Annotated in this window: 215 protein-coding genes, 5 tRNA genes and 4 riboswitches (2 of these 224 running past the window's edge); of the genes, 125 read left to right on the top strand and 95 right to left on the bottom strand. The window is 72.2% G+C overall.

The window, feature by feature from the left end; genetic code table 11:
• A protein-coding gene (locus OUQ99_RS28325; protein ID WP_267946815.1) for a DUF1963 domain-containing protein crosses the window boundary here: on the top strand, positions 1-313 show its end. Its footprint begins 458 nt before the window's first position; 313 of the gene's 771 nt are visible here — the last part of the coding sequence; its start codon lies beyond the left edge, outside the window; its stop codon occupies positions 311-313.
• Positions 314-499: 186 nt separating this feature from the next.
• On the opposite strand, the gene OUQ99_RS28320 is transcribed toward OUQ99_RS28325, so the two are convergent.
• The 4 genes from OUQ99_RS28320 to OUQ99_RS28305 all read right to left on the bottom strand — a co-directional run bounded on the left by OUQ99_RS28320 (position 500) and on the right by OUQ99_RS28305 (position 5797).
• A complete protein-coding gene (locus OUQ99_RS28320) occupies positions 500-2419 on the bottom strand; it encodes a rhamnogalacturonan lyase (protein WP_267946814.1) in 1920 nt (639 codons plus the stop codon).
• 185 nt (positions 2420-2604) lie between these two features.
• Positions 2605-2895: a hypothetical protein gene (locus OUQ99_RS28315; protein ID WP_267946813.1), complete on the bottom strand. Its 291-nt coding sequence runs from the start codon at positions 2893-2895 to the stop codon at positions 2605-2607.
• A gap of 234 nt (positions 2896-3129) precedes the next feature.
• Positions 3130-5025, bottom strand: a complete 1896-nt coding sequence (locus OUQ99_RS28310) for a protein kinase domain-containing protein (protein WP_267946812.1) — start codon at positions 5023-5025, stop codon at positions 3130-3132.
• A gap of 223 nt (positions 5026-5248) precedes the next feature.
• Positions 5249-5797, bottom strand: coding sequence for a TetR/AcrR family transcriptional regulator (locus tag OUQ99_RS28305; RefSeq protein WP_267946811.1), 549 nt, complete (start codon positions 5795-5797; stop codon positions 5249-5251).
• A 92-nt stretch (positions 5798-5889) separates the two neighbouring features.
• On the opposite strand from OUQ99_RS28305, the gene OUQ99_RS28300 reads away from it, so the two are divergent.
• Positions 5890-6639, top strand: coding sequence for an alpha/beta fold hydrolase (locus OUQ99_RS28300; protein ID WP_267946810.1), 750 nt, complete (start codon positions 5890-5892; stop codon positions 6637-6639).
• A 51-nt stretch (positions 6640-6690) separates the two neighbouring features.
• Here OUQ99_RS28300 and OUQ99_RS28295 read toward each other — a convergent pair whose 3' ends face one another.
• A complete protein-coding gene (locus OUQ99_RS28295; RefSeq protein ID WP_267946809.1) occupies positions 6691-7167 on the bottom strand; it encodes an ATP-binding protein in 477 nt (158 codons plus the stop codon).
• Positions 7164-7706 (bottom strand): hypothetical protein, encoded by a 543-nt coding sequence (locus OUQ99_RS28290; protein ID WP_267946808.1) that lies wholly within the window; start codon positions 7704-7706, stop codon positions 7164-7166. The genes OUQ99_RS28295 and OUQ99_RS28290 overlap by 4 nt, the downstream gene beginning before the upstream one ends.
• A gap of 323 nt (positions 7707-8029) precedes the next feature.
• On the opposite strand from OUQ99_RS28290, the gene OUQ99_RS28285 reads away from it, so the two are divergent.
• Positions 8030-8839 (top strand): DUF1963 domain-containing protein, encoded by an 810-nt coding sequence (locus OUQ99_RS28285; protein ID WP_346660221.1) that lies wholly within the window; start codon positions 8030-8032, stop codon positions 8837-8839.
• 132 nt (positions 8840-8971) lie between these two features.
• On the opposite strand, the gene OUQ99_RS28280 is transcribed toward OUQ99_RS28285, so the two are convergent.
• The 3 genes from OUQ99_RS28280 to OUQ99_RS28270 are packed head-to-tail and all read right to left on the bottom strand — an operon-like array spanning position 8972 to position 10165.
• A complete protein-coding gene (locus tag OUQ99_RS28280; protein WP_267946807.1) occupies positions 8972-9142 on the bottom strand; it encodes a DUF397 domain-containing protein in 171 nt (56 codons plus the stop codon).
• A gap of 23 nt (positions 9143-9165) precedes the next feature.
• The gene (locus tag OUQ99_RS28275; RefSeq protein ID WP_267946806.1) at positions 9166-9351 is read right to left on the bottom strand and encodes a DUF397 domain-containing protein; all 186 of its coding nucleotides are present in this window, start codon (positions 9349-9351) and stop codon (positions 9166-9168) included.
• Complete coding sequence (locus tag OUQ99_RS28270; protein ID WP_267946805.1) at positions 9338-10165, bottom strand: helix-turn-helix domain-containing protein; 828 nt, start codon at positions 10163-10165, stop codon at positions 9338-9340. Before OUQ99_RS28270 ends, OUQ99_RS28275 begins: the two co-directional genes overlap by 14 nt.
• Before the next feature lie 180 nt (positions 10166-10345).
• Between OUQ99_RS28270 and OUQ99_RS28265 the strand changes: the two genes are divergently transcribed.
• Both OUQ99_RS28265 and OUQ99_RS28260 read left to right on the top strand, forming a co-directional pair.
• Positions 10346-10873, top strand: coding sequence for an ATP-binding protein (locus tag OUQ99_RS28265; protein WP_267946804.1), 528 nt, complete (start codon positions 10346-10348; stop codon positions 10871-10873).
• Positions 10874-10973: 100 nt separating this feature from the next.
• Positions 10974-11249, top strand: coding sequence for a MerR family DNA-binding transcriptional regulator (locus OUQ99_RS28260; protein ID WP_431061459.1), 276 nt, complete (start codon positions 10974-10976; stop codon positions 11247-11249).
• Between the two features lie 72 nt (positions 11250-11321).
• Here OUQ99_RS28260 and OUQ99_RS28255 read toward each other — a convergent pair whose 3' ends face one another.
• The 8 genes from OUQ99_RS28255 to OUQ99_RS28220 form a co-directional block, all read right to left on the bottom strand.
• On the bottom strand, positions 11322-11516 hold the full coding sequence (locus OUQ99_RS28255) for a hypothetical protein (protein ID WP_267946802.1): 195 nt from the start codon (positions 11514-11516) through the stop codon (positions 11322-11324).
• A gap of 213 nt (positions 11517-11729) precedes the next feature.
• Positions 11730-12431, bottom strand: coding sequence for a hypothetical protein (locus tag OUQ99_RS28250; protein WP_267946801.1), 702 nt, complete (start codon positions 12429-12431; stop codon positions 11730-11732).
• 217 nt (positions 12432-12648) lie between these two features.
• Positions 12649-13098, bottom strand: coding sequence for a hypothetical protein (locus OUQ99_RS28245; RefSeq protein ID WP_267946800.1), 450 nt, complete (start codon positions 13096-13098; stop codon positions 12649-12651).
• 102 nt (positions 13099-13200) lie between these two features.
• On the bottom strand, positions 13201-13596 hold the full coding sequence (locus OUQ99_RS28240) for a hypothetical protein (protein ID WP_267946799.1): 396 nt from the start codon (positions 13594-13596) through the stop codon (positions 13201-13203).
• Between the two features lie 18 nt (positions 13597-13614).
• Entirely contained in the window at positions 13615-14499 is an 885-nt protein-coding gene (locus OUQ99_RS28235; RefSeq protein WP_267946798.1) for an immunity 49 family protein, read from the bottom strand.
• Entirely contained in the window at positions 14496-17732 is a 3237-nt protein-coding gene (locus OUQ99_RS28230; RefSeq protein WP_267950535.1) for a hypothetical protein, read from the bottom strand. Before OUQ99_RS28230 ends, OUQ99_RS28235 begins: the two co-directional genes overlap by 4 nt.
• A gap of 118 nt (positions 17733-17850) precedes the next feature.
• Positions 17851-18222, bottom strand: a complete 372-nt coding sequence (locus OUQ99_RS28225) for a DUF6507 family protein (RefSeq protein WP_267946797.1) — start codon at positions 18220-18222, stop codon at positions 17851-17853.
• Between the two features lie 25 nt (positions 18223-18247).
• Positions 18248-18547 (bottom strand): hypothetical protein, encoded by a 300-nt coding sequence (locus OUQ99_RS28220; RefSeq protein ID WP_267946796.1) that lies wholly within the window; start codon positions 18545-18547, stop codon positions 18248-18250.
• Positions 18548-18921: 374 nt separating this feature from the next.
• On the opposite strand from OUQ99_RS28220, the gene OUQ99_RS28215 reads away from it, so the two are divergent.
• The 18 genes from OUQ99_RS28215 (at position 18922) to OUQ99_RS28130 (ending at position 39337) form a co-directional block, all read left to right on the top strand.
• A complete protein-coding gene (locus tag OUQ99_RS28215) occupies positions 18922-19305 on the top strand; it encodes a hypothetical protein (protein ID WP_267946795.1) in 384 nt (127 codons plus the stop codon).
• 127 nt (positions 19306-19432) lie between these two features.
• Complete coding sequence (locus OUQ99_RS28210) at positions 19433-20143, top strand: demethylmenaquinone methyltransferase (RefSeq protein WP_267946794.1); 711 nt, start codon at positions 19433-19435, stop codon at positions 20141-20143.
• 429 nt (positions 20144-20572) lie between these two features.
• On the top strand, positions 20573-21877 hold the full coding sequence (locus tag OUQ99_RS28205) for a geranylgeranyl reductase family protein (RefSeq protein ID WP_267946793.1): 1305 nt from the start codon (positions 20573-20575) through the stop codon (positions 21875-21877).
• A 201-nt stretch (positions 21878-22078) separates the two neighbouring features.
• Positions 22079-22438, top strand: coding sequence for an NADH-quinone oxidoreductase subunit A (locus OUQ99_RS28200; protein ID WP_267946792.1), 360 nt, complete (start codon positions 22079-22081; stop codon positions 22436-22438).
• Positions 22439-22505: 67 nt separating this feature from the next.
• Complete coding sequence (locus OUQ99_RS28195; RefSeq protein ID WP_267946791.1) at positions 22506-23051, top strand: NuoB/complex I 20 kDa subunit family protein; 546 nt, start codon at positions 22506-22508, stop codon at positions 23049-23051.
• 1 nt (position 23052) lies between these two features.
• On the top strand, positions 23053-23784 hold the full coding sequence (locus OUQ99_RS28190) for an NADH-quinone oxidoreductase subunit C (protein WP_267946790.1): 732 nt from the start codon (positions 23053-23055) through the stop codon (positions 23782-23784).
• A gap of 43 nt (positions 23785-23827) precedes the next feature.
• Entirely contained in the window at positions 23828-25123 is a 1296-nt protein-coding gene (locus OUQ99_RS28185) for an NADH-quinone oxidoreductase subunit D (RefSeq protein ID WP_267946789.1), read from the top strand.
• On the top strand, positions 25120-25872 hold the full coding sequence (gene nuoE, locus OUQ99_RS28180; RefSeq protein WP_267946788.1) for an NADH-quinone oxidoreductase subunit NuoE: 753 nt from the start codon (positions 25120-25122) through the stop codon (positions 25870-25872). Before OUQ99_RS28185 ends, nuoE begins: the two co-directional genes overlap by 4 nt.
• Positions 25869-27188, top strand: a complete 1320-nt coding sequence (gene nuoF, locus OUQ99_RS28175; RefSeq protein WP_267946787.1) for an NADH-quinone oxidoreductase subunit NuoF — start codon at positions 25869-25871, stop codon at positions 27186-27188. The genes nuoE and nuoF overlap by 4 nt, the downstream gene beginning before the upstream one ends.
• Entirely contained in the window at positions 27185-29665 is a 2481-nt protein-coding gene (locus tag OUQ99_RS28170; RefSeq protein WP_267946786.1) for an NADH-quinone oxidoreductase subunit G, read from the top strand. Before nuoF ends, OUQ99_RS28170 begins: the two co-directional genes overlap by 4 nt.
• Positions 29662-31029, top strand: a complete 1368-nt coding sequence (nuoH, locus tag OUQ99_RS28165; protein WP_267946785.1) for an NADH-quinone oxidoreductase subunit NuoH — start codon at positions 29662-29664, stop codon at positions 31027-31029. Before OUQ99_RS28170 ends, nuoH begins: the two co-directional genes overlap by 4 nt.
• Positions 31022-31573, top strand: coding sequence for an NADH-quinone oxidoreductase subunit NuoI (gene nuoI / locus OUQ99_RS28160; protein WP_267946784.1), 552 nt, complete (start codon positions 31022-31024; stop codon positions 31571-31573). The genes nuoH and nuoI overlap by 8 nt, the downstream gene beginning before the upstream one ends.
• Positions 31570-32559: an NADH-quinone oxidoreductase subunit J gene (locus OUQ99_RS28155; protein ID WP_431061458.1), complete on the top strand. Its 990-nt coding sequence runs from the start codon at positions 31570-31572 to the stop codon at positions 32557-32559. Before nuoI ends, OUQ99_RS28155 begins: the two co-directional genes overlap by 4 nt.
• Entirely contained in the window at positions 32547-32846 is a 300-nt protein-coding gene (gene nuoK / locus OUQ99_RS28150) for an NADH-quinone oxidoreductase subunit NuoK (protein ID WP_013156051.1), read from the top strand. The genes OUQ99_RS28155 and nuoK overlap by 13 nt, the downstream gene beginning before the upstream one ends.
• Before the next feature lie 14 nt (positions 32847-32860).
• On the top strand, positions 32861-34804 hold the full coding sequence (nuoL, locus tag OUQ99_RS28145; protein ID WP_267950533.1) for an NADH-quinone oxidoreductase subunit L: 1944 nt from the start codon (positions 32861-32863) through the stop codon (positions 34802-34804).
• Positions 34805-34807: 3 nt separating this feature from the next.
• Positions 34808-36466 carry an NADH-quinone oxidoreductase subunit M gene (locus tag OUQ99_RS28140; protein ID WP_267946783.1) on the top strand — a complete coding sequence of 553 codons (1659 nt, stop codon included), beginning with the start codon at positions 34808-34810 and terminating at the stop codon, positions 36464-36466.
• Positions 36463-38115, top strand: a complete 1653-nt coding sequence (gene nuoN, locus OUQ99_RS28135) for an NADH-quinone oxidoreductase subunit NuoN (protein ID WP_378553482.1) — start codon at positions 36463-36465, stop codon at positions 38113-38115. Before OUQ99_RS28140 ends, nuoN begins: the two co-directional genes overlap by 4 nt.
• 217 nt (positions 38116-38332) lie before the next feature.
• Positions 38333-39337, top strand: coding sequence for a polyprenyl synthetase family protein (locus OUQ99_RS28130; protein ID WP_267946782.1), 1005 nt, complete (start codon positions 38333-38335; stop codon positions 39335-39337).
• Between the two features lie 264 nt (positions 39338-39601).
• Here the strand turns inward: OUQ99_RS28130 and OUQ99_RS28125 are convergent, their stop codons facing one another.
• The 3 genes from OUQ99_RS28125 to rarD form a co-directional block, all read right to left on the bottom strand.
• Complete coding sequence (locus OUQ99_RS28125) at positions 39602-40714, bottom strand: hypothetical protein (RefSeq protein ID WP_267946781.1); 1113 nt, start codon at positions 40712-40714, stop codon at positions 39602-39604.
• A gap of 208 nt (positions 40715-40922) precedes the next feature.
• Positions 40923-41864: a flagellar associated protein gene (locus tag OUQ99_RS28120; RefSeq protein WP_267946780.1), complete on the bottom strand. Its 942-nt coding sequence runs from the start codon at positions 41862-41864 to the stop codon at positions 40923-40925.
• Positions 41865-41986: 122 nt separating this feature from the next.
• Positions 41987-42964: an EamA family transporter RarD gene (rarD, locus tag OUQ99_RS28115; protein ID WP_267946779.1), complete on the bottom strand. Its 978-nt coding sequence runs from the start codon at positions 42962-42964 to the stop codon at positions 41987-41989.
• 299 nt (positions 42965-43263) lie between these two features.
• On the opposite strand from rarD, the gene msrA reads away from it, so the two are divergent.
• From msrA to OUQ99_RS28070, 9 genes are all read left to right on the top strand, one after another.
• Entirely contained in the window at positions 43264-43920 is a 657-nt protein-coding gene (gene msrA, locus OUQ99_RS28110; RefSeq protein WP_267946778.1) for a peptide-methionine (S)-S-oxide reductase MsrA, read from the top strand.
• Between the two features lie 290 nt (positions 43921-44210).
• Positions 44211-45293 carry an alpha/beta fold hydrolase gene (locus OUQ99_RS28105; protein ID WP_267946777.1) on the top strand — a complete coding sequence of 361 codons (1083 nt, stop codon included), beginning with the start codon at positions 44211-44213 and terminating at the stop codon, positions 45291-45293.
• A gap of 97 nt (positions 45294-45390) precedes the next feature.
• Positions 45391-45600, top strand: a riboswitch (cobalamin riboswitch).
• A gap of 60 nt (positions 45601-45660) precedes the next feature.
• Positions 45661-46719, top strand: a complete 1059-nt coding sequence (locus tag OUQ99_RS28100) for an ABC transporter substrate-binding protein (protein ID WP_267946776.1) — start codon at positions 45661-45663, stop codon at positions 46717-46719.
• Positions 46716-47732 (top strand): FecCD family ABC transporter permease, encoded by a 1017-nt coding sequence (locus OUQ99_RS28095; protein ID WP_267946775.1) that lies wholly within the window; start codon positions 46716-46718, stop codon positions 47730-47732. The genes OUQ99_RS28100 and OUQ99_RS28095 overlap by 4 nt, the downstream gene beginning before the upstream one ends.
• Positions 47729-48547 (top strand): ABC transporter ATP-binding protein, encoded by an 819-nt coding sequence (locus OUQ99_RS28090; protein ID WP_267946774.1) that lies wholly within the window; start codon positions 47729-47731, stop codon positions 48545-48547. Before OUQ99_RS28095 ends, OUQ99_RS28090 begins: the two co-directional genes overlap by 4 nt.
• Before the next feature lie 14 nt (positions 48548-48561).
• Positions 48562-48699, top strand: a riboswitch (cobalamin riboswitch).
• A gap of 34 nt (positions 48700-48733) precedes the next feature.
• Positions 48734-52324, top strand: coding sequence for a cobaltochelatase subunit CobN (gene cobN / locus OUQ99_RS28085; protein ID WP_267946773.1), 3591 nt, complete (start codon positions 48734-48736; stop codon positions 52322-52324).
• Entirely contained in the window at positions 52321-53046 is a 726-nt protein-coding gene (cobF, locus tag OUQ99_RS28080) for a precorrin-6A synthase (deacetylating) (protein WP_267946772.1), read from the top strand. The genes cobN and cobF overlap by 4 nt, the downstream gene beginning before the upstream one ends.
• Positions 53043-54524: a cobyric acid synthase gene (locus OUQ99_RS28075; RefSeq protein ID WP_267946771.1), complete on the top strand. Its 1482-nt coding sequence runs from the start codon at positions 53043-53045 to the stop codon at positions 54522-54524. The genes cobF and OUQ99_RS28075 overlap by 4 nt, the downstream gene beginning before the upstream one ends.
• Entirely contained in the window at positions 54521-55273 is a 753-nt protein-coding gene (locus OUQ99_RS28070) for a cobalt-precorrin-6A reductase (protein ID WP_267946770.1), read from the top strand. Before OUQ99_RS28075 ends, OUQ99_RS28070 begins: the two co-directional genes overlap by 4 nt.
• A 110-nt stretch (positions 55274-55383) precedes the next feature.
• Here OUQ99_RS28070 and OUQ99_RS28065 read toward each other — a convergent pair whose 3' ends face one another.
• From OUQ99_RS28065 to OUQ99_RS28050, 4 genes are all read right to left on the bottom strand, one after another.
• Positions 55384-56064 carry a DUF2306 domain-containing protein gene (locus tag OUQ99_RS28065; RefSeq protein WP_267946769.1) on the bottom strand — a complete coding sequence of 227 codons (681 nt, stop codon included), beginning with the start codon at positions 56062-56064 and terminating at the stop codon, positions 55384-55386.
• 87 nt (positions 56065-56151) lie between these two features.
• A complete protein-coding gene (locus OUQ99_RS28060) occupies positions 56152-56820 on the bottom strand; it encodes a response regulator transcription factor (protein ID WP_267946768.1) in 669 nt (222 codons plus the stop codon).
• Complete coding sequence (locus OUQ99_RS28055) at positions 56817-57956, bottom strand: sensor histidine kinase (RefSeq protein ID WP_267946767.1); 1140 nt, start codon at positions 57954-57956, stop codon at positions 56817-56819. The genes OUQ99_RS28060 and OUQ99_RS28055 overlap by 4 nt, the downstream gene beginning before the upstream one ends.
• A 2-nt stretch (positions 57957-57958) precedes the next feature.
• Positions 57959-58996, bottom strand: a complete 1038-nt coding sequence (locus OUQ99_RS28050; protein ID WP_267946766.1) for a GlxA family transcriptional regulator — start codon at positions 58994-58996, stop codon at positions 57959-57961.
• A gap of 70 nt (positions 58997-59066) precedes the next feature.
• Between OUQ99_RS28050 and OUQ99_RS28045 the strand changes: the two genes are divergently transcribed.
• Positions 59067-59906, top strand: coding sequence for an alpha/beta fold hydrolase (locus OUQ99_RS28045; RefSeq protein ID WP_267946765.1), 840 nt, complete (start codon positions 59067-59069; stop codon positions 59904-59906).
• A 111-nt stretch (positions 59907-60017) separates the two neighbouring features.
• Here OUQ99_RS28045 and OUQ99_RS28040 read toward each other — a convergent pair whose 3' ends face one another.
• The 3 genes from OUQ99_RS28040 to OUQ99_RS28030 all read right to left on the bottom strand — a co-directional run bounded on the left by OUQ99_RS28040 (position 60018) and on the right by OUQ99_RS28030 (position 65214).
• Positions 60018-62408: a cobyrinate a,c-diamide synthase gene (locus tag OUQ99_RS28040; RefSeq protein WP_267946764.1), complete on the bottom strand. Its 2391-nt coding sequence runs from the start codon at positions 62406-62408 to the stop codon at positions 60018-60020.
• A 77-nt stretch (positions 62409-62485) separates the two neighbouring features.
• Entirely contained in the window at positions 62486-63100 is a 615-nt protein-coding gene (gene cobO, locus OUQ99_RS28035) for a cob(I)yrinic acid a,c-diamide adenosyltransferase (protein ID WP_267946763.1), read from the bottom strand.
• Positions 63100-65214, bottom strand: a complete 2115-nt coding sequence (locus tag OUQ99_RS28030; RefSeq protein ID WP_431061455.1) for a VWA domain-containing protein — start codon at positions 65212-65214, stop codon at positions 63100-63102. The genes cobO and OUQ99_RS28030 overlap by 1 nt, the downstream gene beginning before the upstream one ends.
• Before the next feature lie 27 nt (positions 65215-65241).
• Positions 65242-65378, bottom strand: a riboswitch (cobalamin riboswitch).
• 56 nt (positions 65379-65434) lie between these two features.
• On the opposite strand from OUQ99_RS28030, the gene cbiE reads away from it, so the two are divergent.
• Positions 65435-66673 (top strand): precorrin-6y C5,15-methyltransferase (decarboxylating) subunit CbiE, encoded by a 1239-nt coding sequence (gene cbiE / locus OUQ99_RS28025; RefSeq protein ID WP_267946762.1) that lies wholly within the window; start codon positions 65435-65437, stop codon positions 66671-66673.
• Here cbiE and OUQ99_RS28020 read toward each other — a convergent pair.
• The 5 genes from OUQ99_RS28020 to OUQ99_RS28000 all read right to left on the bottom strand — a co-directional run bounded on the left by OUQ99_RS28020 (position 66656) and on the right by OUQ99_RS28000 (position 71744).
• Positions 66656-67438 carry a cobalt-precorrin-4/precorrin-4 C(11)-methyltransferase gene (locus OUQ99_RS28020; protein WP_267946761.1) on the bottom strand — a complete coding sequence of 261 codons (783 nt, stop codon included), beginning with the start codon at positions 67436-67438 and terminating at the stop codon, positions 66656-66658. The genes cbiE and OUQ99_RS28020 overlap by 18 nt on opposite strands.
• Positions 67423-68937 (bottom strand): precorrin-2 C(20)-methyltransferase, encoded by a 1515-nt coding sequence (locus OUQ99_RS28015; RefSeq protein ID WP_267946760.1) that lies wholly within the window; start codon positions 68935-68937, stop codon positions 67423-67425. Before OUQ99_RS28015 ends, OUQ99_RS28020 begins: the two co-directional genes overlap by 16 nt.
• Positions 68934-69599, bottom strand: a complete 666-nt coding sequence (locus OUQ99_RS28010) for a precorrin-8X methylmutase (RefSeq protein ID WP_267946759.1) — start codon at positions 69597-69599, stop codon at positions 68934-68936. Before OUQ99_RS28010 ends, OUQ99_RS28015 begins: the two co-directional genes overlap by 4 nt.
• The gene (locus OUQ99_RS28005) at positions 69596-70525 is read right to left on the bottom strand and encodes a nitrite reductase (RefSeq protein ID WP_267946758.1); all 930 of its coding nucleotides are present in this window, start codon (positions 70523-70525) and stop codon (positions 69596-69598) included. The genes OUQ99_RS28010 and OUQ99_RS28005 overlap by 4 nt, the downstream gene beginning before the upstream one ends.
• A gap of 54 nt (positions 70526-70579) precedes the next feature.
• A riboswitch (cobalamin riboswitch) is annotated at positions 70580-70783 on the bottom strand.
• 226 nt (positions 70784-71009) lie between these two features.
• Positions 71010-71744 (bottom strand): PepSY domain-containing protein, encoded by a 735-nt coding sequence (locus OUQ99_RS28000; RefSeq protein WP_267946757.1) that lies wholly within the window; start codon positions 71742-71744, stop codon positions 71010-71012.
• Positions 71745-71903: 159 nt separating this feature from the next.
• On the opposite strand from OUQ99_RS28000, the gene OUQ99_RS27995 reads away from it, so the two are divergent.
• The 4 genes from OUQ99_RS27995 (at position 71904) to OUQ99_RS27980 (ending at position 75960) form a co-directional block, all read left to right on the top strand.
• Entirely contained in the window at positions 71904-72569 is a 666-nt protein-coding gene (locus OUQ99_RS27995; protein WP_267946756.1) for a response regulator transcription factor, read from the top strand.
• Positions 72566-73939 carry a sensor histidine kinase gene (locus OUQ99_RS27990; protein ID WP_267946755.1) on the top strand — a complete coding sequence of 458 codons (1374 nt, stop codon included), beginning with the start codon at positions 72566-72568 and terminating at the stop codon, positions 73937-73939. Before OUQ99_RS27995 ends, OUQ99_RS27990 begins: the two co-directional genes overlap by 4 nt.
• A gap of 182 nt (positions 73940-74121) precedes the next feature.
• Positions 74122-75255, top strand: a complete 1134-nt coding sequence (locus tag OUQ99_RS27985) for a hypothetical protein (protein WP_267946754.1) — start codon at positions 74122-74124, stop codon at positions 75253-75255.
• A 129-nt stretch (positions 75256-75384) separates the two neighbouring features.
• Entirely contained in the window at positions 75385-75960 is a 576-nt protein-coding gene (locus tag OUQ99_RS27980) for a TetR/AcrR family transcriptional regulator (protein WP_267946753.1), read from the top strand.
• Positions 75961-76043: 83 nt separating this feature from the next.
• Here the strand turns inward: OUQ99_RS27980 and OUQ99_RS27975 are convergent, their stop codons facing one another.
• From OUQ99_RS27975 to OUQ99_RS27965, 3 genes are read right to left on the bottom strand one after another with little or no spacing between them, the layout of a single operon-like run.
• Entirely contained in the window at positions 76044-77600 is a 1557-nt protein-coding gene (locus OUQ99_RS27975; protein ID WP_267946752.1) for a tripartite tricarboxylate transporter permease, read from the bottom strand.
• Complete coding sequence (locus OUQ99_RS27970) at positions 77600-78256, bottom strand: tripartite tricarboxylate transporter TctB family protein (RefSeq protein WP_267946751.1); 657 nt, start codon at positions 78254-78256, stop codon at positions 77600-77602. Before OUQ99_RS27970 ends, OUQ99_RS27975 begins: the two co-directional genes overlap by 1 nt.
• Positions 78253-79245 carry a Bug family tripartite tricarboxylate transporter substrate binding protein gene (locus OUQ99_RS27965; protein WP_267946750.1) on the bottom strand — a complete coding sequence of 331 codons (993 nt, stop codon included), beginning with the start codon at positions 79243-79245 and terminating at the stop codon, positions 78253-78255. Before OUQ99_RS27965 ends, OUQ99_RS27970 begins: the two co-directional genes overlap by 4 nt.
• Before the next feature lie 210 nt (positions 79246-79455).
• Between OUQ99_RS27965 and OUQ99_RS27960 the strand changes: the two genes are divergently transcribed.
• Complete coding sequence (locus OUQ99_RS27960; RefSeq protein WP_267946749.1) at positions 79456-81120, top strand: sensor histidine kinase; 1665 nt, start codon at positions 79456-79458, stop codon at positions 81118-81120.
• A complete protein-coding gene (locus OUQ99_RS27955) occupies positions 81117-81803 on the top strand; it encodes a response regulator (protein ID WP_267946748.1) in 687 nt (228 codons plus the stop codon). The genes OUQ99_RS27960 and OUQ99_RS27955 overlap by 4 nt, the downstream gene beginning before the upstream one ends.
• Here OUQ99_RS27955 and OUQ99_RS27950 read toward each other — a convergent pair.
• From OUQ99_RS27950 to OUQ99_RS27910, 9 genes are all read right to left on the bottom strand, one after another.
• The gene (locus OUQ99_RS27950; protein WP_267946747.1) at positions 81785-82405 is read right to left on the bottom strand and encodes a Uma2 family endonuclease; all 621 of its coding nucleotides are present in this window, start codon (positions 82403-82405) and stop codon (positions 81785-81787) included. The genes OUQ99_RS27955 and OUQ99_RS27950 overlap by 19 nt on opposite strands.
• Before the next feature lie 171 nt (positions 82406-82576).
• The gene (locus tag OUQ99_RS27945; protein WP_267946746.1) at positions 82577-83731 is read right to left on the bottom strand and encodes an FAD-dependent oxidoreductase; all 1155 of its coding nucleotides are present in this window, start codon (positions 83729-83731) and stop codon (positions 82577-82579) included.
• Positions 83732-83735: 4 nt separating this feature from the next.
• Entirely contained in the window at positions 83736-84644 is a 909-nt protein-coding gene (locus OUQ99_RS27940; RefSeq protein WP_267946745.1) for an RNA polymerase sigma-70 factor, read from the bottom strand.
• A gap of 215 nt (positions 84645-84859) precedes the next feature.
• Positions 84860-85072: a hypothetical protein gene (locus OUQ99_RS27935; RefSeq protein ID WP_267946744.1), complete on the bottom strand. Its 213-nt coding sequence runs from the start codon at positions 85070-85072 to the stop codon at positions 84860-84862.
• Positions 85073-85161: 89 nt separating this feature from the next.
• On the bottom strand, positions 85162-85374 hold the full coding sequence (locus tag OUQ99_RS27930; protein ID WP_267946743.1) for a hypothetical protein: 213 nt from the start codon (positions 85372-85374) through the stop codon (positions 85162-85164).
• Positions 85375-85702: 328 nt separating this feature from the next.
• Positions 85703-86224: a hypothetical protein gene (locus tag OUQ99_RS27925; protein ID WP_267946742.1), complete on the bottom strand. Its 522-nt coding sequence runs from the start codon at positions 86222-86224 to the stop codon at positions 85703-85705.
• Positions 86225-86422: 198 nt separating this feature from the next.
• Positions 86423-87091, bottom strand: coding sequence for an SDR family oxidoreductase (locus tag OUQ99_RS27920; protein ID WP_267946741.1), 669 nt, complete (start codon positions 87089-87091; stop codon positions 86423-86425).
• Positions 87092-87177: 86 nt separating this feature from the next.
• Positions 87178-88164 carry a 2-oxoacid:ferredoxin oxidoreductase subunit beta gene (locus tag OUQ99_RS27915; RefSeq protein WP_267950530.1) on the bottom strand — a complete coding sequence of 329 codons (987 nt, stop codon included), beginning with the start codon at positions 88162-88164 and terminating at the stop codon, positions 87178-87180.
• 70 nt (positions 88165-88234) lie between these two features.
• Positions 88235-90085, bottom strand: a complete 1851-nt coding sequence (locus OUQ99_RS27910) for a 2-oxoacid:acceptor oxidoreductase subunit alpha (protein WP_267946740.1) — start codon at positions 90083-90085, stop codon at positions 88235-88237.
• A gap of 495 nt (positions 90086-90580) precedes the next feature.
• Here OUQ99_RS27910 and OUQ99_RS27905 point away from each other — a divergent pair, with 495 nt between their 5' ends.
• On the top strand, positions 90581-91444 hold the full coding sequence (locus OUQ99_RS27905) for a M48 family metalloprotease (RefSeq protein ID WP_267946739.1): 864 nt from the start codon (positions 90581-90583) through the stop codon (positions 91442-91444).
• 87 nt (positions 91445-91531) lie between these two features.
• Here OUQ99_RS27905 and OUQ99_RS27900 read toward each other — a convergent pair whose 3' ends face one another.
• Positions 91532-92029, bottom strand: coding sequence for a YajQ family cyclic di-GMP-binding protein (locus tag OUQ99_RS27900; protein ID WP_267946738.1), 498 nt, complete (start codon positions 92027-92029; stop codon positions 91532-91534).
• 238 nt (positions 92030-92267) lie between these two features.
• Here OUQ99_RS27900 and OUQ99_RS27895 point away from each other — a divergent pair.
• A tRNA-Tyr gene (locus OUQ99_RS27895) sits at positions 92268-92349 on the top strand.
• Between the two features lie 112 nt (positions 92350-92461).
• Here OUQ99_RS27895 and OUQ99_RS27890 read toward each other — a convergent pair.
• From OUQ99_RS27890 to OUQ99_RS27815, 16 genes are all read right to left on the bottom strand, one after another.
• Positions 92462-93871 carry a tyrosine-type recombinase/integrase gene (locus OUQ99_RS27890; RefSeq protein WP_267946737.1) on the bottom strand — a complete coding sequence of 470 codons (1410 nt, stop codon included), beginning with the start codon at positions 93869-93871 and terminating at the stop codon, positions 92462-92464.
• Positions 93871-94086, bottom strand: a complete 216-nt coding sequence (locus tag OUQ99_RS27885) for a helix-turn-helix transcriptional regulator (protein ID WP_267946736.1) — start codon at positions 94084-94086, stop codon at positions 93871-93873. Before OUQ99_RS27885 ends, OUQ99_RS27890 begins: the two co-directional genes overlap by 1 nt.
• Before the next feature lie 48 nt (positions 94087-94134).
• On the bottom strand, positions 94135-95640 hold the full coding sequence (locus tag OUQ99_RS27880; protein WP_267946735.1) for a YfjI family protein: 1506 nt from the start codon (positions 95638-95640) through the stop codon (positions 94135-94137).
• Positions 95637-96548, bottom strand: a complete 912-nt coding sequence (locus tag OUQ99_RS27875; RefSeq protein ID WP_267946734.1) for a bifunctional DNA primase/polymerase — start codon at positions 96546-96548, stop codon at positions 95637-95639. Before OUQ99_RS27875 ends, OUQ99_RS27880 begins: the two co-directional genes overlap by 4 nt.
• Positions 96545-96952 (bottom strand): RRQRL motif-containing zinc-binding protein, encoded by a 408-nt coding sequence (locus OUQ99_RS27870; protein WP_267946733.1) that lies wholly within the window; start codon positions 96950-96952, stop codon positions 96545-96547. The genes OUQ99_RS27875 and OUQ99_RS27870 overlap by 4 nt, the downstream gene beginning before the upstream one ends.
• 255 nt (positions 96953-97207) lie before the next feature.
• Positions 97208-99433 carry a cell division protein FtsK gene (locus OUQ99_RS27865; RefSeq protein WP_267946732.1) on the bottom strand — a complete coding sequence of 742 codons (2226 nt, stop codon included), beginning with the start codon at positions 99431-99433 and terminating at the stop codon, positions 97208-97210.
• 82 nt (positions 99434-99515) lie between these two features.
• The gene (locus tag OUQ99_RS27860) at positions 99516-99704 is read right to left on the bottom strand and encodes a hypothetical protein (RefSeq protein WP_267946731.1); all 189 of its coding nucleotides are present in this window, start codon (positions 99702-99704) and stop codon (positions 99516-99518) included.
• Positions 99704-99994, bottom strand: a complete 291-nt coding sequence (locus OUQ99_RS27855) for a hypothetical protein (RefSeq protein ID WP_267946730.1) — start codon at positions 99992-99994, stop codon at positions 99704-99706. Before OUQ99_RS27855 ends, OUQ99_RS27860 begins: the two co-directional genes overlap by 1 nt.
• A complete protein-coding gene (locus OUQ99_RS27850; RefSeq protein ID WP_267946729.1) occupies positions 99991-101292 on the bottom strand; it encodes a hypothetical protein in 1302 nt (433 codons plus the stop codon). The genes OUQ99_RS27855 and OUQ99_RS27850 overlap by 4 nt, the downstream gene beginning before the upstream one ends.
• Positions 101289-101495, bottom strand: coding sequence for a hypothetical protein (locus tag OUQ99_RS27845; protein WP_267946728.1), 207 nt, complete (start codon positions 101493-101495; stop codon positions 101289-101291). The genes OUQ99_RS27850 and OUQ99_RS27845 overlap by 4 nt, the downstream gene beginning before the upstream one ends.
• Positions 101496-101498: 3 nt before the next feature.
• On the bottom strand, positions 101499-101921 hold the full coding sequence (locus OUQ99_RS27840) for a hypothetical protein (protein ID WP_267946727.1): 423 nt from the start codon (positions 101919-101921) through the stop codon (positions 101499-101501).
• Positions 101918-102115 (bottom strand): hypothetical protein, encoded by a 198-nt coding sequence (locus OUQ99_RS27835; protein WP_267946726.1) that lies wholly within the window; start codon positions 102113-102115, stop codon positions 101918-101920. The genes OUQ99_RS27840 and OUQ99_RS27835 overlap by 4 nt, the downstream gene beginning before the upstream one ends.
• Complete coding sequence (locus OUQ99_RS27830; protein ID WP_267946725.1) at positions 102115-102579, bottom strand: DUF3307 domain-containing protein; 465 nt, start codon at positions 102577-102579, stop codon at positions 102115-102117. Before OUQ99_RS27830 ends, OUQ99_RS27835 begins: the two co-directional genes overlap by 1 nt.
• A gap of 124 nt (positions 102580-102703) precedes the next feature.
• A complete protein-coding gene (locus tag OUQ99_RS27825) occupies positions 102704-102853 on the bottom strand; it encodes a hypothetical protein (protein ID WP_267946724.1) in 150 nt (49 codons plus the stop codon).
• Positions 102854-102891: 38 nt separating this feature from the next.
• Positions 102892-103638, bottom strand: coding sequence for a hypothetical protein (locus OUQ99_RS27820; RefSeq protein ID WP_267946723.1), 747 nt, complete (start codon positions 103636-103638; stop codon positions 102892-102894).
• Between the two features lie 2 nt (positions 103639-103640).
• Positions 103641-103928 carry a WhiB family transcriptional regulator gene (locus OUQ99_RS27815; RefSeq protein WP_267946722.1) on the bottom strand — a complete coding sequence of 96 codons (288 nt, stop codon included), beginning with the start codon at positions 103926-103928 and terminating at the stop codon, positions 103641-103643.
• Between the two features lie 181 nt (positions 103929-104109).
• Between OUQ99_RS27815 and OUQ99_RS27810 the strand changes: the two genes are divergently transcribed.
• Together OUQ99_RS27810 and OUQ99_RS27805 are read left to right on the top strand one after the other, a co-directional pair.
• Complete coding sequence (locus tag OUQ99_RS27810; RefSeq protein WP_267946721.1) at positions 104110-104952, top strand: GntR family transcriptional regulator; 843 nt, start codon at positions 104110-104112, stop codon at positions 104950-104952.
• Positions 104949-105644 (top strand): HAD family hydrolase, encoded by a 696-nt coding sequence (locus OUQ99_RS27805; RefSeq protein ID WP_267946720.1) that lies wholly within the window; start codon positions 104949-104951, stop codon positions 105642-105644. Before OUQ99_RS27810 ends, OUQ99_RS27805 begins: the two co-directional genes overlap by 4 nt.
• 54 nt (positions 105645-105698) lie before the next feature.
• On the opposite strand, the gene OUQ99_RS27800 is transcribed toward OUQ99_RS27805, so the two are convergent.
• Positions 105699-107036: a pentapeptide repeat-containing protein gene (locus tag OUQ99_RS27800; RefSeq protein ID WP_267946719.1), complete on the bottom strand. Its 1338-nt coding sequence runs from the start codon at positions 107034-107036 to the stop codon at positions 105699-105701.
• A 576-nt stretch (positions 107037-107612) separates the two neighbouring features.
• A complete protein-coding gene (locus OUQ99_RS27795) occupies positions 107613-108728 on the bottom strand; it encodes an MrcB family domain-containing protein (RefSeq protein WP_267946718.1) in 1116 nt (371 codons plus the stop codon).
• A 261-nt stretch (positions 108729-108989) separates the two neighbouring features.
• Here OUQ99_RS27795 and OUQ99_RS27790 point away from each other — a divergent pair.
• From OUQ99_RS27790 to OUQ99_RS27710, 17 genes are all read left to right on the top strand, one after another.
• Positions 108990-109074 (top strand) — tRNA-OTHER (locus OUQ99_RS27790).
• Between the two features lie 582 nt (positions 109075-109656).
• Positions 109657-109902 carry a hypothetical protein gene (locus OUQ99_RS27785; RefSeq protein WP_267946717.1) on the top strand — a complete coding sequence of 82 codons (246 nt, stop codon included), beginning with the start codon at positions 109657-109659 and terminating at the stop codon, positions 109900-109902.
• Positions 109903-109958: 56 nt separating this feature from the next.
• Positions 109959-110210, top strand: coding sequence for a hypothetical protein (locus OUQ99_RS27780; protein WP_267946716.1), 252 nt, complete (start codon positions 109959-109961; stop codon positions 110208-110210).
• A gap of 15 nt (positions 110211-110225) precedes the next feature.
• A complete protein-coding gene (locus tag OUQ99_RS27775) occupies positions 110226-110480 on the top strand; it encodes a hypothetical protein (protein WP_267946715.1) in 255 nt (84 codons plus the stop codon).
• Positions 110481-110492: 12 nt separating this feature from the next.
• A complete protein-coding gene (locus OUQ99_RS27770) occupies positions 110493-110777 on the top strand; it encodes a hypothetical protein (protein ID WP_267946714.1) in 285 nt (94 codons plus the stop codon).
• A gap of 176 nt (positions 110778-110953) precedes the next feature.
• A complete protein-coding gene (locus OUQ99_RS27765; RefSeq protein ID WP_267946713.1) occupies positions 110954-111505 on the top strand; it encodes a hypothetical protein in 552 nt (183 codons plus the stop codon).
• Between the two features lie 179 nt (positions 111506-111684).
• Positions 111685-113208: a DUF2397 family protein gene (locus OUQ99_RS27760; protein WP_267946712.1), complete on the top strand. Its 1524-nt coding sequence runs from the start codon at positions 111685-111687 to the stop codon at positions 113206-113208.
• Positions 113208-114590 carry a TIGR02678 family protein gene (locus OUQ99_RS27755; RefSeq protein WP_267946711.1) on the top strand — a complete coding sequence of 461 codons (1383 nt, stop codon included), beginning with the start codon at positions 113208-113210 and terminating at the stop codon, positions 114588-114590. Before OUQ99_RS27760 ends, OUQ99_RS27755 begins: the two co-directional genes overlap by 1 nt.
• Positions 114544-119196 (top strand): SbcC/MukB-like Walker B domain-containing protein, encoded by a 4653-nt coding sequence (locus OUQ99_RS27750; protein WP_267946710.1) that lies wholly within the window; start codon positions 114544-114546, stop codon positions 119194-119196. Before OUQ99_RS27755 ends, OUQ99_RS27750 begins: the two co-directional genes overlap by 47 nt.
• A 292-nt stretch (positions 119197-119488) precedes the next feature.
• Entirely contained in the window at positions 119489-121591 is a 2103-nt protein-coding gene (locus tag OUQ99_RS27745) for an AAA family ATPase (protein WP_378553440.1), read from the top strand.
• 228 nt (positions 121592-121819) lie between these two features.
• Positions 121820-121895 (top strand) — tRNA-Thr (locus tag OUQ99_RS27740).
• Between the two features lie 100 nt (positions 121896-121995).
• Positions 121996-122071: transfer RNA gene (locus OUQ99_RS27735), tRNA-Met, on the top strand.
• Positions 122072-122173: 102 nt separating this feature from the next.
• Positions 122174-122338: a 50S ribosomal protein L33 gene (gene rpmG, locus OUQ99_RS27730; protein WP_013156089.1), complete on the top strand. Its 165-nt coding sequence runs from the start codon at positions 122174-122176 to the stop codon at positions 122336-122338.
• A gap of 134 nt (positions 122339-122472) precedes the next feature.
• Positions 122473-122916, top strand: coding sequence for a MaoC family dehydratase N-terminal domain-containing protein (locus OUQ99_RS27725; RefSeq protein ID WP_267946709.1), 444 nt, complete (start codon positions 122473-122475; stop codon positions 122914-122916).
• Between the two features lie 31 nt (positions 122917-122947).
• Positions 122948-123373: a MaoC family dehydratase gene (locus tag OUQ99_RS27720; protein ID WP_267946708.1), complete on the top strand. Its 426-nt coding sequence runs from the start codon at positions 122948-122950 to the stop codon at positions 123371-123373.
• A 27-nt stretch (positions 123374-123400) separates the two neighbouring features.
• Positions 123401-124510, top strand: coding sequence for a UDP-N-acetylmuramate dehydrogenase (locus OUQ99_RS27715; RefSeq protein WP_267946707.1), 1110 nt, complete (start codon positions 123401-123403; stop codon positions 124508-124510).
• Between the two features lie 403 nt (positions 124511-124913).
• Entirely contained in the window at positions 124914-125507 is a 594-nt protein-coding gene (locus OUQ99_RS27710; RefSeq protein ID WP_267946706.1) for a TMEM165/GDT1 family protein, read from the top strand.
• On the opposite strand, the gene OUQ99_RS27705 is transcribed toward OUQ99_RS27710, so the two are convergent.
• Together OUQ99_RS27705 and OUQ99_RS27700 are read right to left on the bottom strand one after the other, a co-directional pair.
• On the bottom strand, positions 125470-126555 hold the full coding sequence (locus OUQ99_RS27705; protein ID WP_267946705.1) for an adenosine deaminase: 1086 nt from the start codon (positions 126553-126555) through the stop codon (positions 125470-125472). The genes OUQ99_RS27710 and OUQ99_RS27705 overlap by 38 nt on opposite strands.
• A 112-nt stretch (positions 126556-126667) precedes the next feature.
• The gene (locus tag OUQ99_RS27700; RefSeq protein ID WP_267946704.1) at positions 126668-127876 is read right to left on the bottom strand and encodes a pyridoxal phosphate-dependent aminotransferase; all 1209 of its coding nucleotides are present in this window, start codon (positions 127874-127876) and stop codon (positions 126668-126670) included.
• 206 nt (positions 127877-128082) lie between these two features.
• Between OUQ99_RS27700 and OUQ99_RS27695 the strand changes: the two genes are divergently transcribed.
• The 5 genes from OUQ99_RS27695 (at position 128083) to rplA (ending at position 130994) form a co-directional block, all read left to right on the top strand.
• Positions 128083-128155 (top strand) — tRNA-Trp (locus tag OUQ99_RS27695).
• Positions 128156-128255: 100 nt separating this feature from the next.
• Positions 128256-128510, top strand: a complete 255-nt coding sequence (gene secE / locus OUQ99_RS27690) for a preprotein translocase subunit SecE (RefSeq protein ID WP_267946703.1) — start codon at positions 128256-128258, stop codon at positions 128508-128510.
• Positions 128511-128680: 170 nt separating this feature from the next.
• Positions 128681-129478: a transcription termination/antitermination protein NusG gene (gene nusG / locus OUQ99_RS27685; RefSeq protein ID WP_267946702.1), complete on the top strand. Its 798-nt coding sequence runs from the start codon at positions 128681-128683 to the stop codon at positions 129476-129478.
• A 287-nt stretch (positions 129479-129765) separates the two neighbouring features.
• Positions 129766-130194, top strand: coding sequence for a 50S ribosomal protein L11 (rplK, locus tag OUQ99_RS27680; protein WP_267946701.1), 429 nt, complete (start codon positions 129766-129768; stop codon positions 130192-130194).
• A gap of 122 nt (positions 130195-130316) precedes the next feature.
• Entirely contained in the window at positions 130317-130994 is a 678-nt protein-coding gene (gene rplA, locus OUQ99_RS27675; protein WP_267946700.1) for a 50S ribosomal protein L1, read from the top strand.
• An 81-nt stretch (positions 130995-131075) separates the two neighbouring features.
• Here the strand turns inward: rplA and OUQ99_RS27670 are convergent, their stop codons facing one another.
• Positions 131076-131918 (bottom strand): hypothetical protein, encoded by an 843-nt coding sequence (locus OUQ99_RS27670; RefSeq protein ID WP_344180386.1) that lies wholly within the window; start codon positions 131916-131918, stop codon positions 131076-131078.
• A 678-nt stretch (positions 131919-132596) separates the two neighbouring features.
• On the opposite strand from OUQ99_RS27670, the gene rplJ reads away from it, so the two are divergent.
• From rplJ to truA, 41 genes are all read left to right on the top strand, one after another.
• A complete protein-coding gene (rplJ, locus tag OUQ99_RS27665; RefSeq protein ID WP_267946699.1) occupies positions 132597-133124 on the top strand; it encodes a 50S ribosomal protein L10 in 528 nt (175 codons plus the stop codon).
• 97 nt (positions 133125-133221) lie between these two features.
• Positions 133222-133605, top strand: a complete 384-nt coding sequence (gene rplL / locus OUQ99_RS27660; RefSeq protein ID WP_267946698.1) for a 50S ribosomal protein L7/L12 — start codon at positions 133222-133224, stop codon at positions 133603-133605.
• A 967-nt stretch (positions 133606-134572) separates the two neighbouring features.
• Positions 134573-138040 carry a DNA-directed RNA polymerase subunit beta gene (rpoB, locus tag OUQ99_RS27655; protein ID WP_267946697.1) on the top strand — a complete coding sequence of 1156 codons (3468 nt, stop codon included), beginning with the start codon at positions 134573-134575 and terminating at the stop codon, positions 138038-138040.
• Positions 138041-138074: 34 nt separating this feature from the next.
• Positions 138075-141953: a DNA-directed RNA polymerase subunit beta' gene (locus tag OUQ99_RS27650; RefSeq protein ID WP_267946696.1), complete on the top strand. Its 3879-nt coding sequence runs from the start codon at positions 138075-138077 to the stop codon at positions 141951-141953.
• Between the two features lie 124 nt (positions 141954-142077).
• Positions 142078-145131 (top strand): hypothetical protein, encoded by a 3054-nt coding sequence (locus tag OUQ99_RS27645; protein WP_267946695.1) that lies wholly within the window; start codon positions 142078-142080, stop codon positions 145129-145131.
• Between the two features lie 466 nt (positions 145132-145597).
• Positions 145598-145969, top strand: a complete 372-nt coding sequence (gene rpsL / locus OUQ99_RS27640) for a 30S ribosomal protein S12 (RefSeq protein ID WP_014912437.1) — start codon at positions 145598-145600, stop codon at positions 145967-145969.
• 2 nt (positions 145970-145971) lie between these two features.
• Positions 145972-146442: a 30S ribosomal protein S7 gene (rpsG, locus tag OUQ99_RS27635; protein ID WP_267946694.1), complete on the top strand. Its 471-nt coding sequence runs from the start codon at positions 145972-145974 to the stop codon at positions 146440-146442.
• Positions 146443-146487: 45 nt separating this feature from the next.
• Entirely contained in the window at positions 146488-148602 is a 2115-nt protein-coding gene (gene fusA, locus OUQ99_RS27630; protein WP_267946693.1) for an elongation factor G, read from the top strand.
• 80 nt (positions 148603-148682) lie between these two features.
• Positions 148683-149876, top strand: coding sequence for an elongation factor Tu (tuf, locus tag OUQ99_RS27625; RefSeq protein ID WP_267946692.1), 1194 nt, complete (start codon positions 148683-148685; stop codon positions 149874-149876).
• A gap of 253 nt (positions 149877-150129) precedes the next feature.
• Positions 150130-150438, top strand: a complete 309-nt coding sequence (rpsJ, locus tag OUQ99_RS27620; protein ID WP_013156110.1) for a 30S ribosomal protein S10 — start codon at positions 150130-150132, stop codon at positions 150436-150438.
• Between the two features lie 12 nt (positions 150439-150450).
• Positions 150451-151101: a 50S ribosomal protein L3 gene (gene rplC, locus OUQ99_RS27615; protein ID WP_267946691.1), complete on the top strand. Its 651-nt coding sequence runs from the start codon at positions 150451-150453 to the stop codon at positions 151099-151101.
• A 3-nt stretch (positions 151102-151104) separates the two neighbouring features.
• Complete coding sequence (gene rplD, locus OUQ99_RS27610) at positions 151105-151776, top strand: 50S ribosomal protein L4 (protein WP_267946690.1); 672 nt, start codon at positions 151105-151107, stop codon at positions 151774-151776.
• Complete coding sequence (rplW, locus tag OUQ99_RS27605) at positions 151773-152063, top strand: 50S ribosomal protein L23 (protein WP_267946689.1); 291 nt, start codon at positions 151773-151775, stop codon at positions 152061-152063. The genes rplD and rplW overlap by 4 nt, the downstream gene beginning before the upstream one ends.
• Before the next feature lie 57 nt (positions 152064-152120).
• Positions 152121-152960: a 50S ribosomal protein L2 gene (gene rplB, locus OUQ99_RS27600; RefSeq protein WP_267946688.1), complete on the top strand. Its 840-nt coding sequence runs from the start codon at positions 152121-152123 to the stop codon at positions 152958-152960.
• 12 nt (positions 152961-152972) lie between these two features.
• Positions 152973-153251 (top strand): 30S ribosomal protein S19, encoded by a 279-nt coding sequence (gene rpsS, locus OUQ99_RS27595; RefSeq protein WP_053616300.1) that lies wholly within the window; start codon positions 152973-152975, stop codon positions 153249-153251.
• Positions 153252-153323: 72 nt separating this feature from the next.
• A complete protein-coding gene (rplV, locus tag OUQ99_RS27590; protein ID WP_267950527.1) occupies positions 153324-153692 on the top strand; it encodes a 50S ribosomal protein L22 in 369 nt (122 codons plus the stop codon).
• Positions 153692-154498 carry a 30S ribosomal protein S3 gene (gene rpsC / locus OUQ99_RS27585; RefSeq protein WP_267946687.1) on the top strand — a complete coding sequence of 269 codons (807 nt, stop codon included), beginning with the start codon at positions 153692-153694 and terminating at the stop codon, positions 154496-154498. The genes rplV and rpsC overlap by 1 nt, the downstream gene beginning before the upstream one ends.
• A 3-nt stretch (positions 154499-154501) precedes the next feature.
• Positions 154502-154915: a 50S ribosomal protein L16 gene (gene rplP / locus OUQ99_RS27580; RefSeq protein ID WP_267946686.1), complete on the top strand. Its 414-nt coding sequence runs from the start codon at positions 154502-154504 to the stop codon at positions 154913-154915.
• Entirely contained in the window at positions 154915-155169 is a 255-nt protein-coding gene (gene rpmC / locus OUQ99_RS27575; RefSeq protein WP_267946685.1) for a 50S ribosomal protein L29, read from the top strand. The genes rplP and rpmC overlap by 1 nt, the downstream gene beginning before the upstream one ends.
• A complete protein-coding gene (gene rpsQ, locus OUQ99_RS27570; RefSeq protein ID WP_267946684.1) occupies positions 155166-155438 on the top strand; it encodes a 30S ribosomal protein S17 in 273 nt (90 codons plus the stop codon). Before rpmC ends, rpsQ begins: the two co-directional genes overlap by 4 nt.
• A 107-nt stretch (positions 155439-155545) precedes the next feature.
• Entirely contained in the window at positions 155546-155914 is a 369-nt protein-coding gene (gene rplN / locus OUQ99_RS27565; RefSeq protein WP_013156121.1) for a 50S ribosomal protein L14, read from the top strand.
• A 3-nt stretch (positions 155915-155917) separates the two neighbouring features.
• Positions 155918-156223 carry a 50S ribosomal protein L24 gene (gene rplX / locus OUQ99_RS27560; protein WP_267946683.1) on the top strand — a complete coding sequence of 102 codons (306 nt, stop codon included), beginning with the start codon at positions 155918-155920 and terminating at the stop codon, positions 156221-156223.
• Positions 156223-156798, top strand: coding sequence for a 50S ribosomal protein L5 (gene rplE / locus OUQ99_RS27555; protein WP_267946682.1), 576 nt, complete (start codon positions 156223-156225; stop codon positions 156796-156798). The genes rplX and rplE overlap by 1 nt, the downstream gene beginning before the upstream one ends.
• 13 nt (positions 156799-156811) lie before the next feature.
• On the top strand, positions 156812-156997 hold the full coding sequence (locus OUQ99_RS27550) for a type Z 30S ribosomal protein S14 (RefSeq protein ID WP_267946681.1): 186 nt from the start codon (positions 156812-156814) through the stop codon (positions 156995-156997).
• Between the two features lie 284 nt (positions 156998-157281).
• Positions 157282-157680: a 30S ribosomal protein S8 gene (gene rpsH / locus OUQ99_RS27545; RefSeq protein ID WP_267946680.1), complete on the top strand. Its 399-nt coding sequence runs from the start codon at positions 157282-157284 to the stop codon at positions 157678-157680.
• Between the two features lie 16 nt (positions 157681-157696).
• On the top strand, positions 157697-158233 hold the full coding sequence (gene rplF, locus OUQ99_RS27540) for a 50S ribosomal protein L6 (protein WP_267946679.1): 537 nt from the start codon (positions 157697-157699) through the stop codon (positions 158231-158233).
• A 2-nt stretch (positions 158234-158235) separates the two neighbouring features.
• Positions 158236-158613, top strand: coding sequence for a 50S ribosomal protein L18 (rplR, locus tag OUQ99_RS27535; RefSeq protein ID WP_267946678.1), 378 nt, complete (start codon positions 158236-158238; stop codon positions 158611-158613).
• A gap of 49 nt (positions 158614-158662) precedes the next feature.
• Positions 158663-159265 (top strand): 30S ribosomal protein S5, encoded by a 603-nt coding sequence (gene rpsE / locus OUQ99_RS27530; protein ID WP_267946677.1) that lies wholly within the window; start codon positions 158663-158665, stop codon positions 159263-159265.
• A gap of 2 nt (positions 159266-159267) precedes the next feature.
• Positions 159268-159453 (top strand): 50S ribosomal protein L30, encoded by a 186-nt coding sequence (rpmD, locus tag OUQ99_RS27525; RefSeq protein ID WP_013156129.1) that lies wholly within the window; start codon positions 159268-159270, stop codon positions 159451-159453.
• Positions 159450-159914, top strand: a complete 465-nt coding sequence (gene rplO, locus OUQ99_RS27520; RefSeq protein WP_267946676.1) for a 50S ribosomal protein L15 — start codon at positions 159450-159452, stop codon at positions 159912-159914. The genes rpmD and rplO overlap by 4 nt, the downstream gene beginning before the upstream one ends.
• 282 nt (positions 159915-160196) lie before the next feature.
• Positions 160197-161510, top strand: a complete 1314-nt coding sequence (gene secY, locus OUQ99_RS27515; protein ID WP_267946675.1) for a preprotein translocase subunit SecY — start codon at positions 160197-160199, stop codon at positions 161508-161510.
• Positions 161511-162176 carry an adenylate kinase gene (locus OUQ99_RS27510; protein ID WP_267946674.1) on the top strand — a complete coding sequence of 222 codons (666 nt, stop codon included), beginning with the start codon at positions 161511-161513 and terminating at the stop codon, positions 162174-162176. It abuts the gene before it with no gap.
• Positions 162176-163000, top strand: coding sequence for a type I methionyl aminopeptidase (map, locus tag OUQ99_RS27505; RefSeq protein WP_267946673.1), 825 nt, complete (start codon positions 162176-162178; stop codon positions 162998-163000). The genes OUQ99_RS27510 and map overlap by 1 nt, the downstream gene beginning before the upstream one ends.
• A gap of 67 nt (positions 163001-163067) precedes the next feature.
• Entirely contained in the window at positions 163068-163532 is a 465-nt protein-coding gene (locus OUQ99_RS27500) for a DUF1707 domain-containing protein (protein ID WP_267946672.1), read from the top strand.
• Positions 163533-163970: 438 nt separating this feature from the next.
• The gene (infA, locus tag OUQ99_RS27495) at positions 163971-164192 is read left to right on the top strand and encodes a translation initiation factor IF-1 (RefSeq protein ID WP_013156135.1); all 222 of its coding nucleotides are present in this window, start codon (positions 163971-163973) and stop codon (positions 164190-164192) included.
• 54 nt (positions 164193-164246) lie between these two features.
• A complete protein-coding gene (rpmJ, locus tag OUQ99_RS27490; RefSeq protein ID WP_082206327.1) occupies positions 164247-164360 on the top strand; it encodes a 50S ribosomal protein L36 in 114 nt (37 codons plus the stop codon).
• Between the two features lie 215 nt (positions 164361-164575).
• Positions 164576-164956 carry a 30S ribosomal protein S13 gene (gene rpsM / locus OUQ99_RS27485; RefSeq protein WP_267946671.1) on the top strand — a complete coding sequence of 127 codons (381 nt, stop codon included), beginning with the start codon at positions 164576-164578 and terminating at the stop codon, positions 164954-164956.
• 65 nt (positions 164957-165021) lie between these two features.
• Entirely contained in the window at positions 165022-165426 is a 405-nt protein-coding gene (gene rpsK, locus OUQ99_RS27480; protein WP_053616319.1) for a 30S ribosomal protein S11, read from the top strand.
• 184 nt (positions 165427-165610) lie between these two features.
• On the top strand, positions 165611-166633 hold the full coding sequence (locus OUQ99_RS27475) for a DNA-directed RNA polymerase subunit alpha (RefSeq protein WP_267946670.1): 1023 nt from the start codon (positions 165611-165613) through the stop codon (positions 166631-166633).
• A 70-nt stretch (positions 166634-166703) separates the two neighbouring features.
• Complete coding sequence (gene rplQ, locus OUQ99_RS27470) at positions 166704-167195, top strand: 50S ribosomal protein L17 (RefSeq protein WP_267946669.1); 492 nt, start codon at positions 166704-166706, stop codon at positions 167193-167195.
• A 145-nt stretch (positions 167196-167340) separates the two neighbouring features.
• Positions 167341-168333, top strand: coding sequence for a tRNA pseudouridine(38-40) synthase TruA (gene truA, locus OUQ99_RS27465; protein ID WP_267946668.1), 993 nt, complete (start codon positions 167341-167343; stop codon positions 168331-168333).
• Between the two features lie 320 nt (positions 168334-168653).
• Here truA and OUQ99_RS27460 read toward each other — a convergent pair whose 3' ends face one another.
• Positions 168654-169493: a hypothetical protein gene (locus OUQ99_RS27460; protein WP_267946667.1), complete on the bottom strand. Its 840-nt coding sequence runs from the start codon at positions 169491-169493 to the stop codon at positions 168654-168656.
• A 1531-nt stretch (positions 169494-171024) separates the two neighbouring features.
• Between OUQ99_RS27460 and rplM the strand changes: the two genes are divergently transcribed.
• The 4 genes from rplM to OUQ99_RS27440 all read left to right on the top strand — a co-directional run bounded on the left by rplM (position 171025) and on the right by OUQ99_RS27440 (position 174782).
• Complete coding sequence (gene rplM, locus OUQ99_RS27455) at positions 171025-171474, top strand: 50S ribosomal protein L13 (protein ID WP_267946666.1); 450 nt, start codon at positions 171025-171027, stop codon at positions 171472-171474.
• 37 nt (positions 171475-171511) lie between these two features.
• A complete protein-coding gene (rpsI, locus tag OUQ99_RS27450) occupies positions 171512-172021 on the top strand; it encodes a 30S ribosomal protein S9 (protein ID WP_267946665.1) in 510 nt (169 codons plus the stop codon).
• A gap of 159 nt (positions 172022-172180) precedes the next feature.
• Complete coding sequence (gene glmM / locus OUQ99_RS27445; RefSeq protein WP_267946664.1) at positions 172181-173521, top strand: phosphoglucosamine mutase; 1341 nt, start codon at positions 172181-172183, stop codon at positions 173519-173521.
• A gap of 232 nt (positions 173522-173753) precedes the next feature.
• Complete coding sequence (locus tag OUQ99_RS27440; protein WP_267946663.1) at positions 173754-174782, top strand: ROK family glucokinase; 1029 nt, start codon at positions 173754-173756, stop codon at positions 174780-174782.
• A gap of 4 nt (positions 174783-174786) precedes the next feature.
• Here the strand turns inward: OUQ99_RS27440 and OUQ99_RS27435 are convergent, their stop codons facing one another.
• Positions 174787-175383 carry a Uma2 family endonuclease gene (locus tag OUQ99_RS27435; protein WP_267946662.1) on the bottom strand — a complete coding sequence of 199 codons (597 nt, stop codon included), beginning with the start codon at positions 175381-175383 and terminating at the stop codon, positions 174787-174789.
• A gap of 203 nt (positions 175384-175586) precedes the next feature.
• Between OUQ99_RS27435 and OUQ99_RS27430 the strand changes: the two genes are divergently transcribed.
• Both OUQ99_RS27430 and OUQ99_RS27425 read left to right on the top strand, forming a co-directional pair.
• Positions 175587-176360, top strand: coding sequence for an SDR family NAD(P)-dependent oxidoreductase (locus tag OUQ99_RS27430; RefSeq protein ID WP_267946661.1), 774 nt, complete (start codon positions 175587-175589; stop codon positions 176358-176360).
• 9 nt (positions 176361-176369) lie between these two features.
• Positions 176370-177134: a crotonase/enoyl-CoA hydratase family protein gene (locus OUQ99_RS27425; protein ID WP_267946660.1), complete on the top strand. Its 765-nt coding sequence runs from the start codon at positions 176370-176372 to the stop codon at positions 177132-177134.
• A 258-nt stretch (positions 177135-177392) separates the two neighbouring features.
• On the opposite strand, the gene OUQ99_RS27420 is transcribed toward OUQ99_RS27425, so the two are convergent.
• From OUQ99_RS27420 to OUQ99_RS27380, 9 genes are all read right to left on the bottom strand, one after another.
• The gene (locus OUQ99_RS27420; RefSeq protein ID WP_267946659.1) at positions 177393-179567 is read right to left on the bottom strand and encodes an acyltransferase family protein; all 2175 of its coding nucleotides are present in this window, start codon (positions 179565-179567) and stop codon (positions 177393-177395) included.
• A gap of 404 nt (positions 179568-179971) precedes the next feature.
• Positions 179972-182704: a CDP-glycerol glycerophosphotransferase family protein gene (locus tag OUQ99_RS27415; RefSeq protein WP_267946658.1), complete on the bottom strand. Its 2733-nt coding sequence runs from the start codon at positions 182702-182704 to the stop codon at positions 179972-179974.
• A gap of 40 nt (positions 182705-182744) precedes the next feature.
• Complete coding sequence (locus tag OUQ99_RS27410; RefSeq protein ID WP_267946657.1) at positions 182745-184814, bottom strand: glycerophosphotransferase; 2070 nt, start codon at positions 184812-184814, stop codon at positions 182745-182747.
• Positions 184811-186277 carry a bifunctional cytidylyltransferase/SDR family oxidoreductase gene (locus OUQ99_RS27405; protein ID WP_267946656.1) on the bottom strand — a complete coding sequence of 489 codons (1467 nt, stop codon included), beginning with the start codon at positions 186275-186277 and terminating at the stop codon, positions 184811-184813. The genes OUQ99_RS27410 and OUQ99_RS27405 overlap by 4 nt, the downstream gene beginning before the upstream one ends.
• An 848-nt stretch (positions 186278-187125) precedes the next feature.
• Positions 187126-188691, bottom strand: a complete 1566-nt coding sequence (locus OUQ99_RS27400) for an NCS1 family nucleobase:cation symporter-1 (protein ID WP_267946655.1) — start codon at positions 188689-188691, stop codon at positions 187126-187128.
• Positions 188692-188988: 297 nt separating this feature from the next.
• On the bottom strand, positions 188989-189996 hold the full coding sequence (locus tag OUQ99_RS27395; RefSeq protein ID WP_267946654.1) for a TIGR03842 family LLM class F420-dependent oxidoreductase: 1008 nt from the start codon (positions 189994-189996) through the stop codon (positions 188989-188991).
• A gap of 19 nt (positions 189997-190015) precedes the next feature.
• Positions 190016-191422, bottom strand: coding sequence for a dihydropyrimidinase (hydA, locus tag OUQ99_RS27390; RefSeq protein ID WP_267946653.1), 1407 nt, complete (start codon positions 191420-191422; stop codon positions 190016-190018).
• 16 nt (positions 191423-191438) lie between these two features.
• Complete coding sequence (locus tag OUQ99_RS27385) at positions 191439-192281, bottom strand: nitrilase-related carbon-nitrogen hydrolase (RefSeq protein ID WP_267946652.1); 843 nt, start codon at positions 192279-192281, stop codon at positions 191439-191441.
• A gap of 363 nt (positions 192282-192644) precedes the next feature.
• The gene (locus tag OUQ99_RS27380) at positions 192645-193532 is read right to left on the bottom strand and encodes a hypothetical protein (RefSeq protein WP_267946651.1); all 888 of its coding nucleotides are present in this window, start codon (positions 193530-193532) and stop codon (positions 192645-192647) included.
• Between the two features lie 122 nt (positions 193533-193654).
• Here OUQ99_RS27380 and OUQ99_RS27375 point away from each other — a divergent pair, with 122 nt between their 5' ends.
• Positions 193655-194113 carry a flavodoxin family protein gene (locus tag OUQ99_RS27375; RefSeq protein ID WP_267946650.1) on the top strand — a complete coding sequence of 153 codons (459 nt, stop codon included), beginning with the start codon at positions 193655-193657 and terminating at the stop codon, positions 194111-194113.
• 376 nt (positions 194114-194489) lie between these two features.
• Here the strand turns inward: OUQ99_RS27375 and OUQ99_RS27370 are convergent, their stop codons facing one another.
• The 8 genes from OUQ99_RS27370 to OUQ99_RS27335 form a co-directional block, all read right to left on the bottom strand.
• Positions 194490-196055, bottom strand: coding sequence for a polyamine aminopropyltransferase (locus OUQ99_RS27370; RefSeq protein ID WP_267946649.1), 1566 nt, complete (start codon positions 196053-196055; stop codon positions 194490-194492).
• Positions 196056-196129: 74 nt separating this feature from the next.
• Positions 196130-196558 (bottom strand): DUF350 domain-containing protein, encoded by a 429-nt coding sequence (locus OUQ99_RS27365; RefSeq protein WP_267946648.1) that lies wholly within the window; start codon positions 196556-196558, stop codon positions 196130-196132.
• A 66-nt stretch (positions 196559-196624) separates the two neighbouring features.
• Entirely contained in the window at positions 196625-196972 is a 348-nt protein-coding gene (locus OUQ99_RS27360) for a hypothetical protein (RefSeq protein ID WP_267946647.1), read from the bottom strand.
• On the bottom strand, positions 196969-197502 hold the full coding sequence (locus OUQ99_RS27355; protein WP_267946646.1) for a DUF2617 family protein: 534 nt from the start codon (positions 197500-197502) through the stop codon (positions 196969-196971). The genes OUQ99_RS27360 and OUQ99_RS27355 overlap by 4 nt, the downstream gene beginning before the upstream one ends.
• Before the next feature lie 7 nt (positions 197503-197509).
• Positions 197510-198115, bottom strand: a complete 606-nt coding sequence (locus OUQ99_RS27350; protein WP_267946645.1) for a DUF4178 domain-containing protein — start codon at positions 198113-198115, stop codon at positions 197510-197512.
• Positions 198116-198335: 220 nt separating this feature from the next.
• Positions 198336-199187, bottom strand: coding sequence for a sulfurtransferase (locus tag OUQ99_RS27345; protein WP_267946644.1), 852 nt, complete (start codon positions 199185-199187; stop codon positions 198336-198338).
• Between the two features lie 74 nt (positions 199188-199261).
• Entirely contained in the window at positions 199262-199687 is a 426-nt protein-coding gene (locus OUQ99_RS27340) for a hypothetical protein (RefSeq protein ID WP_267946643.1), read from the bottom strand.
• Positions 199680-200042 carry a hypothetical protein gene (locus tag OUQ99_RS27335; RefSeq protein WP_267946642.1) on the bottom strand — a complete coding sequence of 121 codons (363 nt, stop codon included), beginning with the start codon at positions 200040-200042 and terminating at the stop codon, positions 199680-199682. Before OUQ99_RS27335 ends, OUQ99_RS27340 begins: the two co-directional genes overlap by 8 nt.
• A gap of 377 nt (positions 200043-200419) precedes the next feature.
• Between OUQ99_RS27335 and OUQ99_RS27330 the strand changes: the two genes are divergently transcribed.
• Positions 200420-200956 (top strand): DUF4352 domain-containing protein, encoded by a 537-nt coding sequence (locus OUQ99_RS27330; RefSeq protein WP_267946641.1) that lies wholly within the window; start codon positions 200420-200422, stop codon positions 200954-200956.
• Positions 200957-201080: 124 nt separating this feature from the next.
• On the opposite strand, the gene OUQ99_RS27325 is transcribed toward OUQ99_RS27330, so the two are convergent.
• Positions 201081-202421, bottom strand: coding sequence for a glycerophosphodiester phosphodiesterase (locus tag OUQ99_RS27325; RefSeq protein WP_267946640.1), 1341 nt, complete (start codon positions 202419-202421; stop codon positions 201081-201083).
• Between the two features lie 479 nt (positions 202422-202900).
• On the opposite strand from OUQ99_RS27325, the gene OUQ99_RS27320 reads away from it, so the two are divergent.
• Positions 202901-203659, top strand: coding sequence for a hypothetical protein (locus OUQ99_RS27320; protein ID WP_267946639.1), 759 nt, complete (start codon positions 202901-202903; stop codon positions 203657-203659).
• A 257-nt stretch (positions 203660-203916) separates the two neighbouring features.
• Here OUQ99_RS27320 and OUQ99_RS27315 read toward each other — a convergent pair whose 3' ends face one another.
• Positions 203917-205986 (bottom strand): hypothetical protein, encoded by a 2070-nt coding sequence (locus tag OUQ99_RS27315; protein WP_346660220.1) that lies wholly within the window; start codon positions 205984-205986, stop codon positions 203917-203919.
• 155 nt (positions 205987-206141) lie between these two features.
• On the opposite strand from OUQ99_RS27315, the gene OUQ99_RS27310 reads away from it, so the two are divergent.
• On the top strand, positions 206142-207641 hold the full coding sequence (locus OUQ99_RS27310) for an NAD(P)H-hydrate dehydratase (RefSeq protein WP_267946638.1): 1500 nt from the start codon (positions 206142-206144) through the stop codon (positions 207639-207641).
• A gap of 36 nt (positions 207642-207677) precedes the next feature.
• On the opposite strand, the gene OUQ99_RS27305 is transcribed toward OUQ99_RS27310, so the two are convergent.
• Together OUQ99_RS27305 and OUQ99_RS27300 are read right to left on the bottom strand one after the other, a co-directional pair.
• Positions 207678-208238, bottom strand: a complete 561-nt coding sequence (locus OUQ99_RS27305) for an NUDIX domain-containing protein (protein WP_267946637.1) — start codon at positions 208236-208238, stop codon at positions 207678-207680.
• Positions 208235-208903 carry a TetR/AcrR family transcriptional regulator gene (locus OUQ99_RS27300; RefSeq protein WP_267946636.1) on the bottom strand — a complete coding sequence of 223 codons (669 nt, stop codon included), beginning with the start codon at positions 208901-208903 and terminating at the stop codon, positions 208235-208237. Before OUQ99_RS27300 ends, OUQ99_RS27305 begins: the two co-directional genes overlap by 4 nt.
• Before the next feature lie 103 nt (positions 208904-209006).
• Here OUQ99_RS27300 and OUQ99_RS27295 point away from each other — a divergent pair, with 103 nt between their 5' ends.
• The 3 genes from OUQ99_RS27295 (at position 209007) to OUQ99_RS27285 (ending at position 213706) form a co-directional block, all read left to right on the top strand.
• Positions 209007-209972, top strand: coding sequence for a hypothetical protein (locus OUQ99_RS27295; RefSeq protein WP_267946635.1), 966 nt, complete (start codon positions 209007-209009; stop codon positions 209970-209972).
• The gene (locus tag OUQ99_RS27290; RefSeq protein WP_267946634.1) at positions 209969-211270 is read left to right on the top strand and encodes a methyltransferase family protein; all 1302 of its coding nucleotides are present in this window, start codon (positions 209969-209971) and stop codon (positions 211268-211270) included. The genes OUQ99_RS27295 and OUQ99_RS27290 overlap by 4 nt, the downstream gene beginning before the upstream one ends.
• Before the next feature lie 237 nt (positions 211271-211507).
• A complete protein-coding gene (locus OUQ99_RS27285; RefSeq protein WP_267946633.1) occupies positions 211508-213706 on the top strand; it encodes a PrsW family glutamic-type intramembrane protease in 2199 nt (732 codons plus the stop codon).
• A gap of 5 nt (positions 213707-213711) precedes the next feature.
• Here OUQ99_RS27285 and OUQ99_RS27280 read toward each other — a convergent pair whose 3' ends face one another.
• From OUQ99_RS27280 to OUQ99_RS27270, 3 genes are read right to left on the bottom strand one after another with little or no spacing between them, the layout of a single operon-like run.
• Entirely contained in the window at positions 213712-213972 is a 261-nt protein-coding gene (locus tag OUQ99_RS27280) for a type II toxin-antitoxin system RelE family toxin (protein ID WP_267946632.1), read from the bottom strand.
• Positions 213969-214259, bottom strand: a complete 291-nt coding sequence (locus OUQ99_RS27275; protein WP_267946631.1) for a type II toxin-antitoxin system Phd/YefM family antitoxin — start codon at positions 214257-214259, stop codon at positions 213969-213971. Before OUQ99_RS27275 ends, OUQ99_RS27280 begins: the two co-directional genes overlap by 4 nt.
• A gap of 32 nt (positions 214260-214291) precedes the next feature.
• A complete protein-coding gene (locus tag OUQ99_RS27270) occupies positions 214292-216619 on the bottom strand; it encodes a molybdopterin-dependent oxidoreductase (RefSeq protein ID WP_267946630.1) in 2328 nt (775 codons plus the stop codon).
• Between the two features lie 164 nt (positions 216620-216783).
• On the opposite strand from OUQ99_RS27270, the gene OUQ99_RS27265 reads away from it, so the two are divergent.
• From OUQ99_RS27265 to OUQ99_RS27255, 3 genes are all read left to right on the top strand, one after another.
• The gene (locus OUQ99_RS27265; protein ID WP_267946629.1) at positions 216784-217731 is read left to right on the top strand and encodes an HpcH/HpaI aldolase/citrate lyase family protein; all 948 of its coding nucleotides are present in this window, start codon (positions 216784-216786) and stop codon (positions 217729-217731) included.
• A gap of 73 nt (positions 217732-217804) precedes the next feature.
• On the top strand, positions 217805-218503 hold the full coding sequence (locus OUQ99_RS27260) for a response regulator transcription factor (RefSeq protein WP_267946628.1): 699 nt from the start codon (positions 217805-217807) through the stop codon (positions 218501-218503).
• 107 nt (positions 218504-218610) lie between these two features.
• A complete protein-coding gene (locus OUQ99_RS27255) occupies positions 218611-220032 on the top strand; it encodes a sensor histidine kinase (RefSeq protein WP_267950525.1) in 1422 nt (473 codons plus the stop codon).
• A gap of 161 nt (positions 220033-220193) precedes the next feature.
• Here the strand turns inward: OUQ99_RS27255 and OUQ99_RS27250 are convergent, their stop codons facing one another.
• Together OUQ99_RS27250 and OUQ99_RS27245 are read right to left on the bottom strand one after the other, a co-directional pair.
• On the bottom strand, positions 220194-221483 hold the full coding sequence (locus OUQ99_RS27250; protein WP_267946627.1) for a glycosyltransferase: 1290 nt from the start codon (positions 221481-221483) through the stop codon (positions 220194-220196).
• A gap of 338 nt (positions 221484-221821) precedes the next feature.
• Positions 221822-223690 (bottom strand): S1C family serine protease, encoded by a 1869-nt coding sequence (locus OUQ99_RS27245; RefSeq protein ID WP_267946626.1) that lies wholly within the window; start codon positions 223688-223690, stop codon positions 221822-221824.
• 275 nt (positions 223691-223965) lie between these two features.
• Between OUQ99_RS27245 and OUQ99_RS27240 the strand changes: the two genes are divergently transcribed.
• Positions 223966-224571, top strand: a complete 606-nt coding sequence (locus OUQ99_RS27240; RefSeq protein ID WP_267946625.1) for a response regulator transcription factor — start codon at positions 223966-223968, stop codon at positions 224569-224571.
• A gap of 18 nt (positions 224572-224589) precedes the next feature.
• Here OUQ99_RS27240 and OUQ99_RS27235 read toward each other — a convergent pair whose 3' ends face one another.
• Positions 224590-226758, bottom strand: a complete 2169-nt coding sequence (locus OUQ99_RS27235; protein ID WP_267950524.1) for a SpoIIE family protein phosphatase — start codon at positions 226756-226758, stop codon at positions 224590-224592.
• 401 nt (positions 226759-227159) lie between these two features.
• Here OUQ99_RS27235 and OUQ99_RS27230 point away from each other — a divergent pair, with 401 nt between their 5' ends.
• Positions 227160-228021, top strand: partial view of a HAMP domain-containing protein gene (locus OUQ99_RS27230; protein ID WP_267946624.1) — the beginning only. It continues 4175 nt past the right edge of the window; only the first 862 of its 5037 coding nucleotides appear in the window; the start codon lies at positions 227160-227162; its stop codon lies off the right edge, out of view.

The raw sequence follows: 228021 nt of genomic DNA, 5'->3' as shown, positions 1-228021 counted from the left end.
CGACGCAGTCCTCTCCGACCCGGAGACCAAGCGCCTCTTCCGGGAGTACAGGCTGGGCGATCACGACCACAGGAGGCCGGTCCGGGGAGACAGCCTGATCCTGGGCGGGTACGCCTACTCGCCGCAGGACCCCCCGATCATGGGATCCTCCCCGGAGGACGAGAAGGGGGGATGGGTACTGCTGGCCCAGACGCAGCTGGACATGCCCGGGGTCTCCGGCACCACCGCGTGCCCGTTCTGGATCATCCGGCGCGACGAGCTCGGGGCGGGGAACTTCGCGGCGGCGGCCCTGGTGACGCTGACCTACCACTGAGGCGGTTCCGGCGTTCCGCACGCCCCGGCCCGCATGCCCCGGCGCGGCAGTCGGCGGACGGGCCGCCTTCCCGCCCACCCGCCGACAGGCCCGCGGGCACCGCGGCCCGCCCCGCGAGGGGACGGGCCGCCGTGCCCCGCCGGACCCGGACCCGGACCAGGGTCGCCGGTCCGCCGGGCCGACGGATCAGGGGTGGCGGATGTCCGGCCAGGGCGCCCCGGCGCCCTCGGCCGCCGTGTCCCCGAGGGCGAACGACGGGTGCGGCGGCTGGTTGTAGGCGGTGTTCTGCCAGGCCAGTGCCACCCGGTACTGGGTGTCGTGCACGAGGGTCGGGACGCGCAGGTCCGTCTCGTGCGGTGTGGAGTAGATCCTCAGGGCCGTGTTGTCGGCGGTGCGCCAGACGACCTCCTCGCGCCAGTCGCCGAGGATGTCGCCGGACAGGGCGGGGGTCGCCTTGGTGCCGTTGTTGGAGGCGACGCCCTCCCCGTCGAGCAGGCGGGTGCTCCCGTCCGGGTCGTACTCGTCGATCCGGGTCCCGTCGAGCAGTTCGCGGCTCCCGTCGCCGTCCCACCACACCAGGAAGTTGGCGGATCCGGGCTTGGGCCCGACCTCGTCGCCGTCGGTGTCGCGCAGTCCGGACACGCTGGAGGACCAGAACTCGGCCCCCGGGCTGCCCGCCCAGACGTCTCCCGCCACGCCGCGTCCGTTGTCGTTGCCGGAGCCGAGGGTCCACAGCACGTCGCCGGTGGCCGCGTCCGCGAGCCAGGCGTCCGGGGAGGCGGTGTTCTCGCCGACGCCGTACACCTCCAGGCCGGGCCGGTCGGGGACGAAGTCGCCGACGTGCAGGGCGTCACCGTGCCCGTGGCCGGTCTCCCACAGGCCGGTTCCGTCGTCGTCCACGGCGGCGGCGCCGAACATGACCTCGTCGCGCCCGTCGCCGTCGGCGTCCGCGACGGACAGGCTGTGGAAGCCCTGACCGGCGTAGGCCCCGTTGCCGGGGTCGTCGGAGTCGAACACCCAGCGCCGCGTCAGTTCGCCGTCGCGGAAGTCCCAGGCGGCGATGACCGCGCGGGTGTAGTAGCCGCGGGAGAACACCATGCTGGGGTTCTCGCCGTCCAGGTAGGCGGTCCCGGCGAGGAACCGGTCGACCCGGTTCCCGTAGTTGTCGCCCCAGTCCGCGACGTTGCCGCGCCCGGGGGCGTAGTCGGCGGTGTCGAGGGCGCGGCCGGTGGCGCCCTCGAACACGGTCAGGTACTCGGGTCCGCTGAGCACGTACCCGCCGGAGTTGCGGTGGTCGGCCCCGGCGTCGCCGATGACCGTCCCCTCGCCGTCGCGGGTGCCGTCGGCGGTCTTCATGGCGACCTCGGCGCTGCCGTCGCCGTCGTAGTCGTACACCTGGAACTGGGTGTAGTGGGCGCCCGCCCGGATGTTGGCGCCCAGGTCGATGCGCCACAGGCGGGTGCCGTCGAGCGTGTAGGCGTCGATGAGCACGGGGCCGGTGTGCCCGCTCTGGGAGTTGTCCTTGGCGTTGGTCGGGTCCCACTTGAGGACGATCTCGTACCGGCCGTCGCCGTCGAGGTCGCCCACGGAGGCGTCGTTGGCTTCGTAGGTGTAGGCGGAGCCGTTGACGCTGCCGCCCTCGGGACGGTCCAGGGGGACGTCCAGGTGGCCGTCCGCGAAGGCGAGCGAGGGCGCGGACGGGGGCTGCTCCTGGCCTCCGACGACCGCGGCGACGGTGTAGGCGGCGCCGGCCGGGGCGTCGGGGTCGAGGTGGTTGGTCGCCCCGGTGAGGGGTTCGGGGGTGATGAGCTCGCCGTCGCGGTAGACGTTGAACGCGGTGGCGGGGTCGTCGCCGCCGAGGAGCCGCCAGGTGACGAGGTTGCCGTCGGGGCCGCCGACGCTGACGACGCCGCGGTCGAGCCGCTCGGCCACGCGTGCCCCGGCGGGGGCGTCGGAGGTGTCGGAGGAGGCGGAGGTGAGGGCGGCCGTCGCGGTCACGACGCCTCCGGTGTCGGTGAGGGTGAGCGCGCCGGCGCCGAGGGCCAGCGCGGCGGCCGTGGCTGCCGTGACGGCGGTCCGGCGCCGTCGGTGAGCGGGGGGTGGCATGGGTTCCTTCTCTCGGGGGGTCGCGGGCGGGGTGTGCGGCCCCGCTCCGCCGGGGGTCGGCACGCATGTAGGCAAGCGCTTACCAAGCGTGTCGGGAACAGAACGTAACACGGCGGCGACTCCGGGGGAATCCCCGCAACCGGACGCGCCGCCGCCCGCCCCCGTCGGCGCGGGGGCGGGCGGGGTCAGGCGACGTGGACGCTCTGGCCGTGCTCGTCGACCTTCCGCTCGCCCGGGTCCACCGTCGTGACGTATCTGCCGGTGCAGCCCGGGTCCGAGAAGACGTGGACCGGGCCGTCGGTCCGGTTGTCGACCACGAGGGGCCACCGGTCCGTGTCGTAGCAGCCCCGGGGGTCCCGGTGTTCCGTGCCGTTGATGACGAGGGAGCCCCCGGCGGCCTGCGCCGGAGCGGCCCCGAGGGCGAGGGTGGAGAAGGATGTGAGGAGCAGTGCGGCCATGGTGTGCTTCACGGGCATTCCGATCACTTTGGGTGATGTATTGAGCACATAATGTCCACGTACGCAAGTCGAGAAACCGCCCGGCGCGCTGTTGGGGTGCAGGTCACGCCGCATACGGGGCAAGCGACCGAATTCTCTTCGACCGGGTGGCCCGGTGGCCGGACCGCCCGCCCTCCGTGGGCCGGGGCCTGCGCCGGGCCACGGAGGACACGGGCGGGCGCTGCGCAGGACCGGTCCCGGGGCGAGGGGCGGTCAGCCGCCGAGTCTGGCCGCCTGCATGTCGGTCAGCCGCCGCACGAAGACGGCCGCGGCGACCGCCGCCGGTACCGCCACCGCGTGTGCGGCCAGAGCGGCCCAGGCCATCGGCAGGAACTCGAACTCGTACACCTCGATGGAGCCGAAGTCGCCGATCCCGTGCCTCTCCTCGATCATCAGCGCCCACGGGGTCCAGAACAGGGGCCAGGTCGCCAGGGCGGGCAGCCACAGCGCCCACCAGAGGTGGACCACCCCGGCCGGGGCCGTGCGCCCGCCCCGGTCCGCGGGGCTGGAGGCGTGCCAGACGTCGTCGGCGATCTGCTTGGGGAGCCAGAGGTTGCCCACCGGGACGAACCAGCCGAGCACCGCCATGCGCGGGCGGTAGCGCAGACGCCCGGGGGCGAACGACTCCGCGAGCGTGCGCACGCGCAGGAACCAGACCGTCCAGGCCACCAGAAGCCCCGCGCCCAGGGCGATCTGGACGTACCAGAGGGCGAGGGCGAAGGTCCGCCACCCCCACAGCTCCCTCGACGCCGCATAGGCGTGGCCGCTCAGCTCCACGCCCGATTCGGCCGCCACGACGAGCTGGTGGACGACCGCGACCGCGGCGGCGAGCGCGAAGAGGACGAGCAGCCAGTGGACGGCGGCCTGCTCCCCGCGCGGCGGACGCGGCGGGGCCTCGCCGCGTGCACGGCGGCGTTCGTGGACCAGCAGGGGCGCCGGCGGTCCGTCGGGGCCGACCGGATCGACCGGGTGGCCCGGGGCGGGGACGCCGGGCGGGCGCGGAGCGGTTCCGCGGTGGCCGCCCGACGCCGGAACCGGTTCCGGGACGGTTCCCCCCGGACGGCCTCCCCGCGCGGCACGCCCCTCGGGGGCGGCGTCCCCTCCCGGGACTCCTCGGGCCGGGGCGTCCCCCTCCGGGACACCCCCGGCCGGGGTTCCCATGGCGGGGGTTCCCATGGCGGGGGCGGCCTCCTCCGGAACGTCCGCCGCCGGGACGACGGCGGTCAGCGCGAGGGTCCGGCGTGCGACGACCCGGGTCAGCTCCTCGGGGAGCCACCGCTCGTGGGCGGGCGCGGGCAGGGAGGCCGTGAGCGCGGCCAGCTCCTCCAGCGCCCCGCCGACCCCGGGGCGGTCGTCGGGCCCCTTCGCCAGGCATCGGGCGACCAGGGGCGCGAGGGTGGTCGGGACGCCGTCCAGGTCCGGGGCCTCGTGCACGATCCGGTAGGCCACCGCGTGGGCCGGGCCCTGCCCGAACGGGCTGCGCCCCGTGGCGGCGAAGGCCAGCACGCACCCCAGCGAGAACACGTCCGAGGCCGGGCCCACCGGCAGGGCGCGCGCCTGCTCGGGGGACATGAACGCCGCCGTTCCCAGCACCGTGGAGGTCCGGGTGAAGGATGTGGCGTCCAGGGCGCGGGCGATGCCGAAGTCGATGAGCCGGGGCCCGTCCTCGGCGAGGACGACGTTGGCGGGCTTGAGGTCGCGGTGCACCACCCCGCAGGCGTGCACTGCCGCCAGGCCCTCGGCCAGCCCTGCGCCCAGCACGGCCACCGATTCGGCCGGGAGCGGCCCGTGGTCGGCCACGGCACGGTGGAGGGAGGGGCCGGGGATGTAGGCGGTGGCCAGCCAGGGCGGGTCGGCGTCGGGGTCGGCGTCCACGACCTGCGCGGTGTAGAACCCGCCCACCTTCCTCGCGGCGGTCGCCTCGGCGGCGAACCGCCGCCGGAACTCGGGGTCCTCGGCCAGTTCGGGGTGCACGGTCTTGACCGCGACCAGGCGTCCTCCCGGTGAGCGCCCCAGGAACACCCTCCCCATGCCGCCCGTGCCCAGCCGTCCCGCCAGCCGGTAGGGGCCGATCCTGAGGGGGTCGCCGTCGCGCAGGGGGGTGGCCATGGCTTCACGCTCCGCCAGAGGTCGTGTGTTCGAACGGCCTGATGATCCCAGAAATCCGCCCCTGTGGGGCTTTGTGCCCGCATCCGGCCAGGGCGGGCCCCGACGCGCCCCCGTGCCGCCCGCCGCCCCACCCCCCGATGATCTTGTACTTATAGCGAGGTTGGGCGCCCAACCTCGCTATAAGTACAAGATCATCGGGAGAGGCGGGCGGGCCGGTCGCGCCTCAGGCGGAGGGGTCGGGGACCAGGCCGTTCCGGAGCAGGAGCAGGTAGGCGTCGGCGGCGGCCCGGCGGCGCTCGGCCGGGTGCTCGGTGACCGCGTGGATCAGCCCGCACAGCAGCTTGAGCAGGTTCTCCCCGGTCAGGGGCGTCTCAGGGCGGGCGCGTTCGAGGAGCCGCGAGGCCGCCGCGACGAGTTCGCCCTTGGCCTGGCGCAGGGACTCCCGCTCGTCCTCGACGGTGATCAGGACGTCGAACAGGCCGGGCTGGTCGAGCGCCGCGGTCAGGGCCGCCCGGAGGAAGGCGTCGAGTCCCCGCCGGGGGTCGGGGTCGGCCACCGCCTCGGCCGCCACGCGGTTGAGGTCGGTGACCGCCTCCTCGACCACGGCCTCCAGCATCGCCCGCGGGGTGGGGAAGAGGCGGTAGACCGTGCCGACGCCGACCCCCGCGCGGCGGGCCAGCTCGTTGAGCTTGAGGTCGGTCTCCCCGGCGCCGACCGCCTCCCGGGCCTTCTCGAAGATCTTCTGGTTGTTGCGCGCGACGTCCGCCCGCATGGCTGCCCCCCGGGTCCAGGAAGTCGATAACTCATCAACTTCTCGTGCTACGGTGAAATCGATAGCTTATCAACTTCCTTGGGGGGAACCGCATGACCATCGTCTTCGTCCACGGTGTGCCCGAGACGCCGTCGCTCTGGAACGCCGTCCGCGCCCTCGTCCCCGAGCCGAGCGTGGCCCTGCGCCTGCCCGGCTTCGGCAGCGCCCGGCCGGACGGCATGCACGGCAAGGAGGAGTACGCCGCCTGGCTGGCCGACGAACTCCGCGCCGTCGGCGGGCCCGTCGACCTCGTCGGCCACGACTGGGGCGCCCACCTGGCCATGCGCGCGGTCTCCGCCCACGACGTCCCGGTCCGCAGCTGGGTCTCCGACGTCGCCCACGGCTGGCACCCCGGGTACACGTGGCACGACGCGGCCACGCTGTGGCAGAAGAGCCCCGAGGGGGAGGAGTCGCTGGCCGGGCTGCGCGAGGCCGTCCCCGGCAGCGGGGCGACCTTCGGGGAGGTGCTCCGGTCCCGGGGCATGAGCGCGGAACTCGCGCAGGAGGTGGACGCCGCCCACGACGAGGTGATGAGCGCCGCCATCCTGGCGCTCTACCGGTCGGCGTGGCCCAACTTCCACGCGGACTGGGGCAAGGGGTTCGAGGGGCCCGTCCGGGCACGCGGGCTCGTGCTCGTGCCGACCGGGGACCCGATGGCCCGCCCGGACCAGGACCGGGACGTGGCCCGGCAGCTGGGGGCGGAGTACGAGGAGCTGGACGGGCTGACCCACTACTGGATGCTCCAGGACCCCGAGCGGGGCGCGGCCGTCCTGCGCCGGTTCTGGGACTCGCTGCCCGGCTGAGCCCCGGGGGTCCCCGTCGCGGCGGACGGGACGGGGACCCCCCGGGGCGGTTCAGCGGGTGAACACGTAGGGGCGCAGGCCCGGCGGGACCCCGGCCGGGTCGAAGGTCAGGGACGCCCACACGTGGGTGCCCAGGTCGGCCCAGGGCGCGAGCCGGTGGTGGCCCCACGCGGAGGCCAGGTTCTCGACCATGAGCAGGCCGCGCTGCCCCTCCGCCCGGTCCCACTCGTCGGCGGTCCGCTCGCGGGGGACGGCGGGGACGCCGCCGCCCCCGCCGAAGTCGGACAGGCCCACGCGCAGGGTGCCCGGGTCGGGCATGGACAGCGCGCGCAGGACCTCGCCGCCCTCGTGGCCGGAGTCGGTGTACTTGCAGCAGTTGGCGAAGAGTTCGCTGGTGACGAGGGTGAGCGTGTCTACCGTGTCCGGATCGAACCCGGCCAGGTCGGCGGCGAGGTCCGCGCGGACCCCGCCCAGCCCGGACAGGTGCCCGGGGTAGACGCGGTGCTCCCAGAAGACGCGGGGCCTCATGCCGGGACCCCCTGACGGGCCCGCCGACCGCCCCACCCGTGGGTGGCGGCGGCCAGGTCGTCCCAGGTCTCCGGGGTCGCGGTCCCGGCGAGCGGAACCGGCGGCCCGTACGCAGCGAGGGGCAGCGGGGACGGGGCGGCGAGGAGGTCGCCGGAGGTGCGGGGCCGGGGGACCCAGCCGTGGAGGCGGGCGCTGGCCTCGGCCTGGACGCGGAGCAGCGCCCGTTCGCGCTCGCTCTCCCGCTCATGGGCCTCGTAGTAGGGCCGGACGAGGGCGACGTCCCCGGCCTCGCAGGTGTGGCGCGGGGGAGCCAGGTCCCGCACCGGGCGGGGAGGGGTCCCCGGGGTCGGAGCGGCGGCCGTGGCGGTGTCGGGCGCGGCCACCGGGGCCGGAACGGGAACGGGCGCGTAGCGGCGGACCCGGGTGGACCGGCGGCGGCGCAACAGCCCGGGGGAGGCGTGGCGTCCGCGAGGGGCGATGAACAGGGCCGTGACCAGCCGAAAGGCAGGGGTCAGGGCCGCAGCGCTAAACTGGCGCATGCTGGCATTCCTTGTGGTTAAAGAGGTGTGACTTGCTGGCCACGACCCCGAACGGTGTTCAGCCGTTGCGGGGTCATTTGGTGCAGGTGGCTTGTCGAGACAGAGATTAGGGGGTCGGGGGGTGGGGCGGGGGAGGTATCGGAAAGTAAGGCGGGGAAAGTTGAGAAAACGGCCCACCGGTTCGCCGGTGGGCCGTTTTTATGTCCGTGATCAGGGGATATGGGCTTCTGGGTCGAGGGCCGCCGCCCGGGACCCGGGGGCCTGGTTCCGGGGCGTGTGCGGAGCGCGGCGGAGTGTCCGCCGAATGGGGCAGCATGTCCGGCATGGACAGTCCTGAGCAGTATCGCCAGGCGGCCCGCGAGGCCGGTGTGCCCGAACACGCCATCGACCTGGCCCTCGGCCTCGCCCGCCCCCAGATCGAGCTGACGTCCTCGGCGGAGGACGGCGGGGTCCTGGCCGGGCGGTACGGCGGTCTCCCCTCCCTTCCCCCGGACGCCGCATGGGGCTCCTACCCGCACTTGGTCGCGTCGGTCGACTGCGCGGCCCTTCCACGGGACGCCCTCGACATCCCGCTGCCGGAGGACGGCCACCTGCTGTTCTTCGCCAACAAGCACGACCCGCTCGACGACGACGAGCCCGCCGACGGCGACTACGTGGTGTACGTCCCGGTCGGGACGGTCACGGAGGAACGGTCTCCCCAGCCCCTGCGCGAGGACCTCGGGGAGATCGAGGACGAGGAGGGGGCCGCGTACTGGGCCACCCCCCAGACGGACCCGCGCCCGCTCTACGCCCGGACCGTCCTGAGTCTGCCGACGGACGGCGACGACGCCCTCCAGGACCCGGAGCTCCGACGGGTCTACCGGCAGTACGGCCTGGAACACCACGACAAGCGGAAGCAGGTGTGGGCGGTCGATCTGCTCCTGGGCGGCTACGCCTACTCCCCGCAGGACCCGCCCGTCATGCAGTCACCGGAGGAGAGGGCGAAGGAGGAGTGGGTCCTGCTGGCCCAGGCGCAGTACCCCATGCAGGCGGACCCCGACTGCACAGGCTGCCCGTTCTGGATCATCCGGCGCAGCGACCTGGAGAAGAGGGACTTTGCGGGCGCGGGAGTGGTCATGTGGGAGTACCACTGACCGGGTGAACCCAGAGGGCGAGGGCGTCGGCCCGTCAGCCGGACGGCGTGCGTCGGCGGAGGCACCCCGTCATGGGGCGGGAACGGGAGAACGGCCGACCAGAGGGCTGGTCGGCCGTCGTCGTGTCCGGGATCAGGGGAGAAGGGTGGTGGAGCCGAGGAACGCCGCCCAGGCCTCGGGGGTGTAGTCGATGTGGTCGAGGGGTCGGTTCTCGGTGTCGCGCACCAGGACCGACTCTCCTTCGGCGACCTCGACGCATCTGCCCGCTTCGCCGCTGTGGGTGCTCTTGTGCCAGGCGTTCACGGTGGCTCCTCTGCCTCGTCGGCTCAGGCGCGGTGGGTGGTCACCCCGCGCAGGAATGATGCCCACGCTTCGGCGGTGTAGTCGATGTGGCCGAGGGGTCGGTTCTGGGTGTCGCGCACCAGAACAGCCTTCCCCTCCGCGACCTCGACGCAACTCCCCGAGGCACCGCTGTAGCTGCTCTTGTGCCAGTGGGGCTCACGCTTCGTCATCGAGTTCTTCCCTGACCTTCCTGATGAGTTCCCGGCTCGCACGGGGCGACAGCGCTTCGGCCTGGAGAACGCCGAAGAGCGTCGCGCAGTGTTGCACCTGCATCATGCCATCCATGAGCTGCTCACCTTCCATGTGTTCGGCTGAGGCCACCACGGGTTTGTCGGGGAACGTGTAGAGACGAAAGGGCCCCGAACCGCCCGGATGGCACTCCGCGTCGCTCGGGATGACCTGGAAGCGGATTTCGCCCCTCTCGATTAACCCAACGACGCGGCTCAGCTGTTCCAGGAGCACGCCCTTGCCACCTTGAACAGTTCGACGAAGTACCGGCTCCTCCACCACGATCGACACCAGCGGAGGGCTTTCAGGCTTCACCAAGACTTCCTGACGAGCCATCCTCAGGGTGACCATCTGGTCCACCTCTTTTGCCGAGAACCAAGGACCGCTGTCATAGAGCAGTCCCCTCGCATAGTTCTCGCACTGGATCAGTCCAGGGAAGATCACCGGTTGGTACTCCCGGAGTTCGGTCGCCTCCCGCTCCAGCTGTCCGACCTCCGTGTACCAGGGCGGTAGTGCGTCGGGCTCGTTCGCCGCGTTCCAGGCCCGATTTATCGCACCGCCGCAATCGAAGAGCGCATCGAGTTCTTCCGCCCGGTCCGAAGGCAGCCTCCGCCTGCCCTTCTCCCACGCGGACACCGTGGACTGGACGACCTTCAGCGCCTTGGCCACCTGTCCCTGCGTCATTCCGGCCTGGCTCCGTGCCGCCGCGATCTTCCTGCCCAGGGTCTTGCGCCTGGGGTTGGCCTTGAGGCTCACTACGACTCCCATTTCCGGGTTATCGCCACTACGACCCATGCAAGACCAGGACACGACCCGATAGAGCCTGTAACGACTAAGTGTGACCGTTCGGTGATTTCGCTGGAACCCGCCCACGGGCGGCCCCAGGGTGGTGCCACGGGCCACGCGCGTAGTGGCCGACCCAGGGAGGGAATACAGGTGCGACCAGCCATCCGCATTGTGCCGAACCGCGAGCCCGACACCGGCGGCTCCGAGCCCCTGCCCCGCCGGGTCACGGACCCCGACGACCGCGCGCCGATGGTGCTCGACCGCACTTGCGGGGTCCCCGACTGCCACGCCCTGGCCGTCGCCGGACGCCCCGAACAGGCCGCCGTCCTGCGCAGGCGCATCGCCACGGTCCTGCCGCCCGCGACCGCCGACACCGCCCAGTACCTGGTCAGCGAACTCTTCAACAACGCCATCACCCACTCGCGCAGCGGGGACGAGGGAGGGCACGTGACCGTGACCGTCCACTGGTTCCCCGACCGCGTCCAGCTGAAGGTCATCGACCAGGGGCCGCGCGGCGAGGCCGGCTCCACCCCGCACATGCGCCCCCTCGACCTGGAGAGGGAGGGCGGCCTGGGGCTCCGCCTCGTGCACGTCCAGGCGGCCAGGTGGGGGACCTTCCACGACCGGAACCGCACCACCGTGTGGTTCGAGCTGGACCGGCCGCAGGCCCGGATCTGAGGTGCCGCCCGTGACGACGCGACAAGAAAGGGGGAGACCGGTGGCGGAGCGAGCCCCGGAGAACCCCGCCCCAGACGTTTCCGTACGACCGGTGGAGAGGTTGCTGACCCCGCGTGAGGCCTCGCGCGTCCTCGGCGTGGACCCCAAGACCCTCATCCGGTGGGAGGGGGAGGGGCGGCTCATGTCGCTCCGCACACTCGGGGGGCACCGGCGCTACCCGAGGACCCTGGTCGAGCAGCTGGCCGTCCCGGTGCCGCCGCTGGAGGAGGTCGTCTCCACCCTGCGGCAGGTCCACGACCGGGCCCTGGAGATCGGGGCGCGGGAGGAGGCGGCCACGATCGCCCGGCTCATGGCGGTACTGGACGCCGAGGGGTGAACGCCCGCCGACCCCCGCGGGGGCGGGGCCGGCGGGGAAGGTCGATCGGTCGCGGTGCGCGGGCGGGTCCGGCTACGGCGCCACGAGGCAGTCCACGGGGAGGCTCGTGGTGGTGTTGAGCGAGACGGGGGAGAGGGGGTGGTCGAGCACCCCGCCCACGGCCGCACAGGCCTGGTCGAGGGTCTCGTCGGCGACGGCCGTGCCGGCGCCGACCGCCAGTGCGGCGGCGGTGAGGGCGGTGGCGGCCAGAAGGGTTCGCAGGCGCATGTCTCTCCACGGTCGATCACTCGGAGGATTCGTTGAACGACCAAGAGTAGTCGTGATGGGACGGTCGCGCCCCGGGAACGCCTCCTGTCCGCCCCGCCGACCCGTGCACGGTCCCGTCACGGGGCTCGCGCGCACCCGGGGAGGTCGCTCCGCACCGACGCGCCGAGGCGTCGGATCAGCCGGGGCGGACCCGCGTCGGAGGAGGCGGGGCGGTCAGCGGGACCGGGGGACCCGGTGCTCCCCGGAGCCGTTCGACGGGACGCGCCCGCGGAGGGAGGGCGCCGCCGGAGCGGCGGCCCCGGCCCCGCGTCCGCCACCGGCGCGCGCGACCGGCCGGTCCGCGAGGACTCCGCGCACGGCGCCGGGCGGGGTGGCCGACACCGAGGCCCCGCCCCCGGACGCCCCTCCCGGCCACCGGGCCCCGGCCTGTTCGACCCGGTCGCACAGGACCCGCATGCGGGTGAGCGACGTGCGCAGGGTCTCGGTGCCCGCACGCATGCGGCCGACGGCGTTGAGCGCCCTCATCTCCGCGGGCCGGACGCCGCGCGCCAGGAGGCGGACCAGCTCGCCGAAGGACCTCCTCCCCGCGTCGGCGTATCCGGCCACCTGCTCGGGATCGTCCCCCGCCGCGAGCAGCGTCCTGCCCCGGGCGAGGAAGCCCGCGACCTCCCCGGCCGTCCCCCGGGAATCCGGGGCCGACGCCCGTGCGGCCCGCTCGGACTCCTCCAGGCGCGGCACCAGGCCGCTGAGCTCGGCGCGGGCGGAGAGCCACTCCCGCTTCATGGCATCGGCCTCCGCCACGACCTGGTTGAGTTCGGCGCGGGTGTACGGGGGCTGCCTCCGCGCCCAGGGGAAGCGTCGGCGCGTCTCCGGGGACAGCGGGTGCTCGCCCATCTCCAACCGGACCTCGGCCATGCTGTCACTCCCTGGTGTCGGCGGACGCGGCCCTGGGCGGGCCGACGCTTCCTGTTCGCCGGTTACGATCCGTACTTCTCCCGTCCGGTTCACGGGAGTTCCGGTGGGACAGGGGTTCTGGCAGCCGACCCGCCGTCCGGGCGGCGGGAACCGTGCGGTCCACGGAGCCCCGGGCCCGGACCCCGTTGCGGGGTTCCGGGACGGCGCCCGTACCCGCCTACTCGGACATCTCGCCGGCGCTGCGGATCCTCTCCCGCATCCACTCGGGGATGTTCTCCTCGGACCTGGGGAAGTGCCGCTGTTCGAGCACGAACGAGCCGTCGGAGGGCGGCACGTCGAACTCCGGCGGGTTGTCGTAGTCATAGGTGACGTGGAAACGGGCCGGGCGCTCGATGGTGTAGACCGCGGAGAACCAGGTCCCCTTGCCCTCGCTGTACATGCCGGGCCGGAGCCTGTCCATCTCGTCCCACACCGAGTCGGGCGGGTCGATCCTGTGGATCGCGCCGTCCCTGACGGCGGCCTCCGTGTGAATCGTGGAGATCCCGACCAGCCCGCTGTAGTGGCACCGGATCTCCGTCCAGCCGTCAGGGGCGAGGCCCAGAAGAATGCCTCCGATCCTGCGGAGGATCTCCTGCTGCTCTTCGGTTGTGAGTGCCTGCGTGGCCATGGATTCCTTTTCCTCGGTTCATTTCCGGGATATTGGAGATCCGGACCGGTTTCTGTGGCACCCCGTTGATCGAGTGGTCTGTCCGAATCCTGTTCGGAGTTGTCATGTCGGCTGCGTACTCACCCTGATCCTAGCGCTGACCTGTGCTTTAGGAAGTCCGGTGGCAGGGTCTTTCTGGGTCAGCCGAGCCCATTCCTCCTCAAGCTTGTAGTAGTTGTCCCTGTGCGTGTCCGTCGCCGATTTCGACTGGTTCGGGTTCTCCAGCATGGGCGCCGGGTTCAGGCGCTCGCCAGCTTCGAAGAACTGCGTTTCGATGAGGTGCCCGCCGTTCCCGTCGGAATTCTCCGCACGGAATTCGGGGTTCTGGGGAGCGCCCGGGGAAGCGTCGTTGTCGTCGTTGAGGTCGAGGTGTTCCTCGGCCCCTTCGTTACCGGTCCTCCCCTGGTCCGGGCACCTCCGGCCGTTGTTCGACCGAGTGTGCTCGACGAGGTGGCCCACCGCGTACGGCCTCCTGGGTCAGACGGGGAACTCGCCGTACCAGGATCGTTTCACGATGTGTTCGGGCAGGTACTCCGATTCCACGTCGAGGGAGAAGTCCGGATCGATCTGGGCCTTGTCGTGGGCCAGGCAGGCGATGGCAAGGAGTCCCAGGGGGACGACGCCGTGGACGCCTGCGGGGGCGTCCTCGCGTGTCTGGTAGCGCTTGAAGGATTCCAGTGCCTCGGCGAGTACCTGGTTGAAGGCCGCCGCGTCTCCCATGAGCAGCAGGCGGAAGACGTCCATCTGGGGGAAGGTGACCAGGTCCAGGTATTCGCCGCCGAACGCGCCCCGGCGTGGGTCGGAGAGTTCCATGGCCCGGCGGAGTTCGGCCGCCAGGTCGTCGGTGCCGTTGACGTAGGCCTGTAGCGCGGCGGTCCAGTGGAAGCTGAACTCGTTGTGGGTGATGCCCCCGGCCTCTCCTGCTCGACGCAGGCGTTCGGTGGGGATGCGGCACAGGGCTTCGGCGTGGGTGTTGGCGCGGCAGGTGACCGCGAGGAAGAACGCGGTCTGCCAGGTGCCGACGTTGGCGGTGTGGATCAGGCCCGGGGACTCCAGGGTGCGGACCTGCTGGTCGATCAGGTATTCGACCGTGCTGCCCTTCTCGGCCTCGGAGAGGGCGAAGACCGCGTTGTGGAACTGCATCGCGACGGTCCAGGCCTCCCAGGTCTCCAGATCGCGGGCCGGAGGATCCACCAGGAGGGATTCCTCCGCGGTCTGGAGCACGGGACCCAGCCACAGTCCGATGTTCGCGGCGTTCCGGACCGTCTTCTGGACCATCTTCGCCCGGCGCTTCACCTGGTAGGCAATCTCCTCCTCATCGATCCCGTGGTCCATCTCGTGCCGGGAGACGTAAGCGGTCATGAAGCCTCCTTGTTGGAGAGGTCGAAGATCTGGTGATCGTAGCCGTTGGCGCGGGAATCACCGGTCCATTCCCTCCGGCCGTCCGCGTCCGTGACGTACTGCCCGTTGGAGTCCTGGCGGTAGACGTCGACCGGGTCGCCCTTGAACACCGCGTAGGTCACCCGGCCCTGGTCCAGCTTGTCCAGGATCTCCTCGGCGAGGCGGCGTTCCGCGGCGTTGCCCGCCTGGCCGCCGCGTTCGCGCATCACCCTGAGAATGTCCTCCACATACGCGCGCGTACCCTGGCTCACCCGCCTGGGGTCCTCGCCCGCAGGAGTGACGTTGCGTTCCCCGAGATCGGTCTTGGTGCTGCTCTTGGCCTCGACGATGACGATGTCGCCGTCCACGGTGCGGTAGACCTGGTCGAACTGGTCGTTGCCGTTCTTCGGCGCGAACGGCGAAGGGCTGATCTCCTCCGCGCCGTCCAGGTTCGGCCGCAGCTCCGTCAGCTCGGGCTTGCCGTCGTCTCCGTAGACGGTGTCGCCGTCCTCGTCGACGACGTGGCGCATCACCGGATCGCCGTTTCCGTCGTGGATCGTGCTGCCGTCGAACTCGTGCCGGGCACCGATCCTGGCGGTCTCCTCGCCGAAGTCCTCAGCGACGTCCGTGGCGTACTTGTGCGCCTCCCGGTACTTCTGCTTCGCCTCTTCGACGAGGGGGTGGTTCGGCCCCTTGTCCTTGTACTCGCCGTGCAGTTCCTCCATCGCCGCGAGGTGGTCCCGGGCCCGCATGGAGGCGTTGATGGAGACACGCCTGTCGTGGGCGAGGTGGTCGAGGCCGCCCAGGTCGTTCCTGAGCTGGTTGCGCCGTGCGAGCTCCTCGGGCGCCAGGTCGGTCCGCCTGAACTCGTCACCGTCGAGGCGGAGCTCCGTCTTCTCCCCGAGGAACCGGGGCTGCTCGGCGGCCTCCAACGGGACCCAGTCGCTGTTGCTGTCCGCACGGCTGATCTGCGGGAGCTGCCACTCGTCCGGGCCGATCGTGGTGTCGGCGTGCTTCCGGTGGCCGTTGCCCTCCTTGTAGTACTCCTTGTAGAAGTCGTTGTACGCGCGGCCGTCCTGGTCCTCGTTGAGGAGCCTGCGCAGGTCGTCGCGGAAGGCCTGCTGATTGGCGGGGTCGTCCTTGTCCCCCCAGGTGTGCTCCTGGAACTCCTCCAGAGTGGTCGGGCTCGACGGGCGCTCGCCGTCGCCGCTCCCGTCGCCCCGGGAGCCGTCCGGGCCGTCCGAGTCCGAGCCGCCGCCCGAGTTCCCCTCGGAACCCCCGTGGAAGTCGGGGGAGCCCGGGATCCCGGGACGGTCACCGCCCGAGCCGCCCTCGCCGCCGGACGAGTCGTTGGAGACGGGCCCGGTGTTGCCGGTGCTGCCGGTGTCCCCGTTCCCCGGCGTGCCGTTGCCATTGCCGTTGTCGACACTGTTGGTGACCGTGGGCGTGCGGTCCCGCATCTCGGGGCCGTTGCCCGTGTCACCCGTGTCCGCCCGCGTGTCGAAGTCCTGCGGCCCCGTGCCGGTGAGCCGGTACACGTCCTCCGCCGAGGTGTCGCGGGGCCGGTCGGCCTCCATCGTGTCGCCGCGCGGCGTGACCGGGACCCGGGCCGGGTCGTTCTCCAGGTCGGGCCGGTCGGGCTCGATGTCGTTGCCCTCCCACGAGCCCTCGCGGTTCGGGCCGGTCTTGGCGTTGCGGTCGACCTCGTCGATCTCGGCCTGGTTGCGCTGGGTGACCTCGCGTCCGAAGTCGGCGTTCTCCGGGTTGTTGACGATGTCCAGGAAGTCGTCCGTGGCCTGGAGCTGGTCCGCGGTGGCGTCGCGGTTCCGGGACGGGTTGTCCGCGCCGTCGTCGCCGTTGTTGTTGACCGGGGTGACCCGGCGGTTGTCCGGCGTCCCGTCCGGGACGGGGTCGGTCCCGCCGGTGCTGCCGCCGTTGATCCGGTCCAGCGCCGCCCGCATCTCGCCGAGCTGCGACGGGCTGAAGGAGCCGGTGTCGAGGTCGCTCATGTCGAAGTCGAACGTGGGCGAGCCACTGCCGCCGAACCGGCCGGGGATGCCGAGGTTGAGGTTGTTCACGTCGAACTCCGGTATGTCCGGCGTGTTCACGCTCGGGCCGTCGCCGCCCATCCGGTTGAGCATCGCCGAACCGCGCCACGCCAGGAGCGGCGCGCCCACGACCGCGCCCACGCCGGTGGCGGACAGGGCCACGCCGGCCACCGTCGCGCCGATGTTGAGCAGGGCCGTGCCGATCACGTAGCCGGGCCGCTCGCCCCACTCCTCCCACGGCACCACCGCGTGCGCGGCGTCCTTCCACGCCCCGCCCGCGATCTCGCCGGTGCGCTCCCAGCCCTGGAAGCCCCAGCTGTCGTTCTCGGCGTCGTACATGCCCACCAGCGACGCCGCCGACTGGAGGTTGCCCTCGTGGTACTCCCACAGGTTGTCGCCCCAGCTGCCCTGGAACCAGCCGTCGGAGTTGTGGATGCCGACGAACCCGCCGACGTCCTCGGCGATGCCCACCCCGAAGTCCTTGACCGCGGACCCCGCGTCCACCCACCAGCCGTGGTCGGTCTCCTGGGAGCCGCCCCACGCCATGTCGACGTCGCCCAGGTACCCGTCGAACCCGTGCTGGTACTCGTTCGCCCCGGGCGGGCTGCCGTCCGCGTTCGCGGAGACGAAGCTCGTGCGGCCGGGGATGTCGGCGTTGATGGCGTTCGCGCAGTCCCGCTCCGCCTGCTCGTACTCCTGGCGCAGGGCGTCGGCGCGGTCGAGGAGGGCCTGGTGCTCCCCGACCTTGTCGCTCTCGTTGCCGACGAGCCGGTTCCAGAAGCCGTCGGCCTGCTTCCAGTCGTCGTTGCTGGTGTCGATGGAGTTGAGGAAGGCGTTCGAGTCGGTCGTGAGGGTCGCCCACCTGCCCTTGATGTCGCGCACGGCCTCGGCGAAGGTCTCCAGGGCCGTGGCAGCCTTGCCCGTCGAGGTCTCCACCGAGTCCCCGTCGGTCGCGACGGAGTCGACCGCCGCGAGCAGGGTCCCGGACTCGGGCGCGGTGTAGCAGCCGGAGAGGCCCGACCACGCGCTCTTGATGTCGGCCCCGATCCCGGACACCGTCGTCCCGGCCGTGCGGAGCTGCCCCGCCAGGGTCTCCAGCTCGGCGGGGTCGGCGGTGGGAACGGGGAACATCGAGGGGTTGATCAGGCCGCCGGTGGGCGTGCACATCTCGGTCACGTGGACGTCTCCATCTGGGATCCGGAGCGAGTCGGGGTAGGGGTCTCCGGGGCAGGGAACCGGGGAGATGGAACAGGGCCGGGATCAGGGGCCGGGGGTACGGCGGCGCCTAGGGGACGTGGGGGCCGTACACCGGACGCTCGGGCTCCGGCTCCGGGAGCACGCCGGCGTTCTGCTGGGCCTCGGCCGCCATCTCCAGGTTGCCGTTGACGTAGTGCGTGGTGGCCTCGCTGGCCCCGGTGACGGCGCTGACCGTCACCCCGGCCATGTCGCCCATGAGGCCGAAGTTGTGCTCGGCGAACTCGCCCAGGGCCATGCTGACGGGGGCGCTGTTCGCCTCGCCGCTGATGCTCGTGAGCAGGGTCTCGGTCGAGGTCATGGAGCCGACCAGGCCCTCGCTGCCGCCCTCCTCGCCGATGTGTCCGGCGACGGTGGTCAGGACGCCGCCGACCTCGGACGGCAGGATGTTCCAGGCTGACACGGGGTTCTCCTCACCAGGACGGGGATCAGGGGGACGGGGGGCGCGAGAAGGCGCCCGCCCGGAAGTTCGTGGGCGGCGGGGCCTGCGGGGCGTCCTCGGTCTCGCGGCTCCGCGCGGTCTCGATGTGCGCGTGCAGGCGGTTCAGGCTCTCGCCGAGGGTACCGAGGTCGGCGCTGATCCGGGTGTGCATCTGACGGGCGGCCCGGTCCAGCCGGGGATGGACGCCCGGGGGCAGGGGCTCGTCCTCGGCCCCCTGCTCGCCGGGGGCCGCCTCCTCGTCGAGGATGGCCTGTTCGTCGCTCGGGTCGACCACGTCGAACTTCACTTCCACCCCTCCTTCTCCGGAGTCCTCCTCCGGGGGATAGGACGCACGTTAGCCGCGTGCGGTTCGGGAATCATCCCCGTCGCGCGTCCTTGTCCTCCCCGGTGGCGCCGGAAAGGATGCGAGGTCGGGGGATTCCTACCCGCGGGTACGTCCTTCTCCCCGCCGCCTCTCGGACGGGGGCAGAAATGGCCTTCCGGAATGCGCTTGGAAGTACGGCCGAATTCCACCGAGCCGATACCGGGGTCCGGCCCCGGGACCCCGCCGCGCGGCCGTGACGCGACGGCCCGCCCGCGCCGGATAATCGGTGGCGCGCACCGCCGGGCCACGGCAGGGTGTTCCGTCCGAGACCCTCGCGGACGGAGCACGGTTCACCTATGGACGACACCGGGAAACTGTTCGTGGACGAGGAGTCGCAGAAGCTCGTCACCGACCTCGTGGCCGCGGTCCCCTGGCTGGAGGAGGACTACGAGTGCCACGTCGATCTCGACGGCGGCCCGCTCCCCCACGTCTTCTTCTGGGACGTCACCCGGGCGGTGGTCGCGTCGTTCCTCTCCGACGGGAGCCACGGCCTGGACTGGGAGGGGGTCCTCGGCTTCCTGGAGGAGCAGAGCGCGCGCGGGGTCCCCGAGGTGGACGTGGTGATCGGCACGTCGTTCCTCTACTCCCTTCCGTGGCCGGGGCAGCCCGGATACGCCCTGGTCGGGCACCTCGGCCCGGTCATGGCCGAGAGGTTCGGGCGGATCCGGCCGGACGGCTGACGGAGCCGGGCCGCGGGCGCCGGGCCGGGGGCCGGCGGAAGGGGCCGGGGCGCGGCGGCGGGAGGCACGGCGCGGGCGGGGCGGGGGAGCGGTACGGCCGCACGGAGCGCACCCTTAGTCTTGTGCCATGACCCGCGCGAAGCTCGACAAGAAGCCCCAGGACGTCGCGGCGATGTTCGATGGCATCGCCGAAAACTACGACCTCGTCAACGACGTCATCTCGCTGGGACAGGACAGGATCTGGCGGAAGGCCGTCGTCAACGCCGTCGAGGCCTACAGCGGAGAGCTGGTCCTCGACCTCGCCGCGGGCACCGGCACCTCCTCGGAGTCCTTCGTGAAGAAGGGCGCGCGCGTCATCGCGTGCGACTTCTCCCTGGGCATGCTCACCACGGGCGCCAAGCGCCGGGGCGGCGCCTCCACCGGCGGCGTGACCTTCGTGGCGGGCGACGCCCTCAGCCTCCCCTTCGCCGACGAGACCTTCGACGCGGTCACGATCTCCTTCGGCCTGCGCAACGTCAGCGACGTGGACCAGGCACTGCGGGAGCTGCTGCGGGTGACCAAGGTCGGCGGCCGGCTGGTCATCTGCGAGTTCAGCCACATCCCGGTGGAGTTCGTGGACAAGCTCTACTCCACCTACCTCATGGCCGCCCTGCCCAAGATCGCGGGCGCGGTGTCCGGCCGGGGCGAGTCCTACGACTACCTGTCGGAGTCGATCATGGCCTGGCCCAAGCAGGCCGACCTCGCCCGCGACCTCCAGGACGCGGGCTGGTCCAGGGTCGCCTGGCGCAACCTGTCGACGGGCATCGTCGCCCTGCACCGCGGTTTCCGGGACAAGTAGAAACCGACATAGCGCCCAGGAAGCTCGATACTTCTTTTATAGCTAATAAGCACGCAAAACCCGGAGAACAGGGCGTTCTCCGGGTTTTTTGTGTTGCCACTGGGTCCCCTGGGGTGTCGGAAACAATCATGAGCTGCACCTTTGTCAGAAGGTGATGCCTTTAGGTGTCCAGTGGGGCTATCTGGGAGCAATATCCCGTTTGGGGATAACACGTCTAGCGCGCCCCCCGGGGGTCGCCTCGCGGTGCGTAAGGGTCTAGACTGCGGAAAAGAGCCTTGTGAAGTGCTTCACAAGGCCACGAGGCGCAGGACACATGGCCACATACCGGACATGTTGGAAGTCCCACAACACCCATACCATCCCCCGTGAGCGGGTCGTCCCCGCACTGGCCCGCCACGGTGCACCGCGCGAGCAGTCGAGGACCCACCCGTGAGCGAGACAGCCACCTCCTCTCCCAGAGGCCGGGAGCGGACCGAGTACGACGCCGACGTCATCGTCGTCGGCGCCGGCCCCTCCGGCTCAACCACCGCCTACTACCTCGCCCAGGCGGGACTCGACGTCCTGCTCCTGGAGAAGACCGCCTTCCCCCGGGAGAAGGTCTGCGGCGACGGACTGACCCCCAGGGCGGTGAAGCAGCTCACCGCCATGGGGATCACCTTCGAGGACGAGGGGTGGATCAAGAACCACGGCCTGCGCATCGTCGGCGCCGGCGTCCGCCTCGAACTCCCCTGGCCCGACCTGGCCGCCTACCCCGGTTTCGGACTCGTCCGCACCCGGCTCGACTTCGACCAGATCCTGGTCGACCGCGCGGTGTCCGCCGGCGCCAAACTCCTGGAGCGGACCAACGTCACCGGCCCCCTCATGGACGAGCGCAGCAACCGCATCGTCGGGGTCCACGCCAAGGACGCCGACCGCGAGCCCGTGACCTTCCGGGCCCCGCTGGTCGTGGCCGCCGACGGCAACTCCTCCCGGCTGTCCGTCGCCATGGGCATCCGCAAGCGCGACGACCGCCCCATGGGCGTGGCCGTGCGCACCTACTTCGAGAGCCCCCGCCACAAGGACGACTACCTGGAGTCCTGGCTGGAGCTGTGGGACAGGAGCGGCGACAAGGACGTCCTCCTGCCCGGCTACGGCTGGGTCTTCGGCGTCGGCGACGGCACCAGCAACGTCGGCCTGGGCATCCTCAACTCCACCGCCTCCTTCCAGGACGTGGACTACCGCAAGCTCCTGCGCCGCTGGACCGAGTCCATGCCCGAGGAGTGGGGCTTCACCGAGGACAACCAGAAGGGCGCCATCCGCGGCGCCGCCCTTCCCATGGGCTTCAACCGCGTCCCGCACTACTCGCGCGGGCTCATGCTCGTCGGCGACGCCGGCGGCATGGTCAACCCCTTCAACGGCGAGGGCATCGCCTACGCCATGGAGGCCGGGAACATCGCCGCCGACGTCATCGTGCAGGCGCACGGGCGGCCCACCCAGCAGACCCGCGAGCGGACCCTGCTGAGCTACCCCGACGTGCTCGCCGACACCTACGGCGGCTACTACACGCTCGGGCGCTACTTCGTGAAGGTCATCGGCCAGCCCGAGTTCATGAAGTACGCGACCAAGTACGGCCTGCGCCAGCGCACGCTCATGAAGTTCGCGCTGAAGATGCTCGCCAACCTCACCGATCCCACGCAGGGCGACGCCATGGACAGGGTCATCAACGGCCTGACCAGGATCGCCCCCGCGGCCTAGCCGCTCCGCGGGCCGGGCGGCCCCGATCCCCGGAGCCGCCCGCCCGCCCCGGGGAACCGGGCGCGGAGCACTGGGACAACACGGCCGGGCGGTCGGGTCCGGCGCCACAACAGGACAGCACGGGACGACCGAAGAGATGAGCTAGTGAAAGCAATCACAAGCATGCGCGAGCGTGCCGACCAGCCAGAAGGAGGGTGACCCGTGGAGCTCTACACACCGATATTCGTGCTCGGCGGGATCGGCGCCGCGTTCGTGGTGGTGTCGATGGTGGCCGGGGCGGTCATGGGCCCCAAGCGCTACAACCGGGCCAAGATGCAGGCCTACGAATGCGGCATCGAGCCGACCCCGCAGCCCGCGGGCGGCGGCCGCTTCACCGTCAAGTACTACATGACGGCCATGATGTTCATCATCTTCGACATCGAGATCATCTTCCTCATCCCCTGGGCCGTCCACTTCGACGCCCTCGGCTGGTTCGGACTGGTCGCGATCGTCCTCTTCCTGGTGAACGTCTCCATCGCCTACGCCTACGAGTGGCGCCGCGGAGGCCTCGAATGGGACTGACGACCACCGCGCGCCCCGCCCAGACCCGGCAGCCCGCCCAGCCCAGCCCGGAGGAGGTCCGCAGCTGATGGGACTCGAAGAGAAACTCCCCAGCGGAATCGCGCTCACGACCGTCGAGCAGGTCGTGGGCCTGGCCCGCAAGAGCTCCATGTGGCCCGCCACGTTCGGGCTCGCCTGCTGCGCCATCGAGATGATGGCCGTCGGCGGCCCCCACTACGACCTGGCCCGGTTCGGCATGGAGAAGTTCGGCGCCACCCCGCGCCAGGCCGACCTCATGGTCGTCGCCGGACGGGTCAGCCAGAAGATGGCCCCCGTCCTGCGCCAGATCTACGACCAGATGCCCGAGCCCAAGTGGGTCATCGCGATGGGCGTGTGCGCCTCCAGCGGCGGCATGTTCAACAACTACGCGATCGTGCAGGGCGTGGACCACATCGTCCCGGTCGACATCTACCTGCCGGGCTGCCCGCCCAGGCCGGAGATGTTCCTCGACGCCGTGCTCAAGCTGCACGACAAGGTCCAGAACACCAAGCTCGGCGCCCACCGGGAGCTGGAGATCACCGAGATCGAGGAGCGGATGCTCCGCCGGTCGCTGCCCGTGGTGACGAGGGACTGACATGAGCGAGAAAGAGCGCAACGAGGAAGCCGCCGAGCTGCCCGAGAAGCAGGGACGCGAGCGGCTGGCCGCCCCGGTCAAGCGGACCGGCATGTTCGGCGGCTCCACCGGGGGCGACACCTCCGGCTTCGGGGGGCTCCAGGTCAGGGGGAGCGCTCCCGCGAACAGCCCGCGCCCCTACACCGACCCCGACGACCCGCGCACCGCGGACTTCGACAGGGTGGCCGACGACCTGGAGGCCGCCCTGGGCGAGGACGCCGGAGCGGTGGAGCGCGTCGAGGTCGCCCTCGGGGAACTCACCTTCCACGTGCGCCGCGAGGCGCTCCTGGAACTGGCGCGCGTGCTGCGCGACGACCCGGCCCTGCGCTACGAGCTGTGCACGGGGGTGACAGGCGTGCACTTCCCCGACGACACCGGCCGGGAACTGCGCGCGGTCTACCACTTCCGCTCCATCAGCCACAACAGCGAGATCCGCGTCGTCACCACCTGCCCCGACGCCGACCCGCACGTGCCGTCGATCGTGTCGGTCTACCCGACCAACGACTGGCACGAGCGCGAGGCCTGGGACTTCTTCGGCATCGTCTTCGACGGCCACCCCGCGCTGACCCGCATCCAGATGCCCGACGACTGGCGCGGCCACCCGCAGCGCAAGGACTACCCGCTGGGCGGCATCCCCGTCGAGTACCGGGGAGCCACCGTGCCCCCGCCGGACGAGCGGAGGTCCTACACGTGACCGCCAGCACCCACAGCCACTCAGCCACGAAGGGAGGCACGGCATGACCGTCACCGAGGACTACATCGACGCCTCCGGCGGGGACTGGGACGACGTCATCGAGAAGGCGCAGGCCACCAGCGCCGAACGCCTCGTCGTCAACATGGGCCCCCAGCACCCGTCCACCCACGGCGTCCTCCGCCTGATCCTCACCCTGGACGGTGAGACCTGCACCGAGGCACGCGTCGCCATCGGCTACCTGCACACCGGTATCGAGAAGAACATGGAGTACCGGACGTGGACGCAGGGCACCACGTTCGTCACCCGCATGGACTACCTGACGCCGCTCTTCAACGAGACGGCGTACTGCCTGGCGGTCGAGAAGCTGCTCGGCATCACCGAGCGCGTCCCCGAGCGCGCCAGCGTCATCCGCGTGATGATGATGGAGCTCAACCGGATGGCCTCCCACTTCGTGGCGATGGCGACGTTCGGCATGGAACTCGGCGCGACCACGGTCATGACCAACGGGTTCCGTGAGCGCGAGATGATCCTGGACATCTTCGAGCTGGTCACCGGCCTGAGGATGAACCACGCCTACGTCCGCCCCGGCGGCGTGGCGCAGGACCTGCCGCCCGGCGCGGTCGGCCAGGTCCGGGAGCTGCTCAAGGAGATGCCCAAGCGCATCCAGATCATGCGCAAGCTCCTGGACGAGAACCCCGTCTACCTCGCCCGCACCAAGGACGTCGCCTACCTCAACCTGCCCGGCTGCATGGCGCTCGGCGTCACCGGGCCGCTGCTGCGCGCCTCCGGACTCGCGTTCGACCTGCGCAAGTCCAAGCCCTACTGCGGCTACGAGGGCTACGAGTTCGACGTCCCCGTCTCCGACGGCGGCGACGTGTACGCCCGCTACCGGGTGCGCATCGCCGAGATGGAGGAGAGCCTGAAGATCATCGAGCAGTGCCTGGACAAGCTCGGTCCCGGCCCGGTGATGATCCAGGACGCCAAGATCGGCTGGCCCGCCAAGCTGGCCCTCGGCCCCGACGGGCTGGGCAACTCGCCCGACCACATCGCGCACATCATGAGCAGCTCCATGGAAGCCCTGATCCACCACTTCAAGCTGGTCACCGAGGGCTTCCGGGTGCCCGCCGGCCAGGCCTACGCGGCCGTCGAGAGCGCCAAGGGCGAACTCGGCTGCTACGCCGTCAGCGACGGGGGCACCCGCCCCCACCGCGTGCACTTCCGCGACCCCTCGTTCACGCACCTCCAGGCCGTCGCCGCCATGTGCGAGGGCGGCACGGTGGCGGACGTGATCGCGGCCGTGGCCAGTATCGACCCGGTGATGGGAGGCGTGGACCGGTGAACCAGAACGACACCACACCCGACAGCGCGGACAGCGCGCAGGTCGTGCGCGAGAGGTTCCCCGACGAGGTCACGGCCCGTCTGGAACCGGACGCCAAGGAGATCATCGCCCGCTACCCCCGGCAGCGCTCCGCCCTGCTCCCCCTGCTGCACCTGGTGCAGTCCGAGGAGGGGCACGTGAGCACGGCCGGGATGCGCTTCTGCGCCGACCAGCTCGGCATCACCCTCGCCGAGGTCAACGCGGTCGCCACGTTCTACACCATGTACCGCCGCCGCCCCGGCGGCGACTACCAGGTGGGCGTGTGCACCAACACCCTGTGCGCCGTCATGGGGGGCGACGAGATCTTCGCGTCCCTCAAGGACCACCTCGGGGTCGGCCACAACGGGACCACCGAGGACGGCAAGGTCACGCTGGAGCACCTGGAGTGCAACGCGGCCTGCGACTTCGCCCCCGTCGTGATGGTCAACTGGGAGTTCTTCGACAACCAGACGCCCGACACCGCCAAGCGGCTGGTCGACGACCTGCGGCTCGGCAACGACGTCGCCCCCACGCGCGGCCCCGCGAGCCTGTGCACCTGGAAGCAGGCCTCCCGCGTGCTCGCCGGGTTCGACGACGGCCGCGCCGGCGAGGGCGTCCAGGCGGCGGGCGCCTCGCTCGCCGGACTCGACGTGGCCCGGCGCAACGGCTGGACCGCGCCCGACCCCGCGAACCTTCCCACCCGCGACCAGGGTGAGGAGGGCGCCAAATGACCACCCTGACCCCGATCCTGTCCCGCAACTGGGACCGCGCCGACTCCTTCACCCTCGACGGGTACCAGGCCACCGGCGGCTACGACGCGCTGCGCAAGGCCCTGGCCATGGAACCCGACGCCCTCGTGGACCTGGTCAAGCAGTCCGGCCTGCGCGGCCGCGGCGGCGCCGGGTTCCCCACCGGGATGAAGTGGGGGTTCCTGCCCAAGGACAACCCCAACCCGCGCTACCTCGTCGTCAACGCCGACGAGTCCGAGCCGGGCACCTGCAAGGACATCCCGCTCATGCTCGCCAACCCGCACGTGCTGGTGGAGGGCGTGGCGATCGCGTCGTACGCGATCAAGTCCAACCAGGCCTTCATCTACGTGCGCGGCGAGGTCGTCCACGTCATCCGCCGCCTGCGCAAGGCCGTCGCCGACGCCTACGAGGCCGGACTGCTCGGCCGGGACATCCTCGGCAGCGGCTTCGACCTCGACGTCGTCGTCCACGCCGGGGCGGGCGCCTACATCTGCGGCGAGGAGACCGCCCTCCTGGACTCCCTGGAGGGCTACCGGGGCCAGCCCCGGCTCAAGCCGCCGTTCCCCGCCGTGGCCGGGCTCTACGCCTCGCCCACCGTGGTCAACAACGTCGAGTCCATCGCCAGCGTCCCCGGCATCGTCGCCAACGGCGCCGAGTGGTTCACGTCCATGGGCACCGAGAAGTCCGCCGGCTTCGGCTTCTTCTCCCTGTCCGGGCACGTCACCCGGCCCGGCCAGTACGAGGCGCCGCTCGGGATCACCCTGCGCGAGCTCCTCGACATGGCCGGAGGGGTGCGGGCCGGGCACAGCCTCAAGTTCTGGACCCCCGGCGGCTCCTCCACGCCCATCTTCACCGACCAGCACCTGGACACCCCGCTCGACTTCGAGTCGGTCGGGGCGGCCGGGTCCATGCTCGGCACCCGCGCGCTCCAGGTCTTCGACGAGACCACCTGCGTGGTCCGCGCCGTCGGCCGGTGGATCGCCTTCTACGCGCACGAGTCCTGCGGCAAGTGCACGCCCTGCCGCGAGGGCAACTACTGGATGGTCCAGGTCCTGGACCGCATCGAGCGCGGCGAGGGCACCGAGGCCGACCTCGACAAGCTCCTCGACATCTGCGACAACCTGCTCGGCCGCTCGTTCTGCGCCCTCGGCGACGGAGCGACCAGCCCGGTCATGTCCTCCATCAAGCACTTCCGCCAGGAGTACATCGACCACGTCGAACAGGGCGGCTGCCCGTTCGACCACGCCAAGTCCACCCTGTGGGGCGACCGCCCGGCCGCGACGGGAGGAAACCAGTGACCGTCACCTCCAACTCCTCCGGCGGATCGGCGCCGGCGCCGCCGCCCGAGGACCTGATCACCGTCACCATCGACGGGTTCCGGATCCAGGTGCCCAAGGGCACCCTCCTGATCCGGGCCGCCGAACTCCTCGGCATCCAGATCCCGAGGTTCTGCGACCACCCGCTCCTCGACCCGGTCGGCGCCTGCCGCCAGTGCCTGGTCGAGATCCCCGACATGGGCAACGGCCGCGGCATGCCCAAGCCGCAGGCCTCCTGCACCATCACCGTCATGGAGGGGATGGTGGTCAACACCCACCTCACCTCCCCGGTGGCGGAGAAGGCCCAGCGCGGGATCATGGAGTTCCTGCTCATCAACCACCCGCTGGACTGCCCGGTCTGCGACAAGGGCGGCGAGTGCCCCCTCCAGAACCAGGCCGTGTCCACGGGGCGGGGCGAGACGCGCTTCGTCGACGTCAAGCGCACCTTCCCCAAGCCGATCCCGCTGTCCACCGGGGTGCTGCTCGACCGGGAGCGCTGCATCCAGTGCGCCCGCTGCACCCGGTTCGCCGCGCAGATCGCCGGGGACCCGCTCATCGAGCTGATGGAGCGCGGGGCCCAGGAGCAGGTCGGCATCGCCGACGGCGAGGCCTTCAACTCCTACTTCAGCGGCAACACCGTGCAGATCTGCCCGGTGGGCGCCCTGACCGGCTCCGCCTACCGGTTCCGGTCACGGCCCTTCGACCTGGTCTCCACCCCCAGCGTGTGCGAGCACTGCGCCGGGGGCTGCGCCCAGCGCACCGACCACCGCCGGGGCAAGGTCACCCGCCGCCTGGCCGGGGACGACCCGCAGGTCAACGAGGAGTGGAACTGCGACAAGGGCCGGTGGGCGTTCACCTACGCCACCCAGCCCGACCGCCTCACCCGCCCCCTCGTCCGCGACGAGGAGACCAAGGCCCTGGAGTTCGCGTCCTGGTCCGAGGCGATCACCCTCGCCGGGCAGGGCCTGGCCGCCGCGCGCGGCCGGGTCGGCGTGCTCACCGGGGGCCGCCTCACCTACGAGGACGCCTACGCCTACGCCAAGTTCGCGCGGGTCGCCCTCGGCACCAACGACGTGGACATGCGTGCGCGCGACCACTCCGAGGAGGAGGCCGCGTTCCTGGCCGCCCACGTCGCGGGAACCCCCGTCGGCGTGGACTTCACCGCCCTGGAGAAGGCGCCCGCCGTGCTCCTGGCCGGGTTCGAGCCGGAGGACGAGTCGCCCTCCACGTTCCTGCGCCTGCGCAAGGGCGCCCGCAAGCGCAAGCTGAAGGTCTTCTCGGTCGCCTCGCACGCCAGCCTGGGCCTGACCAAGACCGACGGCACGCTCGTCCGCGCCGTGCCCGGCGACGAGGGCCGCGTCCTCAACGCCCTCGACGTCGACCACCCCGAGGTCGTGGAGGCCATCGGTCAGGAGGGCGCGGTCATCGCCGTCGGGGAGCGGCTCGCCGCCGTCCCCGGAGCGCTCACCGCCGCCGCCGCCCTGTCCCGCCGCACCGGGGCCCGGCTCGTCTGGGTGCCGCGCCGGGCCGGGGAGCGCGGCGCCGTCGACGCCGGAGCGCTGCCGGGCCTGCTGCCCGGCGGACGCCCCGTGGCCGACCCCGCCGCACGCGCCGAGGTCGCCCGCGCCTGGAACGTCGGGTCCCTGCCCGAGCGCCCGGGCCGCGACACCGCCGCGATCATCGCCGCCGCCGCGGCCGGGGAGCTCGACGCCCTGGTCGTCGCCGGGGTCGAGCTGGACGACCTGCCCGACCCGGACGCCGCCCGCGCGGCCCTGGCCAGGGTGCCGTTCATCGTCAGCCTCGAACTGCGCGCGAGCGAGGTCACCGACCGCGCCGACGTGGTCCTCCCCGTCGCCGCCGTCGCGGAGAAGTCCGGCACCTTCGTCAACTGGGAGGGCCGCCACCGGCCCTTCGGTGACGCGCTCAAGGTCCCCGGAGCCCTCTCCGACCTGCGGGTCCTCTCCGCCGTCGCGGACGGCATGGACGTGCACCTCGGCCTGCCCGACGCCGCGTCCGCCTACCGCGAACTGCTCGAACTGGGCCTGTGGACGGGGAACCGGCCCTCCGGCCCCTCCACCCGGCCGGTCGCCGTCCCCGAGCCGGAGGCCGGGCAGGCCGTCCTGTCCACCTGGCGGCAGCTGCTCGGCACCGGGCGCATGGAGGACGGCGAGCCGTTCCTCGCCGGCACCGCCAGGCCGCCCCGCGCCTACCTGTCCAGGACCACCGCGGACGAGGTCGGGGTCCCCGACGGCGGGATGCTCGGCGTCACCGGCGCCCACGGCTCCGTCACCGTCCCGGTCGTCGTCGCCGACATCGCCGACCGCGTCGTCTGGCTCCCGGCCAACGCCCGCGGCTGCGTCGTCCGACGCGACCTCGGCAGCGGCGCCGGGGACACGGTCATCCTGTCCGCGCCCGAATCCGCGGGCGCGTCCCACCACACCGCCGGGAGGCAGCAGTGAGCCCCGCCGTCCACACGGGCGTCCTCCAGCTCGCCTCGGAGGAGACCCTGGGCGCCTTCGGCAACGACCCGTGGTGGATCACCACGATCAAGGCCCTGGCGATCTTCGTCTTCCTCATGCTCTGCGTGCTGATGATGATCATGGCCGACCGCAAGGTCATGGGCCGCATGCAGCAGCGCCACGGACCCAACCGGATGGGCCCCTTCGGCCTCCTCCAGTCCCTGTTCGACGGCATCAAGCTCTCCCTCAAGGAGGACCTGATCCCGCGCGGGGTGGACCGGTTCGTCTACATCGCCGCGCCGATGATCGCGGCCGTGCCCGCGTTCATCGCGTTCTCGGTCATCCCGATCGGGCCCGAGGTGAACATGTTCGGGGTCACCACCCCGCTCCAGCTCACCGACCTGCCCATCGCCGCCCTGGTCGTCCTGGCCACCGCGGCGCTCGGCGTGTACGGGTTCGTGCTCGGCGGCTGGGCGTCCCAGTCGCCGTACGCCCTGCTCGGCGGCCTGCGGGCCTCCGCCCAGGTGATCAGCTACGAGATCGCGATGGGCCTGTCCTTCGTCGCGGTCTTCATCATGTCCGGCACCCTCACCACGTCGGGGATCGTCGAGTCCCAGCGCGGGCTCTGGTTCGCCGTGCTGCTCCTGCCGTCCTTCCTCATCTACCTGGTGACGATGGTCGGCGAGACCAACCGGCTGCCCTTCGACCTCGCGGAGGGCGAGGGCGAGATCGTCGGCGGCTTCATGACCGAGTACGGGTCCATGAAGTTCACGATGTTCTTCCTCGCGGAGTACGTGAACATGTGCACGGTCGCGGCCGTGTCCGTCACGCTCTTCCTCGGCGGCTGGCTCGCCCCGCCCGGGGTCAGCGCGATCCTGCCCGGCGCCAACGAGGGCTGGTGGCCCGCCCTGTGGTGGCTGCTCAAGTTCCTGTGCGTCATGTTCCTGTTCATCTGGGCGCGCGGCAGCCTCCCCCGGGTGCGCTACGACCAGCTGATGAAGCTCGGCTGGAAGGTGCTCATCCCCATCCAGCTGGTGTGGATCACCGCCGTCGCCGTCGTCCGGATGCTCGTCCTGGACGGCGCGTCGCCGATCGTCATCGGCCTCGTGGTCGCCGGGTTCTCCGCCGCGACGATCGGGGCGTTCGCCGCCTGGGCGCGCTCCGCCCGCCGCGAACGCGCCGAGGAGGCGCGCCTGCGGGCCGAGAGCCGGCGCCGCGCCCACAAGGATCCCGCCTTCGGCGGGTTCCCGGTGCCGCCGAGCACCGCCCCGCACTACGGCAGCAGCGTGCTCGCCGAACCGCCGCGGACGGCCCCGGTCGCCGCCGAGAGCAACAAGAAGGGTGAGGAGGTTTCCGGTGCTTGAGTGGCTCAACCCCGTCAAAGGATTCGGCGTCACCTTCCACACCATGTTCAAGAAGGTGCCGACGGTCGAATACCCGGAGGTCAAGCGCCCCACGGCGCCGCGCTTCCACGGCCGACACCAGCTGAACAGGTGGGCCGACGGCCTGGAGAAGTGCATCGGGTGCGAACTGTGCGCCTGGGCCTGCCCGGCCGACGCCATCTACGTGGAGGCCGGTGACAACAGCGACGACGACAGGTACTCGCCCGGCGAGCGCTACGGCCGCATCTACCAGATCAACTACCTGCGCTGCATCCTGTGCGGGCTGTGCGTGGAGGCGTGCCCCACGCGCGCCCTCACGATGACCAACGAGTACGAGCTGGCCGACACCAGCAGGCAGAGCCTGATCTGGACGAAGGAGCAGCTGCTCGCCCCCCTCAAGGAGGGCATGGAGCAGCCGCCCCACCCGATGCGCCTCGGCGACACCGAGCAGGACTACTACGCCACCGGGCGCGGCCAGCACGGGACGCAGGGCGCCCCGGCGGAGAGCGCGGAGGGGGTCCGTTGAACCCGCTCTCCACGACCCACCACGGCGTCAACGTCCCGCTCGACGCGCCCGTGGACGCCCCGCTGTACCTCGCCGCGCCCATCACGGGCGGGGAGGCCACCGCGTTCTGGATCCTCGGCGCGGTCGTCCTCCTGGGCGCCCTCGGCGTGGTCTTCTCGCGCAAGGCCGTCCACTCGGCCATGTCCATGGCGCTGACCATGGTCGGCCTGGCCATCTTCTACGGCATCAACGCGGCGCCGTTCCTGATGGTCGTCCAGATCGTCGTCTACACCGGCGCCGTCCTCATGCTGTTCCTGTTCGTGCTGATGCTCATCGGCGTCAGCTCGGCCGACTCCCTCGTGGAGACGCTCAGCGGACAGCGGATCATGACCGCCGTCGTCGCGCTCGCCTTCGTGGGCGCCCTGGCCACCGGCATCACCCGCATCTCCGTGGGCGACCCGGTCGGGCTGGGCGCCGGGGCGGCGGCCGCCGGGGGCACCATCCCGTGGATCGCGGGCGAGCTGCTCCTGCGCTACGTGGTCGCCTTCGAGGCCACCGGCGCGCTGCTCATCACCGCCGTCCTCGGCGCCATGGTGCTCGCGCACACCGCCCGCACGAAGAAGCGGCGCACCCAGCGGGAGATCTCCGAGGACCGCATCCGCGGCGACCACCCGACCCCGCTGCCCGGACCGGGCACCTACGCCCGGCACAACGCGATCGACATGCCCGCGCTGCTGCCGGACGGCACGGTCTCCAAGCTCTCCCTCAACCCGGTGCTCACCGCCCGCGACCCCGAGTACCAGTCGCGGGTGCCCGCCGACGTCCGCACCGGCAGCCCCGCGCTGCCCGGCGGGGCCTCGGACCCGGCCTCCGCCAAGGAGGGCGAGCCCGTCTCCGACACCGGCGAGGGCCCCGGCGGCGACCCGGACGACGGCGCCGACGGGACCGGCGACACCGAGAACAGCAACGGCAACGGGCAGGAGGTCGAGTCCTCGTGGACCCGATGAACTACATCGTCCTCGCGGCGCTGCTGTTCACCATCGGCGCCGTCGGCGTACTCGTCCGGCGCAACGCGATCATCGTCTTCATGTGCGTGGAGCTCATGCTCAACGCCTGCAACCTGGCGTTCGTCGCGTTCGCCCGGATGCACGGGGACATCGAGGGCCAGGTCATCGCGTTCTTCGTGATGGTCGTCGCCGCCGCCGAGGTGGTGGTCGGCCTCGCGATCATCATGCAGATCTTCCGAACCCGCAGGTCCGCGTCGCTCGATGACGCGAACCTGCTCAAGCACTAGAAGGCGACGTGGCAGTGACATCTCACGCGTACCTCGCCGCCGAACCCGCGGTGGCGACCGCCGCCGACAGCGCGGTGCTGTCGAACGCCTGGCTGCTGATCGCCCTGCCGCTCGCGGGCGCGGCGATCCTGCTGCTCGGGGGGAGGCGAACCGACAAGTGGGGGCCCTGGCTGGCCACGGCCCTCCCGGTCGCCGCCTTCGCCTGGGCGCTCCTGGCCCTGTTCGACCTCCTGGGCCGGGGCGCCGACGCCCGCAGCGTCGCCGTCCCCGTCTACCAGTGGTTCGCCGTCGGCGACTTCTCCGCCGGGGTGGACCTCCTGGTCGACCCGCTCTCGATCAGCTTCGTCCTGCTGATCACCTTCGTCGGCTCCCTGATCCACATCTACTCCCTCGGCTACATGTCCGAGGACCCCGGCAAACGGCGGTTCTTCGCCTACCTCAACCTGTTCGTCGCCGCCATGCTCGTGCTGGTGCTCGCGGACAACTTCGTCCTGCTGTTCCTCGGCTGGGAGGGCGTCGGCCTCGCGTCCTACCTGCTCATCGGGTTCTGGCAGTACAAGCCGACCGCGGCCACCGCCGCCAAGAAGGCGTTCCTGATCAACCGGGTCGGCGACATCGGCCTGCTGGTCGCCATCATGATCATGTTCACGGCGCTGGGCGCGGTCAGCTTCAGCGACGTGTTCGCGGCCGTCCCCGGGGCCGGCGACGGCGTCCTGCTCGCCGTCGGGCTGCTGCTGCTCCTCGGCGCGTGCGGCAAGTCCGCGCAGCTCCCCCTCCAGGCCTGGCTCCTCGACGCCATGGAGGGCCCCACCCCGGTGTCCGCGCTCATCCACGCGGCCACCATGGTCACCGCGGGCGTGTACCTCATCGTGCGCGCCGGGCCGGTCTTCGAGGCCGCGCCCGTCGCCCAGACGGTCGTCACCGTCGTGGGCGCCGCGACCATGATCGCGGGCGGGATCATCGCCTCGGCCAAGGACGACATCAAGAAGTCCCTCGCCGGGTCCACGATGAGCCAGATCGGCATGATGGTCCTCGCCGCCGGGCTCGGCCCCGTCGGCTACGTGGCCGCCATCGCCCACCTGGTCACGCACGGCTTCTTCAAGGCCGGGCTGTTCCTCGGCGCCGGATCGGTCATGCACGCCATGAACGACGGCGTGGACATGCGCCGGTACGGGGCGCTCCGCAAGGCCATGCCGGTCACGTTCGCGACCTTCGGCCTCGGCTACCTCGCCATCATCGGGTTCCCGCTGCTGTCCGGCTGGTGGACCAAGGAGAGCATCATCTCCGCGGCCTTCGGCGTCGGCGGCACCCGGGGCCTGGTCCTCGGCACCGCCGTCATCGTCGGCGCCGCGCTCACCGCCTTCTACATGTCGCGGATGGTCTTCATGACCTTCTTCGGCGAGAAGCGCTGGGAGGAGGGCGTGCACCCGCACGAGTCGCCGGTCAGCATGACCGCTCCCATGGTGGTGCTGGCGATCGGCTCCGTCGCCCTGGGCGCGTTCATGACCCTCGGCGACCGGTTCGCGAACTTCCTGGCCCCGAGCATCGGGGCCCACCCGCACCACTTCGACGTGGCGCACGCGTTCACCGCCCCCTACGGGATCGCGGCCCTGGCCGTGATGGCGGGCGGTGTGGCCCTCGCCTGGGTGGTCTACCTGCGCAGGCCGGTGGCGAGGACCGCGCCCAAGGCCAACCTCGTCACCGCCTTCGCGCGTGAGGAGCTGTACGGAAACCAGATCAACGAAGGCCTGCTGATGCGGCCCGGACAGGTCCTGACCAAGGTCCTGCTCGTGGTCGAGGACAAGATCATCGACGGCGCGGTCAACGGGCTCGGCACGGGTGTGCGCGACTCCTCCCGCGGACTGGGCAGGGCGCAGACCGGCTTCGCCCGGACGTACGCGCTCACGATGCTCCTCGGCGCCGTCATCGTCGCCGCGACGCTGGCTGTGAGGTTCTAGACAATGATCCCCTGGCTCACTATCGCGATCGCGCTCCCCGTGATCGGCGCGGCCGTCATCTGGGCGCTGCCGCGCGTGAAGACGTCACAGGCCGCCGCCCCCGCGGAGGCCTCCGCGGGCGCCGCGGCCACGGCCGGGGCCGCTGCGGCCACGGCCACCAGGGCCCCGGCGGCCACCGCCGCGGGGGCCGCCGGGTCGCCCGCCGGGACCGCCAAGCGGGTCGCGCTCGGCTTCTCGGTGCTCACCCTCGTCGTCCTCGCCGCCATGGCGCTGAGGTTCGACACGTCCGCGGCGGGCGGCCTCCAGTTCGAGGAGGTCTACCCCTGGATCCCGCGCTTCGGCGTCCACTTCGCGCTCGGCGTCGACGGGATCGCGCTGACGCTGATCCTGATGTCGGCGGTCCTGGTGCCGCTCGTCATCCTCGCGGCCTGGAACGAGAACGAGGACAGGGAGGACGGCGGACGCGGCTACTTCGCGCTCATCCTGGTGCTCGAAGCCATGATGATCGGTGTCTTCGCGGCCACCGACGTGTTCCTGTTCTACGTGTTCTTCGAGGCCATGCTCATCCCGGTCTACTTCATGATCGGCCGGTACGGGCGAGGTGAGGACAGGGCCAAGGCGGCCGTCAAGTTCCTGCTGTACAGCCTCGCCGGCGGGCTGATCATGCTGGTCGCGGTGATCGGCGTGTACGTCATCGGCGGGACCTTCCTGTGGACCGACCTCGTGGGCGAGGGCAGCGCCCTCGCGGCGGTCGACCCGGGCACCGCGCGGTGGCTCTTCCTCGGCTTCTTCATCGCCTTCGCCATCAAGGCGCCGATGTGGCCCGTGCACACCTGGCTGCCCTCGGCGGCGGGGGCCTCGCGCCCCGGCACCGCCGTGCTGCTCGTCGGCGTGCTCGACAAGGTCGGCACCTACGGCATGCTCCGCTACTGCCTGGAGCTGTTCCCGTCCGCGGTCTCGTGGTTCGTGTGGCCGGTGGTCGCACTGAGCCTGGTGAGCATCGTCTACGGCGCGATCCTCGCCATCGGGCAGAGCGACATGATGCGCCTGGTGGCGTACACGTCCGTGTCCCACTTCGGGTTCATCACCCTGGGCATCTTCGCCCTGACGCCGCAGGCGCAGGCCGGAGCCGCCCTCTACATGGTCAACCACGGGTTCGCGACCGGCGCGCTGTTCCTCGTCGTGGGCTTCCTCGTCGCGCGGCGCGGCTCGTCGCTCATCGAGGACTACGGCGGCGTCCAGAAGGTCGCGCCCAAGCTCGCCGGGGTGTTCCTGGTCGCCGGCCTCGCGGGCCTGGCGCTGCCCGGCCTCGCCCCGTTCGTCAGCGAGTTCCTCGTGTTCGTCGGGGTGTACGCGTTCCACCCCGCCCCCGCGGTCATCGCCGCGTCCGGCGTCGTCCTGGCCGCGCTCTACATCCTGTGGATGTACCAGCGCACCATGACCGGCGAGACCCCGGCCCGGCTGTCCGGACTGCGGGACCTGTCCGGGCGCGAGATGTGGGCGGTCGCCCCGCTGCTCGCGCTCATCATCGCGTTCGGCCTCTACCCCCAGCCCCTGCTCAACGTGATCAACCCCGCCGTCGAGCGCACCGTGGAGGTCGGGACCGCCGACACCGCGGGCGCCGGGGCGGACGGGGCCTCTGAGGAAGGAGGCGAGGAGTGATCCCCCACATGGACCTCCCCGTCGTCACCGAGGGACCGCCGGAGATCAACTGGTGGCTGCTCGCCCCGCTGCTCACGCTGTTCGCGGCGGGCGTCCTGGGCGTGCTGTTCGAGGCGTTCGTGCCGGCCAGGCGCAGGCGCCGCCTCCAGATCGGGCTGGCGGCGCTCGCGCTGCTGGCCGCGTTCGTGCTGCTCGTGCTCCAGATCGGCACCCTCCCCGAGGGCCAGGCCGGGGTGACCGTCGCCGCCGGCGTGCTCGCCGTGGACCGGACGGTGATCTTCTTCCAGGGCACCATCACCGTGCTCGCGCTGATCAGCCTGCTGCTCATCGCCGAGAACCGGGACGGCCGGGACGCGTTCGCCGCCCAGGCCGCCACCGTCCCCGGCAGCGAGGAGGAGCGCGCGCACATCCTGGCGGGCTCCCAGCACACCGAGGTGTACCCGCTGGTCATGTTCGCCGTGCTGGGGATGCTGATGTTCCCCGCCTCGAACGACTTCCTGACGATGTTCATCGCCCTGGAGGTCATGAGCCTCCCGCTGTACCTGCTGTGCGGGCTCGCGAGGCGGCGGCGCCTGTTCTCCCAGGAGGCCGCGGTCAAGTACTTCCTGCTCGGCGCGTTCTCGTCGGCGTTCTTCCTGTTCGGCATCGCCCTCGTCTACGGGTACGCCGGATCGGTGAACTTCGGCACGATCAGGGCGGCCGTGGAGGCCGGCGGGGCCGAGATCTTCCAGGGCGAGGGGGGCGACGGCGAACCGCTCCTGCTGATGGGCATCGGCCTCGTCGCCATCGGACTGCTGTTCAAGGTCGGCGCCGTCCCCTTCCACAACTGGAAGCCCGACGTCTACCAGGGCGCCCCGACCCCCATCACCGCGCTGATGGCCTCCTGCACGCTGGTCGCCGCGTTCGGCGCCCTGCTGCGGGTGTTCTTCGTGCCGTTCGGCACCTCGGCGGCCAGCTGGGAGCCGATGCTGTGGGCGGTCGCGGTGCTGACGATGGTGGCCGCCGCGGTCATCGCCGTCACCCAGCGGGACATCAAGCGCCTGCTGGCGTACTCGTCGGTCGTGCACGCCGGGTTCATCCTGACGGCGGTCGTGGCCAACAGCACCGACGGGCTCGCGGGCGCCATGTTCTACCTGGCGGCCTACGGGTTCACGACCCTGGGCGCGTTCGCGGTGGTGACCCTGGTGCGCACCAAGGACGGCGGGCAGGAGCTCGGCGACCTGGAGCGGTGGGCCGGGCTCGGACGCCGCTCCCCGGCGCTCGCCGGTGCGCTCGCCCTGTTCCTGCTGGCCTTCGCCGGTATCCCGCTGACCAGCGGTTTCATCGGCAAGTTCGCGGTGTTCGAGGCGGCGGTCGCGGCCGGGGCCACGCCCCTGGTGGTCGTGGGCGTGCTCAGCAGCGCGGTGACCGCGTTCTTCTACGTGCGGATCATCGTTGTGATGTTCTTCCGGGATCCGGAGGGCGACGGCCCGACCGTGGTGCGCGCGGGCGCGGCCACCGGCGGGGTCATCACGATCGGGGTGGCGGCCACGCTGCTCCTCGGCCTGTACCCCGGTCCGGTGCTGGACCACCTGCTGCCGTCCTCCGAGACGGGCCCGGAACCGGTCGCCGTCATGGTGGACCAGGCCTCCACGGACACCGACGGGTGAACACCGATGGTCAGAGATCCGGATCGCCCGTGAAACCCGGGTGATCCGGATCCGGCCGCCGTGTACCCGGGTGTGGCTTTGGCTGAGCATTCCGGGTCGGATACCGTGGCAAGTCGGATCATGTTCATGTGCTGAGCACGCGGCGGCCCCCGGGCCTCCTTCCGAGGGTCTCCCCGAGAGGCCGCCGACGTGCCCGTTCAACAGGTGGAGCTTTACGGTGAGCGGTGCTGTCCCGAGCGGGTTTCTCGCTCTGCCGAGAGTCGACCCGACCCTCGCCCGGGAGGTCCAGGACAACCTCGAGAAGGTCGAGGACCTGCTCCGGGACTCTGTGGCCTCCAGTGACCCCCTGCTGTCCGAGGCGGCGTCCCACCTGCTCGCCGCGGGCGGCAAGCGGTTCCGGGCCACCCTCGTGCTCCTCGCGGCCCACTTCGGCGACCCCACGGTCCCCGACCTCATCCCCGCCGCGTCCGTCGTGGAGCTGACCCACGTGGCCACCCTCTACCACGACGACGTCATGGACGAGGCGGAGATGCGCCGGGGCGAGCCCAGCGCCAACCAGCGCTGGGGCAACAGCATCGCCATCCTCACCGGCGACTACGTGTTCGCCAAGGCCTCCGAGATGCTCGCCGACCTGGGCACCGAGGCCGTCCGGCTCCAGGCGGTCACCTTCGGCCGCCTCGTCCAGGGCCAGATCCTGGAGACCTCCGGACCCAGCGAGGGCACCGACCCCCTGGACCACTACCTGCGGGTCATCAGCGACAAGACCGCCTCGCTCATCGCCTCCTCGGCGGAGTTCGGCGGCATGTTCGGCAAGGTCGACCCGGAGACCATCGGGACCCTCACCCGGGCGTGCGACGCGCTCGGCATGGCCTTCCAGCTCTCCGACGACATCCTGGACGTCGCCAGCGAGAGCACCGACTCCGGCAAGACGCCGGGCACGGACCTGCGCGAGGGCGTGCTCACACTGCCGATGTTCTACGCGCTGCGCTCGCAGGACCCCGCCGACGCGCGGCTCCGGTCGCTCCTCGGCCGCCCGCTGGGCGACGAGGAGGCCGAGGAGGCGCTCAAGCTGCTGCGCGTCCACCCGGCCATGGCGGAGGCGGAGGCCACCCTGAGGGGCTGGGCCGACAAGTCCCGCGGAGAGCTGGCCACGCTCCCGGAGGGACCGGCCAGGAACGCCTTCGAGGCGCTCTGCGACTACGTGGTCGAGCGCTCCGGCTGACACCGGGACGCCGGGCGGCCGCCCCCCCGTGACCCCGGCCCCATCGGAGGCCGGACGCGGCGCGGCGCCGCCCCGGGAGGGGACGGCGCCGGCGGTCGAGCGGTCCGGTCGGGCGGCGCGGTGGCCCGAGGGGTTCCCAGACCCGCCCCTCTCGGCAACGTCCCCCGTACCCGCGGCCCGCAGGGCGTCGAGCCCGTCCGCAGGTCCTGGTCCGTCGGGGCAGGTCCCCCTCGGGTCGCACCGGTCACCGTCCCGGACGGCCCGCTAGCTGATGACGGGAAGCGCCTCGGAGCCCGGCAGCTGGGTGAAGGTCGGGTGCTGGACCATGTTCGCGGGGACCTCCTGCTCCTTGGTCCCCCCGTCGATCGACACGATGTCGCTGGTGTCGATGTCGTTCAGCAGGTCGGTGCCCCGGCCCAGGCTCGCCACGAGCTCCTCCGCGGTCTCCGTGTTCGCGCCCTCCACCAGGGTGGGCAGGCCCGTGCCGGCGGCGGCCTGCGGCAGGGCCTCGGCGGCCTGCGGCAGCGCCTCGTCCACCGGGGCGATGCCGGTGCCCGTGATGCGGGGCACGCCGGCGTCGGCCAGCGGGCCGCCCAGCCCCAGGACGGTCGTGCCCTCGGGGGCGGAGAACACGGTGTCGGTCAGGCCGGCCAGGGGCTCCACGGGGGCGCTCTGCCGGACGGTGCCCCGGCCCAGCGGGGCCACGACCTCGTCCAGGACGATGCTCCCGTTCCCGGTCAGGGCGGTCAGGTCCGAGGGGTCGGGCAGCTCGGCGGCCTGCGGCAGCGTGGTGAGTTCGCGCGTGCCCGGCAGCTCGATCCGGTCGCGCAGGGCGTAGGTGGCCTCCACGGTGTGCGGCACCACCTCGACGAGGGTCGCCTCGGCCTCGGACCCGACGCCCCGCGCGGTGTCCTCCAGCACCCCCCCGGCCGCCACGGCGCGCTCCTCCACGACGGCGCCCGCGGTGTGGCCGACGGTGTCGTGGGGGTTCCCGTCCAGCCCCGTGGCGTCCTGGGCGCCGGACACGGTGTCGGCCAGGGCGGGGACGGGGTTGGGGACGGTCCCGACCGGGGTGGCGACGTCCGTGCCCCGGGGCAGCGGCGCGGAGAGGTCGGGGGCGGGCCGGTCCGGGTTGTGCGCGCTGTCCTGGAGCTCGGACAGGGCGGTGCCCGCGATGGGGCCGACCCCTCCGGGGGCCAGGCTGTTCACGGTGGGGGCGACGCCCTCCACCAGGGCCCGCTCGACGAGCGGCGTGATCTCGCGGACGGGGGAGTCGAGTCCCTCGGCGCCCGCGATCCCGGCGCCGAGGGCGACGAAGCCCGCGGTGCCCGCGGCGAGCAGGACGGCCCTGGCTGAGATTCGCTTGGCCTGCGTCATGGAATTCCTTCCGGAAGCTGTGGTCGGTGCATTCGTGGAAGCCGTGCGCCCGGGGCGCCGACGACCTGGGCCGGAGGTGGACCACCGGCTGACATGAATCACGTGAACGGCGGCACGGGACTCAGGTCAGCTCCCAGGAGGTGCGGCGGGGACGCCGCGCTGGGAACGGTCCGCGCGCGGGAAAGGGACACCGCGCGGTGGGACCGCCCTAGTCGGGGGAGACGGTGGGGTCGTCGCTGGGACCGCTCGGCACGGGGTGCAGCGAGCGGGAGGCCAGGAGCACGGCGGAGGCCGCGGGAGCGGTGACGGGCGGGGCCGTCAGGTAGCCGGCGACCGCGGGGGCGGCGCCGCCCGCGGGCGCGGCGGAGCCGGTGGCCAGCTGGGCGGAGGGCGCCGTCGCGGAGGAGGCGCCGGTGTCGCCGGGCTCCCCTTCCGCCTCGGCGGAGGGGACCTCGACGGCGGGTGCGGCGGACGGTGCGAAGGCGTACACGGGCCCGTGCCCGCCGGGGGTCCCGGCGGAGGCGGACGGGGCGTCATGGCGCCCGTTCCGCCCACGGGCGCGGTCGGCGGATTCCGGCTCCCCCTCGCGGGCCCGGGCCCCACCCGGGGCCGGGGCCTCCTGGACGCCGGACACGGCGTCGACGGCGGGGGAGAGTAGGTTCTGGGCGGTGTCCCGACGGGTCCGGTCGAGGTCCCCGACCACCCGGCGGGCCCCTTCGCGGAGCTCGTCCACCGGCCAGCCGGGGTCGTCCAGGAGCCCGGCCGCGTCGTCCCCGTCCTGGCGGCCCAGGCCCTGGTGGACGGTGCCGAGGGTCCGGGAGACCGGTTCGGCGACCCGCTCCGGGACGACCTCGTCGAGGGAACCGGGGCGGTCGAGCCCGAGCGCGCCGGCGTTCCCCAGCGCGTCCGCGCCGGTGCCGCCGAGGGCGGCGCCGGTCCCGGTGAGCGCGCCCGTCCCGGTCCGCGCGAGGGCCCCGGTCCCGTCGAGGGCGCCGCCGAGGGCGTCCGCGTGGACGGGTGAGGCCCCGAAGAGCCACAGGGTGGTGAGGAACGCCCCCACGAGGAACGGCAGGCCGAGCAGGGAGGGGCTCATGGAGCACGCGGCCGAGGCGACGCGCATGGCGCGGGCCGTTCGGCTGGTGCGGGGCATGAGGGACCCTCCGGGACGTGCTGCCTGGTCGGAACCGGTACGGTGACCGGTTCGCGACCTGACGTTAGCACAGTGTCACGCAGGGTAGTTTGTGTTCTCCGAAACGGGGAAATCCGTCCGGGTCACTCCTCGTTGTCCGGTCGGGCGTGCTTCTCGGGCTCCCTCTCCCGTTCGGCCTCCTGTGCCATGAGGTCCAGCCTGGCCCTGGTCCGTGCACGGGAGCGTGAGCGGACGCCGCTCAGCTGGTCGAGGGCGAACACGCACAGCGCCGACCAGACCAGGGCGAAGCCGATCCAGCGGGCGAGCGGCATCTCCTCGCCCTGGACGAGCCAGCCGATGAAGAACATCATGGTCGGGGCGATGTACTGGAGCATGCCGATGATGCTCAGGGGCACCTGGCGGGCGGCCACGCCGAAGAGCAGCAGGGGCAGGGCGGTCACGAACCCGCCGCCGACCAGCAGCGCCGTGTGGGCGGGCGACACCGAGAACGCGGTCCCGGCCCCCGTGGCCTCCAGGTAGACCACGAAGCCCAGCGCCGGCAGGAACATCACCAGCGTCTCGACGGTCAGGCTCTGCATCCCGTCGAGGTCGACGTACTTCTTGACCGCGCCGTACGCGGCGAACGAGGAGGCCATGAGCAGCGCGAGCCACGGCGTCACGCCGTAGCCGACCGTCATCACGGCCACGGCGAGGACGCCCAGGCCGACCGCCACCCACTGGGCCGTGCGCAGCCGCTCGGAGAACAGCAGCACCCCCAGGCACACCGACATCAGGGGGTTGATGAAGTACGCCAGGGAGGCCTGGAGGGTCTGCTCCACGGAGACGGAGTAGATGAATCCCCACCAGTTGAGGGAGATCAGGACGGCCGCGGCGGCGACGGGCAGGAGGCGCCGGGGGCTGCGGAGCACGGCGGGGAGCCAGGACCAGCCCCGGCGGGCGAACAGGAGGATGACGCACATCGCCAGCAGGGCCCACACCATGCGGTGGGCGAGGATCTCGCTGGGTTCGGAGGCGGAGAGGAACGGCCAGTACAGGGCCGCGAAGCCCCACAGGAGGAAGGCGCTTGCCCCGAGGGCGACGCCGCGGTTGGATTCCGGCACGTACGCAATGGTAGGACGAATCCTCGGGCGTGTCTGCCTCATATCGGGCGATACCCGGACTCGTGAGACGGGTCATGCTCCCAGTGGTCGGGGTGGTCGGGGGGCGCCATCGACCGCCCGCCCGGGCAGACCTTCGGGGCCGGGCCGCGGGCGGGGAGGGGTGCGCGCCCGCGCGGGGCCGGTCGCAGGGAAGTCCTCCGCGCCGCCGGAAGGGGCCCGCCCGCCCCGGTCGCGGCGGGGTCGTCCACAGGCGGGAACGGGGCCGTGCGCCGCGCCCGCGCCGCGGATAGCCTGGGGTCATGTTCGGGAGAAAAGCGACCATGGTCGACCCAGCGCGTGCCCTGCCCGGCCGGGACACCCCGATGCCGGTGCACGCGGTGCACACCGTGCTCGGCACGCCACTCACCCCGCCCTACCCCGAGGGGAGCGGGATCGCCGACGTGGCGATGGGCTGCTTCTGGGGGGCCGAGCGGATCTTCTGGCGCCTCGGCGCCGAGCGCGGCATCGTCACCACCGCGGTCGGCTACGCGGGCGGCTACACGCCCAACCCCACCTACGAGGAGGTCTGCTCCGGCCTGACCGGGCACACCGAGGTCGTGCGGGTGGTGTTCGACCCCAGTCGGATCACCTACCCGGAGGTCCTCAAGGCCTTCTGGGAGGGCCACGACCCGACCCAGGGGCTGCGCCAGGGCAACGACGTCGGCAGCCAGTACCGCTCGGCGATCTACTACCACGACGAGGCCCAGAAGGCCGTCGCCGAGGCCACGCGCGACGCCTTCCAGCCGGTGCTGACCGCCGCCGGGTACGGCCCGATCACCACCGAGATCGCGCCGCTCAAGGCCTTCTACTTCGCCGAGGAGTACCACCAGCAGTACCTGTCCGACGCCAAGAACCCCAACGGGTACTGCGGCATCGGCGGTACGGGCACCAGCTGCCCCATCGGCGTCGTGGGCTAGCCGCCCGGACGGGCCCGGCCGCAGGAGCGCGGCCGACCGCGCCGGAGGGATCGGGGCCCGGCCGTCGTGTGACGACGGCCGGGCCCCTGTGTCCGCCTCGGCCCGCGACCGGGCAGGGTCCCGGTGTGCCGGAGCGCCGTCCGACAGCCGCCGGACCCCTGTGTCCGCCTCTCCGCGGTGTGGAGTACGCCCCTGCCCACGCCCCGGGGCAACTTGCCGGAACAGCAATTTTCAGTGCCATAAGTGGAGATCCTGTCGAGACTGGGCGCACCTCGACAGAAAGAGCCCCCGTGAGCACCGACCAAGCGACCACGTCCGGGGACGGCGTCCGCGCCCCCGGACCGACAACCACCCCGCGGCCGTCCCCGCGCAGCCTCCTCCGATCCGCGCGGGCGACGGTGGCCCTCCTGGCCACCCTCCTGCTCATGGTCGGCGCCGCGGCCTGCGCCACGCCGGCCCCCGAGGAGGAGGTTCCCCCCTACGCGGCCGCCACCCGGGGCGACCCCGAGTTCGAGGGAACGTTCCGGCACGAGTTCGCCGACGTCGACGGGGTCCGCATGCACTACGTGACCGGCGGCAGCGGCACGCCGTTGGTGCTGATCCACGGCTGGCCGCAGACCTGGTACGGCTGGTGGTCGATCATGCCGGAACTCGCCGAGCACCACACCGTCTACGCCGTCGACCTCCCCGGACTGGGCGACAGCGCCGGTTCGCCGACCGGTTACGACAAAGCCACTCTGGCCGGGTACGTACACACCCTGATCGCCGACGAGCTCGGGGTGGTCGACGCCGGCGTCGTCGGGCACGACCTCGGAGCCGCGGTGGCCTTCCAGTACGCCGCCCGGTTCCCCGAGGACACCGAACACCTCGGCTACCTCGACCTGCCGCTCCCCGGGCCCGGGATCGACGCGTCCGCCTACCGCTCGATGAGCTGGCACATCGCCTTCCACTCCCAGCCCGAGATCCCCGAGACGGTGGTCGGCGACGACGTCCGCGACTACCTGGCGCTGTTCTACCCCCAGGTCTCCTTCAACGGGACGGCGTTCGGGGGCACCTCGGACCGGTCCCCGTTCACCGAGGCCGAGATCGACGAGTACGCGCGGACCTACGCCAGGCCCGAGGCCCTCGCCGGCGGTTTCGACCTCTACCGCACCCTCGACGAGGACGTCCGCGACACCGTGGAAGCGGAACCGGTCGACGTCCCGGTCCTGGTCATGACCGCCCAGGGGCAACTCGACCCGGTCCGGGCCACCGTGGACACGCGCATGACCGACATCGTGCGCGCGGTGGAGGTGCCGGGCGCGGGGCACTGGCTCGTCGAGGAGAACCCCGAGTTCGTCACCGCGGAGCTGCTTCGCTTCCTCGACGGGTGACCCGGCCCCGGGGGCGGCGTTCCGGCACGTCGCCCGGGCGGCCGCACCGGTGCGGCCGCCCGGGGCCCCGCCCGCCCCGGAGGGCGCGCGGGGCCCTTGGTACCCTTCCGGGGCCAGTCGTACCACCTAGGTGGTCAGGGAATCCGGTGCGAATCCGGAGCTGACGCGCAGCGGTGTGGGGGACGGGCGGGGTACACGAGCCACTGGGGCACGCGCGCGGACGGAAGCGCCCGCGCGCACCGCCCTGGGAAGGCACCCCGTCCGGAGGAACCCGAGTCCGAAGACCTGCTGGCCCCTCCGCGTCGAGTGCGCGGAGGCGCATCCATGCCAGGCTCCGCGTTCGAGTCCCGACACCTGAGGCATACCCATGTCGCGCCACGCCCTCCTGTCCTCCGCCCTCCCCTCCCTCGCCCTCCTGCTCGCCCCCGTCCTCGCCCTCACCGCCTGCGGCCCGCAGGACGACCGGGGCGGCGACGGCACCGAAGCGGCCGCCGGGTCCGGCTACCCCCGCACCGTCGACAACTGCGGCCACGAGGTCACCCTCGACGCGCCCCCGCAGCGGGCGGTCTCCCTCAACCAGGGCACCACCGAGATCCTCCTCTCCCTGGGCCTGGAGGACCGGGTGGTCGGCACCGCCACCTGGACCGACCCGATCATGGAGGGGTTGGAGGAGGCCAACGGGGACATCCCGCGGCTGGCCGAGAACAACCCCTCCTTCGAGCGGGTCCTGGAGGCCGAGCCCGACCTCGTGACCGCGTCCTTCGTCTCCACACTCGGCGCCGGCGGGGTCGCCACCCGCGAACAGTTCGAGGAGCTGGGCGTGCCCTCGTACGTCTCCCCGACCGACTGCGCCGCGGGCAAGGACAACGAGGACGGCGGGGACGGCTCCCGGAGCGAGCCGCTCACCCTGGACGCCGTCTACGGCGAGATCCACGACCTGGCCGAGATCTTCGGCGTGGAGGAACGCGGGGAGGAGCTCGTCGGGGAGCTCCGGGACCGGGTGGACGCCGCGACCGAGGACCTGGAGGTCGAGGACGTCTCCCTCATGTACTGGTTCGCCAACGCGCAGTCGCCCTACCTCGCGGGCTGCTGCGGCGCCCCCGGCGCCATCACCGGGGCCGTCGGCGCGAAGAACGCCTTCGACGACACCCACAGCGAATGGCCCCAGATCAACTGGGAGACCGTCGCGGACCGCGACCCCGACGTCATCGTGCTCGGCGACCTGACCCGCGACTCCCAGACCGCGGAGAGCGCGGCGGCCAAGATCGAGTTCCTGGAGGACAACCCGGCCACCCGCAACCTCACCGCCGTGCGGGAGGAGCGGTACGTCCTGCTCAGCGGCCAGGCGATGAACCCCTCGATCCGCACGGTCGAGGGCATCGAACTGGTCGCCGACGGCCTGCGCGAGCTCGGGTACGCCCGTTGAGCGGTGCGCGCCCGGCGCTGCTCGTCACCTCCGGCCTGCTGCTCCTCGGCCTGTCGGTCTCGGTCGCCGTCACCATCGGGCCCGCCGACCTCACCCCCGCCGAGGTCTGGAGGTCGGCCGCCGCCCGGTTCGGGTGGGGCGAAAGCCCCCTGACGCGGTTGCGCGAGGGCATCGTGTGGAACCTGCGCATGCCCCGCACCCTGCTCGCCGCGGTCTGCGGGGCCGGCCTGGCCGTGTGCGGCGCGGTCATGCAGTCCCTGCTCCGCAACCCGCTGGCGGACCCCTTCGTGCTCGGGGTCTCCTCCGGTGCCTCCACCGGGGCGGTCCTCGTGACCGTGCTCGGCTGGGGCGCCGGAGCGGTCTCGCTCCCGGCGGGGGCCTTCGCGGGCGCCCTGCTCTCCTTCGGCATGGTGATGCTGCTCAGCCACAGCCTCGGCGGGAGCATGGACCGCGTCGTGCTGTCCGGGGTCGCGGCCATGCAGCTGTTCTCCGCGCTGACCTCGTTCATCGTGCTGACCTCGGCGGACGCCGACACCACGCGCGCGGTGCTGTTCTGGCTGCTGGGCTCCCTCGGCGGCGCCGGATGGACCGACGTGCTCCTGTGCGCCGCGGTGCTGTGCCTCGTGCTCGCCGTCTGCCTCGCCCACACCACCACCCTGGACGCCTTCGCCTTCGGCGAGGAGGCCGCGGCGAACCTGGGCGTCCGGGTGGGCCGGGCCCGCGTGCTGCTGCTGAGCGCCACCGCGCTGCTCACGGCGGTGCTGGTCAGCTCCACGGGCGCGATCGGGTTCGTGGGCCTGGTCCTGCCGCACGCCGCACGGGCCCTCACCGGCTCCTCCCACGCCCGGCTGCTGCCGGTCACCGCGCTGGCGGGGGCGGTCTTCCTGGTGTGGGTGGACACGGTCGCCCGGACCGCGCTGGACCCGCAGGAGATCCCGGTGGGGGTGGTCACCTCCCTCATCGGGGTGCCCGCCTTCGTCGCCGTGCTGTACCGAGTGAGGAGGAAGACGTGAACCACCCGGTCCGGGCCCCGGGGGAGGGGCTGCGCGCCGACCGGGTCAGCCTCGGGATCGGCGGCCGTCTCGTGCTCGACGGCGTCACCCTCGCCACCCGCCCCGGTGAGACCGTCGGCCTGCTGGGACCCAACGGGTCGGGCAAGTCCACCCTGCTGCGGCTGCTCGCCGGGGTGCTCGCCCCCTCCGCCGGGGCGGTCACCCTGGACGGCCGGCCGCTGGACCGGGTCGGCCGCCGGGCCGTGGCACGGCGGGTGGCCACCGTCCAGCAGCAGGCGCACACCCAGACCGAGCTGACGGTCCGCGAGGTGGTGGCCCTGGGACGCATCCCGCACCGCCGGTCCTGGACGCCCATGACCCCGGCCGACCTGGAGGCCGTGGCGCGGGCGCTGGAGCGCACCGGACTGGCGGACCGGGCCGACCAGTCCTGGCACACCCTGTCCGGCGGCGAACGCCAGCGCGCCCAGATCGCCCGGGCCCTGGCCCAGGAACCCGGTGAGCTCCTGCTCGACGAACCCACCAACCACCTCGACATCCAGTACCAGCTCGACCTGATGGAGCTGGTCACGGGCCTGCCGGTGACCACCGTGATCGCCCTGCACGACCTCAACCTGGCGGCGATGTACTGCGACCGCCTGGTCGTGCTCCGGGAGGGCCGGGCGGTCGCCGGGGGCACGCCCTCCGAGGTCCTGACCTCCGAACTCATCGGAGAGGTGTACGGGGTCCCGGCCGAGGTCACCCCGGGGGCCGACGGCCCGGTGGTCCGCTTCCTACGCCGGGGCGCCGTCCCCCCGGGGCGGGCCGACCGCTCCTGACGTCCCCGCCGGGACCGGAGGAGGGGCTCCCGGCTACAGTGTGAATCCTTTGCCCGCGGTACAGGAACCCGGTGAGATTCCGGGGCGGTTCCGCCACTGTGACACCCCGACGAGGGGTGCAGCCAGACACTGGCCCGGGCAGTCCGACCGCCGACGGGGCGAGAACCCCGAGGGAGGAGCCCGGCCATGACGGTCCGGATCGCTCTGCTGTCCACGTCCGACACCGACCTGCTGTCCGCGCGGGCCAGCGGCGCCGCCTACCTGTGGGCCAACCCGTCCCGCGCCTCCGACGCCGAACTCACCGGCGCCGTCGGGCGCGCCGACCTCGTGGTGGTGCGCCTGCTGGGCTCCTCGCACGACCTGTGGCCCGGTCTGGCCGCCGTCCGCGAGCGGGGCACGCCCCTGGTGGTCCTCAGCGGCGAGCAGCAGCCCAGCGCCGAGCTCATGGAGCACTCCACCGTGCCCATCGGGGTGGCGACCGAGGCCCACCGCTACCTGGCCGAGGGCGGTCCGGCCAACCTCGGCCGCCTGCACGCCTTCCTGTCGGACACCGTGCTGCTGACCGGGGAGGGGTTCGAGCCCCCGTCGGCGCTCCCGCCGTGGGGCTTTGCCGAGCGCGAGCGGCCGGACGGCCAGGGACTCCCCGAGGTGGGCATCCTCTACTACCGGGCCCACGAGGCGGGCGGCAACACGGCGTTCGCGCACGCCCTGGCCGACGCCGTCGACGCGACCGGCCGGGCCGTGGGCGTCCCCGTCTTCGCCGGGTCGCTGCGCTCGGCCCCCGACGACCTCTACGAGGCGCTCGGCGGCTTCGACGCCCTGGTGGTCACGGTCCTCGCGGCGGGCGGCAGCGTGCCCGCGTCCGCGAGCGCGGGCGGCGACGACGAGGCCTGGGACGTGGAGCGCATGGCCGCCCTGGACGTCCCCGTCCTCCAGGGCCTGTGCCTGACCAGCTCACGCGCGGACTGGGAGGGTTCCGACGACGGGGTCACCCCGCTCGACTCGGCCACCCAGATCGCCATCCCCGAGTTCGACGGCCGCATCATCACGGTGCCGTTCTCCTTCAAGGAGATCGACAGCGACGGGCTGCCCCGCTACGTCGCCGACCCCGAGCGCTGCACGCGGCTGGCCGGGACCGCCGTCGCCCACGCCCGGCTCCGGCACGTGCCGCCCGCCGAGAAGCGGATCGCCGTGGTCCTGTCCGCCTATCCCACCAAGCACGCGCGCATCGGCAACGCCGTCGGGCTCGACACCCCCCGCTCCCTGGTGCGCCTGCTGCGCCGCCTGCGCCGGGAGGGCTACGACCTGGGCGCGCCCGATGCCCTTCCCGGCCTGGACCTGCCCGACGAGACCGAGGCGGGCGACGCCCTGATCCACGCCCTGATCGCGGCGGGCGGCCAGGACGAGGACTGGCTGACCTCCGTCCAGCTCACCGAGGCCCACGTGCGCATCACCCCCGAGCAGTACGCCGCCTGGACCCGGGACCTGGACCCGGCGCTGAAGGAGGCGATGACCGAGGCGTGGGGCGCCGCACCCGGCAAGCTGTACGTGAACGAACAGGGCGAACTCGTGCTGGCCGCCCTCCGGGCGGGCAACGTCGTCGTGCTGGTCCAGCCCCCGCGCGGTTTCGGCGAGAACCCGATCGCGATCTACCACGACCCCGACCTGGCCCCCAGCCACCACTACCTGGCGGCCTACCGCTGGCTGGAGCACGGGTTCGGCGCGCACGCCGTCGTGCACCTGGGCAAGCACGGCTCCCTGGAGTGGCTGCCCGGGAAGAACGCCGCGCTCTCCGCCGGCTGCGCCACCGACGCGGCCCTGGGCGACCTCCCGCTGGTCTACCCGTTCCTGGTCAACGACCCGGGGGAGGGGGCCCAGGCCAAGCGCCGGGCCCACGCCACGGTCGTCGACCACCTCATCCCCCCGATGGCCCGGGCGGAGAGCTACGGCGACATCGCGCGCCTGGAACAGCTCCTCGACGAGCACGCCAACATCGCGGCGATGGACCCGGCCAAGCTGCCCGCGGTCCGCGGCGAGATCTGGGCCCTGATGCGCGCCGCCGAGATGCACCGCGACCTCGGTCTGGACGAGCGGCCCGGCGACGAGGAGTTCGACGACTTCCTGCTGCACGTCGACGGCTGGCTGTGCGAGATCAAGGACACCCAGATCCGCGACGGCCTGCACGTGCTGGGGGCGGCGCCGGAGGGCACGGCCCGGGTGAACCTGGTCCTGTCCGTGCTCCGCGCCGCCCAGGTCTGGGGAGGCGTGGGCGGCGCGGTGCCCGGCCTGCGGGCCGCCCTCGGCCTCAAGGAGGACGCGCCCACCCAGGAGGTCGACGCGGTGGAGGCGCTGGCCCGGGGCCTGGTCGAGCGCATGGAGGCCGCCGGGTGGGACCCGGCCGCCGCCGCGAGCGCGCACGACGACCCCGGGGTGCGCCGCGTGCTGGAGTTCGCCGCCGAGCAGGTGGTGCCCCGGCTGGCCCGCACCACCGACGAGGTCGACCACGTCCTGCACGCCCTGAACGGCGGTTTCGTCCCGGCGGGCCCGTCCGGCTCCCCGCTGCGCGGACTGGTCAACGTGCTGCCGACCGGCCGCAACTTCTACACGGTCGACCCGCGCGCGGTCCCCTCCCGGCTCGCCTGGCAGACCGGCCAGGCCATGGCGGAGTCCCTGCTGCGCCGCCACCTGGACGAGACCGGGGCCTACCCGGAGTCGGTCGGCCTGTCGGTGTGGGGCACCTCCGCGATGCGCACCTCCGGCGACGACATCGCCGAGGTCCTGGCCCTGCTCGGGGTCCGGCCCGAGTGGGACGAGGCCTCCCGGCGGGTCGGCCGGCTCCACGTGGTGCCGCTGGAGGAGCTGGGGCGTCCGCGCATCGACGTCACGGTGCGCATCTCCGGCTTCTTCCGCGACGCCTTCCCGCACGTGGTCGCCATGCTGGACGACGCGGTCGGCCTCGTCGCCGGGCTCGACGAGCCGGACGAACAGAACTACGTGCGCGCCCACACCAACGCCGACCTGGCCGAGCACGGCGACCGGCGCCGCGCCACCACCCGGATCTTCGGCTCCGCCCCCGGCTCCTACGGCGCGGGCATCCTCCAGGTCGTGGAGTCCGGCAACTGGCGCGACGACCGCGACCTCGCCGAGGTCTACACGGCCTGGGGCGGTTTCGCGTACGGCCGCGACCTCGCCGGCGTGCCCGCGGCCGACGACATGCGGACCAACTACCGCCGGATCAAGGTCGCCGCGAAGAACATCGACAGCGCCGAGCACGACATCGCCGACTCCGACGACTACTTCCAGTACCACGGCGGCATGATCGCCACCGTGCGCGCCCTCAGCGGGGCCGACCCCAAGGCCTACGTCGGCGACTCCACCTCGCCCGACGCGGTGCGCACACGCCCCCTGGCGGACGAGACCGCCCGCGTGTTCCGGGCCCGGGTGGTCAACCCCCGCTGGATCGCGGCCATGCGGCGGCACGGCTACAAGGGCGCCTTCGAGCTGGCCGCGACCGTCGACTACCTGTTCGGCTTCGACGCCACGGCCGGGGTCGTGCACGACTGGATGTACGAGAAGCTCGCCGCCGAGTACGTCCTGGACGCCGAGACCCAGGAGTTCCTGCGCCGCTCCAACCCCTGGGCGCTGCACGGCATCGTCGAGCGCCTGCACGAGGCCGCGCGGCGCGGGCTGTGGGCGGAGCCGGACCCGGCCACCCTGGAGGCCCTCACCGAGGTCTACCTGGAGGTCGAGGGGGATCTGGAGGAGCGGTCCGAGTGAGGGTGCGGATCCTGGGGATCGGCATGGGCCCCCACCACGTCACCGGCGAGGTCGCCGAGGCCCTGCGGGGCTGCGACTACGCCGTCGCCGTCCGCAAGGGGGACGACGACGGCCTGTTCGCCCTGCGGCAGGAGGTCTGCGACGCCTTCGGGCTGCCGCTGGTGGCGGTGCCCGACCCCGAGCGCGACCGCGACGACCCCGCCGACTACCCGGCGGCGGTCGCCGACTGGCACGAGGCCCGCGTGGCCGCCTTCGAGCGGGTGCTCGGCGAGCTCGGCGGCACCGCGGCCTTCCTGGTCTGGGGGGACCCCTCCCTGTACGACTCCACCCTGCGCATCGTCGCGCGGATCGCCGAGCGCGGGAACGTCGGCGTGGACTACGACGTGCTGCCCGGGATCAGCGCGCCCCAGGTCCTGGCCGCCCGGCACCGGATCGTGCTGCACGAGGTCGGCCGTCCGGTGCACGTGACCCCGGCGCGGCGGCTGGGCGAGGCCGTCGAGGCGGGGCAGGACAACATCGTCGTCATGCTCGGCGGTCGGCACGGGTTCGAGGGCCTGGAGGACTGGTCCCTCTGGTGGGGGGCCAACCTGGGCGCCGACTCCGAGGAACTGGTCGCCGGACGCGTGGGCGAGGTACTGCCCGAGATCGGGGCGGCGCGGCGGCGGGCCAGGGAGAAGGCGGGCTGGGTGATGGACACCGCACTGCTGAGGAGGCCGGAGTGACAGGACTCCTGGTCGCCGGAACCACCTCCGACGCGGGCAAGAGCGTGGTCACCACCGCCCTGTGCCGGGCCTTCGCCCGCCGGGGCGTGCGGGTGGCGCCGTACAAGGCGCAGAACATGTCCAACAACTCGATGGTCTGCCACGGCCCGGACGGGCGCCCGGCGGAGATCGGCCGCGCCCAGTGGGTGCAGGCGCTGGCCGCCCGCGCCCTCCCCGAACCCGCGATGAACCCGGTGCTGCTCAAACCGGGCAGCGACCGGCGCAGCCACGCCGTCCTGCTCGGCCACCCCGCCGGGGAGGTGTCCTCCTCCGACTGGGAGGCGGGGCGGCGCCACCTGGCCGAGGCCGCGCACGCCGCCTTCGACGACCTGTCCGCACGCTACGACGTCGTCGTCGCCGAGGGCGCGGGCAGCCCCGCCGAGATCAACCTGCGCGCTGGCGACTACGTGAACATGGGCCTGGCCCGCCACGCGGGGATGCCCGTGGTCGTGGTCGGCGACATCGACCGGGGCGGGGTGTTCGCCGCGATGTACGGGACGGTGGCGCTGCTGGAGCCCGAGGACCAGGCCCTGATCGCCGGTTTCGCGGTCAACAAGTTCCGTGGCGACCACGCCCTGCTCCGGCCGGGGCTGGACGACCTCGAACGGATCACCGGCCGCCGGGTGTTCGGGACCCTGCCGTGGGACCCGGGGCTGTGGCTGGACTCCGAGGACGCCCTCGACCTGGAGGGACGGCGGGCCGACGGGGAGGCGGCGCTGCGGGTGGCGGTGGTGCGCCTGCCCCGGATCAGCAACTTCACCGACGTGGACGCGCTCGGCCTGGAACCCGGGCTCGACGTGGTCTTCGCCTCCGGTCCGCGCGACATCGCCGACGCCGACCTCGTGGTGCTGCCGGGCACCCGTTCCACCCTCGCCGACCTGGCCTGGCTGCGCTCGCGCGGACTGGACACGGCGATCACCGGACACGTCCGCCGCGGACGCCCGCTGCTCGGCGTCTGCGGGGGCTTCCAGATGCTCGGGCACACCGTCACCGACCCCGAGGGGGTCGAGGCCGCCTCCGGGGCATCCGCCGAGGGGCTCGGCCTCCTCGACGTGCGCACCGAGTTCACCGCCGACAAGGTCCTCCGCCTGCCGGAGGGGGAGGCCCTGGGCGCGCCCGCGAGCGGTTACGAGATCCACCACGGCCGGATCACGGTGGGCGGGGGCGCGGAGGAGTTCCTGGGCGGGGCGCGTTCGGGCAACGTCTTCGGGACCATGTGGCACGGCAGCCTGGAGGGCGACGCCTTCCGGGCGGCCTTCCTCGCCCGGACGCTGGGGTACGGGCCGTCCGGGACGGACTTCCCCGCCGCGCGCGAGCGGCGCTTGGACCTGCTCGCGGACCTCGCGGAGCGGTACCTGGACGTCGACGCGCTGCTGGAGCTGGCCCGCGAGGGTGCGCCCGCCGGGCTCGCCCTGCTCGGTCGGGAAGGCGTGCGATGAGACTCCTGTTGCTGGGCGGCACCTCCGAGGCCCGTGAGCTGGCCGCGCTACTGGTCGGGGCGGGCGTGGACGTGACGACGTCGCTGGCCGGACGGGTGGCCCGGCCGCGCCTGCCGGTGGGGAAGGTGCGGATCGGCGGGTTCGGCGGAGTGCCCGGACTGCGCGCCGCCCTGGCCGACTACGACGCGGTCGTGGACGCCACCCACCCCTTCGCACTCGGCATGACCGCCAACGCGGCCGCCGCCTGCACGGACCTGCCGCTGCTGCGGTTGGAGCGGCCGGGGTGGGAGCCCGACCCGGCCTGGCACCACGCCGACACCCACGAGGAGGCGGCTGAGCTGGCGGCCGGGCTCGGCGAGCGGCCGTTCGTGACGGTCGGTCGCCAGGAGCTGGCCCGCCTCGTGCCCGCCCTGGGCGGGCGCGCGGTCCTGGCCCGGGTGGTGGACGTGCCCGGACTCGAACTCCCCTCCGCCTGGCGGCTGGTGACCAGCCGGGGGCCGTACCGCCTCGACGGTGAGCTGGAGCTGATGGCCGGGCACCGGGCGGACGTGCTCGTCACGAAGGACTCCGGGGGAACCTACACCTGGCCGAAGATGGAAGCCGCCGCCCGGCTCGGCGCCCCGGTCGTGGTGGTGCGGCGCCCGCCCGGCCCCCGGGGCGTGCCCACCGTCCACGACGTGGCGGACGCCTTCGACTGGGTGACCGGCCTGGGCGGGTCCCCGCGGGAAGCCCCCCGGGAAAACCCCTGAGGGCGATGCGTGCCCGGGAGCCGGCCGGACAACCCCCTCTCCCCCGGCCCGGCGCTCCCGGCACCCGTCGGGACCGCCGGGAGTGCCCGCCGACGACCCGGCCACCGCCTTCATCCCGGTGAGCGCTCCGGAACGCGCCGGACGCCGCGGGGGCGACGAAGGGTCCTGTGGATGACCCACTCGGCCACCACCATGTTGATCGCCCACCCCGCTCCCATGAGCAGACCCCTGCTGAGCTCGTCGTACTCACCGACCAGGAGTGTCCAGGGCACGTGGGTCAGCACCTGCGTCCCGGCCCCCTGTCCGATCGCGTAGGCGCGGATCATCCAGGCGCCGTGCCGGGCGAACTCCCGGCGCCGCGCCGCCACGAAGCCCAGGACCAGGGCTGCGGCCATGGCCGTCCCGAGCACCAGCCGCTGCACAGTGAGGAAGCCCGTGTCGATCGCCGGAACCGCGTAGAACAGCGTCATCCACACTCCCGACAGCGCGGCGATCAGCCCCAGGGGGACGAGTATCCGGCCGGAGGCCCTGTGCCAGCGGGGACGTCGGCGGCGCAGTGTCGAGGAGAACTGGAAGGCGCCCAACAGGCAGTAGGGGCTCGCGGTGAGGATGTGCAGCACGACGGGCAGGGGCGAGGCGGCGAAACGGGCGTTGTCGGCGGTGACCGGCGCGCCGGTGGCCAGCTCGCCGAGGCGGAAGGCCCCGGCGATGAGGGGGACGACGCTCAGCACGATCAGGAGGGCGATCACGGTCCACTCGGCCCGGGCCGGGGGTTTCACGGTGGTGGTCATGCCCCGATCGTGGCCGTCGGGAGGGGGCCCGCACATCGGAGGAGGGGCCCGGTTCCGCTCGGCCGAAAGTACGGGTGCCGCACCGTACTACCGGCCCCGGCGCCCCCGCACGCGGCCGGTCTCGTAGGCCCACATGGCGATCTCGACGCGGTTACGGGCCCCGAGCTTGGCCATCAGGCTCGTGATGTGGGTCTTCACCGTGCTCAGCGCGATGTGGAACTCCTCGCCGATCTCGGTGTTGGTACGACCGTGCGCCACGGCGGCGAGGACCTGCTCCTCCCGGCCGGTCAGGGGCTGCAGGGGCTGGGCCGGGGGCCCGGTCGGCCCGGAACCGGCGAACGCGTCGAGCAGCCGGGCGGTCACGCTCGGGGCGATGAGCGCCTCACCCGCCGCGGCGGCGTGCACGGCCCGGGTGAGCAGGTCGGTACCGGCGTCCTTGAGCAGGAACCCCCGGGCACCCGCCCTGAGGGCGGCGTAGACGTACTCGTCGAGATCGAAGACGGTGATGACGACCACGGCGAGGGGATCCTCGACCTCCGGTCCGGCGAGGGCGCGGGTCGCCTCCACACCGTCGAGGACGGGCATCCGGATGTCGAACAGGCACACGTCCGGGCGCAGCCGTCGCCCCAGTTCCACGGCCTCGCGCCCGTCGGCGGCCCGGCCGACCACCTCGATGCCGGGTTGGGCGTCCAGGATCATGGACAGGCCGGTACGCACGATCTCCTGGTCGTCGGCCACGACCACCCGGATACTCACGCGGGCGCCCCCGAACGGGGCAGCACGGCGGTCACGGTCCAGCCCCCGTCAGGGTTCGGGGCCGCTTCGCAGGTGCCTCCGAGCAGTTCGGCGCGCTCCGCCATGCCGATGATCCCGTACCCCGGCGGAGCGGCCGGTCGCAGGCGGCCGGTGTCACCGTCGTCGCTCACACTCAGGCGCACCGAGGCGTCGTCGGCGTCGACGCGGACCCTGACGAGGCCGGCGTCGCGGGCGTGGCGCCGGGCGTTGGTGACCGACTCCCGGGCCAGGCGGTGGAGAGCGGCCGTGACCGCCGGTGCGAGGTCGTGGAGAGCGCCGCTGATCTCCACCTCCACGGCCGGGCCGGGTCCGGCCCGGCAGGCGAGTTCCTCCAGGTCACCGAGGTGAGGGCTGGGCGCCCGTTCGGCGGGTTCGCCCCGGCGCAGGGCGCGGACCATGGTGCGCATCTCGCCCAGGGCGCGCGAGGCCTCGGACTCGATCACCGCGAGGGCCTCGACGGCGGCCTCCGGCCTGGTCCGGGCGACCGCCTGCCCGGCCTGGGCGCGGATCGCCATGGCCGAGACGTGGTGGGCGATGGTGTCGTGCAGTTCACGGGCGATGTCTTCGCGTTCGAGCAGTCGGGCGCGGTCGATCTCGCGCGCCCTGGCCCTGCCCCGGTACCGCAGCGCCGCGCCGAGGGCGCCGGTGGCGAACAGGACGGCGGCACCGCCCAGGAGGTCCGCCGCCTGCGCCGCGTCGAGGAACAGGTCGACGGAGGAGGACAGGAGGACGATCGCGGCCCCCGCCGCGACCTCCCTGCCGGACCCCCACCGCACCAGAGCGTAGGGCAGCGCCAGGAAGTACACCGTCGCGTACATCTGCCCGGCCCCTCCACCGGTCGCCAGGGTGAGCACGATCGCGCTGCCGAAGACCGCCGCGACCACGAGCAGCGGGCGGGTCCGCCGCCACAGCAGGGCGGGGGCCAGGCCGGCGACCACCGCGACGGTCGGGACCGGCCAGGGCAGGTCCGGCCGCAGGGCGCCTTCGGTCAGCGCCGCCAGTGCGCACACCACGACGAGGGCCCCGTCCCACCACGTGGGCCCCCGAGCGCCGGGAGGGCGGGGTTCGTTCCACAGGGAACGGAGTAAGCCGTGCACAGCTACAGGCTAGCCGTGCGGCCCCGGCGGCGGATCGGCCGAAAGTCGGAGTGAGGGCCCACGGAGGGAACCGGGCCGCCGCCTTCCTGCCGTGCCTCGTCGAAGGCCCGCCGGTAGGCACCGGGCGTCGTGCCGAAGCCCGCACGGAAGCGGCGGCGCAGGTTGACCGCCGAGGCCAGCCCGACCCGGGCGGCGACGGCCTCCACCGGAAGGTCGGTCCGCTCCAACAGGTCCCGTGCCGCGTCGAGGCGTCGGCGAAGCAGCCACTGTCCCGGACTGGTGCCCAACTGCTCCGTGAACCGCCGGGCGAGGGTCCGGCCGGACACCCCGGCGCGTTCGGCGAGCCGGTCGACGGTCAGCCGGGAGCCGAGCCGGTCCGCGGCCCAGCCCAGCAGCGGGGCCAGGGACTCCTCCGCCCGGGCCGGGAGGGGCCGCTCGGCGTGCTGGAGCTGGTTCCCCTCCCGGTGCGGTGGCAGCACCATGTTCCTGGAGACCTGGGCCGCGTACGCCGCGCCGTGGTCACGGCGCACCAGGTGCAGGTACAGGTCGATGCCCGCGCCGGTCCCGGCGCTGGTCGCCACGTCGTCGTGGTCCACGTAGAGCACGCCGGGGTCCACGCGCACCTCGGGGAAGTCGGAGGCGAGCCGGGCGGCGTGGCGCCAGTGGGTGGTGGCGCGGCGGCCGTCGAGCAGCCCGGCCCGGGCGAGGACGAACGACCCCGTGCAGGCGGACACGATCCTGGCACCCCTGCGGTGGGCGGTCCGCAACGCCTCGGTGACGGCCGGCGGAACCGGTGCGGCGGGCGGTAGCCGACCCGGGACGACCACGGTGTCCGCCTCGCTGAGGGCGTCCAGCCCCGTGTCGACGATCATCGGGTACCCGGCGGTGGTGGGGAGGGGGCCGGGGGTCTCGGCACAGATCAGGAAGTCGTAGCGGGTCGGCGCGTCCGGCGTGAGCATGCCGAAGACCTCTGCGGCGCAGGCGAGTTCGAAGGGTGACTGTGGCGGGCTGAGCAGTGCCACGACCCGGTGGAGGCGCATGGCAGGAATGTACCCGTAGGTGTCCTTCCAGACTCTGTGCCCGCGGGCCGCTTCCGGCCACAGTGGTCCCATGAGCGAAACCACTGAGACAGGTGTGCGGAGGGTGGAAGCCCGGACCGGGAGCGGGGCGGTCAGTTACCTGACCGCGGGGCAGGAGGGTCCGGCCGTGCTGTTGCTGCACGGCACCTACTGGAGCCGGGCCTGGCTGCCGGTGCTGGGCCGCCTCGCGGAGGCGGGGCTGCGGCCCTTCGCGGTCGACTTCCCCGGGCTCGGACGTTCGGGGGGTGAGCTCACCCCGGAAACGGCCGCCGTTCCGGCCCTCGCGGAGCGGGCGGCGGAGTTCGCGTCCGCGCTGGGGCTCTCCGGGCCCGTCGCCGTCGCGGGCCATGACATCGGCGGTGCCGTCGCCCAGCACCTGCTGGTCCACGGCCGGGTGGAGGTCTCCCGGCTGGCCCTGGTCAACTCGGTCACCTACGACTCCTGGCCGGTGCCCGGCGTGGCCCGGTTCCGGGACCCGGAGGTCGTCGCGGCGACCACCGCCGACGAGTTCCTCGCCGCCCGCCGGAAGGCGGTGACGGCAGCGCTGGCCGGAGCCGCCGCCGAGCGGTTGATCGCCGACTACCTGGACCCGTTGACCGACCCGCGGGTCCGGCGGTCCTGGATGGCGCTGGCGGGCGCGGCCGACCAGCGGTACACCCTCGACCTCGTCCCCGGGCTGCGGGGGAGCGCGGTGCCCAAGCTGTTGGTCTGGGGCGAGGACGACGGCTTCCAGAAGGTGGAGTACGCCGAGCGGTTCGTCTCGGAGATCCCGGAGAGCACCCTCGTCCGGGTCCCGGGGGCGGGCCACATCCCGATGGAGAACGACCCCGGCCGGGTCGCCCGGGCCCTCGCGGACTTCTTCGTGGAGTAACGCGCCCGCCGCGCGGCCGGATGACTTGACCCCGGTCCCGCCGCCCGGCCCTGGAGCCGTCGGCCCCGGGGCCGGGGCCGGGTGGGCGGGGCCGCCCGGGCGATCTCCCCGCTACACCCGCGCCAGGGCGGCGAGCAGCTTCCGTGTGGTCTCGGGCGGGCGCACGGCCACGCGCACCCAGGCGGCGTCCAGACCCGGGAAGGTGTCGGCCCGGCGTACGGCGACGCCCCGCCCACGCAGCCGTGCGTGGACCCCCTCGCCCGCCTTCACCAGTACGAAAGGCGCCCGGGAGGGCACGAACCCGATCCCCGCTCCGCGCAGCCCCGCCTCCAGGACGGCGCGCCAGTCACCGAACTCCTCCGCGCGGCGCTCCGCCTCCGCGCCCGCCTCCTCGCTCGTGCAGGCGACGGTGGCGGCGACGGCGGGCGCGGACACCGACCAGGGCGTCTGCACCCGGGCCAGACCGCGTACGACGGCCTCGTCGCCGACCGCGTACCCGGCGCGGATACCCGGGACCGACCAGTGCTTGGTGAGACTGCGCAGCACCACCAGGCCCCCGATCCGCTCACCGGCCAAGGACTCCGGTTCCCCGGGCAGGGCGTCCATGAACGCCTCGTCCACCACGACCAGCCGGCCGGGCCGGCACAGCCCGCGCAGTGCCTCGGCCGGGTGCAGGACACCGGTGGGGTTGGTGGGGTTGCCGATCACCACCAGGTCCGCGTCCTCGGGGACGGCGGCGGGATCGAGGGTGAAACCCCGGCTCTCCGGGCACAGCACGGCGGTGACGGTGTGCCCGGCCTGCTCCAGGGCGGCGTGCGGCTCGGTGAACTGGGGGTGCACGACGACGGGCCGACGCCACGGCCGCAAGCGGGCGACCAGGGTGAACGCCTCTGCCGCGCCCGCCGTCGGCAGGACCTCGGCGGGCCGCCGCGCGTGCCGGCGCGCGACGGCCTCGCGCGCGGGCGCGGGGTCGGGGTAGACGTCCGCGTGGTCCAGGCTCTCGCGCAGGGCCCGGTCGAGCCAGGCGGGCCGTTCCCCCGGATAGACGTTGACCGCGAAGTCGAGCATGCCGCCGCGCGCCTCCACGTCGCCGTGGTGGCGCAGCGGGTCGGCCACCGGTCCGGCGCCGGGGACGGCCGCCGTCCGGGCGGCGGGGGAGGGCACGGCGGGTGCCGGAACCGGAGCCGGTGCTCTGTGCACGGCCTCGGCGAACCTCGCGGCGAGCTGCGGGTGCCCGGCCCAGTGCACGTGCAGGTAGGAGGCGTGCAGGGTCGGGGAGGCGAAGCCCTCCGGCGCGCCGTCGACCACCCAGGCCGGGTGGCCCCCGTGCCCGGGTGTGAGCGCCGTGCGGTGGAACTCGTGGCCGGTGACCCGCTCCCCGGCCCGGGTCAGCAGCGTGTCCCCCGGCGAGACCGCCTCGGGGTAGCGCAGGGTGAGCCGCTCCGTCATGCGGGCGACGGCCGGGACGGCACCCGCCATGACGTGGCCGTCGAGCGCGCCGGCGAGGTAGAGCAGGCCGGCGCACTCGGCGACCGTCGGGACCCCGCCGCGGACCGCCTCGCGCAGCTCGGCCAGCAGGCCCCGGTTCGCGGCGAGCCCGCCCGCGTACACCTCCGGGAAGCCGCCGCCCAGGTAGAGGCCCCGGGTACCGGCCGGCAGGCCGGCGTCCTCCAGGGGGTCGAACGCGACGACCTCGCACCCGGCGGCGGTGAGCAGCTCCTCGGTCTCGGTGTAGCGGAAGGTGAAGGTCCGGCCCCCGGCCACGGCGACCACCGGACGCGGGCCCGCGCCCGGGGCCGCCACCTCCGCGGCCGGGTCCCACGGGCGGGCGTCCAGCGCGGGCGCGGAGCGGGCCGCATCCAGCAGCGCCTCCAGGTCGACATGGCCCGCGATGTGCTCGCCGAGCCGCTCGACCACCCGCGCCGAGTCCTCCCGCTCCGAAGCCGGGACGAGCCCGAGGTGGCGGGACGGACTGGCGATCCGCTCGTCGCGGGGGACCACGCCGAGGACCGGCAGGCCGACCGAGCGGGTGATCTCGGCGACGTTGCGCGCAGAACCGGCCTTGTTGAGGAGCACGCCGACGACCTCGACCGCCGGGTCGTAGGCGGCCATGCCCGCCACCAGAGCACCCACCGACCGGGACATGCGGGACACGTCCACGACCAGGACAACGGGCGTGCGGGTCAGGGCCGCGACGTGCGCGGAGGAGGCGAAGCCGTCGGTGCCGATCCGCCCGTCGTGCAGCCCCATCACCCCTTCGACGACGGCCGCGTCCGCGCCCCGGGCCCCGTGCAGGAGCAGCGGCGCCACCCGCTCCTCCCCGACCAGGTGGGGGTCGAGGTTGCGGCCGGGGCGGCCGGTGGCCAGGGCGTGGTACCCGGGGTCGATGTAGTCCGGGCCGACCTTGTGGCCGCTGACGGCGAGCCCGGCGTCGCGGAGCGCGGCCATCAGCCCGGCGGCGACCGTGGTCTTGCCCTGCCCGGTCATGGGAGCGGCGACCATCAGCCTCGGCAGGGCCGCCGGCCGTGCCGGGGGCGCCGAACGGGACGGCCCCGTCGGCCCCGGGGCCGACGGGGTCCTCACCACTCGATCCCCCGCTGGCCCTTGCGGCCCGCGTCCATCGGGTGCTTGACCTTGGTCATCTCGGTGACCAGGTCCGCCGCCTCCAGGAGCTCGGGGGCGGCGCGGCGGCCCGTGACGATCACGTGCTGGCGGCCCGGACGGTCGCGCAGGGCGGTCACGACGTCCTCGACGTCGACCCAGCCCCAGTGGATCGGGTAGGTGAACTCGTCGAGGATGAGCAGGTCGTGCGTCTGCTCGGCGAGCCTGCGCTTGATCTCCGCCCATCCCTCGGCCGCGTCCGCCGCGTGGTCCTCGTCGCTGCCCCGGCGGCGGCTCCAGGACCAGCCCGAGCCCATCTTGTGCCACTCCACGGGGCCGCCCTCGCCGGTCTCCTCGTGCAGCCTCCCCAGGCGTTCGAGCACGGTCTGCTCGCCGATGCGCCACTTCGCCGACTTCACGAACTGGAACACCCCGATCCGCCAGCCCTGGTTCCAGCCGCGCAGCGCGAGCCCGAACGCGGCGGTCGACTTGCCCTTGCCGTCCCCGGTGTGGACGGCGAGCACGGGCTGGTTGCGGCGCTGCCGGGTGGTGAGCCCGTCGTCGGGGACGACGGACGGTCTGCCCTGGGGCATCAGGCGGCCCTCTCTCTCACGGCGTTTCCCAAGGCGTCGGCGCTGACCTCGTCGACGGGCAGGTGTTCGGCGCCCATGCGGGCGGCGAGGGCGGCGGCCAGGCCCAGGCGCAGCGGGCCGGACTCGCCGTCCACGACGACGGTGGCCACGCCCAGGCCGGCGACGTGGTCGGCGGCCTGCAGCGACCGGCCGACCGCACCCCGTCCGCCGGTGGCCCGGCCGTCGGTCACCAGGACGAGCAGGGGGCGCTGCCTCGGGTCGCGCAGGCGCTCGCGCCGCAGGACCCGGGCGGCCTCCAGCAGGCCCTCGGCGAGCGGGGTGCGCCCCCCGGCGGGCAGTGCGTCCAGGCGGGCGGCGGCGGTGTCCACCGAACGGGTCGGGGGCAGCACCAGGTCGGCCGCCGTCCCCCGGAAGGTCACGAGCCCGACCTTGTCGCGGCGCCGGTAGGCGTCCAACAGCAGGGACAGGATTGCGGTCTTGACCTCGCCCATGCGCTTGCGCGCCGCCATGGAGCCGGAGGCGTCGACGCAGAACAGCACCAGGTTGCTCTCCTGGCCCTCGCGCACCGCGACGCGCAGGTCGCCGGGGAGCAGGCCGATCCGGCCGCCGCCGTGCGGGCGGGAGGCCGCCGCCCTGACGGTCTCGACCAGGTGGAGCGGGCCGCCGGAACCCCCGCCGGGCGGTGCGGCCCCGATCCGGCGGCCCCGGGAGCCGAGGGCGCGGCTGCGCCGGCCGTCGGCGCCGGTCCCCGTGCCCCGCGCGGTGAACGTCCGGGGGCGGTAGGGGGCGCCCGCCCCGACCGTGGTGCCGGCCGTGGGCTCGGGCCCGGCCCCGTCCCGCTCGGCGTCCCCGCGGTCCCGGGGGGCTTCCGCCTCCCGGGCGTTCTCCGGCCCACGGGGCGGGACGGAGGACCGGTCCGGTTCGCCGGCGCCGGCCTCCGGGGGCCGGGAGGGGGCCCCGTCCGCGTCCTCGGGGGCGTCGTCCCCGCCGTCCCCGCCGTCATCGGCGGGGGAAGCGGGGTCGTCGGAGCCGGTGGGGCCTTCGGAGCCGCCCGGCGGCTCGGGGCCGTCCGGCGGCGGCTCCTCGTCCCCCAGGACGCGGTCGAGGAGCTCCTCGTCGAGGCCCGGCGCGTCGAAGGGGTTGCGCCGGCGCCGGTGCGGCAGGGCCAGCAGGGCCGCGCGGCGGATGTCGGCCAGGGAGACCGAGGTCCGGCCCTCCCAGGCGGCGTGCGCCAGGGCCGTGCGCGCGGTCACGATGTCGGCGCGCAGGCCGTCGACCTCGAACGCCGCGCACACCTGCGCGATCTTCAGCAGCGCGGCGTCGGACAGCCGGGCGCGCCGGGCCGTCTCCCGGGCCGCCGCGATGCGCTCGGCGAGGGCCTTCTCGGCCCGGTCGTAGCGTTCGGAGAAGGCGGCGGCGTCGGCGTCGTAGGCCATGCGCCTGCGGACCACCTCCACGCGTGCGGCGGGGTCGGAGGGTGCGGCGACCTCGACGGTCAGCCCGAACCGGTCCAGGAGCTGCGGGCGCAGCTCGCCCTCCTCGGGGTTCATCGTCCCGATGAGCAGGAAGCGCGCGGCGTGCTCCACGGAGAACCCGTCGCGCTCCACGGTCACCCGGCCGGTCGCGGCGGCGTCCAGGAGGAGGTCGACCAGGTGGTCGTGGAGCAGGTTGACCTCGTCCACGTAGAGGAGGCCGCGGTGGCCGCGCGCCAGCAGCCCGGGTTCGTAGGCGACCCGGCCGTGCGTGAGCGCCTGTTCCAGGTGCAGCGAGCCCAGGACGCGGTCCTCGGTGGCGCCCACCGGCAGTTCGACCAGGCGCACCGGGCGGCGCTCCACGGCCGTGCCGGGAGGGAAGGGACCGTCCGGCGACTCCTGCGCGGGGTCGGCGGGGTCGACGGAGAAGCGGTCGCCCCGGTAGACCTCGACCGGGGGCAGGAGGGGGGCCAGGGCCCGCACCGCGGTGGACTTGGCGGTGCCCTTCTGGCCGCGGACCAGGACGCCGCCGATCTCGGGGGAGACGCTGGCCAGGACGAGGGCCAGGCCCAGGTCGTCGAGCGGTTCGGCGTCGCAGCCGACGATCGCCGAGAAGGGATAGTGGGACGTCCGCAATGGCATGTGAGGCTCCCGCTCGTTTCGCCATCGGTCATGGGCGGGTGCGGGGCCGGTCTTCGGACTCACCGAGTCCTCCTGTACGGAGGCTCGGCTCACCGCAGCGGGCCTGTGCCGGATTCTCACCGGGCTTCCCAGATTCTCCCCGGACGCCGTCCCCACCGTTTCCGATGGCTGGGCAGCCGGGGCACCTCGCACCTTCGGCCGCCACGATAGCGTCCTGCCCATGAAGGTCGAGATGTCCCCTCCCCGAATCACCGTCGTCGGCATCGGCGCCGACGGCTGGCCGGGCGTGCCCGAGAGGCTGCGCGGGCTGGTCCTGGCGGCCGACACGGTGCTGGGCGGGCCCAGGCACCTCGCCATGCTGCCGCGGGCGCCGGGCCAGCGGCGCCGGGCCTGGCCCTCCCCGCTGCGCGAGGGCCTGCCGGACCTGCTCGCCTCCCTGGAGGGCCGCGCCGTCGTCGCACTGGCCTCCGGCGACCCCCTGGTCTCGGGCATCGGCAGCACGCTGATCGACCTGCTCGGAGCGGACGCGGTGCGCGTGGAACCGGCCGTCTCCTCGGTCGCCCTGGCCCGCGCCCGGATGGGGTGGCCGGCGGAGGGGAGCACGGTGCTGTCCCTGGTGGGGCGAGACCCGCACCTGCTGATGCGCGACCTGGCCCCGGGACGCCGCGTCCTGGTGCTCTCCTCGGACGCCGCCACCCCCGGGACGGTCGCCGCCCTGCTGGTCGGAGCGGGCTACGGCGGCAGCCGGATGACCGTCCTCGGCGACCTGGGGGCGGCCGGGGAGTCGCGGTCGGCGAGCAAGGCCCGCGACTGGCTCGGCTCCCCTCCGGAGGAGGTGCCCCGGCTGCACGTACTGGCGCTGGAGCTCTCCGGGCCGACGGGCCTCGGACTGGTCGCCGGGCTGCCCGACGACGCGTTCGAGCACGACGGCCAGCTCACCAAGCGGGACCTGCGCGCCTCGGCGCTGGCCCGGCTGGCGCCCTCCCCGGGGCAGCACCTGTGGGACGTGGGCGCGGGCGCGGGCTCGGTCGGCATCGAGTGGATGCGCGCCCACCCCTCGTGCACGGCCACGGCGGTGGAGGCCGACGCCGGGCGCGCCGAGCGGATCGGCCGCAACGCCGACAGGCTCGGCGTCCCGGGCCTGCGCGTGGTCGCCGGCCGTGCGCCGGACGCGCTGGAGGGGCTGGCCCCGCCCGACGCGGTGTTCGTCGGCGGCGGCGCGACCCGGCCCGGCGTGCTCGACGCCTGCCTGGAGGCGCTGATACCGGGCGGCCGACTCGTGGTGCACGGGGTGACACTGGAGACCGAGCGGCTGCTCGCGGACGCCTACCGGCGCCACGGCGGGGAGCTGACCCGCACCGCCGTGGAGACCGCCGCGCCCATCGGCGCGTTCACCGGATGGTCCCCCGCCCGCACCGTCACCCAGTGGAGCCTGGCCACGTCACCCGGAAGCGCCTGACGAGGGGGCGGCGCCCCTGGGCCGCGCGGGGTCGTACAGGTAGGACTCACCGCCCCCCTCGGGGTCGAGCGCCCACCCGACCAGGATCACCGCCGCCTGCCGGAGCCCCGCCTCCTCCACCAGGCCGGCGACGGTGGAGACCGTCCCGCGCAGCACCGCCTCCTCCGGCTGGCTGGCCCGGTACACGACCACCGCGGGACAGTCCGCGCCGTAGGCGGGGACGATCTCGGCCATGAGCTCCCGCACCCGCCGGATCGCCAGGTGCAGCACCAGCGTGGCCCGCGTCGCCGCGAACGCGCCCAGCGCCTCGGTCTCCGGCATCGCCGTCGACCGGGCGCCGGTCCGGGTCAGCACCACCGACTGGGCCACCAGCGGCACGGTCAGCTCTCGGCCCACCAGCGCCGAGGCGGCCGCGTAGGCGGGCACCCCCGGCGTGACGTCCCACGGGACCCCGTGCGCGTCGAGCCTCCGGGTCTGCTCGGCCAGCGCCGAGTACAGCGAGGGGTCCCCGGAGGTCAGCCGTACGACGTCCCGGTCCGCGGCGTGCGCGGCGACCAGGCGTTCGGTGATGCGGTCCAGGTCCAGACCCTGGGTGTCGACCAGTTCCGCGCCGGGGGCGCAGTGGGAGAGGACCCCGGGGTCCAGGTACGTGCCGGGGTAGAGGACGACGTCGGCCGCGTTGAGCATGCGCGTGGCGCGGACGGTGAGCAGGTCGGCGGCTCCGGGCCCCGCCCCCACGAAGTGCACGGTCACGGCTGCACCCACCTCGGCGTCCAGACCCGGCCCGCCCCGGAGACGCGGGTGCCGGAGGCGCCGACGATGAGCAGGCAGCGCATGTCGACTCCGGCGGGGTCGAGCTCCCCGAGCGTGGTCACCGCCAGGGACTCGCCCTCCCTGCCGACGCTCCGTCCGACGACGACCACGGTGTCGGGCTTGCGGTGCTCCAGCAGGACCTCGCGGGCGGCGGCGACCTGCCCGGTCCGCGAGCGCGAGGCCGGGTTGTAGATCGCCAGCGCCAGGTCGGCCTCGGCGACGGCGCGCAGGCGCCGTTCGATCACCTCCCAGGGCTTGAGCCGGTCCGACAGGCTCATCACCGCGAAGTCACCGCCGACGGGGGCGCCCGCCCGGGCGGCGACCGCCTGCACGGCGCTGACGCCCGGCAGCACCCGGACCGGGACGTCCCGGTAGGCGGGGTCCTCGGCCGCCTCGAACACGGCGGTGGCCATGCCGAACACACCGGCGTCCCCGCCCGAGACCACCGCCACGCTCTCACCGTCGCGGGCGAGCCCGAGGGCGAGGCGGGCGCGGTCGATTTCGACGGTGTTGCCGGAGGCGTGCCGGGTCAGGCCGGCCCGCTGCGGGACGCGGTCGACGTAGGGGCCGTAACCCACCACGTGGTCCACCCCGGCCAGCGCCGCGGAGGCCTCGGGGGTGAGCCAGCGGCCGGGACCGGGCCCCAGGCCGACGACCAGCAGCTCGGCGGCAGGGCCGGCGGGCTCCACGGCCGAGGGTTCCGGCAGGGGCCGGTCGCGCGACCTCCTGCCGTTGCGGCTGTCCCCGGTGACCAGGACCAGGGAGAAGTAGGGCACCGTCGCCGGATCGACCTCGGCCACGGGCAGCCGCCGCTCCCCGTCCATGGAGGCGCGCTCCACGTACACGGCGTGCTCCAGCCGCCCCGCGGACTCCAGCGCCCGGCGCACGGCGGGGAAGGTCCGGCCCAGCTTCATGACCACCGCGGCGTCGGTGTCGGCCAGCCGGCGGGCCAGCTCCGGCTCGGGGAGGGTTCCGGGCAGCACGGTGAGCACGTCGGTCTGCCGGGCCAGGGGGGCCGCCGCCACCGCCGTGGCCGCGGCGAACGCCGGGACCCCGGGCACGATCTCCGTCTCGTACCGCTCGGCCAGCCGGTCGTGCATGTACATGTACGAGCCGTAGAACAGCGGGTCGCCCTCGGAGAGGAGCACGACGTCGCGGCCGGCGTCCAGGTGCGCGGCCAGCCGGGCGGCGGACTCCTCGTAGAAGTCGGCCAGCACCCCCGTGTACCCGCCCGGGTGGTCGGTCGCGCCGGTGGTGACCGGGTAGGTGAGCTGTTCCTCGACCGCCGACCCGGGGATCAGCGACGCGGCGATGCGGCGGGCGTTGGACGCCTTGCCGACCCCGGCGTGGTAGGCGACGACGTCGGCCGCGGCGATGAGCCGTGCGGCCTTGAGGGTGATCAGCTCGGGGTCGCCGGGGCCGACGCCCACCCCGTGGAAACGTCCGGTCACTCCTCCTCCTTGGCGAGTGCGTTGAGAGCGGAACAGGTCATCGCGGAGCCTCCGCGGCGGCCGCGGGCGGTCACGTAGGGGATGTCGGCGCCGAACCGGTCGCCGAACTCCGTCAGCGCCTGCTTGGACTCGGCGGCCCCCACGAAACCGACGGGGCAGCCGACGATCGCGGCCGGGCGCGGCGCTCCGTCGGCCAGCATCTCCAACAGGTGGAAGAGGGCGGTGGGCGCGTTGCCCACGGCGACCACGGCGCCCTCCAGGAACGGTTCCCACAGGGAGACCGCGGCGGCGCTGCGCGTGGTCCCCCACTCGGCGGCGAGGCCGGGGACGCGTCCGTCGCCCAGGAAGCAGAGCACCTCGTTGTCACACGGAAGGCGGCTCGCGGTCACACCGCTGGCCACCATGCGCGCGTCGCACAGGATCGGCGCCCCGGCACGCAGGGCGGAGCGCGCCGCGGACACCAGGCCGGGGTGGACCACCAGGTCCCCGGCGAGGTCGACCTGGCCGGTGCCGTGGATCATCCGCACGGCGAGCCGCTCCGCGTCGGCGGGCAGGTGCCCGAGCTCGGCCTCCTTCCTGATGACGGCGAAGGAGTCCGTGTAGATCGCGGGCCCGTCGTCGATGTAGTCGTAGTGCCGGCCCGGCCGGCGTGGGACGGTCACCGTGCCTCCCCGGGGCTGGAAACGGACTCTCCCGGCACCAGGACGCCGCGCCAGGGTGTGACGACGAGTTCGCCGGACCCGGCGGCGAGCGCCTCCTCGGCGAGGGCCTCGGCGGCCGGACGGTCCAGGCCCTCGTCGGGCACACGCACATGCCGTGCGCCCCCGGGCAGCGGGCCGTACGGCAGCGGCGGGGCGGGAGGCGGGAGCCGCCGGTCCGGTTCCACCGGCCCGGCCAGCGGCGCCGGGAGCTCGGCGACGTGCCACGCCGCCGTGGGCCCCTCCCCGCGACGGTCCAGGAACGCGTCCGCCAGGCGCAGGAGCGCGGCGGGCGCCTCGTCGACCGGCACCAGCGGGCCCCAGCTCTCGCCGATCCTCAGCTGGGCGACGCCCTCGTCCAGGGCGACGAGCCCCAGGTCGCACGGGTGGCCGATCAGGTCGCCGCGCCCGTCGTCCAGGACGAACAGGAAACGGCCGGGCAGGTCGGCGCGGCGCGGGACGGAGCACAGCATCGTGTCCAGGTCCGAGGCGACGGGTCGCAGGTCGGCCCGGCCTCCGCCCGGTCCGGTCCCGGCGGGGCCCGCCGCGCCCGTGCCCGGGGAGACCATCACGTTGCGGACGAGTTCGTGGCTGACGGAGGGCAGCAGGCCGGTCTCCGCCAGGGCCCGGACCACCTCGGGCCCCAACCGCCCCGCGTTTCCCGGCAGCGCGCGCAGTTGCAGGTTCGCGCGGCCGGTGACGTGGACACGGCCGGAGCCGTACCGGTCGGCCACCGCGGCGAGGGCGCGCAGCGAGGAGGCGCCGACACGGCCGCCGATGAGCCGGAGCCTGACCAGCAGGCCGTCCTCGGCGGGCCAGGGTCTCAGCACGCCGGGGCAGCGGTCGCGGCGCGTACGGCGCGTGGAGGGGGGAGAACCGGTCGGGGACATGCGCGTCCTTCGGGTCAGGGGCTCGTTCGCGGAGCCCGCGGATGACTCGGCGGACCGTGGCCGCCGGTGCCAGCAGGTCTTCGGACTCGGATTCGACCGGTGCGGAGCGCCTTCCCGGAGCCGTGCTCCAGTGGCTGTCCCGGGGAGTGCTCCCCGGACGTGCCCGCCCGTCATCCTCACCGCTGCGCGTCAGTCCCGGATTCCCACCGGGTTCCCTGACCCCACCAAGTGGAGTTCGACTGGCCCGACGAGGGTACCCCGACCCCCTCCTGCCTGCTCCGGGGGACGTCGCCTTGCCGTGCCGGCCTCCGGCGGCGGCCCCGGGCGGTCCGGCCGGGGCGGACCGGGCGACCGGCCCCGTCCCCGGGCCCGCAGACCGGATGACCGGACGACATGAAGGGGCCCCGCCCTCCGAGGAGGGCGGGGCCCCGACCGCGCGGACGCGGGGACGGGCCGCGGGACGGCCGCACGGGGTCCTCGCAGGTCAGTCCTCGGCGCGCACGTCGACGACCTCGCCGGCCGCGTCGAGGATCACCTCGTACTCCTGGCCGCCGGCGTCGAGCACCTCGGCGTCCCAGCCGTCCCAGCCGTCCTCGTCCTGGCGCTCGACCTCGACGGTGCGGGCGCCCTCGCCGACCGCCTCGGCGGCGTTCGCGGACACCGTGTCGCGGTCGGCCTCGGTCTGCCCGCCGGTGTTCTGCCACGGGGCCGGGCCGTCGTCGGTGTCCCGGAAGGCCAGCCCGTTGATGGTGTACACGTCGGCGTCGTCGCGGTCGTCGTCGGCCTCGTAGCGCACGCCCAGCGTCACCTCGGTGCCCTCCAGGCCGCGCAGCTCGTCCAGGAGCGGCTGGACGGTGCCGTTGCCGTCGAAGTCCTCCAACTCGGGGTCGGTCAGCAGCCACTCCTCGGGGCCGAAGTCGACCTCGACACCGGACACCGTCCAGTCGTCGGTGTCGTCGCCGTCGCCGTCGTCGTCACCGTCGGCGCGCAGCTCGCCCACGAGCTGCTCCAGGCCGTCCACCGACTGGGTCGAGGGGGGGTTCTGCTCCGACGCGTCCGCCCCGCTCGCCGAGGGGGCCGAACCGGAGGTCACGCCGGTGAGCTCGATCGAGTCGACCTGCTGCTCGGGGTCGTCCACCACGAGGTAGCCGATCGTGCCGACGGCCAGCAGCCCGGCCGCGGCGGCGGAGGAGAGGAGGATGACGGTGTTGCGCTGCATCGGCGTTTCCTTTGCTCGAAGGTTTCTACTGCCCCAAGCATGCGGCGGCAAGATGATGGAGTCCTGAAAGCCACCTGAAGAACGTCTTCATGTGGCTCTCAGGAACGGTTCAGCGGTTCCTGCCAAGGTAGGGGGACCACGGGCGGAGAGGACACGGCGTTGGCGATTCTGGTGGTGGAGGACGAGGAGGGCATCGTCTCCTTCGTGCGGCGGGGCCTGGAGACGGCCGGGTACCAGGTGCTCTCGGCCGCGGACGGGATCGACGGGCTGACGATGGCCCTGTCCCCCGACGTCGACCTGGTCGTCCTGGACCTGGGACTGCCCGGCATCCCGGGGGAGGAGGTGCTGCGCCGCCTGCGGCAGCGCCGCCCCTCGGTCCCCGTGATCGTGCTCACCGCCAAGGACGCGGTCAGCGATCGGGTGGCCAACCTCGACGCCGGGGCCGACGACTACATGGTCAAGCCCTTCAGCGTGAGCGAGCTCCTGGCCCGGGTCCGGGCTCGCCTGCGCACGGGCGGACAGGAGCGCGGCGACGTGCTGGCGGCCGGCGGCGTCGTGCTCGACCTCGGGGCCCGTACCGCCTCCGTCGACGGCCGGACCGTCAACCTGTCGACCCGCGAGTTCGGCGTCCTGGAGGTCCTCATCCGCAACCCCTCACAGGTGTTCTCCCAGCCCCAGCTGCTCGACCGCGTCTGGGGCTACGACTTCGACGGCGCCTCCAACGTGGTCGAGGTCTACGTCAGCCAGCTGCGCCGCAAGCTCGGCGCCGACCGCATCCAGACCGTCCGCGGCGCGGGCTACCGCCTCGCCGGGGGTACCCGGTGAGCCTCACCGGCCGCGTCGTCCTGCGGTCGCTGCTCGTCATGGCCCTCGTCATCGGCGGGGTCGCCCTGCTCACCTACGAACTCGTGCGCGTCTCGGGCCTGACCGACATCGACCGCCTGCTCCGGGAGGAGTCGGCGCTGGTCGGCGACGCCCTCGCCGACCAGGTCCCCGCCGCCGCGGGGCTCGACGGGGTGGTCTCGGGGCCCGAGGCGGAGCGCGCCGCACGTCAGGCGCTCGCCGTGCGCCCCAGCGGAGCCCGCCACGTGACGCTGGTGACCGCCAACGGGGCGCGCCTGCAGAGCACGGGAGGCCCCACCCGCGTCGCCGGGCTGATGCGCGGCGGCGACGCCCCCGCACCCGAGCCGGGGACGATCCGCACCCTCGACACCGACGCCGGCCCGGTCCGGGTGCTCGACACCGAGGTCGCCGACGGGGCCGGGGTCCCCCTCGCCGTCGTCACCGTCGTCGCCCCCCTCGACTCCACCCGCGACACGGCGGCCACGGTCCTGCTGCTCTCCGCCCTCGCCGGCGGGATCGGCGTCGTCGGCGGCGGCATCGCGCTGTGGCTGGTGGTGCGGCGCACCCTGTCGCCCGTGCGGGAGGTCTCCGAGGCGGCCAAGGCCATCTCCCCCTCCGACCTGGACACCCGCGTACCGGTGCCCGCGACCCGCGACGAGATCGCCGAACTGGCCACCGAGATCAACCAGATGCTCGTGCGCATCGAGCAGGCCGACACCAACCGGCGCCGCTACCTGGCCGCGATCTCGCACGAGGTGCGCACCCCCCTCGCCGTCGCGGAGGGGCACCTGGAACTGCTGGGCACGGCCGACGCGGCCGTCGTGCGCGCCGAACTCGACCGCCTGCGCCGGGTCCTGGAGGACCTCATGGCGGTCGCCCGGGGAGGCGACGAGATCGACGTCCGGGTGGAGGCGGTGTTCCTGCCCGACCTGTTCCACGCCGTGCGCGCCCGGCTGGACTCCCTGCCCTACGCCGGCGCGGTCACCCTGGAGGAGCCGCCGCCGGACGTCCTGCTCGGGGACCAGTCACGCCTGGAGCAGTGCCTGGCCAACCTGGTCGCGAACGCCGTCGACCACAACCCGGAGGGCACCCGCGCCACCGTGGCCGCCCGCGGCGAGGGCGACTCCCTCGTCCTCACGGTGTCCGACGACGGCCCGGGCATCGACCCCGCGCTGCTGCCCCACGTGTTCGAGCCCTTCGTGACCTCGCGGGACGAGGGCGCCGGCCGCATCTCCGGCCTCGGGCTGGCGGTCGTCAGCTCCCTGGTCCAGGCCCAGGGCGGCCGGGTGGGGATCGACAGCGGGCCCTCGGGCACCGGCGTCGCGATCACCCTGCCCAGGGCCACGGCCTGACCGTCGGCCGGCACGCCGCGGCGGCCCGGGGAGCGCAGTGCGTGCGGGAAGCGCCGGGACGCGCGGGGACGGGCCCGTGCGAAGGCATGCCGGACCGGGGCGGCGGGAGGGAAGGGAAAAGCCCCAGGCGCATGTCAGCAGAGGCGGCACTGGGGCGTTCCCCAGGACAGTAGCATCGGGCGATGTCCTCCGTCGAAGCAGACACCGACGCGGTCCTGAGCCTGGTCCCCGCCCCGCGCCTCGCGCCCTACCTGGCGCTGGCCGGGGGAGACCGCGGCCGCGCCCTCGCCCTGTACGAGTGGGGCGCGCGCGTGTCCGCGGCGGCCTTCGAGGACATCGCCCACCTGGAGGTCCTGCTCAGAGGGGGCATGGACAGGGTCCTGCGGGCCCACTTCCGGGAGGCCGAGCGGGGCATCCCCTGGTTCCTGCTCCCCGTTCCCGGCGGCGAGTACGTCGCCGAGGCGTCCGGCCGCGTCCGTGAGCGCCTCCGCCAGGAGGGGCGGGAGACGCGCGACCAGGTCGTCGCCGCGATGAGCTTCGGGTTCTGGTCCGGGATGCTCGGGCCCGGGTACGAGGAGCTGTGGCGGGCCTGCCTGCACCGGGCCTTCCCCGGGTCGTCCGGGAGGCGCGCGGAGGTGGCCGCCACCGCGGAGGGGGTCCGCCGGTTCCGCAACCGGATCGCCCACCACGACTCGGTGCTCGGCGTCGACTTCCCGTTCGAGGCCCGCCAGGTCGCGGAGCTGGCGGCGTTCGTCGACCCGGCCGCGGGGCGCTGGCTCCGAAGCCGCAGCCGGACCATGGACGTCTACGCGCAGCGCCCCGCCACGCCCGACGACACGCTGGTGGTCTCGGCCCCCGGCGCGCTGTTCCTCTACGAACGCTGCCGGGCCCACGTCACACGGGCGGGACAGGCCTTCGCCGGGGTCGACCGCATGGCCTTCCGCGTGGACGACATGATCGCCCCGGACCTCCCGCGGGTCCTCCTGCGCCGGGACAACGTGGAGTGGACCGAGCGCGGCGCGATCCGGCTGCGCCGCACCCGCGACCCCTGGGACCGCAGGATCGCCGAGGTCGTCGAGGACTCGCTCGTGACCGGGCGGGACGGGGGCCGGCGCCAGGTCTTCCTGCTGACCGGGCCGGACGAGCCCGGCCACCGCCGCCTGGCCGGGCCCCTCCCCGTGAACGGGGACGTGTCCGGGACCGCGGCGGCCGGGAAGGACGGTTCCGGCGGGGGCGGGGAGGGGCTCGCCGGGCGGCCCGTGCCGGAGTACGCCTACACCCGCCTCCACGCCCTGGAGACCGGCGCCGCCGGCTGACCCGGAAGGGCCCGGACACGCGGCCCCCCGGTCCGCACCGGGGCGTCGGACGCGGAAGCCCGGCGCCCCCTAGGATGTGGACCATTGGTCCGTTTGAAGCGGCGGGCCCGTCTCGCAGGGGGAGTGGAAGTGAGCCCACGCAGGGAGCGCGCCGACGCGCAGCGCAACAGGGAGGCGGTGCTCGCCGCCGCGGACCGGCTCTTCGCCGCGAGCACGAGCCCCGGCGGCGTGTCGATGGACGACGTCGCGACGGCCGCGGGCGTCGGCAAGGGCACGCTCTTCCGCAGGTTCGGCGACCGCGACGGCCTGATCCAGGCGCTCATGGAGAAACGGATCGCCCCCCTGCGCGAGGCCGTCGCCGAAGGGCCCGCGCCCCTCGGCCCCGACACGCCCGCGCGCGAGCGCGTTCCGGCGCTCATGGCCGCGCTGCTGCGGTTCAAACTCGACAACCGCCACCTGGCGCTGGCGCTGGAGACGGGCGGCGGGAACAGCCCCTACCGGGCGGGGCACTACACGTGGTGGCACACCCTCCTGCGGGACGCCGTGCGCGGGATCCCGGGCGCGCCCGACGCCGACTTCACCGCCCACGCGCTCCTGGCCGCCGTCCGCGCCGACCTGGTGGAGCACCTGGCCGGCGGGGAGGGGGCCCCGCCGGAGCGGCTGGAGGAGCGGCTGGAGGCGTACGTCGCCAAGGTGCTCGCCTGAGGCCCCTCCCCGGCGGGGCCCCGGCGGTCGGTGCCGGGGGCCGCGGGGGAGGGGCGCGGTGGGAGGGGAAGCTCCTATGGATGTCAGCCGAGGTCGGCGGACTCCCGCTCCGGGGCGGCCCCCTGCCCGCGCGCGGCACGGCGGCGCCGCACCCCGGCGATCACCGGGACCACGGCCGCCAGCAGCACCAGCGCGTACAGGGTGATCGAGATACCGCTGCCGACCAGGATCGACGGGTCGCCCGAGGAGGCGGCCAGCGCGCGGCGGAACTCGGTCTCCGCGATCGGGCCGAGCACGACGCCGATGAGCGCGGGGGCCACCGGGACGCCGAACGTCCGCATGGCCAGGCCGAGCAGCGTCACCCCCAGCAGCATCACCAGGTGCACCACCGACGTGTTGATCGCGTACACCGCCAGCACCGAGAACAGCGTGATGCCCGCGTACAGGTACGGCTTGGGCAGCTTCAGCAGCTTCGCCCACAGCGGCGCGAACGGCAGGTTGATGACCAGCAGCAGGACGCTGCCGATCAGCAGGCTCGCCAGGAGGGTCCACACCAGGTCGGCGTTGCGCTCGAACAGCACCGGCCCCGGCTGGAGGCCGTACTGCTGGAAGGCGGCCAGCATGATCGCGGCCGTCGCCGAGGTCGGCAGCCCGAGCCCCAGCAGCGGCACCATCGTGCCCGCCGCGCTGGAGTTGTTCGCGGCCTCCGGCCCGGCCACGCCCTCGATCGCTCCCCGGCCGAACTCGTTCGGCACGCCCCTGCGCTTCGCCCGGCGCGCCGCGAGCCTGCGCTCCAGGCCCAGGGACAGGAAGGTCGGGATCTCCGCGCCGCTGCCCGGGATCGGGCCGAACGTGCTGCCCAGGGCGGTGCCGCGCAGCCACGGCTTCCACGACCGGGCCCAGTCCCGGCGGCTCAGCCACGCGCGGCCGGTGCGGATCGCGGACAGGTCCGCCCCGGAACTGCCGCGCGCCGCCACGTACAGCACCTCGCCCAGGGCGAGCAGGCCCACGGTGACGACGACGATGTCGATCCCGTCCAGCATCGCCGACGACCCGAAGTCGAAGCGCGCGGCGCCGCTCTGGCCGTCGATGCCGACCATGCCGATGGCCAGGCCGATGAGCAGCGAGGCCAGCCCGCGCAGCACCGAGCCCGACACGACCGCGGCGACCGCGACGAACGAGAACACGGTCAGCGCGAAGTACTCGCCCGGACCGAAGTTCAGCGCCAGGGACACCATGACCGGGGCGAACAGGGCCACCACCAGCGTGCCGATGACGCTGGCCACGAACGAGCCGATGACCGCGGTTCCCAGGGCCTGCGCCGCCCGGCCCTTGAGCGCCATCTTGTGGCCCTCGTAGGTCGTGGCGATCGACGACGCCTGGCCGGGGGTGTTCAGCAGGATCGACGTGGTCGCCCCGCCGAACATGCCGCCGTAGTACACGCCCGCGAACAGGATCAGGGCGCTCGTCGGGTCGAGCCGGAACGTCACGGGCAGCAGCAGCGCCACCGCCATCGCCGAACCCAGGCCCGGCAGCACGCCCACGGCGGTGCCGAGCAGCACGCCGAGGAAGGCCCACATGAGGTTCATCGGCGTCAGCGCCGAGACCAACCCGTCGAGGAGGAGGGGAAGAGCGTCCATCAGAGCACCAACTCCAGGAAACCGCCGGGCAGGCTCAGCCCGAGCCCGAGCGAGAAGCCGACCTGCACGGCCGCGGACATCGACAGCGCCACCACGGCGTCACGCACGTGGGCGCGGGCGCCGAACGCGTAGGCCACCACCCAGAACAGCAGCGCCCCCGACAGCAGCCAGCCCACGTACTCCAGCACGGCGATGTGCACCACCAGCCCGGCCAGGATGAGCAGCACGGGGCGGCCCTCGAACCACGCGAGGCCGTTCCCGCCGGAGCCGGCGCCCGACCGGAGGTGGCGCAGGTTGACCGCGCTCAGGCACGCGGCGACCAGCAGCAGGAGGCCGCCGACCGCCCCGGGGAAGGCCGCCGGTCCGGGCCGGGTCACGTTGGGCGGCGCCTCGACGGTGAATGCGCCCCACAGACAGACGGCGCCCAGGGCCGCGACCAGGGCGGGGACGACCCACATGGTCGGTCCGCTCCACGGCGCGGTTTCCGGGTCCGGGGCCTCCGCGGCCTCCGCCCCGGCCTCCGGGGTCCCCGGCGCCGCAGCGGCCCCGTCCGCCCCGGTGGCGCCGGTTCCGGCGGACTCCCCGGTCACGGTCGCCGTCCCCGGTCCGGGGTCCCCGGCGGTCCCGGGGACCGACTGCTCGCTGTCGGTCGTCACAGCCCCAACTCCTCTACGGTCTCCTGCGTCACTGCCACCTCGGCGTCGAGGAACTCCTCGAACTCCTCACGCGACTGGAAGGTGTCGGTCCACCGGTTGCGCTCCAGGGTGTCCGCCCAGGCGTCCGAGGCCAACAGTTCCCGGACCAGCCCCTCCAGCCGGTCGGCCTCCTCCCCGGTGAGCCCGGGAGGGGCGATGACCCCGCGCCAGTTCGACATCTCCACGTCGTAGCCCTGCTCGGCGAGGGTCGGCACGTCCACCCCGTCCATCCGCTCGGGGGAGGAGACCGCGAGCGCGCGGAGCGGGCCGCCCTCGTCGACCTGGTCGCTGAAGTCGCCCAGCGTTCCGAAGCCGACCTCCGACGTCCCCGACAGCAGCGAGGTCAGGACCTCGCCGCCGCCCGAGTACGGCAGGTAGTTGATCTCCCCGGGGGCGATGTCCATGGACCGGGCCACCTGGGCGGCGAAGATCTGGTCCACACCGCCCATGGAACCGCCGGCGACCGGCAGCGTCCCCGACCGCTCGCGCCAGTCCCCGGCCAGGTCGTCCAGGGTCTCGTACGGGGAGTCGGCGGGGACGACGACGGCCAGGTACTCCGACGCCAGCTGCGCGATCGGGGTCGAGTCCTCCATCGTGTACAGCGAACCGGTGGTCTCCACCGCGCCGACCATGCCCAGGCCCGTCATCGTGAGGACGTTCGCCTGGCCCTCGCGGCCCGCGGTCTGCGCGAGGCCGATCGTGCCGCCCGCGCCCTCCGCGTTGCGTACCTCGACGTTGAAGCGCAGGTCCTCCTCGCGCAGCCCGTTCTGCATCTCCCGGGCCAGCGTGTCCCAGCCTCCGCCGGGTCCGGCGGGGGCGATGAGCAGGAGCTTCTCCTGCTGGCCGCTCCCCGACGCCGCGCTCTGCCGCACGTCGAACAGCGCCGTCCCCACGAGGAGGAGGGCGCACAGCCCGCCCCCCACGCGGAACAGCACGCCGCGATCGCGCATGGGTGCTCTCCTCTTCGGTCGTCCAGGGCGTCACAGGCCTCCCCGGCGCACCGGCGACGAGGAGATCCAGGCCACAGTGTGACCCGGGGCACGCCGATGTCAGATCTTTGTTAAAACTGGGGGCATATTGGTCGTATTGTTCGTGACACGCCCACCTGGGCGTTTGCCCGGCCGGGTCTCCGCACCCCGGCGAAGGCGACTGGAGGACACATGACCACGCTCCCCGCGCGCGGCCGCCTCTCGCTCACAGGTTCCCTGTTCATCGGCTACGTGCTCCTGCTGACGGTGGCCCTGGCCGCCGTCGGAACCCTCTGGGCGGTCCACCTCGACCGGGCCACCGACCGCCAGTACACCGAACGGGTCCTCGGCGTGGCCCGCTCCGTCGCCGTCATGCCCCAGGTCGTCGACGGCCTCCAGACCGCCGAGCCGAGCACCGTCCTCGACCCGCTCGCCGACCGGGTCGCCGCCGCGACCGACGCCGACTTCGTGGTCATCGCCTCCCCCGACGGCATCCGCCACACCCACCCCGACAAGGACCTCATAGGCCGGACCGTGTCCACCCCGCCGGGGCCGGCCGCCCGGGGCGAGGAGTGGACCGGCGTGGAGAACGGGACCCAGGGGCGCACCGTCCGGGCCAAGGTCCCCGTGTTCTCCGGGGGCGGCTCGGTCAACGGCGGCGACGCCGGGGGCGACGTGGTCGGCTACGTCTCCCTCGGCATACTCACCTCCAGCGCCGCCACCGAGGTACGCGCCTCCGTCCCGGCGATCCTCGGCATGGTCGCCGTGGTCCTGGTCCTCGGCGTGGGCGGGGCCTGGGCGCTCTCGCGCCAGGTCCGCACCAAGACCCACGGGCTCGAACCGGCCGACATCACCGCACTCCTGGAGAGCCGGGAGGCCCTGCTCTACGCGGTCCGCGAGGGGGTCCTCGCGGTGGACGGCGCCGACCGCCTCGTCCTGGCCAACCTGCCCGCGCGCGACATGCTCGGCCTGCCCGACGACGCCGAGGGGCGCCACCTCGACGAACTCGGCCTGTCCGAACGGGTCCGCGACATCGTCTCCGGCGACGACCCGGGGGACGACCGGCTCCTGCTGGCCGGGAACCGCATCCTGGTCGCCAACCGCATGCCGGTCCAGGTGCGCGGCGAGGACGCGGGAGCGGTCGTCACCCTGCGGGACCGCACCGAGCTCGACCGGCTCACCGGGGAACTCGACGGAGCCCGCACCGTCACCCGGGGGCTGCGCGCCCAGACCCACGAGTTCGCCAACCGGGTGCACACCGTCGCGGGCCTGCTCGAACTCGGCGCCTACGACGAGGCCCGCGCCTACCTGGCGGACCTGTCCGCCACCCACACCCGCACCAGCACGGACATCTCCGAGCACGTCCGCGACCCCGCCGTGGCGGCCCTCACCATCGCCAAGTCGGCGCAGGCCTCCGAGATGGGGGTCGACCTGCGGCTCTCGCCCATGACGAGCGTCCCCGCCCTCGACAGGGAGGTACGCTCCGACGCACTGCTCGTCCTCGGGAACCTGGTCGACAACGCGCTCGACGCGGTGGCGTCCGCCCCCCACGGGTGGGTCGAGCTGATGGTGCGCCTGCACACCGCCGACAGCGGCCTGCCCCACGACCTGCTGGAGATCCGGGTGACCGACTCCGGCCAGGGGGTGGCCGACGACGTGGCGGAGGAGATCTTCCGGCTCGGGTTCACCACCAAGGCGTCCCGGGACGGCGGCACGCGCGGGCTCGGACTCGCGCTCGTGAAACAGGTGTGCGAGAGCAGAGAGGGAAGTGTCGAGATGGAGGCGCCCGACGCCGACGAGGGCGCGGTGTTCACCGCCTGCCTGCCCGTGCGGACAGCGGCGGTGGTGCCGTCGTGATCCGCGTGCTGGTCGTGGACGACGACGTGCGCGTGGCCCGCAACCACCAGGAGGTGGTGGAGTCGCAGCCCGGGTTCTCCGTGGTGGGGGTCGCGCACACCGCCGCGGCCGCCCTCACCCAGATCCACGGCCACCGGCCCGACCTGGTCCTGCTCGACCTGCACCTGCCCGACGCCTCCGGGATCTCGGTGATGCGCGCGCTGCGCGCGTCCGCGGCCGCCGCCGCGCCCCAGCAGACCGACTTCCTGATGATCACCGCGGTACGCGACATCGCGCAGGTCCGCTCGGCCCTGCACGGCGGGGCCGTGCACTACCTGCTCAAGCCGTTCCCGCTGAGCGCGCTGCGCGACCAGCTGGAGCGGTACGCGGTGGCGCGGCGGCAGATGGACGCCTTCGGGGAGGCCACCCAGCAGGACGTGGACCGGCTGTTCGGGCTGCTGCGGCCCCCGGCGGCCCGGTCGCTGCCCAAGGGGCTGACCTCGGCCACCGTCGACCTGGTCGCGGGGGTCCTCCGCGACGCGCCCGAGGAGGTGTCGGCCTCGGAGGTCGCCGAACGGGCGGGGGTGTCGCGGGTGACCGCGCGCCGCTACCTGGAGCACCTGTGCGCGGACGGCCGTGCCGAGCTGCGCATGCGCTACGGCTCGGCGGGCCGCCCGGAGCACCTCTACCGCTGGGTCGCCTGACCCTCCCCGGGCGCCTCGCCGCCGATGTGCTCCATCCAGGGACCGTTGGCCGTGAGCCAGTGCGGCACGAGCCTGACCGGGAAGGGGAGGTCGGTCTCGAAGACGTCCTCGCCGTGGACCTGGGCGGCCTCCTGGTAGACGCCGTCCTCCAGGCGCAGCTCCACCAGGCCGACCTTGTCCGCGAGCGCGTTGACGATCCAGTAGGACCGGATGCCGAACGCGGCGTACTCGTGCCGTTTGGTGTGGTCGTCGCGGAGCACGCTCTCCGGAGAGACGATCTCCACCGCAAGGAGCGGCGGCACGTTGAAGTACCCCTGTTCCGGAGGATCGTAGTCGAAGACCGCCAGGTCGGGGATGCGGTGGTGCGTTCGCTCGGCGTTGAGGTCGAGGCCGGGGTTCTCACCGGTCTCGAACTCGCCGCGGCAGAGATTGTTGAGATGCGTGGACAGGCGGTTCGCTGCCCGGAAGTGCTTGGACATGGGGGCCGGTGACACGTCAAGCCGCCCGTCGACCAGCTCGTACCGGCGCCCGTCGTCCGGTGTGTGCGCCAGGTCGTCCACGGTCAGACCTCGTTCGGGTACGTCCGGATGCCTGGTAGTCATAACCGCCAGTATCCGGCCCCACGCTCTGTTACCGGCGGGTTTCGCCGAAGAAGTCCGAAGGAGAGCGGAGCTTTCTCACGAAGGAGGGGCTTCCGCACCGGGGAACGCCGACCGCCGGGCCGGGGCGGTCCGTCCCCGCTCCCGGCCCGGCGGTCGCGGGACCGGCCGGGATCAGGGCGTCCCGACCGGCCTCCTGCCCGTCGCCGCCTCGGCGGCGGCGACGGCGCTGGTGAACGCCACCTCTCCGAGCAGACCGGGCGCCGCCACCGAGTCACCGGCCAGGTAGACGCCGTTCCCGCGGTCGATCGCGGGGCGGTCGCGCCAGGTGTGCCCCGGCAGGTCCAGCGCACCGGTGCGCCCCCGTGCGACCTGGTCCCTGCGCCACGTCACCCGGTCGCGCCACCGCGGCAGCGCCAGGTCCAGCAGCCGCTCCAGCCGCTCCCCCGTGCGCGCCCTCGACTCGCCGGGGCGCACCGGGACCTGGGCCTGCACGAGCTCCTCGCCCTCCGGCGCCAGCGTGCGGTCCACCGCCGTGTAGCGCTCCACGAACCCGCACTCGTCGCCGTCGAAGACGATGAACGGGTCCCGGCCCCGGCGCAGCCCCAGGTCCACCATCAGGGTGTGCCCGCTCTCCCACGCCAGGGAGTCGTCCCCGAGCAGGGAGCGGGCCGCGGCCAGCGACGTCGCCACGACGACCGGGCCGTCGGGGAGCGCGTCCAGGGAGTCGACCCGGGCGTCCGTCGCGATCCGCACCCCGCGCTCCCGCGCCCGGTCGGCCATCCACCCGACCAGCGACGTCCAGCCGCCCACCATGTAGCGGGCGGCCGGCCACGCGGGCGTGGTCACCCGCAGGAACCTGTCCCAGACGAACTCCGCGGACAGCCGGGACGGGTCCGAGTCGAAGAGCGCCACCCCCATCATGCTCGCGATCGCCCCGGTGGTCTCCGTGCCGAACCGCTCCCGGCCCCACGAGCCGAAGTCCCGGTCGTACGGGGCCCGCAGCCCGCGGCGGGCGGCGGCCCGCAGGAGCCCGGCGGGCGGCATGCCGAGCCGCCCCCGGTAGCGGAACCTCACGCCCGGCGCGGCCCGAACGGGAAGGCGCAGGTGCGGCGGGAGCAGGCCGCGCTCGGCCAGCCACCGGTACGGGGCCCCGTCCCCGTAGAGCACGTGGGGTCCCTCGTTGGCCACGTACGGGGGCTCGGTGGCGCGGGCCCGCCCGCCCAGGGTCCGGTGCGCCTCCAGCAGGGTGATGTTCGCGCCCCTCTCGGCGCCGGCGATGGCCGCGGTCAGTCCGGCGAGGCCACCGCCCACAACGGTGATATCCATACCCCTACGACGGGCCGGGCGTCCGCAGCCGTGACATCTTGTCGGGGTTGGCCACCAGGTACACGTGCTGGACCCGCCCGTCGGCCACGTCCAGCACGACCAGCGCCACCACCCGGCCCCCGAGCGAGACGACCGCCGCCGGACCGCCGTTGACCTCGGTGACCTCGGTCCGGGCGTCGGCCCAGGCGACCGTCGGGCCGAGACCGAGCGAGGCGAGGAACCTGTCCGCGTTGCCGGGCAGGGCGGCCAGGAAGCGGCCCACCTTGGAGGCGCCCTCCAGGACCCGCAGGGGCGCCTTGGCCTTGCCGCCGCCGTCCCCGACGAGGGTGGCGTCGTCGGCGAGCAGACCGGTCAGGCCGTCCAGGTCCCCCTCCATGCAGGCGCGGAGGAACCGCTCCGTGATCCGTCGCCGCGCGGCGCGGTCGGCCTCGAACCGGGGCCGCCTCTCCTGGACGTGGTCGCGGGCCCGCCTGGCCAGCTGCCGCGTGGCGGCCTCCTCCCGGCCGATGACCTCCCCGATCTCCGCGTAGGGGAACTGGAAGGCCTCGCGCAGCACGAACACGGCCCGTTCCAGGGGTGAGAGGGTCTCCAGGACCACGAGGAGCGCGAACTCCACGGAGTCCGCCAGTTCGGCCTGCTCGGCGCCGTCGGGGATGTCGCTGACGGGTTCGGGGAGCCACTCGCCGACGTAGGACTCGCGGCGGGACCGGGCGCTGCGCAGCCGGTCGATGGACAGGCGGGAGGCGATGGTGACGAGGTAGGCGCGCGGGTCGTCGACCTTCGCCGGATCGACGGCGGACCAGCGCAGCCAGGCCTCCTGGACCACGTCCTCCGCGTCGGAGGCGCTTCCGAGGATCCTGTAGGCGACACCGGTCAGGAGGGCGCGGTGCTCGTGGAAGGCATCGGTCGTCATGTCTGGAAGACGTATCACCCCCGCCCCGGCGTGACACGCCTCCCGTACCGGTGCGCGGGCGTCCGGGCGGGCCGTCCGGGAGAACAGGACGCGGGGCGCGGCCGGTGCCGTGCCCCGCGTCCATCCCGAGAGTGCCGGGTGTCCTGGGAGTTCCGGGTGGCTCCGGGGGACGGAGAGCCCCGGAAGTCCCGTACCCGGCGAGCCGGGAGGGCCGACTAGTCGTCGACGGAGATGCCCTTGGTGGAGGTGCCGGAGGACACGTTGCAGCCGCCCAGGTCGAGGCCGTCGAAGGCGAGGACGTCGGCGCAGATCGGCACGGTCACGTTCTGGATGTTGGCGTTGTTGTCCGCCGCGGCGGTCCCGGTCATGGCGCCCAGGGCGAGGCCGGTGGCGAGGAGGAGGCCGGAGACGGTGGCGATGCGCTTCATGGTGCTGATCCTTTTCGGTTGGCAGTGCGTTGGTTGGTGACGACGGGGCCGCGGGGCCCCGCTGATGCAGGGGTGTGTGCGACGGGGTACTAGTCGTCGACGCTGATGCCCTTGGTGGCGGTCCAGTTGACGACGTTGCACTCGGGGCCGCTGACGCCCGAGGCGGCGAGCACGTCGAGGCAGATCGGGATCGTGATGTTCTGGACGTTGGCGTTGTTGTCCGCGGCGGCGGTGCCGGTGAAGGCACCGAAGGCGAGGCCGGTGGCCAGTACGAAGCCGGAAACCTTGGCGATACGGGTCATGGGTGATGCCTTTCGGAAGTTCATAACGCTCTGGCGGTGGCCGCCGGAATTAACTTAGCGTAGCCAGGCCCGTGCTAGCCGTACTTCGCGGGAAGAATCCAGAGTTTCCTCGGACTTTTCTCGGTTTCGATGTGGACATGCCGGACATGTCGCCAGGCAATGAAGTCATCGTGTTACCCAACCGAAAGCACGGCCGAATCCCTCACCTGACGAATGCATCGGAATCACGCTGTATCCAGACATCGGACATGAAAAAGGGCCCGCACGGTGTCTCCACCGCGCGGGCCCCGAACCTCGTGGGCGCCGCCCCCGACGTGCGCCGCGAGCGCTACCAGCCCTGCTGCTGCCCGTATCCCGGGTACTGCTGGCCGTAGCCGGGCTGCTGCCCGTACCCCGGCTGCGGCTGACCGTAGCCCGGGTACTGCTGCTGGTCGTACCCCGGGTACTGCTGCTGGCCGTAGCCGGGCTGCTGTCCGTAACCCGCGTACGGGTCCGGCTGCTGGGCGCCCGTGGGCGGGTGCTGGTAGGCCTGCTGCTGGCCGGACGGCTCCTGCTGCTGCTGGGCCTCGGCCCTGGCCGCCTCGTCCTGCTTCTTGCTGTCGGGGTCCGGGCGGAAGATGAACAGGCGCGCGGGCTTGTCGCCCTCGTCGCCCGGGGTGATCAGGTCGAGCCGCCAGCCGGCCTCCTCGATCCCCTCCAGGATGCGGGTCAGCCCGGGACGGAGCTTGCTGGAGGGCTCGTCATAGGCGTTCACCTCCAGCTGGATGATGAACATCCGGCGCTTCTGCTGCGCCGCGACCTTGGCGTGTTCGACGACCGTGCTGTCCCTCACGACCTGCGTGACGCTCATGAATAACCGTACCCATCTGCTCAGCGCGGAGCTTGCCGTACCCGTCGGGGTGCCACCCGGTCGTCCGCGTCCACAGTGGCGGGAATCCGCCGGGTTCCGCTCCCATCATGCCTCCTGCGGGCCTGTCTGGCCACAGAAGGCCCCGAGCGGCCGCCGACCGGGAGGGGTGTCCCGGCCGGAGGCCGCTCGAGGCGGTGCTCAGGAAGCGGCGGCGCGGACGGCCTCGACGACGGGTGTCTCACCGTTCACCAGGTTGAGAACCCTCCCGACGGTCCCCGGTTCGTCCAGAACGGCCACGATCACCGAGGCGACGTCCTCCCGCGTCACCGAGTCCCTCCCGACCTCCGCGCCCAGCGCCACCTTCCCGGTGCCCGGCTCGTCGGTCAGCCCTCCCGGGCGCAGGATCGTCCAGTCCAGCTCCAGCCCGCGCTCCCGCAGGTCGGCGTCGGCGGCGCGCTTGGCCTCCACGTAGGCGGCCCACGAACCGTCGGGGTCGTTCCCGCCGGGCAGCGGGTCGTCCACCCCGATGGCCGAGACCTGGACCAGGCGCCGCACCCCCGCGAGCGAGGCCGCGTCGGCGGTCAGCACCGCCCCCTTGTGGTCCACCGTCTCCTTGCGGGCCGGCCCGCTGCCCGGACCGGCCCCGGCGGCGAACACGACGCCGTCGGCGTTCATGAGCTTCTCCGTCAGCTCGGTGACGGTGGCGGTCTCCAGGTCGACCACGACCGGTTCGGCACCGGCGTCGACGACGTCCTGCGAGTGGTCGGGGTTGCGGATGAGGGCGACGGGCTCGTCCCCGCGGTCGGCCAGTTGCCTGGCCAGCAGCAGTGCGATCTTCCCGTGTCCCCCGGCGATGACGATACGCATGGGGGAAGCGTATGCCCTCCCCGGCCGCCGGACCCCCGGGCCCCGCGCGAGTCCGCGCGGGGCCCGGGAGGGGCGGGCCCGGACCCCTACTCGACGGTCCAGGTGTCCCCGCTCGCCAGCAGCGCGGCCAGCTCGCCGTCCCCGTGCTCCGCCCGCGCCTCCGCGACCTGCTCGTTCAACAGCTCGTCGTAGGCGGGGCGGCGCACGTCCCGGAACACCCCGATCGGCACGTGCTCGAACGCGGGCCGGTCCAACCGGGACAGGGCGAACGCGTACCCCGGGTCCTCCCGGTGCGCGTCGTGCCGGATCAGCCGGTCCTCTCCCACCGCGTCCACGTCCACGACCTCCAGCCCGCCGAACCCGCCGGCGACCACACCCCGGTCCGGGCCGAGCCGCAGCGGCTCGCCGTGCTCCATGCGCAGCAGGCGCGTGTCCCTCGCGGCAGGGTCCTTCAGCGGCTCGAACGCGTCGTCGTTGAAGATCGGGCAGTTCTGGTAGATCTCCACGAACGACGCCCCCGGGTGTTCGGCCGCCGCCCTCAGCACCGACGTGAGGTGCTTGCGGTCGGAGTCGACCGTCCGGGCCACGAACGAGGCCTCCGCGCCCAGGGCCAGGGACACCGGGTTGAACGGGTGGTCCAGCGAGCCCGACGGCGAGGACTTGGTGATCTTCCCCGGCTCGGAGGTGGGTGAGTACTGCCCCTTGGTCAGCCCGTAGATCCGGTTGTTGAACAGCAGGATGTTGATGTTGACGTTGCGGCGCAGCGCGTGGATCAGGTGGTTGCCGCCGATGGACAGCCCGTCGCCGTCACCGGTCACCACCCACACCGACAGGTCCGGGCGGCTGGAGGCCAGCCCGGTCGCGATCGCCGGCGCGCGCCCGTGGATCGAGTGCACGCCGTAGGTGCTCAGGTAGTAGGGGAAGCGGGAGGAGCAGCCGATCCCCGACACCATGACGATGTTCTCGCGGGGCACCCCCAGCTCGGGGAGGAAGGACTGGAACGCGGCCAGGATCGCGTAGTCGCCGCAGCCCGGGCACCAGCGCACCTCCTGGTCCGACTTGAAGTCCTTCATCTTGTAGGCGGTGTCCGTCCTGGGGACCAGCCTCAGCCCCCCGGAGCCGTCCGTCAGGCCGTTCGCGTTCTCAGTCACGGTCGATGACCTCCCGAAGCACGTCCGCGAGCTCCTCGGCCTTGAAGGGCAGGCCGCGGACCTTGTTGTAGCCGATGACGTCGACCAGGAACCTGCCGCGCAGCAGCAGGGCCAGCTGGCCCAGGTTGATCTCCGGCACCACCACCCGCTCGTAGCGGGCCAGCACCTCGCCGAGGTTGGCCGGGAACGGGTTGAGGTGGCGCAGGTGCGCCTGCGCCACCCGGCCGCCCGCGCGCCGCACCCGGCGCACCGCGGCGGTGATCGACCCGTACGTGCCGCCCCAGCCGAGCACCAGCACCCCGGCGCCGCCGTCGGGATCGTCCACCGCCAGCTCGGGGATGTCCCTGGCGATGGCGTCGATCTTGGCCTGGCGGGTCCGCACCATCAGGTCGTGGTTGGCGGGCGTGTACGAGATGTCACCCGTCTCGGCGTGCTTCTCGATGCCGCCGATGCGGTGCTCCAGGCCGGCCGTGCCCGGCACCGCCCACGGGCGGGCCAGGGTCTCCTCGTCGCGCTTGTACGGCAGGAACGAGCCGTCGGGGCCGTTGGGCCCGGTGGCGAACCCCGGCTCGATCACCGGCAGGTCGCCGACCTCCGGCAGGCGCCACGGCTCCGACCCGTTGGCCAGGTACCCGTCGGACAGCACGACCACCGGGGTGCGGTAGGTGACGGCGAGCCTGGTCGCCTCCACCGCGGCGTCGAAGCAGTCGGCGGGGGAGGACGGCGCCACCACCGGCAGCGGGGACTCGCCGTTGCGCCCGTACAGGGCCATCAGCAGGTCGGTCTGCTCCGTCTTGGTCGGCATGCCCGTGCTGGGCCCGGCCCGCTGCACGTCGATGATCAGCAGCGGCAGCTCGGTCATCACCGCGAGCCCCACCGTCTCCTGCTTGAGCACCATGCCCGGGCCGGAGGTGGTGGTCACCCCCAGCGAGCCGCCGAAGGCGGCGCCCAGGGCGGCCCCCACCCCGGCGATCTCGTCCTCGGCCTGGAACGTGCGCACACCGAACCTCTTGTGCCTGGACAGCTCGTGCAGGATGTCCGACGCGGGGGTGATCGGGTACGAGCCCAGGAACAGCGGAAGGCCCGACCGGGTGGACCCGGCGATCAGCCCGTAGGCCATCGCCAGGTTCCCGGTGATGTTCCGGTACGTGCCCGCGGGGAGCCGGGCCGGCTTGACCTCGTAGGAGACGGCGAAGTCCTCGGTGGTCTCACCGAAGTTCCACCCCGCCTGGAACGCCGTCAGGTTCGCCGCGAGGATGTCCGGCTTGGCGGCGAACTTGGACTTGAGGAAGGACGTCGTCCCCTCCGTCGGCCGGTTGTACATCCACGAAAGCAGGCCCAGGGCGAACATGTTCTTGGCCCGCTGCGCGTCCTTCTTGGACAGGTCGGCGCCGGCCAGCGCCGCCACCGTCATCGAGGTGAGCGCCACCGCGCTCACCTTGAGTCCGTCCAGGGTGCCGTCGGTGAGGGGGTCCCCGGTGAAACCGACCTTGGCCAGGCTCCGTTTCGTGAACTCGTCGGTGTTGACGATCACGGTCGCGCCCCTGGGCAGGTCGCCGAGGTTCGCCTTGAGGGCGGCGGGGTTCATGGCCACCAGGACGTCGGGCGCGTCGCCCGGGGTCATGATGTCGTGGTCCGCGAAGTGCAGCTGGAAGCTGGACACCCCCGGGAGGGTTCCGGCGGGGGCGCGGATCTCGGCCGGGAAGTTCGGAAGGGTCGACAGGTCGTTGCCGAACGACGCGGTCTCCTGGGTGAAGCGGTCTCCGGTCAGCTGCATGCCGTCGCCGGAGTCGCCGGCGAAGCGGATGATGACGCGGTCGAGCTGTTCGATCTGTTTGGCCACTGAGATCGACGACCTCCTTGGTGAGCCGCCGGTCGTGACGGGCGGCGGCGCTCGGGTGTCATCCCCCGGCCGGGGCACTCCGCCACGGGGCGGGCGCCCGGTTCGGGGGCATGGGACAGCGTGCGCGGCCCTCGCGCTCGCCGGGTGCGCCAACCCGGTCTCGCACGGCGCGGTCACACCGCGACAGCCGGGTCGTGAAGGGGCCTGCCTTCAACGACACGGCTCCCCGGACACCGGGATCCGGACGGGGCGGCGCCCCGCCGGCCTGGAGTTCGGAGTGATAAGGGCCACGATCGCACTATAGGTCGTCGGGAAAGGCCGGACGTGGGCCGGGTGGCGATTGTCACACCGGAACCCCGTCGGGCGGTGTGAGGTCATCCGCAACCGGGATGTGACCGACAGCCCGTCACATGGGGAACGCAAGACGTCGACCCGCACGTTTGTCACCATGTACGCATTCACGGTCGAGGACCGGCTGAGCGAGGAGGTGGCGGCGTGCACGTCAACGTGGCCCGTGCGGTCGGTCTGTTCGTCGGGGCCGCCGTCCTCGTCGTGGTGGTCGGCTGGCTGTGCGGAGCCGAGAAGGGCGCGCAGTTCTCCGTGGCCCTGGTGGTGGGCGCGGGCGTGCTCGTCTACCTGTTCGGCGAGTCGCTGGCCCTGCGGGCCATGAGGGCCCGACCGGTCAGCGAGATCGAGCGCCCCGAGCTGTACCGGATCGTCCGGGAGCTGGCCACCGCCGCCCGGCAGCCCATGCCCAGGCTGTACCTGTCGCCGATCCGCTCGCCCAACGCCTTCGCCACCGGCAGCAGCCCGCGCCGCGCCGCGCTCTGCTGCACCACGGGCCTGCTGCGCACCCTCGACGAGCGGGAGCTGCGCGGCGTGATCGCCCACGAGCTGGCGCACATCCGCTCGCACGACACCCTGATCAGCTCGGTGGCGGCGACCCTCACCGCGGTCATCACCGCGATGACGGTGGTCACCTTCCTGCTCCCGCTGGGGGAGTCGGAGGAGACGGACATGCCCGACCTGCTGGGCGGGCTGATGGTGGCGGCGCTGGCGCCGCTCGCCGCCCTGGTCGTCCACTTCGGGGTGGGGCGCGGGCGCGAGTTCCGCGCCGACGAGAAGGCCGCCGAACTCACCGGGGACCCGATCGGGCTGGCCGAGGCGCTGGCCAAGCTGGAGGAGGGGGCGCGTCGCTACCCCCTGCCCCGCGACCGCGGCCTGCTGGCGTCGGCGCACGTGATGACCACCAACCCGTTCCCGACCGGGGTGGGGCGGCTGTTCGCCGCCCACCCGCCGACGGACGAGCGCATCCGCCGCCTGTACGCCCTGCGCCGCCGGTGGGACATGGGGGGGTAGGGACCCCTCCCCGGCACGGCGACGGCCGCTCCTCCCCCTTCGCGAGGGGAGAGCGGCCGTCGCCGTGCCGGTGCCGCGGACCGCCGGCTAGCGGTAGTTCACGAACTGGAGGGCCAGGTCGAAGTCCTTCTCCTTGATCAGGTTCTGGGCGGCCTGGAGGTCGTCCTTCTTCTTCGAGCTGACGCGCAGCTCGTCGCCCTGGATCTGGGCCTTGACCCCCTTGGGGCCCTCGTCCCGGATCAGCTTGGAGATCTTCTTGGCGTCCTCGGAGGTGATGCCCTCCTTGAGGCCGACGGGAAGCCGGTACTCCTTGCCGGAGATCTTGGGCTCCTCGGCCGGGTCGAGGATCTTCAGGGAGAGCTTGCGCTTGACCAGCTTCTCCTTGAACACCTCCAGGGCGGCGTTCGCCCGCTCCTCCGACGTGCTCCTGATCTCGATCCCGTCCTCGCCCTGCCAGGCGATGGTGGTTCCGGTGCCCTTGAAGTCGAACCGCTGGGACAGCTCCTTGCCCGTCTGGTTCAGGGCGTTGTCGACCTCCTGACGGTCGAGTTTGGACACGACGTCGAAACTGGATTCGGCGGCCACGTTCGCTCACATCCCGCTTGGTCTCATGGATCGCGGGCGCCTGTGGGGACGCCCGCGTGGGTACACGTCCGCCCGTGCCGGATCCCCGGCCCGGGCAGGCTTCAGAGCTTAGCCGTGACCTGCTCAGGGTGCCCGAAGGCCCTGCTCGGGACGCGCTCCGGGTATTCGATTACAGGTTCGGGCGGATCATCCGCTATTCTCGTTCATGCGTCGCGACGAACACCGTCGCCGCAGCCCAGGCAGGTTGCCCGAGCGGCCAATGGGAGCGGACTGTAAATCCGTCGGCTTAGCCTTCGAAGGTTCGAATCCTTCACCTGCCACCCTGGGAAAAGACCCCGGTGACCAGCTAGAACGCTGTTCACCGGGGTCTTTCACGTTCCCGGTCGTTCACGGCTGTTCACGAGTGTCCCCGGGACAGTGGCGGGACACTTCTCAGGCCGCTTCTCCCGGCGTGTCATCCTCCGATTCGGGCTCCGGGTCCGCCCCGTCGAAGGCGGCCTCCAGACGCTTGTTCCAGAGCTGATCCCGCCCTTCGAGGCATCCGGCGTAGACGTTCATCAGGACGGCCGGGCTGTGCCCCGCGCGCTCCGCGAGGACGGGCACCGGCACCCCTGCGTTGAGGCCCAGCGAGATGCCCGCGCCACGCAGGTCGTAGACCCTGCCTGCAAGCTCTGTCCTGAGCTGCTTCGCGGTGAGCGCCTTCCGACGAACCTGCTGCCAGACACGGCCGTAGGTGCTCTCGCTCAGGGGGCCTCCCCGCTTGCCGCGGAACAGGTGGTCCTCCCCAGGGTCGACGAACTGGTCGAGGTGGCGCCGGAGAAGGCGCACCAGGCGGGGCGGGATCGGGACGTGCCGTGTCTCCTTCTCCGCGCGGTGCTTGAGCTGGCGGTCGTCGTGCGTGGTCCCCGAGTCGGTCCACCCACTGCCCGATCTCGGGGAGGAGTCCTCGAAGGACAGGCTGCCCCAGCCGGTCGAGGGCAGGGACGTGCACGCCTCGCGGTCGAGGGCCACGATCTCCCCGGGCCGCATCATGGCGTAGTAGGCGCAGGCGTAGAACGCCACCAGGTCCGGCCGCTCCTCCTCCACGACGGACAGCAGACGATCCACCAGTTCGGGGCTGGGGAGCCGCCGGCGGTCCACCTGGTTCGTGGTCTTCGGCCGTTCCCACGACACCTTGCCCAACGGACTGGCCGGGAAGATGTCCTTCTCCACCGCGTAGTTCAGCAGGCCGGAGAGCGCAGCCCGCTTACGGGCGACGGTCTTGGCCGCGGCGGGCTTGCCGTCCATCCGGAGCGCCAGCGCGTCGAGAGCCTTCCTGATCAGCTCTGAGCGGCGACCCGGAGTGTCCAGCTCGGTGACCTTCAGGGAAGCGCCCCGGACCCACGTGATGGCCTTCTCGTACTCCTCGGGGGGCGGCCCCGCCTTGCGGCGCTCGGTGTGGAACGCCCACTGGTAGAGGGCGTCGCGCACCACCTGAGGATCGGGCATACCCCGAGTGGACTTGACCAGGACGGGAGCCAGGACGGCGAACGCCTCGGAGGTTCCCTGCCGGGTCTTGGCAGCGGCCTTCGCCCACTTCAGGTCGGTGAACTCGCACGCGAGGTCGTAGAAGCTGACGGCCTTCAGCTCCCGCGCGACCGATTCCGGCTGGCCGGTCTCCGTGCAGAAGGACTCGCCGTCCTTGGCGGCCTGCTTCAACTTCGTGCGCTCGTTGTCGGCCAGAGCCTCGGTGGTGAACCACTTCGAGAACTCCCGACCGGCGACCACCCAGCGCACACCATGGCCGCGCCGGCGCTTCTTCCTGGCGAGTCGGTAAAAGTCGACGTCGTTGGAGTAGGACATCAGGCGACCTCATCCATACGGTCCGACAGCCAGTTGTCGAGGTCGCTCTGACGGATGCGCAGCTGCCCGTTGGGAAGCTTGCAGTGTCGGGGCGCGAGGCCCTTCTTACGCCAGTCGTCGAAGGTCGAGCGGGGAACCTTCAGCTCCGCGAGGACTTCGGGGAGCGTGAGCAGGGGGTCGGGGGTCCGGGGACGCGGGATCGGGTTCTTTGCCATGGTGCTGTTCTCCTTCTGGGTGATGCGGTCCCGGTGGTTGCTTGGCGGCTATGCGCCGGGGCCGCTGATCTGCGGGTGAACCTGGTAGGCGGGTGAGGGCGGGCGTCCTCCCTTCGGGTTGCGCGGGGGCGGGGGCTCCATCGCGATCCAGCCGTAGCCCTCCAGCAGTTCCAGGGACGGCAGGACGTCGGCGACCTTGGGAAAGGTGCCGCGCGGTAGGCCGGAGAACGCCTCGCGGACGGTGAATCGGGCGGGCTTCTTGCGCGTGATCCAGTCCAGGACCTGGCGGGCGCGCTCCACCTCCGGGTCGGCGCCCATGTGGTCGAAGGCGGCTTCGGCGTGGGCGGTGAAGTACTCCCCGATCCGGATCGCGGCCGTCATGGTGTCGGCGCTGATCGGGAGCCGGTAGCCGTCGACGGGGTTGTCGGCCAGGTGGAGCAGGGCGGCGATCCGGATGATCGCGCCCACGGACTTCCCTGCCCAGTCGGACATGTGGCCCAGGTCCCCGAGTCGCGGGTGCAGGCGCGGTTCCAGCTGACGGGCGTAGTCGAGGCGGAGTTCGTCGGCCTCGGGCGAGAGCTGGAGGACCTGGGGGTCTGTCCAGTCGAACAGGTGCGTGACCATGCGCATCAGCCGCTCCTCATAGGCGGCGACCACCTCTGCCGGCACCGGCTCGGGGTCGACGTTGCGGGTGCCGATATTGGACTCGGGCAGCGCGTACAGGAACCGGCCCAGCAGCCCTTTGCCGCGGAACCCGGGACCGGTCGCGATCTCGCGGATCACGTCCGGCTGCACGGCCAGTCCCAGGGTGAGGATCGCGGATTCGACGTGCTCGGAGCGGCCCTTGCGGTCGACTCGCAGCATGTCTCCGGCGTGGCCTTTCAGGAACAGGTCGAAGTTCGGGGAGCCGCTGTAGCGGCCCGCGAGGATCTGGAAGATCCCGCCCTCGGCCGAGAGCACGGCCAGCCTGCCGCCCTGGTCGCACAGGATGGTCGCGGCGGTCTCCGGCGTGACGTCGTCGGCGACCAGCTGCGGAAGGGCGGGGATCTTGATGTCCTCGATCGCGGCCGCGGCGTCCGAGGCGTCCGCCAGGGCGTCCGGGGCACCCTTGGTGGTGATGGCCTTGGACTTGGCCTTCTCCGCCACACCGGCGGCCACCGCCCGGGTCAACTCGGCTTCCACGATCTGCGGCTTGATCCGCTCCGCCAGCTCCGCCTCGACCTTGAGGATCGGGGAGGTGATGGCGCGGAACACCGCCGACTTGCGTGAGGCGGGCGGCAGAGCCACGACCGTGAACAGGTTCACCGGCTCGGTGTAGGTGCCGCGCACCTGGACGATGGCGCGTCCGCCGGCGGCGGTGGAGAGCGCGGCCAGGGCCACGCATCCGGCGGCGTCCACCGGGGTCTGGGTCTCCTCGGCCAGCGCCAGGACGAACCTCGACATCCAGCCGGGCAGGCACTCGGCAGGGAAGCCGGGAAGGGCGTTGCGGGCACCGAGCGGGGTGGGGGCGTCCCACCCCTGCCCGGTGTCCTGTCGGCCGTCGTGGGCGCTCATGCGGCAGCTCCCCGGGGGCGGCGGATCCCGGCCTGGATGCCGCTGCGCACGGTGTCCTCGACCTCGGAGGACTCAAGCCCCACGTGGAGACCAGCTTGTTCCAAGGCGTCCTCTGCCAGGTGCTTGGGCAGCATCCCTGCACCCACCAGCGTGCCCACGGCGAAGGCGGCCGTGTTCAGGGTGTGGTTACGGCGGCCCTCCTTGGAGGCGAGCACCCGGTCGACCTCTCCACGCAGGGCCCGGGTGACGTAGGTGGCCATCCCGGGACTGCTCACGAGGGCCTGATGAACCTGTCCGGAGGTGACCGGCCGACGGCGGGCGGGCTCCATCAGGGTCGCCAGCCATCCGGGCAGCGGGGCAGTGGCGGTGGGATTGGTGACGGTATAGGGGCCGCGACCGTCGGCGTCGGCCACGTAGGAACCGGGACCGACGACGTAGCCGCCGGTGGCACGGGTGTCGATCAGCCAGCCCAACCGGCCCGACGTGTTGCGATAGGCCGCGCCCTCAGGTGCCGTGTAGTACAGGTGGGTGCCACCCCGGCGGGTGGTCACGGTGAACGTGTCCAGGAACGCCGTGTCACCGTCGGCGTGCTCCTCAGCGAGGGCCGCGAGGACGTCCGCTCCGGCGGCGATGCCGGGGCGCGCCCACTCCGGCGGCGGGGTCTCGCCGTCCTTGGGGGTGTCGAGGTCGACGACCACCAGGCCGGAGGGCCCGCACGCGACCGCGAGGTTGTGGGCGGGGTGGGCTCCCCAGTAGGCGGTGATGGCGCCTTCGTCGCAGGTGGCGTGCCGCTCCCAGTCGGTGAAGGTCCGGACCGGGCGCTTGGCGCGGGTTCGCAGCGGGAAGACGTGCCAGTCGCGGCGGGCGGCAGCCAGAGCGTAGGGCAGGACGTTCGTCGGAGCGCTCATGCTGCCGCCTCCAGTTCCCACGCTTCGGGGGTGCCGCCCTCGTGGCAGGCCGGGCACTCCCCGAGCGAGGTGGGGATGACGTAGACGAACACCTGGCGGCAGGTCGGGCAGGTGCGGCGTGCGCGCATCGCGGCGGCCAGTCCGCGGGCGCGGGCCGCGGTGAACTCGTCCTTGGGCTTGGCCTCGCTGATCCGGTAGAGGGCGGCGGTGCGGACCCCGTTCCTGGCACGGCGGGAGCGCCACATCAGCTGGGCGTCCGGGTGGGTGCTGCCGGGGCGCAGGCCCATGGCGGCCAGCTGCTTGCGGGTGGCCATGTCCTCAGCGGTGGTCCAAGCCATGCCCCATGGGTAGGTCGGCAGCCCGTACCGGGAGCCGTCGGGGTCGAGGAAGCGGAGGGTGGTCACGGGGTGACCTCCGACCGTGAGTGCTGCATCATGGGAGTGCTCCTCGCAGTGATGTTGGGAGTGCTCTTTCTGGGAGCGCGGTCCCGGTGGTTGCTTGGCGGCTATGCACCGGGGCCGCATTTTCTTTGGCTCCCGCCAGAAGGCGTCCGAGGCACGTTTCGGGGGTTCTGCCAGGGAGGGTCGATACGCGCTACATCCCTGGTCAGATGGGGTTTTGGTCGCTAGCAGGGGTGCTATATGTAGCACCCCTGGGTGCTACCGATTCGCCGCCTGCTCCACGGCTTCGCGGTCCACTCCGCGCTTGTTCGAGCCCTCCCGGTTGAGCTGCCGGGTGCCGACCTTGTGCGGCTTGAGCGCGTTGGTGAGCTGGGTGGCGCGGGCCTTCTCGTCCTCGATGTCGAGCCACGCCGCGTACAGGCCGGGGCGGTAGTCCGCCAGGGCGTCGATCAGGCGCACGGACCACACGGCGTCGACGTCGCCGGGCCACACCGCCAGGAGGTGGTCGAGGATGGTGGTGGTGTCCTCGGTGGCGATCTCCTCCCCTGCCGCGTGCCCGGTCAGGGTGCCGGCGGCGATGCGGGCCGCGCGGGCGCGCTCAGAGATCGTCTCCGCGGCGGGGCCGTCGATGTAGGCCGAACGGGCGATGACCGCGTCGTCCTCGACGCCCACGAGGTAGCCGATGCCCTTGTCCTTGGCGGTGAAGGTCGTGGCCCGGATGCCGTTCTTGTAGCTCGACGTCCCCAGGACCATGTCGTTCTCCAGCTGGCCCATGACCCGCAGGCAGAACCGGATGCCCACGTTCGCGGACACCCCGGTGGGCAGGGACTTGGAGTCGGGGCGCTGGGTGGCCAGCAGCAGGATGATGCCCATGGCGGGGCCGCGCTTGATGATGGCTTCCGCCAGCTTGGCGGCCTCCTGCTTGTACTCCTCGTTGGTGAACAGCTCCTGGCACTCGTCGACGGCCAGCACGATCGGGTGCAGTCCCAGGGAGCGGTCGGCGGACAGCTCGGGGGTGACCTTGTTCTCGGGGCAGCGCTTGGGGTCGGCCTTGGCGATGCGGGAGATGGTCTCGGCGCGCTTGACCAGCTCCTTGTTGGCGATGCGGCGCAGGGTGTTCATGCAGGTGGACATGGTGTCCTGGTCCGCGCCGGAGGCATAGACGTGGGAAACCTTCTCCACGGACTGGCAGTCGCCGGTGCCCTTGAGTTCGAAGACGTTCAGCTCCGCGTTGGGGTCGAGCGCGGCCGCCAGGAGCAGTACGCGCAGGGCGAAGGTCTTGCCCATGCGGGGCTTGGCGCCGATCAGGACGGACTCGAACATCAGCGTCATCGCGATGGCGCGTGCGCGCTGGTCGGAGCCGAAGGGCAGGGGCTTGAACAGGTCGGTGGTGCCCTTCTCCGTCAGCGGCCACGGGGTGGGGCGGGCCTGGTTCATGGCCTGGTCGCCGACCCAGAGCACGAGCTTGCCGGGGTGCTCCTCGTTGACGGGCTCGGGCCACACGCAGCCCAGCGGGCGGCGCAGGCCGGAGGCGAGCTTGTCGCGCTTGTCGATGACGTCGGTGACCACGACGCCGCGGGGGAGGTTGACTTCGGCGCGCCAGCCGGGGCCGTCGCGGGTGATGGGGGCGGTGAACCCGATCTCCTCGTCGCCCTTGGCGGCCAGGGCGCGGGTGATCTCGCTGATCCCCAGAGCACTGAGGGCCTTGAGGACCGCGTCGGAGGTGAGCTTCTCGACCTTGGTGGGCAGGACCGCGCGGTCGATGAGGGGCTGGTCGGGGCGGCGGCCCAGGAGCCCGAGCATGGACAGCCCGGCCCAGACCGCGCTCCACAGCGCCCAGGCCGGGGCGGCGGGGGAGACGACGGCGACGGTGATCAGGGTCGCGGTGGCCAGCACCAGGGAGCTGGTGACGCGGACCTTGACGCGGGAGCTGTGCTGGCGGGAGAGCATCATGTATTCGCCCGTGCGGTTGCCGCCGGCGGCGGCGCGGCGGAGCGCGGTGGTCTCGGTGTCGAACGCCCACCGACCCCAGGTCCCCAGGATCCGGGCGGCACCGCGGGGGGAGCGGCCCATGAGGCGGAGCATGTAGAGCGGGGTGCGGGTGGCCTGGTAGGCGGCCACGTGCGCGTAGTAGGAGGTCACCCACCGCAGCACCTGCTCTGCCTCGGTGCGGTCGCGCAGCCACAGCGGCACGATGGGCTGGGTGGTGCGGGAGCCTTCGGCGACGCGGGCCAGCCACTGGGACTGGTCGGCCCACTGCTCGACCTGGGTGTCCACGCGCCGGGCCGGGCCGGTGTCGGTGTCTTCGTCCAGGACCTCGACGTCGGTGGGCTCGACGTACTCGACCTCGACCTCGGTCGGGGCCGGCGCGGGGTCCTCGGTGCGGGGTCGGGGGGCGGCGGTGCCGATGACGGTCGGGAAGTTGAGGACCTGCCCGGTCTCCTCAGCCGTGCGGTCGTCCTGGTGCGGCGTGGGGTACGACATCCTGGTATCTCCTGGTCGAAGTGGTCCGGGATGGGGCGGCGGCCGGTTCTTGGCGGAGTGGGCCGCCGCCCCGAAGCGGTGGCTACGGGCGGCCGGTGTCGGCGTGGTCCTGACGCAGGTCACGAACGAACTGGAGTTCCTCGACGAACACGTCGCTGAACCAGCCGCAGCTGCATCGGGCCTGGTAGGCGTGGGTTCCGTCCGCGAGGGCGTAGGCCGTGACCCACGCGGAGTCGGTGTCGGCCTTGTGGGTCTTGCCGAAGAGCCCCATCAGGTGGCCGTTCCGAACTCGTCGCCCTGGTCGTCGTCAATCTCCTGCTCGCACATCAGCGCGGCGGTGTACAGCTCCAGCGCGATGACGGCGGCGGTGCCCGCGGTGAGCAGGGTCCCGACCAGGGAGCCGAACAGGTCGGGGCCGGTGGAGACCCGGACGGTCGTGGCGGTGAAGACCGCCAGGACGGCGGCTCGGAGAACCAGGTGACTGGCGGGCATGTGCTTGATGCCGTGGATGACGCGGGCGACCAGGGCGGTCAGTTCCAAGGGGTTCTCGTTCGGGCTCATGCGGCGTTCTCCTTCTCCTCAGCGGGGGTGTGGACGGCAGTCAGGCGGGTCGGTTCGGTGACGGTCTCGGTGCTCTCCTCGCGCATCGACAGCACCCGCTTGGCGCGCTCGAAGCCGCATCCAAGAGCGGTCTGCACGCGGCGCACAGACGCGCCCTCGGGCAGCTCTCCGGCGGTGATCATCGCGGCGAGTCGGTCGAGCAGGTCGGCGTCCGAGAGCGCCCGGACGGGCTGCTCAGCGGCGGACGGAGTCGCGGCCCTGGGGAGCTTGCGGCCCTTGTCGGAGCGGGTCTTGGCGGGTGCTTCTGAAACCCGCTGTTTGCCCTGTTCAGGCACCGAACGGCGGCCGCTCTCAGCGGGGCGCTCGGGAGCGGCCTCGATCGCGGCGGGTGCCTTCTTCCCAGGGGAGGGGGAGGAACACCGCACCACGGGCAGCTGAACCGCTCCGGCGGGTACTTCGAGAGCGCGCTCGGGAAGCCGGGAGCGGCCCATCTCCGGCACCGCCGGGGTGCTCTCTACCGTCGTCTGCGGGGTGTCTTCGGCAGCGCCCTTCTCACCCTCGGAAGGGTGCTCCCCGGCAATGTCGAGGTCGTCCAGGAGCGGAGCGCCCTCGGTGGGCTTGGCCTTGGTGACGGCGGTCTCGATCAACCCGATCAGGTGGGCGGTGGTGGCGGCGCCGATCGGCCCCAGGGAGTGGGCGACCAACCCGCCCACTCCCTGCCAGGACAGGGCGTCCGGCCAGTGCCCGATCGCGTTGAGCACGATCGACACGCCCAGCGCTCCGGCCATGATCTTGTCGGCCTGCTCACCGAGAGCGCCGCCGGAGGTGGACAGCCAGCTACGGCACAGGATGATCCACCCCACTGCGGTGATCAGCGCGGGTTCCAACAGCCACAGCGCCCACCACATCGGGGTGTTCTCGGGGGTGCCGGTCATGGCGGTGACCCCGGCGTGGACGCCGGCGGTCGACCAGATCCCGAACGCCGCCAACACGGGGAGCAGTACGAGCAGCGACAGAGCTCGGGTGCGGGAGACCCGCAGGGCGCGGGACTCGGCGGTGCCGCGCACGTCTGCGGCAGCTTTGGCCTTGCGCAGCCGGTCAGCGGCCTTCTCCCGGAGCGCTCCCTGGCGTATGCGGCGTTCCTTGCGGATCGCGTCCTGGCGTGAGCGGAGCCGGGCCAGACGGTCGGCGGTACGGGCCTCCGCGGTGGCGCGCTCATCGGCCAGCTCGCGGCGGATTGTCTCGGTGTCGGTGGTGTCCTGCCTGGGGTTGGACTTGGTGTCCTGCTGGGAAGTCACCGGGAACCTCCGTCCTGGTGGTGACCGCGAACGGGCATGGGAGGCAGCGGTCGGGCCATGAAGGCGGCGGTGTGGTCCAGGGCCAGGGCCGCTCCGGCCAGCGGCAGGGCCGCCAGCCGGAGCACGACCACGACCAGGGCCAGCAGCAGCACCACGAGCAGCGCGAGAACGCCTACGGCCTGGATCATGTGGGCGGTGGTCACCGGTCAGCCCTCCCGGAGCCAGCTCGGGAGCTGGCGGGCAGCGAGTGTGACCGTGACCCGGTCTGCCTGAGCCGCGGTGACCACGGCGGTGGCGACGGCTGCGGTGTTGGTAGCGTCCAAGCCGGTCAGGGCGTCTCCGAGGTCGACCGGTTCTCCGACCGCCAGGGACAGCGCGATGCGCAGCACCGACAGGGCGGAGGAGGATGCGGGCAGGTCGCCTGCGTTCACGGCGGTGCTGACCCTTCCCCAGTCGATGATGGTGATCGGCGTCCCGTTGACGTTGAACGTGGGTTCCATGAGGCGGTGGAAGTCGGCCCGGTGGAGCCATGCCTCGTGGGTGATGAGGAGGTCGACGGCGGCCTGGTCGGCGCAGTACCCGGACGCCCAGGTGCGCAGGGCCTCGATCAGGGCGGGCTGGAGGCTCATCGGCGGTTCCCCTTCCGGGCGGTCTTGCGGCGGGTGCGGGCGACGGTCTGCGGTCCCAGAGCGATGCGCATCCGGCGGGCCGCCTTGCGGCGGCGGGAGCGCAGGGCCTTGCGGGCCTTGGCCAGCTGGGTGACGGCGCCGGAGACGGCCAGCAGAACCAGGACGGTCAGCGCGAGGGCAGCGAGAGCGGTCATCAGGAGGCCCCTCCGATCGCGGTGATCAGGGCGCCCACGAACAGGAAGGCGATGTGCCAGGACTGGTCGAGGGCGTAGGCGCCGGTACCGAGGGTCGGGTTGTCGTCGTGTCCGGGGCGGGGGCTGCCCAGTCGGTAGAAGCCGCCCAGCCCGAGCCGGTCGGCCAGCCGCGCCAGCGTGGTGCGGCGGTCGGCCCAGTAGTGGGAGAGGGCGATGACGGCCAGGCCGGCGGTGGCGGTCAGCGGGTGCACGCTCAGCCCGAGCAGCAGCACCACGGGGGCGGCGAACACCAGCTTGGTGATGATGAGCGAGGCCACGTGACGGAAGCACGCACCTCGTGCGGCCCATCCGGCGCCGCCCTTGGCGGCGGCCTGGCAGGAGGTCTGCATCCAGTGGTCGCCCACCTGGTGGGCGGCGAAGAACGCCGCGAACACTGCGGCGAACACGGTCGGATCTGCGATCATTGTTCTGCTCCTTTGCTGGAGTGGCGGCCCCGGCGGGTGCTTGGCGGTACATGCCGGGGCCGCGTCATGCGGCGTGGTGTGGTCCCTGGTGGCGGCTACGAAGCAGGGACCACGAGAGGGCGGGCTAGCCGAAGCTGATGCCGCCGGTGACGTTGCCGAGCTGGAGGTCGACCGGGCCGGTGATCTCCTCGACCGTGCCGTCCTCGTGGGTGATGACGGTGACGCCATCGCGCATCTCGACCGACTTGACGTCCTTCTTCTCCTGCTTGGCCATGACGGCTCCTTCTTGTGTGGGTGTGGCGAACTGCGTGGTCAGGCGTAGACGCGGTCTCGACCGTTGGTGGTGCTCGTGGTCGCATCGACCCGGTAACCGGACTTGTGGATCGCGACGTCGCCGTTGGTGGTGCGGGCGCTGATGCGGCCGGGGCACCCGGCGTGGACCAGGACGTTGCCGTTGGTGGAGCGGACCTTGGTGAGCGGTCCGGCCTGTCCGACGGTCACGGTGCCGTTGGTGGTGTGCACGTCGATCTCGCCGTGAGCGCGGCCTATGGAGACCGATCCGTTGGTGCCGTCGGAGACCAGGTCGCCGACCACGGCCACGGACAGGCTGGAGTTGCGGCCGTGGTGGTGGACCCCGGCGAGTGCGCCGCGGGTGTCCACGGAGCCGTTGTCGATGCGGGTTCCGAGCAGGGACTCCACGGGAACCCGCAGCAGGCCGGTGACCGGTTCCGTTGCGCCGGTGACGGTGCCGTTGTTGAAGGTCACGCCGTTGATGACGGTCTGGCCGCCGCTCATGAAGACGCTGCCGACGACGTTTCCGCTGATGCGGGTGACTCCGCCTGCGCTGATCACGGTCGGAGCCGGGGCGGGGACGGTGATGACCCACGCGGTCTCGATGCGGGTGGCGGTGGCCTGCTGGATGGTCTCGGCCGGGCCGCTCAGGTGCAGGGTGGCCTCGGTGATGCCCGCGACGGCCTCCACGGTGAGCTGGATACCGGGGGCGGTCAGGGCGACGGCGACAGGTCCTGTGACGGGGGTGCGAAGCGTCAGGTTGGTCATGGTCAGGCGGCCTCTCGCAGGTAGTCGGTGATCTCGTCGGAGGAGAACCCGGCCCAGATGCCGGCGGCGGGCTTCTCGCGCAGGGCCAGTTCCAGGCACAGGTCCCGGGCGGGGCAGGAGAGGCACAGGGTGCGGGCGGAGCGCTCGCGCATCTCCTTGGCGGCGGGCTTCTCGCCGAACCGGTCGCTGGTGTCGGGCTCGAAGAACAACTCCGGCTGATCGGCGCACGGGAGCTGGTGGTCGGCCAGACCGGCGCGGAGAAGCGCCGTGCTCTGGTGTTTCGGGTCCATCAGGAACCTCCTCGACTCGATGAGATGGCCCCTGGCTTTGGCTTCCTGCTGGCGGCTATGAAGCAGAAGAACTTGGCCAGGTTGGCTATGCACCTAGCTTGGCTAGCCAAGCTAGGTCAGTCAAGAGGGTTGGCGAAATTTCTTTCTAGGTTGCCTAGGCAAGGTCCCGTAAGCTTGCAGAATGAGCATCGATCCGGAAGACCCTCGCCCCCCGTTCCAGCAGGTAGCAGCCACCCTCCGGGCCGCGATCCTCACCCGGAAGCTGGAACCGGGTGATCAGCTGCCCTCCGGGGCGGAACTCGCCAAGACGTACGGCGTCGCACGGATGACCGTGCAGCAGGCCATCCGTCTCCTACGTGATGAGGGCCTGGTGGTCTCCCAGCAGGGCCGCGGCGTCTTCGTGCGTGAACGGACCTCTCGGCCGGTGGGGCTGCGGCCCCACATCGAGCGGGCATTCGCCAGTAAGGCCGTGACCATCGACTTCGCCGGGTTCGGCGGGGAGACGCTCAACGGAGCGCTTCAGGAGCCGTTGGACAAGATTCGTGAGGGGCGGCTGTCTCCGGAGACCATCCGGGTTCGGCTCCTGGTGCCGGATCTCTCCGAGCCCTTGGGGCTTCCCGTGCGGGCGGACACGCTGTCCGACGACCCGGAGGTGCGCAAGCGGATGCACCGGATCATGCTCCGGCACACCCAGGGCATCGAGGACGCGGTGCACGAACTGGAGAACCTCGGCCTCGTCCAGAGCGCTGTCGTGCGAACCCGGGTGTACTCGGTCGCTCCGATGTTCAAGCTCTACCTGATCAACGGCCAGGAGGCGTTCTTCGGCTACTACCCGGTCAAGGAGAACACCGTCTCGATCTCGAAGGAGAAGGTGGAGATCTTCGACCTCATGGGCAGGGACGCGACACTGTTCCACCACGCCGCGGACGAAGACCCCGAGTCGACCGGTTCGCAGTACGTCGCCCAGTCCCAGGTGTGGTTCGACAGCATCTGGGAGAACGTCTCCAGGGAGCGTGGGGAATGACCCCGGAGGAACAGAACGTCGTACGCGGCTGCCGTGCGGTCCTGCTCGACTTCGACGGTCCCGTGTGCAGTGCCTTCGCTGGCTACCCAGCTCCCCAGGTAGCCAAGGACATGATGGCTCGTTCTGCGGAAGCCGGAGTCCCGATCTCCGTGGAGGCCGGCGCGGAGACGGATCCGATGAAGGTGCTCCGTTACCTCTTCGAGGTCGCCCCGGAGCGACAAGCCGAATCCGAACGGATGCTCCGCGACGCGGAAGTCCTCTCGGTGGCAGAGGCGTCTCCGACCCCTGGTGCGGTCGAGTTCATGAAGGCATGCAAGGAGACCGGGCGCCCTCTGGCGGTGGTCAGCAACAACTCACCGGAGGCCGTGACGGCCTTCCTGGAAGAACACGGCCTCACCAAGCTGGTCGACGGTGTCTTTGGCCGCAGTCGGGTGTCGCCGGAGCTGATGAAGCCCCATCCCCATCTGCTCGAATTGGGGATCAAGGAGTTGTCTGTAAGGCCAGCGGCGTGCCTCATGGTGGGCGACTCGGAGACCGACATCGAGGTGGCGAAGGCCGTGGGCATACCGGTGGTTGGCTACGCCAACAGGCCGGGCAAGGCGGAGTGTTTCCAGCGCTTGGGGAGCGACGTCGTCACCGACGACATGGCGGAGCTCGCTTCAGCGATGCACGGAACGGTGTCACTGTCTTAGGAAGCACTGTTATAACGCCGTAGAACTCCCTCGATTACAGGGGGAGTTCTATCTTTATGAACTTAAGGTTTCCTGAGACCATCTTTTTGGTAGAAGCAATAGGGGGCCTGAATTTCGACTGGCATCCAGAAGGCCTGCGGGTCGAGCTCCAACGGCAAATAGAAAATTAATCATTCCGTCGGAGATTTCGATTTTGTCGAAGTCAACTAAGCCGCCAGAGAAGACTGATTGATAGAATCCCATCTGGCTGCCGGTGAATATGGAATTGGTGAATTTCACTTCGCTGCCAGTGAACCTGCTGTCGGTGAAGGTGATATGTCCGCCTATGAATTTGACGCCTATGAGTAGGACCTTTCCTCCGGTGAATTCAGCCCTGGCGAAGCTTACGGAACTGTCGGAGAATTCAGCTCCGCCAAATCTTACTGAGCTTCCAGAAAATTTGGCGCCGTAGAAATCAACAAGTCCTCCGGAGAACTTGACGCCAGAAAAGTTCACCTCTCCTTCGACGAACTCTGCGCCAGCAAAGCTGGTGATGCCATCGGGGAAGGCGGCTCCAGATAGGTCTCCTCCGTCAAATACAGCGCCGGTGAAGTCGAAATTCTTTCCGCGCCAACGAGTGGGCTCGCGTAGGTGGTTGCCAATGATTCGAATGATGGTGTGGCGTACTTCTCGGTAGGAGGTGAACTCCAGTTCGCGCCTGTGGTGCTCCTCCCGCTTAACGCGTGAAGCGTTCTTTGGAAGTGGTTCTGGTTTGGGGGTGTAGGGCATGCGCAGGTAGGCGCACAGCACATCGATGACCATCTGCACTTCCTCTTCGGAGGGGGCGTCATCAGCTAGGTGGGCCAAGGCGTGTACAGCCCCCAGACGCACGGCCGCATGCTCGCTGCCCAGTTCGGTGTAGGCGGCAGTGAATCGCTCGTTGAACAGTTTGGTGACCTCGCGCTGTTCTCCGGCCTCGGTTGTGCGTTGGCGCCGGTAGGCGATCACTAGTAGTGCCACACCACCTAGACCCGCGACCATTGCGAAGGCTCGGGTAGTGATTGCCTCCAAATGGCGGGCGGTTAGATCTTCAGGAGGCTTCCATGCGGGGCCGTCTAACAGCAGCCAGGCCAGCCCAGTCAGCGCTGCGATCGCGACCGCAGCCATCAGCCAGGCGGCCAGAATCAGCCAGATGAGGCGGATTGGCGATGTGCGTTTCCAGTTCGTGCCCACGACGCCAGCGGCCAGCGCCACGGCACCTACGCTGAAGAGCACCAAGCGCCAGGTCTGCCAGTCGGCGAGGCCCAAGACGTTCCAGGCCGTTGTGACCAGTGGCCATGCCGCGACCGCGGCGCAGAGTCCGCCGGCAATGATCCCGACCCAGCCAAGAGCGTGGCTGTGGCCATCGATCAACGAGGCGATCCGGGTTCTGCGTGCCTGAAATCTTTCCCGCCACGGGAGGCGAACAGGCGGGGGAGTAGATGTCATGAGAAGACCGTAGCGAGGACAGCTCATGGTGAGGAATCACGGTCTTATCCAGTTGCGGGGAACCTCGCCGTCACACGCTGTGAGTGTGGTTCGTTGAGTGGTGTAGCTGACCGCAATTTGCTGGTCTCAGCCCGCCGCAGAACCTACACAACCTACAGAACCCCCTGTTTTCCCTGTTCAGAGGGTCATGGGGTTAGAACCGCAGAACCTCGAAGAACCTACACAGAACCGCAGTACCCCCTTGGTGAGAGGAGCTTCTGCGGTTCTGCGGGAGTATTGCGGAGTTCTGCGGTTCAATGATCCAACAGCTTGACGTGCGCAAACGTTGGTTCTGTGAGTTCTGTAGGTTCTGCGGCGGGGGCCGGTGCCTCCCCGAGGGCGGACATCGCTGCGGCTCACCCAGGTCTTGGTCTCAGGGCGATAGCGTCTCGCACCACCACCACTACGGCCGGGGCCGGCACCCCAGGCGGTGGCGAACTGCGGACGAGCGAGGAGACTGCGTCAGGGGACCTGAGGAACGCCTGAACGGTAGACGTACGAGACGACCGTCAGGTCCTCCTCCTCGATCTTCCAGGGGGAAGTGCAGTGCAGGACGCCCCCGCTCGCAGTTGGCGGTGACACGCTCCGATCCAGGTGGATCGAGTGGACGACCACGAGTGCGTTCGCTGGGGCGAGTTCGCGCTGCTTCTCGACCTCGGCGCGCGTGAGGATCACCTGGGTGCCTTCCGAGGTGGTTCCCTTCACCTCCACGTGCAGGCGTTCGTCCCCTCGCGTCAGCAGCAGGTCGTAGGACTCCTTGGCCCCGACGTCCTTGACCGTCCAACCGCTGGTTTCGAAGTAGGCGGTGGCCATGCCGACGCTGTGCAACTCCAGCGCTCGTCGATCATGAGCGCTCAGTCGGAACCCTTGGCCCTTGGCGGCCTTCGTCCGACGACCGGCGGTCTTGGCAGCCGCGTCGGTGGCGTCCAACACCTCGGGGGGAGCGTCCCCCGGGACGTGAGAGGCCGTGTCCTCACCGTGGTGGATCGCGCGGAGCAGGCGGGCCATGTACAGCAGGTCTTCGACCAGAGTGGCCTCAGCCGGCATGTCGGACCAGTCGTACTCGATCGCGATCACGCTGCCCGCCGCGTATCGAGGGGCCACCTTCGAATTCTCCGATTGGAGGTCGATGGCTTCAACGAGGTCGTCGCGTTCGGTGAGCAGCTCCTTCAGGAGTGGGCGGGCCCATGCCACGCGCTTCACGAGTTCCTTGGGACTGCGTGCCTCGAAGTGCGCACCTGTCCAGCGACTGGTGCCCTGGATCAGGGAGAGGTAGACCCGGTCCCCCTTGGCACCGAAGAGGTAGACCAGGTACCAACCCTCCGTCGCGTGGGGAGAACGTTCTGGGAGGTAGACCCGAGTCCAAGGGACCTCCGTCTTCAGCCCTGTTCCGTCACGCCCCTCCACATCCACCTCGGGCTCAGGCACACCCAGTGCGGTCGCCAAGGCCGGGATGTGCTGACGGAGCTGATGCGCGAATGTCTTGCGCACCAGAACCCCGCGGCTCTTCATCGCCTCGGTGTTCTTGGCGCTCCACTGCTTCTGAAGGTCAAGGATCTCGATCATGGTCTCGTCCACGAGATCGAGCCTAGGGAAGCGCACCGACAACAGGAGGGTCGGGTGTCGGCCCGTTCCGTCGGCGGGAGTCGACAGAGAAGGAGTCAGTGGCGTAGATCACAAAACGTCTCTCTGAGATGGCTTCTGGTGGGCGAACCGAGTCGCTCCAGGGTGATCCATCGTGCTCCCGATCGTCGTGCCGAGAGGTCGCCTGAGGGCCTGTTTCGGGACCCTGGCGGGACGGCTGTCACGGGACACGCCCTGAAGCGGACGTATGTCCAGGTCAGGTTGCCTAAGGGGCTCGAAGTGGGAGACCTCTGTAAATCCGTCGGCTTAGCCTTCGAAGGTTCGAATCCTTCACCTGCCACCCTGGGATCGGGGCCCCGGCACCATCAGGTGCCGGGGCCCCGTCGTGTGTCCGGGCCCCGTCGGCCCGGCGCCCTCCTCGCCCCGGCCCACCCCGATCCGGCCCGGCTCCCGCCGTCGCGGATCCGCCGCCTCCCGGGATTCGGCTGATCGCGAATGTGTCGCGTTCAGGACACGGCGGAGTAACGGCGAGCCCTGCTTCCGGTCCGACCGGAGCCGCTCCCCGACCACGCGGCCGACCCTGCCCTGAGCTGCGGTTTCTCCGTCTCCACGGGCGGTTCCGCGCACGGGGCGAAGGTGCTCCTGTGGCGTTAGCGGTGGATGTGCCCGGTTCGCCGGTACGGCCACCCCTCGACCGAGTACCGGGCCTTTGTGCGTGTCGCGCGAAAAGAAGGGCAATCAATCCATTTGTGCATGACGCAAAAAGAACCCTGACGGCAATATGGACAAAGCGATTCCGGGGTTTCGGCGTTGACAAAAAACGGGGGCCGGATGATGATTGCACCAGTCCACCGCGACACAGGTGCAGCAAGCGCCTGAGTCTTTTTCTGTCAATGCCTCGTAATGATTTCCCGGGGGAAACATGATCAAGAAGATGGCCGTTGCCGGCCTGGTCGCCGGTGCCGCGATGGGCGCTCTCCTCATGGGGGCTCCCGCTCACGCCTCGCACGGCGGCGACCAGCAGTTCAACCAGAACCTCCAGCTGGTCCCGATCCAGTCCTGCAACCTGACCGGCAGCGTCGGTCTGGTCGCCGTGACCGTGCCGATCCTGTCGCCGCAGACCACCGGCGACTGCGTGAACGGCCCCATCGGCACCAACATCAGCTAATTCCGGCAATTCGTTCGACCGTGACGATGTCTCACACTTTCTCGAAGGGCAATTCAATGCTGCGTAAGCTCGGCGTTGCCGGTCTCGTCGCTGGCGCCGCTCTCGGCGTCGTTCTCACCGGGTCCCCGGCCCTCGCCTCCGGCTCCCACGGTGGCGACCAGCAGTACAACCAGAACCTGCAGGCCATTCCGGTCCAGCTCTGCAACACCAGCGCCGCCATCGGCCTGGTCGCCGTGAACATCCCGGTCCTGTCGCCGCAGACCACCGGCGACTGCGTCAACGGCCCGATCAGCACCAACATCGACTAGCAGGGGATTCCAGACATGCTGCGCAAGATCACGACTGCCACCGCCATCGCCGGAATCGCCCTGGGCGCCATGCTCGCGGCCTCCCCGGCCTCCGCCTCCGGCTCGCACGGCGGCGACCAGCAGTACAACCAGAACCTGCAGCTGGTTCCCGTCCAGCTCTGCAACACCGAGCTGGCCGTCGGCCTCCTGGCGGGCGTCAACGTGCCGATCCTGTCGCCGCAGACCACGGGCGACTGCGTCAACGGCCCGATCAGCACCAACATCGACTAGCGGGGGGTCAGCATGCTGCGCAAGTTCGCGGCTGCCACCGCCATCGCCGGTGCAGCGCTGGGAGCGATGCTCCTCGCCTCGCCCGCGTCCGCCTCGCACGGCGGTGACCAGCAGTTCAACCAGAACCTGCAACTGGTCCCCGTTCAGCTCTGCAACATGGAGCTGGCTGTGGGCCTGGCCGGTGTCAACGTGCCGATCCTGTCGCCGCAGACCACGGGCGACTGCATCAACGGTCCGTCGACCACCAACATCAGCCAGGACCGCGCCGAGCACGACGGCGGTCACGGGTACCACTAGGTCCCGGCGTCACGGGGCTCCGGCCCCACAGTGACGGAACAGAGCAGTAGGTCGAGGCCCCCCGGCAGCCGCCGGGGGGCCTCGACGCAACCCATCGGTTCGGCGGTCCCGGGCGCGTCCCCGCGCGGGCCGGCCGGGGGCCGTCCCGGGCCCCGACGGAGGAGGCGAGAGGCGAGATGAAGCGCATGATCCTGACGGGGGCCGCCCTGCTGCTGGCGGCCACCGCCTGCGGACAGCAGGAGACCACCCCGAGGCTGCCCGAGGGCACCGGCGCCCCGCAGGCCACGGAGAGCCCCGAGGACCGGGCGAGCCCCGACCCCGGGGAGGGCGACGGCTCCGAGGAGGGCGGCGGCTCCGGCCAGGGGGACCGGGGCGACGGCGCCCACGTCCTGAACATGTACGGCGACGAGAACGGGTTCGACGACCAGCGCCCCGTCGAGTACGTCGCCACCGAGTTCACGTCCTTCTCCGGCCTGGAGTGGCCCGAGTGGACGGACGAGACCGCGTCGGGCACGGGCGACCTGTACGGGACCTGGTGCATGGACCGGGGCTGCCAGGACGAGCCCTACGAGGTCGAGGTCGAACTCGGCGACCCGGTCGACGTGAACGGCACACCGTACTTCTCGACCTACACGATCACCGGGTACGACGAGGACATGACGCCGGAGGTGCGCCAGGCGCTGGAGGACGCGGACGGCGGGCGCCTCTCCGTGCCGACCCCGGAGTGAGGCGGGCGGTCCGGCGCGGCCGGGTGGGGTTCGCCTCTCCCACGGCCCCCAAGAATCGTCCTAAAGTTCCGAAAATGCACAAACCTCCTGGTCAGAGTGGGTGGTAGGGGCAGGTCGGCGGGACCGGACAGGCCGGAACCGGGCGTGGCGCGCCCGGGAGGTCTCTAGTCTGCTGAGTTGTGGCACTCAACGAGCGCGCGGACACCCGCGGGGACGACGTACAGGGCGCCGGCGGACGGCCGGGGCCGCGGCACGGCCGCGCGGCTCTGCTGCGCCTGGCCTCCTGGTTCGAGGAGGCCGACCCCGACCGGGCCGACGCCCTCGCGACCGCCGCCTACGGCCTGCACCCGGCCCTCCACCTGGAGGGGCAGACGGACGAGGGCGTCGCCGCCACCACCAGCTGGTGGCAGGCGGCCCCCGACCGCAGCACCGTCACCGAGCACCCGGGCTCCCGGCTGCCCGAGCCCGTCCGCGACCACCGCGCGCAGCAGGCCCGCCTGCGCGACGCCGCCGAGTCCTCCGCCCACTGGCGCCGCGCGGGCGCCTCGCAGATCCGCGCCCTGCTCGCCGAGCCCACCCCGCTGCGGGCGCGCCTGGACCTGTCCGGAGCCGGGATGGAGGTCCTCATGGAGCTCCTCACCGCCGCCCTCGGCTCCGGGGACGCCAGCCGCCGCCCCACCTCCGCCGGCGACCTGGAGTTCTCCCTGCGCCTGCACGTCGGCGCCGCCCCGGGGGCCGAGGTCACCATCCGGGGCGAGGGCGGGGAACTCACCCTGGAGGGACTCCGCCTGCGCGTCACCTCCTACGACCAGCACACCGTCGAGGACGACGGATTCCCGGGCCTCCTCGCGCCCGCGGGGTGGGCCCCGCCCGCGGCCCGGACCGGCTCCGGTCCCCTTTCCGGGGACCCGGTGACCGCGCCCGCCCCCGAGCCGCACCCCCTCGATCCGGACCCGCTGGACCCGTCGACCCCGTACACGCCCGTCCCCGAGCAGGACGCCCCGGGTACGGCCGCGTCGGACGACTCCGCCCCGCACCCCCTCGGCCCGGACCCGCTGTACCCGGCGGCCGCGTACGCCCCGGCCCCGCCCCCTCCGGACCGGGACCCGGCGGACGCCCCGACACAGGACCCGCACCTCCCGGCGCAGGACCCCGCGTCCACGGTTCCGGACCCCACGGAGGCGGACCCCCTGGACCCGTCGACCCCGTACACGCCCGCCCCGTACACCCCGGCCCCGGCGGCCCCTGACGCCCCCCACACCCTGGGCCCGGACCCCCTGGACCCGCCGTCCCGGTACTCGCCCGCCGCGGACCCCCTGGACCCGTCCACCCCGTACACGCCCGCCCCGGAACCCCCGGGCCGCACGACCCCCCGGTACGACGCCCCCCCGGTCCGCGGCCTCCTCGCCACCCCGTCCGCGGGGCCCGGGGACGGCGGGACACGGACCGCCCCGGCCGGGCCCGACGGCGGGCGCCGGCCCGCGCAGGAGCCGACCGGACCCGGGACCGACGACGGAGCGCCCCTCCCTGCCGACGCCCCCGTGACGGGGGATCCGCGGCCCGGACCGGGTACCGTCGGGAACCCGTCCGCGCCCTCCGCCGAGGCGCCCGGAACCGCCGGCGGCCTGCCGGGGCCGGACCCGGACGTCGAGACCACGGGGCCGATCGACCTGTCCGCCGACCGGACCCGACCGTGGGGGTGATGGAGACGGACGCCTACAGCGAGGACGCCGCGCTCATCGGCGAACGCCAGTCCGCGGCGCGCGCGCTCCTGGCGCACCCGCTGCTGACCCGGGCCGCCCATCCGGCGGAGCTGTCCCTCGTGCGCTCCCACGCCGAGTGGCTCGTCCAGCGCTTCCAGCGCGTGCTCGGGTACCGGCTCGACGTCGGCGACGACCACGCCCGGCTGGTCAAACGCGGCCTCGTCGACGAGGCCGTCCACCGGCCCACCCGGGCCAACGGGGCCCGCTTCACGCCGCGCACCCACACCTACCTCGCGCTGGCCCTGGCCGTCCTGGTCGAGGAGACCGGGCCCACCACCGTCCGCGCGCTCGCCCTCCGGGTCCGGGCCGCCGCGCACGAGGCCGGGATCGACGCCGATCCCGGCCGCGGGCTCGGCGAGCGCCGCGCCTTCTGCGCGGCCCTGGAACACCTGGTCGCGCTCGGCGCGCTGACCGAGACCTCCGGCCGCGTCGCCGACCACGGGGCCGACGCCGCCGCGGACCCGGCCCTCCGCCCCCGCACACCGGTCGTCCGCGCCGTCGCCGCCCACCTGCCGCAGGCTTCCGACGACCCGGACTCCTTCCTCGCGAGCGCCGTCGACACCGACCCCGACGGCGAACACCAGGGCGAGACCGCCCTGCGCCGCCTCCTCGCCGAGACCGCGGTCGTCTACCGCGAGGATCTCCCCGACCGCCAGAGGGACCGCCTCGCCGCGCACCAGTGGCGGGCCGCCGCCGCGCTCGGCAACCTGCTCGGCTGCGACGCCGAGGTGCGCGCCGAGGGCGTCGCGATGGTGATGCCCGACGAGGCCGGCGCCCGCCCGGCCTTCCCCTCCGACGACCCCGTCGGCCAGGTGGCCCTCGCCCTCGTCCGCCACCTCTCCGGCCGTCTGCACCCCGGCATGCCCGCCACCTCCGTCCCCGTGCCCGACCGCGAACTGCGCACCGCTCTGGACGCCCTGGGCGGCCCCGACGCCCCCGCGCGGACCGAGTGGGCCCGCACCGCCGGCCCCGAGGTGCCCGACCCGGACCGGCTGAGCGCCCGCGTCACGACCCTGCTGACCGACCTCGGACTCCTGCGGGGAGGCCCCGGCGAGTGGCGGCTCACCGCCGCGGCGGCGCGGTACGGGGCCGACGTGGACGAGCGCGTCCCCCCGATCCAGGACAATGGCGAAGACAGCCGGACGCACGCCGCCCCGACGCGCGGGTCCGGCCACGAAGACGGTCCGCCCGACGCTCCCGCCGATCCCCGAGGCGACCTGAGCCGGGTGACGTCCGTGCTGCAAGCGGTGGCGAACGAGAAGGTGAGCGCGACCAGTGGTGACACAGGAGACCAGCGAGGCCCCGGGGGCAGTTCCGGCTGACCCCGCCGACACCCCGCGCTACCGCCTCGAACGCGCGGGCATCCGCAACGTCTGGCAGTACGACGACCACGTCCTCGACTTCGCCGAGGGCCGCCTGCTGCTGCGCGGACGCAACGGCGCGGGCAAGTCCAAGGCGCTGGAGATGCTGCTCCCGTTCCTGCTGGACGGCGACGTGCGCCGCCTGGACACCACCGGCACCAACCGCACCAGCCTGCGCTGGCTCATGGCCGACGACCCCCGGGCCGGACGCCGGCCCGAGCCGGAGGAGACCGGCCCCGACCTGCTCGGCGGCCCCGAGGAGGCCGCCGACGAGGCCGGGCCCGAGCAGGCCGACGGCGACACCGGCCCCGTCACCCGCCTCGGCTACCTGTGGGTCGAGTTCACCACCGACCGCGGCGACCGCGGCCTCGACGCCGCCGCCCGCGCCACCACCGGGCCCAACAGCGCCTCCGCCCTGCTCGCCGCGTCCGGGACGGCCGGCGCGTCCGCCCTCCTCGCCGCCGCGACGCCGGGCCCCGGACCCGCCGCGGAGCAGACCGGACCGGGCGCCCCGGGCGGCCGGCCGAGCCACCTGACCCTCGGCGCCGCCGTCATGGCCGTCGGCGACTCCGACCCGCGCTGCGTGTTCTTCGTCACCGACCGCCGGGTCGGACACGACCTCGAACTCGTCACCGACGGCCGCCCCAAGCCCGTCGACCGGCTCCGCTCGGAGATCGGCGCGGACAACTGCTTCACCAGCGCCGTCCCCTACCGGGCCCGCGTGATGCACGACCTGTTCGGCATCGACGACTCCGTCCGCTACCGCAACCTCATCCACCTCCTCTACCGGCTCCGGCGCCCCACCATCGGCGACCGCCTGGAGGCCGGCGAGCTCGTCGGCGTCCTCTCCGAGGCCCTCCCGCCCATGGACGAGTCGGTCCTGGACGAGGTCGCCCGCAACATCGCCGACCTCGAACAGGCCCGGGCGGAGAAGACCGCCCTCGGCGAGGCGGGGGCCGGGGTCACCGCCTTCCTCGACGACTACCGCGGCTACCTGGTCCACGCACTCCGGTCGCGCGCCGCCGACGTCCGCGAGCAGATCGACGCCGCCGCGGGCCGGACCGCCGAGACCGAGCGCCTGCGCGCCGAACTCGACCGGCTCATCACCGAGGAGAGCCGGATCTCCGAGGAGCGCGACCAGGCCCGGCGCACCCGCGACACCGCCGAGGCCGACGACGGCACCCTCGCCGCGGCCCGGAACAACGCCGCCACCGCCACGGGGAACGAGCGCCGCGCCTACGACGCCGCCGTCGGCGCCTACATCAGGGCCGCCGAGGCCGCCTGGGTCGCCGCGGAGCACGCCGAGCGGGTCGAACGGCACACCGTCGAACGGCTCGGCGAGGACACCGCCGCCATCGACCGCGCGCTCGACATCCTGCGCCAGACCCACGCCGAGGCCACCCGCGCGGCCACCGCCGCCGGGATCGACCCCGCCCTCCTCGGGGAGGTCCCGGACACGCTCGACACCGTCCACGCCCCGCGCGAGAGCGCCACCCGGGTCGACCTCCAGGGGCTCGAACAGGCCGTCGAGCGCGAGCCCGTCGAAGGCATCGACCTCGACGACCTGCGCGACCGCCTCGGACGCCTCCACGACCAGCTCTCCCACGCGGCGGAGCGGTCCGCCGAGCGAGCCGACCTGGCCGCCCGCCTCACCGGCCTCACCACGGCCGAGGCGGCGGCCGACCGCCGCCTCGTCGCCCTGACCAGCGAGGCCGAGAGCGCGGACGCCGTGCTCGAACACGCCCACGACCGCGAGGGCGCCGCCGTCGCCGCGCTGCGCGAGGAGAGCGCCGCCTACGCCGACGGGGTCCGGGCCTGGGCCGCCCGCCTGCGGGAGTCCAGCCACGCCCACGCGCTCGGCGACGCCGTCCACGAGCTGGAGGGCAGCGTCGAGCTGCCCATCACCGACTCCCTGAGGGTCCTCGACCCCGACGTGCCCTCCACCGTCTCCCGCCTCGCGAACAACGCCGTCGCCCCCCTCCTGGAGGACCTGCGCGCCCGGCGCGACGTCGCCGTCAACGAGGAGGGCCAGCTCTCCGACGAACTGGCCGAGCTCGCCGAGCGCCGCACCGGCAACGCCGAGCACGCCCCGGAGCGCCCGCCGTGGGCCACCTACCCGCGCCCCCGGGGCGAGGGCGCCCCCCTCTACCTGGCCGTCGACTTCGCCGACGGGCTCAGCACCCGCGAACAGGCCGGGCTGGAGGCCGCCCTGGAGGCCAGCGGACTGCTCGCCGGGTGGATCCGCGCGGACGGCTCCCTCCACGACCCGGGCACCCGCGACATCCTGGTCACGCCCGCCCGGCAGGCCAAGGGCAGGACCCTCCTCGACGTGCTCGTCCCGGTCGCCGCCCCCGACCGCGGCGTCAACCACGACAGCCTCCGCACCCTGCTCTCGTCCATCGCCCTGCACTCCGAGGACGAACCCGTGCCGGGCACGGCCGAGGACACCGAGGCCAAGCACCGACGCGACAGCTCCGTCGCCACCGTCAGCTCCATGTCGCTCACCGGCGGCTGGCGCCTCGGCGTGGCCTCCGGCTCCCACGACAAGAGCGAGCCCGAGTACATCGGCGAGGCCGCCCGCAAACGGGCCCGCGACCGCCAGTCGGCCAACACCGACCGGCGCATGGCCATCGCCGAGGCCCTCCTCGCCGAGGCGGGGGAGCGCCGCTGGGCCGTCGAGCAGTCCTACGCCGAACTCCTGGAGGTGTCCCGGAGCCTGCCGGACGCCTCCCCGCTCATCCGCGCCCGGGCGGTCCTGGACGTCGCCCGCGAGGACGTCGCCGCCGCCCGCCGCGCCCACGCGACCGCGGGCCGCGCCGCCGAGGAGTGCCGCGCCGAACTCCTCGACATCCGCTCCCGCCTGCGGACCTCGGCCGACGTCAACGCCCTGCCGAGCGTCCGCGCCGAGCTGGACAGCGCCCTGCGCGCCCTCGACCACCTGCGCGTCCTCGTCGGCTCCGGGCTCAAGGACCTCGACGTCCTCGCCTGGGAGCTGGCCGACCACGAGCACCACGTCGCCGGGTGGAGGGCGGCCCGCGCCGAACGGGTCCTGGCCGAGGACGCCAGGGCCGCCGCCATCGACGACATGATCACCGTCCGCCGCCAGTTCGAGCTCGGCGACCGCGCCCGCGGCGTGCCCGGCGAGCAGATCGACGCGGCCCGGGACCAGGTCAGGGCCAGGGCCGACGAGGCGTCCCGGCGGCTGCCCGAACTCGAGCGCGGGGCCCAGCGCGCCCGCGACGAGCGGGTCGGCGCCGAGGCGCGGCTCGTCGCCGCCACCCAGGAGCGCGCCGAGCAGGTGCGCCGCGCCCTCACGGCGGGGGAGCGGCTCGCCCGCGCGGTCTCCCTCCCCGGCGGCACGGGGATCGACGACACCGACGTGCCGGACGCCGTCCTGCTGGGCGCCGCGGGCCTGGACGCCTGCGCCGCGGACGACGGCCCCCTCACCGCCTACCTCGCCCACTCCGCCCTCCACGGCGGGGAGCCGGACGCGGACCCCGCCGGGCCGCCCGTGCCCGGCCCGGACGCCCGGCTCGCCCTGCTGGAGGCGTTCGTCGGACAGCTGGAGGAGGGCCTCGCCGCCCAGGTGGAGGCCGGGGCGCCCGAGGTGGACGACAGCGCCATCCTGAGCAGCCGCGAGGACCTGCACCGCCTGCTCACCTCCGCCGGGTGGGCGCAGACCCGCACCGAGCTCAGCGAGCCGCGCGGCCTCAAGCGCCTCACGGTCCACGACGAGGACGGCGCCCACGACGTCACCGCCTACGCCGAGCGGATCACCGCCTCCGCCGGCCGCGCCGACGAGGCCGTCGCGGTGGCCGAGGAGGAGGCCTTCGAGCGCCACCTGCTCGGAGAGCTGGCCGGCCACCTCGCCCGCCAGATCGACGAGGCCCGCGCCCTCATCACCACCATGAACGACGTCCTCAAGGACGTCACCACCTCCGCCGGCCTCGGCGTGCGCCTGGACTGGAGGCTGGCCCCCGACGCGGGCGCCGACGTCGAGGCGGTCGTCCCGCTCCTGGCGACCCCCGCCGAGGAGCGCACCCGCGTGCAGACCACCCGCCTGCGCGACGCCCTGCGCCGCTGCATCGAGGCGATCCGCCGCCTGGACCCCACGGCCACCGGCGGGGCCCAGCTGCGGGCCGCCCTCGACTACAGGTCCTGGTTCACGTTCACCGTCTACGTGACCGACGGCGCGGGCGACGAGCGCCGCCTGAGCCACCGCACCGCCCTCAGCCAGGGCGAGCAGCGCGTGGTCGCCTACCTGGTGCTGTTCGCCGCGGCGGCGGCGCACTTCGACGCGCTCGCCGCGCGCGCCTCGTGGGCGCCCAGGCTCATCCTGCTGGACGACGCGTTCGCGAAGGTCGACGAGCCCACCCACGGGCGCCTCCTCGGCCTCCTGGTCGAACTGGACCTGGACTTCGTGCTGACCTCCGAACGCGTGTGGGGCTGCTTCGCCAGCGTGCCGAGCCTCAACATCTACGAGTGCCTGCGCGACCCCAACGTCCCCGGCATCGCGACACTGCACTTCACGTGGGACGGCAGCAGGAGGCGCCTGGTCGGCGTGTGAGCGCGGCGGCCCGTCCCGGGGCCCTCCGGCCCCGGCGCGCGTCCCCTCCCGGGCACGCCGCCCGCAGGCCCGTCCCCGGCCGGGGACGGGGAGCGCACATTGCCCGCGCGGGGACGGCGCGGGGCGGCCGGACGCCGCGCGGAGAGCCCTCCGGGGAGCGCCGCCCGGCCCCTGCGGGCGGGCGGGGCCGGGAGCGGATCCGCGCGCCCGGGAAGGGGGGAACCACGAATGCTTCCTCCCCACCTGTCCTAGTCTGCTTGTGCGGCAACGACAACAGAGCGGGGTGACGAAGGTGACTCGGGTACCCGAGACGTTCGACGGTGGCGGTGCGGACGCGCAGAGCGCCCCGCCGGCCGGGGACGACCCCACCACGACCTCGCTCCTGGACGCCCTGGCGGCCTCCGGGCTGCCACGGGAGGTCCGGTCATGGGTCACCGCCGCACTGTGGGGCGAGGACGCCCTCGCCGCGCTGCTCGAGGGCGAGCACATCCCCGACCCGGCCGCCGGCGGGCCGTCGGCGGCGCCGGCGCCGCCGGGCCGGGTCCGCCGCTCCTACCTCACCGGTATCCGTGTCCAGGGCTTCCGCGGGATCGGACGCCCCTCCGAGCTGACCTTCCCGCCCGGCCCGGGGCTCACCGTCATCGTCGGCCGCAACGGCTCCGGCAAGTCCAGCTTCGCGGAGGCGGCCGAGGCCGCCCTCACCGGGCGCAACCCCCGCTGGGACGCGATGCCGACCGGGTGGCGGGACGGCTGGCGCAACCTGCACTACGACGAACGCACCGAGGCGACCGTCGACATCCACGTCGCCGGGGACGAGGGCCCCACCCGGATCACCCGCCGCTGGACCGGCGAGAGCGTGCGCTCCGCGCGCGGCGAGGTGGTCCGACCCAACGGCGAGGTGGCCCCGCTCCGCACCCTCGACTGGGGCGAGAGCCTCGTCCGCTACCGCCCCTTCCTCTCCTACGACGAGCTCGGGCGCACCGTCACCGGGCGCTCGGCCGAGCTCTACGACACGCTCACCGCGCTCCTGGGCCTCACCGGCCTGGCCGAGGCCGAGCGCAGGCTCGCCAAGGTCTGCGACTCCCTGGCCAAGCGGCGCGACCGGCCCTCGCGGGAGCTCGGCCGCCTGGTCGACGCGCTCCGGGGCTCCGGCGACCCCCGGGCCGCCCAGGCCGTCCACCTCCTCGGCGCGCAGCACCTCGACATCGAGGCGCTCCGCCGGATCGCCGAGGACGACGGGCCCAGCGACCCCGCCCTGCACGTCGTCCTGCGGCGCCTGCGGCGGCTCTCGGTCCCCGAGCGGACCGTCATCGCCGACGTCGTCAACGAGCTGCGCGGGGCGTCCATGGAGCTCGCCATGGCCGCTGGGAGCAAGGGCGACCACGCCCACGGCGTCGTCCAGCTCCTCGAACAGGCGCTGGAGCACCACAAGCGGCACCCCTCCGACACCACCTGCCCCACCTGCTCCGCGCCGGGGGCCCTCGGCGCCGACTGGGCCCGCAGGGCCAACGCCCAGCTGAGGACCCTGCGCACCCAGGCCGCCCCGGCCTCGGCCGCCTACGAGCGCGCCGCGGCCGCCCGGGACCAGGCCCGCTTCCTGCTCTCCCCCGTCCCCGGGTGGCTGCCGCCGGAGAGCGAGCTGGGCCAGGTGTGGGCGCTGTGGGAGTCCGGCTCCGACATCACCGACCTCGCCGAGCTGGCCGAGCACATCGAGGCGGTCGGCCGCCGGCTCCGCTCCGCCGCCATCAGCGCGCGCCGGGACGCGACCGAGCGGCTGGAGGACCCCAGCGGAGGCTGGGGCGACCTCGCCGAGCGGCTCGCCGCCTGGCTGGACGAAGCGCAGGACGCCCTCCGCGCCAGGGACGTCCTGTACAGCGCCGAGGCGGCCCTCAACTGGCTGGCGGACCAGGCCCGGGGCCTGCGGGCGGAACGGCTCGGCCCGGTCGCCTCACAGGCCGAGCAGGTGTGGTTCCGGCTGCGCCAGGAACGCCACATCGACCTCCAGGGCATGCGCCTGATCGGGCGCGGCGCCCGGAGGCGGGTCGAGGTGGACGTGACCGTGGACGGGGTCGACGACCAGACCAGCGCGCCCGGCCTGCTCAGCCAGGGGGAGTTCCAGGCCCTGGCGCTGTCCATCTGCCTGCCCCGCACCCTGGTGGAGGGCAACCCGTTCGGCTTCCTGCTGCTCGACGACCCCGTCCAGGCGATGGACACCGAGACCGTCGAGGGGCTGTCCTCGGTCCTGGCGGAGGTGGGCCGCCACCGGCAGCTGATCGTGTTCACGCACGACACCCGGCTCTCCGACGCGCTGCGCCGCCTCGGGCTGCCCGCGACCATCCGCACCCTCAACAGGGACGCCATGTCCAACGTGTGGGTGTCCGACGGGGCGCTCTGACGCCCGGCCCCGGCGTCCCGGCCCAGGGACGCCGGGAGCGGCCCGGATCACATGCGGACTCGCGGAAGGGCCGGAAACCGGCTCCGAACAGGGGTTTCGCTCCGCCGGTCCGGGAGGCCGGGGCCGCCGGCGCCTTTGATTTGGCAGACCACCCCCGAATCCCTGTATAGTCATGACCAGCGCAAGGGGGCAACACCCCCGGGGCGGTCGACACAAGCCCCACAGCGCGCCCCTTTAGCTCAGTCGGCAGAGCGTCTCCATGGTAAGGAGAAGGTCTACGGTTCGATTCCGTAAAGGGGCTCCACCACTTGACGAGGTCCGGTCCACTCAGGTGGGTGGCCGGTGGAGCATCTACCGGCCTGAACCGGGACCGGTCCCCACGGGGGCCGGGTTCCGTTGATCGGGGCGGGGTAGCTCAGTCGGTAGAGCAAGCGGCTCATAATCGCTGTGTCGTCGGTTCAAGTCCGGCCCCCGCTACCAACCCGTTGACCCCTGGGACACTGTTCTCAGGGGTCGTCGCGGGCGCTTTGCAGTGTTCTACTGCGCACTAGGTACTGTTTCCAGCGAGAAAGGCACTCCGAAGTGGCTGCCACAGACGTGAGGCCGAAGATCACCCTGGCCTGCCAGGAGTGCAATCACCGTAACTACATCACGCGCAAGAACCGTCGGAACACCCCCGATCGGCTCGCGATCAAGAAGTTCTGCCCGAACTGCCGCAAGCACAACGAGCACCGCGAGACCCGCTAGGTCCTCGCGAGCGGCGCGGCTGAGGCCGACGTGAGCTTCTCATAGACTTCCAGCCCGGTGAGCGATCCGCTCACCGGGCTGTTCGCGTATCCGGGCCCCTCCGGCCCGCGTTGCAGAACCAGGAGAGGGAGAGCGTGGCGATCAACCCTGACTACCTCGGCCGGGAGTACCCCGCGCCGGAGTCCTACGAGGTGACCCGGGGCAAGATCCGGGAGTTCGCCGAGGCGGTCAACGACCCCAACCCGGTGTACACCGACACGGCCTCCGCCAAGGCCGCCGGGTACCCCGACGTGATCGCGCCGCCCACCTTCCCCGTGATCCTGGGCATGGCCGGGTCCGCGCAGGCCATCGCCGACCCGGAGCTGGGGGTCGACTTCTCCCGTGTCGTGCACGGCGACCAGAGCTTCCACTACAGCCGGCCCCTGCACGCCGGCGACGTCCTCAGCAGCGTCACCCGCATCACGGGCATCAAGTCCCTCGGCGGCAACGAACTGCTCACCCTGGAGACCGTGGCCGACAACGCCGACGGCGAACACGTGGTCACCACCACGATGATGCTCGTCGTGCGCGGCGAGTGACCCCATCCACAGGAACGTGAGGAACGCGATCGTGAGCAGGCTGAGCCACGCCGACGTCGAGGTCGGCACCGAGCTGCCCGAGCGGACCTTCCCGGTCCGCCGCCTGGACCTCGTCCGCTACGCGGGCGCCTCCGGCGACTTCAACCCCATCCACTGGAACGAGCGCTTCGCCAAGTCCGTCGGGCTCCCCGACGTCATCGCCCACGGCATGTTCACGATGGCCGAGGCCGCGCGGGTGCTCACCGACTGGACCGGGGACCCCGGCTGCGTCGTCGACTACTCGGTGCGCTTCTCCGCGCCCGTGGTCGTCCCGGACGACGACGAGGGGGCCGAGATCACCGTCGGCGGCAAGGTCAAGTCCAAGAACGACGACGGCACCGTCACGGTCCTGCTGACCGCCCGCTCCGGCGGCGCGAAGGTCCTGGTGCAGTCCAAAGCCGTCGTCCGCCTGGCCTGACGGCAGTAGCGAAGCAGTGAGGTGACCGTGTCCACAGTCCACGAGAACGAGGCCCCCCAGAACCAGGTCCTCTGGCTCTGCGACCACACCACGCTCGGCCTCGGCGGCCCGGCGACGACCTCCCGGACGGCCCGTACGACCGACGAGCTGGTCGGGGCGGTCGCCGCGGCCGACGCCGCGGGGGAGCCCGTCCTCGTCCTGGGGGGCGGGAGCAACCTGGTCGTCTCCGACGACGGGTTCCCGGGCACCGTGGTCCTCGTGGACACGCCCGGGGCCTCCTTCGAGGAGACCGGCGACACCGACCCCGGGACGGGGGAGCCCGTCGTGCTGCTGCGCGCCGAGGCGGGCGTCGAGTGGGACCCGCTCGTGGAGCGCACCGTCGCCGAGGGGCTCAACGGCCTGGAGTTCCTCTCCGGCATCCCCGGCCGGGTCGGCTCCACCCCCATCCAGAACGTCGGCGCCTACGGCCAGGACGTCAGCCAGACCATCCGCGAGGTGCTGGTCTACGACCGGCGGACCGGCGAGCGGCGCGTCCTGGGCAACGCCGAGTGCGGGTTCACCTACCGCGACAGCGCCTTCAAGGGCGACGACCGGTACGTGGTGTGCGAGGTCGTGTTCGCCCTCCGCCGGGCCAAGCTCAGCCGCCCGATCGCCTACGCGGAGGTCGCCCGTACCCTGGGTGCCGAAGCGGGGGACAGGGTGCCGCTGGAGCGCGCCAGGGAGACCGTCCTGGGCCTGCGCAGGGGCAAGGGCATGGTCCTGGACCCCGACGACCCCGACACCCGCAGCGCCGGCTCCTTCTTCACCAACCCGGTGGTCACGGCCGAGGAGTTCGCCGAGGTGCGCGCACGGGCGGACCGGCGGCTCGGCGCGGACGCCGGGATGCCCGGCCACCCCGACGGGAACGGCAACGTCAAGCTGTCCGCGGCCTGGCTCATCGACCGGGCGGGGTTCCGCGGCCACGCCAGGGGGACCGCCCGCGTCTCCTCCAAGCACGTGCTCGCCCTCACCACCGTCCCGGGGGCGCCCACCACCGAGGACCTCCTGGCCCTGGCCCGGGACGTCCGCGACGGCGTCGAGGAGGCCTTCGGGGTCCGCCTGGTCAACGAGCCCGTGATGGTCGGCGTCTCCCTCTGACGCCTCGCGCCCCCGACCGCCGCACCGGTCCGCGGGCGGTCGGGGGCCGCCGTGCCGCACAACGGAGTGGCCTTTCCCCAAGAAAGAAGTTCGGTGAACCGAACTCGTTTATGAGTCGCTCCGAATAAAGAAATGCGAAGAGGCAATGAATTGCCATTCGCCGTTCTTTCGGCATAAAGTACGGGTGTCGAAGGGGAGTAGTCCCCAATGCGTGCGATCGACACACTGGCCGCCCCACGGCCCGGTCGTACGAGCCCGAACCGACGAGGAGGCCCCCGGTGGAACGGGAGCCGCATTCCGGCGCGGCGGGCGGACGAGACCTTTGACCCGGTTCAGGACGACCGGGTTGAAGGGGCGCTCTCCGCCTCCTTCCGCCCTGCACACCTCGTACGGAGGCAGACGCATGACCGCTTTTCTCGCGGGCCTCGGATTCAGCGCCGTCGCCATCTTCATCGCCGAAATGGGCGACAAGACCCAACTCGTCGCGATGTCGCTGGCCACCCGCTACCGGGCCCTGACGGTCCTCCTGGGCATCACCGCGGCCACCCTCGTCGTGCACGCCGGGAGCGTGCTCCTCGCCGAGGTCCTGGGCGCCGCCATCCCCACCGACTGGCTCACCCTCGTCGCCGGCGCGGCCTTCCTCTTCTTCGGGCTGTGGACCCTGCGCGGCGACGAGATGACCGAGAACGACGAGAGGCGCGCCGCCTCCAGGCGCATCCGCTCCGCGTTCATGACCGTCTTCGTGGTCTTCCTCGTCGCCGAGCTCGGCGACAAGACCATGCTCGCCACCATCACGGTCGGCACCCAGCACCACTGGCTCCCCGTCTGGATCGGCTCGACCCTCGGCATGGTCGCCGCCGACGCCATCGCCATCGCCCTCGGCGCGGCCCTCGGCAAGAAGCTCCCCGAGCGCGCCATCCGGATCGGCGCCGCCGTCCTGTTCTTCGGGGCGGGAGCGGTCATGCTCGGCCAGGGGGCCTGGATGCTCCTGGCGTAGCGTCCGGCACGGGCTCGGGCTCCGAGGCCAGCCAGGCCTCCACCCCGCCCAGCAGCTCCTTCTTCAGCGCGTCCGGCGCGCCCGACCCGCGGATCGACATCCCCGCCAGCGCCGCCAGCTCGGCGTCCGAGAAGCCGAACACCTCGCGCGCGATCCGGTACTGCTCCACCAGGCGGGGGCCGAACAGCAGCGGGTCGTCGGTCCCCAGGGCGATCGGGACCCCCGCCTCGAAGAGCCTGCGCAGGGGCAGGTGCTCCAGGTCCTCGTACACGCCCAGGCCCACGTTGGAGGTCGGGCAGATCTCCAGGGTGACCTCCTGGGTGGCGATCCGCTCGACCAGGTACGGGTCCTCCACGGCGCGGACGCCGTGCCCGATCCGGTCGGCGCTCAACTCGTCCAGGCACTCGCGCACGCTGCGCGGCCCCTGGAGCTCGCCCCCGTGCGGGGCCGACAGCAGGCCGGCCCGGCGGGCGATCCTGAAGGCGCCCTCGAACTCGCGTGCGCGCCCGCGCCTCTCGTCGTTGTTCAACCCGAACGAGACGACCCCCTTGCCCGCGTACTGCCGGGCCAGCCGCGCCAGGGCCTTGGCGTCGAGGGGGTGCCTGGTCCGGTTGGCGGCCACCATCAGGCCGACGGCCACGCCGGTGTCGCGCTCGGCGGCGCGGGCCGCGTCCAGGATCAGCTCCAGGGTGGCGGTGAGGCCGTCGAAGAGGGACGCGTACCCGCTCGGGTCGACCTGGATCTCCAGCCAGGCGGACCCGGCCTCGCGCTCGTCCTCGGCGGCCTCGCGCAGCAGCCGGTACATGTCCTCCGGCCTGCGCAGCACCGAGCGGGCGATGTCGTACAGGCGCTGGAAGCGGAACCAGCCGCGTTCGTCCGTGGCCCGGAGCCGGGGAGGCCACTCCTCGACCAGGGCCTGGGGAAGGTGCACTCCTCGCTCCCCGGCGAGCTCGACCAGGGTCGAGTGCCGCATCGAGCCGGTGAAGTGCAGGTGCAGGTGGGCCTTGGGCAGCCGGTCCAATCGGCGAGCGGTGGTCGGTGTCTCCATGAACCAAGCCTGCCGTATCGCGGGCGCCCCCGGTGCCAGGACGCCGTACTTGCCGCGCCGGGGCCGCGGACGGGCGCCCCGGGCCGCGCTCCGCACGGGCGGGGGCCGTCCGCTACCGCGCCTCGCCCAGCAGCCTCTGGAGCCGCCCCACGCCCTCCGCCAGGTCCTCGTCGCCGAGCGCGTAGGACAGGCGCAGGTAGCCGGGGGTGCCGAAGGCCTCGCCGGGCACCACGGCGACCTCGGCCTCCTCCAGGACGAGCTCGGCCAGCTCCGCGGAGGTCCGGGGCGTCCTGCCGCGCACCTCCCTGCCGAGCACGCCCTTCACGGACGGGTACGCGTAGAACGCGCCCCGCGGCTCCGGGCAGACCACGCCGTCGATCCCGCCGAGCATCCGGACCATCGTCCTGCGGCGGCGGTCGAAGGCCTCCCGCATCTCCTCCACGGCGGCCAGGCCGCCGGAGACGGCGGCCAGGGCGGCCGCCTGCGAGACGTTGGCGACGTTCGAGGTGGCGTGCGACTGGAGGTTGGAGGCGGCCCTGACCAGGTCCTTCGGGCCGATGATCCACCCCACGCGCCAACCCGTCATCGCGTAGGTCTTCGCGACGCCGTTCACGACGACGGTGCGGTCGGCGATCTCCGGAACCTCCACGGGCAGGGAGGAGAACTCGGCGCCGCCGTACACCAGGTGCTCGTAGATCTCGTCGGTGAGGACCCACAGGCCGTGCTCGTCCGCCCAGCGGCCGATCGCCCGGACCTGCTCGCGCGGGTAGACGGCGCCCGTCGGGTTGGACGGGGACACGAACACCAGGACCTTGGTGCGCTCGGTGCGCGCGGCCTCCAACTGCTCCACGCCCGCCATGTACCCGGTGCTCTCGTCGGTGACGACGAAGACCGGCACGCCGCCCGCGAGCTTGACCGACTCGGGGTAGGTGGTCCAGTACGGGGCGACCAGGAGGACCTCGTCGCCCGGGTCCAGCATGGCGGCGAAGGCCTCGTGGACGGCCTGCTTGCCGCCGTTGGTCACCAGCACCTGCGAGGGCTCCACCGCGTAGCCGGAGTCCCGCCGGGTCTTCTCCGCGACGGCCTCGCGCAGTTCGGGGAGGCCGCCCGCCGGCGTGTAGCGGTGGAAGCGCGGGTCGCGCGCCGCCGCGACGGCCGCCTCGACGACGTGGTCGGGCGTCGGGAAGTCGGGCTCTCCCGCGCCGAAGCCGATGACGGGGCGGCCCTCCGCCCTCATGGCCTTGGCCCTGGCGTCCACGGCGAGGGTGGCGGACTCGGAGACGGCGCTGATGCGTGCGGAGACACGGGGTCGGTCGCTCATGGCGCCCATGGTGCCACGCGGGCCCGTCCCGGACCGGGAGCCCGCCAGGCGCCTCCGGAGGGGGCGCCGGTCCTCCGGCGGTTTGGTCAGATCGGGCGAATGGGCATACACTCGGTCGCGCCGAACGGTCGTGGCCCAGGTGTTACCGGGCCATCAGTGTGCGTAGCGCGCGGCGACCGGCTATGGTGGGAGCGCAGTTTCCGTCAAGGGCAGTGGCTCAATTGGTAGAGCACCGGTCTCCAAAACCGGCGGTTGGGGGTTCGAGTCCCTCCTGCCCTGCAAGTCCGCGCGAGCGGAGTGGCGGCCTCCGGGCCGGCACTCCGCACGGGGCATCGGAACTACGGGGATTTCTGGCAGCCCGCGACCCTAAGGACCCCAGGTGACACAGACTGACGCCGACGCGAAGCCCGACAAGGAGCCGAAGCGTCGTACCGGTCCGGTGACGTTCACCAAGCAGGTCGTCGGTGAGCTGCGCAAGGTTCGCTGGCCCACGCGCCGCGAACTGGTGACCTACACCATCGTCGTCCTCGTCTTCGTGGTGGTCGTCCTCGGCTACGTCTCGCTCCTGGACTGGGGCTTCGGCGAGGCCATCACCTGGCTCTACGGCACCTTCGGCCGCCCGGCGGGCGTCTGACCGAGACTTCTGGGCCGCGCCTCCGGACGACCGGGGCGCGGCCCCACTCGTCCGCGCGTCGGTCCCGCGCCGCCCGGACAGACCGTAAGCTGGCATGACTGGGTTCGACGCAGACCGCTGTTCGGCGTGCGTCGCTCCGCAGAGCGCATCCGACGAGAGAAAGAGCAGCCGTGTCCGAGTCCCCACTGACCTCTGACGACTTCCCCGATGAGGAGCCGGATCAGTCGTCTGCGGAAGAGACCGGCCTGGCGGGCGAGCTGTCCGAGGACGCGGCCGACAAGGCCGACGACGACAGCCCTGCTCTGACCGGCGACGCGGACGAGAACGCCGAAGACGAGGGCGAGGAGGAGGCCGAGGAGGCCCCGCGCCTCGACCCCGTCGAGGAGTTCAAGAACGAGCTGGTCCTGCTGCCCGGCGACTGGTACGTCGTGCACACCTACGCGGGCTACGAGAAGCGGGTCAAGGCCAACGTCGAGAGCCGTACCCAGTCCCTCAACATGGAGGACTACATCTTCCAGGTCGAGGTGCCCGAGCACGAGGTCACCGAGGTCAAGAGCGGCAAGCGCCAGCAGGTCACCGAGAAGGTCCTGCCCGGCTACGTGCTCGTCCGCATGGACCTGACCGACGAGTCCTGGTCGGCGATCCGCAACACCCCCGGCGTCACCGGCTTCGTGGGCCTGTCCAACAAGCCCGCCCCGCTGAGCCTGACCGAGGTCGCCAAGCTCCTCGCGCCCGAGCCGGAGCAGGAGCCGGAGCAGGCGCAGAAGGCCCGCGCCGGCGGCGAGGTCCGCTCCGACGTGGCCTACGAGATCGGCGAGTCCGTCACGGTCATGGAGGGCCCGTTCGCCACGCTGCCCGCCACGGTCAGCGAGATCAACCCGGACACCCAGAAGCTCAAGGTGCTGGTGTCGATCTTCGGCCGCGAGACGCCGGTCGAGCTGTCCTTCACCCAGGTCGCCAAGATCTGACCCGGGCCGCCGTCCGGCGGGGCGCCGTGCCCGCAGGACGACCGTCAAGGCACTCGTCACGGCGACATAGACTTGGTGGGTCCACCCTCGCGGTGGACCCACTCTCGTGCCCCGCCCAGGCAGGGCACGTCACGGCCCGCCAGGTCCCGGCGGGCCGTCGCCCCCGCGCCCTCCGGCGCGGGGCCGCGCCTCCTTCGGCAGCGGTGCCGCCGCGATCGCCACGACCGCACGGCGCCGCGGGGAGGCCAGGGACCAGCACACAACGCAGATCAGGCAAAGGACCCGATATGCCTCCGAAGAAGAAACTTGCCGCACTCGTCAAGGTGCAGCTCCCCGCCGGTCAGGCGACCCCGGCGCCGCCCGTTGGTACCGCTCTCGGTCCGCACGGCGTCAACATCATGGACTTCTGCAAGCAGTACAACGCTGCCACGGAGTCTCAGCGCGGCAACGTCATCCCCGTAGAGATCTCCATCTACGAGGACCGTTCCTTCACCTTCGTCACCAAGACGCCTCCGGCGCCGAAGCTGATCCTGAAGGCCGCCGGGCTGGACAAGGCCGCCACCGACCCGGGTCGCACCACGGCCGGCTCCATCACCGCCGAGCAGGTCCGCGAGATCGCGCAGACCAAGCTGCCCGACCTCAACACCGACGACATCGAGGCCGCGACCAAGATCGTCGCCGGCACCGCCCGTTCGATGGGCATCGAGGTCAAGTAGCCCCCCGCACGGTGGCGCCGACCCCAGGCGGGGCGGGGCGACCGGGGACGCTCGACGTTCAAGAACCACCGTGGCAGGGCCAGGCGCTGGCCCGACGACCACACGTTCCCTAGGAGAACAGCGTGAAGCGCAGCAAGACCTACCGCAAAGCCAGCGAACTGGTGGACCGCGACAAGCTCCACGGCCCCGCCGAGGCCGTGAAGCTCGCCAAGGAGACCTCCAGCTCCAAGTTCGACTCGACCGTCGAGGTCGCCCTGCGCCTGGGCGTCGACCCGCGCAAGGCCGACCAGATGGTCCGTGGCACCGTGAACCTGCCGCACGGCACCGGCAAGACCGCTCGGGTCCTGGTCTTCGCGACCGGTGAGCGTGCCGAGCAGGCTCTCGCCGCCGGCGCCGACATCATCGGCGACGACGAGATGATCGAGAAGGTCGCCAAGGGCTACACCGACTTCGACGCCGTCGTCGCCACCCCGGACCTCATGGGCAAGGTCGGCCGCCTGGGCCGCGTGCTCGGCCCGCGCGGCCTGATGCCGAACCCGAAGACGGGCACCGTCACCCCGGACGTGGCCAAGGCCGTGACCGACATCAAGGGCGGCAAGATCGAGTTCCGCGTGGACCGCCACGGGAACCTGCACTTCATCATCGGCAAGGCCTCCTTCGGCGAGCAGCAGCTCCTGGAGAACTACCAGGCCGCGATCGACGAGGTGAACCGCCTCAAGCCGTCCGCCGCCAAGGGCCGCTACATCAAGAAGGCCGTGGTCAGCACGACCATGGGCCCGAGCATCCCGCTCGACGCCTGACGTCCTTCCGCGTAGCCGTCCCGCAGACGGCGACGGCCCCCGCGTCCACCGGACGCGGGGGCCGTTCCTCGTACCGGGCCCCTACAGGTCGGTGATCTCGTCCTCGCCGGGGATCTCGAAGGAGGTCTCGCCCAGCTCGGAGAAGACCATGGACACGTCGGCCTCCTCGTCGGAGAAGTCGAGGCGCATCGGGAAGCCGTCCCGGCCGACCCAGATGGACACGTCGACGGAGCCGCTGACGTCACCGATCAGCTCCAGCACGGCGAGCTTCTGCTCGGCGTCCAGGGCGTCGATCTCCTCGGTGGTCATCGTGCCCTCGACGAGGGTGGTCTCGACACCGCCGACCTCCTCGGTGCCGGCCGCCTCGATCTGGTCGATCTCGGCGAAGGCGCCGACCAGGTCGGGCAGCGAGGCGATGTCGAACATCTCCTGCGGGCCCAGCTCCGCGGTGTCCTGGACGCCGCGGGCCCAGGGGGTGTCGACCTCCTGGAGGCCGTTGTGGTTGGACACCAGGGACTCGCCCTCCGCGGGGACGATGAGGACGGTCGTGCCGAGCTCCTCGGCCGTCAGGCCGGGGTCCTCCCCGCCCAGGGCGGCGAGCTCCAGCAGCATCTCGCCGACGAAGGGCATCACCATGGTGACCTGCGCGGCCTCGGGGTCGTCCATGACCTCGTAGGTCATCGTCATGTCCACGGTGCCGAGCTCGGGGTCGGGCATGGACAGGTCGAGGTCCAGCGTGTAGTTGGTGACCTCCTGCGTGCTCGAGGCGAGCTCGGCGAGCATGTCCAGGACACCGCCGCCCTCTCCGGGCTCCTCTGCCGCCTCGACCTCGACCGCCTCCTCCTCCGGGGCGCCGCCGCCGCAGGCGGTGAGGGCGAGGGCGAGGGTTCCCGCCGTGAGCAGGGAGGGCATACGCGTCTTCACGAAGGTGTTCCGCTTTCTTCGGGTGGGGGACGGGCGCGTCCGGGAGCGGGGGCGCCCGGGAGACATCTTCCCGCACACAACCGACATATCGGTCGATTATTCGCGAGTGCCCCTTCGACGGCCGGTCTCCCCGTACGGTTCCCGCGCGTGCGCGGGGCGCGCGGACAGCCTGGAGCCGGTCCGGCACATGTACCGACGGTCCCCGCGCGTGCGCGGGGTGCGCGCGATCACACCGGCGGTTCCGCCGGAGGGGACGAGCACCCCCGGGCTTCGGTTACGATGGAGGCTGCCGAAGACCGCTGGTCGCCACCCGCAGGGGTGGCCCTAAGGACCCATCCGCGATGGGCGCCCGCGCAGGTGTCACTAGAGCTTTCCCGTTCCGGGCGCGCACTCCGCGCCGAGAGAACGCGGTCGTGCCCCGTGCGCCTGGCGCTCGGGGCTTTTTCTCGTGCTGACGCCGATCGCGCGAGTCCTTGGGAACCGACCGGCGCTCGTACCCGCACCGGCCGGTACCGGTGGTCCACCGGGCCCCGGCCGGAAGGCAGGCGGAGCCGGAGCGGGTCCGTTCCGAGTCCGCCCGGGGCGGTTTCCGGCGCACGAGTCAGGAACTCCGCCCCGCGAGGTGCGGGACACCCCGCCGTCAGGCGCGGGATCGAAGTCAATGTTGGAAGGAGTCCCATGGCGAGGCCGGACAAGGCAGCCGCGGTCGCCGAACTCACGGAGGAATTCCGTGAGTCGAGCGGCGCCGTGCTGACCGAATACCGGGGGCTCACTGTCGCGCAGATCACCGACCTGCGCAACAGCCTCGGCCAGAACGCGCGTTTTCGCATCGTCAAGAACACGCTGACCAAGATCGCGGTCAAGGAGGCCGGCGTCGACCAGGAGATCCAGGATCTTCTGGTGGGCCCGTCCGCCATCGCCTTCGTCCACGGTGACGTGGTCGAGGCCGCCAAGGGTCTGCGCGACTTCTCGAAGGCGAACTCGCCCCTGGTGATCAAGGGCGGCATCATCGACGGCAAGTCGATGAGCGCCGAGGACATCACCAAGCTGGCCGACCTGGAGTCCCGCGAGGTTCTCCTCGCGAAGCTTGCCGGCGCGCTCAAGGCCAAGCAGGGCCAGGCCGCCGCCGTCTTCCAGGCGCTTCCCTCCAAGGCCGTGCGCCTCGCGCAGGCCCTGGCGGACAAGCGTTCCCAGGAAGCTGCCTGAACCTTTTGAACCGCGGCGGGCGCCGAGGGCGCCCCGCCGAAGGCTCGCACGTGATGCCGACAGGCGCGCGTGTCTGTAGAGAAAGAGAAACCGCATCATGGCGAAGCTCAGCAACGACGACCTGCTTGCCGCTTTCGAGGAGATGACCCTTCTCGAGCTGGCCGACTTCGTGAAGCTCTTCGAGGAGAAGTTCGACGTCACCGCTGCCGCCCCGGCCGCCGTCGCCGTCGCCGGCCCCGCGGGTGCCGCTCCGGCCGAGGTCGAGGAGAAGGACGAGTTCGACGTCGTCCTCGAGTCCGCCGGCGACAAGAAGATCCAGGTCATCAAGGAGGTCCGCAGCCTCACGAGCCTGGGTCTCAAGGAGGCCAAGGACCTGGTCGACAACGCTCCGAAGCCGCTGCTCGAGGGCGTCAACAAGGAGGCCGCTGAGAAGGCCAAGGCCGCTCTCGAGGGCGCCGGCGCCACCGTCACCCTCAAGTAGTCCTCCGCGGGCCGCACAGGCCCGCTGGTCTGCTCCACGCGGCCGTCCCTCCTCCGGGAGGGGCGGCCGCGTTCGCGTTCCCGGGGCCCGGCCGTGGGGCGCGGGGGCCCGGCCCCCTCGGCCCGGGTGCCGCGCCCCGCGGGTGCGGCGGCGGCCCCCCGCGCTCCCCGGCGGCGCCCCGCCCCTCCCAGCCCCTCCCCGCGCCCCCCGCGACAGGGCCCCTGGTCCCGGACCCGTGCGACGAAGGTCCCCTCTCCCCGGGTGCGCCGTGTTCCGACGCCGTTCGCTCCGCCGGGTGTGCGAAGCTGGGGCGGTTCGGGAGCACCAGGTCAGGGGCCGCGTGTGCGAACTGTCCCCCGGACGCGGTAATCTCCCGTCCCGGGAATCCCGACGAGGCCCCGGGAGAGGGTTTACCCGCCCCCCGCGGGGGAACCTTTTCGGGTGTCCGACGGGCTCACAACCCCCTGGGGCCAGGGCAGGCGCGCCAGCTCCACCGATCCCGGTCGAGGGCGATCCCGAGGGTTGTGAGGGACGGCGGACCGGAGCCGGTCCGTCGGCGGACGGCTCCCCCTCGGGGGAGCGGACGGGCAGACGGCCCGAGGCCGGACACCCCTGTGCCGGAGACGGCGGAGGGGCTGGTCCACGGTCGGAGGTTCTCCGTCGCGGGCCGCGCGGGACGACGGCCGGGCTTGACGGATCGCCCTTCACGGGTGATCCTGCCGGTGTCGTGAGTTGCGCTGTGGACCGTGAGTGGACAGCGGTGTGGTGTTCGGCTACACTGCTCTTTTGCGCTGCCCTTTGGTGATCCCTGTGCCGGTGCACGGCTGCCACCCATCCCATTTCTGGACATACGGTGGCCCGTCACCCGCTCGATGTGACCGTCTCAACCGCGTTGCGGCGGTCCCTCTCGTGACGGATCGTCTGGCGTGCGCGCTTCAACCGCCACAAGCCTTCGGAAGGACCCCTGTTGGCAGCCTCGCGCAACGCCTCCGCTAACGCCCTTGGTCCGCACCGCGTTTCTTTCGCCCGTATCCAGGAACCCCTCGAGGTTCCGAACCTTCTGGCCCTGCAGACCGAGTCGTTCGACTGGCTGCTGGGCAACGACAAGTGGAAGACCCGGGTCGAGACGGCCCGAAACGCCGGCCGCAAGGACGTTCCGGAGCAGTCCGGTCTCGAAGAGATCTTCGAGGAGATCAGCCCGATCGAGGACTTCTCGGGCACCATGTCCCTCTCGTTCCGCGACCACCGGTTCGAGCCGCCCAAGTACTCCGAGGAGGAGTGCAAGGACAAGGACATGACCTACTCCGCCCCGATGTTCGTCACGGCGGAGTTCATCAACAACGACACCGGTGAGATCAAGAGCCAGACGGTGTTCATGGGCGACTTCCCGCTCATGACCGTCAAGGGCACCTTCATCATCAACGGCACCGAGCGCGTCGTCGTGTCCCAGCTGGTCCGCTCCCCGGGCGTCTACTTCGACCGGTCCGTCGACAAGACCACCGACAAGGACCTCTTCGGCTGCAAGGTCATCCCGTCCCGCGGCGCCTGGCTGGAGTTCGAGGTCGACAAGCGCGACTTCGTCGGCGTCCGCATCGACCGCAAGCGCAAGCAGGGCGTCACCGTCCTGCTCAAGGCGCTGGGCTGGACCACCGACCAGATCCTGGAGCGGTTCGGCCAGTACGAGTCCATCCGCAACACGCTGGAGAAGGACCCCACGGCGGGCACCGACGACGCGCTGCTGGACATCTACCGCAAGCTGCGCCCCGGAGAGCCGCCCACGAAGGAGTCGGCCCAGGCGCTGTTGGAGAACCTCTACTTCAACCCCAAGCGCTACGACCTCGCCAAGGTCGGCCGCTACAAGATCAACAAGAAGCTCGGCCTCGACGCCGACTACACGCAGGGCACGCTGACCGAGGACGACATCGTCGCCACGATCGACTACATGGTCCGCCTGCACGCGGGCGAGGTGGAGAAGGAGACCGTCAACGGCCTCCGCCCGATCGAGACCGACGACATCGACCACTTCGGCAACCGCCGCCTGCGCACCGTCGGCGAGCTCATCCAGAACCAGGTCCGCCTGGGCCTGGCCCGCATGGAGCGCGTCGTCCGCGAGCGGATGACCACCCAGGACGTCGAGGCGATCACGCCGCAGACCCTGATCAACATCCGCCCCGTCGTCGCCTCCATCAAGGAGTTCTTCGGCACCTCGCAGCTGTCCCAGTTCATGGACCAGACCAACCCGCTCGCGGGCCTGACCCACAAGCGCCGCCTCTCGGCGCTGGGTCCGGGCGGTCTGTCCCGTGAGCGCGCGGGCTTCGAGGTGCGCGACGTGCACCCCTCCCACTACGGCCGCATGTGCCCGATCGAGACCCCCGAGGGTCCCAACATCGGTCTGATCGGCTCCCTGGCGGGCTACGGGCGGGTCAACTCCTTCGGCTTCGTGGAGACCCCGTACCGCAAGGTCATCGACGGGCGCATCTCCGACCAGGTCGACTACCTGACCGCGGACGAGGAGGACCTGTACGTCATCGCGCAGGCCAACACGCCGCTGAACGCCGACGGCACCTTCGCCGAGGCCGGCGTGCTCGTGCGCCGCAAGGGCGGGGAGTTCGAGCAGGTCAGCACCGACGAGGTCGACTACATGGACGTGTCGCCGCGCCAGATGGTGTCGGTCGCCACCGCCATGATCCCGTTCCTGGAGCACGACGACGCCAACCGCGCGCTCATGGGCTCCAACATGCAGCGCCAGGCCGTGCCGCTGCTGCGCGCCGAGTCGCCGTTCGTCGGCACCGGCATGGAATACCGCGCCGCGACCGACGCCGGTGAGGTCATCCTCAACGAGAAGGCCGGCGTCGTCGAGGACGTCACCGCCGACTACGCCACGATCATGGCGGACGACGGCACGCGCAAGACGTACCGCATGGGCAAGTTCCAGCGCTCCAACCAGGGCACCTGCTTCAACCAGCGGCCGATCGTCAGCGAGGGCCAGCGGGTCGAGGCCAACCAGGTCCTCGCCGACGGGCCCTCCACCGACCAGGGTGAGATGTCGCTCGGCAAGAACCTGCTCGTGGCCTACATGTCCTGGGAGGGCCACAACTACGAGGACGCGATCATCCTCTCCCAGCGCCTGGTGCAGGACGACGTCCTCTCCTCGATCCACATCGAGGAGCACGAGGTCGACGCCCGCGACACCAAGCTGGGCCCGGAGGAGATCACCCGCGAGATCCCCAACGTCAGCGAGGAGGTCCTGGCCGACCTCGACGACCGGGGCATCATCCGGATCGGCGCCGAGGTCGTGGACGGCGACATCCTCGTCGGCAAGGTCACGCCCAAGGGCGAGACCGAGCTGACCCCGGAGGAGCGCCTGCTGCGCGCCATCTTCGGCGAGAAGGCCCGCGAGGTCCGCGACACCTCCCTGAAGGTGCCGCACGGCGAGACCGGCAAGGTCATCGGCGTGCGCGTGTTCAGCCGCGAGGAGGGCGACGAGCTCGCCCCCGGCGTCAACGAGATGGTCCGCGTCTACGTGGCCCAGAAGCGCAAGATCACCGACGGTGACAAGCTCGCCGGCCGCCACGGCAACAAGGGCGTCATCTCCAAGATCCTGCCGCAGGAGGACATGCCCTTCCTGGAGGACGGCACCCCGGTCGACATCATCCTCAACCCGCTGGGCGTGCCCGGCCGGATGAACGTCGGCCAGGTCCTGGAGGTCCACCTCGGGTGGCTGGCCAAGAACGGCTGGCTGGTCGAGGGGGTGGAGGAGGAGTGGCAGAAGTCGCTCCACGCGATCGGCGCGGCCGAGGTCCCGCCGAACTCGCGCGTGGCCACCCCGGTCTTCGACGGCCTGCACGGTGACGAGCTCAGCGGCCTGATCCAGTCGGTGCGCCCGAACAAGGACGGCAACCGCCTCATCAACAAGGACGGCAAGGCGCGCCTGTTCGACGGCCGCACCGGCGAGCCGTTCGCCGAGCCGATCTCGGTCGGCTACAAGTACATCCTCAAGCTCCACCACCTCGTGGACGACAAGATCCACGCGCGCTCCACCGGCCCGTACTCCATGATCACCCAGCAGCCGCTGGGCGGTAAGGCGCAGTTCGGCGGTCAGCGCTTCGGTGAGATGGAGGTCTGGGCGCTGGAGGCCTACGGCGCCGCCTACGCGCTCCAGGAGCTGCTCACCATCAAGTCCGACGACGTGGTGGGCCGGGTCAAGGTCTACGAGGCCATCGTCAAGGGCGAGAACATCCCCGAGCCGGGTATCCCTGAGTCCTTCAAGGTGCTCATCAAGGAGATGCAGTCGCTCTGTCTGAACGTGGAGGTGCTGTCCAGTGACGGTATGTCCATCGAGATGCGGGACAGTGACGAGGACGTCTTCCGCGCGGCGGAAGAACTGGGAATCGACCTGGGGCGGCGAGAGCCCAGCAGTGTCGAAGAGGTCTAACTTCCGCGGATTTCGAGAGCAGGGGACGAATTAAGTGCTCGACGTCAACTTCTTCGACGAGCTGCGGATTGGCCTCGCCACCGCCGACGACATTCGCCAGTGGTCGCACGGCGAGGTCAAGAAGCCCGAAACCATCAACTACCGGACCCTCAAGCCCGAGAAGGACGGACTCTTCTGCGAGAAGATCTTCGGTCCGACCCGGGACTGGGAGTGCTACTGCGGCAAGTACAAGCGCGTCCGCTTCAAGGGCATCATCTGTGAGCGCTGCGGCGTCGAGGTGACCCGTGCCAAGGTGCGCCGCGAGCGGATGGGCCACATCGAGCTGGCCGCTCCCGTCACGCACATCTGGTACTTCAAGGGCGTGCCCTCCCGCCTGGGCTACCTGCTGGACCTGGCTCCGAAGGATCTCGAGAAGATCATCTACTTCGCCGCCTACATGGTCACGTGGGTGGACACCGAGGCCCGTGAGCGCGACCTCCAGTCCCTGGAGGCGCGGATCTCGGTCGAGAAGCAGCACCTCGAGCAGCGCCGCGACTCCACCATCGAGGAGCGGCACCGCAAGCTCGAGGCCGACCTGGCCGAGCTCGAGGAGCAGGGCGCCAAGGGCGACGCGCGCCGCAAGGTCCGCGAGGGCGCCGAGCGCGAGATGCGCCAGCTCCGCGACCGTGCCCAGCGCGAGATCGACCGCCTCGACGAGGTCTGGAACCGCTTCAAGAACCTCAAGGTCCAGGACCTCGAGGGCGACGAGATGCTCTACCGCGAGATGCGGGACCGCTTCGGGAAGTACTTCCGCGGCGGCATGGGCGCCCAGGCCATCCAGGACCGGCTCGCCAACTTCGAGCTGGACGTGGAGGCCGAGAAGCTCCGCGAGACCATCCGCACCGGCAAGGGCCAGAAGAAGGCCCGCGCCCTGAAGCGGCTCAAGGTCGTCTCGGCGTTCCTCAACACCACCAACAGCCCCATGGGCATGGTGCTCGACTGCATCCCGGTCATCCCGCCGGACCTGCGTCCGATGGTGCAGCTGGACGGCGGCCGCTTCGCGACCTCCGACCTCAACGACCTGTACCGCCGCGTGATCAACCGGAACAACCGCCTCAAGCGGCTGCTCGACCTCGGCGCGCCCGAGATCATCGTCAACAACGAGAAGCGGATGCTCCAGGAGGCCGTCGACGCGCTGTTCGACAACGGCCGCCGCGGACGCCCGGTCACCGGTCCCGGCAACCGGCCGCTCAAGTCGCTGTCCGACATGCTCAAGGGCAAGCAGGGCCGCTTCCGCCAGAACCTGCTCGGCAAGCGCGTCGACTACTCCGGCCGTTCGGTCATCGTCGTCGGCCCGCAGCTGAAGCTGCACCAGTGCGGTCTGCCCAAGCAGATGGCCCTGGAGCTCTTCAAGCCGTTCGTGATGAAGCGCCTGGTCGACCTGAACCACGCGCAGAACATCAAGAGCGCCAAGCGCATGGTGGAGCGGTCCCGCCCGGTCGTGTGGGACGTCCTCGAAGAGGTCATCACCGAGCACCCGGTGCTGCTCAACCGCGCCCCGACGCTGCACCGCCTGGGCATCCAGGCCTTCGAGCCGCAGCTGGTCGAGGGCAAGGCCATCCAGATCCACCCGCTCGTCTGCACGGCGTTCAACGCCGACTTCGACGGCGACCAGATGGCCGTGCACCTGCCGCTGTCCGCCGAGGCCCAGGCCGAGGCGCGGCTGCTGATGCTGGCGACCAACAACATCCTCAAGCCGTCCGACGGCAAGCCCGTGACCATGCCCACCCAGGACATGATCATCGGCCTGTACTACCTGACGACGGAGAAGGCCGACGCCAAGGGCGAGGGCCGCGCGTTCCGCTCCCCGGCCGAGGCGATCATGGCCTACGACCTGGGCGACCTGGACCTGCAGGCGAAGATCCGCCTGCGGATCGCCGACGGCGCCCCGGCCCCGAAGGACTGGACGCCGCCGGAGGGCTGGCAGCAGGGCGACGTGTACGTCCTGGAGACGACCCTGGGCCGGTACCTCTTCAACGAGACCACCCCGGTCGACTACCCGTACGTCAACTTCCAGGTGGGCAAGAAGCAGGTCTCGGTCCTGGTCAACGACCTCGCCGAGAACTACCCCAAGGTCCAGGTCGCCACGACCCTGGACGCCCTGAAGGACGCGGGCTACCACTGGGCGACCCGGTCCGGCCTGACCATCGGCATCGAGGACGTCGTCGCGCCTCCGCGCAAGACGGAGATCCTCGAGGGGTACGAGCGCAAGGCAGACAAGATCCAGCGCGAGTACGACCGCGGTCTCATCACCGACGACGAGCGCCGCCAGGAGCTCACCGAGGTGTGGACCCAGGCCACCGCCGAGGTCGCGCAGAACATGGAGGACAACTTCCCCGCCGACAACCCGGTGTGGATGATGGTCCAGTCCGGCGCCCGAGGCAACCCGATGCAGGTGCGCCAGATCGCGGGTATCCGCGGCCTGGTCTCCAACACCAAGGGTGAGACGATCCCGCGTCCGATCAAGTCCTCCTACCGCGAGGGCCTGTCGGTGCTGGAGTACTTCATCTCCACGCACGGCCAGCGCAAGGGCCTGGCGGACACCGCCCTGCGCACCGCCGACTCGGGTTACCTGACCCGTCGTCTGGTGGACGTCGCGCAGGACGTCATCGTCCGCGAGATCGACTGCGGCACGGACCGTTCGATCTGGCACGAGATCGGTGAGAAGAACGCCGCCGGCGCCGTCGTGCGCAAGCACAACGTCGAGAACACCGGTTTCGGCCGCACCCTCTCCGAGGACGTGACGGGGCCGGACGGCAAGCTCGTCCTGCCCGCGCTCAGCGACACCTCCGAGCAGAACATCGACAAGCTGATCGCGGCCGGTTTCACCCGCGTGCGCATCCGCTCGTCGCTGACCTGCGAGGCCAAGATCGGCGTCTGCACCACCTGCTACGGCCGCTCCATGGCGACCGGCAAGCCGGTGGACGTCGGCGAGGCGATCGGCATCATCGCGGCGCAGTCCATCGGTGAGCCCGGCACCCAGCTGACCATGCGTACCTTCCACATGGGCGGTTCCGCGGGTCAGGACATCACGCACGGTCTGCCCCGTGTCCAGGAGCTCTTCGAGGCCCGCATCCCCAAGGGTGTGGCCCCGATCTCCGAGATGGAGGGCCGGATCCGGATCGACGACACCGAGAAGAGCCGCAAGATCGTCGTCATCCCCGACGACGGCACGGACGAGATCGCCTACCCGGTCCCGATGCGTGCGCAGCTCCTCGTCAGCGACGGCGACCACGTCACGGTCGGCCAGCAGCTGATCCAGGGTGCGATCAACCCGCACGAGGTTCTTCGCATCCAGGGCCCGCGCGCGGTGCAGCAGCACCTCGTGTCGGAGGTCCAGGAGGTGTACAAGTCGCAGGGTGTGTCCATCCACGACAAGCACATCGAGATCATCGTCCGCCAGATGCTCAAGCGGGTGAACATCCTGGAGTCGGGCGACACCGAGCTCCTGCCCGGCGAGATGGTCGAGCGTCCGAAGTTCGAGCGGATCAACCGCCGCGTCGTCTCCGAGGGCGGACAGCCCGCGGCCGGACGCCCGGTGCTGCTCGGGATCACCAAGGCCTCGCTGGCCACGGAGTCCTGGCTGTCGGCGGCCTCCTTCCAGGAGACCACCCGGGTGCTCACCGAGAACGCCATCCACGGCAAGAGCGACCCGCTGCTCGGCCTCAAGGAGAACGTCATCATCGGTAAGCTCATCCCGGCCGGTACCGGTATTCCGCAGTACCGCAACATCCGGGTGGAGCCCACCGAGGAGGCGAAGGCCTCGATGTACTCGGTCTCCGGGTACGAGGAGCCGAGCGAGTACACCTTCGGTCAGGGGTCCGGCGAGGCCGTCCCGCTGGAGGAGTACGACTTCGGGCCGTACAACCGGTAAGAGCGGTTTGAACTGACGGCGGCGGCCAGCCACTCCCGACCGGGAGTGGTGCCGCCGCCGTTCGGCGTAGAGGGTCCGCGCACGGCGGACGGGGAGACGGCGCTACTGCGCTGGCGGGAGAGGCATGACTGAACACGGGGGCGGACGGGACTCCGGTGCGGGGGACTGGTTCAAGCCGAGCGAGAACCGCTACCGCACGCAGTCGGAGTACCAGGACCCGCTCGAGGGTGAGGAAGCCGACGAGGGCGCCGAGACGGTGTTCCCCGACAGCGGCGGCTACACGGGGCTGAGCGCGTCGCGCCCGGCCCTGGTCGAGCCGTACCCGGAGGCGCTCGGCGGTCCGCCGTCCGGCGCCTCGCACCCGATCTCCTACCCGGGGGCGGGGCAGTCGGCGTACCAGCCGCTGACCCGGGTGCCGGGGGAACCGGAGGAACCGAGCCTGCCCAGCGTCGCGGCCAGCGCCGAGGTTCCCCTGCCCTCCGAGGACCCGGGCGAGGAACCGGCCGGCCGCATGGACTCCTGGGCCGCGCCCCGGACCGACCCGGCGGCGGGCGGCGCCGAGGCGCCGGCCGGTCCCGGTGACGCCTGGACCGCGGGCCGGGACGAGCCGGAGGCGCCCGCACCGGGCCCACGGGGAGGGGAGGGCTTCCCGGACACCGGGTACGCGTCGCCCGACCGCGCCTCCGACGCCTGGAGGAGCGAGGCGCCCCTCGACGGGTCGCACGACCCGTCCGCCTGGGACGCCCCCGCGGCCCGGCCCGAGGGTTCCCCGGCGTGGGACCCCGAGGGCGCGCGCGGTCCCGCCGCGTGGGACGCCGGCGCCCCGGCGGGCGGACCCGACGTGTACGCGCGGGACGCCTGGAGCGATGCACCGGCAGACCGCTCCGACACCCGCGGGCAGGACGCGTGGCGTACCGACGTCCCCGGGGACGGTCTCGGCGACGGCGGTCCCGAGGCGTGGGCCCCGGCCCGCGACGCCGACGCACGGACCCCGGAGCCGTCGGACGACGCGCGCCCGTGGGACGAAGCACCCGCGGGCGGGCACGGCCGCGAGGCCCCGGGGAACCGTACGGAGGGTTCCCCGGCGTGGGACCCCGAGGGCGCGCGCGGTCCCGCCGCGTGGGACGCCGGCGCCCCGGCGGGCGGACCCGACGTGTACGCGCGGGACGCGTGGACCCCGGACGCCCCCGCGGCCCCCGCAGGGGACCCGTGGGGCGCGGACGGCCCGGTGGGCCGCTCGGAGGACCGGGAGCAGGACCGCTGGTCCCCGGACGTCCCGGTGGGCGGTTCCGCCCCCTCCGGCGCAGACGCGCCCGTGACCGGCCCCGCGGCGACCGACGCGCGCCCGTGGGACGAGGCCCCCGAGGTGGAGGACGGCCGCGAGGCGTGGTCCCCCTCCCGGGGAGCCGACGCCTGGACCCCGCAGCCCCCGGCCGACACGCGGTCGTGGGAGCCGGACCCCGCCCTCGGCGGGATCGGTGAGCCCCTCCGGGACCCGTGGGGCGCGGACGGCCCGGTGGGCGGTTCCGCCCCCTCCGGCGCAGACGCGCCCGTGACCGGCCCCGGGACGGGCGACGCGCGCCCGTGGGACGACGGGCCGTCCGGCGGCGCGGACGCCCCCTGGACGCCCCCGGCCGACGCCGGGGACCGCCCCTGGGACACCGGAGCCCCCGCGAACGGGGACCGCCCCTGGGACGACGCGCCCTCCGGGTACGGCCCCGTCGGCGGCGCGGACCGCGCCTGGGACGAGGACCGGGGCGCCACCGCCTGGGGCGCAGGCCCCGAGGACCGGCAGGGCCCCGAGGGACCGGGCGGCCGGTCCCCCGTCGGCGACACGGCCCCCGCGGCCCCGCTCTGGGACGACGAGCTGTCCGACGACCGCCGACCGTCCGCGTGGGGCGCCGACGCCCCCTCGGACGGCACGGCGGGACCGGAGCACGACTCCTGGGACGCGGCTCCCCGCCACGAGGCCCACGGGGCGCCCTCCGGCGGCCGTGCCGCCGACGGCCGCTCGTGGGACGACGACGAACTCGGCTCGGACTCCTGGGGGCCGGCCGCCGACCGCGGCGCCGCCGCAGGAGAGGACCGTGACGCCGCCGCAGGGCCGCGGAACGGCGGTCGCGGGTCCGCGGCCGACACCGGCGGCCTGGACTCCTGGGCGCCCGCCAGGGAGACCGCCGACGCGTGGTCCGGCGCGGGGACCGACGAGTCGTGGACCGACGGCTACGACGACGAATTGTCACCGCCCGCCCCCGCTCCCGCCCCGGCCCCCGACCCGGGCGAGTTCGGGTCGGGGAGCGGCAACACCTGGGCGTTCGACCGCAACGACCCCCGCCTCCCCGACATCGTCCGGGAGGCGGAGGAGCGCCGGCGCGAGTCCGCCAGGTCCTCCGACACCGGGACCTGGGGAGACGACGGCACGGACGGGGACGCCCCCTCGGCCTGGGCGGACGACGACCGGCTGCGCGACGGGGCCCCGGGCGGGGAGCGGACCGGCGGCGCGCCGTCCGCTGAGGACCCCCTGGCGGCCATCGCGGACATGCAGTCGCGCGCCCGCTCCCGGGAGGCCGAGGGATACGCGGACGAGGCGTTCGCGGACGAGGCGTTCGCGGACGAGGGGTACGACGACGAGGGGTACGACGACGGCCCGGTGCGCCGGGGCGGTCCCGGGGAGGACGGCGTCCCCGACGGCGCCACCCAGGTCTTCGAGGCGCCGAGCATCCCCGAGGACACCTGGGACCACGACGAGCCGGAGCCGGCGGGGGAGAGCGAGTACGACGACGGCTTCACCCCGGCGGACTACGGCATGCCGGAGGCCCCGGCCTCCCGCAGGCGCCGCAAGGACCCCATCGCCGAGGAGTTCCCCGGCTTCGTGGACCGTCCCCTGGGCGGGGAGCCCGGCGACCCGTACCCCGGCTACGACAGCATCGACTTCCTGCCGGACACGGAGAAGGGGGCGACCGTCACCCTGTGGCTGGGCATCGCCTCGCTGCTCCCCGGCATCGGTCTGGTCACAGCTCTGCTGGCGCTCCTGATCACGGGGCCCAAGGCCAAGAAGGCGATCCGCGCCTCGCGCGGGGAGCTCGACGGCCTCGGACTGATCACCGTCGGCACGGTGTTCGCGGTGGTCGGCATCCTGGTGACGGTGATCTCCGTCGCCATCTGGCTGGTCCTGTAGCGCCGCGGCCGCTCCTCCAGGACAATGTTCCGGGGGAGCGGCCGCATGCCCGGGCCGCCCGCCGACGGTCTCCGGGGGAACCCGGGGCGAAACGACTCCGGGAGCGCGTAGACTGGCGGTGACCCACGGCTACGCGAGAACCGGTTCCATGATTCTCGCCATGTCGCACGCCGTTTTGACCGCCCAGACGGTAAACGGTAGCCTGTGTGATTGTGCCCGTGAGTCGACGGGTCACACGTGCGTGTGCGGCGCCTCGGTCCCACCAGTTGAGGACGTAAGGCGCGCCGCGCAGGTGAACCCCCTCCCATGATCGGCCTCCGGCCGGGTGTGATCGGTTTTTTGCCGTGCGCGACAACCAGCGCGACACGCCCGACCACGGGGGTCGGGGAGGTTCGGGAAATTCAGCAGGTCAATAGCGATATCGGCTACGAGAACCGGCGTAGGTCACGAGGAAGACGGAGACGCGGTGCCCACCATCCAGCAGCTGGTCCGCAAGGGCCGACAGGACAAGGTCGCAAAGAACAAGACCCCGGCGCTGAAGGGGAGTCCGCAGCGTCGTGGTGTGTGCACGCGTGTCTACACCACTACGCCGAAGAAGCCGAACTCCGCTCTGCGTAAGGTCGCTCGCGTCAAGCTGAGCAGCGGCATCGAGGTCACGGCCTACATCCCCGGCATTGGTCACAACCTCCAGGAGCACAGCATCGTGCTCGTTCGCGGTGGTCGTGTGAAGGACCTGCCGGGCGTCCGCTACCGAATTGTCCGCGGCTCGCTCGACACCCAGGGTGTCCGGGGCCGCAAGCAGGCGCGTAGCCACTACGGCGCCAAGAAGGAGAAGTAAAGATGCCGCGCAAGGGCCCGGCGCCGAAGCGCCAGCTCATCACCGACCCGGTCTACGGCTCGCCGCTCGTCACCGCACTGATCAACAAGGTGCTGCTCGACGGCAAGCGCTCCATCGCCCAGAGCGTCGTCTACGACGCCCTCGAAGGCGCTCGCGAGAAGACCAGCCAGGACCCGCTCGTCGTTCTGAAGCGCGCCCTGGACAACGTCAAGCCCGCGCTCGAGGTCCGCAGCCGCCGTGTCGGTGGCGCGACCTACCAGGTGCCGGTCGAGGTTCGCGCCTCCCGGTCCACCACGCTGGCCCTGCGCTGGCTGGTCTCCTACGCGCGTCAGCGCCGTGAGAAGACCATGACCGAGCGTCTGATGAACGAGCTGGTCGACGCCAGCAACGGTCTCGGCGCGGCCGTCAAGAAGCGTGAGGACACGCACAAGATGGCCGAGTCGAACAAGGCCTTCGCCCACTACCGCTGGTAACCCCGCGGCGATTCGATTCCTTGAGACCGAGGGAAGACGAGCCTCATGGCTGCTAAGACTGCGCTTGACCTGGCCAAGGTCCGCAACATCGGGATTATGGCCCACATCGACGCGGGCAAGACCACCACGACTGAGCGGATCCTCTACTACACCGGTGTGACCCACAAGGTGGGTGAGGTCCACGATGGCGCCGCCACGATGGACTGGATGAAGGAGGAGCAGGAGCGGGGTATCACCATTACCTCGGCTGCTACCACCACCCACTGGGACGACCACACCATCAACATCATCGACACGCCCGGCCACGTCGACTTCACGGTCGAGGTCGAGCGGTCGCTGCGTGTCCTCGACGGTGCCGTCGCGGTGTTCGACGCCAAGGAAGGCGTCGAGCCCCAGTCCGAGCAGGTCTGGCGTCAGGCTGACCGCTATGGCGTTCCGCGTATCTGCTTCGTCAACAAGATGGACAAGATCGGCGCCGAGTTCCAGCGCTGCGTCGACATGTTCCGTGAGCGCCTCGGCGCGAACGCCATGCCGATCCAGCTGCCCATCGGCGCCGAGAGCGACTTCAAGGGCGTCGTCGACCTGGTCCGCATGAAGGCCTACGTCTGGAACGACGAGGCCGCGCTCGGCGAGATGTACGACACGATCGACATCCCCGAGACCCACGCCGACGCCGCCCGCGAGGCCCGCGAGAAGTTCATCGAGGTGCTCGCCGAGGCCGACGACGAGATCATGGAGCTGTACCTGGAGGGGCAGGAGCCCACCCTGGAGCAGGTGGTTCCGGCGATCCGCCGCGCGACCATCGCCGGTACCGCGATCCCGATCGTGTGCGGCACCGCGTTCAAGAACAAGGGCGTCCAGCCCCTGCTCGACGCGGTCACCGCTTACCTCCCCTCGCCCCTGGACGTGGACGCCATCGAGGGCCACGACCCCAAGGACGAGACCGAGGAGACCAAGCTCGCCCGCAAGCCGAGCGTCGACGAGCCGATGTCCGCCCTGGTCTTCAAGATCATGAGCGACCCGCACCTGGGCAAGCTGACCTACGTGCGCATCTACTCCGGCGTCCTCGAGACCGGCACCCAGGTGCTGAACAGTCTCAAGGGCCGCAAGGAGCGGATCGGCAAGATCTACCGCATGCACTCCAACAAGCGTGAGGAGATCGGCGAGGCCGGCGCGGGCGACATCGTCGCGGTCATGGGTCTGAAGGACACCACGACCGGCGAGACGCTGTGCGACCAGTCGGCTCCGATCGTCCTGGAGTCCATGACGTTCCCGGCTCCGGTCATCGAGGTGGCCATCGAGCCCAAGACCAAGAGCGACCAGGAGAAGCTGGGCATCGCGATCCAGCGCCTCGCGGACGAGGACCCCTCGTTCCAGGTCGCCACGGACGACCAGACCGGCCAGACCATCATCTCCGGTATGGGCGAGCTGCACCTCGAGGTCCTCGTCAACCGCATGCGCGACGAGTTCAAGGTCGACGCGAACATCGGCAAGCCCCAGGTGGCCTACCGAGAGACCATTCGCAAGAAGGTCGAAGGCCACGTCTACACCCACAAGAAGCAGACCGGTGGGTCGGGCCAGTTCGCCAAGGTCAAGATCGACGTCGAGCCCCTCGTCGTCGAGAGCGGCGACGCCTCCGGCTACGAGTTCGTCAACGCGGTCACCGGTGGCCGTATCCCGCGGGAGTACATCCCGTCGGTCGACGCCGGTGCCCAGGAGGCCGCCGAACTGGGTGTGCTCGCGCACTACCCGCTCGTCGGCGTCAAGGTGACGCTCCAGGACGGTCAGTACCACGAGGTCGACTCCTCGGAGATGGCCTTCAAGACCGCGGGTTCGATGGCCTTCAAGGAGGCCGTCAAGCTCGCCAAGCCGACTCTTCTCGAGCCGGTCATGGCAGTGGAGGTCACCACCCCTGAGGAGTACATGGGTGACGTGATCGGCGACCTGAACTCCCGTCGTGGACAGATCCAGTCCATGGACGAGCGTTCCGGCGTCCGGATCGTCAAGGCCCAGGTGCCCCTCTCCGAAATGTTCGGCTACGTGGGTGACCTGCGCAGCCGTACCCAGGGTCGCGCCAACTACTCGATGGTGTTCGACTCCTACGCGGAGGTTCCGTCCGCTGTCGCCCAAGAAATTGTGGCGAAGGTTCGCGGCGAGTAGCCGCGAACACGTAACCAGCCCGCTCCCCGTCCACGCGGGGGGCGAGCACCAGATAGCTCTGTACGTCTAGGAGACATCCAGTGGCGAAAGCAAAGTTCGAGCGGACTAAGCCGCACGTCAACATCGGCACCATCGGTCACATCGACCACGGCAAGACCACGCTGACCGCGGCCATCACCAAGGTGCTGCACGACGCGTACCCGGACCTGAACCCGTTCACGCCGTTCGAGGACATCGACAACGCTCCCGAGGAGCGCGAGCGCGGTATCACGATCTCCGTCGCCCACGTCGAGTACCAGACCGAGGCGCGTCACTACGCCCACGTCGACTGCCCCGGCCACGCCGACTACGTGAAGAACATGATCACGGGTGCGGCGCAGATGGACGGCGCGATCCTGGTCGTGGCCGCCACCGACGGCCCGATGCCGCAGACCAAGGAGCACGTGCTCCTGGCCCGCCAGGTCGGCGTGCCCTACATCGTCGTGGCCCTGAACAAGTCCGACATGGTGGACGACGAGGAGATCTTCGAGCTCGTCGAGCTCGAGGTCCGTGAGCTCCTCAGCGAGTACGAGTTCCCCGGCGACGACGTTCCCGTCACCAAGGTCTCCGCGCTCAAGGCGCTGGAGGGCGACGAGGAGTGGGGCAAGACCGTCCTGGAGCTCATGGGCACCGTGGACACCTACATCCCCGAGCCCGAGCGTGACACCGACAAGCCGTTCCTCATGCCCATCGAGGACGTCTTCTCGATCACCGGTCGCGGCACCGTCGTCACCGGTCGTATCGAGCGCGGCATCGTCAACGTCAACGAGACCGTCGACATCGTCGGTATCAAGGACGAGAAGCAGACGACCACCGTCACCGGTGTCGAGATGTTCCGCAAGCTGCTCGACCAGGGCCAGGCCGGCGACAACGTCGGGCTGCTCCTGCGCGGCATCAAGCGCGAGGACGTCGAGCGCGGCCAGGTCGTGATCAAGCCGGGCACGACCACCCCGCACACGGAGTTCGAGGCCAACGTCGTCATCCTGTCCAAGGACGAGGGCGGGCGCCACACGCCGTTCTTCAACAACTACCGTCCGCAGTTCTACTTCCGCACCACGGACGTCACGGGCGTCGTGACGCTGCCGGAGGGCACGGAGATGGTCATGCCCGGTGACAACACCGAGATGACCGTCAACCTGATCCAGCCGGTCGCCATGGAAGACGGTCTGCGGTTCGCCATCCGCGAGGGTGGCCGTACCGTGGGCGCCGGTCGCGTCACGAAGATCCTCAAGTAGTACGCATGCCGGGGGCGGCCCCCTGAGGAGCCGCCCCCGGCGTGGTGGGCGGGCCGTGTCCGCACGGCCCACCCACCCACACACAAGACGTCATCGGGCACTGTGACGGTGACGCACCGCAGGGGCAAGCCCTGTTGCGGTTTCTCAAGGGAATAGGGGCTCACGGCCACACGGCGGATTCCGTCAGGCCTGGGCTTCTGTGACCGGGACAGCTCACCGTTACGGACACTGAAGCGAAGGACGAACAGGCCACATGGCGGGACAGAAGATCCGCATTCGGCTAAAGGCCTATGACCACGAGGTCATCGACAGCTCGGCGCGCAAGATCGTCGAGACTGTGACGCGAACTGGCGCACAGGTCGCGGGCCCGGTGCCGCTGCCGACGGAAAAGAACGTTTACTGCGTTATCCGATCGCCGCACAAGTACAAGGACTCGCGCGAGCACTTCGAGATGCGCACCCACAAGCGGCTGATCGACATCATCGACCCCACGCCGAAGACGGTCGACTCGCTCATGCGACTCGACCTGCCGGCTGGTGTTGACATCGAGATCAAGCTTTAAGGACGCACAGACATGGCCACCAAGCAGATCAAGGGAGTTCTGGGCGAAAAGCTCGGCATGACCCAGGTCTTCGACGACACGGGCAAAATGGTGCCCGTGACGGTTCTGAAGGCCGGTCCGTGCGTCGTGAGCCGCATCCGGACTCCGGACACCGACGGCTACTCGGCCGTCCAGCTGGGCTACGGGCAGATCAACCCGCGCAAGGTGAACAAGCCTCTCGGCGACTACCTGCGCAAGAACGACCTGACCCCGCGCCGGCACTACGTCGAGGTCCGCACCACCGACGCCTCCGAGTACACGCTCGGCCAGGAGGTCGCCGCGGACAGCTTCGAGAGCGGCCAGACGGTCGACGTCACGGGCAAGAGCAAGGGCAAGGGCTTCGCGGGTGTGATGAAGCGTCACGGCTTCCGTGGCCTCTCCGCCTCGCACGGTACCCAGCGCAAGCACCGCTCGCCCGGTTCCATCGGCGGCTGCGCCACGCCCGGCCGCGTTTTCAAGGGCATGCGGATGGCAGGGCGCATGGGCAACGTGCGCAAGACCGTCCAGAACCTGACCGTTCACTCCGTGGACGCGGAGAAGGGCCTCATCCTGGTCAAGGGTGCTGTGCCCGGTCCCAACGGCGGTCTGGTGCTCGTCCGCACCGCTGTGAAGGGGGACAAGTAAGCCATGGCCCAGATCGAGGTCAAGAACCCCGAGGGCGCCGCTCAGGGCAGTGTCGAGCTGCCGGAGAGCGTCTTCGCCCAGCAGGTCAGCATTCCGCTCCTGCACCAGGTCGTGAACGCCCAGCTGGCCGCGGGCCGCCAGGGCACGCACTCCACCAAGACCCGCGGCGAGGTTCGCGGCGGTGGCAAGAAGCCGTACCGCCAGAAGGGCACCGGCCGGGCCCGCCAGGGCTCCATCCGCGCCCCGCAGTACACCGGCGGTGGCACGGTCCACGGACCGCAGCCGCGCGACTACAGCCAGCGGACCCCGAAGAAGATGAAGGCCGCCGCCCTGCGCGCTGCCCTCTCCGACCGGGCCACGCACGGCCGTATCCACGTCATCAGCCACTTCGTGGCCGAGGACGCGGACAGCAAGCTCACGCAGAACGCTCTGAAGGCGCTCCGCCAGGTCACCGGGTCCGACAAGGTCCTGGTCGTCCTGGCCCGCGACGACGAGCACAACCGGCGCGCCCTGCGCAACCTCGAAGAGGTGCACATCCTCGACGCGGACCAGGTGAACACCTACGACGTCCTCTACTCGGACGACGTGGTCTTCACCGAGGCGGGCTACGCCGAGTTCCTGGCCCACGCGGCCGGCGCCTCCAAGGCCGCTCAGTCCGAGGAGGACGACCAGTGAGGATCGCCGACCACCGGGACATCATCATCGAGCCGGTGATCTCCGAGAAGAGCTACGGGCTCATGGACGAGAACAAGTACACGTTCATCGTCAAGCCCGACGCCAACAAGACCCAGATCAAGATCGCGATCGAGAAGATCTTCGAGGTGAAGGTCACGAGCGTGAACACGATCAACCGGAAGGGCAAGCGCAAGCGGACCCGTTTCGGTTTCGGGAAGCGTCCTGACACGAAGCGCGCGATCGTCGGCCTCGCCGAGGGCGACCGGATCGACATCTTCGGTCGGTGACCTTTCCGGGTCTGACCGCTACACACCAAGCAACACGTAAAGGAATGCGCGAAGAAGATGGGCATTCGTAAGTACAAGCCGACGACACCGGGTCGTCGCGGTTCCAGCGTGAGCGACTTCGTCGAGATCACGCGCTCGGAGCCGGAGAAGTCCCTGGTGCGTCCTCTGCACTCCAAGGGCGGGCGCAACGGCCACGGCCGGATCACGACCCGCCACCAGGGCGGCGGCCACAAGCGCGCCTACCGCGTGATCGACTTCCGTCGTCACGACAAGGACGGCGTGCCGGCCAAGGTCGCTCACATCGAGTACGACCCGAACCGCACCGCTCGCATCGCACTGCTCCACTACGTGGACGGTGAGAAGCGCTACATCCTGGCACCCGCCGGTCTCAAGCAGGGCGACAGGGTCGAGAACGGCCCCCAGTCCGACATCAAGCCCGGCAACTGCCTCCCGCTGCGCAACATCCCCACGGGTACGTTCGTGCACGCGGTCGAGCTGAAGCCGGGTGGTGGCGCCAAGCTGGGCCGCTCCGCCGGTTCCCAGATCCAGCTCCTCGCCAAGGAGGGCCGTTACGCCACGCTGCGTATGCCCTCCGGCGAGATGCGCATGGTGGAGGTCACCTGCCGTGCCACCGTTGGTCAGGTCGGCAACGCCGAGCAGTCCAACATCAACTGGGGCAAGGCCGGTCGTAACCGCTGGAAGGGCAAGCGCCCGACCGTCCGCGGTGTCGTGATGAACCCGGTCGACCACCCGCACGGTGGTGGTGAGGGCAAGACCTCCGGTGGACGACACCCGGTCAGCCCCTGGGGCAAGAAGGAAGGCCGGACCCGGGCCAAGAACAAGGCCAGCGACAAGCTGATCGTGCGGCGTCGGCGTAGCGGTAAGAAGAAGCGGTAAGGAGCACGTCTGATGCCACGTAGCCTTAAGAAGGGTCCCTTCGTCGACGACCACCTCATCAAGAAGGTGGAAGTTCAGAACGAGAAGGGGACCAAGAACGTCATCAAGACGTGGTCCCGGCGGTCCATGATCGTCCCGGAGATGATCGGTCACACGATCGCCGTCCACGATGGCCGCAAGCACGTCCCCGTGTTCGTGTCCGAGTCGATGGTCGGCCACAAGCTCGGTGAGTTCGCTCCCACGCGTACTTTCCGTAGCCACGTCAAGGAAGACCGCCGTAGCCGCCGTTAGCGGTTGCAGCAGGAGAAAGAACCATTTCTCCACGGTGAGTGGAGATGAATTTCCGTGAGCGAGGGAAAAGCGATGGGAACGAGGGCACAGGCACGGTTCGTCCGTGTTACGCCCCGGAAGGCCCGCCGGGTGGTGGACCTTATTCGCGGGTTGCCCGCTGACGAGGCACAGGCGGTGCTCCGGTTCGCGCCCCAGTCGGCGAGCGAGCCTGTTGGCAAGGTGCTGGCTAGTGCCATCGCCAACGCTGAGCACAACGACAAGCTGGACCGCGAGACGCTGGTGGTCGAGGGCGCATGGGTGGACGAGGGTCCGACCCTGAAGCGCATTCGACCGCGAGGCTTCGGCCGCGCCTTCCGGGTGACCAAGCGTACGAGCCACATCACCGTGGTCGTCGCTGAGCGCTCGGGCGCCTCGTCCAAGACGAAGGAAAGGACCCGATAGTGGGGCAGAAGGTAAACCCGCACGGGTTCCGCCTCGGCATCACCACCGACTTCAAGAGCCGCTGGTACGCCGACAAGTCCTACAAGGACTACGTCAAGGAAGACGTTGCGATCCGTCGGATGCTGACCCGCGGCATGGAGCGCGCGGGCATCTCCAAGGTCGAGATCGAGCGCACCCGTGACCGTGTCCGCGTGGACGTCTACACCGCCCGGCCGGGCATCGTCATCGGCCGCCGCGGCGTCGAGGCCGATCGAATCCGGACCGACCTGGAGAAGCTGACCGCCAAGCAGGTTCAGCTCAACGTCTTCGAGGTCAAGAACCCCGAGGTCGACGCGCAGCTCGTCGCCCAGGGCGTCGCCGAGCAGCTGAGCAGCCGTGTGGCCTTCCGCCGCGCGATGCGCAAGGCGATGCAGAGCGCGATGAAGAGCGGTGCCAAGGGCATCCGTATCCAGTGCGGCGGACGCCTGGGCGGGGCTGAGATGTCCCGCTCGGAGTTCTACCGCGAGGGCCGGGTCCCGCTGCACACGCTCCGCGCCGACATCGACTACGGCTTCTTCGAGGCCCGTACGACGTTCGGCCGCATCGGCGTCAAGGTGTGGATCTACAAGGGTGACGCACCCGCGACCCGCGCCGAGCGCGAGGCGGCCCAGGCCGCCCAGCGTTCCGCCGGTGGCGGTGGCGGCGGTGGCGGCGGTCAGCGCCGCGAGCGCCCGCAGCGTCGTCGTCGTGGTGGTGCCGGCGGCGGTCAGCCGCAGAACACCGAGGCCAAGGCTCCGGCCGAGTCCGCGAAGCCCGAGGGGAGCTGACCAGTGCTTATTCCTCGTAAGGTCAAGTACCGCAAGCAGCACCACCCGGATCTGCGCGGTAAGGCCAAGGGTGGAACGACGGTCACTTTCGGCGAGTACGGCATCCAGGCTCTGGAGTCGGCCTACGTCACCAACCGTCAGATCGAGTCCGCTCGTATCGCTATGACGCGTCACATCAAGCGTGGCGGCAAGGTGTGGATCAACATCTTCCCGGACCGTCCGCTGACGAAGAAGCCCGCCGAGGTCCGCATGGGCTCCGGTAAGGGTTCACCCGAGTGGTGGGTCGCGCCGGTCAAGCCCGGTCGCGTGATGTTCGAGCTGTCGGGCGTGCCCGAGGACATCGCCAAGGAGGCGATGCGCCGTGCCATGCACAAGCTCCCGATGAAGTGCAAGTTTGTTAAGCGGGAGGGGGAGTGATGGCGAAGTCCGTGACTGCCCATGAGCTCCGGGACCAGTCCGTCGAGGACCTGGTCGCCAAGCTCAAGGAAGCCAAGGAAGAGCTCTTCAACCTCCGCTTCCAGGCCGCCACCGGCCAGCTCGACAACCACAGCCGGCTGCGTACCGTCAAGCGCGAGATCGCGCGGATCTACACGGTCATGCGTGAGCACGAGCTGGGCATCGCCCCGCTGTCTGGTGAGTCGGCTGAGGAGACGAAGGAAGCAGCCGAATGAGTGAGAACCAGACCGCGACCCGCAACTACCGCAAGGTGCGCGAGGGCTACGTCGTCAGCGACAAGATGGACAAGACCGTCGTTGTCGAGGTCGAGGACCGCATCAAGCACGCCATGTACGGCAAGGTCATCCGTAGGACGACCAAGTACAAGGCGCACGACGAGGCGAACTCCTGTGGCGTCGGCGACCGGGTCCGAGTGATGGAGACCCGGCCGCTCTCCGCGACGAAGCGTTGGCGCGTCGTGGAGATCCTGGAGAAGGCTAAGTAACCCCAGCCTGCGTTTGGCGGCCGACACGCGTTGTCGGCCGCCAGCGCGAGGGGTGAGACCACCTAGCCGTGCGGCAGTGGACCGCACGCATCACATCAGGAGCAGACGTGATTCAGCAGGAGTCGCGACTCAAGGTCGCCGACAACACGGGTGCCAAGGAGATCCTCACCATCCGTGTTCTCGGTGGCTCGGGTCGGCGCTACGCCGGGATCGGCGACACGATCGTCGCCACGGTGAAGGACGCCCTGCCTGGCGCTGGAGTCAAGAAGGGCGACGTCGTCAAGGCCGTTGTCGTGCGCACCGTCAAGGAGCGCCGCCGGCCCGACGGCTCCTACATCCGCTTCGATGAGAACGCTGCCGTGCTCATCAAGGACGGTGGGGACCCGCGAGGCACCCGCATCTTCGGCCCGGTGGGCCGCGAGCTGCGTGACAAGAAGTACATGCGCATCATTTCGCTGGCGCCGGAGGTGCTCTGAGCGATGAAGATCAAAACTGGCGACGAGGTCATCGTCCTCGCCGGCAAGGACAAGGGTGCCACCGGCAAGGTCGTCAAGGCCCTGCCGAAGGAAGACCGTGTCGTCGTCGAGGGCGTCAACCTGGTCAAGAAGCACAGGAAGGCGAACCCGGCGGGCGGCCAGCAGGGCGAGGTCGTCACGAAGGAGGCCCCGATCCACGTGAGCAACATCGCGCTCGCCGAGGACGGCAAGCCCTCCCGGGTCGGCTACCGCTTCGAGGACGACGGAACCAAGGTTCGCGTCTCCCGTCGCACCGGTAAGGACATCTGATGACGGTTACCAACGACATCACGGCCCCTCCGATGCCGCGGCTCAAGGAGAAGTACCGTAACGAGATCGTCGCTGCCCTCAAGGAGGAGCACGACATCGCCAACATCATGCAGGTCCCCGGTCTCACGAAGATCGTGGTCAACATGGGTGTCGGCGAGGCGGCTCGTGACGCGAAGCTGATCCAGGGCGCGATCGCCGACATCTCGGCGATCACCGGCCAGAAGCCTCGGATCAACCGGGCCAAGAACTCCATCGCGCAGTTCAAGCTGCGCGAGGGCCAGCCGATCGGCGCCAGCGTCACGCTGCGCGGCGACCGGATGTGGGAGTTCCTCGACCGGCTGCTCTCGCTGGCTCTGCCCCGTATCCGGGACTTCCGCGGCCTTTCCCCGAAGCAGTTCGACGGGAACGGCAACTACACCTTCGGTCTGACCGAGCAGGTCATGTTCCACGAGGTGGACCCGGACAAGGTCGACCGGCAGCGTGGGATGGACATCACGGTTGTCACCACGGCCACGACCGACGAACAGGGCCGCAGCCTGCTCAAGCGGCTCGGTTTCCCGTTCAAGGAAGCCTGAGGGGTAAGCACACATGGCTAAGAAGTCCCTGATCGCCAAGGCGCAGCGGAAGCCGAAGTTCAGCGTCCGCGCGTATACTCGATGCTCTCGGTGCGGCCGTCCGCGCGCCGTCTACCGGAAGTTCGGCCTCTGCCGCATCTGCTTCCGCGAGATGGCGCACCGCGGCGAGCTGCCCGGTATCACCAAGTCGAGCTGGTAGTTTCCGGCGGGGCCGACCAGGCGCTCACTCCCTGAGGAGGGCGCACTGGGTTCGGCCCCCCGAACCGCCACCCCCTTGGTGGCTCGACAAGTGTCCGTGACCGCCCGACGCGGTCAGCGGTCCAGCAACATCCAACCATCAGGGCACGGCAGTCCCGCGAGGGACAGCGGTGCCCACGACCACGCCGTAGGTCCGTTTGTGCACCTCCACGGGGAGACCCGTGGGAGGGCAGGCTCTGGGAAAGCCCGCACTCGGAAACCGCGGTGAGGAAGGGCCAGTCGGCCATGACGATGACCGACCCGATCGCAGACATGCTCACGCGTCTGCGTAACGCGAATTCGGCTTACCACGACACCGTGGCGATGCCGTATTCCAAGATCAAGGCGCACATCGCCGAGATCCTCCAGCAGGAGGGCTTCATTCAGGGCCACCGGACCGAGGAGGCCCCTGTGGGCAAGAGCCTCGTCCTGGACCTGAAGTACGGCCCCACCCGAGAGCGTTCGATCGCGGGCATCCGCCGGGTCTCCAAGCCCGGTCTGCGGGTGTACGCCAAGAAGGAGAACCTCCCGCGCGTGCTGGGTGGCCTCGGTGTGGCGATCATTTCGACGTCCGGTGGCCTGATGACTGACAAGCAGGCCAAGAAGCGCGGCGTGGGCGGCGAAGTCCTCGCCTACGTCTGGTAGAGGGAGAGACTGAAGCATGTCGCGAATCGGTCGACTGCCGCTCTCGGTCCCCAAGGGCGTCGAAGTCACGATTAACGGGCAAGACGTCACTGTCAAGGGGCCGAAGGGCGAACTGAAGCACACCGTCGCCGAGCCGATCACCGTCTCCTTCGAGGACGGGGTCGTCACGGTTGCGCGTCCCGACGACAAGCCGGAGAACCGGTCGCTGCACGGTCTGACCCGTGCACTGGTCGCGAACCTCACCGAGGGTGTCTCCAAGGGCTACACGAAGACGCTGGAGATCCACGGCGTGGGTTACCGCGTCCAGGCCCGCGGCTCCAACCTGGAGTTCTCGCTGGGCTACAGCCACCCCGTCGTGGTCGAGCCCCCGCAGGGCATCACCTTCCGCGTGGAGAAGCCGACGATCCTCCACGTGGAGGGCATCGACAAGCAGCTGGTGGGCCAGGTCGCCGCGAACATCCGCAGCCTGCGCAAGCCGGACCCGTACAAGGCCAAGGGCGTGCGGTACCAGGGCGAGCACATCCGCCGCAAGGCCGGAAAGGCTGGTAAGTAGCCATGGGTATCACCGTGCGCAAGCGGACCTCCAAGAGCGCGACCTCCCGTGCGCGCCGCCAGTTCCGCGTCCGCAAGAAGGTCGTGGGCACCGCCGAGCGTCCGCGTCTGGCCGTGTTCCGGTCCTCCAAGCACATCGTCGCGCAGGTCATCGACGACACCAGGGGTCACACCCTGGTCGCCGCCTCCAGCGTCGAGGCCGACCTGCGCGGTGCCGAGGGCACCAAGTCCGACAAGTCCGCCAAGGTCGGTCAGCTCATCGCTGAGCGCGCCAAGGCCGCTGGGGTCTCCGCCGTGGTGTTCGACCGCGGCGGCAACCAGTACGCCGGCCGTATCGCCAAGCTCGCCGACGCGGCGCGCGAGGGCGGGCTGGAGTTCTAGCGATGACCTCTGTACTGGGCAAGATCAACCACGAGAAGAGGAACCACTGATGGCTGCAGCACCGCGGCGCGGCGCCGGTGGCGAGCGGCGTGATCGCCGTGACGATCGCCGCGGCGGCGCCGCAGACAAGGGTGTCTCCTACATCGAGAAGGTCGTGACCATCAACCGGGTCGCGAAGGTCGTCAAGGGCGGCCGTCGCTTCTCCTTCACCGCTCTCGTCGTCGTCGGTGACGGCAACGGGATGGTCGGTGTCGGTTACGGCAAGGCCAAGGAAGTTCCGGCCGCGATCGCCAAGGGTGTCGAGGAGGCGAAGAAGAACTTCTTCCGCGTCCCCCGCATCCAGGGCACCATCGTGCACCGGGTCCAGGGCGAGGACGCCGCTGGCGTCGTCCTGCTCCGTCCGGCCGCTCCGGGTACCGGCGTCATCGCCGGCGGCCCCGTGCGCGCCGTGCTGGAGTGCGCCGGCATCCACGACATCCTGAGCAAGTCGCTCGGGTCGTCCAACCCGCTGAACATCGTGCACGCCACCGTGGCGGCTCTCAAGGGGCTCAACCAGCCCGAGGAGATCGCCGCCCGCCGTGGCCTGCCGATCGAGGACGTCGCCCCGGCCGCCATGCTGCGTGCTCGTGCTGAGGCGAAGGCAGGAGCCTGACCATGGCCAAGCTCAAGATCACGCAGACCCGCTCCAAGATCGGCGGCAAGGTGAAGCAGCACGCTGCTCTCCAGTCGCTCGGCCTGGGCCGGATCGGCAAGTCCACCGTCCGTGAGGACCGCCCTGAGGTTCGCGGGCAGATCACGATCGTCGCGCACCTCGTCTCTGTCGAGGAGGTTGCCGAATGAGCGACTACAACCCCGACGAGCTGCTCAAGCTGCACCACCTGCGGCCCGCCCCGGGCGCCAACAAGGCCAAGACCCGCAAGGGCCGCGGCGAGGCGTCCAAGGGCAAGACCGCGGGCCGGGGCACCAAGGGCACCAAGGCTCGTAACACCGTCCGTCCCGGCTTCGAGGGCGGGCAGATGCCCCTCATCCGCCGGGTGCCGAAGCTCAAGGGCTTCAGCAACGCGCGGTTCAAGACGACCTACCAGGTCGTCAACCTGGACAAGCTGAGCGAGCTGTTCCCCGAGGGTGGCGAGGTCACCGTCGAGGCCCTGGTCGCCAAGGGCGCGGTTCGCAAGAACCAGCTCGTCAAGGTTCTGGGCACCGGTGAGATCACCGTCGCCGTGCAGGTGAGCGCGAACGCGTTCTCCGCCTCGGCGAAGGAGAAGATCGCCGCTGCCGGTGGCTCCGTCACCGAGCTGTAGGGGTCTACCCCGAAATGCGCAACTGGGGGCGTCCGCCCGGCAGGTCAGTGAAAGACCGGCCGGCGGGCGCCCCCGTGTGTTGTGAGAAGTGATCGTTATGACTCACGACCGCAACTGCCGCGTGATGGCTGTTACAGTTCCATCTGTTTGAGCTCCCCGCTTGACGTACTGTGAATACTTCCGAGCAACGGGCGACTGCCCGCTGCTGACGTTCTACGACGATTCAGGATCGGCCGCGATGTCTGGAACCCGTTCCGCCGCCGAAGCCGCGCAGGAGGAGACGTGCTAGGTGCGTTCGTCCGTGCATTCCGCACGCCCGACCTGCGTAACAAGCTGCTGTTCACACTGTTCATCCTGACGATCTTCCGTCTGGGGTCGGTGATTCCCGCTCCGGGGATCGACTCCGCGGCGATCCGGGAGCAGATGGAGGCGGTCACCGCCGCAGACCAGAGCGGTGTGTACGCGCTCGTGAACCTGTTCAGCGGCGGCGCGCTGTTGCAACTGGCGGTGTTGGCGCTCGGGGTCATGCCGTACATCACCGCGAGCATCATCATCAACCTGCTCACGGTGGTGATCCCCCGCCTGGAGGCCCTCAAGAAGGAGGGCCAGTCGGGGCAGAGCAAGATCACCCAATACACCCGCTACCTCACGCTGATGCTCGCGGTCCTGCAGGCCACCAGCATCGTCGCCATGGCCAGGACGGGCGCCCTGTTCCAGGGGGCCATCCCGGTCAGCACCTACATGCCCAACCAGGACATCCTGACCCTGGTGACGATCGTCTTCGTGATGACCGCCGGCACCGCCATCGTCATGTGGTTCGGCGAGCTGATCACCGAGCGCGGCGTGGGCAACGGCATGTCGCTCCTGATCTTCACCCAGGTCATCGCGATGTTCCCGTCCTCCATCATGGGGCTCTTCGAGGAGCGCTCCATCTGGGTCTTCACCCTCATCTGCATCGCGGGCCTCGTGCTCGTGGCCGCGGTGGTCTTCATGGAGCAGGCACAGCGCCGCATCCCGGTGCAGTACGCCAAGCGCATGGTGGGACGCCGCATGTACGGCGGAAGCTCGACCTACATCCCGCTGAAGGTCAACCAGGCGGGCATCATCCCCGTGATCTTCGCCTCCTCGCTGCTGTACCTCCCGCAGCTGGTCGTCGGACTGGTCGGCCAGGACTCCACGAACCCCGTGGTGACCTTCATCCAGACCTACTTCCTGTCCGGCACGCACCCCGTGTACCTGGCGACCTTCTTCGTCATGATCATCGGGTTCGCGTTCTTCTACGTGGCGATTACGTTCAACCCCACTGAAGTCGCCGACAACATGAAGAAGTACGGTGGGTTCATCCCGGGTATCCGACCGGGGCGTCCGACCGCCGAGTACCTCGACTACGTCCTGACGAGGCTGACGACCCCCGGATCCCTGTACCTGGGTGTGATCGCTCTTCTCCCGATGGTCGCGCTCGGCGCCACCGGCGCCAACGCGAACTTCCCCTTCGGCGGGACGAGCATCCTGATCATGGTCGGTGTCGGGCTGGACACGGTGAAGCAGATCGAGAGTCACCTCCAGCAGAGGAACTACGAAGGTTTTCTGCGATAAATGCGAGCAGTATTGGTGGGGCCGCCTGGGGCCGGCAAGGGCACCCAGGCCCAGATCCTCGCGTCGGAGCTGTCGATCCCGAAGGTGTCCACCGGTGACATCTTCCGGGCCAACGTCAGCGGTGGCACGGAGCTTGGCAAGAAGGCCAGGGAGTACATGGACCGTGGCGACCTCGTCCCCGACGAGGTCACGAACGCCATGGTCAAGGACCGACTGGCGCAGGACGACGCCGCTGTGGGCTTCCTGCTCGACGGCTTCCCCCGCAACGTCCCGCAGGCCGAGACGCTCAAGGGCATCCTGGCCGACCTGAAGACGCACCTGGACGTGGTCCTGGAGCTGAGGGTGGACGAGGACGAGGTCGTCAAGCGCCTCTCGGGGCGCCGCTCGTGCCCCGAGTGCGGCCGCGTGTACCACGTGGAGTACGACGCCCCGAAGTCCGAGGGCGTGTGCGACCACGAGGGCGCCGCGCTGTACCAGCGCGAGGACGACCGCGAGGAGACCATCAGGCACCGCCTGAAGGTCTACCGCGAGCAGACCGCGCCGCTGGTGGAGTTCTACGAGCGCGAGGGGCTGCTGGCGACCATCGCCGCCACGGGCTCCGTGGCCGCGGTGACGGCCCGGGCCAAGGCCGCGATCGAGGAGCAGGCCCGAGAGGCCAGTTCCTGATGTTTCGGAAGGCGGAGCCGGACGTGCAGATCAAGACGCCGGAACAGATCGCCAAGATGAGGGCGGCGGGCCAGGTCGTGGCCCGCGCCCTGGACACCCTCCGGGCCGCTGTGCGGCCCGGAGTGTCCACACTGGACCTCGACTCCGTGGCGGAGAAGGTCATCCGCGACGCGGGCGCCGTGCCGTCCTTCAAGGGCTACCACGGCTTCCCCGGGTCCATCTGCGCCTCGGTCAACGAGGAGGTCGTCCACGGCATCCCCAGCGCCGAGCGGGTGCTGGCCGAGGGCGACATCGTCTCCATCGACTGCGGCGCCATCCTGGACGGCTGGCACGGGGACTCGGCGATCACCGTCGCCGTGGGCGAGGGCCGGCCCGAGGACCTCCGCATGATGGAGGTCTGCGAGGAGTCCATGTGGCAGGGGATCGCGCAGATGCGGCCGGGCAACCGCCTGGGCGACATCGGCTTCGCGATCGGCGGCCACATCTCCGCGAACGGCGGCTACGGCAACGTCCGCGAGTACGGCGGCCACGGCATCGGCACCGAGATGCACATGGACCCGCACGTCCTCAACTACGGCAAGCGGGGCCGCGGGCTGAAGCTCGTCGAGGGCATGTGCCTGGCGATCGAGCCGATGACCACCCTGGGCCGCCAGGACGTGCTCCAGCTGGACGACGGCTGGACGGTGGTCACGAAGGACGGCAAGAGGGCGGCGCACTTCGAGCACACGGTCGCGGTGACCGCAGAGGGCCCCGTGGTCCTGACCGCTCGTGAGTCCAACCGCGATAAAATCACTCATATGGGGTTCGTCCAGCCAACCTGGTAGCGGCCCCGCCCCACGCGCACCGCGCGCGGGACGCGACCACTCACGGGTGAAGATCGAGGTGCGCGCAGTGTCCGACCCGGTGCCGTCGATACGAACGTCCGACTCCGAGCGCGACCGTGTCGCGCAGCTCCTCCAGACGCACTTCGCGCAGGGCCGGCTCGACCACGAGGAGTTCACCGACCGGCTCGGCCGCGTCTACAAGTCCCGGACGGCGGACGAGCTGGCCACGGTCACCCGCGACCTGCCCGAGCGCGATCTGGCGGACCTGCACGGGGCGTCCCCCCTCCAGGAGGAGCCCCTGATCGCGCCGCCGATCAGCATGCGGGACCCGGCGCTGATGGTGCCGTGGATCCTGTACGCCGGGGTCAACGTCCTGTGCTTCGTGATCTGGCTGATCCTCTTCCTCACCACCGACTACAACTACCCGTGGTTCCTGTGGGTGCTGGGGCCGTGGGGCATCGTGATGAGCGTGGTGACCTTCGGGGTCCTGGCCTCGCAGCGCAGCCACCCCGGCGGCGACCACTCGCCGTAGGCCGGCCTCCGGGCGGTCGCGGTCCGGCCCTCCCCGGCGCCGGCCCCGTCCGCCCGGCCAGGGACGCCGCACGGGGAAGAAAGCGGCCACCGGAGGCGTTGTCGGGGGCGCCCCCGAACGCGGCCCGGGGCGCGGAGCGGCGCCGGTTCCCCCTGCGGGGGCGACGGTATAGGGTTCTCTGCCCGCCGGTCAGAAGCACTTGCCCGAAGGCGATAGACTGTCACTGCCCATACGCGGGCTGTTGGGTCAGTCTGCCTTCTTTGTGCCACGTCTTCCCATCGACGTACGCCCTTGCAGTTGACCTGAACTACCAGTGTGTCCTGGCGTCGACGACATCCGGCCCGTACGGTGTCGCCGGGGCCGTCGCGTTGTGCGAGGCCACTGGGGTCGCGTCGGGACTGTCCTGATCAACCAATCGATGAGCGAGGCGTGGAGGACATGGCAAAGAAAGACGGCGCCATCGAGATCGAGGGTTCCGTTGTCGAGTCCCTACCCAACGCTATGTTCAAGGTAGAGCTCGACAACGGGCACCAGGTTCTTGCCCACATCAGCGGCAAGATGCGGATGAACTACATCCGTATTCTCCCCGACGACCGTGTCGTCGTGGAGCTGAGCCCGTACGACCTCACGCGCGGGCGCATCGTTTACCGCTACAAGTAGCCCGTCGTGGGCCGCACGGCCCAGGATGAGTGATGTGATGAGTTCGGAGTCACCATGAAGGTCAAGCCGAGCGTGAAGAAGATCTGCGCGAAGTGCCGCGTGATCCGTCGCAACCGTCGGATCATGGTCATTTGCTCGGACCCGCGGCACAAGCAGCGTCAGGGCTAACAGCCCCCGCAGCTCGCCGCGGCTTCTGAACCGCGACAACCCGGCAAGGGAAGGACTTCCCTCCCGGGCGCAGTACAAACGAAAACCTGTTCCGATTCCCGGCGCCGACGAGGCCCGGGGACAACCCCCGGTCGGAGGCCGGGGCCTCGTCGATTGGGCGACGAGAGGGTGGAACGGGGCAGACCTCCGGGGCATGGATATGGAGTCTCGCCCACATGGCACGTATTGAAGGCGTTGACCTCCCTCGCGACAAGCGGGTGGAGATCGCTCTCACGTACATCTTCGGGATCGGCCGCACCCGCGCGCTCGAGACCCTGAAGCAGACCGGCGTCGACGGCAACACGCGCGTCCACCAGCTGTCCGAAGAGGACCTGGTCAAGCTGCGCGAGTGGATCGGCGCGAACTACCAGGTCGAGGGCGACCTGCGCCGCGAGGTGCAGGGCGACATCCGTCGCAAGATGGAGATCGGTAGCTACCAGGGCGTCCGCCACCGTCGCGGGCTCCCGGTCCGCGGTCAGCGCACGCAGACCAACGCGCGTACCCGCAAGGGCAAGAAGAAGACCGTGGCCGGTAAGAAGAAGGCCGGTAAGAAGTAGTCCGCTCGGACTGTCGACCGCGTCCGAGAACAGCAACGGACCGATGATCTCTGGGAGTTTCGCTAATGCCGCCTAAGGGCCGTCAGGGTGCCGCGCGCAAGGTGCGCCGCAAGGAAAAGAAGAACATTGTCCACGGACACGCTCACATCAAGAGCACGTTCAACAACACGATCGTGAGCATCACCGACCCGACCGGTGCCGTGATCGCGTGGGCAAGCTCCGGACAGGTGGGCTTCAAGGGCTCGCGCAAGTCGACGCCGTACGCCGCGCAGATGGCCGCCGAGGCCGCTGCCCGTCGCGCGCAGGAGCACGGCGTCCGCAAGGTGGACGTCTTCGTGAAGGGCCCGGGCTCCGGTCGGGAGACCGCCATCCGCTCGCTCCAGGCGACCGGCCTCGAGGTGGGCTCCATCCAGGACGTCACCCCGGTTCCGCACAACGGCTGCCGTCCGCCGAAGCGCCGCCGCGTCTGATCGGCAGCGCGTGCCCGCGGCCCCGGCCGGCAGGGCACCGTGCCGTGCTTGATCCCGCGCGGTCCCCGCTGGGGCCCGCGCGGGCTGGGTAGTAATCCGAGTAGTGGACACCGCCGTTCCGGCGGAACGTCCATCCGGTGGCCGTCATATAGCGGTCGGCCATGTGGAAGGGAAAACACGGACCATGTTGATCGCACAGCGTCCCACGCTCGCCGAGGAAGTCATCTCGGACCTGCGCTCGAGGTTTGTCATCGAGCCGCTGGAGCCCGGTTTCGGCTACACCATCGGCAACTCGCTCCGGCGCACCCTGCTGTCCTCCATCCCCGGCGCGGCTGTCACCAGCATCCGCATCGAGGGCGTCGAGCACGAGTTCACCACCGTGCCCGGTGTCAAGGAGGACGTCACGGAGATGATCCTCAACCTCAAGGGCCTGGTCGTCAGCTCCGAGCACGACGAGCCCGTGCTGATGTACCTGCGCAAGCAGGGCCCCGGCGTCGTCACCGCGGCGGACATCGCTCCGCCCGCCGGCGTCGAGGTGCACAACCCCGAGCTGCACATCGCCACGCTCAACGGCAAGGGCAAGCTGGAGATGGAGCTGACGGTCGAGCGCGGCCGCGGCTACGTCTCGGCCACGCAGAACAAGCAGGCCGGCCAGGAGATCGGTCGCATCCCGATCGACTCCATCTACTCGCCGGTCCTGCGTGTGACCTACAAGGTCGAGGCCACCCGTGTCGAGCAGCGCACCGACTTCGACCGCCTGATCGTCGACATCGAGACCAAGCCGGCCATCCGTCCCCGTGACGCGGTCGCCAGCGCGGGCAAGACCCTGGTCGAGCTGTTCGGTCTGGCGCGCGAGCTCAACGTCGACGCCGAGGGCATCGACATGGGCCCGTCGCCGACGGACGCCGCCCTCGCGGCGGACCTGGCGCTGCCCATCGAGGACCTCAACCTGACGGTGCGCTCGTACAACTGCCTCAAGCGGGAAGGCATCCACAGCGTTGGTGAGCTGGTCGCCCGCTCCGAGCAGGACCTGTTGGACATCCGCAACTTCGGTGCGAAGTCCATCGACGAGGTCAAGCAGAAGCTCATCGACATGGGCCTGTCCCTGAAGGACTCCCCGCCCGGATTCGACCCCAGCACGGCGGCCGACTCCTACAGCTCCGACGACGACGAGGGCGAGTCCTTCGTCGAGACGGAGCAGTACTAACCGACCTTCGTCGCCCACATGGTCCACGGCCGAGTGCGGCCGCGGATCGCATCACTAGGAGAACGACACCATGCCCACGCCTACCAAGGGCGCCCGTCTGGGTTCCGGGCCCGCTCACGAGCGGCACATCCTGGCGAACCTCGCGACCTCGCTGTTCCAGCACGGCCGCATTCGCACCACCGAGGCCAAGGCCAAGCGTCTGCGCCCGTACGCCGAGAAGCTGATCACCCTCGGCAAGCGCGGTGACCTGCACGCCCGTCGCCAGGTTCTCACCAAGATCACGGACAAGTCCGTGGTGCACGAGCTGTTCACCGAGATCGGCCCGCGCTTCGAGAACCGTCCCGGTGGCTACACCCGGATCACCAAGATCGGTCCGCGCAAGGGCGACAACGCTCCCATGGCGGTCATCGAGCTGGTCGAGGCGCTGAACGCCCCCGCCGCTCCGGCCGCCGCCCCGGTCGAGGAGCCCGTCGAGGCCCCCGCCGAGGAGACCGCGGCCACGGAGACCGAAGAGGTCGCCGAGACCGACGAGGCCGCCGAGAAGAGCGCCGAGAGCAAGTAGGGCGGATGGCGCGCGCGGGCAGGACCTGTGTGTGCGACCGCTCGCCGAGTGCCCGACCCCTCCGGGGGTCGGGCACTCGTGTTTTCCAGGAGGGCGGACGCCTGGGGCGCCGCCCTCCGACGGTGGGCCTGAACGGATGGGTGTGATGGACGAGAACGGGACGACGGCCGGGGCCGGGCCCGCGGGGGAGCCCCCGCGCGGCGCCGCGGCGGAGGAGCCGGGACGCGCCGGTGTTCCAGGGGGCGCCGGGGCCGGTGGCGCCGCCGGCCCCCCGGAGGCCGGCGCGGGCGACGCGTCCGGGGCCGAGCCGGCGGTCAGGATCCGGCTGGACATCGCCTACGACGGCACGGACTTCTCGGGGTGGGCCGCGCAGCCCGGGCGCCGAACGGTGCAGGGCGAGCTGGAGTCGGCCCTGGAGAGGGTCCTGCGGCTGCCGCGCGTGGCACTGACCTGCGCGGGTCGCACGGACGCCGGGGTGCACGCCAGGGGGCAGGTGGCGCAGGCCGACATCCCGGCGGCCACCTGGGAGGCCGAGGGGGAGAGGGTGCTCCGCCGCCTCGCCGGGGTCCTGCCCAAGGACGTGCGCGTGACCGGGGCCCGGAAGGCCCCACCGGGGTTCGACGCGCGGTTCTCCCCGCTGTTCCGGCGCTACGAGTACCACGTGAGCGACGCCCCCCACGGGGTGGACCCGCTGCTGCGCCGGTCGGTGCTGTGGCACAGGAGCCCGCTGGACGAGGGGCGGATGAACGAGGCAGCGGCGCGGCTGGTCGGCGAGCACGACTTCGCGGCCTTCTGCAAGAAGCGGGAGGGCGCCACGACCGTCCGGGAGCTGCTGCGCCTGGAGTGGGCGCGTGTGGACACCCACCTGCTGCGCGGGACGATCCAGGCGGACGCCTTCTGCCACAACATGGTGCGCGCCCTCGTGGGGGCGCTCCTGGCCGTGGGCGACGGGCGCCGGGACGCGGACTGGCCGGGGACGGTGCTCGGCGCGGCCGTGCGCGACTCCTCCGTGCACGTGGTGGGACCGCAGGGGCTCAGCCTGGAGGAGGTGCGCTACCCCGGGGACGAGGAGCTGGCGGCGCGGGCCTCGGCGACCCGGCGGGTGCGCGAGCTGCCCTGCCGGGGGCACTCGGCCTGACGCGGGGCGCCTGGCACGGGGCGCGGCGGCCGGGGACCGGCGGCGCGGCCGGGCCGCCGGGACGGTCAGGGCGTGCGGCGTCCGGTGCGGCCGGGCGCCGCGTCAGGCGTCCTGCGCGTCCTGTGCGGGGCAGTGGGGCCTGCGCGACCGGTGCGGTGCAGCGGGGCCGGTGTGACCCCGGGATCCCCCCGCTTTCCACGGTAGGGCCGGGCCGTGGGCGGGGGAAGCCCGCTCCGCGGGCTGTGGACGGGGGCGGAGAGGCCGAGGACGACGGAGGGGGCGCCCGGTCCGGGCGCCCCCTCCCCGTGTTCCCGGGCGGATCAGGCGCGGTCCTCGCTGAGGGCGCCGAACGCCTCGTCGAGGAAGCCGTCGCCGATGGTGCGCAGCTCGGTGGCGGACTCGCTCTCCTCCGAGCCCTCCTCGGAGCCGTCGCTGTTGGTGGCCAGGGCGAAGAGCACGTAGCGGCCCCACTGGCCGCTGCTGCCGTGCCCGCCCGCGTGGCCGAGCCGCTCCGCGGGGGTGCCCTCCTCGCCGGCGAGGCCGGCGAACCACTGCGCCCCCACGAGGTCCTGCGCCTCCATGGCGGCGGCGGCGTCCTCGTCCGAGGGCAACGCCGCGACCCCGATGGTCACCGCGTGGGCCTCGTCCTCGCTGAGGTAGGACGCGCGGACCAGCTGGCGGCACTCGTTGTCGGAGAGGACCTGGCCGTAGTCGCCGTGCGCGCCCGCGGAGCAGTCCTCGATGTCGTCGACGGCCACACGGGTGAACGTGCCGCCCTCCACGTCCAGGGTCTCGGGGAAGAGGTCGTCCGGCGCGAGCGCGCCCGGGTCGTCGGACTCGTCCGCGACGGCGGAGGCGCTCGCCCCGCCGGACTCCGTCCCCCCGCCGCTGGCGAGGAGGAACGTCACGCCGCCCGCGACGACCAGCAGCGCGGCGAACCCGGCGATCATCAGGAGGCGGCGCTTTCCGGCGCGCGCGTCCGCATAGCCGTCGTCACCGGACGCGTAGTCGTCGTAGTCCTCGTAGTCGTCGATCCCCCGGACGTCGAACTGCGCCGTGTCGACGCCGGCGTCGTCGGGGACCTCGTCCCGGTACAGGGGGCGGTTGTCGCGCCTGCCCGGCGCCGCGGGGACGGCGTGGATGTTCTGTGTGGCCCCCATGGCCTCCGGGGGGAACACGGGGTCGCCCCTACCCGGCTCCCCGGCCCCCGGGCCGCGAGGCGGCGCCTGGAAGGCCTGCTGGGGGCTCGGGGCCGCGCCGGGCGGAAGCGCGCCCGGCGGCAGCGCGGGGGCGCCGCCGACCTGGCCGCCGGACGGCACGCCGGGGAGCGGGCGCGGACTGCCGCCCGTGGGGCCCCCGTGCGGGGGGACCTGCCCGCCGGTGGGGGCGCCGTACGTCGGCTGCCCGGTCACCTGGAAGTCCGGCTGGGGCCCCTGCTGTCTTCGGGGATCCTGCGGCCCCTGGGGCGTGCCGGGAGCCTGCGGCAGCCCGGGAGCCTGCGGCAGTCCGGGCGCCGGGGCGCCGGGGGGCGGGCCGGGCCGTCCCTGCACGTGCGGGGGGAGGGGCGGCGCGCCCTGGCCGTGGGGGAGGGCGCCCGGGGGGAGCGTCCGGCCGGGGGGCTGGTGGGGACCGCCCGGGGTGAGATGTCCCATGCCGGGACCGCCGCCCGTGGGGCCCCCGTGCGGGGGGACCTGGCCCCCGGTGGGGCCTCCGTGCGGAGGCACGTGTCCGCCGGTGGGAGCGCCGTACGGCGGCTGTCCGGGGCGCATCGGGGGCCGGCCGCCCGTGGGCGCGGCGACGGGGCCGCCGGGGTAGGGCGGCTCCTGGGGGCCGCTCGGGCCGCCGCGGCCCGCGGGGTCGCCCTGGCCGCCGTGGAACCCCTGCTGGGGCCCGCTCTGCGGGTACGGGGGAGGGGTCTGCGGGCCGCCGGGCCGCGCGTGCGGGGGGGAGGGCTGCGGGGGGAGGGGCGGCCGGCCGCCCGCGGGCGCGGAGTGCGGCTGCTGCGGCCCCGGTGTGGGATGCTGGCCCTCGGCGTGGGGGGCCGCTGATCCGAGCAGGTCCTGGCCGTCACCGGCCTCCGGTCCGAGGGGTCGCCCGTCGGGTCCGTACTGTGGCTGGTTCGGATGGGTACTGATGGGAGTCTCCGAAGGCTCTGGGGATGGGAACCGGGCCGCGGTCGACCGGGCTCACGGCCTGGTGCGCCCTCTGGCGTCAGCACCGGCTCCCGGGGGGTCGGCGTCCGTGACGGGCGTCTCCTGGGGTGCGTGTCGGCGCCCGTCGTTCCGGGCGGAGACCGGCCTTTCGGTGCAAGCGTAGCCAACGCGCGGACGGTCGCAGGACGAAGCACTCTCGGCACAAGGCATAATAAAAGGCGGAGAGGTCACGGATGTGACCCCGTGCCGGCGCTTCCCGCCGAGCGTGGTCCTGCCGGTCCGCACTGTCGCTGGCTTTGACCTGCGCTATGGTGGCCAGGTAGGATATCCCGTCGTTGTGCGTTGAGTTGCCGTGGGCCCCGAACTCCCGTATTCGGGTGCCGATCCACGCACCATCGTCTGCGCACTCACCATCGGAGAGTCCTGTGATTGGCATGGGACACCCGGCCAAACACCCCGCAACCGCGGGTGTGTATACGAGTCCCCCTTCCCACCTTCGGGATGGGGCAGCCGACTGAAGAAGCGAAGGCAAACGATCGTGCGCACATACAGCCCCAAACCAAGCGATGTCCAGCGTCAGTGGCACGTTGTCGACGCTACCGATCTCGTGCTCGGGCGTATGGCGAGCCAGGTTGCCACGCTCCTTCGGGGCAAGCACAAGCCGTACTACGCGCCCCACATCGACACCGGCGACTTCGTGATCGTCGTGAACGCCGACAAGGTCGCCCTGACCGGTAAGAAGCTGGAGCAGAAGAAGGCCTACCGGCACTCCGGCTACCCCGGTGGTCTGCGCTCCGTGGCGTACGTCGACCTGCTGGAGAACAACCCCGAGCGCGCCATCGAGAAGGCCGTCAAGGGCATGCTGCCCAAGGGCTCCCTCGGCCGCCAGATGGCCAAGAAGCTCAAGGTGTACGCGGGCGCGGAGCACCCGCACCAGGCCCAGCAGCCGGTTCCGTTCGCCATCACCAAGATCGAGCAGCCCGCCTAGGCGTTCGCAGACTTTTACAGAGAGCACGAGGAAAACCGTGGTCGAGCCCACCGGCATCGAAGAGGTCGAGCAGGAGATCGCTGACAACCCGGAGGAGTTCCCCTCCGAGTACACCAGCGAGTCCAACGAGACCGTCGCCGCCTACGTCCCCACCGCCTCCGGCCCCAGCGCCGGTACCGGTCGCCGCAAGTCGGCTGTCGCCCGCGTCCGCATCGCCCCCGGTTCGGGCGAGTGGAAGGTCAACGGCAAGCCCCTTGAGGTCTACTTCCCGGACAAGGTCCACCAGCAGACCATCAAGGACCCGTTCGTCTCCCTCGGGTTCGACGGCGCCTACGACGTCTTCGCCCGTCTCGACGGCGGCGGCACCAGCGGCCAGGCCGGCGCGCTGCGCCACGGCATCGCCCGTGCGCTCGCGACCCTGGACCCGGAGAACAACCGCCCGACCCTGAAGAAGGCCGGCTTCCTGACCCGCGACTCCCGTGAGGTGGAGCGGAAGAAGGCCGGTCTCAAGAAGGCGCGCAAGGCTCCCCAGTTCTCCAAGCGTTAGTGCTCATGCGCCGGCACCTGCTCGGCTGAGCTTCGGCCCGTACGCCGTTCCCGTTTCCAGGGGGCGGCGTGCGGGTCTTTGGTTTTTCCGGTGGCTTGCGCCACGCTGAACTTCACCGGCGCCGGACGCGGCGCCGTTTGCGAAAGGGGCTGGTCGCCTGTGGCTCGGCTGTTCGGAACAGATGGTGTACGGGGTGTCGCCGGTCGGGACCTGACCGCGTCCCTGGCGCTGGACCTCTCCATCGCCGCGGCGAGGGTGCTGACCCGGGACAGCGGGTCGGGGCGCAGACCCAGGGCCGTGGTCGGCCGGGACCCGCGCGCCTCCGGCGAATTCCTGGAGGCGGCCGTGGTCGCCGGCCTTGCGAGCACCGGCGTGGACGTGGTCCGCGTGGGTGTGCTCCCCACGCCGGCCGTGGCCTTCCTCACCGGCGAGCTGGACGCCGACTTCGGCGTGATGCTCTCCGCCAGCCACAACCCGGCCCCCGACAACGGCATCAAGTTCTTCGCCCGGGGCGGCCAGAAGCTGGAGGACGCCCTGGAGGAGGAGATCGAGGGCATGCTCGGCGTGCCCTCGACCCCCGCCGTGGGCGACCAGGTCGGCCGGGTCGGCGAGGCGGACGACGGGGCCGAGCGCTACGTCGCCCATGTGCTCGCGTCGGTCCCGCACAGCCTCAAGGGCCTCAAGGTCGTGGTGGACTGCGCCAACGGCGCCTCCACCGCGGTCGCCCCCGAGGCCCTGCGCCGGGCGGGCGCCGAGGTCGTCACCATCGGGGACCGGCCGGACGGCTACAACATCAACGAGGGCTGCGGCTCCACGCACCTCGAGGTGCTCCAGGAGGCCGTGCTCCTGCACGGCGCGGACGCGGGCATCGCCAACGACGGCGACGCCGACCGCTGCCTGGCGGTGGACGCGGACGGCCGCGTGGTCGACGGCGACCAGATCCTCGCCATCCTGGCCGCCGAGGCCAAGGACGCGGGCAGGCTCGCCGAGGACACCCTCGTGGTGACGGTCATGTCCAACCTGGGGCTGAAGCTCGCGATGGAGCGGGAGGGCATCGCCGTGGTGGAGACCGCGGTGGGCGACCGCTACGTGCTGGAGGAGATGAAGCGCGGCGGCTTCGGCCTGGGCGGCGAGCAGTCCGGGCACGTGATCCTGCTGGACCACGCCACGACCGGCGACGGCGTGCTGACCGGGCTGCACCTCCTCGCGGCGATGGCCCACCGCCGGCAGGGGCTGGCCGAGCTGGCCAAGGTCATGACCCGCCTGCCGCAGGTGCTCATCAACGTCCCCGACGTGGACAGGTCCCGGGTGAAGGACTCCGAGGAGCTGTGGTCGGCCGTACGCGCCGCGGAGGCGGAGCTGGGTGAGACCGGCCGGGTGCTGATCCGTCCGAGCGGGACCGAGCCCAAGGTCAGGGTGATGGTGGAGGCTCCCGGGCAGGAGCAGGCGACGGCGGTGGCCGAGCGGCTGGCCGCGGTGGTCCGCTCCGCACTGGGCTAGGACGTGGTCCGCGGGTGCTCCCGGTGGGCCCGGCGCCCGCGCCGCGGGCCCGGAACGACCCGCGGGACACGGCCCGGGCGTTCCAGGGGCCTTCGCTCCGCGAAGGCCCGCCGGGGCGCGGCCCCGACCCCTCGAACGCGCACCCGGGCACGACGCCGCCCGGGTGCGCGTTCCCCTGTGTGGCGGACCCGCCACTCCGGCGCGGGTCCCTGGAACCGGTGAAGTGGTCACGATGGCGGACACGCGGTACGGGCACGCCCTGACGATCGGGGTGGACATCGGCGGCACGAAGGTCGCGGCGGGCGTGGTGACGCCGGGCGGGCGCATCCTCGCCCGCCTGCGCACGGAGACGCCCGAGCGGAGCAAGAGCCCCGCGGTGGTGGAGGACACGATCGTGTCCGCGGTGGAGGAGCTGCGCCGGGAGTTCCCCGTGCGCGCGGTGGGGGTGGGCGCGGCCGGCTTCGTGGACGAACGGCGCGCGAACGTGCTGTTCGCCCCGCACCTGTCGTGGCGCAAGGAGCCGCTGCGCGACGCCCTGTCGCTGCGGCTGGGCCTGCCGGTGGTGGTGGAGAACGACGCGAACGCCTCCGCGTGGGCGGAGGTGTGCGCCGGTTCCGGCCAGGGCGTGGACCACGTCGTGGTGGTCAACCTCGGCACGGGAATCGGCGGGGCGGTGGTGCTGGACGGTCGGCTGCACCGCGGCCGGTACGGGCTGGCCGGTGAGTTCGGACACATGACGGTGGTGCCGGGCGGCCACCGGTGCGAGTGCGGCAACCGCGGGTGCTGGGAGCAGTACGCCAGCGGCAACGCGGTGACCCGGGAGGCCCGGGAGCTGGTGGCGGCGGAGTCCCCTGTGGCCAGGGCCCTGCACCAGGCGGTCGGGGGCGACGCCCGGCTCATCACCGGTCCGCTGGTGAGCGAGCTGGCGCGCAAGGGCGACCGGGCGTGCGTGGAGCTCATGGAGGACGCGGGGGAGTGGCTGGGGACCGGCCTGGCCAATCTGGCCGCGGCGTTCGACCCGGAGCTGTTCATCATCGGCGGCGGCGTGTCCGAGGCGGGGGAGCTGCTGCTGGCACCGGCGCGTGCGGCGTTCGAGCGCAACCTCACCGGACGGGGCTACCGGCCGACCGCACGGGTCGCGGCGGCGGCCCTCGGGAACGAGGCGGGGCTGATCGGCGCCGCCGACCTCGCCCGGGAGGGACTGCCCCGGTGGCACCAGAGGCGCCGCCAGCGGCGCTTGAGGGGGCCGTACCGGGGCTGAGCCGTCAGCGGGGGGCCAGCGCCTTCACGTCGATGTCGATCGGGAAGGGCACGTCCAGCTTGAGCCGTTCCCGTGCGATGGTGACCGGCACGTAGCGGGGGTCCTTCGTCCCGTCGAGCTCGTAGACGTGGATCGCCGGGCCGTTCTCCTCGTGCTCGACCCTCCAGAAGTGGGGAATGCCCGCCTGTGCGTACTTGAGGGGTTTTGTGGTGCGGTCCCGGTCCCGGGACTCGTCGGACACGATCTCGATGGCGACGAGAACGTTCTCGGGCGGTACGTGGGTGGCCCGGTACCGGTCGAGGTGCTCCTCGTCGCCCTTCTCGAACCGGTAGAGGAGTACGTCGGGTTCCGGCCTCTGGTACTTACCGAGTTTCATCGTCATCTCTTGCAGGACCTCGACGTTCGGGGGAGCCGAGTCCTCCAAGGCATTGGCGAGCCGACGCATGACCTGACTGTGGAACCGGGTCTGGGGGGAAAGCAGGACGAGCGCTCCGTCGATGAGTTCCATCCGGGGCACCCCCGGGGGAAGGTTGTCCATGTGATCGGCGGTCCATCCACCGGGCGGCGGCATGAACCAGGCGGGGAGCGGCTCGGCGGTCATCGATTCCTCCGGGGGCGATTCCTGAGCCCACTGTAATCCTGTTGCTCTGCTCATGACAGGAAGGTAGCGCTCCGTGACGACAAGGTGCGTCGGAGCGGGAAAGGGGCCGGTGGGACGGTGCGGGCTCCGGTCCGGAGAGGTCGTCCGCAATTAACCGAACCCGGTTCTAGTGCGTGGGTCGCATCCTCGGTAGAGTTCGGGCCATGGATCTGAACGGAATCTCCGCCCTCGTCTCGGGCGGCGCGAGTGGCCTGGGCGAGGCCACCGCCAAGGAGCTCGCGGCAGCGGGCGCCACCGTCGTCGTCGCCGACCTCAACGCCGAACGCGGCGAGGCCGTCGCCAAGGAGATCGGCGGGGTCTTCGTCTCCACCGACGTCTCCCGGGAGGACCAGGTCAAGGCCGCGGTCCAGGCCGCCGTCGACACCGGCAGGCCCTTCCGCGTCGCGGTCTCCTGCGCCGGGATCGGCTGGGCGACCCGTACCGTCGACCGCCACGGAACCCCCCACGACCTGGACAGCTACCAGAAGGTCATCCAGGTCAACCTCATCGGCACCTTCAACGTGCTGCGCCTGTCCGCGGCCGAGATCGCCAAGACCGAGCCGCTCAACGAGGACGGCGAGCGCGGCTCGATCGTGAACACCGCCTCCCTCGCGGGCATCGAGGGCCAGATCGGCCAGATCGCCTACTCCTCCTCCAAGGGCGGCGTCATCGGCATGACCCTCCCCGCGGCCCGCGACCTCGCCGCGGTCGGCATCACGGTCAACACGATCGCCCCCGGCATCCTGGAGACCCCCATCTACGGGGAGGGCCCCGCCTCGGAGGAGTTCAAGGCCCGTCTGGCCGCGCCGGTCCCCTTCCCCAAGCGCCTCGGCACCGCCGCGGAGTTCGGGAAGCTGGCGCGCGCCCTGCTGGAGATCAGCTACGTCAACGGAGAGGTCGTCCGCATCGACGGCGCGCTCCGCATGCCGCCGAAGTAGGGGGACACCGTGTCCGACGAGGTTCTCTACACGGCCGAGGACGGCGTCGCCGTCATCACCATCAACCGGCCCGGGGCCAGGAACGCGGTCAACGCCGCGGTCGCCGCCCAGGTCGCCGAAGCCCTCGACGACCTGGACGCACGCAAGGACCTGAGCGTCGGCATCATCACCGGCGCGGGCGGCACCTTCTGCGCGGGGATGGACCTCAAGGCCTTCATGAAGGGCGAGGTCCCCCTGGTGGAGGGGCGCGGATTCGGCGGGTTCGCCGAGCGCGGTCCGAGCAAGCCGCTGATCGCCGCCGTCGAGGGCTACGCCCTCGCGGGCGGGTTCGAGGCGGTCCTCGCCTGCGACCTGGTCGTGGCCGCCGAGGACGCCCAGTTCGGGATCCCCGAGGCCAAGCGCGGCCTGGTCGCCGGTGCGGGCGGGCTGCTGCGCCTGCACCACCGGATCCCGCGCAACATCGCCATGGAGTTCGCCCTCACCGGCGACTTCGTCGGCGCCCCCCGGCTGGCCGAGCTGGGCCTGGTCAACCAGGTCACCGTGAGCGGCGGGGCACTGGAGGGGGCCCGCGCCCTGGCGGCGCGGATCACCCCCAACGGCCCGCTGGCGGTGAGGGTGTCCAAGGAGATCATCGCCTCCTCGGACGACTGGTCCTCCGCCGAGATGTGGGAGAGGCAGAACGAGCTGGCGGGCCCCGTGTTCGCCAGCCGGGACGCGATGGAGGGGGCGGCGGCGTTCGCCGAGAAGCGCGCCCCCGTGTGGAAGGGCGAGTAGCGCCGCCCGGCGCCTCCGGCTCCGCGTGCGGCGGCCGTCCCCTCCCGGGGGCGGCCGCCGCCGTCGTCCGCGCCCGGGGGCCGGACGGGGCCCGGCCCCGGACGCCGCCAGGCCCCCGCCCGGCCCCGGTGTCCCTGTCCCGGACGCAGGGCCGGCCCCGGACGCCGCACCGCGCCCGGCGGGCGCGCACGGCCGCCTGGAGGACGCGGGGACCGCCGCGCGGGGGAGGGTCCGGTCCACGCCACCGGGGCGCGACCGTCAGGGCCCCTCCCCGCCGCTTCCCGTGGGGCCGGTACGCGGTGGCCCGTCCGCCTCCTCCCCGGAGGAGCCGACGGGCACGAGCGGGTGGCCCGCCGCCTCGGCGAGGGAGCCCCCGTCCGCAGGGGCGTCCACGAGGGCGTCGAGCAGGTGCGGTTCCAGGACCACCGCGAGCGACGTCGAGAACGCGTAGGAGAAGTGGTCGGAGTCGTAGTACACCAGCTGGTTGCCGATGACCCCGCGGCACCGGCCCTCCTCGCACAGGTAGTCGGTCATGTCCAGGAACCGCGTGTTGCCCGGCACCTCCTCCAGGTCCTCGAAGGGGGAGGAGAGCGCCATCGAGCGGGACTGGTCCTCCGTGCAGCGCCCGGCGCCGTGGCGGTCGACGCACTCGGCCACGTCGAACCCGAAACGGGGGGTGTCGCGGACCGCGACCACGTCCGCGCCCAGGTCTTCCAGCTGCCGCCACCGCTCCACGAAACCGTCCGGCACGTGCTCGGAGGCGCCCTCTCCCGCCCGGGTCAGCGATCCCAGGGCGAACACGGCATCGGGCCGCAGCGTCGCGATCTCGTCCATCACCCGGTCGTTCCAGACGGTGCACTCCGCGAAGGGCTCGCCCCGGTAGGTCTGCGGCTCCGCGCTGAACTGGCAGGCGTTCTTGGTCATCACCACCAGCCGCCACCCGTGCCGCTCGGCGATGGGGCGCAGGGCCTGGAACCAGTGCCGGGCGTGCGAGCTGCCGGTCAGCACCAGTGTGTAGTCCGCCCCGGGGTCGCCGAACACGCACCTGCGCATCTCCGTGTCCGGGAGCAGGGAGTTGCACTCGGAGGTCTGGTCGATGGTGTCCCGTACGACCGTGGTCGTGTCCGGGTACACCGGCAGCGCGGGCAGGTTCGCCCTCAGCTCGGGGTCCAGGTGCACCGCGGCGCCCGGGTAGGCCAGCGGGTCGGAGCTCAGCTCCAGGCGCAGCCTGCGGTCGTGCTCGATGGACCCGCCCCACAGCAGGCCCGCGGCCAGCACGGGGACGACGAACAGGACGCCCGCGGCCAGCGACCACGACGGGGCGCTCCGCGTACGGGTGAGCCGGCCCACGCCCCCGTCCACCACCCGGCTCGTGGCCACGGCGGCCGCGAACGAGACGCCCAGCACGAGCAGGCCGCCCGCCGGTGTCGGGCGGTCCTGGCCGGTGACCTCCAGGTGGAACACCAGCACGGGCCAGTGCCACAGGAACAGCGTGTAGGCGTGGCCGCCCAACCAGGTGAGCGGGCGCAGTCCCAGCAGGCGGGTCGCCGACAGCGGGGCGCCGTCCCCGCCCGTGCCCGCCAGGACGACCAGGACCGCGGCGCACACCGGCCACAGGGACGCGAAACCGGGGTAGGGGAGCGCGTCGCCGACCACCACCCCGCAGGCGGCCAGCGCGGCCAGCCCCAGCCATCCCGCGGCGGTCCGCAGCCTCCGGGGCAGGCGCACCCGGTGGACGACCAGCGCGAGCACGCCCCCCAGGGCCGGTTCCCACAACCGCGCCCCGGTGTCGAAGTAGGCCCACACGGGCTCGGCGGCGGTGATCCACAGCGAGTACGCGAACGACACCGCCAGCACCGCGCCCACCGCGGGCAGCGCGACCGCGCGCACGTTCCGGCCCAGCCGCGCCGCGAGCAGGCCGGCCGCCGCGATCAGGAGCGGCCACAGCAGGTAGAACTGCCCCTGCACCGCCAGCGACCAGAAGTGCTGCACGGGGCTCGCGGACGCGTTCTCCGCCATGTAGTCGACCGAGTCCAGGGCCAGGCGCCAGTTGCCGAAGTACAGCGCCGAGGCCTGTACCTCCGCGATGACCCCCGTCCACCGCGAACGCGGCAGGATCAGGTACGCGCCCGCCAGCACGGCCGCGAGCACCACCGCCCCCGCCGGGAAGAGCCGCTCGACCAGCCTGGCCCAGAACGCCCCGAAGGCGATCCGCCCGTCGCGCTCCACCGACCGGACCAGCGAGCCGGTGACGAGGAACCCGGTGAGCAGGAGGAAGACGTCGACGCCTCCGGAGACCGTGCCGAACCAGATGTGGTAGACGGCGATCAGCAGCGCCGCGACGGCGCGCAGCCCCTCGATGTCGGAGCGCCGCCGCCCCGGTTCGACGCGGGCGGGGGAGGGCTCGGGGCGGAAGGGGGCGGGAAGGGGCACGGGTGCGGATCAGCCTCGGGACTCGACAGGGGTGGGCCAGGGGCAGCGGCCGGGCCGTGCTCCGGGAGCGCGGTCGCGGGAGGACCGGGCCCGGCGCCGCCGGGGGCGGGAGCCGGACGCGGCGCCGGGGCGCCGACGGCGCCCGGGAAACCCTGCGGGTCCAGTATCGGCGGGCGCCGCGGGCGGCCCGCCTCCCGGGCGGACCCTGTTGTCGAGTCGAGACGGAATCAGTGTTGACGCGTAGCCTCGCGCCGGGGGGCGGGTGCCCCGGATCACACGGCGGCGGACGGTGCGCCGGGCGTGCCCGGCCCCGATCCGCCTTTCCGCCCCTCCGCCGCGGCGGGGCGCACGGCTCCGCCCCCGGGCTCCGGGAGGACCCGGCGCCCGGGGGCGGAGAACACGTCCTAGCCCTCGCCGCCGCCCAGCATGCGGTCGACCACCCGCTGTGTGGCACGGCCGTCGGAGGGGTGGCAGAAGTCGCGGACGAACGCCTCGTACTGCTGCGCGTACTCCTCGGTGACGGACCCGATGTCCCGGATGGAGCCGATGAGCTCGTCCGAGGTCTTGATCAGCGGCCCCGGGGCCCGCGCGGTCAGGTCGAAGTAGAACCCGCGCAGGGTGTCCCGGTAGTGCTCCAGGTCGTAGGTGAAGAACAGCATCGGTTTGCCGGAGTGGGCGAAGTCGAAGAACACCGACGAGTAGTCGGTGATCAGCACGTCCGTGATCAGGTACAGGTCGGCGATGTCCGGGTACTTGGACACGTCCCACACGAACCCCTGCCCCGCGCCCGGGATGCTGTCCAGCACCTTCGGGTGCTTGCGGAACAGCAGCACGTGGTCCTCGGCGAGCTCGCGCTGCGCCGCCTCCAGGTCGATCCGGAGGTCGAGCTTGAAGCGGGTCCCGCCGTAGCGCTGGTCGTCGCGCCAGGTCGGGGCGTAGAGGACCACCTTCTTGCCCTCGGGGATGCCGAGGAGTTTGCGGGTCCGCTCGGCGCGTTCCTCGCGGTCGGGGGCGTGGAAGACGTCGTTGCGCGGGTAGCCCGCCTCCAGGATCTCCGTCTCGCAGCGGAACGCGCCGCGCATGATGGGCGTGGTGAACGAGTTCGGCGAGACCAGGAAGTCCCACTGGCGGGACCGGTGCGGCAGGCTCGCGATGTAGGCCCGGTTGGCCTTCGGCGTGCCGAGCAGGTCGGCGCCGATCTTCTTGAGCGGGGTGCCGTGCCAGGTCTGCACCACGGTCTGCCCCTCGCGCCGGACGAACCAGTCGCCGATGCCGACGTTCGTGACGACGTACCGGCTCCGGGCCAGCGCCTCGTACCACTCGCGGCTGTGCCACTCCACGGGCACGACGCCCGGCGGCAGGGACACCTGCTGGTCGTCGACCGACCACAGGTGGTCGACCTCCACGCCGCGGCGCACCAGCTCCTCGTACACGGCCCGCGGCGAGTCCGAGAACTGCTTGCCGCCGAAGCTGTTGTAGAACACCGCCGCGCGCAGGGGCAGCGCCTTCTGCTCCGCGGTGAACGCCTCGCGCAGGACCCTCTGCCGGTAGGCGCCCTTCTCGGAGTCGTCGAGCGGACTGGCGGGGGACAGGAACAGGCGGTCGTGGAACCGGTGGTCCACGGAGTAGGAGCGCTTGGCCCCCTGGTGGACCAGGGGCAGTCGCGGCACCAGGTCGTGCCGGATCTTCACCGGTACGTCGTTGGAGTCGTCCCAGTCCCGGACGGAGCGGAACGACATGTACCACCGGCCCTTGCGCAGCGGCAGGGTGTCGCCGTGGGAGTCGTGGTGCTCGGGGTCGATCACCGCCCGGAAGCGCCCGTCGGCGACCTCCACCGGGACGGGGACCTCCTCGAACCGCTCTCCGTGGCGCAGCACCATCACGCGGTCCCGGTCCGGGCCCGTGTAGGAGCCGGACAGCACCAGGTCGCCCTCCACCCACTCCATCGCGTCCACGACGGGCTGGCGGAGGCGGTCGTGCAGGACGAGGGTGTCCACGGCGGTGACGCCCACCGAGATCTCGCGGCCGCCGTCGGTCGGGTGCGCCTGTGAGAGCACGCCCTCGGCGACGACGACCGGCACCCGGCGCCCGCCGACGACCGCGTGGGCGCGCAGCTCACGGGTCTCCTCCGTGTCCGCCACGGAGAGGTCGGCGAGGGGCACGGTGACGCGGCGGCGCCCGTCGGGGCCGTCCGCCTCGGCCCTGTACTCGCGTTCGACCGGCTCCTTGGCCGGGCCGTGGGAGAGCACGAGGCCCTCCACGGGACGCTCGGCCGGGCCGCGCAGCCCGAGGCTGAGCAGGTCGGCGTCGAGGGAGTGGCCGACGAGTTCGGCCTCGACGGACTGGATCTCGAACTCCAGCCGCTTCTTGCGGAACGCGCTCACCCAGCGGGTGGACGCGTCCAGGCGGTGGGCGTGCTGGTGTCCGGCGGGGCCGATGTCGCCGGGGACCAGCCCCGCCCTGTGCGGCCTGCCGGAGGCCCACACGCCGAGGGTCAGCGACCACGTCGAGGGCTTCCAGCCCTGGCTCCCGCGCAGCTTGGCGGGGTCGACGAACAGCTCGAACCCGGCCCAGTCGTAGCAGTGCAGCGCCTGCTTGGAGTCGGCCGTGGCGCGCGGCTCGTGCCGCGGGGCCATGCGGACCACGACGCGCCGGCGCGAGGCGGTGTCGGTCAGCCACGCCATCGCGGGGACGCGCGGCGCCGACTCCACGGGCACGTTGCGCACGTACGCGTACCCGCGCAGGCGCAGGCGTCCCTCCACCCAGGCCATGTCGGTCAGCTTGGTGACCAGCGGCATCTCGGAGTTCTTGAGCCGGGTGACCTCCCTGGGCAGGGACGACGGCGCGATGCCGGGCACCTCGACCGAGGGCGACAGGCGTCCCCGCACCAGGTGGGCCTGCGGGTTGTCCCGCTCGTACCGGATGACCGTCTCCAGGTCGTCCAGGCGGTGCTCCTTGGCCAGCCACAGCTTGACCCTGGTCAGCGGGGAGAAGGCCCTCAGGTCACCGGGGGCCGAGCCGCCGACGAACTCGTCGGCGGCGGCGAGGAAGCGCGCCCGCTCGTCCTGCTCGGACTCGGGCAGGTAGCGCATGAGGCGCTGGAGTTCCTCGGGGACCGTGCGCTTTGCTCCGGCCATGGGTTGTCAGGTTCCTTTCAGGAGCGCGGTGGACGGGGCGTCACACACGCGCGGGAGCGGGGTCCGCCCCGGAGGGCGGGGAGTCGGCGGAGGATCCGGGTGCGTCGTCCGGGTCGGGCGCGTCCGCGGACGCCGCCCCGGAGCCGACCGGGTGCTGGTCGCTCCTGCGCCGGTAGAGGTCGTCGACGGCGGCCTCGAAGCGCGACTGGGAGCTGGAGTCGCCGGAGCCGAGCAGGTAGGCCTTGAGCCTGGTGCGGTCCTCCGCCAGGGGGTCGGTCGCGGCCGACCGGACCGCCGCGAGCGCGGCCTCCAGGCCGCCCCCGTCCGGCGCGAGCATGTACGCGGCGCCGGAGGTGGGGTGCTTGTCCTGGAACTCCTCGTCCGTGATGCCCTCGCAGTTGGTGATGGCGTAGGGCTTCTCGGTGGCGATGAAGTCGGCGACGACGCTGGAGATGTCGCTGATGAGCAGGTCGGCCTGGTTGAAGCACGAGTAGAGGGTCGGGCGGGGCCCCTGGATGACCAGGTGCTCGGTGTCGGCGCGGCCCTCCCAGTACACCCGGTGCCACTCCTCGGACAGCTGCTGGAGCTCGGCGGCGGCGCCGGGGTCGGCGGTGCCCTCCTCACGGGAGTTGTGGGCCTCGTCGGTGGCGCCGTTGTCGGTGTCGAAGGCGGCCAGGCGCCGTTCGAGGGAGGCGAGGTCCGGGCGCTCGCGTCCCGCCGGGGCGCGGTCGCCGTTCGCGGACGCGGCCCGGTTGGCCTCCTCCAGCATCGCGACGATGCGGCGGTGCGCGCCGCGGGCGGCCGCGGACCGGACCCCGGTGAAGGGGTGCGGCTTGTACAGGACGCGCACCCGCGGCTCGGCGGCCAGCAGTGTCCGGATCAGCGCCGGGCCGGCGTCGGTCAGCGACGTGTTGCCGGGCTCGTCCGTCCACCCCTCCCAGGTCGGGGCGTACAGCACGCTGTGCACGGCGTTGGGGGCGGTGTCGGTGCGGATCGCGTCGAGCTGGGGGCGGCCGACCTCCACGATCTCGTCGTCGCGCACGCCCACCCGGGCGCGGTCGTAGCGGTCGCGCCCGGCCCGTCCGGCGGTCCACACCTCGTCGTAGACCTTGCTGAACGGGTTGATGCTGGCGACCTTGTCGCTGTCCCCGTGGCCGATGAACACGTGGCCCAGCAGCGGGTTGCGCAGCATGTGGATGTTCTTGCCGGTGTTGGCCGGGTAGAGGGCCACGCGCGCCGGGCCGAAGTCCAGCGCCATCAGGTCGGTCGAGGTGGGAACGCACAGGACCGGCACCGGCGTCGGGGCGAGCTGCGCGGCGATGACCCGCTCGCGCAGGACGACCACCGACCGGCGCGGCAGCGCGGCCACGGCCTCCAGCCACATGTTGACCTGGTAGGCGGAGTCGGCCGAACCCGAGAAGTACAGGACGACCTCGGGCCGGTAGGAGTCCAGCCAGTTCTGGGCGAACTCCATGACCCGCTCGGACTCGGGGATGGTCCGGGCCCGGGCCAGGTGCCACCCGAACAGCGCCAGGGCCAGCACGGTCAGGGACACGGAGGCGATCGCCCCGACCACGACGGCCCAGACCGCGCCCTCGGCGACGTAGGCGACCGCTCCGGCGACCAGGAACGCGTCCAGGGGCAGCAGGCGGCTCATGGGCTCGCGGACGAGCACCATGGGCGGGCTGTCGGGGATGCGCAGGGGGCCCAGGTCGATGTTGCGGGTGACGATCGGCAGGCGGCGGCGCATCCGCAGCAGCCGGGCGGCCACACCGCACACCAGCTGGAGCCCGAACAGCACCAGGCAGGTCAGCAGGACCATGCCGATGCCCGTGGAGGTGGCCGTGGGCGTGGTGATGAGCAGGCCCAGGGCGAGGAGCTGGCGCAGCAGGGCCCGCGGCGTGATGCCCAGGCGGATCTGCTGGACGAGCTTGGCGAGCGCGGGCAGGCGGTGCAGCAGGAGGGCGTCCATGGCGTAGCTGCCGACGGCCCCCACCAGGAAGACCCACCACAGGCCGGTGATCACGCCGGCGAGCATGACCAGGTAGGACAGCCCGAGCAGGGCGGACCAGCCGATGGTCTCCCTGCCCAGTTCTCTGAACTTGTTCACTTGGCTCCCTCCGTCTCCCCGCGGGGGGCGCCGGTCACGGCGCCGGGAGGGTCCTCGCGGCGCACGTCGACGACGTGGCCGGTCAGGTCGGACAACAGGACGTCCACGGACGTGCGGGCGACCTTCTCCGCGCTGAGGAGGCTCCCGGCCGGCTCGTCGCCGAAGGCGTTGGTGCGCATCGGGGTCTGCGTGCGCTCGGGGTTGATGCAGTTGATCCGGACCCCGTCCTGCGACCACTCGTCGGCCAGCGCCTGCGTGAGGTTGACGGTGGCAGCCTTGGTGGAGGAGTACAGGCTGTACTCGCCCCTCCCGCGCGTGTAGGAGCTGGAGGTGTACAGCAGCAGCTGCCCGCCGGTCTGGGCCAGGTACGGGAAGGCGGCGCGGGCGATGTGGACCGGGGCGAGGTAGTTGACCCGCAGGGCCTCCTCGATGGTCTCCGGATCGGTCTTGTCCAGGCGCCCGATCCGGAGCACGCCGGCGGTGTTGACGACGAAGTCGACCCGGCCGGTGGCGGAGTGGGCCTGCTCCAGGGCCGCGGCGACGTCGTCGGGGTTGGCGACGTTGGTGCGGGTGGCGCCGCGCGAGTAGCGGAACACGCGCGCGCCGTGCCTCTCCGCCAGGTCGGCCACGCCCGCGCCGATGCCGTAGCTGCCGCCGAACACGACGACGGTGGCCCCGGCGAGCCGCTTCGCGTAGTCCTCGTCGGAGAACTCGGGGGTGGCGGAGGAGGCCAGCTGGAACAGCTTGTCGGCGATGAAGATGTCCACCGGCTGGGTGACCTTCATGTTCTGCTCCTCGCCGGCCACCACGTGGATGGGGACGCCGGGCGAGTAGCGCAGCACCACCGAGCAGTCGTCGGTCGCCTCGAAGCCCGGGTCGTCCCACGCCTTGACGTAGGCGTCGCGGATGGTGGCCAGGCGGAACCCCTGCGGGGTCTGGCCGCGGCGCAGCCGCGAGCGGACGGGGACGTCGGTGATGACGTCGTCGTCCACCTCGATGATCGTGTCCGAGGAGGGGATCGCCACGTCCACGGCCTCGAAGGACCCGAGCGCGGTGACGCAGTCGTCGATGACGCGCTGGGACAGCATCGGGCGCACGGCGTCGTGGAAGAGCACGTTCGTGGTCTCCGCCGGAAGGTGCGCCAGGGCGTCGAGGGCGAGCTGGGTGGTGGCGTTGCGCGATGTGCCGCCGGGCAGGACGCGCGTGACCTTGGACAGGCCGGCGCCGCGGACGATCGCCTCCGCGTCGGAGACGAACCCGGGGTTCATCATCACGATGACCTCGTCGACCCTCGGAGCCTGCTCGAAGATCGTGAGCGTGTGCTCGAGGATCGACTTCCCGGCGATCTTGAGCAGCTGCTTCGGGGTGGCCAGTCCGATGCGCTGGCCGCTGCCGCCCGCCAGGACGACGGCCACGGTGCGGTGCGCCGACGCAGGCGTCGGGCGCGCGGAGGTGTGAGGCAAGGTGATGTCTCCCGTCGAAACGCGAGATGTCGAACGACGCCCCCGGCTACGCGGACCCCGTCGGGGTGGACGTGTGGGGGAGAGGGAACGCGGGAGGGATCAGGACCCGCGCGGGGGATGCGCGTCACTTCATGACATGTGTGCGTTGTCTGGATGAAAGTGGATGCTTCGGCGTCACGTTGACGGCCGTGGCCGCCCCGGGGTTTACCCGGGGCCCGGTGCGAGTTGTAGTTCGTTCTGGTCGTCTTGGTCTGGGATGCGTGTCCTGTGACCCCTGTTCGGGTGACATCGCCCGCCCACCCGCCACGGTGCGGTAGGACGGCCGGTGGCCCCTGTGTGAACGGAGTGCGGGACGCGTGTCGGGCACCCGGAGCGGGACTCGTGGGCCGACTCCTGGGCTAACGCCCCTCCCCAGGGGAACGGTTCGCCCGGACAGCCGGATATATCCACGTAGTGGGAACACACAGGTGAACACTACCTAACCCGCCGAAGCACCTTCTTCTCGTGTGATAGCAGTCATTCGCCCCGCGCCCGCGGCGAAGGGGTACGCCGGCGCCGGTGGGACCACCGTGGCCAGGGGAGAGTCCCTGACGGCCCGTGCGCGCAGGTCGTCCGCGGACGCGCCGAACCCGGTCCGCGCGTCCGGCCCCGGCGGGTGCCCGACCTGGACCGCCCGCCGTCCGGCCGGGGCGCCGGGCCCCGGGGCGCGCCCCGCGGCCGGGAGGGTGTCCAATCCCACCGGAACGGGAGTGCGCCCGGGCCGGCGGACGCCTCCGGGCCGGCGGCCCGGCACGCGGCGGGGCCGCGCCGGACACCGGCGCGGCCCCGGGACCTGTGGGGCGGTCCGGTCAGTCGGCGGGGTCTTCCGCGGCCCGCCGGCCGCCGGCGCGCCGGTCGGGCAGGAACACGCCCAGCGCCCAGTGGACCAGCAGCGCGCTGACGAGCCCGACCAGCCAGCCGTAGTCGGCCAGCGGGGCCAGGACCGGGATCAGGCCGTCGGCGGGGAAGGGGCCCGAGCCCTCGGGGGAGTGCGATCCGCCCACGGCGAGCACCGTGCCGATCCCGAACGCCGCGAGGGCGCGCCAGTTCCACCCGTGCGCGTACCAGTACTCCGAGCCGCGCTCGTACAGCGCGGCCAGGTTCATCCTGGTGCGGCGCAGCAGCCAGTAGTCGGCGAGCAGGATGCCCGCCACCGTGCCGAGGACGCCGCCCACGGTGCCGAGCCAGGTGAAGATGTACACGTTCTCGTTCTCCAGCAGCCTCCACGGGAAGATGAGGACGCTGAGGAAGCACGTGATGACCGCTCCGGTGCGGAAGCTGATCAGCCTCGGCCTCAGGTTGGCCAGGTCGTAGGCGGGGCCGACCAGGTTCGCGGCGATGTTGGTGGACACCGTCGCGAGCAGCACGACGAAGACCGCGAAGAGCAGGCCGAGCCCGCTGCCCATCTGCGCGACGATGTCGATCGGGTTCCACAGCGGCTCGCCGTACACGGAGGCGGTGCCCGCCGTGACCATCACGGCCAGCAGGGAGAACAGCGTCATCGTGGTGGGCAGGCCGAGCGTCTGGCCCACGACCTGGGCCCGCTGCGACGCGGAGAACCGGGTGAAGTCGCTGATGTTCAGGGTCAGGGTCGCCCAGTAGCCGATGACGCCCATGAGGGACGGGAAGAACAGCGCCCAGAAGGACGGGCCCCAGTCCAGGGCCTCACCGGAGTCCAGGGAGAGCATCGGGGCGACGCCGCCCGCCTCGACGGCCATCCACGCCAGCAGGGCCAGGCCTCCGACGACCATCAGCGGCGCGGCCCACACCTGGACGCGGCGCACGCCCTCCATGCCCCACAGGATGATCGCGAGCTGGGCCGCCCAGAACAGGCCGAAGGACAGCCACAGGGTCCACGGGTTGCCGCCGACCTGCGCGGCGCCGGTCCACCCGTCGCCGAGCAGGCGACCGACGAGGACGTACACGCCCTGGCCGCCGACCCATGTCTGGATGCCGTACCAGCCGCACGCTACCGCGCCGCGCAGCAGCGCGGGCAGGTTGGCGCCGCGCAGGCCGAAGGAGGCACGGGCGAACACCGGGAACGGGATGCCGTACTTGGCTCCGGCGTGGCCGGTCAGCACCATCGGCAGCAGCACGACGAGGTTGCCGAGGACGACGGCGAGCATCGCCTGCCGCCAGTCCATGCCGGCCGCGATCAGGCCGCTGGCCAGGGTCCACGCCGGGATGCTGACCGACATGCTCACCCACAGGGCGGTGAAGCTGCCGGTGCCCCAGTCGCGCCGGGAGATCGGGACCGGCTGGAGGTCGGCGTTGACGAAGGGGCTCTCGGGGAGGGCGGAGCCCTCCGCCAGGGACACGCGTCCGTCGGGATGGGTGACGACGGCGGATTCCGGGGACGGCGGGGCTTGGGTCACGGGACACCTGGTTTCGGTGGTGCTGGGTGGGGAGCGGGGTGGGGGAGCGGCGCCGGGTCCACGGGGGCGGAGCCCGGCAGTATGCACGGAAAGTCCGGATTGTGCATAGGCCACCGAATATCCTCGCACGTCACCCGGGGTGCGACGACGTCTCCCCGCGTGCCTCGGGAACCGGGCCCCGCAAGGCGCCGGAACGGCATGCGGGCGCCTGCGCGCGGCCCGGACGGGGTGGCCGGGCCGCGCCCCGGGGACGCCGTCCGCCTCCCCGCGGCCCGCCCGGCCAGGTGCTCCCGGGCCTCAGGAGAGGGCGGGGACCACGTCGCGGCCGTAGGCCTCGACGACCCCGTCCACGTCGTCGTGCATCGCGTAGACCGCGAACTGGTCCACACCGGCGCTCCGCAGCCGTTCGAGCTTGGCGACGTGCTCCTCGACCGGGCCCACCAGGCAGAACCGGTCCACGATCGCGTCCGGGACGAACCGGGTGTCGGGGTTGTCCACCCGGCCGTGGTGGCTGTAGTCGTACCCCTCGCGGGCCCGGATGTAGTCGGTCAGCTCCTGCGGTACGGCGCCGGACTCGCCGTACCGCGCGACCAGGTCGGCGACGTGGTTGCCGACCATCCCGCCGAACCACCGGCACTGCTCGCGCGCGTGCGCCAGCGCCTCCGGGGAGCCGTCGGTCACGTAGGCGGGGGCCGCCACGCACACCTTCACCGACGCGGGGTCGCGCCCGGCGCCGGCCGCGGCCGCCCGCACCGCCGCGACCATCCACTCGGTCAGGTACGGGTCGGCCAGCTGGAGGACGAACCCGTCGGCCCGGCGCCCCGCCAGGTCCAGCGCCTTGGGACCGTAGGCGCCCATCCACACGGGCAGGGAGCCGCCGCGGACCCACGGCAGGCGCATGGGCGTGCCGTCCACCTCCGCCTCCCGGCCCTCGGCCAGGTCCTTGATCGCCCCCATCGCGAGGGAGAGGCGGTCGAGCGTCGCGGGCCTGCGCCCCGCCACCCGCATCGCCGAGTCGCCCCGGCCGATCCCGCACACCGTCCGGTTCCCGAACATGTCGTTCAGGGTGGCGAACAGCGACGCGGTCACCTCCCACGCGCGTGTGCCCGGGTTGGTCACCATCGGTCCCACGACCAGGCGCTCGGTGCGCTCCAGGATGCGGCTGTAGATGACGAACGGCTCCTGCCAGAGCACGACCGAGTCGAAGGTCCACCCGTGGGTGAAGCCGTAGGCCTCGGCGCGCACCATCCGCTCGACCAGCAGGTCGGCGGGCGGGTCGGTCTGGAGGACGAGTCCGAAGTCCATGTCGTGTCCCCTCGGGCGGTCAGATCAGGTACTGGCAGGTGGAGCGGGGCACGTACCGGCCGTGGCCGGCCTCACCCAGGTAGGCGCCGCCGTCCACGACGACGCGGCCGCGCGAGAGGACCGTGCGCGCCCTCCCGGTGACCCGTCTGCCCTCGTACGCCGAGTAGTCCACGTTCATGTGGTGGGTCGCGGCCGACAGGACATGCTCCGCGCGCGGGTCGTAGACGACGATGTCGGCGTCCGCGCCGGGCGAGATCGTGCCCTTGGACGGGTAGAGGCCGAACATGCGGGCCGGGGTGGCGCAGGCGATCTCGATCCACCTGCGCCGGTCGATGCGGCCCTCCACCACCGCCTGGTGCAGCAGGTCCATCCTGTGCTCCACCCCGGGCATGCCGTTGGGGATCTTGGAGAAGTCGCCGACGCCCAGGTCCTTCTGCCCGCTGAAACAGAACGGGCAGTGGTCGGTGGAGACGACGGACAGGTCGTTCGTGCGCAGGGCCCGCCACAGGTGCTCCTGGTGCTCCCGCGGGCGCAGCGGCGTGGAGCACACGTACTTGGCGCCCTCGAAGCCCGGCTCGGCCAGGTTGTCGGTGGACAGGAACAGGTACTGCGGGCAGGTCTCCCCGAACACGTTGAGGCCCATGTCGCGGGCCCGGACCAGTTCCTCCACGGCCTCCCGGGCGGACACGTGCACCACGTACAGGGGCGATCCGGCGACGCGGGCGAGCTGGACGGCGCGGTGGGTGGCCTCCGACTCCAGCAGGGCCTTGCGCACCTCCCCGTGGTGGCGGGGGTCGGTCCTGCCCTCGGCGAGGGCCTGCTCGACCAGCACGTCGATGGCGATGCCGTTCTCGGCGTGCACCATGGTCAGCGCGCCGTTGGACGCGCCGCGCTGCATGGCGCGGAGGATCTGGCCGTCGTCGCTGTAGAACACGCCGGGATAGGCCATGAACAGCTTGAACGAGGTCACGCCCTCGTCCACCAGGGCGTCCGTCTCCCTCAGGGAGGACTCGTCGACGTCGGACAGGATCGCGTGGAAGGCGTAGTCGATCGCACACCTCCCCTCGGCCTTGGCCATCCACTCGTCCACCCCGGCGCGTACGGACCGCCCCCGGCCCTGGACGGCGAAGTCGACGATGGTGGTGGTTCCGCCCCAGGCGGCGGCGCGGGTGCCCGTCTCGAAGGTGTCGGCCGAGTAGGTGCCGCCGAAGGGCATCTCCATGTGGGTGTGGCCGTCGACCCCGCCCGGGACCACGTAGTGGCCGGCGGCGTCGACGGTGCGGGCTCCGCTCTCGGCCCAGGAGCGTGCGGTTTCGCTGCCGCGCAGGGCGAGGGCGGCGATCCGCTCCCCCTCGACGAGGACGTCGGCCTCCACCTCCTCGGAGGCGGTGACGACCAGGCCGCCGCTGATGACGGTGCGTTCCACGGCTCTTCTCCCCCTCTCAGCCCTCGACCAGCGGACCGTAGGCGTCCGGGCGGCGGTCCCGGTAGAACGCCCACTGCTGCCGGACCCGGTCGACCAGGTCGAGGTCGAGGTCGCGGACGACCAGCTCCGGTGAGGTGTCCGAGGCGACATCGCCGACGAACTGCCCGCGCGGGTCGACGAAGTAGCTGGTTCCGTAGAAGTCGTTGTCGCCGTACTCCTCCACGCCCACGCGGTTGATGGCGGCGACGAAGTACGCGTTGGCCACCGCGGCGGCCGGCTGTTCGAGCTTCCACAGGTGGCCGGAGAGGCCGCGGCTGGTCGCGGACGGGTTGTACACCAGCTGCGCCCCGGCCAGGCCGAGCGCCCGCCATCCCTCCGGGAAGTGGCGGTCGTAGCAGATGTAGACCCCGACGCGGCCGACGGCGGTGTCGAACACGGGCCAGCCGAGGTTGCCGGGACGGAAGTAGTACTTCTCCCAGAAGCCCTCGACCTGCGGGATGTGGTGCTTGCGGTACTTGCCGAGGTAGGAGCCGTCCGCGTCGACGACGGCGGCGGTGTTGTAGTAGAAGCCGGGCTTCTCGACCTCGAAGACCGGCAGCACCATCACGGTGCCCAGCTCCCGGGCCAGGGCCGCGAACCGGGTGACGGTGGGGCCGTCGGGGACGGGCTCCGCCCAGCGGTGGTGCTCCGCCTCCTGCACCTGGCAGAAGTAGGGCGCGTTGAACACCTCCTGGAAACCGATGATCCGGGCGCCCTGCGCCGCCGCGTCGCGCGCGTACTCCTCGTGGGCCGCGAGCACGGACTCGGTGTCGCCCGTCCATTCCGTCTGGACGAGCGCGGCGCGGACGTTGTGCGGCATGGTTCCCTCGCTCCTCGGCTGGTGGGCCCGCGTACTCCCTGCTCGCGCCGGTGGTCGTGCGGTGGGCGCGGCGGGCGGTGCGCGTGAGAGTCGCACCTTAGAGAAGAGGGGAACGGGGGGTCAACGTTCGACATCCCCGTTCATGTGATAAGTCGGTGTTTCCGTTTTTCTCATCGTGCACAACAGGGGCGTAATGGCATTTCCGGGTGAAAACAATTCGGAGGAAAACACAGGTTTCGCGCCGTTTTCCCGAGAAATTTCAGGGAACCGCACATGTCTCCGGCGGACACGGCGAGGGGCCGCCGGAAGGGATTCCGACGGCCCCGTTCACGCTCGGCCCCGTACCCGGGGGGAGGGTGCGGGTCAGGGACTGAGCTCGACCTCGATCTCGTCCCCGCCGTACGTCTCCGAGCTCAGCCCGATGTGGGTGATGTCGGCGGCCGCGGGCACGTCGAAGACGATGCTCAGGCTCACCGGGGTGCCGTCGCTGGGCAGCTCGCTCCACATGGAGTCGCCGAGCGTGCCGGTGGCGTCGTAGTCCTCCTCGAACTGCTCGCCGGAGGACGTGTACAGGTGCTGCTCGTCGCGCCAGAACGTGTCGGTGCCGGCGTAGGCCACGTCGAGGTGCACGATGACGTACTCGCCGTCGGCGGTGTAACCGCCGACCTCGTCGGTGACCTCGGTGCCGGTGATCGTGTAGAGGATGCCGTTGTGCTCGACGGTCTCGCCGGTACCGCCGCCGGACTCGCCCGAGCCCTCGCTGGGGCTCTCGGTCGTGACCGTCGTGGAGGTGCCGCCCGACTCGTCCCTGTCGTTGAAGACGAAGGCGATGAGCACCACGAGGATGACGCCGATGACGAACAGGCCGCCGCAGCCCAGGCCGACCCACAGCCACGGGGAGCTCTTCTTCGGCCCCTGCGGGCCGGGGCCGTAGGGGGGCTGGGGGCCGCCGGGGCCGTAGGGCCCGCCCGGTCCGCCGGGGTGGCCGTACGGGCCTCCGCCGGGAGGGCCGTAGGGGTCGCCGCCGGGGGGACCGTACGGGTCGCCGCCGGGAGGGCTGTAGGGTCCGGACGGGTCACCGCCGGGGGGACCGTAGGGGTCACCCCCGGGAGGGCCGTAGGGCCCGGAGGGGTAGCCGTCGGACGGGCCGCCGGGGCCGTAGGGCCCACCCGGCGGGGGAGGGCCCATGGGCGGCTGGCCACCGGTCGGAGGTCCCTGGTACGGGCCGTTCGGGGGAGGAGGCTGACTCATGGAGGTCCTGGCTTTCTGCTGCGGGCGGGTCGGGAGGCGGCCGGGCCGTCTTGCCCGTGCTGAGTGTGACGCCGGCCGGAGGCCGACAGTTCCAGACGCGTTCGACTGCCTACTGTGGGGGCATGGCACGACTTCTCATCGTTCACCACACGGTCTCACCCGCCACCCGGGAGATGTTGGGGGCCGTGCTCGACGGTGCCCGCGACGACGATATCGAAGGGGTGGAGGTGCGGTCGAAGGCGGCACTGTCCGCGACCGTCAGCGACCTGCTCGGGGCCGACGCGCTGGTCCTGGGGACCCCGGCCAACATCGGCTACATGTCCGGTGCGCTCAAGCACTTCTTCGACACGGTGTTCTACCCGGCCCAGGGGGAGACCGAGGGGCTGCCCTACTCCCTCTACGTGCACGGGGACAACGACACCGCCGGAGCCGTCCGCGCGGTGGAGTCCATCGCGAAGGGCATCGGATGGGAGCGCCACCGGCCCCCGGTCACCGTCCACGGCAGCCCCGACGCCGCCGCCCGCGAGGCATGCTGGGAGCTGGGCGCCGTCACCGCCCTCGCCGCCCAGGAGAGGGGCTGACCCGGGGACCGGCCGCGTCCTTCCGCACGAGGGGCCGGGCCGTCCCACGCCCGGACCGGACGTGCGACGGCCGGCGGCCCGACCGGAACGCCGGACGCCCCTCCCGGCTCCTGTCGGAAAAGGGGCGGTAAGTCTGGGTAAGGGGTTGGCCTGCGCGGGGACCGGGGCGGCGTGGCGACCCCGTGGAAGCCCGCCCCCGGGACAGGATGGACCCGGTCGCGGGCCGACGTGCGAACGTCCGGTTCGGCGTCCGCCCCCGCACAGACCCACCGCGTGGCCGCCCACTGGCCCACAGTTCCAGGCCGCGCGGTGTCCACTCCACGGGAGGGCGCGCCGGGGCCGCCCCGGCCCCGCGCCCCCGGGGGGCGGCGCGGCGTCAGTAACCGCGCCAGGCGCCCTGGTGGTAGGCCATCACCCGGGGGTGCATCAGGGTCGACTCCTCGGCGTCGCTCCCGCGCCGGTCCCTCGGGAAGACCTGCGCCGCGTCCAGCAGCGGCTCGTCCAGGAACCGCAGCGGGGGAGCGTCGTCCGGCACGTCCAGCTCGGGCGCCGGCCCCACGGCCGCCAGGTAGAACCCCCAGTTCCCGAAACTCGGCACGTCCACGTTGTACGGGGTGGTCGAGAACCCCGCCTCCTCCAGCGAGCGGTCCACGCTCCAGAAGGCGTCGGGCGCGAAGAACGGCGAACCCGCCTGCACCACCAGGCGGCCGTCGTCGGCGAGGGCGTGCCGCAGGAGCGAGTAGAACTCCACCGAGTACAGCTTGGACGTGGAGGTGTCGTCGCCGTCCGGCAGGTCGGCGACGACCACGTCGAAGCCCTCCCCGTTCTCCCGCAGCCACTGGAAGGCGTCGGTGTTGACCACCTCCACCCTCGGGTCCTCGAACGAGTCCCCGTTCAGCTCCGTGATCACCGGGTCCGTGGACGCCAGCTCGATCACCGCCGGGTCCAGGTCCACCAGCGTCACCGAGGACACGTCGTCGTAGGCCAGGACCTCCCGCAGGGCGAGGCCGTCCCCGCCCCCCAGGACCAGCACGTTCCCGTGCGGGCCGTCCATCGCGGGGTGGATCAGCGACTCGTGGTAGCGGTACTCGTCCAGGGTCGAGAACTGGAGGCTCCCGTTGAGGAACATGCGCACGTCCTCGCCGTCCAGAGAGCGCGTGAGCACGATCTCCTGGTACTCGGAGCGCTCCGCGTGCACGATCGGGTCCCGGTACAGCGCCTGGCGGGCGTCCACCTCGAACCGGTCGGCGTACATGTAGGCCAGGCCGAGCACCGCGATGATGGCGGCCAGGCCGAGGCCCAGCCCCGCGTAGGCGCGCCGGGTCAGCTCCGAGCGGAACAGCCAGAGCACCACCGCGACGCCCACCACCGCGTTCAGCGCCCCCACCACCAGCGCGCCCCGGGGCAGGCCCAGCAGGGGCAGCAGCAGGAACGGGAAGGCCAGCCCGCCGATCAGTCCGCCCACGTAGTCGGCCGCGAACAGGTCCGCGACCGCCTCCGAGGCCTCCTGCCTGCGGATCCTCTGGATCAGCGTCATCAGCAGGGGGATCTCCATGCCGATGAGCAGGCCGATGACGAACGACAGCACCACCAGGGCGGGCTGGTAGGCGGAGAACCAGGCGAAGGCCCCGTACAGCAGGAGCACCGACAGGCCGCCGACCAGGGAGAGCAGGCCCTCGATCACCGCGAACGACACCGCGGGACTGGCCTGGAAGCGCTTGGACAGCAGCGACCCCACGCCCATGGCGAACACCATCACGGACAGCACCACGGAGGCCTGGGTGATGGTGTTTCCCAGCAGGTAGCTGCCGATGGCGACGAGCGCCAGCTCGTACACCAGGCCGCAGGCCGCGCAGATGAACACCGCCAGCAGTACCAGGAACCTGGCGGCCCTGGCGGGGACCGGGAGTCCTGGCCGGGCGCGGGTCGTGTTCTCAGTCAACGCGGATGCCTTCGTGTGGTGGTGGTGCGGGCGGGGCGGTGGCCGGGGTCAGGGGCCCTGCGCTCCCGGGGGCGTCAGGTGAGGGCGGCGGCCACGACGAGCGCGATCGACACGTGCGCGGTGGCGCTCACCCAGGTGGCCGGGTGCGGCTCGTCGTTGCTGATGATCTGGGCGATCTTGGCCGGGATGATGAGGTCGATCAGCAGGAACGACAGGGCCATGACGCCCAGGCCGATCACACCGTAGACCGCGGCCGAGAGCAGGCCGGCGCCCAGGCCCATCTCCGAGTCGCTGGACAGGATCGCCGACGTGACGATGATGGCCGAGCCCAGCGTGTTCGCGGACACGAGCAGCACGGCGTTGCGGTTGCGGTTCTCCCAGATCAGCTGGTGCAGCTTGCCGGGGGTGAGCAGGTCGGTGATCAGGTAGCCCGCCACGAGGATGGCGATGCCCACACCGCCGTAGGCGAGGGCTGCGAGGGAGTTGAAGAGGATCTCGTTCATGGTCCTGTCCGTGTAGGGGGTGACGTCGTCGGGTTGTCGGTCGCGGGGCTCCCGGGGGCGCGGGGACTACTTGCCGAAGCTGCTGCCGCCGCCGCGGTAGCTGCTGCCGCTGCCGTTGTCGTTCCGGTAGTTGTTGCTGCCGCTGTTGTAGCTGCTGCTGTTGTCGTTCCGGTAGCCGCCGCCGGTTCCGCCGAAGAAGAAGAAACCGCCGCCGCCGCCGGAGCCCGACGAGGACCCCTCGCAGTCGTCGTCGTCATAGCCCTCCACGGCGACGACGTCGTCGTCGGGGCAGTAGTTGTTGCTGTTGTTGTTGCAGGCGCTCAGCAGGATGAGGATCAGGAGGATGACGCCGACGACGACGACCACCGTGATGATCTTGTTCCTGTTCTCGTGGGTTTCCTCGTGTGCGTTCATGGTGCGGATCTCTCCGGACTGGGGGGAGTGGTCATCGTCGAGGTGGTCGTCACCAGTTCGCCTGTCTGCGGATAGGCGTGCCAGGTGCGCCAGCCGAGGGGAGAACCGCCGAGAGGGGTCAGGTGCAGGGCGGTGATCGCCAGGGGGTCGCCGGGGAAGGCGACGAGGAGTCCGCCGGGGGAATCGGCCACCTCGCGGTGGAGCCGTTCCACGCGGTCGGCCAGTTCGTCGCGCGCGAGGGACTCCACGAGGGAGTCGAAACGGTAGCCGCCCCGGTCCGGGCGTTCCGCGCGTCCGGGGAGCCCGCCCGGCAGGCCGGGCAGGCAGGCGACCGTCTCCACCAGGGCTCCTCCGCCGGAATCCGGCGCGACGACGACCTGGTGCGAGGCCCCCAGCACGCGCAGTTCGACCCGGGCGCCCGCCACCCGGAGGGAGCGGGAGGCCAGCGGCTCGGTCGGCGGATGCCCCAGGGTCCAGACCAGGTCGTCCGCGCCGGTGTCGACGAAGGGGGCGCTGATGCTCGCGCGCACGTGCGGATCAGCTCCCGGGGTAGATGGTGAACGTGCCGGGGGCGACCTTGGTGCCGGTGCTGGCCTCCCAGCCGCCGTGGTCGAACCGCTCGAACGACAGGAGCCTGCCGTCCGAGGACTCGTAGTCGGCGTAGTCGAGGCCGCCCTGCGCCTTGAGGCCTGTGGTGCCCTCGGAGCGGTAGGAGCCGCTGCCCTTCTCCTGGAGGCGGTAGGTGACGCCCTCCAGCTCGATGGTCTTGCTGTGCGGGGTCAGATCCAGGTCCGGGCGTCCGGACCACAGGGCGAGCTCCACGTCCGGATCCTCCTCGACCGAGAGCCAGCGCTTGCCGCCCTCGACCTCCAGGAAGTGCTCGGACCAGACGTAGCCGCCCTCGGACAGGCGCAGGGTGCCGCGGATCCACGTCCGCTCGGCGCCCCAGTCGATCATGTCGCCGGCCTTGATGGAGCGGGGGTCCCCGGCGGCGCTGTCGCCCTGGTCGGCGAAGGGGTCCCGGGGCGCCGCAGGCGGCGGGGGCGCCGCCTGCCGCTGTTTGGAGCGCTGGAGGTAGATCAGGACGCCGGCCACGGCGGCGACGATGAGGAGGATGAACAGCAGAACGAGTTCGACGGACAAGGTTCCTCGTTTCGCGGTGGAGCGGGGTGCGGGGGCGGGTTGTCGGTTGTGCCCCGGCCGCGTCGTTCCCCGGGCGGGGCAATCCTACTGACGGGTCGGACGCCGCACAGGGGGCGCCGGTTCCTTCCGAGACCGGATCGCGACAGGTCACGACGGTGCGTGGTCGGTCCGGGACGGCGCCGGCCGCCCGCGGGGCGGGCCGCCGGGACCGGACGGCCCGTCAGGCGCGGGGGTCGCCGGTCTCCGCGGGGAGCGAGTCGTCCCCGCCCCACCGGCTCCAGGATCCCGGGTACAGGCGGGCGCCGGCGTACCCCGCGTGTTCGAGGGCCAGCAGGTCGTGGCACGCGGTGACCCCCGAACCGCAGTACGCGGTGATGGTCCTGGCGGAGTCGGCGCCCAGGGAGGCGAAGCGCTCGCGCAGGACCTCCGGTGCGGCGAGGAGGCCGTCGCCGTCCAGGTTCGCCGTCCACTCGGCGCTGCGGGCGCCCGGTACGTGCCCGGGGCGGGCGTCCACCGGCGCGGGCCGCTCGCCGGTGAAGCGGGCGTAGGCGCGGGCGTCGACGAGCAGGTCGCCGGGTTCACCGGTCTCCGCCAGGACGGTGTCGGTGTCCACCACCAGTTCGGAGGGCCAGGGCCGCGCCGTCCGGTGCACGGGCAAAGGTACGGTCTCCCCCTCCTCCAGGCCGCCGGTCCACGTCCGCATGCCTCCGTCGAGGAACGCGGCAGGGGTTCCCAGGGCGCGGAGCATCCACACCAGGCGGGCGGCCACGGAACCCCCGGCGTCGTCGTAGGCGACCACCCGGGCGGAGTCCCCGACGCCGAGGCGGCCCAGCGCCTCGGCGAAGTCCTCGGGCGAGGGCAGCGGGTGGCGGCCGACCCCGGGGCCAGCCGGGGCGGCGAGGTCGGTGTCCACGTCGGCGAAGACGGCGCCGGGCAGGTGCCCGGCGCGGTAGGCGTCACGGCCGGAACGGCCGTCGAGGTACCAGCGGGAGTCGACGAGGACCACCTGGTCGCGGTGCTCGCGGAGCCAGTCGGCCGACACGGCCACCGGGAGGGACGAGGGTTCTGACATGGGCGACAGCCTAACCGGCCGCCGCCCGCCGCACACGGAACCGGGTCCCCGTCCCGGGGGCGGGACCGGCCCGGTCAGTCCCGGTCCATGCGGTGCACCCGCAGGATCCACCACAGCCCCAGGGCCGGCAGCACGAGCGGGATGAACAGGTAGCCGCTGCCGAAGCCGGACCACACGGTGTCCTCGGGGAAGACGGACGGCCAGAACACGCTCGCCGTCCCCACCACGAGGACGCCCGCCATCTCGACGGCGCACGAGACCAGGGCGACCCGGCGCGAGGTCCGCCCCGCACGGGCCAGGCCCACCGCCGCCACCAGGTAGACGATCCCGGCGAACAGCGACAGCGCGTAGGCCGCGGGCGCCTCGTCGAACCGCGTGGCCAGCTGGTAGCTCCCGCGGGCGGTCGCGGCCAGCGCGAACACCCCGTACACGGCGACGAGGAGCCGGCCGGGGCCGGTGCGCAGGGTCTTGGCCGCGGTGGGCGCGGACGTCTCAGGCAACGGGGCTCCAGAGCTGTTCCAGGCGGACGAACAGGACGGGCAGGATCAGGCACGCGAAGGCGATCACCGCGGGGCCCCACTTGCTCCGCTCCATGAAGCCCCACACGGCGCACGCGGGCGGCAGCAGCGCCACCGTCGCCAGGTAGGACACGTACATCGCCGTCTCGGCGGGGCGGTCGCCGCCGACCATGGCGGCCACGGAGGCGCCCACCTGTCCGAGCACGAGCAGCCACAGGACGCCCATGCCGACCAGGTGGGGGACCACCATCGGCCGGTCGCGGAAGGTCGAGACGAGGCACCAGCCGGCCATCGCCAGCGACACCATCTGAATCGTCATGGTCAGCCAGTCGACCACGCCGCCTCCGCTCGCACTCCGCCGCGTCCGCCCATGTCAGCGGTCCGCACACCACACTTGTCTACGACACAGCGTAGTACTCCGGTCGGCCCCCGTGCCAACCGGGGAGCCCGAACGGGCGGGGACGCCGTGCCGGTCGGCACGACGCCCCCGCCCCGGGCGCCGATCGCTGACCACATCCGGCCGTCTCCCGCGCAACAGGCGCCCCGTGGTCGGTCCGGGGGCTACGGTTCTCCCAACAGCCGCGCACTCCCGCTCAGGGCTCGGTACCCCCGCGGCCCCCGCTCGCCGCTCTGCCCCCACAGACTCGGAGCTCCCCCATGTCCTACGGACCCTATGGACAGTCCGTCCCCCCGCCCCAGCCCCCGAAGCAGGGGATGTCCACCGGAGCGAAGATCGGCCTCGGCTGCGGCGGCTGCGCCGGCGTCCTGCTGATCCTCCTCCTCATGGCCGGCTGCGTCGCCGCCGTCACCTCGGACACCGAGGCAGACGCCCCGCCGCCCGCCGTGAGCGCCACCACCGAGGAGGCCGACGAGGCCTCGGAGGCGGAACCCGCCGAGGAGGAGCCCGCCGAGGAGACCGGCGTGACGATGACGGCCACCCACGCCGGCACCGTCGGCGACACCATCGACAGCACGACCTACACCGCGATCGACGTCGAGGTCGTCAACGACTCGGACGAGCCCGTCGACGTGAACCCGATCAACTTCACGGCCGTCCTCTCCGACGGCACCGTCGTGAGCGACTGGGCCGACACGATCTTCGCCGACATCGACCCCATCGACGCCGTCACCCTCCAGCCCGGCCAGCGGGCCTCCGGGCAGATCGCCCTCGTCGGCGAGGTCGACGTGGCCACCGTCGAGATGGGGGACATCCTCGGCCTGGGCGACCCGGTCGTCGCCGAGGTCGGGTAGGACCCGTACGGGCCCCTGCCGCGCACGCGACCGGGGCCCGTACGCCTCCGACCGGGGCGACCGCCCCCGCCCGAACGGGCGGGGACGCCAGGTCCGCAGCCCGGGCGCTTCCGCGCCGGCACGGTCAGGCCCGGGCCCCCGGCACGAAGCGCGCCCTGACGGAGCGGACCCCGACGCCCACGTACCCGCCCCGGAACCGGGGGTCGGCGGCCGCGGCCACGACCCCGGAGGCGTCCAGGCGGCTGACGCCCACGTGCGTGGGGGAGACCTCGATGCGCAGAGGCACGTACACCGGGTCCGTCGCGGACACGGGCACGGCCGGACCCGTCGCTGTCGCGATGCGGACCCCGGCGCCGTCGGCCGCCGCGTAGAGGTCGAGCGTCCCGTTCGGCCGCAGCAGGACGTTGTAGCAGTCGACGCGGCCGTGGTCGTCGTCGTGGTAGCCCACGTCCGACCCCATGCAGAACTGGACCTGCGCGGACCGGGTGGCGCTCGTCGCCTCCAGGAGGGCGACCCGCACGTCCCACGTCCACGACTCCGGCGGCGCCTCGTGGCTGAGCGAGCCGAGCACGGCAGCGGTGTAGTTCCCCGGCACCCCCGCCTCCATCCGCGCGGGCGCCAGCTCCAGGGCCGAGCCGGTGAGCACGCCCGTGACCGGGTTCACCGGTGAGGGCAGGTGGCCGTGCGGCCAGGTGCCCAGGGCGTACAGGTCCGGGCCCGGCGCGCGTCCGGCCAGGTAGAGGGGGTCGTCGGTGACGATCCCGGCCGCACCGGCCGCGAGCGCGGCGTCCCGCTCGCTGCGCCGGTTGATCGTGTAGACGAGGGGGCGCAGCCCGGCGTCGGCCGCCGCCGCGATGCGTTCGGGCGGGGCGTCCTTGCGCATCCCGTAGTAGTCGAAGCCCTGGTCGGCGAGCTCGCGGGGGTTGCTGCCGCCGGCGGTCTCGATGTACCCGGCCGGGAGCCCGGCGGCGACGGCGCGCAGCCCGGGACGCCGCTGGAACGACTGGACGATCACCGAGCCGGCCAGGTCCCAGCGGAACACGTGGTCCACGATGGCGTCGCCGACGGCGTCGAGCAGGGCCCCGGTCGGGGCGGGCGGGTACTTGGCCTCGATCAGCCAGGCGACCGGGGCACGGGCGAAGCGGGCGAACACCTCGTTGAGGGTGACGGTGGGCACGTCCGGCCACCCGGTCAGCCCGAGCCGGGACGCCGATCGGACGGGCCACCTCTTCACCGCCGTGGCGGTCAGCCCGGCCACGGGCAGGGCGACGCCGTGCGTCCGGCGCAGGGTCGTGTCGTGGCACAGGACCAGCGACCCGTCGGCGGCGAGGTGGACGTCGACCTCGATCAGGTCCGACCCGGCGTCGATCGCCGCCGCCACGGCCTCCAGGGTGTTCTCGGGGGCGGTCGACCGGGCGCCGCGGTGGGCGACGGCCAGCGGCCAGGACAGGTGGTCGATCAGCACGGGCGTCTCCTCAGGGGGTGGGGGCCGCGAACAACCTACGACGCGCGCCCCCGCGGCGGGGCGGCGGGGCGGCGGGGCGCACGGGCGGGGCGCCTTCCCCGCAGCCCACGACGCCCGCGGCGCGACCGGCCCGCGGCGCGACCGGCCGCCGGGCACGGCGGACCGCGGAGCGGACCCGGGGCCGGACCGGCGGGCCCCAGGAGCGGGGCGCGGCAGTGGAGAACCTCACAGGGGCGGGCGGCATCGAACACCGTGCCGCACCGTGTCCGCCACCGGGGTCCGGCCGGATACGTCCGGGGCGCCGGGGCTCCCGCCCGCGTCCGTGTCCGGAACCGGACGGGCCGGGCAGGGGAGCAGCGCGAACGCGATGCGGTCATGTCGGATATTGTCCTCGCAGCCGCACGTGTTCACCCGACGGTGCACGGTGTAGGCGGCGCTTCCCCTTCCACCGCATCGTGCACGAGAGCCGGAGTACCCCCGTGTCCTATCCCCAGTACCCCTCGGGCCCTCAGCAGCCGCCCTACGGCGGCCAGCCTCCCTACGGAGGCCCCACCGGCGGCCAACCTCCCTACGGAGGCCCCACCGGGGGTCAGCCCCCCTACGGCGGGCCCCCCGGCGGTCAGCCGCCCTACGGTGGCCAGCCGCCCTACGACATGCCCCCCGGCGGCCAGCCCCCCTACGGCGAGCCGCCCAAGAAGGGCATGTCCACCGGCGCCAAGGTCGGCATCGGGGTCGGCGGCTGTCTCGGCGTGGTGATCATCGCCATCGTGCTCATCGTCATCGTCGCCTCCCTGTCGGGGGGCGACGAACCGGTCACGCAGCCCACCACGTCCTCCTCCCCGGAGGAGTCGGCGGGCGAGACCGAGTCCCAGCCGACCGAGGAGGAGGCTCCCGTCGAGCAGGGCGGCATCACCGCCAGCGCCACGCAGAGCGGCACCGCCGGCGACGTCATCGACGACACCACCTACACCGTGGTGGACGTCGAGATCACCAACGACTCGTCCGAGGCCCTGGACGTCAACCCGATCTACTTCACCTTCGTGCTGGACGACGGCACGGAGCGCTCCGACTGGGCCGAGACGATCTTCGCCGACATCACCCAGATGGAAGCCGTGTCCGTCGCTCCCGGGGACAGCATCTCCGGGCAGCTCGCCACGGTGGGCGAGGTGACCGTCACCGAGCTCCGGTTCGACCCGAGCTTCGGGATGGAGGAGCCGATCGTCATCCCGGTCGGCTGACCCGACCGGACGAACGGCGGAACGCCCCGGACGCGCCCGAGCGCGGCCGGGGCGTTCCCGTGTCCCGGTGCTCCGGGACGGGCGCCGAGGGGGCGTCGGGGACGGTCCCTCGCCCGCCGGGAACCGGACGGGACCGGAAAGACCGGGCCGGGGCCGATCCGGCGCCGGCGGCGGTCACGGACGCCTCTCCCCACGGACCGGCGCGGCCCGGAGCCGCAGGCCTCCGGGCCGCGCCCGGCCCCGGGGGAGTCCACGGGCTACTTGGGCCAGTAGAAGACCTCGGCGGTGGCCGACGTGACCTGCGCGCTCGCGTCCCCGAACTGCGCGACCCGCACCCGCACACGCCTGCCCTTGGCGAGGTTGCCCTTCCAGGCGTAGGTGAAGTGCCCGTTCCCCGCAGCCTGCACCGGACTCTCGATGGGGCGGTTGCGGGCCACCTTCCAGCCGCCGCTGCCGTCGGACTCGTACTCCGTGGCGCGCAACTGCACCTCGGTCCCCGAGGCCAGCCCCTGGAGGGTGACGCCCACGGAGAGGTCGTAGAGCGCCCCGTCCGGCTCGTCCGGTCCCACGAGGGCGTACAGGTCGCCCCGGTGGCCGTCGTGTCGGCGGTCGAACTTGAGGCTGGCCCACGTGCCGGGTGTCAGCTCCTGTGCGTCGTCCTTCTCGAACCTGCGATGTCTGGGCACGTCATCTCCCTCGGTTTCGTCGGGCTTCTTGGCGAAGGTTCCGTCCTTGACGAGCTTGTAGGCCCTGTCCCCGGGACACGAGGTGGAGATGAAGTCGCGGTGGCCGAGCACCTTGCCGGAGATGGAGGTGTCCGGTTCCATCAGCCACTGGCGCAGCTGGCGGACGGCGTTGATCTGCTCGGGCGTGACGGGGTCCTTCGGGCCCGTGGCCAGGGTCACCGAGTAGTGGGAGGTGTTGCCCCCGGGCTGCGCGGCCTGGGTGCGGTACAGACCGCGGCCTTCCAGGACATATCCGTGCGCACACGCCATGAACGAGTTCCCGGTGAAGTACACCGTGCCCGCCCGTCGGGCGAGCCAGGTACCGTTCGGCGTGGTCGGGCACCAGATGCGACCGTCGTAGGGTTCCTTCGTGATGGAGAAGGCCGACTTCCGCGTTTGCGCGGCCTTGGGCGCGAAGTGGGTCTTGCGCCTCAGTTCGACCTTCCACATGTCGTACTTCGTCGACGGCGTCGGCGGGCGCCTTCGCAACGACGTCGCATATCCCGCCAGGATCACGGCGAACTGGAAGGCCTCCGCCGCCTCCCGGCTCTTCTGGCTGAGGGCCTGTGCGTCGACGGTTCGGCTGTTGTGGCCGTCGGCCAGCAGGGAGGCCTCGATGAACAGGCCGAGCTGAGCCCGTGTGAGGGACCGGAGAAATCCGTATCCGGGAACACGTCCGGGCGCGTGGTCGAGAAGCACCCGACCCGCGTCCACCGAGAGATGGAACTCCACGAGGTGCCGGTTGACTGCTTCCCGCCACCGGGGGACCCCGTCCGCAGCAGTCCCGGAGCGGGGGAAGCCGTCACACGCGGGGCCGAAGAGAGCATGCAGCGCTCCCCTGATCCTGGCCACGTTCTCCGGGTTCTTCTGCTCGGACTGGTAGATGACCACGCCCGTGCTGGGAACGCGGCTCCGGCTCTGCGGCTCGATGTGCCCTTCGGTCCAGAACCACGCCACCAGTTCCACCAGGGCGTCCGACCACTTGGGCTCGGTCGGGAGAGTGACGCACGGAGCGGACAGGGGGATGCGGTCCGCGTACTTCAGGGTCCCGGTGGTCGCCCAGACGCGTTCGCGTCCCTGCTGCGTGCGCTCCGCACGCCCTGTCGCCGCCCATCGACCATCGGCCGACTTCTGGCGTTGCGTCCCTGTGCGGCGATAGAACCGCTCAACAGGCCACCGGTGCTGGGCTGTGGTCAGGGAGGAGTGGCTGTGCCCCTCCATCCTGATCAGCTCGCGCGGTACCGCGGGGAAGACGTTCAGCGCCAGCAGCGGCTGCCACTGGGACATGCCCGTCTCATGGTCGAGGGTGAGGACCACATCGCCTTCGGCGATCTCGTGGAATGTCTTCCAGCCCTCTTCTGTGAAGATCTCCGTCTTTTCGTCGACGCAGTATCCGATGTCGGCCCAGCCGCGGGAGGGGCCGGTGTGGAACTTGCGGGTGTTGCGCCAGTATGTGACACACGCCTCGTGCTTCTTGTCGGCGAGGCCCTGGTCGGCGCTGTCGTAGTGGATGACCAGTCCGGATCGGGGGTTGGCCCTCTCGGCGGGGGAGGATCCCCAGCCGAGGTCGGACCGGGACACGTACTTGCTCGGTCGAGGCATGCACCCCATTGTTGCAAGCCGACACTCCGAAGGGTAGTGAAACGATGACATCGGGTTGAAATCGGCTTACCTGGAACGCCAGGTGTGGCGCTGTCCGCCCCATGGGCCCCACCTGCGACACGATGGTGGCCGATCGACCCCTCTGGAGGTAGCCGGTGCACTCAGCACACACCGTCAGCGTCGTCCGCGAAGCCGAGCGCGCGCTCATGGCGCGCGTTCCCGAGGGGGCCCTGATGCGCCGGGCCGCGGCCGGGCTCGCGGCCGAGTGCGCCGGGCTCCTGCCCCGGGTCTACGGGGCGGGGGTGGTGCTCCTGGTCGGCGGCGGCGACAACGGGGGCGACGCCCTGTACGCGGGCGCGCTCCTCGCCTCGCGGGGCGCGTCGGTGCGCGCGCTGGCGGCCGGGCGGACCGTCCACGAGGGCGGCGCCGACGCCCTGCGCGCCGCGGGCGGGCGGATCCTGCCGTTCGCGGGCGGCGCGGCCGAGGAGGCCGCCCTGTTCGACGCCGACCTGGTCGTCGACGGGCTCGTCGGCATCGGCGGGCGCGGCGGACTGCGCGAGCCGCACGCCGCCCTGGCGGTGCTCGCCTCGAACGCCCCCGCCCGGGTGGTCGCCGTCGACGTGCCCAGCGGGGTGGACGCGGACACGGGGGAGGTGGCCGGGCCCGCGGTCCGGGCGGACACCACCGTCACGTTCGGCACCCACAAGCCGGGCCTGTTCGTCGACCCCGGGGCGGAGCGGGCGGGCCGCGTCCGGCTGGTGGACATCGGGCTGGGGCCGGAGCTGCCCGGTCCCGCGCTGGTCCGTCCACAGGCTGTGGACATCGCCGCGCTCCTCCCGGCCCCCGGCGCGGAGCAGGACAAGTACCGGCGGGGCGTCCTCGGCGTCCGCGCCGGCTCCGACCCCTACCGGGGCGCGGCGGTCCTGTGCGTGGGCGGCGCGCTGCGCACCGGCGTCGGGATGGTCCGCTTCGGCGGGGGGAGGGGCGTGGCCGACCAGGTGATCGGCCGCTGGCCGGAGGCCGTCGCCGACCTCCGCGACCCGCAGAGCAGCACCGACCTGTCCCCGGGCCGGGTGGCCGCCGTGGTCATCGGCCCCGGGCGCGGCACCCACCCGGCCAACGCCGACGAGCTCAGGGCGGTCCTGGACAGCGAGGTCCCGGTGCTGGTCGACGCGGACGGGCTGACCCTGCTCACCGGGGGCGGGGGCGGTCCGCTCTCCGCGCTGCTCCGCGAACGGGCGCCGCAGACGCTCCTGACCCCGCACGCGGGCGAGCTCTCACGGCTGCTCGACGTGGACCGGGTCGACGTGGAGGCCCGCCGCCTGGAGCACGCGGCGCGCGCCGCCGACCGGTTCGGTTGCACGGTCCTTCTCAAGGGCTCCACCACCGTGATCGCGCACCCGGGCGCCCCCGCGGTCGCCAACCCGACGGGGACGCCGCTGCTGGCCACCGCGGGGACCGGTGACGTGCTGTCGGGGGCGGTCGGCGCGCTCATGGCGTCCGGACTGCCCGCGCGCGAGGCCGCGACGTGCGGCGCCTACCTGCACGGACGCGCCGCCTCGCTGGCCCGCGGCGGTGCGCCGATCAGCGCGTCCGACCTGCTGGACGCGCTACCGCTCGCGGTGGCCGAGGTCGCCCGGGGCCGCGCCGTGTGACGGGGCCCGCCGGGTCGGCCCGGCCGCCCCGGCGGGTCAGCCGTCCGCCGAGCGGGCGGAGTCGAGGCCGCGCTGCACGATGTCGGTGATGAAGTAGTCGCCGGGGTCGCGTTCGTCGCGCAGCCGGTGCACGAGGGAGTCGTCCACCCACAGGTGCTCGGTGTGCTTGTCGGGCTCCAGTCGCGGCGCCGACAGGTCGCCCTCGACCCGCACCAGGTAGTCGACCTCGTGCCGGGTGACGCCGTCGCCGGGGTCCCAGTCGAGCCGGTACAGCTCCGCGAGCACGCCGACGAGCCGCCAGCCGGTCTCCTCCTCGACCTCGCGGGCCAGGCCCTCGAGCATGGTCTCGCCCTGCTCGACGTGTCCGCCGACGATGTCCCAGCAGTGCGGGAACACCTTGCGGGTCGCGGACCGGCGCTGCGCGAAGACGCGTCCCCGGCCGTCGGCGATGACCGCGCCCGCCACGTGGGTCCTCCCGTCGGCGGTGTCGGGGAACTCGATCCCCGGGGCCACCGCCACGCCCTGCCCGGCCGTCGGCCCCGACCCGCCGGTGCCCGTGCCCCGTCCGTCGGCGCCCGCGCCGCCGCCACCGCTCATGCGTCCTCCTCCTGGTCCGCCGGCGACAAGCCTACGTCGCGGTCGCGGCGCGGCAGGCGCAGGGTGAGGAGCCTGGCCCGCGGCGCCAGTTCGCCGGCGAGCTCGAAGACCGCCTCGGTGCGGGTGCGGTCCTCGTCCAGGACGGAGAACAGGTTGACCCCCAGGTAGAACGTGATCGCCCCGTAGGCGACCTCGCGCGCGGGCAGCAGCCTTCCGAGGGCCGATCCGCCCAGGACGCGGTTCCACTCGTGCTCGATGAACGCGATCCACGGCTCCGCGCGGTCGCGGATCTCCGTGCGGAGCTCGGGCTTGGTGACGGCGGCGGCCACGAGTTCGGAGAACTCGGTGATGTAGCCGCGTTCGAGGTCGGTGCGGTAGATGAGCAGGGCAGCCTCCACGAGCTCCTCCAGGCTCTTCGCGCGCCCGGCGATCTCCCGGTACATGGCCATGCGCTCGGCGCTCGACCGGTCCAGCGCCGCGAGCAGCAGCTGGTCGACCCCGCCGAAGTGGTAGAAGACCAGCGCCGAGTTGGCCTCGGCGCGCGTGGCGATGGCGCGGGCGGACGCCCCGGAGTACCCCTCCTCCCGCAGCACCGCGCAGGCCGCGTCGAGCAGCCTCTCCTTGGTCTCCTCGCTGGTCCGCCGTCCGCCGCCGCTCCTGGCCATGGTCCTCCTCGCGTAGCCCCCTTGCCGGTCGGGGTGTGTTCATCATACGGTTTAATCAAGTGATTAAACCAAGTGCTTTAACCGCTTGATGAAGGGTGCCCCCATGTCCCGAAGCGACGAGCCCGAACCCTTTCCGGCCCACGTCCCCACCCGCGCCCGCTGGACGCTCGCCGCGCTCCTGCTCGCGGCCTTCGCCGGCCTGCTGGCCCTGCGGGCCAACCACTGGGGAGGCCTCGACCAGACGGCGCTGTTCTACGTGGGCCTCCCCGCGGTGATCGCCCTGATCGTCGTGTTCACCGTGCGGGCGCGGAGCGCCACGGGCATCGCGATGGCCGTCACCACCGTCGGCCTCGCGCTGGCGGCGGCCCTGCTCGGCGAGGGCACGGTGTGCCTGGTCATCGCCGCGCCCCTGCTCTACGGCATCGCCGCACTCGTGGCCTGGACGGCGGAGGCCTTCCGGGCCGGCGGCAGGGGCGGACGCCACGCCCTGCTGGGCGTACCGGTCCTCTTCGTCCTCGCCCTGGAGGGCGTCGCCGGGACGAGCCTCCTCCCCCGGGCGGACCAGGGCGAGGGGTCGGTGCTGATCGACGCGGAACCGGAGCGGGTCGCCGCCGCGCTGGCCGCCCCGCCCGGCTACGCGGTCCCCGACGCCCTCTTCCTGCGCGCCGTGCCCTTCCCCCACCCCGTCCGGGCGGCCGGGGAGGGCCTGGAGCCCGGGGACGCCCGCGTCGTCGACTTCACCCCGAGGCGCACCCTCCGGATCGGCTCCGAGCCCACCCCCCGCGACATGGAGCTGGAGGTCGCGGAGAGCGAGTGGGACGGCGACGGCGGCCGCGTGGTCTTCGACGTGGTCCGGGACACGGCGTTCGCGAACTGGATGGACATGCGCCGGGCGGAGGCCGTCTGGGAGAGGGAGGGCGGCGGCACCCGCCTCACCTGGACCGTCGAGTACGAGCGCACCTACGAGCCCTCCTGGTACTTCGGGCCGATCCAGTCGTACACGACCGACCTGGCCGCCGAGTACCTCGCGACGACCTTCCGGGACGCGGTCGCGGGGGCCGGGGAGTGACGGCCGCGGAGGTTCCCGCGGCCCTGGTCCGGGGCGTCGGACTGTTCGTCCCGCTGCTGCTCCTGGCCGCTTTGTGCGCGTGGCGCGCGCCCCGGCCGCGCGAGGTCGCGTCGATGATCGTCGCGGGGGCGTGGGCCCTGCTCACCCTCGTCCCGCTCAACCTGTACGCGGTGCACGCGGGCTGGTGGACCTTCCACGCCGAGGGCGCCGTGTGGCGCGGGATGCCCGTCGACCTGCTGATCGCCTGGGCGGTCCTGTGGGGCGCCCTGCCCGCGCTGATGCTCCGCTTCCTCCCGGTCCCCCTGCTCACCGGCCTGCTCGTGTGGGTCGACGTGATCGTCATGCCGCTCGCCGAACCCGTGGTGGTCCTCGGGCCCCTCTGGCTCCTCGGCGAGTTCGCGGGGTCGGCGCTGTGCCTGATCCCCGCGCTGATGCTGGCCCACTGGACCCGGCGCGGGCAGCTGGTCCGGGCCCGGACGTGGGCGCAGGCCGTCCTGGCCTTCGGGCTCATGGTGGGCCTGCCGCTGTACGCGCTGGACGCCGTCCCCGGCCCGGGGGAGGCGCTGCTCGGCGCCCAGGTCCTCGCGGCGGCGTGCCTGCCGGGCCTGGCCGCGGCCCGCGAGTTCGCGCAGGTGGGCCGCGGCACCCCGCTGCCCTACGACCCGCCGTCGCGCCTGGTCGCCAGCGGCCCCTACGCCTACGTGCGCAACCCCATGCAGGCCACCATTGCCGCCGTCTACCTGGTGCTCGTGCCGGTGACGGGGGACCTCCGGCTGCTGGTCGGCGCCCTGGTCGCGTTCGCCTACGGAGCGGGATTCGCGTCCTGGCACGAGGGCGGGCAGCTGCGCCGGGCCTTCGGGAGCGACTGGGAGGACTACCGCGAGGGCGTGCGACCCTGGCTGCCCCGGTGGCGGCCGTGGCCCGGCCGGACCCCGGGGACCCTCTACGTGGCGGCCGACTGCTCCATGTGCACCGGCCTCGGCGGCTGGATCGCGGCCCGGGCGCCCGTGGCCCTGGAACTGCGCCCGGCGGCGGAACACCCCGAGGTCCTGTACCGCCTCACCTGCGAGACGCCCGACGGGCTCCGCCGGAGCGGGGTGGCGGCGCTGGCGCGTGCCCTGGACCACCTCCACCTGGGGTGGGCGTTCGCCGGCTGGGCCCTCGACCTGCCCCTCCTCCGCCACGTCGGGCAGCTGTGCGCCGACGCCTTCGGCGCCGGGCCCCGTGCGTCCCGCGACGTCCGCGGCGCACCGGGCGCACGGCCGAGGGAGGGCCTCCCCTCCGGCGGCGGACGGTGACGGCAGGCGCCCGGAGGCCCCCGGGCCCGGCGGCGCCACCGCGCCCTCCCGGTCGGGCGGCGGCCCCGGGCGCCGGGGGAGGCGCGGCGCGGGCCCGCCGCATGACATCACGGCCACAATGCCGCAGAGCGCCTCTTCCGCCGCCGCCCCGCGCCGTTATGCTCGGTCGGGCCGTTCCGTCCGCCAAGGGGCGGGACCGGCCCCCGTATCCGCCCCCCGCACGGCACGAGGACGTCGATGGAAGAACAGGCCATGCTCGCGCGGGACCTCGTCCTTCGTGTCTGTGCCGGAGCGACCGAGCTCGACCCCCAGTGGATCAGGGTCGACGGCAAGGTCACCACGCCCTTCCTCGTGCCCCGGGACCGCAACCTCATCCGCGCGATCGTCTCGGCGGGGCGCGCCATGGGCGTCGACCGGCTCCTGGTGTGCCGGACCCGGCCCGAGTTCTCGTACGACCCCGTCACCGAGGTCCCCCTCGACACCGACACCCTCATCGACCTCATCCGGGGCTGGGGGCCCACCCCCACCGACTTCCTCGTCTGCGTCGAGGACTTCTCCGCCGCCGTCCTGGTCACCGCCGACGAGCTCACGGTCGCGGCCGGGCCCGCCGACTTCGTCCGCGAACTCGTCGGCGCCGACATCCCCCAGGCGCGCGTCCACTTCGGCAACAGGGCCCGCGTCGAGGGCGGGCCCGTCCTCACCCGCGCCGCCCTGCTCTACAACTGCGCCGACACCGGCGCCAGGCACGCCAGGAGCCCGCGCGGTCCCGGACCCGACCTGCCCGAACGCCTCGCCCGCCGGGGCGACCGCCTCCGGGAACGCTCGCCGCGCGCCGTCGGCGCGCTGCGCGCCCTGCGCGGGGCCTGGGGTTGGCTGGCGGTCGTCGCGCTGCTGGTCGCGCCCCTGTTCGTCCCCAGCCTCGACACGGCCCTCCCCGCACTGGCCGCGGCCTTCGTGCTGCTGTTCCAGCTGGCCTGGCCCGCGCGGTCGCGCACCGTCTCCTTCGCGACCCTGCTGCGGGTGGCCGCCCTCGGCGCGCTCCTGCTGTGGCCGCTCGCCCTCGCCGAGGCGGCCGTCGTCGGGCTCCTGGGCGTCGACCCGTACGGGGTCGTCGGCTACACCTATGTCGCGGTGGCCGTGGAGGAGGCCGGCAAGCTCGCGCCGCTCCTCCTCCTCGGCCTGGTGGCCCGGCGGCGGATGCGCCGCCTGGCCGCCGTCGACTTCCTGCTGCTGGCCGCGGCGTCCGGCGCCGGCTTCCAGCTCGCCGAGCACCTGCTCACCGGTGTCTCCACCGGGGGCGGCGACCGGCCCGGCGGCGGGGGGTTCCTCCTGCCGGGCGGGAGCACCGTCACCGACGCCTCCGGCGCGGTCCTCGCGGTCTTCTCCGGCCACGCCGTCACCACCGGCCTGGTCGGGGCGGCCCTCGGGCTCGCCGTCGTCGGCCGCCGCTACGGCGCGTGGCTGTGGCTGCTGCCGCCGGTCGCGTTCACCGCGGCGTTCCTGGAGCACCTCAACCTGAACGCCGTGCTGGCCAACGCGGCCCTCCACCCGGTGTCCGGTTTCGTGCACGGCCTGCTCGGCGGCGGGGTCCTCACCCCGTGGCTGCTGGTCGTCCTCCTCCTGTGCGCCGTGGCGATGGACTACCGGACGATCGGCACCGCGGCCGAGTCGACGCCGCCGCTTCCCGGCCGCCCCCCGCTGGCCGGGCTGCGCCGCAGGGCCCGCGGCAGGTCCGTGGCGATGAGGGTGCGCGTCCCCGCGGACATCGCGCCGCTGTTCCGGAGGCTGGCGCTGTCCTGGGTGGACCTGCCGGTCACGCTCGCCACGACGCTGTCCACGATCGTCCACGAGTTCGCGGTGTCCGCCATCGCCGCGCGGCGCGGCCCCGGGGCCCTCTGCGACACGTGGCGGTTCCTCCGCCGGCGCCGGGCGAACGCCATGGCGGAGGCCCGGTCCGCCGGCCGCCCCTGGCGGAGCCACCCCTCGCAGGAGGAGCTCACCCGGCAGGCGCGCTCACTGGCCCGGCGGCTGGGCCTGGCCGCCACCGGCGGTGTCACGGCGGCGACCGCCTCGTTCGCCGCCGCGGCGGTGTACGCCGCCGCGGCCCCCGGGGCGTCCGGGCCGGGCGGAGCCGCGGACCGGGACGCGCCGGCCTACGCGTTCGTGGCACTGGACCGGCTCCAGCTGTGGCTGGGCGGTCTGACGGGGGCGGAGACCGCGTGGGCCGCGCTCGTGCTGGTCGCGGCGCTCTCCCTGCTGGTCTCCGGCAACGGGGTCCCGCACGCTCACCCGCGCATGCGCGAGTTCCTGCGGGCGCCGACGGCGAACACGGGCGCGATCCTGGGCATGCTCGCCCCGGGCCAGATCGGCTACGCGCTTCTCGGGCTGGCGGGGCTGCTCCTGCCCCGTCGGGTGGACCGCCTCCTGGTCCGCTGATCCTCCTAGAACCTGTAGGCGCCCCTGCGATGGCGGATGGAGTGGATCTCGATCGCGTCCTTGTCCGGTCGGATCCGGTAGACGATCCGGTAGGTGCCCCTCCGTGCCGAGTGCAGGCCGGCGAAGGGCTCGTCGAGGGGTTTTCCGGCCCGCCAGGGGTTCGTCCTCAAGGGCCCGTTGACGAACTCGTACGCCGCGGAGGCCACGGCCTCGGGAAGTTCCTCGGCGAGGGCACGCCTGGCAGGACCCAGGTAGACGCCCCTCATGCCCGGGGTTCCCTGCCCAGACGCGCCTTCATCAGATCGGCCATGTCCTCCTCGGTGGTGGACTCCTCGGACTCGACCGACTCGGCGGGGTCCCTCCTGGTCTCGGGGTCGGAGAGGATGCTCAGCGCCTCCATCAGGGAGTCGTACCGGGCCACGGACATCATGACGACCGCAGGGCGGCCGTTCTTCGTGAACGTGTAGTCGGCGTGTTCGTGCTGTGCGCGATCAGCGAGCTCGGCGATCCTGGCCTTGGCCTCGGTGACCGGAATGGTCTCCATACTGGTCATTTCGATGACCAGTTATGTCGGCGTCCGCGTACTCAGGGAACCGTGATGCCCGGGGGCGGCTCGAACGCGCGGACCGGCGGCACCGGGCCGGCGAACGGCTCCACCCTCACCCGCACCGTCTGCCCCGTGCACCCCTGGCTCAGCCGTGACGTCCCCACGTCCTCCGTCAGCGCGTTCGGGTTCCCGTGCGCGCACGTCACGCCCGGCGCCGACGGGTCGTACCAGGCGCCGGTGGACAGCTGCACCACGCCCGGCCGCAGCGCTTCGCTCATCACCACGCCCGCCAGGCACGACCCCCGGCCGCTCGACACCCGCACCACGTCGCCGTCGGCGACGCCGCACGCCCGTGCGTCCTCGGGGCCGATCCGCAGCGGCGAGCGCCCCCCGACCTTCTGCGACATGCTGTGCGCGCCCATGTCCTGCTGGCTGTGCAGCCTCCCGCTGGGCTGGTTCGCGAGCAGCACGAGCGGGAACCCGTCGTCCGCGCCGTCCACGGCCGGCCCCGGCAGCCACACCGGGTGCCCCGGGCAGTCCTCGTACCCGAACGACGCGATCGTCTCCGAGAACAGCTCGATCCGCCCGCTCGGCGTCCGCAGGGGCCTGCCCTCCGGGTCGGCCCGGAACTCGCCCAGGAGCGCCTCGTCCTCCACCCGGCCGGGCATCTCCACCCGCCCCCGCTCCCAGAACTCCTCGAACCCCGGCACCTCCGCGCCGTGCCTGGCCACCAGGGACCGCCACCGCTCGTAGACCGACCTCATCCACTGGGCGCTGGTCCGCCCCTCCGTGAACTCCTCGCGCAGCCCGAGCCGCCCGGCCAGGTCGGCGTACGTGTCGTACTCGTCGCGCGCCTGCCCGTGGGGGGACACCGCCCGCGGCATGGCCCGCACGCTCAGGTCGCCCTTGCTGGCCGTCAGGTCGTCGCGTTCCAGCACCGTCGTCGAAGGGATGACGATGTCGGCGTGCCGGGCCGTCGCCGTCCAGTGCGTCTCGTGGACCACCACCGTCTCCGGCCTGCCGAACGCCCTGGTCAGCCGCTCCAGGTCCTGGTGGTGGTGGAACGGGTTGCCGCCCGCCCAGTACACCAGCCGCACGTCCGGGTACCGGCGCTCCTCGCCGTCGAAGTCGTACCGACCGCCCGGCTCCAGCAGCATGTCGGCGATCCGCGCCACCGGGATCGACGAGTCGACGGGGTTGGCGCCCTGCGGCATCCTGGGCAGGCCCATCGGGGTCGAACCGCCCCCGTAGTTGCCCATCGACCCGTACCCCGACGCGAAACCCGCTCCCGGCAGTCCCACCTGCCCCAGGCAGCACGCCAGCGCCAGACCGGCCCACAGCGGCTGCTCGCCGTACCGGGCGCGCTGCACCGACCAGCCCACGTTGACGAGCGTGCGCTTCTCCGCCATGCGCCGTGCCAGCGTCCGAAGCTCGCCGGCCGGGACCCCGCTGATCCGCTCGGCCCACTCGGGCGAGCGCTCCACCCCGGGCCGGTCGCCGCGCTCGTCGCGTTCCCCCAGCACGTAGGAGCGCAGCACGTCCGCGCCGACCGTGTACCGGTCCAGGAAGCGGGTGTCGGCCAGCCCCTCCGTGAACAGGACGTGCATCAGGGCGAGCATCACCGCCGTGTCGGCGCCCGGCGGGATCGACACCCATTCGGCCTTGACGTCCTCGGGGGTGTCGTCGAACAGCGGCGACACCGACACGAACTCCACCCCCGCCTCCGAGGCGGCCCGCATCTCCGGACCGGCGGTCTGGGCCGCCCGGCCCCCCGAGGTCGTCCACGTGTTGGACAGCCGCAGCCCGCCGAAGGTCACCAGCAGCTCGGTGTGCTCGCGGATCTGCGTCCACGCCGGCGCGCGGTGCAGCAGCCGGTTCGCGGCGGGGGTGCCGATGATCCTGGGGAACAGCACCTCGACGGCGCCGTGGCTGTAGGTGGCGACCGACCGCGTGTACCCGCCGATCGTGTTGAGGAAGCGGTGCAGCTGGCTCTGCGCGTGGTGGACGCGCCCGGCGCTGCCCCACCCGTACGAACCGCCGAAGATCGCCGCGTTGCCGTGCTCCGTGCGCACCCGGTCGAGCTCCGCCGCCAGCAGGTCCAGGACCGTGGCCCATTCGACCTCGACGTAGTCGTCGTCCGGGGCGCCGCGGCGCGGGTCGGGGCCCGGGCCGCGCTCCAGCCACCGGCGGCGCACCGCGGGACGGGCCACCCGGGACGCGTGGTGCTGGGCCGCGAGGGTGTTGGCCATCACGGGGGAGGGCGCCGGGTCGTCGGGGTCGGGGCGGACGCCGACGACCCGGTCGTTCTCGACGACCACCTGGTAGCTGCCCCAGTGGGCACTCGTCGGACGCAGCGTGGCGGACATGGTCACTCTCCCTCGGTCACTCCGGCCCCACCGGGGGACCCGTCTCTCACTCTACGCACGCGCAGGTGGGATGATGGGCCCCGCGACCCGTGGACGGCGGCGCCGGGAGCGGCTCCGCCGCGGGGGCGCGCACACAGGCACGGTCGAGCGGAACAGGGACGGCGATGGGCGAACTCAGGTCGCGGCGGTCGGTACTCGCGGTCCCGGGGTCCAACCCCAGGTTCGTGGACAAGGCGAGGGGCCTCGGCACCGACGCCTTCTTCCTGGACCTGGAGGACGCGGTCGCCCCCTCGGAGAAGGAGGCCGCCCGCGGCACGGTCGTCCGCGCCCTCACCGAGGGCGGTTGGGACGGACGGGTCAGGTCGGTCCGCGTCAACGACACCACCACGGAGTGGGCCTACCGCGACGTCATCGCCGTCGTGGAGGGCGCCGGGGCCGACCTCGACTCGATCGTCCTCCCCAAGGTCACCGCGGCCCGCGACGTCGAGTGGCTCGACACCCTGCTCACCCAGATCGAGCGCGCCGTCGGCCTCCCGGTCGGCCGCATCGGCATCGAGGCGCAGATCGAGGACGCGCGCGGCCTCGTGAACGTCGACTCGATCGCCGCGTCCTCGCCCCGCCTGGAGTCCCTGGTCTACGGCCCCGCCGACTTCATGGCCTCCATCACCATGAAGAGCCTGGTCGTGGGCGAGCAGCCGCCCGGCTACGACACCGGCGACGCCTACCACTACGTGCTCATGCGCATCCTCACGGCCGCGCGCGCCAACGGCGTCCAGGCCATCGACGGCCCCTGCCTCCAGATCCGCGACGTGGACGCCCTCCGCCGCTCGGCCGGGCGCACCGCCGCCCTGGGCTACGACGGCAAGTGGGTCCTGCACCCGCTCCAGGTGGAGGCCGCCAACGAGGCCTTCTCCCCCTCCCAGGAGGACTACGACCACGCCGAGCTGGTCCTGGACGCCTACGCGCACGCCACGACCGTGGACCGCCGGGGCGCCGTCATGCTCGGCGAGGAGATGCTCGACGAGGCCTCCAGGAAGATGGCGCTCGTGGTCGCGGGCAAGGGCCGGGCGGCCGGGCTGGAGAGGACCCGCGCGTTCGTCCCCGGGTCCTGACCGGCGGAAGCTCTGACACGCGCCCCACCCGCCTCTTACCGCCTTCTCACCCGGATAGGGAACCATGGGCGCCATGGAAGCCACCGCCACGGTCCTGGTCGCCGACGACGACCGCGCGATCAGGGACTCACTGGAACGCGCCCTCCAACTGGAGGGCTACAGCGTCCGGACGGTCGCGGACGGGGTCCAGGCGCTCGCCGCGGTGCACGCCGACCCCGTCGACCTGCTCGTCCTCGACGTGATGATGCCCGGCGTGGACGGGCTGGGGGTGGCCAGGGTGCTGCGGGCCGAGCACGACCGCACGCCCATCCTCATGCTCACCGCCCGCGTGGAGACGCCCGACCGGGTGGCGGGGCTGGACGCGGGGGCCGACGACTACCTCGCCAAGCCGTTCGAGCTGGACGAGCTCCTCGCCCGGCTGCGGGCCCTCCTGCGCAGGGCCGCGCCCGTTCCCGAGGACACCGCCGACGAGGGCCCCCTGCGGGCGGGGGAGCTGCGCCTGGACCCGCGCGCCCGCCGGGTGTGGCGCGGCGAACGCGAGATCGAGCTGTCCAAGACCGAGTTCGACCTCCTCGAGCTCCTCATCCGCAACACGGGGATCGTCCTGGACCACGCCACCATCTACGACCGCATCTGGGGCTACGACTTCGGTCCGGAGTCCAAGAACCTCGCCGTCTACATCAGCTACCTCCGCCGCAAGCTGGAGGACGGTGGCCCGCCGCTCATCCAGACCGTGCGCGGAGTCGGGTACACGCTCCGCCCGCAGGGGTGACGGGCGTGCGAACGCCCGCCGCCGACGGCCGCGGGGACGGCGCCGGTCCGGACGTGCCGGGCCCCGGGGCCGCCGGCGCCCACGCCGCCCTCCCTTGGCGCGGCGGCGTGGTGCTCAACCCGCGCGGCTGGCGGCTGGGAACCCGCTTCGCGGTCATCTTCGCGCTGGTGGCCACCGTGATCATCGCCCTGGTCGGCACCCTGGCCTACACCACCGCCGCCGCCCTCATCCGCGCCGACGTCAGGAACGGGTTCGAGAGCACCGTCGCCGACCTGTCCGACAAGCTCGTCGAGATCCACGGGCAGGAGGGCGGCGGGCCCTCCGCCGGCCCCATCCCGTTCCTGTCCAGCGACAACCTCCAGGTGCAGCTCCTCGGCCCCGACGGCCGCCGCACCGTCAGCGTCGAGGACCCCGCCGAGGTCGTCTTCTTCACCCCCTCCGACGCGGACATGGAACTGGCCGCGACGGCCAGGCCGGGCGTCGTCGACATGCGCGAGCAGTCCATCGAGGGGCAGGCCTACCGGATGGCCACGGTCTCCGTCGGCGACGGCGCCGGAGCCCTGCAGCTCCTCCAGCGGCTGTCGCCCACCGAGCTGATGCTCGACCGCCTCGCCACCCAGATCCTGTGGGTGGGCCTGCTCGTCGCCCTCTGCGCCGCGGCGGTGGGCTGGCTGGTCGGCCACCGCACCACCGGGCGCCTCGTCCGCCTCACCGACGCCGCGGAGTACGTCAGCTCCACGGGCCGCCTCGACCCCGTCGGTCCCGGCGACGCGCACGAGGAGGGCAACCACGACGAGGTCGACCGCCTCGGCAGCGCCTTCAACGCGATGCTCGCCCGCCTGGCCAGGTCCAAGGAGGAGCAGCGCCGACTCGTCCAGGACGCCGCGCACGAGCTCCGCACCCCGCTCACCAGCCTCTACACCAACGTCCAGGTGCTGGGGAGGGTGGACCGGCTCAGCCCCGAGGCGCGGGAGAGCCTCATCGACGACCTGCGCGGGGAGACCCGCGAGCTCACCGCGCTCGTCAACGAGCTGGTCGGACTCGCCACCGGCGACCACGAGGACGAGGCGATGCGCGCGGTCCCCCTGAGGGAGGTCGTCGACAGGGTCGCCGAGCGCACCCGCAGGCGCACCGGGCGGGACATCGTCGTGGACGCCGACGACAGCGTGGTGTGGGGGCGCCCCGGCTCCCTGGAGCGGGCCGTCGCCAATCCGGTGGAGAACTCCGCCAAGTTCGACCCCGACGGCACCGCGCCCATCGAGATCCGCGTCCGGGCGGGCGCGGTCGAGGTACTGGACCGCGGCCCCGGCATCGACCCGGAGGAGCTGGGCCGCGTCTTCGAGCGCTTCTACCGCGCCACCGTCGCCCGGGGCCTGCCCGGCTCCGGGCTCGGACTGTCCATGGTGAAGGAGATCGCCCAGGCCCATGGCGGCCGGGTGTTCGCCCGCAACCGCGAGGGGGGCGGCGCCGCCATCGGGTTCCAGCTGCCGGAGCACAGGCCCGGGGGGCCGGAGGCTCCGCCGGGCTGAGGGTGCGGGGCCTGCCGGGGCGCCGCCTCCCGCGGGCGGACCGGGAGCGGGACGGCGGGGTCCCGGGCCCGTGTCCCGGGGGCGCCGCTCCGCGGTGGGCGGTCCCGCGTGGCCGCGCCGGTCCGGGCCCCTCCTCCGGGGCGGGCGGTTCGGCGCCGCCGTCAGCCGCTCAGGACGGCCCCGGCCGCGGCGGACGCCGGGACCGCCGTTCCCTCCGCTGCCTCCAGGTAGATCCGCTCGAACCGCTCCAGGGAGTCCTCCAACCGGTGCCGCGAGGCCATCGCCCGGCTGTGCTCGCCCATCCTCAGGCGCCCGCCCTCGTCCGCGACCACGTCCTCGATCCTCGCGGCCAGCTCCTCAGGGCTGCCCGGCCGGTACAGGTACCCGTTGCGGCCCTCCTCCACCAGGTGCGGCAGCGCCATGGCGTCCGCCGCCACCACCGGCAGGCCGCTCGCCATCGCCTCCAGGGTCGCGATGCTCTGGAGTTCGGCGACGCCCGCGATCGCGAACACGTCCGCGCACCGGTACACGTCGGGCAGGTCCTCCTGCGACACGAAACCCAGGAACACCACCCGGTCCGCCACGCCCTCGGCCACGGCCAGCTCCTCCAGGCTCCGCCGGTACGCGCCGTGCCCGGCCAGCAGCAACTGGGCTGAGGCCGTCCGCGCCGTCGCCCGCACCAGCTCCTCGGCGCGCTTCTCCTCGTCCAGCCGGCCCACGAACAGCACCGTCGTCCGGTCGGGGACGCCCAGCCGCGCGCGCAGCCGCCGCTTGGTCGCCGCCCCGCCGTCCAGGGGGCTGAACCCGGCCAGGTCGACCCCGCAGGACACCGGCTCGACCGGCTTGGCGAACCCCTGCTCCCGCAGCAGCCCGGCCGCCGCGGGCGTCGGGGTCGTCACGTGTTCCGTCCGGGACAGCACGGCGCCCAGGTCCCACCAGGCGATCCGGGCGGCGTACGGGCGCAGCGGCCCGGGGACGCGCACGTAGTCGAAGAGGTTCTCCGGCATGAAGTGGTTGGTCGCGACCACGGGGACGCCCCTGGCGCGGGCCGCCGCGGCCAGCATCCGGCCGACGAGGAAGTGGTTCTGGATGTGCACCGCGTCCGGCTCCAGCCGGTCCAGCAGCAGGTCCAGGTGCCCGCGCACCCCCAGGGGGACCGCGAGGCGCACGCTGTCGTGGACGAGGGAGGACATCGAGCGGAGCCTGTGCTCGACCACCCCGTCCCGTTCGACCGTGCGGGGCGAGCCCTCCGGGGAGGGGCACACGACGTGCACCCGGGCGCCGCGCCCGGCCAGGCCGCGGGCGAGGCGCTCGGTGAAGTAGGCGGCGCCGTTCACGTCCGGGGGGTAGGTGTCGGTGCCGATCAGCACCCGGGGCCGGCGCTCCGGGCCGCCGGCCGGCCGGGGAGGGGGCGCCGTCGTGGGGGAGGCTGAAGCGAAGGACGTGGACATGGACCGGATCTCCTGGCTGTCGGGTCGCCGCGTACGCACGAGTGTGACCCACCCGCGTTGACCGTCGCCGACCTTCCGGTGACGGAGGGGCGACCGCTCAGGTAGCACACGGCGCAGAGAAGGATACTCTGCGTGTTCACCCGTGTGCGCAAGCGCACCGTGATGTGGCCGATCGGTGATCTCCGCCGGACCCGGGAGGGCGGGGCCCGGGGACCCCGGGGGCCGGGGCGGTGGCCGCCCGCGGACGGCGCGGCGGGGCGGGGCGGGAACGGCGACGGGGCGGCCCCGGGCCGAGAGCCAGGGACCGCCCCGTGGAGAGGGACCGCGACCGCGTCCGGTCAGTTGCCCCCGTCCTGCTCCGCCTCGTTCTCGACGGACTCCGAACTCTGCTCGCCGAGTGTGACGGCCACGTCCTGGGGGGAGCCGCTGCCGCCGGACACCACCCCGAAGGTGACCTCCTCGCCCGGCTGCCGGGAGCGGATCTCGGCGATCAGCTGGTCCGGCGTCGTGACGGCCCGGCCGTCCACGGACACCACCACGTCGCCCGCCGACAGGCCGGCCTCGTCCGCGGCGCCGCCCTCGACCACCTCGACGACCTCGGCCCCGCCGCCGCGGCTGTTGGTGATGGTGGCCTCGATGGCCGGGTAGCTCGCGCTGCCGTCCTCGATCAGCTGCTCGGCGATGGGACGGGCCTGGTTGACCGGGATGGCGAAGCCCAGGCCCACGGAACCGCTGTCCTGGGAGATCCCCGCGATCGCGGTGTTGATGCCGATCACCTCGCCGGCCATGTTCACCAGCGGGCCGCCCGAGTTGCCGGGGTTGATCGCCGCGTCCGTCTGGATCGCGTTGATCACCGTCGAGGTCTGGCCGTTGCCGTTCTCGGTGGCGCCCGTGTTCACCGGCCGGTTCAGGGCGCTCACCACGCCCGTGGTGACCGTCCCGGACAGGCCCAGCGGGGAGCCGATCGCGACCACGTCCGCGCCCACGCCGACCTGCTCGGAGTCGCCGAGGGTGGCCGGTTCGAGGTCGTTGCGCCCCTCGGCCTGGATGACCGCGATGTCGGAGACCGTGTCGGCGCCCAGCACCTCGGCGGGGGCGGAGGTCCCGTCGTTGAACAGCACCTCCAGCGGGCCGCCCCCGGACGCCTCCACCACGTGCGCGTTCGTGAGGATCTGGCCGTCGGAGGAGATGACCACGCCGCTGCCGCCGCCGTTGGCGGTCTGGATCGACACCACGCTCGGCAGGACGCTCTCGGCGACCTCGCCGACCGCCCCCTCCGTGGGCGTGCTGCCCTGCTCGCCCGTCAGGGAGCTCACCGGGGAGCCCAGGCCGTTCGGGAAGAGGTAGGCGGTGCCCAGGGCCGCGGCCGGACCGACGATCAGGCTCGTGACCAGCGCGGTCACGGCGGCGATCGTCACGACCCGCCCGCCCCGCTTCTTGCCGCCGTCGGCCGCGGGGCCGGGCGCGGCAGCGCCGTACGGGGGGTGGCCGTGGCCGCCCGGACCGAAGCCCGAGCCGTCGCCGAACGGGGGCGGGCCGCCGGGCCCGCCCGGAGCGCCCGGACCGCCGGGCGCCCCCGGGCCGTTCGGGCCGCCGGGTCCCTGCGGACCGCCGTACGGACGGCCGGGGCCGGCCTGGTGCGCGGCGAACTGGTCGGGCGGGCCGCCCGCCGGACCGCCGGGGCCGCCGACGTGCGGCGGGAACGTGTACGAGGCGCGGTCCGCCTCGTTGGGACCCGTGGCCCACCGCGGGGCGTGCTCCGGCGGGGAGAAGCGCGGACCGGTTCCGGTCACGTGCGCCCCCGCGTGCTGCACGGGGTGTCCGGGGTGGGCCGTGCCCGGGTGCTCCCCGTACCCCCCGTGCGGCAGGGGCCGCTGCTCCGCCGCGAACGGCGGGCCCGCGTGACCCTCCGCCTGCGCGGGCCGCCCCTCGGCGTCCTCCGGGCCGGCGGTCCCCGTTCCGGCGTCCTCCGGCCCGGGGGCCCCGGATCCGCTGCCCTCGGCCGTCTGCGGCGCGGACGACCGGTCCTCGTGCCCGGCGGGAACGCCCCCGCGCTCCCCGCCGGGCACGGGCTCGTGCGCCCCGCCGTCGGCGGAGGAGTGTCCCTGACCGGACGGCACCTGCTGGTCGGTCGGCTCGGCGGGGAGGCGGGCGTTCCCGGCCGCCGCACCGGGCTCGGTACCTGTACTCGGTTCGTTGGGGTTCAACTCATCCTCCGACTGGCGGGACGATGTCTAGTGGACGGGATCCATCATGCGCCGCATGGGTTAGAACAGGGTGAGAGCCCGATATACCAGGGTTTCGAGTCCGTGCCGGGGGGCGGCGGACCGGAGGCCGGCGGGGGCGCGCGCTCCCCGGGCCGCCTCCGCGGGGGCCGGACCCCGCGGCCCTCGGAGCTCCCGTGCCTGCAAGAACCTTATGCACCACAATGTCCGGAACAATACCGCGCCGGGGCTCCGGCTACACGTGAGAAGGGCCGACCTTGATCAAGATCGTGCTGGCCGATGACGAACACCTCGTCCGAGGGGCCATCGCGGCCCTCCTCGGTCTGGAGGAGGACCTGGAGGTCGTCGCGCAGGTGGGCCGCGGCGACCAGGTGGTCGACGCGGTCCTCGGACACGGCGCCTCCATCGCCGTCCTGGACATCGAGATGCCCGGCGGCACCGGCCTCGAGGTGGCCGCACAGCTCAAGCAGAGCGCGCCCGGCTGCGGCGTCGTCATCCTCACCAGCTTCGGCCGCCCCGGCTACCTGCGCCGGGCCCTCGCCTCGGGGGCGCGCGGGTTCCTCGCCAAGGACGCCCCGGTCGACCAGCTCGCGGGCGCCATCCGGCGGGTGCACGGGGGAGGGCGCTACATCGACACCGACCTCGCGGCCGCCGCGATGGTCGGAGGGGAGAGCCCCCTGACCGACCGCGAGGCCGAGGTGCTCCGTGCCGCGTCCGACGGGGCCACCGTCGCCAGGATCGCCGCCGCCCTGCACCTGACCGAGGGGACGGTCCGCAACTACCTCTCCAACGCCATCGGCAAGACCGGTGCGGACAACCGCATGTCGGCCATCCGCACGGCGCAGGACATGGGCTGGCTGTGACGGGGAGCCCGGTCCCCGTCACAGGAAGCGCAGCACCAGCATGGCCGTGTCGTCCGTGTGGCCGCCCGGCGCGTACTCCTCCAGCTCGCGGTCGATCCGGCTGATGACCGCCTGCGCGGTCAGGCCGGAGCACCCGGAGAAGATCTCCAGCAGACCCTCGTCGCCGAGCATGTCCGTGTTGCTGCGCCGCTCGGTGACGCCGTCGGTCACCGCGAGGACCACCTCGCCGGGACGGATGTCGACGCTCTCCGTGGTGAAGCCCACGTCCTCGAACGCCCCCAGGAGGGGCTGCGACATCCCGAAGTTCTCGACCTCGCCCTTCTGGTTGAGCCGCATCGGGAGGGGATGGCCCGCGGACACCATCCGTACGCGCATCCCTCCGCCCTCGTCGGTGGCCGGGGTCATCTCCCCGTAGAGCATGGTGAGGAAGCGGGTGGAGGTGTTCTCGTCCAGGATCGCCATGTTCAGCCGCTGCATGATGTGCGACGGGGTGAACCCCTCCTTGGCCAGGGCACGCAGGGTGTGCCGGGCCAGGCCGGTCACCGCCGCGGCCTCCGGTCCGGTCCCGCACACGTCGCCGATGGCGAAGCACCAGCGGCCGCTCGCGGCGAACACGTCGTAGAAGTCGCCGCCGACCTGGTTCTTCTCGTCCGCGGGGCGGTAGAACACCGCGTGGTCCACGCTCGGGATCACCGGCTCCTTCTCCTTCGCGGGAAGGAGGCTGCGCTGGAGGGCGCTGCTCATCGCCGCCTGCTTCTCGTGCAGGCGGGCGTTCTCCATGGCGGAGGCCACGCGGCGGCTGAGGTCGTCCGCGACGTCGACCTCCTCGCGGGTGAAGTCGTCCGCCTCGTTCTTGCCGATCGTCATCCGGCCGAGCGCGCGGCCGTGCGCCACCAGCGGGATGCTGATCGCGGGACCGCTGGCCAGCTCGCGGACCAGCTGCTCGTCGAGCCCCTCCTCGGCGAGCTCGGCGGGCGACCACAGGGGCTGCGGCTCGCGCTGCTCCCGCGGCGGCAGCCCGGTCAGCAGGGCGCGCAGGACGTCGTTGTAGTTCTCGTCCCCGTGCACCACGTGGGTGAGCTGGGAGCTGCCCAACTCGTTGATGGTGTGGATGGAGCACCACCGGCCCAGTCGGGAGGTGATCAGCTGGGCGGCGAGCGCGCCCGTCATCCGCTCGTCCAGCGTGCCCGCGAGCAGGTCGCTGGCCTCGGCCAGGAAGCTCAGCGACGCGCGCCGGTTGAGCTCGACCTCGGCCAGGCGCGAGCGCTCCACCGGAAGCGCGATGAGGTCCGCGCCCTCCTGGAGCTTCCTGGCGGCGGACGGACCGAAGTGCCTGGCCCGCCTGGAGGCGACCCCGAGCAGGCCGGCCACCCGGCCGTCCACGATCAGCGGCGCCGTCACCAGCGAGCGCATCCCCGCCCGCGACAGGCGGCCGCGCCCGGTGCGGGCGATCATCAGGTCGTCGTTGATCACCGCGCCGGGCTCGGGCGCGGCGGACGGGAAGGTCTCCTCGGTGCGCACGCGCAGCGGCCGCCACGGCGCCCCGCCCGGGGTCAGCCCGACGGCGGCGCGCACCTCCCACATGGTCTCGTCGGAGGTCGCCAGCGTGATGTAGGCGGCATCGCCGCCCAGGGCGGTCGCCGCGTACTCCACGGTGCGCTCCAGCAGCTGCGGCAGGGTCAGCCGCGAGCCGAGGGCGGCGTCCAGCGCCGACCACGGCGCGGGGCGCACCTGACGGGCCGGACCGCGCCGCACCTGGGGCGACTCCAGCGAGGGGTGCTCGCCGGGGGCGTCCTCGATCCGGAACCACACCGCCTTGTCGTTGCGCCCGTAGCTCACGCCCCAGCTGGACGCGATCGCGGACGCCAGGGCCAGCCCCAGCCCGCCGCTGCGCTCGTCGTCCCTGGACGGCGAGGTGTCCACGGCCAGCGGACCGGCCTGGGGCACGGCGCGCTCGGGCGCGGAGTCGGTGACCATCACCTCGGTCGCGCCCTCGGCCCGGCGCACGGTCACGTCCAGGCTCGACCTCGCGTGGATGACGGCATTGGTCACCAGCTCGCTGACCAGCAGGATCACGTCGTCGAACGGATCGGGGACGCCCCAGGAGAGGAGGGTGTCGTGAACGAACTCACGGGCAGCGGCCGCGGTCTCCGGGGCAGGAGGGAACTCTCGTCGAGCGACCTTCAACGCGTCGTGTGCTGGCAAGCCGTCGGTGTCCTTCGTCGCTGGATACGGGCGAGGGGGTGGTGGTCACTGACACGATACGCGTGCGCCCGCCCTCGGATCCCGGGGTATCGCCCGGAAACCTCCGGACCGGGGGTCGCGCGGTACCGCTCCCCGTGATACCACCACGTCCCCCGGGGCACGGGGGACGGCGCGCTGACCGGCTCGGGGAGGCGGGCGCAGGAACCCAACATGGAGAACCCGCCCGTGCCGCCCACCCCGGCCGGTTAGTGTAAGTCGACACATCCGCTTCTTTCGGGTGGTACTTCGCGCGGGTAGCGTGACGGGGTGTCACCAAGGGTACGCGGGCCACACCGCGGACCCCCGGACACAGCGGTGACGAGGCAGGTTGAGGAGGGGGTTCGATGCCCGAGGCGGTCAAGGAACTGGTGGCCGACGACCAGCTCGACGAGATTCTGCGTGCCCTGTACCGCATGCGCGACGGCGACTTCAGTGTCCGCCTCCGGAAGCGCGGCAGCGGCACGGTCCGGGAGATCGCCTCCGTCTTCAACGAGGTGGTCGACCACAGCGAGCAGCTGAGCAAGGAGCTCCAGCGGGTCGGCGACGTCGTCCGCGACGAGGGGCGCCTCAACGAGCGCGTCAACGTCAACCCCTCCCGCGGGGCGTGGGGCGAGAGCGCCCAGGCCCTGAACGAGCTCCTGGACGAGGTCGCCGAACCCCTGTCCGAGGTCGCCCAGGTCCTGGACTCGGTCGCGGAGGGCCGGCTGAGCCGCCGCGCCTCCACCGACGGCCGCCGCGGCGAGCTCCGGGGCGACCTGCTCCGCCTGGCCACCACCGTCAACCGCATGGCCGACCAGATGAGCGGGTTCACCGAGGAGGTCACGCGCGTGGCCCGCGAGGTGGGCACCGAGGGCAAGCTCGGCGGCACCGCGCGGGTCGAGGGCGTCTCCGGCGCCTGGCGCGAGGTCACCGAGTCCGTCAACCAGATGGCGTCCCGCCTCACCGTGCAGGTCCGCGACATCTCCGAGGTGACGACGGCCGTGGCCCGGGGTGATCTGAGCAAGAAGATCACCATCGACGTCCAGGGCGAGATGCTCGACCTCAAGGACACCGTCAACACGATGGTGGACCAGCTGTCCACGTTCGCGGACGAGGTCACGCGCGTGGCCCGCGAGGTGGGCACCGAGGGCAAGCTCGGCGGCCGGGCCAACGTGCGCGGCGTGCAGGGCATCTGGAAGGACCTCACCGAGAACGTCAACTCGATGG

The organism is Streptomonospora nanhaiensis, from assembly GCF_026642255.1.
Lineage (GTDB): Bacteria > Actinomycetota > Actinomycetes > Streptosporangiales > Streptosporangiaceae > Nocardiopsis > Nocardiopsis tropica.
This window is presented reverse-complemented; position numbering and strand designations above follow the sequence as displayed.

What these genes read in the sequence shown, in the direction of transcription:
- nuoF (WP_267946787.1), top strand. Translation starts at nt 25,869, where the DNA reads ATGACCACCCTGACCCCGATCCTGTCCCGCAACTGGGACCGCGCCGAC.
- OUQ99_RS27380 (WP_267946651.1), bottom strand. Translation starts at nt 193,532, where the DNA reads ATGAGTCAGCCTCCTCCCCCGAACGGCCCGTACCAGGGACCTCCGACC.
- rplC (WP_267946691.1), top strand. Translation starts at nt 150,451, where the DNA reads ATGGCCACCAAGCAGATCAAGGGAGTTCTGGGCGAAAAGCTCGGCATG.
- rpsH (WP_267946680.1), top strand. Translation starts at nt 157,282, where the DNA reads ATGACGATGACCGACCCGATCGCAGACATGCTCACGCGTCTGCGTAAC.
- OUQ99_RS28070 (WP_267946770.1), top strand. Translation starts at nt 54,521, where the DNA reads ATGAGACTCCTGTTGCTGGGCGGCACCTCCGAGGCCCGTGAGCTGGCC.
- truA (WP_267946668.1), top strand. Translation starts at nt 167,341, where the DNA reads ATGGACGAGAACGGGACGACGGCCGGGGCCGGGCCCGCGGGGGAGCCC.
- rplO (WP_267946676.1), top strand. Translation starts at nt 159,450, where the DNA reads ATGAGCGACTACAACCCCGACGAGCTGCTCAAGCTGCACCACCTGCGG.
- rpmC (WP_267946685.1), top strand. Translation starts at nt 154,915, where the DNA reads ATGGCGAAGTCCGTGACTGCCCATGAGCTCCGGGACCAGTCCGTCGAG.
- OUQ99_RS27275 (WP_267946631.1), bottom strand. Translation starts at nt 214,259, where the DNA reads ATGACCAGTATGGAGACCATTCCGGTCACCGAGGCCAAGGCCAGGATC.
- OUQ99_RS27965 (WP_267946750.1), bottom strand. Translation starts at nt 79,245, where the DNA reads ATGCGCGATCGCGGCGTGCTGTTCCGCGTGGGGGGCGGGCTGTGCGCC.
- OUQ99_RS28045 (WP_267946765.1), top strand. Translation starts at nt 59,067, where the DNA reads ATGAGCGAAACCACTGAGACAGGTGTGCGGAGGGTGGAAGCCCGGACC.
- OUQ99_RS27270 (WP_267946630.1), bottom strand. Translation starts at nt 216,619, where the DNA reads ATGTCCGCCACGCTGCGTCCGACGAGTGCCCACTGGGGCAGCTACCAG.
- OUQ99_RS27960 (WP_267946749.1), top strand. Translation starts at nt 79,456, where the DNA reads ATGACCACGCTCCCCGCGCGCGGCCGCCTCTCGCTCACAGGTTCCCTG.
- rplE (WP_267946682.1), top strand. Translation starts at nt 156,223, where the DNA reads ATGACGGTTACCAACGACATCACGGCCCCTCCGATGCCGCGGCTCAAG.
- OUQ99_RS27810 (WP_267946721.1), top strand. Translation starts at nt 104,110, where the DNA reads ATGAGCATCGATCCGGAAGACCCTCGCCCCCCGTTCCAGCAGGTAGCA.
- OUQ99_RS27820 (WP_267946723.1), bottom strand. Translation starts at nt 103,638, where the DNA reads ATGACCAACCTGACGCTTCGCACCCCCGTCACAGGACCTGTCGCCGTC.
- rpsG (WP_267946694.1), top strand. Translation starts at nt 145,972, where the DNA reads ATGCCGCGCAAGGGCCCGGCGCCGAAGCGCCAGCTCATCACCGACCCG.
- OUQ99_RS27805 (WP_267946720.1), top strand. Translation starts at nt 104,949, where the DNA reads ATGACCCCGGAGGAACAGAACGTCGTACGCGGCTGCCGTGCGGTCCTG.
- OUQ99_RS27645 (WP_267946695.1), top strand. Translation starts at nt 142,078, where the DNA reads ATGACTGAACACGGGGGCGGACGGGACTCCGGTGCGGGGGACTGGTTC.
- OUQ99_RS27305 (WP_267946637.1), bottom strand. Translation starts at nt 208,238, where the DNA reads ATGAGCGGTGGCGGCGGCGCGGGCGCCGACGGACGGGGCACGGGCACC.
- OUQ99_RS28100 (WP_267946776.1), top strand. Translation starts at nt 45,661, where the DNA reads ATGTCGCGCCACGCCCTCCTGTCCTCCGCCCTCCCCTCCCTCGCCCTC.
- OUQ99_RS28275 (WP_267946806.1), bottom strand. Translation starts at nt 9,351, where the DNA reads ATGACGAAGCGTGAGCCCCACTGGCACAAGAGCAGCTACAGCGGTGCC.
- rplQ (WP_267946669.1), top strand. Translation starts at nt 166,704, where the DNA reads ATGCCCACGCCTACCAAGGGCGCCCGTCTGGGTTCCGGGCCCGCTCAC.
- OUQ99_RS27825 (WP_267946724.1), bottom strand. Translation starts at nt 102,853, where the DNA reads ATGGCCAAGCAGGAGAAGAAGGACGTCAAGTCGGTCGAGATGCGCGAT.
- OUQ99_RS27890 (WP_267946737.1), bottom strand. Translation starts at nt 93,871, where the DNA reads ATGTCCTACTCCAACGACGTCGACTTTTACCGACTCGCCAGGAAGAAG.
- OUQ99_RS28140 (WP_267946783.1), top strand. Translation starts at nt 34,808, where the DNA reads ATGATCCCCTGGCTCACTATCGCGATCGCGCTCCCCGTGATCGGCGCG.
- rpsM (WP_267946671.1), top strand. Translation starts at nt 164,576, where the DNA reads ATGGCACGTATTGAAGGCGTTGACCTCCCTCGCGACAAGCGGGTGGAG.
- OUQ99_RS27855 (WP_267946730.1), bottom strand. Translation starts at nt 99,994, where the DNA reads ATGAGCCCGAACGAGAACCCCTTGGAACTGACCGCCCTGGTCGCCCGC.
- OUQ99_RS28000 (WP_267946757.1), bottom strand. Translation starts at nt 71,744, where the DNA reads ATGCAGCGCAACACCGTCATCCTCCTCTCCTCCGCCGCCGCGGCCGGG.
- rplF (WP_267946679.1), top strand. Translation starts at nt 157,697, where the DNA reads ATGTCGCGAATCGGTCGACTGCCGCTCTCGGTCCCCAAGGGCGTCGAA.
- OUQ99_RS27415 (WP_267946658.1), bottom strand. Translation starts at nt 182,704, where the DNA reads ATGGCCGGAGCAAAGCGCACGGTCCCCGAGGAACTCCAGCGCCTCATG.
- cbiE (WP_267946762.1), top strand. Translation starts at nt 65,435, where the DNA reads ATGAAGGTCGAGATGTCCCCTCCCCGAATCACCGTCGTCGGCATCGGC.
- OUQ99_RS27475 (WP_267946670.1), top strand. Translation starts at nt 165,611, where the DNA reads ATGTTGATCGCACAGCGTCCCACGCTCGCCGAGGAAGTCATCTCGGAC.
- OUQ99_RS27755 (WP_267946711.1), top strand. Translation starts at nt 113,208, where the DNA reads ATGGAGACGGACGCCTACAGCGAGGACGCCGCGCTCATCGGCGAACGC.
- OUQ99_RS27395 (WP_267946654.1), bottom strand. Translation starts at nt 189,996, where the DNA reads ATGGACTTCGGACTCGTCCTCCAGACCGACCCGCCCGCCGACCTGCTG.
- OUQ99_RS27880 (WP_267946735.1), bottom strand. Translation starts at nt 95,640, where the DNA reads ATGAGCGCCCACGACGGCCGACAGGACACCGGGCAGGGGTGGGACGCC.
- OUQ99_RS27985 (WP_267946754.1), top strand. Translation starts at nt 74,122, where the DNA reads ATGTCCTCCGTCGAAGCAGACACCGACGCGGTCCTGAGCCTGGTCCCC.
- OUQ99_RS28120 (WP_267946780.1), bottom strand. Translation starts at nt 41,864, where the DNA reads ATGCCCCGCACCAGCCGAACGGCCCGCGCCATGCGCGTCGCCTCGGCC.
- OUQ99_RS28215 (WP_267946795.1), top strand. Translation starts at nt 18,922, where the DNA reads ATGGACGACACCGGGAAACTGTTCGTGGACGAGGAGTCGCAGAAGCTC.
- OUQ99_RS27765 (WP_267946713.1), top strand. Translation starts at nt 110,954, where the DNA reads ATGAAGCGCATGATCCTGACGGGGGCCGCCCTGCTGCTGGCGGCCACC.
- OUQ99_RS27700 (WP_267946704.1), bottom strand. Translation starts at nt 127,876, where the DNA reads ATGAGCGACCGACCCCGTGTCTCCGCACGCATCAGCGCCGTCTCCGAG.
- OUQ99_RS27815 (WP_267946722.1), bottom strand. Translation starts at nt 103,928, where the DNA reads ATGGACCCGAAACACCAGAGCACGGCGCTTCTCCGCGCCGGTCTGGCC.
- OUQ99_RS27945 (WP_267946746.1), bottom strand. Translation starts at nt 83,731, where the DNA reads ATGGATATCACCGTTGTGGGCGGTGGCCTCGCCGGACTGACCGCGGCC.
- OUQ99_RS28050 (WP_267946766.1), bottom strand. Translation starts at nt 58,996, where the DNA reads ATGCGCCTCCACCGGGTCGTGGCACTGCTCAGCCCGCCACAGTCACCC.
- OUQ99_RS27330 (WP_267946641.1), top strand. Translation starts at nt 200,420, where the DNA reads ATGTCCACCGGAGCGAAGATCGGCCTCGGCTGCGGCGGCTGCGCCGGC.
- rplR (WP_267946678.1), top strand. Translation starts at nt 158,236, where the DNA reads ATGGGTATCACCGTGCGCAAGCGGACCTCCAAGAGCGCGACCTCCCGT.
- OUQ99_RS28250 (WP_267946801.1), bottom strand. Translation starts at nt 12,431, where the DNA reads ATGGCCGAGGTCCGGTTGGAGATGGGCGAGCACCCGCTGTCCCCGGAG.
- OUQ99_RS28190 (WP_267946790.1), top strand. Translation starts at nt 23,053, where the DNA reads ATGAGCGAGAAAGAGCGCAACGAGGAAGCCGCCGAGCTGCCCGAGAAG.
- OUQ99_RS27775 (WP_267946715.1), top strand. Translation starts at nt 110,226, where the DNA reads ATGCTGCGCAAGATCACGACTGCCACCGCCATCGCCGGAATCGCCCTG.
- OUQ99_RS27300 (WP_267946636.1), bottom strand. Translation starts at nt 208,903, where the DNA reads ATGGCCAGGAGCGGCGGCGGACGGCGGACCAGCGAGGAGACCAAGGAG.
- rplL (WP_267946698.1), top strand. Translation starts at nt 133,222, where the DNA reads ATGGCGAAGCTCAGCAACGACGACCTGCTTGCCGCTTTCGAGGAGATG.
- rplV (WP_267950527.1), top strand. Translation starts at nt 153,324, where the DNA reads ATGGGAACGAGGGCACAGGCACGGTTCGTCCGTGTTACGCCCCGGAAG.
- OUQ99_RS27840 (WP_267946727.1), bottom strand. Translation starts at nt 101,921, where the DNA reads ATGAGCCTCCAGCCCGCCCTGATCGAGGCCCTGCGCACCTGGGCGTCC.
- rplK (WP_267946701.1), top strand. Translation starts at nt 129,766, where the DNA reads ATGCCTCCGAAGAAGAAACTTGCCGCACTCGTCAAGGTGCAGCTCCCC.
- OUQ99_RS28185 (WP_267946789.1), top strand. Translation starts at nt 23,828, where the DNA reads ATGACCGTCACCGAGGACTACATCGACGCCTCCGGCGGGGACTGGGAC.
- OUQ99_RS28300 (WP_267946810.1), top strand. Translation starts at nt 5,890, where the DNA reads ATGACCATCGTCTTCGTCCACGGTGTGCCCGAGACGCCGTCGCTCTGG.
- OUQ99_RS27280 (WP_267946632.1), bottom strand. Translation starts at nt 213,972, where the DNA reads ATGAGGGGCGTCTACCTGGGTCCTGCCAGGCGTGCCCTCGCCGAGGAA.
- OUQ99_RS28040 (WP_267946764.1), bottom strand. Translation starts at nt 62,408, where the DNA reads ATGGTCGCCGCTCCCATGACCGGGCAGGGCAAGACCACGGTCGCCGCC.
- OUQ99_RS27920 (WP_267946741.1), bottom strand. Translation starts at nt 87,091, where the DNA reads ATGCGTATCGTCATCGCCGGGGGACACGGGAAGATCGCACTGCTGCTG.
- rpsJ (WP_013156110.1), top strand. Translation starts at nt 150,130, where the DNA reads ATGGCGGGACAGAAGATCCGCATTCGGCTAAAGGCCTATGACCACGAG.
- OUQ99_RS27950 (WP_267946747.1), bottom strand. Translation starts at nt 82,405, where the DNA reads ATGACTACCAGGCATCCGGACGTACCCGAACGAGGTCTGACCGTGGAC.
- OUQ99_RS27925 (WP_267946742.1), bottom strand. Translation starts at nt 86,224, where the DNA reads ATGAGCGTCACGCAGGTCGTGAGGGACAGCACGGTCGTCGAACACGCC.
- OUQ99_RS27705 (WP_267946705.1), bottom strand. Translation starts at nt 126,555, where the DNA reads ATGGAGACACCGACCACCGCTCGCCGATTGGACCGGCTGCCCAAGGCC.
- OUQ99_RS27250 (WP_267946627.1), bottom strand. Translation starts at nt 221,483, where the DNA reads ATGTCCACGTCCTTCGCTTCAGCCTCCCCCACGACGGCGCCCCCTCCC.
- OUQ99_RS27260 (WP_267946628.1), top strand. Translation starts at nt 217,805, where the DNA reads ATGGAAGCCACCGCCACGGTCCTGGTCGCCGACGACGACCGCGCGATC.
- OUQ99_RS27975 (WP_267946752.1), bottom strand. Translation starts at nt 77,600, where the DNA reads ATGGACGCTCTTCCCCTCCTCCTCGACGGGTTGGTCTCGGCGCTGACG.
- OUQ99_RS27835 (WP_267946726.1), bottom strand. Translation starts at nt 102,115, where the DNA reads ATGACCGCTCTCGCTGCCCTCGCGCTGACCGTCCTGGTTCTGCTGGCC.
- OUQ99_RS27865 (WP_267946732.1), bottom strand. Translation starts at nt 99,433, where the DNA reads ATGTCGTACCCCACGCCGCACCAGGACGACCGCACGGCTGAGGAGACC.
- OUQ99_RS27345 (WP_267946644.1), bottom strand. Translation starts at nt 199,187, where the DNA reads ATGTCAGAACCCTCGTCCCTCCCGGTGGCCGTGTCGGCCGACTGGCTC.
- OUQ99_RS28290 (WP_267946808.1), bottom strand. Translation starts at nt 7,706, where the DNA reads ATGCGCCAGTTTAGCGCTGCGGCCCTGACCCCTGCCTTTCGGCTGGTC.
- OUQ99_RS28255 (WP_267946802.1), bottom strand. Translation starts at nt 11,516, where the DNA reads ATGCGCCTGCGAACCCTTCTGGCCGCCACCGCCCTCACCGCCGCCGCA.
- rpsQ (WP_267946684.1), top strand. Translation starts at nt 155,166, where the DNA reads ATGAGTGAGAACCAGACCGCGACCCGCAACTACCGCAAGGTGCGCGAG.
- OUQ99_RS27435 (WP_267946662.1), bottom strand. Translation starts at nt 175,383, where the DNA reads ATGACCGCCGAGCCGCTCCCCGCCTGGTTCATGCCGCCGCCCGGTGGA.
- OUQ99_RS28235 (WP_267946798.1), bottom strand. Translation starts at nt 14,499, where the DNA reads ATGACCGCTTACGTCTCCCGGCACGAGATGGACCACGGGATCGATGAG.
- rplB (WP_267946688.1), top strand. Translation starts at nt 152,121, where the DNA reads ATGGGCATTCGTAAGTACAAGCCGACGACACCGGGTCGTCGCGGTTCC.
- OUQ99_RS28305 (WP_267946811.1), bottom strand. Translation starts at nt 5,797, where the DNA reads ATGCGGGCGGACGTCGCGCGCAACAACCAGAAGATCTTCGAGAAGGCC.
- OUQ99_RS27440 (WP_267946663.1), top strand. Translation starts at nt 173,754, where the DNA reads ATGGCGGACACGCGGTACGGGCACGCCCTGACGATCGGGGTGGACATC.
- OUQ99_RS28125 (WP_267946781.1), bottom strand. Translation starts at nt 40,714, where the DNA reads ATGACGCAGGCCAAGCGAATCTCAGCCAGGGCCGTCCTGCTCGCCGCG.
- OUQ99_RS27770 (WP_267946714.1), top strand. Translation starts at nt 110,493, where the DNA reads ATGCTGCGCAAGTTCGCGGCTGCCACCGCCATCGCCGGTGCAGCGCTG.
- OUQ99_RS27295 (WP_267946635.1), top strand. Translation starts at nt 209,007, where the DNA reads ATGTCCCGAAGCGACGAGCCCGAACCCTTTCCGGCCCACGTCCCCACC.
- OUQ99_RS27315 (WP_346660220.1), bottom strand. Translation starts at nt 205,986, where the DNA reads ATGCCTCGACCGAGCAAGTACGTGTCCCGGTCCGACCTCGGCTGGGGA.
- rplJ (WP_267946699.1), top strand. Translation starts at nt 132,597, where the DNA reads ATGGCGAGGCCGGACAAGGCAGCCGCGGTCGCCGAACTCACGGAGGAA.
- OUQ99_RS27510 (WP_267946674.1), top strand. Translation starts at nt 161,511, where the DNA reads ATGCGAGCAGTATTGGTGGGGCCGCCTGGGGCCGGCAAGGGCACCCAG.
- fusA (WP_267946693.1), top strand. Translation starts at nt 146,488, where the DNA reads ATGGCTGCTAAGACTGCGCTTGACCTGGCCAAGGTCCGCAACATCGGG.
- OUQ99_RS27365 (WP_267946648.1), bottom strand. Translation starts at nt 196,558, where the DNA reads ATGAACGAGATCCTCTTCAACTCCCTCGCAGCCCTCGCCTACGGCGGT.
- OUQ99_RS27940 (WP_267946745.1), bottom strand. Translation starts at nt 84,644, where the DNA reads ATGACGACCGATGCCTTCCACGAGCACCGCGCCCTCCTGACCGGTGTC.
- rpmD (WP_013156129.1), top strand. Translation starts at nt 159,268, where the DNA reads ATGGCCAAGCTCAAGATCACGCAGACCCGCTCCAAGATCGGCGGCAAG.
- rplX (WP_267946683.1), top strand. Translation starts at nt 155,918, where the DNA reads ATGAAGATCAAAACTGGCGACGAGGTCATCGTCCTCGCCGGCAAGGAC.
- OUQ99_RS28320 (WP_267946814.1), bottom strand. Translation starts at nt 2,419, where the DNA reads ATGCCACCCCCCGCTCACCGACGGCGCCGGACCGCCGTCACGGCAGCC.
- OUQ99_RS27935 (WP_267946744.1), bottom strand. Translation starts at nt 85,072, where the DNA reads ATGAAGCGCATCGCCACCGTCTCCGGCCTCCTCCTCGCCACCGGCCTC.
- OUQ99_RS28065 (WP_267946769.1), bottom strand. Translation starts at nt 56,064, where the DNA reads ATGACCACCACCGTGAAACCCCCGGCCCGGGCCGAGTGGACCGTGATC.
- OUQ99_RS27785 (WP_267946717.1), top strand. Translation starts at nt 109,657, where the DNA reads ATGATCAAGAAGATGGCCGTTGCCGGCCTGGTCGCCGGTGCCGCGATG.
- OUQ99_RS28310 (WP_267946812.1), bottom strand. Translation starts at nt 5,025, where the DNA reads ATGGCCACCCCCCTGCGCGACGGCGACCCCCTCAGGATCGGCCCCTAC.
- map (WP_267946673.1), top strand. Translation starts at nt 162,176, where the DNA reads ATGTTTCGGAAGGCGGAGCCGGACGTGCAGATCAAGACGCCGGAACAG.
- OUQ99_RS27885 (WP_267946736.1), bottom strand. Translation starts at nt 94,086, where the DNA reads ATGGCAAAGAACCCGATCCCGCGTCCCCGGACCCCCGACCCCCTGCTC.
- OUQ99_RS27430 (WP_267946661.1), top strand. Translation starts at nt 175,587, where the DNA reads ATGGATCTGAACGGAATCTCCGCCCTCGTCTCGGGCGGCGCGAGTGGC.
- infA (WP_013156135.1), top strand. Translation starts at nt 163,971, where the DNA reads ATGGCAAAGAAAGACGGCGCCATCGAGATCGAGGGTTCCGTTGTCGAG.
- OUQ99_RS27385 (WP_267946652.1), bottom strand. Translation starts at nt 192,281, where the DNA reads ATGCCGCACAACGTCCGCGCCGCGCTCGTCCAGACGGAATGGACGGGC.
- OUQ99_RS28195 (WP_267946791.1), top strand. Translation starts at nt 22,506, where the DNA reads ATGGGACTCGAAGAGAAACTCCCCAGCGGAATCGCGCTCACGACCGTC.
- rpsS (WP_053616300.1), top strand. Translation starts at nt 152,973, where the DNA reads ATGCCACGTAGCCTTAAGAAGGGTCCCTTCGTCGACGACCACCTCATC.
- OUQ99_RS28285 (WP_346660221.1), top strand. Translation starts at nt 8,030, where the DNA reads ATGGACAGTCCTGAGCAGTATCGCCAGGCGGCCCGCGAGGCCGGTGTG.
- cobN (WP_267946773.1), top strand. Translation starts at nt 48,734, where the DNA reads ATGACGGTCCGGATCGCTCTGCTGTCCACGTCCGACACCGACCTGCTG.
- OUQ99_RS27780 (WP_267946716.1), top strand. Translation starts at nt 109,959, where the DNA reads ATGCTGCGTAAGCTCGGCGTTGCCGGTCTCGTCGCTGGCGCCGCTCTC.
- OUQ99_RS27375 (WP_267946650.1), top strand. Translation starts at nt 193,655, where the DNA reads ATGGCACGACTTCTCATCGTTCACCACACGGTCTCACCCGCCACCCGG.
- OUQ99_RS27360 (WP_267946647.1), bottom strand. Translation starts at nt 196,972, where the DNA reads ATGAACGCACACGAGGAAACCCACGAGAACAGGAACAAGATCATCACG.
- OUQ99_RS27830 (WP_267946725.1), bottom strand. Translation starts at nt 102,579, where the DNA reads ATGATCGCAGATCCGACCGTGTTCGCCGCAGTGTTCGCGGCGTTCTTC.
- OUQ99_RS28005 (WP_267946758.1), bottom strand. Translation starts at nt 70,525, where the DNA reads ATGTCCCCGACCGGTTCTCCCCCCTCCACGCGCCGTACGCGCCGCGAC.
- OUQ99_RS27460 (WP_267946667.1), bottom strand. Translation starts at nt 169,493, where the DNA reads ATGGGGGCCACACAGAACATCCACGCCGTCCCCGCGGCGCCGGGCAGG.
- rplD (WP_267946690.1), top strand. Translation starts at nt 151,105, where the DNA reads ATGGCCCAGATCGAGGTCAAGAACCCCGAGGGCGCCGCTCAGGGCAGT.
- OUQ99_RS27710 (WP_267946706.1), top strand. Translation starts at nt 124,914, where the DNA reads ATGACCGCTTTTCTCGCGGGCCTCGGATTCAGCGCCGTCGCCATCTTC.
- msrA (WP_267946778.1), top strand. Translation starts at nt 43,264, where the DNA reads ATGTTCGGGAGAAAAGCGACCATGGTCGACCCAGCGCGTGCCCTGCCC.
- OUQ99_RS28295 (WP_267946809.1), bottom strand. Translation starts at nt 7,167, where the DNA reads ATGAGGCCCCGCGTCTTCTGGGAGCACCGCGTCTACCCCGGGCACCTG.
- OUQ99_RS27875 (WP_267946734.1), bottom strand. Translation starts at nt 96,548, where the DNA reads ATGAGCGCTCCGACGAACGTCCTGCCCTACGCTCTGGCTGCCGCCCGC.
- rpmJ (WP_082206327.1), top strand. Translation starts at nt 164,247, where the DNA reads ATGAAGGTCAAGCCGAGCGTGAAGAAGATCTGCGCGAAGTGCCGCGTG.
- OUQ99_RS28245 (WP_267946800.1), bottom strand. Translation starts at nt 13,098, where the DNA reads ATGGCCACGCAGGCACTCACAACCGAAGAGCAGCAGGAGATCCTCCGC.
- OUQ99_RS27265 (WP_267946629.1), top strand. Translation starts at nt 216,784, where the DNA reads ATGGGCGAACTCAGGTCGCGGCGGTCGGTACTCGCGGTCCCGGGGTCC.
- OUQ99_RS28210 (WP_267946794.1), top strand. Translation starts at nt 19,433, where the DNA reads ATGACCCGCGCGAAGCTCGACAAGAAGCCCCAGGACGTCGCGGCGATG.
- OUQ99_RS28230 (WP_267950535.1), bottom strand. Translation starts at nt 17,732, where the DNA reads ATGTGCACGCCCACCGGCGGCCTGATCAACCCCTCGATGTTCCCCGTT.
- OUQ99_RS27285 (WP_267946633.1), top strand. Translation starts at nt 211,508, where the DNA reads ATGGAAGAACAGGCCATGCTCGCGCGGGACCTCGTCCTTCGTGTCTGT.
- OUQ99_RS28030 (WP_431061455.1), bottom strand. Translation starts at nt 65,214, where the DNA reads ATGCCATTGCGGACGTCCCACTATCCCTTCTCGGCGATCGTCGGCTGC.
- OUQ99_RS27860 (WP_267946731.1), bottom strand. Translation starts at nt 99,704, where the DNA reads ATGGGGCTCTTCGGCAAGACCCACAAGGCCGACACCGACTCCGCGTGG.
- OUQ99_RS27930 (WP_267946743.1), bottom strand. Translation starts at nt 85,374, where the DNA reads ATGACCCGTATCGCCAAGGTTTCCGGCTTCGTACTGGCCACCGGCCTC.
- OUQ99_RS27550 (WP_267946681.1), top strand. Translation starts at nt 156,812, where the DNA reads ATGGCTAAGAAGTCCCTGATCGCCAAGGCGCAGCGGAAGCCGAAGTTC.
- rpsK (WP_053616319.1), top strand. Translation starts at nt 165,022, where the DNA reads ATGCCGCCTAAGGGCCGTCAGGGTGCCGCGCGCAAGGTGCGCCGCAAG.
- cobO (WP_267946763.1), bottom strand. Translation starts at nt 63,100, where the DNA reads ATGCCCCAGGGCAGACCGTCCGTCGTCCCCGACGACGGGCTCACCACC.
- rpsE (WP_267946677.1), top strand. Translation starts at nt 158,663, where the DNA reads ATGGCTGCAGCACCGCGGCGCGGCGCCGGTGGCGAGCGGCGTGATCGC.
- OUQ99_RS28315 (WP_267946813.1), bottom strand. Translation starts at nt 2,895, where the DNA reads ATGCCCGTGAAGCACACCATGGCCGCACTGCTCCTCACATCCTTCTCC.
- OUQ99_RS27915 (WP_267950530.1), bottom strand. Translation starts at nt 88,164, where the DNA reads ATGAAGGACTTCAAGTCGGACCAGGAGGTGCGCTGGTGCCCGGGCTGC.